Source organism: Pseudoblastomonas marina (assembly GCF_034374265.1).
GTDB lineage: Bacteria > Pseudomonadota > Alphaproteobacteria > Sphingomonadales > Sphingomonadaceae > Alteriqipengyuania_A > Alteriqipengyuania_A marina.
In genome coordinates this window covers 674,682-899,780 of record NZ_CP139718.1, presented here as the reverse complement: position 1 = coordinate 899,780, position 225,099 = coordinate 674,682, and the positions used below count along the sequence as shown (strand labels likewise).

Annotated in this window: 224 protein-coding genes and 3 tRNA genes (2 of these 227 running past the window's edge); 133 read left to right on the top strand and 94 right to left on the bottom strand. The window is 65.5% G+C overall.

Annotation, left to right across the window (positions count from 1 at the left end; genetic code table 11):
- The 20 genes in view from T8S45_RS04360 to T8S45_RS04265 are tightly spaced (at most 27 nt apart) and all read left to right on the top strand, a layout consistent with a single transcriptional unit that may run on beyond the window.
- On the top strand, positions 1-572 hold the 3' portion of the coding sequence (locus T8S45_RS04360) for an NADH-quinone oxidoreductase subunit C (RefSeq protein WP_322294816.1). It extends 304 nt beyond the left edge of the window; the window shows 572 of its 876 coding nt (coding positions 305-876); its start codon lies off the left edge, out of view; the stop codon is at positions 570-572.
- Complete coding sequence (locus T8S45_RS04355) at positions 569-1,783, top strand: NADH-quinone oxidoreductase subunit D (protein ID WP_373282479.1); 1,215 nt, start codon at positions 569-571, stop codon at positions 1,781-1,783. Before T8S45_RS04360 ends, T8S45_RS04355 begins: the two co-directional genes overlap by 4 nt.
- A complete protein-coding gene (locus T8S45_RS04350; protein ID WP_322294815.1) occupies positions 1,780-1,962 on the top strand; it encodes a hypothetical protein in 183 nt (60 codons plus the stop codon). The genes T8S45_RS04355 and T8S45_RS04350 overlap by 4 nt, the downstream gene beginning before the upstream one ends.
- The gene (locus T8S45_RS04345; RefSeq protein WP_322294814.1) at positions 1,955-2,623 is read left to right on the top strand and encodes a complex I 24 kDa subunit family protein; all 669 of its coding nucleotides are present in this window, start codon (positions 1,955-1,957) and stop codon (positions 2,621-2,623) included. Before T8S45_RS04350 ends, T8S45_RS04345 begins: the two co-directional genes overlap by 8 nt.
- Complete coding sequence (locus tag T8S45_RS04340) at positions 2,617-2,763, top strand: hypothetical protein (protein ID WP_188641805.1); 147 nt, start codon at positions 2,617-2,619, stop codon at positions 2,761-2,763. Before T8S45_RS04345 ends, T8S45_RS04340 begins: the two co-directional genes overlap by 7 nt.
- Positions 2,763-4,055, top strand: coding sequence for an NADH-quinone oxidoreductase subunit NuoF (gene nuoF, locus T8S45_RS04335; protein ID WP_322294813.1), 1,293 nt, complete (start codon positions 2,763-2,765; stop codon positions 4,053-4,055). Before T8S45_RS04340 ends, nuoF begins: the two co-directional genes overlap by 1 nt.
- A complete protein-coding gene (locus tag T8S45_RS04330; protein WP_188641803.1) occupies positions 4,052-4,687 on the top strand; it encodes a hypothetical protein in 636 nt (211 codons plus the stop codon). The genes nuoF and T8S45_RS04330 overlap by 4 nt, the downstream gene beginning before the upstream one ends.
- A complete protein-coding gene (locus T8S45_RS04325) occupies positions 4,684-5,454 on the top strand; it encodes a hypothetical protein (RefSeq protein ID WP_322294812.1) in 771 nt (256 codons plus the stop codon). The genes T8S45_RS04330 and T8S45_RS04325 overlap by 4 nt, the downstream gene beginning before the upstream one ends.
- The gene (gene nuoG / locus T8S45_RS04320; RefSeq protein WP_322294811.1) at positions 5,454-7,460 is read left to right on the top strand and encodes an NADH-quinone oxidoreductase subunit NuoG; all 2,007 of its coding nucleotides are present in this window, start codon (positions 5,454-5,456) and stop codon (positions 7,458-7,460) included. Before T8S45_RS04325 ends, nuoG begins: the two co-directional genes overlap by 1 nt.
- A complete protein-coding gene (gene nuoH / locus T8S45_RS04315) occupies positions 7,457-8,509 on the top strand; it encodes an NADH-quinone oxidoreductase subunit NuoH (protein WP_188641800.1) in 1,053 nt (350 codons plus the stop codon). Before nuoG ends, nuoH begins: the two co-directional genes overlap by 4 nt.
- Complete coding sequence (nuoI, locus tag T8S45_RS04310) at positions 8,506-8,994, top strand: NADH-quinone oxidoreductase subunit NuoI (protein WP_188641799.1); 489 nt, start codon at positions 8,506-8,508, stop codon at positions 8,992-8,994. Before nuoH ends, nuoI begins: the two co-directional genes overlap by 4 nt.
- 27 nt (positions 8,995-9,021) lie before the next feature.
- Positions 9,022-9,642, top strand: a complete 621-nt coding sequence (locus tag T8S45_RS04305) for an NADH-quinone oxidoreductase subunit J (protein ID WP_188641798.1) — start codon at positions 9,022-9,024, stop codon at positions 9,640-9,642.
- Positions 9,639-9,944: an NADH-quinone oxidoreductase subunit NuoK gene (nuoK, locus tag T8S45_RS04300; RefSeq protein ID WP_188641797.1), complete on the top strand. Its 306-nt coding sequence runs from the start codon at positions 9,639-9,641 to the stop codon at positions 9,942-9,944. The genes T8S45_RS04305 and nuoK overlap by 4 nt, the downstream gene beginning before the upstream one ends.
- A 4-nt stretch (positions 9,945-9,948) precedes the next feature.
- Positions 9,949-12,024, top strand: a complete 2,076-nt coding sequence (nuoL, locus tag T8S45_RS04295; RefSeq protein ID WP_322294810.1) for an NADH-quinone oxidoreductase subunit L — start codon at positions 9,949-9,951, stop codon at positions 12,022-12,024.
- A gap of 1 nt (position 12,025) precedes the next feature.
- On the top strand, positions 12,026-13,567 hold the full coding sequence (locus T8S45_RS04290; protein ID WP_188641795.1) for an NADH-quinone oxidoreductase subunit M: 1,542 nt from the start codon (positions 12,026-12,028) through the stop codon (positions 13,565-13,567).
- On the top strand, positions 13,567-15,024 hold the full coding sequence (gene nuoN / locus T8S45_RS04285) for an NADH-quinone oxidoreductase subunit NuoN (RefSeq protein WP_322294809.1): 1,458 nt from the start codon (positions 13,567-13,569) through the stop codon (positions 15,022-15,024). Before T8S45_RS04290 ends, nuoN begins: the two co-directional genes overlap by 1 nt.
- Before the next feature lie 4 nt (positions 15,025-15,028).
- Entirely contained in the window at positions 15,029-15,739 is a 711-nt protein-coding gene (locus T8S45_RS04280; protein ID WP_322294808.1) for a biotin--[acetyl-CoA-carboxylase] ligase, read from the top strand.
- Positions 15,740-15,764: 25 nt separating this feature from the next.
- The gene (locus T8S45_RS04275) at positions 15,765-16,544 is read left to right on the top strand and encodes a type III pantothenate kinase (protein ID WP_322294807.1); all 780 of its coding nucleotides are present in this window, start codon (positions 15,765-15,767) and stop codon (positions 16,542-16,544) included.
- A complete protein-coding gene (locus T8S45_RS04270; RefSeq protein ID WP_322294806.1) occupies positions 16,541-18,166 on the top strand; it encodes a ribonuclease J in 1,626 nt (541 codons plus the stop codon). The genes T8S45_RS04275 and T8S45_RS04270 overlap by 4 nt, the downstream gene beginning before the upstream one ends.
- Before the next feature lie 2 nt (positions 18,167-18,168).
- Complete coding sequence (locus T8S45_RS04265; RefSeq protein ID WP_188641790.1) at positions 18,169-18,447, top strand: DUF1467 family protein; 279 nt, start codon at positions 18,169-18,171, stop codon at positions 18,445-18,447.
- A gap of 4 nt (positions 18,448-18,451) precedes the next feature.
- Here the strand turns inward: T8S45_RS04265 and T8S45_RS04260 are convergent, their stop codons facing one another.
- A complete protein-coding gene (locus T8S45_RS04260) occupies positions 18,452-20,917 on the bottom strand; it encodes a coiled-coil domain-containing protein (protein ID WP_322294805.1) in 2,466 nt (821 codons plus the stop codon).
- Positions 20,918-20,978: 61 nt separating this feature from the next.
- On the opposite strand from T8S45_RS04260, the gene T8S45_RS04255 reads away from it, so the two are divergent.
- From T8S45_RS04255 to T8S45_RS04245, 3 genes are read left to right on the top strand one after another with little or no spacing between them, the layout of a single operon-like run.
- Positions 20,979-22,202, top strand: coding sequence for a hypothetical protein (locus T8S45_RS04255; protein WP_188641788.1), 1,224 nt, complete (start codon positions 20,979-20,981; stop codon positions 22,200-22,202).
- 35 nt (positions 22,203-22,237) lie between these two features.
- On the top strand, positions 22,238-23,206 hold the full coding sequence (locus tag T8S45_RS04250) for a hypothetical protein (RefSeq protein WP_322294804.1): 969 nt from the start codon (positions 22,238-22,240) through the stop codon (positions 23,204-23,206).
- A complete protein-coding gene (locus tag T8S45_RS04245; RefSeq protein WP_322294803.1) occupies positions 23,203-24,573 on the top strand; it encodes a sensor histidine kinase in 1,371 nt (456 codons plus the stop codon). Before T8S45_RS04250 ends, T8S45_RS04245 begins: the two co-directional genes overlap by 4 nt.
- 39 nt (positions 24,574-24,612) lie before the next feature.
- On the opposite strand, the gene T8S45_RS04240 is transcribed toward T8S45_RS04245, so the two are convergent.
- Positions 24,613-25,896 (bottom strand): citrate synthase, encoded by a 1,284-nt coding sequence (locus T8S45_RS04240; RefSeq protein WP_322294802.1) that lies wholly within the window; start codon positions 25,894-25,896, stop codon positions 24,613-24,615.
- 31 nt (positions 25,897-25,927) lie between these two features.
- Positions 25,928-27,334 (bottom strand): glutamate--tRNA ligase, encoded by a 1,407-nt coding sequence (gltX, locus tag T8S45_RS04235; RefSeq protein ID WP_322294801.1) that lies wholly within the window; start codon positions 27,332-27,334, stop codon positions 25,928-25,930.
- Positions 27,335-27,455: 121 nt separating this feature from the next.
- On the opposite strand from gltX, the gene T8S45_RS04230 reads away from it, so the two are divergent.
- Positions 27,456-29,546: a ComEC/Rec2 family competence protein gene (locus T8S45_RS04230; protein ID WP_322294800.1), complete on the top strand. Its 2,091-nt coding sequence runs from the start codon at positions 27,456-27,458 to the stop codon at positions 29,544-29,546.
- Here T8S45_RS04230 and T8S45_RS04225 read toward each other — a convergent pair whose 3' ends face one another.
- On the bottom strand, positions 29,547-30,710 hold the full coding sequence (locus T8S45_RS04225; protein ID WP_322294799.1) for a PrnB family protein: 1,164 nt from the start codon (positions 30,708-30,710) through the stop codon (positions 29,547-29,549).
- 175 nt (positions 30,711-30,885) lie between these two features.
- On the opposite strand from T8S45_RS04225, the gene T8S45_RS04220 reads away from it, so the two are divergent.
- Complete coding sequence (locus T8S45_RS04220) at positions 30,886-31,188, top strand: YMGG-like glycine zipper-containing protein (protein ID WP_188641782.1); 303 nt, start codon at positions 30,886-30,888, stop codon at positions 31,186-31,188.
- A 10-nt stretch (positions 31,189-31,198) separates the two neighbouring features.
- On the opposite strand, the gene T8S45_RS04215 is transcribed toward T8S45_RS04220, so the two are convergent.
- The 3 genes from T8S45_RS04215 to T8S45_RS04205 are packed head-to-tail and all read right to left on the bottom strand — an operon-like array spanning position 31,199 to position 32,827.
- Positions 31,199-31,843 (bottom strand): glycosyl-4,4'-diaponeurosporenoate acyltransferase CrtO family protein, encoded by a 645-nt coding sequence (locus T8S45_RS04215; protein ID WP_322294798.1) that lies wholly within the window; start codon positions 31,841-31,843, stop codon positions 31,199-31,201.
- Positions 31,833-32,303 (bottom strand): vgr related protein, encoded by a 471-nt coding sequence (locus tag T8S45_RS04210; protein WP_322295187.1) that lies wholly within the window; start codon positions 32,301-32,303, stop codon positions 31,833-31,835. The genes T8S45_RS04215 and T8S45_RS04210 overlap by 11 nt, the downstream gene beginning before the upstream one ends.
- Before the next feature lie 29 nt (positions 32,304-32,332).
- Positions 32,333-32,827, bottom strand: coding sequence for a copper chaperone PCu(A)C (locus tag T8S45_RS04205; RefSeq protein ID WP_322294797.1), 495 nt, complete (start codon positions 32,825-32,827; stop codon positions 32,333-32,335).
- Positions 32,828-32,999: 172 nt separating this feature from the next.
- Here T8S45_RS04205 and dnaK point away from each other — a divergent pair, with 172 nt between their 5' ends.
- Together dnaK and dnaJ are read left to right on the top strand one after the other, a co-directional pair.
- Positions 33,000-34,937, top strand: coding sequence for a molecular chaperone DnaK (gene dnaK / locus T8S45_RS04200; RefSeq protein ID WP_322294796.1), 1,938 nt, complete (start codon positions 33,000-33,002; stop codon positions 34,935-34,937).
- A gap of 74 nt (positions 34,938-35,011) precedes the next feature.
- Entirely contained in the window at positions 35,012-36,145 is a 1,134-nt protein-coding gene (gene dnaJ / locus T8S45_RS04195) for a molecular chaperone DnaJ (protein ID WP_188641778.1), read from the top strand.
- Here dnaJ and T8S45_RS04190 read toward each other — a convergent pair.
- Positions 36,142-38,454 carry a patatin-like protein gene (locus tag T8S45_RS04190; RefSeq protein WP_322294795.1) on the bottom strand — a complete coding sequence of 771 codons (2,313 nt, stop codon included), beginning with the start codon at positions 38,452-38,454 and terminating at the stop codon, positions 36,142-36,144. The two genes, dnaJ and T8S45_RS04190, sit on opposite strands and share 4 nt — an antisense overlap.
- Before the next feature lie 79 nt (positions 38,455-38,533).
- Here T8S45_RS04190 and radA point away from each other — a divergent pair, with 79 nt between their 5' ends.
- The 9 genes from radA (at position 38,534) to rnr (ending at position 49,595) form a co-directional block, all read left to right on the top strand.
- Positions 38,534-39,904, top strand: coding sequence for a DNA repair protein RadA (radA, locus tag T8S45_RS04185; protein WP_322294794.1), 1,371 nt, complete (start codon positions 38,534-38,536; stop codon positions 39,902-39,904).
- An 11-nt stretch (positions 39,905-39,915) separates the two neighbouring features.
- Positions 39,916-40,467 carry a CvpA family protein gene (locus T8S45_RS04180; protein ID WP_322294793.1) on the top strand — a complete coding sequence of 184 codons (552 nt, stop codon included), beginning with the start codon at positions 39,916-39,918 and terminating at the stop codon, positions 40,465-40,467.
- 1 nt (position 40,468) lies between these two features.
- Complete coding sequence (locus T8S45_RS04175; protein ID WP_322294792.1) at positions 40,469-40,906, top strand: iron-sulfur cluster assembly scaffold protein; 438 nt, start codon at positions 40,469-40,471, stop codon at positions 40,904-40,906.
- Positions 40,907-40,939: 33 nt separating this feature from the next.
- Positions 40,940-42,568: an MFS transporter gene (locus T8S45_RS04170; protein WP_188641773.1), complete on the top strand. Its 1,629-nt coding sequence runs from the start codon at positions 40,940-40,942 to the stop codon at positions 42,566-42,568.
- Positions 42,561-43,604 carry an alanine racemase gene (gene alr, locus T8S45_RS04165; protein ID WP_322294791.1) on the top strand — a complete coding sequence of 348 codons (1,044 nt, stop codon included), beginning with the start codon at positions 42,561-42,563 and terminating at the stop codon, positions 43,602-43,604. Before T8S45_RS04170 ends, alr begins: the two co-directional genes overlap by 8 nt.
- A gap of 70 nt (positions 43,605-43,674) precedes the next feature.
- A complete protein-coding gene (gene phaR / locus T8S45_RS04160; RefSeq protein ID WP_322294790.1) occupies positions 43,675-44,223 on the top strand; it encodes a polyhydroxyalkanoate synthesis repressor PhaR in 549 nt (182 codons plus the stop codon).
- A 46-nt stretch (positions 44,224-44,269) separates the two neighbouring features.
- Positions 44,270-45,814 (top strand): aminoacyl--tRNA ligase-related protein, encoded by a 1,545-nt coding sequence (locus T8S45_RS04155; RefSeq protein WP_188641770.1) that lies wholly within the window; start codon positions 44,270-44,272, stop codon positions 45,812-45,814.
- Positions 45,815-45,854: 40 nt separating this feature from the next.
- Positions 45,855-47,228: a M20/M25/M40 family metallo-hydrolase gene (locus tag T8S45_RS04150; protein WP_322294789.1), complete on the top strand. Its 1,374-nt coding sequence runs from the start codon at positions 45,855-45,857 to the stop codon at positions 47,226-47,228.
- Between the two features lie 24 nt (positions 47,229-47,252).
- Complete coding sequence (gene rnr, locus T8S45_RS04145) at positions 47,253-49,595, top strand: ribonuclease R (protein ID WP_322294788.1); 2,343 nt, start codon at positions 47,253-47,255, stop codon at positions 49,593-49,595.
- 30 nt (positions 49,596-49,625) lie between these two features.
- Here the strand turns inward: rnr and T8S45_RS04140 are convergent, their stop codons facing one another.
- The gene (locus T8S45_RS04140; protein WP_322294787.1) at positions 49,626-50,075 is read right to left on the bottom strand and encodes a universal stress protein; all 450 of its coding nucleotides are present in this window, start codon (positions 50,073-50,075) and stop codon (positions 49,626-49,628) included.
- Between the two features lie 138 nt (positions 50,076-50,213).
- On the opposite strand from T8S45_RS04140, the gene T8S45_RS04135 reads away from it, so the two are divergent.
- From T8S45_RS04135 to T8S45_RS04115, 5 genes are all read left to right on the top strand, one after another.
- Positions 50,214-51,527, top strand: coding sequence for a pyruvate dehydrogenase complex dihydrolipoamide acetyltransferase (locus T8S45_RS04135; protein WP_322294786.1), 1,314 nt, complete (start codon positions 50,214-50,216; stop codon positions 51,525-51,527).
- Positions 51,528-51,592: 65 nt separating this feature from the next.
- The gene (locus tag T8S45_RS04130; protein WP_322294785.1) at positions 51,593-51,946 is read left to right on the top strand and encodes a hypothetical protein; all 354 of its coding nucleotides are present in this window, start codon (positions 51,593-51,595) and stop codon (positions 51,944-51,946) included.
- Positions 51,939-52,316: an acyl-CoA thioesterase gene (locus T8S45_RS04125; protein ID WP_322294784.1), complete on the top strand. Its 378-nt coding sequence runs from the start codon at positions 51,939-51,941 to the stop codon at positions 52,314-52,316. Before T8S45_RS04130 ends, T8S45_RS04125 begins: the two co-directional genes overlap by 8 nt.
- 233 nt (positions 52,317-52,549) lie before the next feature.
- Positions 52,550-53,962, top strand: a complete 1,413-nt coding sequence (lpdA, locus tag T8S45_RS04120) for a dihydrolipoyl dehydrogenase (RefSeq protein WP_322294783.1) — start codon at positions 52,550-52,552, stop codon at positions 53,960-53,962.
- A gap of 97 nt (positions 53,963-54,059) precedes the next feature.
- Positions 54,060-54,230 (top strand): hypothetical protein, encoded by a 171-nt coding sequence (locus T8S45_RS04115; RefSeq protein WP_188641764.1) that lies wholly within the window; start codon positions 54,060-54,062, stop codon positions 54,228-54,230.
- Positions 54,231-54,302: 72 nt separating this feature from the next.
- On the opposite strand, the gene T8S45_RS04110 is transcribed toward T8S45_RS04115, so the two are convergent.
- A tRNA-Ser gene (locus T8S45_RS04110) sits at positions 54,303-54,392 on the bottom strand.
- A gap of 101 nt (positions 54,393-54,493) precedes the next feature.
- Here T8S45_RS04110 and T8S45_RS04105 point away from each other — a divergent pair.
- The 10 genes from T8S45_RS04105 to mazG are packed head-to-tail and all read left to right on the top strand — an operon-like array spanning position 54,494 to position 63,321.
- Positions 54,494-55,525: a lytic murein transglycosylase gene (locus T8S45_RS04105; RefSeq protein ID WP_188641763.1), complete on the top strand. Its 1,032-nt coding sequence runs from the start codon at positions 54,494-54,496 to the stop codon at positions 55,523-55,525.
- A complete protein-coding gene (locus T8S45_RS04100; protein ID WP_322294782.1) occupies positions 55,509-56,390 on the top strand; it encodes an SPOR domain-containing protein in 882 nt (293 codons plus the stop codon). The genes T8S45_RS04105 and T8S45_RS04100 overlap by 17 nt, the downstream gene beginning before the upstream one ends.
- Before the next feature lie 19 nt (positions 56,391-56,409).
- Entirely contained in the window at positions 56,410-57,597 is a 1,188-nt protein-coding gene (locus T8S45_RS04095) for a serine hydrolase (RefSeq protein ID WP_322294781.1), read from the top strand.
- Positions 57,594-58,223, top strand: coding sequence for a dTMP kinase (gene tmk / locus T8S45_RS04090; RefSeq protein ID WP_322294780.1), 630 nt, complete (start codon positions 57,594-57,596; stop codon positions 58,221-58,223). The genes T8S45_RS04095 and tmk overlap by 4 nt, the downstream gene beginning before the upstream one ends.
- A complete protein-coding gene (locus T8S45_RS04085; protein ID WP_322294779.1) occupies positions 58,220-59,182 on the top strand; it encodes a DNA polymerase III delta subunit-related protein in 963 nt (320 codons plus the stop codon). Before tmk ends, T8S45_RS04085 begins: the two co-directional genes overlap by 4 nt.
- A gap of 29 nt (positions 59,183-59,211) precedes the next feature.
- Complete coding sequence (gene metG / locus T8S45_RS04080; RefSeq protein ID WP_322294778.1) at positions 59,212-60,786, top strand: methionine--tRNA ligase; 1,575 nt, start codon at positions 59,212-59,214, stop codon at positions 60,784-60,786.
- A complete protein-coding gene (locus T8S45_RS04075) occupies positions 60,786-61,562 on the top strand; it encodes a TatD family hydrolase (protein ID WP_322294777.1) in 777 nt (258 codons plus the stop codon). Before metG ends, T8S45_RS04075 begins: the two co-directional genes overlap by 1 nt.
- Positions 61,559-62,326 (top strand): MBL fold metallo-hydrolase, encoded by a 768-nt coding sequence (locus T8S45_RS04070; RefSeq protein WP_322294776.1) that lies wholly within the window; start codon positions 61,559-61,561, stop codon positions 62,324-62,326. Before T8S45_RS04075 ends, T8S45_RS04070 begins: the two co-directional genes overlap by 4 nt.
- Positions 62,323-62,499: a hypothetical protein gene (locus tag T8S45_RS04065; RefSeq protein ID WP_322294775.1), complete on the top strand. Its 177-nt coding sequence runs from the start codon at positions 62,323-62,325 to the stop codon at positions 62,497-62,499. The genes T8S45_RS04070 and T8S45_RS04065 overlap by 4 nt, the downstream gene beginning before the upstream one ends.
- A 51-nt stretch (positions 62,500-62,550) precedes the next feature.
- Positions 62,551-63,321, top strand: a complete 771-nt coding sequence (gene mazG, locus T8S45_RS04060) for a nucleoside triphosphate pyrophosphohydrolase (protein ID WP_322294774.1) — start codon at positions 62,551-62,553, stop codon at positions 63,319-63,321.
- On the opposite strand, the gene hflX is transcribed toward mazG, so the two are convergent.
- The 5 genes from hflX to dusB all read right to left on the bottom strand — a co-directional run bounded on the left by hflX (position 63,310) and on the right by dusB (position 69,998).
- Positions 63,310-64,596, bottom strand: a complete 1,287-nt coding sequence (gene hflX / locus T8S45_RS04055) for a GTPase HflX (RefSeq protein ID WP_322294773.1) — start codon at positions 64,594-64,596, stop codon at positions 63,310-63,312. The genes mazG and hflX overlap by 12 nt on opposite strands.
- Before the next feature lie 26 nt (positions 64,597-64,622).
- Positions 64,623-65,150, bottom strand: a complete 528-nt coding sequence (gene hfq / locus T8S45_RS04050) for an RNA chaperone Hfq (RefSeq protein ID WP_188641753.1) — start codon at positions 65,148-65,150, stop codon at positions 64,623-64,625.
- Between the two features lie 109 nt (positions 65,151-65,259).
- Positions 65,260-66,654, bottom strand: coding sequence for a nitrogen assimilation response regulator NtrX (gene ntrX / locus T8S45_RS04045; RefSeq protein ID WP_188641752.1), 1,395 nt, complete (start codon positions 66,652-66,654; stop codon positions 65,260-65,262).
- The gene (locus T8S45_RS04040; RefSeq protein ID WP_322294772.1) at positions 66,651-68,891 is read right to left on the bottom strand and encodes a sensor histidine kinase; all 2,241 of its coding nucleotides are present in this window, start codon (positions 68,889-68,891) and stop codon (positions 66,651-66,653) included. The genes ntrX and T8S45_RS04040 overlap by 4 nt, the downstream gene beginning before the upstream one ends.
- 75 nt (positions 68,892-68,966) lie before the next feature.
- Positions 68,967-69,998 carry a tRNA dihydrouridine synthase DusB gene (gene dusB / locus T8S45_RS04035; protein WP_322294771.1) on the bottom strand — a complete coding sequence of 344 codons (1,032 nt, stop codon included), beginning with the start codon at positions 69,996-69,998 and terminating at the stop codon, positions 68,967-68,969.
- Between the two features lie 74 nt (positions 69,999-70,072).
- On the opposite strand from dusB, the gene T8S45_RS04030 reads away from it, so the two are divergent.
- Together T8S45_RS04030 and T8S45_RS04025 are read left to right on the top strand one after the other, a co-directional pair.
- Complete coding sequence (locus tag T8S45_RS04030; protein WP_322294770.1) at positions 70,073-71,233, top strand: bifunctional 2-C-methyl-D-erythritol 4-phosphate cytidylyltransferase/2-C-methyl-D-erythritol 2,4-cyclodiphosphate synthase; 1,161 nt, start codon at positions 70,073-70,075, stop codon at positions 71,231-71,233.
- Between the two features lie 30 nt (positions 71,234-71,263).
- Positions 71,264-71,764, top strand: coding sequence for a CinA family protein (locus T8S45_RS04025; protein WP_322294769.1), 501 nt, complete (start codon positions 71,264-71,266; stop codon positions 71,762-71,764).
- Here T8S45_RS04025 and T8S45_RS04020 read toward each other — a convergent pair.
- Positions 71,725-72,186, bottom strand: coding sequence for a type II toxin-antitoxin system RatA family toxin (locus T8S45_RS04020; protein ID WP_188641747.1), 462 nt, complete (start codon positions 72,184-72,186; stop codon positions 71,725-71,727). The genes T8S45_RS04025 and T8S45_RS04020 overlap by 40 nt on opposite strands.
- Positions 72,186-73,124: a lipoyl synthase gene (gene lipA / locus T8S45_RS04015; protein ID WP_188641746.1), complete on the bottom strand. Its 939-nt coding sequence runs from the start codon at positions 73,122-73,124 to the stop codon at positions 72,186-72,188. The genes T8S45_RS04020 and lipA overlap by 1 nt, the downstream gene beginning before the upstream one ends.
- Before the next feature lie 67 nt (positions 73,125-73,191).
- On the opposite strand from lipA, the gene T8S45_RS04010 reads away from it, so the two are divergent.
- A complete protein-coding gene (locus T8S45_RS04010; protein WP_322294768.1) occupies positions 73,192-73,830 on the top strand; it encodes a carbonic anhydrase in 639 nt (212 codons plus the stop codon).
- Between the two features lie 36 nt (positions 73,831-73,866).
- Positions 73,867-74,595: an NYN domain-containing protein gene (locus T8S45_RS04005; protein ID WP_188641744.1), complete on the top strand. Its 729-nt coding sequence runs from the start codon at positions 73,867-73,869 to the stop codon at positions 74,593-74,595.
- Positions 74,596-74,656: 61 nt separating this feature from the next.
- Here T8S45_RS04005 and T8S45_RS04000 read toward each other — a convergent pair whose 3' ends face one another.
- Positions 74,657-76,009: a tetratricopeptide repeat protein gene (locus T8S45_RS04000; protein WP_322294767.1), complete on the bottom strand. Its 1,353-nt coding sequence runs from the start codon at positions 76,007-76,009 to the stop codon at positions 74,657-74,659.
- 315 nt (positions 76,010-76,324) lie between these two features.
- Here T8S45_RS04000 and gyrA point away from each other — a divergent pair, with 315 nt between their 5' ends.
- Positions 76,325-79,177, top strand: coding sequence for a DNA gyrase subunit A (gene gyrA / locus T8S45_RS03995; protein ID WP_322294766.1), 2,853 nt, complete (start codon positions 76,325-76,327; stop codon positions 79,175-79,177).
- A 9-nt stretch (positions 79,178-79,186) separates the two neighbouring features.
- Here gyrA and T8S45_RS03990 read toward each other — a convergent pair whose 3' ends face one another.
- A complete protein-coding gene (locus T8S45_RS03990) occupies positions 79,187-79,858 on the bottom strand; it encodes a lysoplasmalogenase family protein (RefSeq protein ID WP_322294765.1) in 672 nt (223 codons plus the stop codon).
- A gap of 69 nt (positions 79,859-79,927) precedes the next feature.
- Here T8S45_RS03990 and trmFO point away from each other — a divergent pair, with 69 nt between their 5' ends.
- Positions 79,928-81,298, top strand: coding sequence for a methylenetetrahydrofolate--tRNA-(uracil(54)-C(5))-methyltransferase (FADH(2)-oxidizing) TrmFO (gene trmFO, locus T8S45_RS03985; protein ID WP_322294764.1), 1,371 nt, complete (start codon positions 79,928-79,930; stop codon positions 81,296-81,298).
- 12 nt (positions 81,299-81,310) lie between these two features.
- Here the strand turns inward: trmFO and T8S45_RS03980 are convergent, their stop codons facing one another.
- From T8S45_RS03980 to T8S45_RS03945, 8 genes are all read right to left on the bottom strand, one after another.
- The gene (locus T8S45_RS03980) at positions 81,311-81,766 is read right to left on the bottom strand and encodes an EF-hand domain-containing protein (protein WP_322294763.1); all 456 of its coding nucleotides are present in this window, start codon (positions 81,764-81,766) and stop codon (positions 81,311-81,313) included.
- Between the two features lie 31 nt (positions 81,767-81,797).
- A complete protein-coding gene (locus T8S45_RS03975; protein ID WP_322294762.1) occupies positions 81,798-82,463 on the bottom strand; it encodes a squalene/phytoene synthase family protein in 666 nt (221 codons plus the stop codon).
- Positions 82,464-82,540: 77 nt separating this feature from the next.
- Positions 82,541-83,242, bottom strand: a complete 702-nt coding sequence (locus T8S45_RS03970) for a TadE/TadG family type IV pilus assembly protein (protein ID WP_322294761.1) — start codon at positions 83,240-83,242, stop codon at positions 82,541-82,543.
- On the bottom strand, positions 83,226-83,834 hold the full coding sequence (locus T8S45_RS03965) for a TadE/TadG family type IV pilus assembly protein (protein WP_229658094.1): 609 nt from the start codon (positions 83,832-83,834) through the stop codon (positions 83,226-83,228). The genes T8S45_RS03970 and T8S45_RS03965 overlap by 17 nt, the downstream gene beginning before the upstream one ends.
- Positions 83,831-85,786: a TadE/TadG family type IV pilus assembly protein gene (locus T8S45_RS03960; RefSeq protein ID WP_322294760.1), complete on the bottom strand. Its 1,956-nt coding sequence runs from the start codon at positions 85,784-85,786 to the stop codon at positions 83,831-83,833. Before T8S45_RS03960 ends, T8S45_RS03965 begins: the two co-directional genes overlap by 4 nt.
- 99 nt (positions 85,787-85,885) lie before the next feature.
- Positions 85,886-87,268, bottom strand: coding sequence for a pyruvate dehydrogenase complex E1 component subunit beta (locus T8S45_RS03955; protein WP_322294759.1), 1,383 nt, complete (start codon positions 87,266-87,268; stop codon positions 85,886-85,888).
- Position 87,269: 1 nt separating this feature from the next.
- Positions 87,270-88,385, bottom strand: a complete 1,116-nt coding sequence (pdhA, locus tag T8S45_RS03950; protein ID WP_407654925.1) for a pyruvate dehydrogenase (acetyl-transferring) E1 component subunit alpha — start codon at positions 88,383-88,385, stop codon at positions 87,270-87,272.
- Positions 88,386-88,481: 96 nt separating this feature from the next.
- Positions 88,482-88,814 carry an FtsB family cell division protein gene (locus tag T8S45_RS03945; RefSeq protein WP_188641733.1) on the bottom strand — a complete coding sequence of 111 codons (333 nt, stop codon included), beginning with the start codon at positions 88,812-88,814 and terminating at the stop codon, positions 88,482-88,484.
- 173 nt (positions 88,815-88,987) lie between these two features.
- Here T8S45_RS03945 and hppD point away from each other — a divergent pair, with 173 nt between their 5' ends.
- The 3 genes from hppD to T8S45_RS03930 all read left to right on the top strand — a co-directional run bounded on the left by hppD (position 88,988) and on the right by T8S45_RS03930 (position 91,902).
- Complete coding sequence (hppD, locus tag T8S45_RS03940) at positions 88,988-90,106, top strand: 4-hydroxyphenylpyruvate dioxygenase (RefSeq protein WP_322294758.1); 1,119 nt, start codon at positions 88,988-88,990, stop codon at positions 90,104-90,106.
- A gap of 95 nt (positions 90,107-90,201) precedes the next feature.
- On the top strand, positions 90,202-91,074 hold the full coding sequence (locus T8S45_RS03935; RefSeq protein WP_322294757.1) for a mechanosensitive ion channel family protein: 873 nt from the start codon (positions 90,202-90,204) through the stop codon (positions 91,072-91,074).
- 24 nt (positions 91,075-91,098) lie between these two features.
- Complete coding sequence (locus T8S45_RS03930; RefSeq protein ID WP_322294756.1) at positions 91,099-91,902, top strand: MipA/OmpV family protein; 804 nt, start codon at positions 91,099-91,101, stop codon at positions 91,900-91,902.
- A gap of 125 nt (positions 91,903-92,027) precedes the next feature.
- Here T8S45_RS03930 and T8S45_RS03925 read toward each other — a convergent pair.
- The 4 genes from T8S45_RS03925 to grxC all read right to left on the bottom strand — a co-directional run bounded on the left by T8S45_RS03925 (position 92,028) and on the right by grxC (position 93,680).
- Positions 92,028-92,104, bottom strand: a tRNA-Arg gene (locus T8S45_RS03925).
- A gap of 39 nt (positions 92,105-92,143) precedes the next feature.
- A complete protein-coding gene (locus T8S45_RS03920; protein WP_322294755.1) occupies positions 92,144-92,578 on the bottom strand; it encodes a DUF1178 family protein in 435 nt (144 codons plus the stop codon).
- Positions 92,575-93,411, bottom strand: a complete 837-nt coding sequence (locus tag T8S45_RS03915; protein ID WP_322294754.1) for a carbon-nitrogen hydrolase family protein — start codon at positions 93,409-93,411, stop codon at positions 92,575-92,577. The genes T8S45_RS03920 and T8S45_RS03915 overlap by 4 nt, the downstream gene beginning before the upstream one ends.
- Positions 93,408-93,680 carry a glutaredoxin 3 gene (grxC, locus tag T8S45_RS03910; RefSeq protein ID WP_322294753.1) on the bottom strand — a complete coding sequence of 91 codons (273 nt, stop codon included), beginning with the start codon at positions 93,678-93,680 and terminating at the stop codon, positions 93,408-93,410. The genes T8S45_RS03915 and grxC overlap by 4 nt, the downstream gene beginning before the upstream one ends.
- A gap of 169 nt (positions 93,681-93,849) precedes the next feature.
- Between grxC and T8S45_RS03905 the strand changes: the two genes are divergently transcribed.
- On the top strand, positions 93,850-94,344 hold the full coding sequence (locus tag T8S45_RS03905; RefSeq protein ID WP_322294752.1) for an Hsp20 family protein: 495 nt from the start codon (positions 93,850-93,852) through the stop codon (positions 94,342-94,344).
- 260 nt (positions 94,345-94,604) lie between these two features.
- Here the strand turns inward: T8S45_RS03905 and T8S45_RS03900 are convergent, their stop codons facing one another.
- From T8S45_RS03900 to tpiA, 3 genes are all read right to left on the bottom strand, one after another.
- Entirely contained in the window at positions 94,605-96,242 is a 1,638-nt protein-coding gene (locus T8S45_RS03900; RefSeq protein ID WP_188641726.1) for a CTP synthase, read from the bottom strand.
- Positions 96,243-96,339: 97 nt separating this feature from the next.
- Positions 96,340-96,696: a preprotein translocase subunit SecG gene (gene secG, locus T8S45_RS03895; RefSeq protein ID WP_188641725.1), complete on the bottom strand. Its 357-nt coding sequence runs from the start codon at positions 96,694-96,696 to the stop codon at positions 96,340-96,342.
- Positions 96,697-96,775: 79 nt separating this feature from the next.
- Positions 96,776-97,552 (bottom strand): triose-phosphate isomerase, encoded by a 777-nt coding sequence (tpiA, locus tag T8S45_RS03890; protein WP_322294751.1) that lies wholly within the window; start codon positions 97,550-97,552, stop codon positions 96,776-96,778.
- A 219-nt stretch (positions 97,553-97,771) separates the two neighbouring features.
- Here tpiA and T8S45_RS03885 point away from each other — a divergent pair, with 219 nt between their 5' ends.
- The 8 genes from T8S45_RS03885 (at position 97,772) to lexA (ending at position 106,187) form a co-directional block, all read left to right on the top strand.
- Positions 97,772-99,706 carry a SurA N-terminal domain-containing protein gene (locus tag T8S45_RS03885; RefSeq protein ID WP_322294750.1) on the top strand — a complete coding sequence of 645 codons (1,935 nt, stop codon included), beginning with the start codon at positions 97,772-97,774 and terminating at the stop codon, positions 99,704-99,706.
- A gap of 25 nt (positions 99,707-99,731) precedes the next feature.
- Complete coding sequence (locus T8S45_RS03880; RefSeq protein ID WP_322294749.1) at positions 99,732-101,228, top strand: anthranilate synthase component I family protein; 1,497 nt, start codon at positions 99,732-99,734, stop codon at positions 101,226-101,228.
- Positions 101,225-102,061, top strand: coding sequence for a phosphodiester glycosidase family protein (locus tag T8S45_RS03875; RefSeq protein WP_322294748.1), 837 nt, complete (start codon positions 101,225-101,227; stop codon positions 102,059-102,061). Before T8S45_RS03880 ends, T8S45_RS03875 begins: the two co-directional genes overlap by 4 nt.
- An 8-nt stretch (positions 102,062-102,069) precedes the next feature.
- Entirely contained in the window at positions 102,070-103,038 is a 969-nt protein-coding gene (pip, locus tag T8S45_RS03870) for a prolyl aminopeptidase (RefSeq protein WP_322295185.1), read from the top strand.
- On the top strand, positions 103,035-103,634 hold the full coding sequence (locus T8S45_RS03865) for an anthranilate synthase component II (RefSeq protein WP_322294747.1): 600 nt from the start codon (positions 103,035-103,037) through the stop codon (positions 103,632-103,634). Before pip ends, T8S45_RS03865 begins: the two co-directional genes overlap by 4 nt.
- Positions 103,631-104,623, top strand: coding sequence for an anthranilate phosphoribosyltransferase (gene trpD / locus T8S45_RS03860; RefSeq protein ID WP_322294746.1), 993 nt, complete (start codon positions 103,631-103,633; stop codon positions 104,621-104,623). The genes T8S45_RS03865 and trpD overlap by 4 nt, the downstream gene beginning before the upstream one ends.
- Positions 104,620-105,408, top strand: a complete 789-nt coding sequence (gene trpC, locus T8S45_RS03855) for an indole-3-glycerol phosphate synthase TrpC (RefSeq protein WP_322294745.1) — start codon at positions 104,620-104,622, stop codon at positions 105,406-105,408. The genes trpD and trpC overlap by 4 nt, the downstream gene beginning before the upstream one ends.
- Positions 105,409-105,509: 101 nt before the next feature.
- The gene (lexA, locus tag T8S45_RS03850; protein ID WP_188641717.1) at positions 105,510-106,187 is read left to right on the top strand and encodes a transcriptional repressor LexA; all 678 of its coding nucleotides are present in this window, start codon (positions 105,510-105,512) and stop codon (positions 106,185-106,187) included.
- 75 nt (positions 106,188-106,262) lie between these two features.
- Here lexA and grpE read toward each other — a convergent pair whose 3' ends face one another.
- Together grpE and hrcA are read right to left on the bottom strand one after the other, a co-directional pair.
- Positions 106,263-106,877: a nucleotide exchange factor GrpE gene (gene grpE, locus T8S45_RS03845; protein WP_322294744.1), complete on the bottom strand. Its 615-nt coding sequence runs from the start codon at positions 106,875-106,877 to the stop codon at positions 106,263-106,265.
- 9 nt (positions 106,878-106,886) lie between these two features.
- Positions 106,887-107,927 (bottom strand): heat-inducible transcriptional repressor HrcA, encoded by a 1,041-nt coding sequence (gene hrcA / locus T8S45_RS03840; protein WP_322294743.1) that lies wholly within the window; start codon positions 107,925-107,927, stop codon positions 106,887-106,889.
- Between the two features lie 100 nt (positions 107,928-108,027).
- Here hrcA and rph point away from each other — a divergent pair, with 100 nt between their 5' ends.
- Entirely contained in the window at positions 108,028-108,747 is a 720-nt protein-coding gene (gene rph, locus T8S45_RS03835; protein ID WP_188641714.1) for a ribonuclease PH, read from the top strand.
- The gene (rdgB, locus tag T8S45_RS03830; protein ID WP_322294742.1) at positions 108,744-109,373 is read left to right on the top strand and encodes an RdgB/HAM1 family non-canonical purine NTP pyrophosphatase; all 630 of its coding nucleotides are present in this window, start codon (positions 108,744-108,746) and stop codon (positions 109,371-109,373) included. The genes rph and rdgB overlap by 4 nt, the downstream gene beginning before the upstream one ends.
- On the opposite strand, the gene T8S45_RS03825 is transcribed toward rdgB, so the two are convergent.
- Positions 109,354-109,902 (bottom strand): CAP domain-containing protein, encoded by a 549-nt coding sequence (locus tag T8S45_RS03825; protein ID WP_322294741.1) that lies wholly within the window; start codon positions 109,900-109,902, stop codon positions 109,354-109,356. The two genes, rdgB and T8S45_RS03825, sit on opposite strands and share 20 nt — an antisense overlap.
- Before the next feature lie 46 nt (positions 109,903-109,948).
- On the opposite strand from T8S45_RS03825, the gene hemW reads away from it, so the two are divergent.
- Positions 109,949-111,100 (top strand): radical SAM family heme chaperone HemW, encoded by a 1,152-nt coding sequence (gene hemW, locus T8S45_RS03820; protein WP_322294740.1) that lies wholly within the window; start codon positions 109,949-109,951, stop codon positions 111,098-111,100.
- The gene (locus T8S45_RS03815; RefSeq protein ID WP_322294739.1) at positions 111,097-111,993 is read left to right on the top strand and encodes a tyrosine recombinase XerC; all 897 of its coding nucleotides are present in this window, start codon (positions 111,097-111,099) and stop codon (positions 111,991-111,993) included. The genes hemW and T8S45_RS03815 overlap by 4 nt, the downstream gene beginning before the upstream one ends.
- On the opposite strand, the gene T8S45_RS03810 is transcribed toward T8S45_RS03815, so the two are convergent.
- The 4 genes from T8S45_RS03810 to rsmI form a co-directional block, all read right to left on the bottom strand.
- Entirely contained in the window at positions 111,990-112,610 is a 621-nt protein-coding gene (locus T8S45_RS03810) for a DedA family protein (protein WP_188641709.1), read from the bottom strand. The two genes, T8S45_RS03815 and T8S45_RS03810, sit on opposite strands and share 4 nt — an antisense overlap.
- 66 nt (positions 112,611-112,676) lie before the next feature.
- Positions 112,677-113,654: a glutathione synthase gene (gene gshB, locus T8S45_RS03805; RefSeq protein ID WP_322294738.1), complete on the bottom strand. Its 978-nt coding sequence runs from the start codon at positions 113,652-113,654 to the stop codon at positions 112,677-112,679.
- A gap of 1 nt (position 113,655) precedes the next feature.
- Positions 113,656-114,021, bottom strand: coding sequence for a YraN family protein (locus T8S45_RS03800; protein ID WP_188641707.1), 366 nt, complete (start codon positions 114,019-114,021; stop codon positions 113,656-113,658).
- Positions 114,021-114,863, bottom strand: a complete 843-nt coding sequence (gene rsmI, locus T8S45_RS03795) for a 16S rRNA (cytidine(1402)-2'-O)-methyltransferase (protein ID WP_229658092.1) — start codon at positions 114,861-114,863, stop codon at positions 114,021-114,023. The genes T8S45_RS03800 and rsmI overlap by 1 nt, the downstream gene beginning before the upstream one ends.
- Positions 114,864-114,885: 22 nt before the next feature.
- Here rsmI and T8S45_RS03790 point away from each other — a divergent pair, with 22 nt between their 5' ends.
- The 3 genes from T8S45_RS03790 to T8S45_RS03780 all read left to right on the top strand — a co-directional run bounded on the left by T8S45_RS03790 (position 114,886) and on the right by T8S45_RS03780 (position 119,016).
- A complete protein-coding gene (locus T8S45_RS03790) occupies positions 114,886-116,061 on the top strand; it encodes a penicillin-binding protein activator (RefSeq protein ID WP_322294737.1) in 1,176 nt (391 codons plus the stop codon).
- 56 nt (positions 116,062-116,117) lie between these two features.
- Positions 116,118-118,100, top strand: a complete 1,983-nt coding sequence (gene parE / locus T8S45_RS03785) for a DNA topoisomerase IV subunit B (protein WP_322294736.1) — start codon at positions 116,118-116,120, stop codon at positions 118,098-118,100.
- Between the two features lie 64 nt (positions 118,101-118,164).
- Entirely contained in the window at positions 118,165-119,016 is an 852-nt protein-coding gene (locus T8S45_RS03780; RefSeq protein WP_188641704.1) for an AAA family ATPase, read from the top strand.
- Positions 119,017-119,077: 61 nt separating this feature from the next.
- On the opposite strand, the gene T8S45_RS03775 is transcribed toward T8S45_RS03780, so the two are convergent.
- Positions 119,078-120,478 (bottom strand): methyl-accepting chemotaxis protein, encoded by a 1,401-nt coding sequence (locus T8S45_RS03775; protein ID WP_188641703.1) that lies wholly within the window; start codon positions 120,476-120,478, stop codon positions 119,078-119,080.
- An 85-nt stretch (positions 120,479-120,563) separates the two neighbouring features.
- Between T8S45_RS03775 and T8S45_RS03770 the strand changes: the two genes are divergently transcribed.
- From T8S45_RS03770 to T8S45_RS03760, 3 genes are read left to right on the top strand one after another with little or no spacing between them, the layout of a single operon-like run.
- Positions 120,564-121,745 (top strand): vWA domain-containing protein, encoded by a 1,182-nt coding sequence (locus T8S45_RS03770; RefSeq protein ID WP_322294735.1) that lies wholly within the window; start codon positions 120,564-120,566, stop codon positions 121,743-121,745.
- Positions 121,746-121,776: 31 nt separating this feature from the next.
- Positions 121,777-122,160, top strand: coding sequence for a hypothetical protein (locus tag T8S45_RS03765; RefSeq protein ID WP_188641701.1), 384 nt, complete (start codon positions 121,777-121,779; stop codon positions 122,158-122,160).
- Between the two features lie 7 nt (positions 122,161-122,167).
- Positions 122,168-123,025 carry a DUF817 domain-containing protein gene (locus T8S45_RS03760; RefSeq protein WP_322295184.1) on the top strand — a complete coding sequence of 286 codons (858 nt, stop codon included), beginning with the start codon at positions 122,168-122,170 and terminating at the stop codon, positions 123,023-123,025.
- A 50-nt stretch (positions 123,026-123,075) separates the two neighbouring features.
- Here the strand turns inward: T8S45_RS03760 and T8S45_RS03755 are convergent, their stop codons facing one another.
- Genes T8S45_RS03755 through T8S45_RS03745 form a run of 3 tightly spaced genes read right to left on the bottom strand, consistent with a single transcriptional unit; the run spans position 123,076 to position 125,992 of the window.
- Complete coding sequence (locus T8S45_RS03755) at positions 123,076-124,251, bottom strand: JmjC domain-containing protein (RefSeq protein WP_322294734.1); 1,176 nt, start codon at positions 124,249-124,251, stop codon at positions 123,076-123,078.
- The gene (locus T8S45_RS03750; RefSeq protein WP_322294733.1) at positions 124,248-125,447 is read right to left on the bottom strand and encodes an exo-beta-N-acetylmuramidase NamZ family protein; all 1,200 of its coding nucleotides are present in this window, start codon (positions 125,445-125,447) and stop codon (positions 124,248-124,250) included. Before T8S45_RS03750 ends, T8S45_RS03755 begins: the two co-directional genes overlap by 4 nt.
- On the bottom strand, positions 125,444-125,992 hold the full coding sequence (locus tag T8S45_RS03745) for a DOMON-like domain-containing protein (RefSeq protein ID WP_188641698.1): 549 nt from the start codon (positions 125,990-125,992) through the stop codon (positions 125,444-125,446). Before T8S45_RS03745 ends, T8S45_RS03750 begins: the two co-directional genes overlap by 4 nt.
- Positions 125,993-126,024: 32 nt before the next feature.
- Here T8S45_RS03745 and tyrS point away from each other — a divergent pair, with 32 nt between their 5' ends.
- From tyrS to cysK, 5 genes are all read left to right on the top strand, one after another.
- On the top strand, positions 126,025-127,257 hold the full coding sequence (gene tyrS / locus T8S45_RS03740) for a tyrosine--tRNA ligase (RefSeq protein WP_188641697.1): 1,233 nt from the start codon (positions 126,025-126,027) through the stop codon (positions 127,255-127,257).
- A 74-nt stretch (positions 127,258-127,331) separates the two neighbouring features.
- A complete protein-coding gene (locus tag T8S45_RS03735) occupies positions 127,332-127,676 on the top strand; it encodes a PilZ domain-containing protein (protein ID WP_188641696.1) in 345 nt (114 codons plus the stop codon).
- 90 nt (positions 127,677-127,766) lie between these two features.
- Positions 127,767-129,890, top strand: coding sequence for a TonB-dependent receptor (locus T8S45_RS03730; protein WP_322294732.1), 2,124 nt, complete (start codon positions 127,767-127,769; stop codon positions 129,888-129,890).
- Positions 129,891-129,947: 57 nt separating this feature from the next.
- A complete protein-coding gene (locus tag T8S45_RS03725) occupies positions 129,948-131,276 on the top strand; it encodes an MFS transporter (protein ID WP_188641694.1) in 1,329 nt (442 codons plus the stop codon).
- The gene (gene cysK / locus T8S45_RS03720) at positions 131,273-132,196 is read left to right on the top strand and encodes a cysteine synthase A (protein ID WP_322294731.1); all 924 of its coding nucleotides are present in this window, start codon (positions 131,273-131,275) and stop codon (positions 132,194-132,196) included. The genes T8S45_RS03725 and cysK overlap by 4 nt, the downstream gene beginning before the upstream one ends.
- Positions 132,197-132,267: 71 nt before the next feature.
- Here cysK and T8S45_RS03715 read toward each other — a convergent pair whose 3' ends face one another.
- The 3 genes from T8S45_RS03715 to T8S45_RS03705 form a co-directional block, all read right to left on the bottom strand.
- A complete protein-coding gene (locus T8S45_RS03715; RefSeq protein ID WP_322294730.1) occupies positions 132,268-134,073 on the bottom strand; it encodes an acyl-CoA dehydrogenase C-terminal domain-containing protein in 1,806 nt (601 codons plus the stop codon).
- A 28-nt stretch (positions 134,074-134,101) separates the two neighbouring features.
- Complete coding sequence (locus T8S45_RS03710; RefSeq protein WP_188641691.1) at positions 134,102-134,518, bottom strand: MerR family transcriptional regulator; 417 nt, start codon at positions 134,516-134,518, stop codon at positions 134,102-134,104.
- Between the two features lie 382 nt (positions 134,519-134,900).
- Complete coding sequence (locus T8S45_RS03705) at positions 134,901-135,623, bottom strand: ComF family protein (RefSeq protein WP_322294729.1); 723 nt, start codon at positions 135,621-135,623, stop codon at positions 134,901-134,903.
- A gap of 51 nt (positions 135,624-135,674) precedes the next feature.
- Between T8S45_RS03705 and T8S45_RS03700 the strand changes: the two genes are divergently transcribed.
- Positions 135,675-136,421, top strand: coding sequence for a class I SAM-dependent methyltransferase (locus T8S45_RS03700; RefSeq protein ID WP_322294728.1), 747 nt, complete (start codon positions 135,675-135,677; stop codon positions 136,419-136,421).
- On the opposite strand, the gene ppdK is transcribed toward T8S45_RS03700, so the two are convergent.
- The 3 genes from ppdK to T8S45_RS03685 are packed head-to-tail and all read right to left on the bottom strand — an operon-like array spanning position 136,384 to position 142,346.
- Positions 136,384-139,077 (bottom strand): pyruvate, phosphate dikinase, encoded by a 2,694-nt coding sequence (gene ppdK / locus T8S45_RS03695; RefSeq protein ID WP_322294727.1) that lies wholly within the window; start codon positions 139,075-139,077, stop codon positions 136,384-136,386. The two genes, T8S45_RS03700 and ppdK, sit on opposite strands and share 38 nt — an antisense overlap.
- Before the next feature lie 60 nt (positions 139,078-139,137).
- Complete coding sequence (gene glyS / locus T8S45_RS03690; RefSeq protein WP_322294726.1) at positions 139,138-141,513, bottom strand: glycine--tRNA ligase subunit beta; 2,376 nt, start codon at positions 141,511-141,513, stop codon at positions 139,138-139,140.
- Positions 141,480-142,346 (bottom strand): glycine--tRNA ligase subunit alpha, encoded by an 867-nt coding sequence (locus T8S45_RS03685; protein ID WP_322295183.1) that lies wholly within the window; start codon positions 142,344-142,346, stop codon positions 141,480-141,482. The genes glyS and T8S45_RS03685 overlap by 34 nt, the downstream gene beginning before the upstream one ends.
- A 265-nt stretch (positions 142,347-142,611) precedes the next feature.
- On the opposite strand from T8S45_RS03685, the gene T8S45_RS03680 reads away from it, so the two are divergent.
- The 5 genes from T8S45_RS03680 (at position 142,612) to T8S45_RS03660 (ending at position 146,336) form a co-directional block, all read left to right on the top strand.
- The gene (locus T8S45_RS03680; protein WP_322294725.1) at positions 142,612-143,295 is read left to right on the top strand and encodes a 50S ribosomal protein L25/general stress protein Ctc; all 684 of its coding nucleotides are present in this window, start codon (positions 142,612-142,614) and stop codon (positions 143,293-143,295) included.
- A 93-nt stretch (positions 143,296-143,388) separates the two neighbouring features.
- Entirely contained in the window at positions 143,389-143,958 is a 570-nt protein-coding gene (gene pth, locus T8S45_RS03675; RefSeq protein WP_322294724.1) for an aminoacyl-tRNA hydrolase, read from the top strand.
- A gap of 76 nt (positions 143,959-144,034) precedes the next feature.
- Positions 144,035-144,469 carry a P-loop NTPase family protein gene (locus tag T8S45_RS03670; RefSeq protein ID WP_322294723.1) on the top strand — a complete coding sequence of 145 codons (435 nt, stop codon included), beginning with the start codon at positions 144,035-144,037 and terminating at the stop codon, positions 144,467-144,469.
- 31 nt (positions 144,470-144,500) lie between these two features.
- The gene (locus T8S45_RS03665; protein ID WP_188641684.1) at positions 144,501-145,490 is read left to right on the top strand and encodes an SDR family oxidoreductase; all 990 of its coding nucleotides are present in this window, start codon (positions 144,501-144,503) and stop codon (positions 145,488-145,490) included.
- A 153-nt stretch (positions 145,491-145,643) separates the two neighbouring features.
- Positions 145,644-146,336, top strand: a complete 693-nt coding sequence (locus tag T8S45_RS03660; RefSeq protein ID WP_188641683.1) for a cistern family PEP-CTERM protein — start codon at positions 145,644-145,646, stop codon at positions 146,334-146,336.
- Positions 146,337-146,412: 76 nt separating this feature from the next.
- Here the strand turns inward: T8S45_RS03660 and T8S45_RS03655 are convergent, their stop codons facing one another.
- Complete coding sequence (locus T8S45_RS03655) at positions 146,413-147,939, bottom strand: tetratricopeptide repeat protein (RefSeq protein WP_322294722.1); 1,527 nt, start codon at positions 147,937-147,939, stop codon at positions 146,413-146,415.
- 169 nt (positions 147,940-148,108) lie between these two features.
- Here T8S45_RS03655 and T8S45_RS03650 point away from each other — a divergent pair, with 169 nt between their 5' ends.
- A complete protein-coding gene (locus T8S45_RS03650) occupies positions 148,109-148,399 on the top strand; it encodes a PEP-CTERM sorting domain-containing protein (protein ID WP_188641681.1) in 291 nt (96 codons plus the stop codon).
- Between the two features lie 73 nt (positions 148,400-148,472).
- On the opposite strand, the gene T8S45_RS03645 is transcribed toward T8S45_RS03650, so the two are convergent.
- Entirely contained in the window at positions 148,473-149,480 is a 1,008-nt protein-coding gene (locus T8S45_RS03645; protein WP_322294721.1) for a tetratricopeptide repeat protein, read from the bottom strand.
- An 81-nt stretch (positions 149,481-149,561) separates the two neighbouring features.
- Between T8S45_RS03645 and ychF the strand changes: the two genes are divergently transcribed.
- From ychF to T8S45_RS03620, 5 genes are all read left to right on the top strand, one after another.
- The gene (gene ychF, locus T8S45_RS03640) at positions 149,562-150,662 is read left to right on the top strand and encodes a redox-regulated ATPase YchF (protein WP_322294720.1); all 1,101 of its coding nucleotides are present in this window, start codon (positions 149,562-149,564) and stop codon (positions 150,660-150,662) included.
- 64 nt (positions 150,663-150,726) lie between these two features.
- Entirely contained in the window at positions 150,727-151,533 is an 807-nt protein-coding gene (locus T8S45_RS03635; RefSeq protein ID WP_322294719.1) for a DUF1206 domain-containing protein, read from the top strand.
- Between the two features lie 10 nt (positions 151,534-151,543).
- Complete coding sequence (locus T8S45_RS03630; RefSeq protein WP_322294718.1) at positions 151,544-152,293, top strand: MauE/DoxX family redox-associated membrane protein; 750 nt, start codon at positions 151,544-151,546, stop codon at positions 152,291-152,293.
- 13 nt (positions 152,294-152,306) lie between these two features.
- Positions 152,307-152,768 (top strand): MaoC family dehydratase, encoded by a 462-nt coding sequence (locus T8S45_RS03625; RefSeq protein WP_322294717.1) that lies wholly within the window; start codon positions 152,307-152,309, stop codon positions 152,766-152,768.
- A gap of 145 nt (positions 152,769-152,913) precedes the next feature.
- Positions 152,914-154,248 carry a serine hydrolase domain-containing protein gene (locus T8S45_RS03620; protein ID WP_322294716.1) on the top strand — a complete coding sequence of 445 codons (1,335 nt, stop codon included), beginning with the start codon at positions 152,914-152,916 and terminating at the stop codon, positions 154,246-154,248.
- 36 nt (positions 154,249-154,284) lie between these two features.
- Here the strand turns inward: T8S45_RS03620 and mutL are convergent, their stop codons facing one another.
- Positions 154,285-156,147 (bottom strand): DNA mismatch repair endonuclease MutL, encoded by a 1,863-nt coding sequence (gene mutL, locus T8S45_RS03615; protein WP_322294715.1) that lies wholly within the window; start codon positions 156,145-156,147, stop codon positions 154,285-154,287.
- 192 nt (positions 156,148-156,339) lie between these two features.
- Between mutL and T8S45_RS03610 the strand changes: the two genes are divergently transcribed.
- The 6 genes from T8S45_RS03610 to T8S45_RS03585 all read left to right on the top strand — a co-directional run bounded on the left by T8S45_RS03610 (position 156,340) and on the right by T8S45_RS03585 (position 162,337).
- Positions 156,340-157,383 carry a rod shape-determining protein gene (locus T8S45_RS03610; protein WP_188641672.1) on the top strand — a complete coding sequence of 348 codons (1,044 nt, stop codon included), beginning with the start codon at positions 156,340-156,342 and terminating at the stop codon, positions 157,381-157,383.
- Between the two features lie 77 nt (positions 157,384-157,460).
- Positions 157,461-158,324, top strand: coding sequence for a rod shape-determining protein MreC (mreC, locus tag T8S45_RS03605; RefSeq protein WP_188641671.1), 864 nt, complete (start codon positions 157,461-157,463; stop codon positions 158,322-158,324).
- The gene (gene mreD / locus T8S45_RS03600; RefSeq protein WP_322294714.1) at positions 158,324-158,878 is read left to right on the top strand and encodes a rod shape-determining protein MreD; all 555 of its coding nucleotides are present in this window, start codon (positions 158,324-158,326) and stop codon (positions 158,876-158,878) included. The genes mreC and mreD overlap by 1 nt, the downstream gene beginning before the upstream one ends.
- Positions 158,878-161,037 (top strand): penicillin-binding protein 2, encoded by a 2,160-nt coding sequence (gene mrdA / locus T8S45_RS03595; protein WP_322294713.1) that lies wholly within the window; start codon positions 158,878-158,880, stop codon positions 161,035-161,037. Before mreD ends, mrdA begins: the two co-directional genes overlap by 1 nt.
- Positions 161,037-162,155, top strand: a complete 1,119-nt coding sequence (rodA, locus tag T8S45_RS03590; RefSeq protein WP_322294712.1) for a rod shape-determining protein RodA — start codon at positions 161,037-161,039, stop codon at positions 162,153-162,155. The genes mrdA and rodA overlap by 1 nt, the downstream gene beginning before the upstream one ends.
- A gap of 106 nt (positions 162,156-162,261) precedes the next feature.
- Positions 162,262-162,337 (top strand) — tRNA-Lys (locus T8S45_RS03585).
- Between the two features lie 93 nt (positions 162,338-162,430).
- Here the strand turns inward: T8S45_RS03585 and T8S45_RS03580 are convergent.
- Together T8S45_RS03580 and T8S45_RS03575 are read right to left on the bottom strand one after the other, a co-directional pair.
- Positions 162,431-164,413, bottom strand: a complete 1,983-nt coding sequence (locus T8S45_RS03580) for a response regulator (protein WP_322294711.1) — start codon at positions 164,411-164,413, stop codon at positions 162,431-162,433.
- A complete protein-coding gene (locus T8S45_RS03575; protein ID WP_322294710.1) occupies positions 164,410-169,212 on the bottom strand; it encodes a HAMP domain-containing protein in 4,803 nt (1,600 codons plus the stop codon). The genes T8S45_RS03580 and T8S45_RS03575 overlap by 4 nt, the downstream gene beginning before the upstream one ends.
- Before the next feature lie 209 nt (positions 169,213-169,421).
- Between T8S45_RS03575 and T8S45_RS03570 the strand changes: the two genes are divergently transcribed.
- From T8S45_RS03570 to T8S45_RS03560, 3 genes are read left to right on the top strand one after another with little or no spacing between them, the layout of a single operon-like run.
- Positions 169,422-169,793: a hypothetical protein gene (locus T8S45_RS03570; RefSeq protein ID WP_322294709.1), complete on the top strand. Its 372-nt coding sequence runs from the start codon at positions 169,422-169,424 to the stop codon at positions 169,791-169,793.
- Positions 169,794-169,795: 2 nt separating this feature from the next.
- The gene (locus T8S45_RS03565) at positions 169,796-170,074 is read left to right on the top strand and encodes a DUF5985 family protein (RefSeq protein WP_188641665.1); all 279 of its coding nucleotides are present in this window, start codon (positions 169,796-169,798) and stop codon (positions 170,072-170,074) included.
- A complete protein-coding gene (locus T8S45_RS03560; RefSeq protein WP_188641664.1) occupies positions 170,071-170,337 on the top strand; it encodes a DUF5985 family protein in 267 nt (88 codons plus the stop codon). The genes T8S45_RS03565 and T8S45_RS03560 overlap by 4 nt, the downstream gene beginning before the upstream one ends.
- Before the next feature lie 88 nt (positions 170,338-170,425).
- On the opposite strand, the gene T8S45_RS03555 is transcribed toward T8S45_RS03560, so the two are convergent.
- Positions 170,426-172,189 carry a DUF885 domain-containing protein gene (locus tag T8S45_RS03555; RefSeq protein ID WP_322294708.1) on the bottom strand — a complete coding sequence of 588 codons (1,764 nt, stop codon included), beginning with the start codon at positions 172,187-172,189 and terminating at the stop codon, positions 170,426-170,428.
- A gap of 76 nt (positions 172,190-172,265) precedes the next feature.
- Here T8S45_RS03555 and T8S45_RS03550 point away from each other — a divergent pair, with 76 nt between their 5' ends.
- The 5 genes from T8S45_RS03550 to T8S45_RS03530 are packed head-to-tail and all read left to right on the top strand — an operon-like array spanning position 172,266 to position 175,561.
- A complete protein-coding gene (locus T8S45_RS03550) occupies positions 172,266-173,099 on the top strand; it encodes a crotonase/enoyl-CoA hydratase family protein (RefSeq protein ID WP_407654924.1) in 834 nt (277 codons plus the stop codon).
- A 41-nt stretch (positions 173,100-173,140) separates the two neighbouring features.
- Positions 173,141-174,409 carry a 3,4-dihydroxy-2-butanone-4-phosphate synthase gene (gene ribB / locus T8S45_RS03545; RefSeq protein ID WP_322294706.1) on the top strand — a complete coding sequence of 423 codons (1,269 nt, stop codon included), beginning with the start codon at positions 173,141-173,143 and terminating at the stop codon, positions 174,407-174,409.
- 2 nt (positions 174,410-174,411) lie between these two features.
- Positions 174,412-174,834, top strand: coding sequence for a 6,7-dimethyl-8-ribityllumazine synthase (ribH, locus tag T8S45_RS03540; RefSeq protein ID WP_322294705.1), 423 nt, complete (start codon positions 174,412-174,414; stop codon positions 174,832-174,834).
- Positions 174,835-174,878: 44 nt separating this feature from the next.
- Positions 174,879-175,151, top strand: a complete 273-nt coding sequence (locus tag T8S45_RS03535) for a hypothetical protein (RefSeq protein ID WP_322294704.1) — start codon at positions 174,879-174,881, stop codon at positions 175,149-175,151.
- A gap of 59 nt (positions 175,152-175,210) precedes the next feature.
- Complete coding sequence (locus T8S45_RS03530) at positions 175,211-175,561, top strand: DUF2200 domain-containing protein (RefSeq protein WP_322294703.1); 351 nt, start codon at positions 175,211-175,213, stop codon at positions 175,559-175,561.
- On the opposite strand, the gene eno is transcribed toward T8S45_RS03530, so the two are convergent.
- Positions 175,562-176,848: a phosphopyruvate hydratase gene (gene eno, locus T8S45_RS03525; RefSeq protein ID WP_322294702.1), complete on the bottom strand. Its 1,287-nt coding sequence runs from the start codon at positions 176,846-176,848 to the stop codon at positions 175,562-175,564.
- 190 nt (positions 176,849-177,038) lie between these two features.
- Here eno and T8S45_RS03520 point away from each other — a divergent pair, with 190 nt between their 5' ends.
- The 6 genes from T8S45_RS03520 (at position 177,039) to T8S45_RS03495 (ending at position 180,352) form a co-directional block, all read left to right on the top strand.
- Positions 177,039-177,602, top strand: a complete 564-nt coding sequence (locus T8S45_RS03520; protein ID WP_322294701.1) for a hypothetical protein — start codon at positions 177,039-177,041, stop codon at positions 177,600-177,602.
- A 31-nt stretch (positions 177,603-177,633) separates the two neighbouring features.
- Complete coding sequence (locus tag T8S45_RS03515) at positions 177,634-178,047, top strand: phage holin family protein (protein WP_322294700.1); 414 nt, start codon at positions 177,634-177,636, stop codon at positions 178,045-178,047.
- Positions 178,044-178,337, top strand: coding sequence for a hypothetical protein (locus T8S45_RS03510; RefSeq protein ID WP_188641653.1), 294 nt, complete (start codon positions 178,044-178,046; stop codon positions 178,335-178,337). The genes T8S45_RS03515 and T8S45_RS03510 overlap by 4 nt, the downstream gene beginning before the upstream one ends.
- A gap of 69 nt (positions 178,338-178,406) precedes the next feature.
- Entirely contained in the window at positions 178,407-178,889 is a 483-nt protein-coding gene (locus tag T8S45_RS03505; protein ID WP_322294699.1) for a tellurite resistance TerB family protein, read from the top strand.
- An 88-nt stretch (positions 178,890-178,977) separates the two neighbouring features.
- Positions 178,978-179,208, top strand: a complete 231-nt coding sequence (locus tag T8S45_RS03500) for a DUF4170 domain-containing protein (RefSeq protein ID WP_322294698.1) — start codon at positions 178,978-178,980, stop codon at positions 179,206-179,208.
- A 52-nt stretch (positions 179,209-179,260) separates the two neighbouring features.
- Positions 179,261-180,352, top strand: a complete 1,092-nt coding sequence (locus T8S45_RS03495; protein ID WP_322294697.1) for a PA0069 family radical SAM protein — start codon at positions 179,261-179,263, stop codon at positions 180,350-180,352.
- Positions 180,353-180,475: 123 nt separating this feature from the next.
- Here T8S45_RS03495 and T8S45_RS03490 read toward each other — a convergent pair whose 3' ends face one another.
- From T8S45_RS03490 to T8S45_RS03470, 5 genes are all read right to left on the bottom strand, one after another.
- On the bottom strand, positions 180,476-181,102 hold the full coding sequence (locus T8S45_RS03490; protein WP_322294696.1) for a hypothetical protein: 627 nt from the start codon (positions 181,100-181,102) through the stop codon (positions 180,476-180,478).
- Positions 181,103-181,172: 70 nt separating this feature from the next.
- On the bottom strand, positions 181,173-181,643 hold the full coding sequence (locus tag T8S45_RS03485) for a hypothetical protein (protein ID WP_229658089.1): 471 nt from the start codon (positions 181,641-181,643) through the stop codon (positions 181,173-181,175).
- An 84-nt stretch (positions 181,644-181,727) separates the two neighbouring features.
- Positions 181,728-182,156, bottom strand: a complete 429-nt coding sequence (locus T8S45_RS03480; protein WP_322294695.1) for a DUF1330 domain-containing protein — start codon at positions 182,154-182,156, stop codon at positions 181,728-181,730.
- Complete coding sequence (locus T8S45_RS14180; protein WP_188641647.1) at positions 182,153-182,329, bottom strand: hypothetical protein; 177 nt, start codon at positions 182,327-182,329, stop codon at positions 182,153-182,155. The genes T8S45_RS03480 and T8S45_RS14180 overlap by 4 nt, the downstream gene beginning before the upstream one ends.
- A gap of 41 nt (positions 182,330-182,370) precedes the next feature.
- Positions 182,371-183,957, bottom strand: coding sequence for a long-chain fatty acid--CoA ligase (locus tag T8S45_RS03470; protein WP_322294693.1), 1,587 nt, complete (start codon positions 183,955-183,957; stop codon positions 182,371-182,373).
- A gap of 117 nt (positions 183,958-184,074) precedes the next feature.
- On the opposite strand from T8S45_RS03470, the gene T8S45_RS03465 reads away from it, so the two are divergent.
- Positions 184,075-184,404, top strand: a complete 330-nt coding sequence (locus T8S45_RS03465; protein ID WP_322294692.1) for a hypothetical protein — start codon at positions 184,075-184,077, stop codon at positions 184,402-184,404.
- Between the two features lie 53 nt (positions 184,405-184,457).
- On the opposite strand, the gene T8S45_RS03460 is transcribed toward T8S45_RS03465, so the two are convergent.
- The 8 genes from T8S45_RS03460 to T8S45_RS03425 form a co-directional block, all read right to left on the bottom strand.
- A complete protein-coding gene (locus T8S45_RS03460) occupies positions 184,458-185,252 on the bottom strand; it encodes a helix-turn-helix domain-containing protein (RefSeq protein ID WP_322294691.1) in 795 nt (264 codons plus the stop codon).
- Positions 185,252-188,722 carry a DNA polymerase III subunit alpha gene (gene dnaE / locus T8S45_RS03455; protein ID WP_322294690.1) on the bottom strand — a complete coding sequence of 1,157 codons (3,471 nt, stop codon included), beginning with the start codon at positions 188,720-188,722 and terminating at the stop codon, positions 185,252-185,254. The genes T8S45_RS03460 and dnaE overlap by 1 nt, the downstream gene beginning before the upstream one ends.
- A gap of 151 nt (positions 188,723-188,873) precedes the next feature.
- Entirely contained in the window at positions 188,874-189,206 is a 333-nt protein-coding gene (locus tag T8S45_RS03450; RefSeq protein WP_322294689.1) for a hypothetical protein, read from the bottom strand.
- 31 nt (positions 189,207-189,237) lie between these two features.
- Positions 189,238-189,717, bottom strand: coding sequence for a glutathione peroxidase (locus tag T8S45_RS03445; protein WP_322294688.1), 480 nt, complete (start codon positions 189,715-189,717; stop codon positions 189,238-189,240).
- Positions 189,714-190,250, bottom strand: coding sequence for a hypothetical protein (locus T8S45_RS03440; protein WP_322294687.1), 537 nt, complete (start codon positions 190,248-190,250; stop codon positions 189,714-189,716). The genes T8S45_RS03445 and T8S45_RS03440 overlap by 4 nt, the downstream gene beginning before the upstream one ends.
- Before the next feature lie 45 nt (positions 190,251-190,295).
- Complete coding sequence (locus T8S45_RS03435) at positions 190,296-190,577, bottom strand: hypothetical protein (RefSeq protein WP_188641639.1); 282 nt, start codon at positions 190,575-190,577, stop codon at positions 190,296-190,298.
- A gap of 49 nt (positions 190,578-190,626) precedes the next feature.
- A complete protein-coding gene (locus T8S45_RS03430) occupies positions 190,627-191,322 on the bottom strand; it encodes an ABC transporter ATP-binding protein (protein WP_188641638.1) in 696 nt (231 codons plus the stop codon).
- Positions 191,315-192,556, bottom strand: a complete 1,242-nt coding sequence (locus T8S45_RS03425; RefSeq protein WP_188641637.1) for a lipoprotein-releasing ABC transporter permease subunit — start codon at positions 192,554-192,556, stop codon at positions 191,315-191,317. Before T8S45_RS03425 ends, T8S45_RS03430 begins: the two co-directional genes overlap by 8 nt.
- Positions 192,557-192,707: 151 nt before the next feature.
- Here T8S45_RS03425 and purF point away from each other — a divergent pair, with 151 nt between their 5' ends.
- From purF to T8S45_RS03410, 3 genes are all read left to right on the top strand, one after another.
- Positions 192,708-194,171 carry an amidophosphoribosyltransferase gene (gene purF, locus T8S45_RS03420; protein ID WP_322294686.1) on the top strand — a complete coding sequence of 488 codons (1,464 nt, stop codon included), beginning with the start codon at positions 192,708-192,710 and terminating at the stop codon, positions 194,169-194,171.
- Positions 194,168-194,884, top strand: a complete 717-nt coding sequence (locus tag T8S45_RS03415) for an SDR family NAD(P)-dependent oxidoreductase (RefSeq protein WP_188641635.1) — start codon at positions 194,168-194,170, stop codon at positions 194,882-194,884. Before purF ends, T8S45_RS03415 begins: the two co-directional genes overlap by 4 nt.
- An 89-nt stretch (positions 194,885-194,973) precedes the next feature.
- Complete coding sequence (locus T8S45_RS03410) at positions 194,974-195,336, top strand: PilZ domain-containing protein (protein ID WP_188641634.1); 363 nt, start codon at positions 194,974-194,976, stop codon at positions 195,334-195,336.
- A 6-nt stretch (positions 195,337-195,342) separates the two neighbouring features.
- Here T8S45_RS03410 and T8S45_RS03405 read toward each other — a convergent pair whose 3' ends face one another.
- From T8S45_RS03405 to T8S45_RS03375, 7 genes are all read right to left on the bottom strand, one after another.
- Positions 195,343-196,527, bottom strand: a complete 1,185-nt coding sequence (locus T8S45_RS03405) for a serine hydrolase domain-containing protein (RefSeq protein WP_322294685.1) — start codon at positions 196,525-196,527, stop codon at positions 195,343-195,345.
- A gap of 2 nt (positions 196,528-196,529) precedes the next feature.
- A complete protein-coding gene (locus tag T8S45_RS03400; RefSeq protein WP_322294684.1) occupies positions 196,530-197,780 on the bottom strand; it encodes an SAM-dependent methyltransferase in 1,251 nt (416 codons plus the stop codon).
- Positions 197,781-197,825: 45 nt separating this feature from the next.
- On the bottom strand, positions 197,826-198,854 hold the full coding sequence (gene queA, locus T8S45_RS03395) for a tRNA preQ1(34) S-adenosylmethionine ribosyltransferase-isomerase QueA (protein ID WP_322294683.1): 1,029 nt from the start codon (positions 198,852-198,854) through the stop codon (positions 197,826-197,828).
- A gap of 9 nt (positions 198,855-198,863) precedes the next feature.
- Positions 198,864-199,556, bottom strand: coding sequence for a peptidylprolyl isomerase (locus T8S45_RS03390; RefSeq protein ID WP_188641630.1), 693 nt, complete (start codon positions 199,554-199,556; stop codon positions 198,864-198,866).
- Positions 199,557-199,650: 94 nt separating this feature from the next.
- Complete coding sequence (coaD, locus tag T8S45_RS03385) at positions 199,651-200,163, bottom strand: pantetheine-phosphate adenylyltransferase (protein ID WP_322294682.1); 513 nt, start codon at positions 200,161-200,163, stop codon at positions 199,651-199,653.
- The gene (locus T8S45_RS03380) at positions 200,163-201,074 is read right to left on the bottom strand and encodes a polyprenyl synthetase family protein (protein WP_188643095.1); all 912 of its coding nucleotides are present in this window, start codon (positions 201,072-201,074) and stop codon (positions 200,163-200,165) included. Before T8S45_RS03380 ends, coaD begins: the two co-directional genes overlap by 1 nt.
- Positions 201,075-201,076: 2 nt before the next feature.
- Positions 201,077-201,325 (bottom strand): exodeoxyribonuclease VII small subunit, encoded by a 249-nt coding sequence (locus T8S45_RS03375; protein ID WP_322294681.1) that lies wholly within the window; start codon positions 201,323-201,325, stop codon positions 201,077-201,079.
- Between the two features lie 68 nt (positions 201,326-201,393).
- Between T8S45_RS03375 and T8S45_RS03370 the strand changes: the two genes are divergently transcribed.
- From T8S45_RS03370 to T8S45_RS03345, 6 genes are read left to right on the top strand one after another with little or no spacing between them, the layout of a single operon-like run.
- Entirely contained in the window at positions 201,394-201,789 is a 396-nt protein-coding gene (locus T8S45_RS03370) for a DUF2177 family protein (protein WP_188641627.1), read from the top strand.
- Between the two features lie 27 nt (positions 201,790-201,816).
- A complete protein-coding gene (locus T8S45_RS03365) occupies positions 201,817-202,488 on the top strand; it encodes a hypothetical protein (RefSeq protein WP_322294680.1) in 672 nt (223 codons plus the stop codon).
- Positions 202,489-202,500: 12 nt separating this feature from the next.
- Positions 202,501-202,956: a RipA family octameric membrane protein gene (locus T8S45_RS03360; RefSeq protein WP_322294679.1), complete on the top strand. Its 456-nt coding sequence runs from the start codon at positions 202,501-202,503 to the stop codon at positions 202,954-202,956.
- Between the two features lie 40 nt (positions 202,957-202,996).
- Positions 202,997-205,261 (top strand): phosphoribosylformylglycinamidine synthase subunit PurL, encoded by a 2,265-nt coding sequence (gene purL, locus T8S45_RS03355; protein WP_322294678.1) that lies wholly within the window; start codon positions 202,997-202,999, stop codon positions 205,259-205,261.
- Between the two features lie 5 nt (positions 205,262-205,266).
- Complete coding sequence (locus tag T8S45_RS03350) at positions 205,267-205,674, top strand: DUF3052 family protein (RefSeq protein ID WP_322294677.1); 408 nt, start codon at positions 205,267-205,269, stop codon at positions 205,672-205,674.
- The gene (locus T8S45_RS03345; RefSeq protein WP_322294676.1) at positions 205,671-206,357 is read left to right on the top strand and encodes a nitroreductase family protein; all 687 of its coding nucleotides are present in this window, start codon (positions 205,671-205,673) and stop codon (positions 206,355-206,357) included. The genes T8S45_RS03350 and T8S45_RS03345 overlap by 4 nt, the downstream gene beginning before the upstream one ends.
- Before the next feature lie 76 nt (positions 206,358-206,433).
- On the opposite strand, the gene T8S45_RS03340 is transcribed toward T8S45_RS03345, so the two are convergent.
- Positions 206,434-207,306, bottom strand: a complete 873-nt coding sequence (locus T8S45_RS03340) for a Coq4 family protein (RefSeq protein ID WP_322294675.1) — start codon at positions 207,304-207,306, stop codon at positions 206,434-206,436.
- 72 nt (positions 207,307-207,378) lie between these two features.
- Positions 207,379-208,272, bottom strand: coding sequence for a phosphoserine phosphatase SerB (gene serB / locus T8S45_RS03335; protein WP_322294674.1), 894 nt, complete (start codon positions 208,270-208,272; stop codon positions 207,379-207,381).
- On the opposite strand from serB, the gene miaA reads away from it, so the two are divergent.
- Positions 208,265-209,215 carry a tRNA (adenosine(37)-N6)-dimethylallyltransferase MiaA gene (gene miaA / locus T8S45_RS03330; RefSeq protein ID WP_322294673.1) on the top strand — a complete coding sequence of 317 codons (951 nt, stop codon included), beginning with the start codon at positions 208,265-208,267 and terminating at the stop codon, positions 209,213-209,215. The genes serB and miaA overlap by 8 nt on opposite strands.
- 70 nt (positions 209,216-209,285) lie before the next feature.
- Positions 209,286-209,618, top strand: coding sequence for a hypothetical protein (locus T8S45_RS03325; RefSeq protein WP_322294672.1), 333 nt, complete (start codon positions 209,286-209,288; stop codon positions 209,616-209,618).
- 137 nt (positions 209,619-209,755) lie between these two features.
- On the opposite strand, the gene T8S45_RS03320 is transcribed toward T8S45_RS03325, so the two are convergent.
- The 3 genes from T8S45_RS03320 to T8S45_RS03310 are packed head-to-tail and all read right to left on the bottom strand — an operon-like array spanning position 209,756 to position 212,336.
- Positions 209,756-210,304, bottom strand: a complete 549-nt coding sequence (locus T8S45_RS03320; RefSeq protein WP_322294671.1) for a hypothetical protein — start codon at positions 210,302-210,304, stop codon at positions 209,756-209,758.
- A 26-nt stretch (positions 210,305-210,330) separates the two neighbouring features.
- Positions 210,331-211,953: a M56 family metallopeptidase gene (locus T8S45_RS03315; RefSeq protein WP_322294670.1), complete on the bottom strand. Its 1,623-nt coding sequence runs from the start codon at positions 211,951-211,953 to the stop codon at positions 210,331-210,333.
- A complete protein-coding gene (locus T8S45_RS03310) occupies positions 211,950-212,336 on the bottom strand; it encodes a BlaI/MecI/CopY family transcriptional regulator (RefSeq protein ID WP_188641616.1) in 387 nt (128 codons plus the stop codon). The genes T8S45_RS03315 and T8S45_RS03310 overlap by 4 nt, the downstream gene beginning before the upstream one ends.
- A 143-nt stretch (positions 212,337-212,479) precedes the next feature.
- Here T8S45_RS03310 and T8S45_RS03305 point away from each other — a divergent pair, with 143 nt between their 5' ends.
- On the top strand, positions 212,480-213,055 hold the full coding sequence (locus T8S45_RS03305) for an ATP-dependent Clp protease proteolytic subunit (protein ID WP_229658087.1): 576 nt from the start codon (positions 212,480-212,482) through the stop codon (positions 213,053-213,055).
- A 27-nt stretch (positions 213,056-213,082) separates the two neighbouring features.
- Here T8S45_RS03305 and T8S45_RS03300 read toward each other — a convergent pair whose 3' ends face one another.
- Genes T8S45_RS03300 through T8S45_RS03290 form a run of 3 tightly spaced genes read right to left on the bottom strand, consistent with a single transcriptional unit; the run spans position 213,083 to position 214,270 of the window.
- Entirely contained in the window at positions 213,083-213,358 is a 276-nt protein-coding gene (locus T8S45_RS03300; protein ID WP_188641614.1) for a TehB-like domain-containing protein, read from the bottom strand.
- Positions 213,355-213,798 carry a hypothetical protein gene (locus T8S45_RS03295; protein WP_188641613.1) on the bottom strand — a complete coding sequence of 148 codons (444 nt, stop codon included), beginning with the start codon at positions 213,796-213,798 and terminating at the stop codon, positions 213,355-213,357. Before T8S45_RS03295 ends, T8S45_RS03300 begins: the two co-directional genes overlap by 4 nt.
- Entirely contained in the window at positions 213,791-214,270 is a 480-nt protein-coding gene (locus T8S45_RS03290) for a group III truncated hemoglobin (RefSeq protein ID WP_322294669.1), read from the bottom strand. The genes T8S45_RS03295 and T8S45_RS03290 overlap by 8 nt, the downstream gene beginning before the upstream one ends.
- Positions 214,271-214,353: 83 nt before the next feature.
- Here T8S45_RS03290 and T8S45_RS03285 point away from each other — a divergent pair, with 83 nt between their 5' ends.
- Positions 214,354-214,788, top strand: coding sequence for an RrF2 family transcriptional regulator (locus T8S45_RS03285; protein WP_188641611.1), 435 nt, complete (start codon positions 214,354-214,356; stop codon positions 214,786-214,788).
- Between the two features lie 9 nt (positions 214,789-214,797).
- Here the strand turns inward: T8S45_RS03285 and T8S45_RS03280 are convergent, their stop codons facing one another.
- From T8S45_RS03280 to sdhC, 5 genes are all read right to left on the bottom strand, one after another.
- A complete protein-coding gene (locus T8S45_RS03280; RefSeq protein ID WP_322294668.1) occupies positions 214,798-215,562 on the bottom strand; it encodes a glycoside hydrolase in 765 nt (254 codons plus the stop codon).
- Between the two features lie 85 nt (positions 215,563-215,647).
- Positions 215,648-216,499, bottom strand: a complete 852-nt coding sequence (locus tag T8S45_RS03275) for an amidohydrolase family protein (protein ID WP_322294667.1) — start codon at positions 216,497-216,499, stop codon at positions 215,648-215,650.
- A 123-nt stretch (positions 216,500-216,622) separates the two neighbouring features.
- Positions 216,623-218,452, bottom strand: a complete 1,830-nt coding sequence (sdhA, locus tag T8S45_RS03270; protein WP_322294666.1) for a succinate dehydrogenase flavoprotein subunit — start codon at positions 218,450-218,452, stop codon at positions 216,623-216,625.
- The gene (sdhD, locus tag T8S45_RS03265; protein ID WP_322294665.1) at positions 218,452-218,838 is read right to left on the bottom strand and encodes a succinate dehydrogenase, hydrophobic membrane anchor protein; all 387 of its coding nucleotides are present in this window, start codon (positions 218,836-218,838) and stop codon (positions 218,452-218,454) included. Before sdhD ends, sdhA begins: the two co-directional genes overlap by 1 nt.
- Entirely contained in the window at positions 218,838-219,230 is a 393-nt protein-coding gene (gene sdhC / locus T8S45_RS03260; protein WP_322294664.1) for a succinate dehydrogenase, cytochrome b556 subunit, read from the bottom strand. The genes sdhD and sdhC overlap by 1 nt, the downstream gene beginning before the upstream one ends.
- A gap of 112 nt (positions 219,231-219,342) precedes the next feature.
- Here sdhC and T8S45_RS03255 point away from each other — a divergent pair, with 112 nt between their 5' ends.
- The 3 genes from T8S45_RS03255 to T8S45_RS03245 are packed head-to-tail and all read left to right on the top strand — an operon-like array spanning position 219,343 to position 221,643.
- On the top strand, positions 219,343-220,053 hold the full coding sequence (locus T8S45_RS03255) for an SDR family NAD(P)-dependent oxidoreductase (RefSeq protein WP_322294663.1): 711 nt from the start codon (positions 219,343-219,345) through the stop codon (positions 220,051-220,053).
- Complete coding sequence (locus T8S45_RS03250; protein WP_407654923.1) at positions 220,053-220,949, top strand: 50S ribosomal protein L11 methyltransferase; 897 nt, start codon at positions 220,053-220,055, stop codon at positions 220,947-220,949. The genes T8S45_RS03255 and T8S45_RS03250 overlap by 1 nt, the downstream gene beginning before the upstream one ends.
- 10 nt (positions 220,950-220,959) lie before the next feature.
- A complete protein-coding gene (locus T8S45_RS03245) occupies positions 220,960-221,643 on the top strand; it encodes a DUF2459 domain-containing protein (RefSeq protein WP_322294662.1) in 684 nt (227 codons plus the stop codon).
- Positions 221,644-221,646: 3 nt separating this feature from the next.
- On the opposite strand, the gene T8S45_RS03240 is transcribed toward T8S45_RS03245, so the two are convergent.
- The 3 genes in view from T8S45_RS03240 to ligA are tightly spaced (at most 35 nt apart) and all read right to left on the bottom strand, a layout consistent with a single transcriptional unit that may run on beyond the window.
- Positions 221,647-222,738 carry a serine hydrolase gene (locus tag T8S45_RS03240; protein WP_322294661.1) on the bottom strand — a complete coding sequence of 364 codons (1,092 nt, stop codon included), beginning with the start codon at positions 222,736-222,738 and terminating at the stop codon, positions 221,647-221,649.
- 35 nt (positions 222,739-222,773) lie between these two features.
- Complete coding sequence (locus T8S45_RS03235) at positions 222,774-223,313, bottom strand: DUF7010 family protein (protein ID WP_322294660.1); 540 nt, start codon at positions 223,311-223,313, stop codon at positions 222,774-222,776.
- Between the two features lie 14 nt (positions 223,314-223,327).
- Positions 223,328-225,099, bottom strand: partial view of an NAD-dependent DNA ligase LigA gene (ligA, locus tag T8S45_RS03230; protein WP_322294659.1) — the 3' portion only. 277 nt of this gene lie beyond the right edge of the window; the window shows 1,772 of its 2,049 coding nt (coding positions 278-2,049); its start codon lies off the right edge, out of view; its stop codon occupies positions 223,328-223,330.

Sequence of the window (225,099 nt, the reverse complement as noted above, 5' to 3'; positions counted from 1 at the left end):
ACGCGCCGGTGCCGACCGTCACCACGCTGTGGCCGGTCGCAGGCTGGCTCGAGCGCGAGGTGTTCGACATGTACGGGGTCGTTTTCTCCGGCAATCCCGACCTGCGTCGCATCCTCACCGATTACGGCTTCGAGGGGCATCCCTTCCGCAAGGACTTCCCGCTGACCGGCTATGTCGAGCTGCGCTATTCCGAAGAGGAAAAGCGCGTCGTGTACGAGCCCGTTGAACTGGCACAGGATTTCCGGCAGTTCGATTTCCTCTCGCCGTGGGAAGGCGCCGATTACATCCTGCCGGGCGACGAGAAGGCGACCGGTGATGCCGGGGCTCCCGGTGCGCCACCGATCGACGATCCCAAGACCACGGCAAAGCCCGAGGACACCGGGGCCGGCGAGGCGACCGACAAGAAGGCTGCCGAGCGCGAAAGCGCAGGCGCGCCTGCCGAGGAGGATACGGACGTGGAAGATTCGGGCGCGCCCGCCCCGACCGAGGATCGCCCCGACGAACCCGCGCGCAAGGGCAAGTCAGCCGACACCGCGAAGGCGACCGAACCCAAGAAGGGAGGCGACCAATGACCGCGATGGTAATCGAAGAGTCGCCGACCACCAACGACGACGTCATCACCAATTACACGATCAATTTCGGGCCGCAGCACCCGGCGGCGCACGGCGTGCTGCGCATGGTGATGGAACTCGACGGCGAAATCATCGAACGGATCGACCCGCATGTCGGCCTGCTGCATCGCGGCACCGAGAAGCTGATCGAGCACAAGACCTATCTCCAGGCGCTGCCGTATTTCGACCGACTCGACTATTGCTCGCCGCTGGCGCAGGAATATTCCTACGTCCTCGCGATCGAGAAGCTGATGAACGTCGAGGTGCCCGAGCGGGCGCAGTACCTGCGCGTGCTATTCGCCGAACTCACCCGCATCTGCAACCACATGCTCAATATCGGCGCGCACGTGATGGATGTCGGCGCGATGACGCCGAACCTGTGGGTGTTCGAGCTGCGCGAAGACTGCATGAACTTCTTCGAGCGGGTCAGCGGCGCACGCATGCACGCGGCGTGGTTCCGCCCCGGCGGCGTTCACCAGGATGCGCCCGAGAAACTGCTGGTCGATATCGGCGAGTGGGTCGACAACCGACTGCCCGAACTGTTCGGCGACGCGATGAGCCTCGTCACCGACAACCGCATCTTCAAGCAGCGCAACGTCGACATCGCGGTGGTTTCGAAGGACGACGCGATCAAGTGGGGCTTCTCGGGCCCGATGATCCGCGCCGCCGGCCTGCCGTGGGATTTGCGCAAGTCGCAGCCCTACGACGTCTACGACCGGATGGATTTCGAAATCCCCGTCGGTACCAATTCGGATTGCTACGACCGCTTCATGGTCCGCGTGCAGGAAGTCTACCAGAGCGCGAAGATCATCAAGCAGTGCCTCGCCGAGATGCCCGAAGGGCCGATCGCGAGCGACGACCGCAAGGTCGCGCCGCCCAAGCGCGCCGAGATGAAGCAGTCGATGGAAGCACTGATCCACCACTTCAAGCTCTATACCGAGGGTTTCCATGTGCCCGCCGGCGAAGTCTATGTCGCGACCGAAAGCCCCAAGGGCGAATTCGGCGTCTATCTCGTCAGCGACGGCACCAACAAGCCGTATCGCTGCAAGATCCGCCCGACCGCGTTCAGCCACCTCCAGGCGATGGACTTCATGAGCCGCGGCCACATGTTGCCCGACGCGACCGCCATTTTGGGCGCGATCGACGTGGTGTTCGGGGAGTGTGATCGGTGATCGCGCGCGAAATCTTCATCGCCATTGCCAGCTTCGCCGCCTTCGCCTCTGCGGTGGCGGCCTACCTGTTTGCCTTTCATGGAGAGTCCCCGCTGAAGGACATCCTTTCCACCGCGTTCGCCGGCACGCTGGGCGTGTTCGTCGGTCGCTATATCGAACGGAGGCTGATCAATGGCTGATCGCGCCCCCGCACCCGACACGCCCGAACTGCGCGAGCGGTGGGGTGGTTTCGTCTGGACCGACGAGAACGCCGAGAAGGCGCGCACCTTCGTGTCGCGCTATCCCGAAGGCCGCCAGAAATCCGCGGTGATGCCGCTGCTCGACCTCGCCCAGCGCCAGGTCGGCGCGGAGACCAAGACGCAAGGGTGGCTACCGCTCCCGGTGATCGAATACATCGCCGAATACCTCGACATGCCGGTGATCCGCGTGCTCGAGGTCGCGACCTTCTATACCATGTACAACCTTGCGCCGGTCGGCCGCTTCCACGTCCAGGTCTGCGGCACCACGCCGTGCATGCTGCGCGGCTCGGACGATATCCTCGAGGCCTGCTACAAGCGCGGCATGGTGAAGGGCAGCACGTCGGAAGACGGGCTGTGGACGCTCACCGAAGTCGAATGCATGGGCAATTGCGCCACCGCGCCGATGGTCCAGATCAACGACGGCAATTACGAGGACCTGACCCCCGAGCGGCTCGACGCCGTGCTCGATGCGCTGGCCGTCGGCAAGCAGCCGAAGGAAGGCACGCAGGAGCCGGGGCGTCATACCTCTGAGCCTTCTGGCGGGCCGACCACGCTCAAGGAAATGGTCGACGCGAACCACGATTACCGGAGCGAATGGTAATGGAAATCGGCACGATCATCGTCGCGCTGATCCTGATCTGGATCGCGTGGAAGGTCCTGATGGGCATCGTCAAGTTCGGCGCAATCGCGCTGATCGTCGTCGCGGCGATCTATTTCCTTTCGCAAGGGGGCGCTTTCTGATGCTCGCCGACAAGGATCGCATCTTCACCAACCTTTACGGCTTCCAGGACTGGGGGCTGAAGGCGGCGCAGGCGCGCGGCGACTGGGACGACACCAAGTCGCTGATCGCGCGCGGCCACGATGCCGTCATCGAGGAAATCAAGACCTCGGGCCTCCGCGGTCGGGGCGGGGCGGGCTTCCCGACGGGCCTCAAATGGTCGTTCATGCCGAAGGAATCGAAGGACGGTCGTCCGAGCTTCCTCGTCATCAATGCCGACGAATCCGAGCCCGGTTCGTGCAAGGACCGCGAAATCATCCGCCACGATCCGCACAAGCTGATCGAAGGCGCGCTGGTCGCGGGCTACGCCATGCGCGCGAGGGCCGCCTACATCTACATTCGCGGCGAGTACATTCGCGAGGCGGAGGTGCTGCAGAAGGCGATCGACGAGGCCTATGACGCGGGCCTGATCGGCAAGAACGCGGCCAAGTCGGGCTACGATTTCGACGTCTTCCTGCATCGCGGCGCGGGCGCGTACATCTGCGGTGAAGAAACCGCGATGATCGAAAGCCTCGAAGGCAAGAAGGGCCAGCCGCGCCTCAAGCCGCCGTTCCCGGCGGGCGCGGGCCTCTATGGCTGCCCGACCACGGTCAACAATGTCGAGAGCATCGCGGTGGTCCCGACCATCCTGCGGCGCGGCGGCGAGTGGTTCGCCGGCTTCGGCCGCGAGGGCAATGCCGGTACCAAGCTGTTCCAGATCAGCGGGCACGTCGAAAAGCCCTGCGTGGTCGAGGAAGAGATGAGCATTCCGTTCAAGGACCTCATCGAGAAACATTGCGGCGGAATTACCGGCGGTTGGGACAATCTCCTCGCAGTGATTCCAGGTGGTTCCTCGGTCCCGCTGGTCCCCGCCGAGCAGATCATGGACTGCCCGATGGATTTCGACGGGCTCAAGGAAGTCGGGTCCGGACTCGGCACCGCGGCGGTGATCGTGATGGACAAGTCGACCGACATCGTCCGCGCGATTTCGCGCATCAGCTATTTCTACAAGCACGAGAGCTGCGGCCAGTGCACGCCTTGCCGCGAAGGCACGGGCTGGATGTGGCGCGTGATGGAGCGCTTGCGCGTCGGCCAGAGCAGTCGCGAAGAAATCGACATGCTCTACGAAGTGACCAAGCAGGTCGAAGGTCACACGATCTGTGCGCTTGGCGATGCCGCAGCGTGGCCGATCCAGGGCCTGCTCAAGCACTTCCGTCCCGAGCTCGAACGTCGCATCGACGAACACGCCGAATTCACGAAGGAAGCCGCGGAATGATCCGGCTGCTCCTTTCCCTGCTTGTCGCGCTTTCGCTCGCGCTTCCCGCGCAGGCGCAGCAGCGTGCGCGGATGGACCGCAATGTCGAGCGCCAGCGCGCCGCGGTCGAGGCGTGGACGACCTGCATCGCGGACGAGCAGGAAGAGACCGCCCGGCGTCTGCTGGCGATGGATTTCCGCACCGACGAATACCGCGACGGACTGACCGAACTCGCCAAAACGCGCGTTTCGGAGAAGTGCTTCAGCGCGATGCCGCGCGCCTATCGCCGGATCGAACTCGGCGGGTTGCCGTTCGCCGGGGGCCTCGCCGAGCGCCTGATCGAGCAGGGCGAGACCCCGCTGCTGACCCGGCTCAACTATGCCGCTGCGGGCACCGAAGCCGCTACCTATGGACGCAGCGACGCGATGGCGATGTGCATGGTGCGCGGTGCGCCGCACCTCGTCGCCGTGCTGTTCGACACGAAGATCAACGCGCCCGAGGAATTGCAGGCGATCGCGGCGTTGATGCCGATCGCCGATGCCTGCCTGCCCAAAGGCCAAGGCCTCGAAGGCTCGCCGCTGGGGTTGCGCTCGATCCTCGCCACGGCCGCGTTCCGGCTGCTGGCGGCGCATGACGGGGAGGGCGCATCGTGATCCTTCGCACGAGCCTTGCGCTGGCGCTTGCCGCGTTGGCGGCCCAGCCCGCAGCCGTTTCGGCCCAGGACGCCGCCGAGATCGAGGGCGAGCAGCAGGTCGGTACGCGGTTCCTGCAAGAACCGGAAAGCGTCGAGGCCGGCCGCGCCCGCCAGATGCAGAAAGTCGTCGCGCGGTGTTCGTTCAGTCGCAACAAGGAAGAGACGACCGAACTGCTCGCCAAGAGCGATTTCTTCCAGATCGATTACGACGCGCTCGATACCGACGCCGAAGAGGTGTTCGAGGACTTCAATATCGATGATTGCATCGGTCGTGCCATGCGCCAGAGCGAATTCAAGATGTACATGCAGTTCCCGCACCGCACGATGCGCAACCTGTTGGCCGAAGAAGCCTATCTCCATTATCAGCGCGATCCGATTGCGGGCGACCTGCTCGAGCCGGAACAGCTCGGCAATCGCTATCGGATGGCGCGCTTCTATCCGCCGACCCAAGCGATTTTCGAGACCGGAGACTGCATCAGCAGCACTGCGCCCGAAACCGCACACGCGCTGCTCGACAGTCGTCCGACCTCGGATGAAGAGAGCGAAGCATTCGCCGACCTCATGCCCGTCTTCGAGAAGTGCATGAAATCCAGTGAGACCGAAGTGAAATTGCAGATTTCCATCGTCCGGCAACTGGTTGCCGACGCCATGTGGGCGCGCATGTACTATGCGCCGCTCAGGGCTGAAAGCGGCCGAAGCGGCGGTGTGGAAGGAGCGACGGAATAATGCCCAACGTCACCGTCGACGGAACCGAAATCGAAGTCCCGGAGGGCGCCACCGTCCTCCAGGCGTGCGAGCTTGCGGGGAAGGAAATCCCGCGTTTCTGCTATCACGAGCGGCTTAGCATCGCCGGCAATTGCCGCATGTGCCTGGTCGAGGTGAAGCCCGGACCGCCCAAGCCGCAGGCGAGCTGCGCGCTGCCCGCGACCGAAGGGCAGGAAATCCGCACCGACAGCGAAATGGTCAAGAAGGCGCGCGAAGGGGTGATGGAGTTCCTGCTAATCAACCACCCGCTCGATTGCCCGATCTGCGACCAGGGCGGCGAATGCGACCTGCAGGACCAGGCGATGGCCTATGGCCGCGGTTACACCCGCTATGACGAGAACAAGCGCGCGGTGACCGAGAAATACATGGGCCCGCTGATCAAGACGATCATGACCCGCTGCATCCACTGCACCCGCTGCGTGCGCTTCTCCGAGGAAGTGGCCGGGGTCGACGAAATCGGCGCGCTCTATCGCGGCGAGAACATGCAGATCACCACCTATCTCGAGCAGGCGGCCGAGCACGAACTGTCGGCCAACGTGATCGACCTGTGCCCGGTCGGCGCGCTGACTTCGCGCCCCTATGCCTACGAAGCCCGACCGTGGGAGCTCAAGAAGACGCTGTCGATCGACGTTTCGGACGCGATGGGATCGAACATCACGCTGTGCTCGCGCGGTCGCGAAGTGCTGCGCGTGCTTCCGCGGATCAACGACGAGGTCAACGAGGAGTGGATCACCGACAAGGCGCGTTACCAGGTCGACGGCCTCCAGCGCCGCCGCCTCGACAAGGTGTTCCTGCGCAAGCGGGGCAAGCTGGTCGAGGGTAGCTGGGACGAGGCGTTCAAGGCGATCGCCAAGGCCAAGCCGGGCAAGAGCATCGCCGCGATCGCGGGCGACATGGTCGATTGCGAGACGATGTTCGCGGCCAAGGCGCTGCTCAAGGCCTCCGGCTCCGATCTCGTGGAAAGCCGCCAGACCGGGATGGATTACCCGACCGGCAACCTCGCCGCGGTCAATTTCAACACCAGCTTCGCCGAGATCGAGAATGCCGACGCGGTTCTGATCGTCGGCAGCAATCTGCGCACCGAAGCCGCGCTGCTCAACGTGCGGATCCGCAAGGCGGTCAAGCGCGGCGCCAAGGTGTTCGTGGTCGGGCCCGAATGGGAAACGACCTATCCGGCCGAATTCCTCGGCGACGACGTCTCGGTTCTCGGCAAGCTGCCGAAGGCCGTCACCGACGCGTTCAAGGATGCCGAGCGTCCGGCGCTGATCCTCGGGGCAGGGGGGCTTGCCGCCGGTGCATTCGACAGCGCGCTCGGCCTGGTCGAGACCCTCGGTCTCGTGAAAGACGGATGGAACGGTTTCAACGTCGTCCACACCGCCGCCGCGCGGATGGGCGCGCTGATGCTCGGCTTCGCGCAGGACGGCGGAATCGCCGATATCGCCAAGGCCAAGCCCAAACTCGTGCTCGCGCTGGGTGCCGACGAAGTCGATTGGGAGCCGTTCGCCGACAGCCTCAAGGTCTATATCGGCCACCACGGCGACAAGGGTGCGCACGCGGCGGATATCATCCTGCCTGCAGCGAGTTACGTGGAAAAGCCGGGAACCTACGTGAACACCGAGGGCCGCGTGCAATTCGCCGACAAGGCGGTGTTCGCGCCGGGCGACGCGCGCGAGGACTGGACGATCCTGCGCGCGCTGGCCGATGCGCTCAAGGTGAAGGTCGGGTTCGACAATTTCGCCCAGCTTCGCGCCGCGATGACCGAGGAAGTCCCGGCGCTCGCGGTCGAAGGCCTCGCCGATTACGGTTCGCTTCCCAAGACGGGCAAGGCGGCGAAGGCGGAAGGCAAGATTGCCTACCCGATCGCCGATTTCTACCTCACCAACGCGATCGCGCGTGCATCGACCACGATGCAGCGCTGCTCGGCCGAACTGATCCACGGTGAAGACGTGCGGGAGGCCGCGGAATGACCGAATTCTTCCAATCCCTCGGCATGACCTACGAATGGGCGTGGTTCGTCGCGACCATCGCCGGGATCCTGCTGATCGCGCTGCCGCTGATGCTCGCGGTCGCGATGATCATCTATGTCGACCGCAAGGTCTGGGCCGCGATCAATTTGCGGCGCGGGCCCAACGTGGTCGGGCCGTTCGGACTGCTGCAGAGCTTCGCCGACGGGTTGAAGGTGTTCCTGCAGGAAACCATCATCCCGAGCGCGGCGAACAAGGGCCTGTTCCTGATCGCGCCCATCATCACCTTCACCGTGGCGCTGATCGCCTGGGCGGTGATCCCGTTCAATTCGGGCGCGGTGCTGGCGGACATCAATGTCGGCCTGCTCTACATTTTCGCGGTCAGCTCGCTGGGCGTCTACGGCGTCGTGATCTCGGGCTGGGCGTCGAACTCGAAATACCCGTTCTTCTCCTCGATGCGCGCCGCCGCGCAGATGATTTCCTACGAGGTCTCGATCGGCTTCATCATCGTCTGCGTCGTGCTGTGGGCGGACAGTTTCCACCTCAACACCATCATCGAGGCGCAGCGCGGCCATGGCCTGGGCTTCATCAACGGCTTCATCGCGAACCCGCTGTTGTTCCCGCTGTTCTTCATGTTCTTCATCTCGGCGCTGGCCGAGACGCAGCGCGTGCCGTTCGACCTGACCGAGGCCGAAAGCGAGCTCGTCGCCGGCTACCAGACCGAATATTCCTCGATGAGCTTTGCGCTGTTCTGGCTCGGTGAATACGCCAACATCCTGCTGATGTGCGCGCTCACCGCGATCCTGTTCTTCGGTGGCTGGCTGCCCCCGTTCGATTGGGAGCCGCTCTACCTCGTGCCGGGCTTCGTCTGGTTCTTCCTCAAGATCTTCTTCTTCTTCTTCTGCTTCAGCTGGGTGATGGCGACCGTGCCGCGCTATCGCTACGACCAGCTCATGCGCCTGGGCTGGAAGGTCTTCCTGCCCCTGTCGCTGCTGTTCGTCGCCGTGATCTCGGGCTGGCTGATGTTTACCCGTTACGGAGGTGTCGCATGAGCACCGTCGCGCACCTGATCAAATCCTTCACCCTGTGGGAGTTCGTGAAAGCCCACTGGCTGACGCTGAAGTACTTCTTCAAGCCGAAGGTGACGATCAACTACCCCTACGAGAAGAACCCGATCTCCCCGCGTTTCCGCGGCGAGCATGCGCTGCGCCGCTATCCCAATGGCGAGGAGCGCTGCATCGCGTGCAAGCTGTGCGAGGCCGTGTGCCCCGCGCAGGCGATCACGATCGAGAGCGAACCGCGCGAAGATGGCAGCCGCCGCACCACGCGCTACGACATCGACATGACCAAGTGCATCTACTGCGGCTTCTGCCAGGAAGCCTGCCCGGTGGATGCCGTGGTCGAGGGGCCGAACTTCGAATACGCGACCGAAACGCGCGAGGAGCTGCTCTACGACAAGGCGAAATTGCTGGCGAACGGGGACAAGTGGGAGCGGGCGATCGCCGCGAACCTTGAAGCCGATGCGCCCTATCGCTAGGCGCGCGCAGGACTGATCGGGACCCAGATGATCCATACAATCGCCTTCTACCTGTTTGCCGCCATGGTCATCGCTTCCGCGATGATGGTGATCTTCGCGCGCAACCCGGTGCACTCCGTGATGTGGCTGATCCTGTCGTTCTTCAACGCGGCCGGGCTGATGGTGCTCGTGGGCGCCGAGTTCATCGCGATGCTGCTCGTCATCGTCTATGTCGGCGCGGTCGCGGTGCTGTTCCTGTTCGTCGTGATGATGCTCGACATCGACTATGCCGAAATGCGCGCCGGCTTCATGCGCAACATGCCGCTGGGCCTGCTGATCGCGCTGATCCTGCTGGCCGAAATCGTGCTCGGCATCGGCGCCTATCGTACCGGCGCGATCGAGCTCGGCACGCCCGACGGCACCGGCGCGGCGCCGCTCGGCGCGAGCAATATCGAGGCGATCGGATCGCTGATGTTCACCCGCTACGTGTTCCTGTTCGAAGCTGCCGGCATCATCCTGCTCGTCGCCATGATCGGCGCGATCGTGCTGACCCACCTGGGCTCGGGCCCGGCGCGCGGACAGCAGAACGTCAGCCGCCAGAATCGCCGCCGTCCCGAAGAGGCGACGCGCAACGTCACACCCGAGATCGGCAAGGGGATCGAGCTATGATCGGTGTCGAACACTATGTCGTCGTCGCCACGATCCTGTTCGTGCTCGGCGTGCTGGGCATCTTCATCAATCGCAAGAACGTGATCGTCATCCTGATGTCGATCGAGCTCATGCTGCTCGCCGTGAACATCAACCTCGTCGCCTTCAGCGCCTTCCTCGGCGACCTGACGGGGCAGGTTTTCGCGATGTTCGTGCTCACCGTCGCCGCCGCAGAGGCCGCGATCGGGCTTGCGATCCTCGTCGTCTTCTTCCGCCGCCGCCGCACCATCGCGGTCGACAGCGTCAGCCAGTTGCAGGGATAGGCACTTGTCCTCCTCGATCCTGATCATCGTACTCCTGCCCCTGCTCGCGGCGATCGTCGCCGGGCTGGGCAATCGCATGCTGGGCAATTTCGTGTCCAAGCTGGTCACCACCGGCGCGCTGTTCGTCGCCTGCGCGCTGAGCTGGCCGATCTTCCTCGGCTTCGTCGGCGGGACCGCCACGTCCGAAGTCGTGCCGGTGCTGCAATGGGTCCAGTCCGGCACCATGTCGTTCGACTGGGCGCTGCGCGTCGACACGCTGACCGCGGTGATGCTGGTGGTGATCACCACCGTCTCGGCGCTCGTCCACCTCTATAGCTGGGGCTACATGGACGAAGATCCGGACCAGCCGCGGTTCTTCGCCTATCTCTCGCTCTTCACCTTCGCCATGCTGATGCTGGTGACCGCCGACAATCTCGTCCAGATGTTCTTCGGCTGGGAAGGGGTGGGCCTCGCGAGCTACCTCCTGATCGGCTTCTGGTTCAAGAAACCCAGTGCGAACGCCGCCGCGATCAAGGCCTTCGTGGTCAACCGCGTGGGCGACCTCGGCTTCATGCTCGGCATCTTCGGCACGTTCCTCGTCTTCGGCACGCTGTCGATCCCCGAGATCCTCGAAGCGGCACCGGGCATGGCGGGCAGCACGGTCGGCTTCTTCGGCGCGACCGTCGACACGATGGACCTGCTCTGTATCCTCCTGTTCATCGGCGCGATGGGCAAATCTGCCCAGCTCGGCCTCCACACCTGGCTGCCCGACGCGATGGAAGGTCCGACCCCGGTCTCCGCGCTGATCCACGCCGCGACGATGGTCACCGCGGGCGTGTTCATGGTCTGCCGCCTGTCGCCGATGTTCGAAGCCGCGCCGACCGCGCTCGCGCTCGTCACCTTTATCGGTGCCGCGACCTGCATCTTCGCCGCCACCGTCGGCACGACGCAGTGGGACATCAAGCGCGTCATCGCCTATTCGACCTGCTCGCAGCTGGGCTACATGTTCTTCGCCGCGGGCGTTGGCGCATACGGCGTGGCGATGTTCCACCTGTTCACCCACGCCTTCTTCAAGGCGCTGCTGTTCCTCGGCGCGGGGTCGGTGATCCACGCGATGCACCACGAACAGGACATGCGCTATTACGGCGGCCTGCGTAAGGAAATCCCGTTCACCTTCTGGGCGATGATGTTCGGTACGCTCGCGATCACCGGCGTCGGTGTCTATCACCTCCATGTCGGTTTTGCGGGCTTCTGGTCGAAGGATGCGGTGCTCGAGGCCGCCTTCGGTCGCGGGACCGAGCTCGGCCAGGTCGCGTTCTTCCTCGGGGCGTTCGCCGCATTGCTGACCAGCTTCTACAGCTGGCGCCTGATGTTCCTGACTTTCTGGGGCAAGCCGCGCTGGGCCGCGTCCGAGCATATCGCGCATGCCGTCCACGACGGTCACGACGACAGCGAGGACCACAACCCGCCCAAGCAGGAAGACGCGGGCGAGGACGTGACCCATTCGGTGCCGTCACCCGCCTATGGCGCGGGCACGGGCGGCTACCACCCGCACGAGAGCGGGCTGACCATGCTGATCCCGCTCGGTATCCTCAGCCTCGGTGCGATCTTCGCCGGCCAGTTCTTCGCCGGGCCGTTCATCGATGACGCAGCGTTCTGGGGCGAGAGCATCTTCTACAACGAGAACCTCGTCCACGCGCTCCACGCCGTGCCGTACTGGGTTAAGTACACCCCGCTGGTGGTAATGCTGGTCGGCCTGTTCTTCGCTTGGCTCGCCTATCTCAGGGACACCACCATCCCGGCGACCTTCGTCAAGCAGTTCCGCCTGTTGCACGCCTTCCTGTTCAACAAGTGGTACTTCGACGAGGTTTACGACAAGATCTTCGTGAAGCCGGCCTTCTGGCTGGGCCGCAAGTTCTGGAAGATCGGCGATGAAGGCATCATCGACCGCTTCGGCCCGAACGGTGCCGCCTGGGCGGTGATGCGTGGCTCGGGCGTCGCACGACGCGTGCAGTCCGGTTCTCTCAACCTCTACGCCCTCGTGATGCTGGCCGGCCTCGTCGCCGCGATCAGCTGGATCATCTCCCAGGGGGCGAACTGACATGGACGGTTTTCCCATCCTTTCGCTGATGCTTCTCGTGCCGCTGGTCGCGGCGATTGCCTGTTTGCTGGTCGACGCGAAACTCGCGCGCATGATCGCGCTGGTCGCCACGCTGATCGATCTCGCGCTGGGCGTGGTGCTGTGGCTCAATTTCGATATCGGCGGAGCGCAGTGGCAGTTCACCGAGCGGCAGGAACTGTTCGCGGGCTTCTCCTACGCGCTCGGGATCGACGGGATCGCACTGGTGCTGATCGCGTTGTCGGTCTTCCTGATGCCGATCTGCATTCTCGCCAGCTGGGAATCGATCACCACCCGCGTGGGCGAATACATGGCGGCGTTCCTGATCATGGAACTGTTGATGATCGGCGTGTTCTGCGCGCAGGACCTGTTCCTGTTCTACATCTTCTTCGAAGCCGGCCTGATCCCGATGTACCTGATCATCGGCGTGTGGGGCGGGGCGAACCGGATCTACGCCAGCTACAAGTTCTTCCTCTACACGCTGCTCGGCTCGGTCCTGATGCTGATCGCGATGTTGTGGATGGTGAACGTCGCCGGCACCACCGACATCCCGACGCTGATGCAGTACGATTTCGCGGCCGACGCCCAAACCTGGCTGTGGCTCGCCTTTTTCGCCAGCTTCGCGGTGAAGATGCCGATGTGGCCGGTCCACACCTGGTTGCCCGACGCGCACGTCCAGGCGCCGACCGCGGGCTCGGTCATCCTCGCGGGCGTTCTCCTCAAGATGGGCGGCTACGGCTTCATCCGCTTCAGCCTGCCGATGTTCCCCGATGCGAGCGCGCAGTTCGCGATGCTGATCTACGTCCTGTCGGTGATCGCGGTGATCGCGACCTCGTTGATTGCGCTGGTGCAGCAGGACATGAAGAAGCTGATCGCCTATTCCTCGGTCGCGCATATGGCGATCGTCACGGTCGGCCTTTTCGCCTTCAATCCGCAAGGCCTCGAAGGCGCGATGATCCTGATGCTCAGCCACGGTCTCGTTTCGGGGGCGCTGTTCCTGTGCGTAGGCGTGATCTACGACCGGCTGCATACGCGCGAGATCGACCGCTATGGCGGGCTATCGATCAACATGCCGTACTACGCGGTGTTCTTCCTGCTGTTCACCATGGCGAGCATCGGCCTGCCGGGCACCAGCGGCTTCGTCGGCGAATTCCTGAGTCTTGCGGGCATCTGGCAGGTTTCCGCATGGGTCACCGCCGCCGCGACCACCGGCATCATCCTCGGCGCCGGTTACATGCTCTATCTCTATCGCCGCGTCGCCTTCGGCACGCAGCGCAATGAAGACGCCGCCGCCATGCCCGATCTCAACGCCCGCGAGTGGATCATGCTCGCTCCCATCGCCGCGGCGGTGCTGTGGATGGGCGTCTATCCCGAAAGTTTCCTTGCCCCGATGCGCCAGGACATCGCCGCGCTCGATGCGCGCCTCGAACGCGTGACGCCCGATTACGACAGTAACGCCACCGCAGGGGAGGGCCGCCCGGCTGCCAATGCGATGCCGCATGTCGAAGCAGGGGAGGCGCACTGATGGACCTCCAGTCTTCCCTCCAGGTCGTCCTCCCAGAGATCATCCTCGCGGTCGCCGGCGTCGCCATGCTGATGATCGCGGCTTTCGTGGGCGACAAGGCGAGCCGCCTCGTTTCGATCGTCGGCGTGTCGGTGCTTACCGCAGTAGCGATCATCACCGCGTTCCAGATGACCGGCGACACGCTCGGTCGCGAAGCCTTCGGCGGCCAAATCCGCGCAGATGCCTTTGCCGGCTTTGCCAAGATCCTCGCGATCGTTGCTGCGATCGTCACGCTGGTGGTCAGTCCCGCCTTCTTCGAGCGCGTGGCCAAGATGCGCGCCGAATTCCCGATCCTGATCGTGTTCGCGGTGCTCGGCATGTCGATCATGGTATCTGCGCGCGATCTGATCTCCTTCTATGTCGGCCTCGAGCTCAACAGCCTCGCGGCCTATGTGATGGCTTCGTTCCTGCGCGACGACGACCGTTCGACCGAAGCGGGCGTGAAGTATTTCGTCCTCGGCGGGCTGGCCTCGGGCATCCTGCTGTTCGGTATGAGCCTGCTCTACGGCTTCTCGGGCGGCACATCCTACGAAGCCGTGCGTCTCGCGGGCATGGACGGAGGAAGCATCGGTTACGTCTTCGGGCTGACCTTCGTGCTCGTCGGCCTGGCCTTCAAGATCTCTGCCGTCCCGTTCCACATGTGGACCCCCGACGTCTATGAGGGTGCACCCACCCCGACGACCGGCTTCTTCGCCACCGCGCCCAAGGTCGCCGCGGTCGCGGTGCTCGCTCGGATCACGGTGGAAGCCTTCGGCAGCCAGCTGACCGCGTGGCAGCCGATCGTCATCACCGCCGCGCTGCTCTCGATCCTGTGGGGCGCCCTTGGCGCGATCGGCCAGACCAACATCAAGCGCCTGCTGGCCTATTCCTCGATCAACAATATCGGCTTCCTGCTGATCGGCCTCGCGGCCGGGACGCTGGCGGGTGTTTCCGCCATGCTCGTCTACCTCGCGATCTACGTCGCGATGGTCGCCGGCTCGTTCGTCGCGGTCATGATGCTCAAGGACGCTGACGGCATGCCGGTCGAGGAAATCGACGCGATCAAGGGCCTGTCCAAGACCCGTCCGATGATCGCGCTGGCGCTCATGATGTTGATGTTCAGCCTCGCGGGGATCCCGCCGCTGTTCGGTTTCTGGGGCAAGTTCGTGGTGTTCCAGGCCGCGGTCCAGGCCGACCTCATCATCCTCGCCGCGATCGGTATCGCCGCGAGCGTGATCGGCGCGTACTACTACATCAAGATCGTCAAGCTGATGTATTTCGACGAGCCGGCGGACGTGATCACCGGCAAGAGCGAGACCAGCTACGGCGTGGTCCTCGCGATTTGCGCGCTGGTGATCTCCCCGCTTGGATATTTGCTGACGATCCCGCTCGGCGATTGGGCGGACCGCGCGGCCGCCGCGCTGACCGCCTTCGTCTGATCTCTTGATCCACTACGTCGCAGAAACCGGCTCGACCAATTCCGACTTGGCCGCGCGCCTCGCTGCGGGCGAGCGCGTGCCCGAGGGCGACTGGCTGGTTGTGGACCGCCAGTCAGCCGGGCGCGGACGGCAGGGAAGGGCTTGGAACGACGGTGCGGGCAATTTCATGGGCTCGACGGTGATCCATCCCACACCGCACGATCCGCCCCGCAGCACGCTCGCGCTGCTCGCCGGAGTGGCGCTCCACGAAGTGGTCGGCGAACTCGTCCCGCCGCCCGCCAAGGTCCAGCTCAAATGGCCCAACGACCTGATGGTCGGCGGTGCCAAGATGGCGGGTATCCTGCTCGAAGGGACGGGCGATGCGGTGGTGCTCGGGATCGGTGTGAACCTCGCTCAGGCGCCCGAACTGCCCGACCGCGAAACCATCGCCATGGCACAATTCGGTCCCGCGCCCGATCGCGACACCTTCGCCGAGCGCCTCGCCGCGCAATGGAAGGCCGATCTCGAACGCTGGCGCACTTACGGCCTCGCCCCGCTGGTCAATCGGTGGGAGGCTGCCGCGCACCCCAAAGGCACCCGCCTTGCTGCCGAAATAGCCGGGGAAGGGCGCATCGCCGGCACTTTCGATGGTTTGACCGAAGAGGGCGCGGCACGGCTGCGCTTGGATAATGGCGAGGTCCGTGCCATCCACGCCGGCGAACTCAGCTACGCCTGATCCGGCCAACAGACGGAACACACCAATGTTACTCGCCATCGATGTCGGAAACACCAATGCGGTCTTCGCGCTTTACGAAGGCCGCGAACAGCGCACGCGCTGGCGCATCGCCACCGATCCGCGCCGCACGGGCGATGAATATGCGGTGTGGCTGATGCAGCTGCTCGCGCTCGAAGGGTTCGACAAGTCGGCGATCCACGCGATCATCATCGGCACCGTGGTGCCGCGCGCGATCCACAACCTTACCGTGCTGTCGCAGAAATATTTCGGGGTCGAACCGATGGTCGCGGGCGAGGGGGCGGCCGCATACGGCTTCGATGTTGATGTCGACGAACCGCGAAGCCTCGGCGCCGATCGCGCGCTCAACACGATCGCCGCGCACGACAAATATGACGGCGATTTGGTGGTGATCGATTTCGGCACCGCGACAACCTTCGACGCGGTCGACTTCAATGGCGCCTACAAGGGCGGGATCATCGCGCCGGGCATCAATCTCTCGCTCGACGCGCTGGTGGGGAATACCGCCAAGCTGCCGCGGATCGCAATCGAGAAACCGCGCGACGACAGCGTGATCGGCCGCAACACCGAGGACCAGATGCTGATCGGAGTGTTCTGGGGTTATGTCGCGATGATGGAAGGACTTGTTGCCCGCATGAAGGAAGAAATCGGCCGCCCCGCCAAGGTCGTCGCCACCGGCGGCCTCGCTATCCTATTCGACGAGGCGACCGACCTGTTCGACGCGGTCGATGCCGGGCTCACGCTCGACGGGCTCGCGATCCTCGCGGAAAGGGCGCTGGCGGCATGAAACCGAAGAAGGACGAACTCCTGTTCCTCGCGCTCGGCGGGTCGGGCGAGATCGGCATGAACGTCAATCTCTACGGCACCGACGGCAAGTGGCTGATGGTCGATCTCGGCATGACCTTCTCGGGCCAGCAATATCCGGGCGTCGACCTCGTCTTCGCCGATCTCGAATTCATCGAGGAACGCCGTGAGGACCTCGTCGGAATCGTGCTCACGCACGGACACGAGGATCATATCGGGGCGATCCCCTATTTCGCCGACGAGCTCGGCGTGCCACTCTACGCAACCCCGTTCACCGCGCGGTTGATCCAGGAAAAGCTCGAAGAGGCCGGGATCGTCGACGAGGTCGAGTTGAACGTCGTCGACGATCTCGAGCGGTTCGAGCTTGGCCCGTTCGGGGTCCAGTACGTCCCGCTCGCGCATTCGATCGCCGAGGGCAATGCGCTGCTGATCGACACGCCGCATGGCCGCATTTTCCACACCGGAGACTGGAAGCTCGACGAGGAGCCCGTTGTCGGGGTTCCGACGAGCGAAGAAGAACTGCGCGCTATCGGCGCGGATGGCGTGCTCGCGCTGGTGTGCGATTCGACCAATGTGTTCGATACCAAGGCGTCCGGTTCGGAAGGCGGGGTGCGCAGGGCCCTCGACGAGGAAATCCTTCGTCACAAGGGCAAGCGCGTACTGGTCACGACCTTCGCCTCCAACGTCGCGCGGATGGAGACTTTGGGCGAGGTCGCGCGTGACACGGGGCGCCAGCTGTGCGTCGCGGGGCGCTCGCTCGACCGCATCATCCGCATCGCACAGGCGAGCGGCTACCTGAAGAATTTCCCCGAGACGGTCGACTGGGATACCGCGATGGGCCTCCCGCGCGGCGAAGTGATGATCATCGCCACCGGCGGGCAGGGCGAACCGCGCGCCGCGCTCTCGCGCATCGCCGATGGCAGCCACCCGATCTCGCTCGAGGCGGGCGACGTGATCCTGTTCTCGAGCCGCCAGATCCCGGGCAACGAGATCGCGATCGGCGCGGTGATGAACAAGCTCGCCGGCGACGGCATCGAAATGGTCACCGCGAACCAGGCCGCCATCCACGTGTCAGGACACCCGGGGCGGCCCGATCTCGAAGCACTTTATGAATGGATCGATCCCGAGATCATCGTTCCGGTGCATGGCGAGATGCGCCATATCGTCGAGCACGCGCGCCTGGGCAAGGACCGCGGCATCCGCCACCAGGTGGTGCAATCGAACGGCGATGTCGTACGCCTTGCTCCCGGCAAACCCGGCAAGATCGGGGTGGAGCGCAGCGGTCGGTTGATTCTCGATGGCGACATTATCGCTCCAGCGGACGGCGAGAGCATCGTGATGCGTCGTCGCCTCGCCGAATCGGGTATCGTCATCGTCGCGCTCGACGGCAAGGACGCGCGGGTCAGCGCGATCGGCCTGCCGCTGGAGGAAGACATGGAGGACTTCCTCGACGAAGCTCGCAACGATGTGCTGGCCGCGCTGCGCAAGCTCAAGGGCGGGAAGGCGCGCGATCCCGAACAGCGCCGCGAAGCTGCACGCCTTGCCGCGCGCCGCGCCGCCAAACGCTGGTCGGGCAAGAAACCGCAGGTCGAGGTACTGGTCTAGAAATGCAGTTTACCTCCGCCCTCGCGATCTATTTCCTGTTCTGGGTGCTGACCGGGCTCGCGATGCTGCCGTTCGGCTTCGAACCCGTTCCGCGCGACGATCCTGATTATGTCCCCGGGCAGGCCGAAAGCGCACCAAGACACTTCCGCCCGCGCCGCGTGATCCTGCGCACGACGATCGTCGCCACCGCGCTGTTCGCGCTGTTTTTTCTCAATTACGAGATGGGCTGGATCGGGATCGAGGATGTCGACATCAGCCGCCTCGTGACTCCGCCCGAATAGGCGATCAGCTGCGCAGGCGCTCGATTGCCTGCGCCAGCGCGACGTATAGCTTGCCCATGTCCGAACTGAGCAGGGTCACGCCGAGTGCGTGGCCGTCGCGGGTCGAAAGCAACTGGCGCAGCATGTTTTCGAAATCGTGGATGTAGCGCGCGACGTCTTCGCGGAAACCGGCATCCTCCTCGTAGAGATCGGCCACCTCGCGTGCATCGCCGCTGTCGAGCAGGCGCACCGCGCGGCGGGTGAAGATTCCGCGATCGCCCTTTAGGTAGGAAGACCAGGCGGTGTCGGTGACATCGGCCGACAGTGCCTTGGCGATGTCGATGCTCGAGGAATTGAGACTCTCGGTTATGAGCGCGGCGCGGCGCGAGAAGTCATTGTCGACCTGTTCCTCGGCGCGCTGGTGGGCGCGCGCGATGCGGCGTTCGAGGTTGCCGGTGAGCTCGTCGATCTTGGCGAGCTGGTCGCGTAGCTGAAGCGTGGCTTCACGGCTGCGTTCAGCCGCCTTGGTCGTGGCTTCGTCGAGCGCGCCGGCGGTGGCGTCGATCTTGGTGCGCAATTCGCGCTCGATCGCGTCGCCGCTCGCGGCACCGATCTTCTCGGCCCAGCGCTGGAGACCTTCGCCGCCATCGTTTTCGATCTGGGCCAGCGCCGCCGAATTGGCTTCGCGGAGTGCTTCGAGCGAAACCGACAGCTCTTCGCGGGCGTGCGCGGCGAGCGTCTCGCTCTTTTCCTGCAACCGATCGAATTCGAGCGCGATGTTCGCGAGCCGCTCGGCCTGGTCGCTGGTCCCTTTGTCGAGCGCGCCGCTGGTCTTTTCGAATTCGGCTAGCAGGCCGGCAAGGCGCGCCTGCGATTTCTCGAGGTCCTCGACGAGGGACGCACCGTCGCGCCCGGCCTGCGAAACGCGCTGGTTGATCTGGCTGGCGCGTTCCTCGAGCAGCAGGAGCGCCTGTTCGCTCTCGACGAGCGCCTTGGGCAGGCCTTGGCTCCCGTGATCGGCCGTAGCGCGAACGAGTTCGAGCAGCCGCACCGTGGTATCGGTGAGGGTGCCGAGAAGCCCGTCGGTCTCGCGCAGGCTCGCATCGGTCGCGGCCAGTCGCTCGCCGGCGCGGGCGAGCGCGTGATCGAGTGTTTCGCCGGCTTCGCTGCCGGTTTCCTTCGCCCGACCGGCAGCTTCGGTGAGCTCGTCGATCCGGGCCGCGAGCGCTTCGGACAGATCGCCTGTTTCGCGGACTCTCGCCTCGTGGGCGGCGCGCCGTTCCTCGAGCTCGCCGTCGAGCGCGGCCAGGCGGGCCTGGAGCGTGTCTATCGACGCGAGATAGTCGGCTTCCGCGGCTTCGCGGCGCCGCGCGAGCTCGCTGTCGAATTCCTCGTTCGCGCGCGCTGCGTCGCCGAGCAGCGCGCCGTGTTCCTCGCGCATGGTGGCGATCCGGCCCGCCGCGGGCTGGATCACGCCTTCGTCGAGGTCCGCCAATTCATCGAGCGCATCCTTGATCTGCTCGCCCACGGCGGACCAGCGCTGCCGCAGCGAGGCGAGCGCCTCGATTTCTTCCTGTTCGAACTTGATCCGGGCCGCGCCGACATTGTCGCTGAGCTTGTTGTAGCGTTCGGCCAGCGCTTCGCCGGTCTCGTGCGTGGCGGCGGCGAATTCTTCCATCGCCTCGCCGACGCGTTCGCGCAAGCGTTCGACCTGCGTTTCGCTGGCTTCGCCGAATTCGTTGACCCGCTTGAGCCCCTCGACCATCTCGTCGAGCTGCGCTCGCGCGGTTCGCCCGGCCTGCGCGATATTGTTGGTGACGTCTTTGGTCGAGCTCGCAATGACGGGCAGGTTGCCGCGCAGGCTCTCCATGTTTTCCAAGGCATTCGCGCTGACATCCGAGAGTCTTTCGACCTCGCGCCCATTGTCCGAGATGAGTTCCTCGAGTCGGCCCGAATGCTCGCCGATCCGATCGACCGCGAGCCGTCCGAGCGTTTCGAGCTCGCGCGATTGCTGGGCGAGGAATTCGCGCGCCACGCTGAGTTCGCCGTTGACGTGGTGGAGCCGCGCCTCGAGCTGTTCGCTCTCGACCCGGAGGACCTGCGCTGCCTCGGCGAAGCGTTTCGCCTCGCGGCGGCTCGTCCGCAAGGCCAGCAGCCAGGCGAGCGCGATCACGATGACCGGCGGCGCCCAGCTTCCGACCAGTTCGATCGCTTCGAGCGGGGTCACACCGGCGATCGCACTGCGGTGAGCCCAGCCGAAGAACGCCGTCCAGCCGAGAATGGCGAGGGTCGCGAGCGTGGGCGCAATCCATCCACCGCGCAGGGCTGGAACAGCCTCCTCCTCGTACTCGGCGTAATATTCGCCTTCGAAGACCGGATCGTCCTCTTCGTTCTCCGCCCCGTTTTCGCTTTCGCTATCGGGAGTTACGGTTTCGGCGTCCTGCTGTTCGGAGGCGTCGTTTTCGATCGAGACGAGACGGGTGCGTTTCATGATTTCCACAATGTATCACCAAGCAGCTGTGGATAAATAGCCTGTTAACCAAAAGGATCGGGTGCGTGTATTCTATGCCACGCTCGGGCACGCCCGCCCTGACCTGACGGAGGATCGATCGCCTGTGCGGTTCGCGCTGATATCGCTCGAAGAGCCGGCCAACGGCGCTGACGGCTCGCTCCGCGTGGCGGGGCGCGCGATCTATCGCTGGCAGGCCGAGATGGCGCTGGCCTGCGGCTGCGAGCGGGTGTTGTGCTGGGCCCCGCAGGAAATCGCCGCCCCGCTCGCGCTACAGAAGGAAGTCGAGGGCAGGGGCTCGCGGTTCCAGCCGGTGGGCGATCTCCACCGGCTCGCCCGGATCGTCGGACCGGGCGACGAATTGCTGGTCTTTTCCCCGGGTCTGATGATTGAGGAGGATCGTCTCGCCGGTTTCGTCGAGGACGGGCACGGCATTGCGACGATCCCGGCGCGAGAAGGGGGCGAGGACGGCTTCGACCGGATCGACCTGACCCGGCTCGCCGCCGGGCTGATGTTCCTCCCCGGAAACCTCGTCGCGCGGCTCGCCGACCTGCCCGAGGATTGCGAGCCGGGTGGCAGCCTGCTGCGGATCGCGCTCCAATCGGGCATCCCGACGCGGGCGGTGCCCGAAAGCGGCGAAGAAGCGAACGCCTACACGATCGTGCGCAGCGAGATCGACGCCAAGGCAATTGAGGCCGGCTGGTTCGAGCGCGACTGGAAGCGCACCAGCGGCCCGCGCAACCGGCTTTCGCGCTTCGTCACCGACCTGATCGGAAAGCGGGCTGCGCATGACGAGCGCGGGCCCGGGCTCGCGCTCGGCGCGGTGGCGCTCGGGACGCTGACGACCTGCGCGCTCGCGATCGGCGGTTATGCCGGCGGCTCGCTCGCCGCGCTCGGGGTCACGGCGCTTGCGGGCGACACCTATCGGCGGCTGCGCGCGCTGTCGCGAGCGCGCTCGAGGAAGCCGCGACGGCGCTTCGCTGCTTGGCCGGGACTGTTCATCGACATCCTGCTCGCGGGGATCCTCGTCATGGCGCTCGACGGTTGGCGTGAGGCGCCGCTCGACCGTGTGTTCCTCGGGGTGGCGCTGGTGCTGTCGCTGCGGCTCGCCGATCGCGATTGGGGGGCGACGCTGGTCGACCGTCCGGTGGTTGCCGCCATTCTCGGTATATCGACTATTTTCAGCGCCTTGCTGCCCGTCACCCAGGTCCTGATGCTCGCATGCCTGGCGCTGGCGCTTCATTATGGGACGCGCGGCGACAACTAACGGGCGCTTAACCAGCGGAGTGCTATCGCGCGACAATGAGCGAGGAGACTCTCACCACTGGCGCAAACGGGACCGTGTCCGACGAGCTGCGCGGCGCGCTGCAGCGCTGCGACCAGGCGCTCAGTTCCTCGGGTCCGGTGCTGCGGCACTTGGTGGCCAATAGCGAGAGTTCGCTTTTCCACGAGGAAGTGCTCGCCCGCGTGCGCGGCATGCTCGACCACCTCGGGACCCAGATGCTCCGGCGGTATCTCGACACCGCGGGCCATGCGAATGACGAACCGATCCCGCTCGACCGGCTCGATGCGCTCGTCACCGCGCTGGCGGAAGACCAGGACCTGCTCTCGCACCTCCACGCACTCTCGATCGAATGGCGGCTCGCCCAACGGTTCGCCGAGCGGCGCTCGACAGAGCTTGTGCTGACCCCGCTGGTCAAGGAGCTGGTCGGGTCCGACAAGCCCGAGACCGCGCGGCTCGCGATGGCCTTCCTGACCGCGCAGGCGCGCTTCGCCCAGCATGCACGGCGCATGCAGGTCGAACTCGGCGAGCTGCCCGGAGAATTGCTCAATTTCTGTCTCACCAGCCTGCGCAAGGCGGTCGATCGTCAGGCCGATTCGCGCCGCCACGTGCAGCTGGCGATCCGTTCGGTCCAGGATTCATACGACGAAGGCCATACCCGCCACGGGGTCGGAAATTTGCTCGTCTATGACGACGCCACCCGCGATGCCGCGCTCGATCCCGAGCAGGCGGGCATCGCGCTGTTCGTCACCGCGCTGGCGCGGGCGAGCGGGGTATCGCGCGACAATGCAACGCTCGGCGTGGCCGAGGGGCAGGCGCCGCGCCTGGGCCTTATGTTGCGCGCAGCCGGACGCGATCGCCAGCAGGTCGAACGCACGGTCCTGCTGATCCATCCCGACGCCCGCCTTCCGGAAGGCCTCGGCGAAATCGACCAGCACAGCGCTCTCAAGCTGCTCGGCGGCAATGCGCGGGGAGTCGCCGGCAAATGAACGCACCGGGCAAGACCGCCGCCAAGGCTTTCAGCGATCGCCGGGACCGGCTCGTTTCGGCCGAGGAGCCGCTGGCGAGCCTGCAATTCAATTGCGGGGGCACTATTCCCGGCACGATCGCGATCCCCTCGCTGCTCGAATCGGTCCGCAAGGCGCGCGAATACGGGCTCAAGATCGCGCGCACGATGCAGGCGCAGGACGACCACGAGGCGATCACCGCCTGGATCGAGCTGACCCCGCTCGAGGATGGTTGCGAGATCTGTGTCCGCAATTGGCAGGCGATGCCGTTCGAAGCCGATGGTGACGCTTCGGGCGAAGGCGCGCCCCACGCCGCCGACCGCGCGCTCGCCGATTTCACCGCGATCCTCGATGCCGAGCAGAACATCGTCGCCGCCGAAAGCGAGGCGCGCGACCTCACACCGCTGCTCAAGAGTATGGCCCGCGCGCAAGGCGAGCGTTGGAGCAAGTTCGTGCGGATCGAAGGGCTCGACGATCGCGCCAAATTGCATTGGCGCCTGCTGGACGGCGCGCAATGCATGGTCGAAGGGTCGGAGCGGAAGTGGACGATCGGACTCTACCACCGGCGTACCCCGGTCGGCGATCTCGCCGGATTCGAGCTGACGCTCACCGCCGATCGCCCGCTCGACCGGAGCGTGCGCGCGGGCGATGACCCCGACGAGGCGGTCGATCACATGATCGCACGCGACGTCGCGCCGGCGCTGCGTCAGCCGCTCGCGCGGATCATCGCCAACGCCGAGACCATCCGCGCGCGACTCGCAGGTCCGCTACCCGACCAGTACAGCGATTACGCGGGCGATATCGCGTCTGCCGGCCAGCACCTGATGGCGCTGCTCGACGACCTGTCGGACCTCGAAATCGTTGAAGCGGCGGATTTCCGCACCGCGCCCGACCGGATCGATCTCGCCGACGTCGCGCAGCGCGCCGCGGGTATCGTCGGCGTGCGAGCGCGCGAAAAGGACATCGCGCTCGTGGGGCCCGACATCTCCGAACGCGTGCCCGCGACCGCCGAGTTCCGCCGCGTGCTCCAGATCCTGCTCAATTTGATCGGCAACGCGATCCGCTACGCCCCCCAGGGCTCGCAGGTGCGGATCGAGCTCGACCAAGGCGACGGCAAGGCGCGAGTCCACGTCGTCGACGAGGGCCAGGGCATTCCCGCCAACAAGCGCGAGAAGATTTTCGACAAGTTCGAACGGCTCGGCCGTTCGGGCGACGGCGGTTCGGGGCTCGGGCTCTATATCTCGCGCAAGCTCGCGCGGGCGATGGGCGGCGAACTCGCCGTGACCAGCAGCGAGGGGGAGGGCGGGCGCTTCACGCTGACCCTGCCCTCCGCCGCCGGTAAGGAGTAGCGCCGGGGCGCCGCCAACGGCGCCCAGGTCGGCCTCCAATCAGCGCTTGTCGATCGAGACGTAGTCGCGCTGGGTCGGACCGGTGTAGAGCTGGCGCGGACGGCCGATCTTCTGGCCGGGATCCGAGATCATCTCGTTCCATTGCGCGACCCAGCCGACAGTGCGGGCGAGCGCGAACAGCGCGGTGAACATCGTCGTCGGGAAACCGATCGCCGACAGGATAATTCCCGAATAGAAGTCGACGTTCGGGAACAGCTTCTTTTCCTTGAAGTAATCGTCGTTGAGCGCGATTTCCTCGAGCTGGAGCGCGGTCTCGAACACCGGGTCCTTGACGTCGAGCGCATCGAACACCTCGCGGACGGTCTTCTGCATCACCGTCGCGCGCGGGTCGTAGTTCTTGTAGACGCGGTGGCCGAAGCCCATCAGGCGGAACGGATCGTTCTTGTCCTTGGCGCGCTCGATATAGTGCGGGATCTTGTCGGGGGTGCCGATCTCGTGGAGCATGTTGAGGGCGGCTTCGTTCGCGCCGCCATGCGCCGGGCCCCACAGGCAGGCGATACCCGCCGCAGTGCAGGCGAACGGGTTCGCGCCCGACGAACCGGCGAGGCGCACGGTCGAGGTCGAGGCGTTCTGTTCGTGGTCGGCATGGAGGATGAAAATCCGGTCCATCGCCTTTTCTACCGCCGGGATCACTTCGTATTCCTCGGCCGGGACTCCGAATGTCATGCGCAGGAAGTTACCAGTGTAGCTGAGGTCGTTCTGCGGCTGCAGGAACGGCTGCCCGACCGCGTATTTGTACGCCATCGCCGCGATCGTCGGCATCTTCGCGATCAGCCGGTGGCTGGCGATCTTGCGCTGTTCGGGATCGGAAATGTCGGTGCTGTCGTGGTAGAACGCCGACAGCGCGCCGACCACGCCGCACATGATCGCCATCGGGTGCGCGTCGCGGCGGAAGCCCTGATAGAACTGGCGCAGCTGGTCGTGGACCATGGTGTGGCGCGTGATCGTGTAGATGAACTCGTCGAGCTCGGACTGGTCGGGCAGTTCCTTGTTGAGCAGGAGATAGGCCACTTCCATGAACGAGGAATGCTCGGCCAGCTGCCCGATCGGGTAGCCGCGGTGCAGCAGCACGCCTTCCTCGCCGTCGATGAAGGTGAGCCCGCTCTCACAGCTCGCGGTCGAGGTGAAGCCGGGATCGTAGGTAAACTGCCCGGTCTGGGCATAGAGTTTGCGGATATCGACCACGTCAGGTCCGCAGGTCCCGGAAAGTTTGGGAAATTCGTAGGTCTTGCCGCCGGTTTCGAGTTTGGCCTGGTCGCTCACGCGCGATCCTCCGTCTTTGATGGTATAATGTTCAAACCGCCTGGTCGGCGATCCGTGCCAGACTTTCCTCTCTGCCGAGAAGCACCAGCACGTCAAAAATTCCGGGAGACTGGGTCGTCCCTGTCAACGCGGCCCTGAGCGGCTGCGCCAGCTTGCCGAGCCCGAGTTCGAGCTCTTCGGCGAGCGCCTTCGTGCTGGCCTCCAACGCCTCCAAAGTCCAGTCCTTTTCGGAAGAAAGCCGCTCATGCACGAGCGCGAGGCGCTGGCGACCTTCCTCGTCGAGCAGGATCGCGGCCTTCTCGTCGACATCGAGCGGGCGCTTTCGGGTGAGGAACGCCGCGCCGGTCGCCAGCTCGTCCAGATTGCGCGCGCGGAGCTTGAGCACCGGCATCGCCAGTTCGAGCAATTCGTGCGCCGGAGGCTGTTCCATCCGCGCCGCCACGAGTTTGGCCAGCCGCGCATCGTCGGCCTCGCGAATATGATGCCCGTTCAGGTTGAGAAGCTTCTTGAGGTCGAAGCGCGAGGGGCTCTTGCCCACATGGTCGAGATCGAACAATTCGATCGCCTCCTGCTTCGTGAACTCCTCCTGGTCGCCATGGCCCCAGCCGAGCCGCAGCAGGTAGTTGAACAGCGCTTCGGGCAGGATTCCGTGTTCGTCGCGATAGGCTTCGGCACCGAGCGCGCCGTGGCGCTTGGACAACTTGGCACCGTCCGAGCCGTGGATCAGCGGGACGTGGGCATAGGTCGGTTTCGGCCAGCCCATCGCGTCGTAGATCGGCAACTGGCGGAAGGCGTTGTTGAGGTGGTCGTCACCGCGGATGACGTGGGTCACGCCCATGTCGTGATCGTCGACCACCACCGCGAGCATGTATGTCGGCGTCCCGTCGGCGCGCAGGATGATGTAATCGTCGATCTCGGCGTTCCGGACCTTGACCGTGCCCTGGACCTCGTCCTCGATCACCGTCTCGCCCTCGGTCGGGGTCTTGAGCCGGATCGTATAGGACTGGCCTTCCTGTTTGGGGCCGGGCTCGCGATCGCGCCAGCGCCCGTCATAGCGCATCGGCTGCTTGTTGGCGCGCTGCTCGGCGCGCATCGCCTCGAGTTCTTCGGAGGTGGCGAAGCACTTGTAGGCATGGCCGCTTTCGAGCAGCTGGTGCGCGACCTCGGCATGGCGTTCGGCGCGTTGCGACTGGAACACCGGTTCGTCATCGAAGTCGAGCCCGAGCCAGTCGAGTCCGTCGAGGATCGCGTCGATCGCTTCCTGGGTCGAACGTTTCTTGTCGGTATCCTCGATCCGCAGCAGCACCTTGCCGCCGTGATGGCGTGCGAACAGCCAGTTGAACAGCGCGGTGCGTGCCCCGCCAATGTGAAGAAACCCCGTGGGCGAGGGCGCGAAGCGGGTCACCACGGGCGCGGACGCATTCGTCTCGCTTGCCATTCGAAAAACCTTCCTGTCCTATGCGGCCGTGGGGCAAGGGGAAGCGCCAGCAGGGCCGTTCGACGCCGACGACGAGGCCGACGCTGCGATGCAGCAAAGCCAATGGCGAAAGCGTGCGCGCTTGTCCAGCGGGGCCGCGTGGCTGGACCGCAGGATCGAGGGGGCGGGATTCGATCGCGCGCCGTGGCTCGCCGTGGGTCTCGGGGCAGGGATCGCGGCGTGGTTCGTGCTTCCCGCTGCGGCTTGGTGGGTCGGCTGGGTGGGAGCCTGCGCGCTGGTCGTCGTTGCGGCTTCGTCGAACACCCTGCTCGCCGAGCGCTTTCCCTACCTGCGGATGACTTTGCTGGCGCTGCCGCTCGCGCTGATGCTGGGCTGTGCGCTGGTGTGGGCGAAGTCCGAGCTGGTGGGAGCCGAACCGATCGAGCGCCCGATGGTCGAGCGGGTGACGGGGGAGATCATCGCGCGGGAAGAACAGCCCGCGCGCGACCGGGTGCGGCTCACCTTGGCCACGCGCCTCGGTGACGAAGGTCGGGCGATGGCGGTGCGGGTCAACCTCCCGCTCGATCTCGACCGGCGGGAATTCGTCGAGGGTGCGCAAATCCGGCTGCGCGCGCGGTTGATGCCGCCCGCCCCGCCGATGCTGCCCGGGAGCTACAATTTCGCGCGCGCCGCTTGGTTCGACGGCTTGTCCGCCACCGGATCGGTGATCGGCGAACCCGAGCTCGTCGAAGCGACCAGGGGCGAGGGGCCGATCGCTTCCGCCCAACGCCGTCTCGCCGCACATGTCCGCGCAAACTTGGATGGGTCGCCCGGCGCAATCGCCGCAGCCTTCGCCAGCGGGGACCGCGGTGCGATAGCCGAGGCCGATGACGATGCGATGCGCGATGCGGGCCTCACCCACTTGCTCTCGATCAGCGGGGTGCATGTCAGCGCGGTGGTGGCGGCGGCGTGGTTCATCGCGATCAAGCTGCTCGCGCTGTCGCCCTGGCTCGCCTTGCGGGTGCGTCTGCCGGTGGTCGCCGCCGCGATCGCCGCCGGGGCGGGGATCGGATACACGCTGCTGACCGGGGCCGAGGTCCCGACCGTGCGCAGCTGCGCGGCGGCCTTGCTGGTGCTGATCGCCTTGGCACTGGGCCGCGAACCGCTCTCGATGCGGATGCTCGCCGTGGCGGCGGGCGGGGTGATGCTGCTGTGGCCCGAGGCGGTGGTCGGCCCGAGCTTCCAGATGAGTTTCGCCGCGGTGATGTCGATCATCGCGCTGTCGGAAACGCAATTCGTTCGCCGTTTCATGGGCCCGCGCGAGGAGGGCGCCCCGCACCGGATCGGACGCTGGCTCGCCATGCTTCTGCTGACGGGCATTGTGATCGAGGTCGCGCTGATGCCGATCGCGCTCTACCACTTCAATCGCTCGGGGCTCTACGGCGCGCTCGCGAACGTGATCGCAATCCCGCTCACGACCTTCGTCACCATGCCGCTGATCGCGCTCGCCCTGCTCGCCGACCTGGTCGGCCTCGGCGCGCCGCTGTGGTGGCTGACCGGCAAGTCGCTCGACCTGCTGCTCGCCATCGCCCATTTCACCGCCGAACGACCTGGCGCGGTCAAGCTCTTGCCGACGATGGAGCGCTGGCATTTCGCGCTGTTCATCGCTGGCGGGCTCTGGCTGGCGCTGTGGCACGGACGCGCGCGACTGCTCGGCCTGCTACCGATCGCCTTCGGCGTGCTCGCGCTCGCCACGCTGAGGCCGCCCGACCTGCTCATAACGGACGATGGTCGCCATGTCGCACTGGTCGATGCCGATGGCAGCGGCGCGGCGCTCTTGCGCGACACGCAATCCGACTATGTCCGCGACAATCTCGCCGAACAGGCCGGGCTAGACGGCAATCTACGGGTCTTGGCCGACAGCCCCGAGGCTTCGTGCAACCGCGACTTCTGCACGGCGGTGATGGAGCGAGGTGGCCGGGATTGGCACCTCTTGCTTTCGCTGGGTCGCGACAATGTGCCCGAACGCGATCTGGCCGCCGCCTGCGGCGCTGCCGATATCGTGATTTCGGACCGCTGGCTGCCGCGTTCCTGCCGTCCGCGCTGGCTCAAGGCGGACCGCCGCTATCTCGAGGACAGCGGCGGTCTCGCGATCGACCTGTCGCGCCGGCGGATCACCAGCGTCGGTTCGCGCGAAGGCGAACATGGCTGGTGGCGCGCCGGACGCGATTGATCAGACGGTCTGCGCGCGGTTCTCGTCGCGGTGCTTTTTCAGATATTTCATGAAGGGCGTGCCGCCGGTGCCGACATCGGGATCGTTGCCCGCGATGCTGCCCGCCTGCTTGTTGATGTAGCTCGCCGCATATTCGAGATGCCGCGTGCGGAACCGCGCCGACTGTTCGAGACAGGCGTTGAACGCCTTTTTGAGCGCCTTGTCGTCCGAACCCGCGACGAATTCGCGCAGGGTCGACTTCTTGGCAAGATCTTCGACGAAGCGCCGGTGTTCGACCGGGCGATAATGGTGGAGCTCGTCGAGGAAGCTCTTGAGCGGGTCGTCCGAATGGCCGACCTGGAACAGCGCATCCATTGCCGGGACGATCGAGGACTGGCTCCCGGTCTGCCCGCGGAAAGCCTGCGGCTTCCCTTCGTAGCGCTCCATGCCTTCGTAGACGAGGCCGCCGCCCTCAAGCGCCGGGTTGTTGGCCCAGCCATGGATGTAAGGCCGCACGCGATGGAAGTAGACGTAGGGATCGCAGCGCTCGGTCATGCGTCCGAAGTGACCGTAGATCCGCTCCCACGCGGCGTCCATTTCGCGCAGCAGGCGGGTCGCCTCGGTGGTGTCGCCTTCGCGCGCCACGGTGACGAGCTTGGCCGCATTGTCCAACAGCACGCCCGCTTCGACCTCGATCGCGACATGGACCAGCACGAACCAGTTCTCGTCGATACCGCCGAGGAAGTTCTGGTACATCGCGATGTTGTCGAGCGTGATCGGGCCGTCCTTGTCGAGCCGGTACCAATTGTCGAGCACATAGGCCGAATAGGGCAGCAGCGGCGCCTGGCCGAGCCGGTCGGCGAGCGCACACATCGGGCGCGACAGGTTGGCGGGCAGGTGGGCCGGGGGATCGTCCTCGCCCCAGACATATGCCTGCACGAGGAAGGAGTAGTGCACCATCGCGGTGCGGACCTCTTCTTCAGGTGCGTTTTCGGCCCATTCGCCGATTTGGGGATCGGGCAGCGCATCGAGGAAGTGGCGCACCCGACCGGTGGTCAGCAGCGCGGACAGATTGCCCGCCGCCTCGACGATCGGGGCGAATTGCTCGGGAAGCGAGATTTCGTCGATCTCGTAATGCGAAAGATAGCCGCGCTCGCGGCTCAAACCGTAGTCTTCAAGCTCCATGATGTCAGATGTCCGCCGGGCGCGGGTTGGGCCGCCCGGACCCGACAATCGCTATCAAATGATGATGCGGCGCTCAAGCGCGGGGTCTGTGGATTCCCCTACGGAAAGGACAGTTCCGGAACTCTCGGGCATGCCCGCCGTAGAACTTGCAACAGGGAGACAACGGAGAAAAAAGATGAAAACTCGGATGCTTGCCGCCCCGGCGCTCGCTCTTTCCACCCTCACGCTCGGGGCCTGCGCCCAGAATTACACGATCGAAGGCGCCGCCGTCGGCGCCGCGGCCGGCGCCGCGGTCGCTGCAATCACGGACGAGGATATCGCGACCTATGCCGCGGTGGGTGCCGCAGCCGGCGCGATCGCGGGTTATTTCACCGACAAGGACGACGATTGCGACGGCTTCTACGACGGCAATCGCAACGGCTATCTCGACGACGACTGCCGCTATACCGACGGCTATCGGCAGTACTGGCGCCGTTGATCAGGTCGGGTCATGATCCTGCGCTGATTTTCGATGCGAGGAATCCGGCCACAAGTTCCGGTTTCAGCCGGGCCAGCCTCGCGCGGGTATAGCGCTGCAGGAGCATCGGAAGTAGGTTGGCCAGAATGTTCCAGGCGAGAAGCGTGATCGCCCAGCCGATCCAGTCGGCAGCCAGCGCACAGGCACCCGTCGCGACGCCGAACCACCATAACGCATGGTGGGACTTCTCGGACGCCACCCCCGCTTGGAGGATGCCCTCGAGCCGGTCGGAGAAATCGTATTTGCGGTAGCTCGGGTCTTTCCTCCGTGCTGCCCGGGTGATCATGTCGCCGTCGGTGATGACCAATCGCAGGGCCTTCATCCCGAGCCCTTCGTAGAAACGGCCCCGCATTTCGAACGCTCGCGGTCGGTAATAGGCACTCGGAAGCCACATCGAAGCCGCCCCCAGGATCGTGCCGAGCGCAAGCCATAGCCACACGGTCGTGTCGGGTGCGGCAACATCATAGGGTCGCAAGGGCCCCAGGGCGCGGGACCAGAACAGCACGACGACTCCGACCCACGCGCCGACGACCGCAAACATCGCATTGTTGTATCGCTTTACGATCCGCTCGGCGGCGGCCCGCGAAGCCGTCTGCGCGGCAGGATCAGCCTGCATCGGGAAAGCTCACCAGCAGGTCGTAGGCCTCGCGCGAGGCGACACCGGCGACCTTCGCGCCGTTGCGCAGCCAGAACGCGTGTTTGACGATCTCGGCCTGCTGTTCGATGCCGTATCTGTGGAGCGGCTGGCCGGGCTTGAGGGCGTAATCGTAGCGGCAGAACGGGTGGCGGTGGAGGATCAGGTACCAGTCGCCGCGCGCCTGGGTCTGCCAGACATGGGTCATCTCGTGGATGAAGAGGCCTTGGCGGAGCAGCGGCACGGACGAAAAATCGTCGCAATAAGCGTCGCCGAGGGGATGGAAATGCAGGTGGCCGCGCGGGGCCATGGTAACTTTCTTCGGCTGGAACGGCATGAACTTGCGCCGCCTTATCCGAACCTTGCCGTAATCGACCGCGCTGCCGAACACGCTTCGCGCCAGTTCGACCTCGCCCGGGGTAAGCGAGCGTTCGCCGCCGATAGGGCAGGCAGGGAGAGGGGCTGCCTCGTTCAGTTGCTCGCCTCTGCGACCGTTGTCACGCGCGCTTCGACGCTGGTCTTGTCGCCATCGGCGAAGATCAGCGTGATTTCGGTGCTATCGGCATCGAAATCGGGCGCAAGGCCGAACACCATCGCGTGCAGGCCGCCCTGTTCGAGCACGACCGATCCCGCGGCCGGGACCGGGATCGCGTCCACCGCGACCATCGCCATCGCACCGCCTTCCATGCGGCTTTCATGCAGTTCGACGCGCTCGGCACCCTCGACATAGATTGCCGCCAGTTCGGCCGCGCTCGCGCCGTCGTTGGCAACCGTCAGGTAGAGCGCGCCGGGGCGACCCTCGACCAGCGGCAGCACGAGCCGCGCATCGCTGACCGAGATGCCTTCGCGGCCGTCGGGGCCTTCGATCGCGGACTGTTCCTGCGGGGGCTGCTCGGGCGCGCGGTCGCACGCGGCCAGCATGGCCAGCCCGATCACCAGGGAGGTGCCCAACAGCGTTTGTCGCATCGCATTCGTCCTTCGTCGAAACCGAGACGCGAACTAGCGTGGCGCATCCCTTGCGACAAGAAAAACCCCTCCTATATCGCGCCGGTCATTACACGAGCCGCCCATGCGGGCTTGCCGGTTTGCCGGGAGCTTCGAAGAGCGGCGTCCAACAACGAAACAGGTAGGGAAATCAATGAGCAAGGTTATCGGTATCGACCTCGGCACCACCAATAGCTGCGTCGCCGTGATGGACGGCGGCAAGCCCAAGGTGATCGAGAATTCCGAAGGTGCGCGCACCACGCCCTCGATCGTCGCGTTCACAAAGGACAATGAGCGCCTGATCGGCCAGCCGGCGAAGCGCCAGGCGGTCACCAATCCGGACAACACGCTGTTCGCGATCAAGCGCCTGATCGGTCGCCGGTTCGACGATCCGCTGACCAAGAAGGACATGGACCTCGTCCCCTACGACATCGTCAAGGGCAAGAACGGCGATGCCTGGGTCGAAGCGGGCGGCGAAGACTATTCCCCCAGCCAGGTTTCGGCCTTCATCCTCCAGAAGATGAAGGAAACGGCCGAGAGCTATCTCGGCGAGACCGTCACGCAGGCGGTCATCACCGTCCCGGCCTATTTCAACGATGCCCAGCGCCAGGCGACCAAGGATGCCGGCCAGATCGCGGGCCTCGAAGTGCTCCGCATCATCAACGAGCCGACCGCGGCCGCGCTCGCCTATGGCCTCGACAAGGAAGACGGCAAGACCATCGCGGTCTACGACCTTGGCGGCGGTACCTTCGACATTTCGATCCTCGAGATCGGCGACGGCGTGTTCGAAGTGAAGTCGACCAATGGCGACACCTTCCTCGGCGGTGAGGATTTCGACGCCGCGATCGTCGAATATCTCGCCGAGCAGTTCAAGAAGAAGGAAAACATGGACCTGAAGAGCGACAAGCTCGCTCTCCAGCGCCTCAAGGAAGCTGCGGAAAAGGCCAAGATCGAGCTGAGTTCGGCGCAGACCACCGAGGTCAACCTGCCCTTCATCACCGCGCGCATGGAAGGTGGATCGTCCACCCCGCTGCACCTTGTCGAGACGATCAGCCGCTCGGACCTCGAGAAGATGGTCGGCGACCTGATCAAGCGCACGCTCGAGCCGTGCAAGAAGGCCTTGAAGGATGCCGGGATCGACAAGTCCGGCGTCGACGAAGTCGTGCTCGTCGGCGGCATGACCCGCATGCCCAAGGTCCGCGAAGTGGTCGAGGAATTCTTCGGCAAGAAGCCGCATACCGGCGTGAACCCCGATGAAGTCGTCGCCATGGGCGCGGCGATCCAGGCCGGCGTGCTGCAGGGCGACGTCAAGGACGTGCTGCTGCTCGACGTGACCCCGCTTTCGCTCGGGATCGAGACGCTGGGCGGCATAATGACCAAGATGATCGACCGCAACACGACGATCCCGACCAAGAAGACCCAGACCTACTCGACCGCCGAGGACAACCAGAACGCGGTGACGATCCGGGTCTTCCAGGGCGAGCGCGAAATGGCGCAGGACAACAAGCTGCTGGGCCAGTTCGACTTGGTCGGCATCCCGCCCGCACCGCGCGGCGTGCCGCAGATCGAGGTCACTTTCGACATCGACGCCAACGGCATCGTCAACGTGTCCGCCAAGGACAAGGGCACGGGCAAGGAACAGCAGATCAAGATCCAAGCCTCGGGCGGCCTTTCGGACGACGACATCGAACAGATGGTCCAGGACGCCGAGAAGTTCGCCGACGACGACAAGAAGCGTCGCGAGCAGGCCGAGATCCGCAACCAGGCCGACAGCCTCGTCCACCAGGCCGAGAAGCAGCTCGAAGAGAACGGTGACAAGATCGACGCCGGCCTCAAGGGCGAGATCGAGACCGCGATCGCCGAGACCAAGACCGCGCTCGAGGGCGAGGACGGCGACGCGATCAAACAGAAGACCGAGAAGCTTACCGAGCTGTCCATGAAGATGGGCCAGGCGATCTACCAGCAGCAGCAGGAAGCGGGTGCCGCCGATGCTGCCGAGGGTGGCGAAGCCGGTTCGGGCGATTCCTCTTCCGAAGACGAAGACGTCGTCGAAGCGGAATTCTCCGAAGTCGACGAAGACGAAAAGTCGTAAGTCGCACCATGGAAACCTGTCACGCCACCGATGCCCGGCGCATCGGTGGCGTCACGGTTTCGGGGACGGGATAAATGCCAGCCACCAGCACCGATTATTACGAGATGCTCGGCGTCGCGCGCAATGCCGACGGCGCGACGATCAAGAGCGCCTATCGCAAGCTCGCCATGCAGCACCACCCGGATCGCAATCCGGGCTGCACCGAGAGCGAGGGCAAATTCAAGGCGATCAGCGAGGCCTATGACTGCCTCAAGGACCCGCAGAAGCGGGCGGCCTACGACCAGTACGGACACGAACGCTACACCCAGGCCGCCTCGGGCGGCGGGGGCGGACGCGGCCATCCCGGCGGCGATTTCGCCGATCTCGGCGATATCTTCGAGACCATTTTCGGCGGTTTTGCCGGAGGCGGTGGCGGGCGCCAGCAGGCGCGCCGCGGTGCCGATTTGCGCTACAACATGGAAATCACGCTCGACGAGGCCTTCGACGGCGCCGAGCGACAGATCACGATCGAAACCAGCCAAGTATGCGAGACCTGCGATGGCGACGGCGCCGAACCGGGCACCGGGATGCGCACCTGCAACCTCTGCAAGGGCGTCGGCCAGGTCCGCGCCCAGCAGGGCTTCTTCATGGTCGAGCGCACCTGCCCCAATTGCCATGGCCGCGGCCAGGTGATCGAAAAGCCGTGCAGCGACTGTCGCGGGGAGGGCCGGATCGACGCGCCGCAGACGCTCGACGTCACGATCCCCCCGGGCGTCGATACCGGCACGCGAATTCGCCTGTCGGGCAAGGGTGAGGCGGGGCCGTTCGGATCGCCGCCAGGCGATCTCTACATCTTCCTGCGGATCAAGCCGCACAAGGTGTTCGAACGCGACGGCTCGAACCTCGTCACGGAGGTCCCGATCAGTTTCACCACCGCCGCGCTCGGCGGGTCGATCGACATTCCCAACCTCGACGGCGAAACGATCACGGTCGAGATCCCCGCCGGGATCCAGTCGGGCAAGCAGCTGCGCAAGCGCGGCGCCGGCATGCCGGTGCTGCAGGCGCGCGGTCGCGGCGACCTGATCGCCGAAATCGTGGTCGAGACGCCGACCAGGCTGTCGAAGGAACAGAAGGAAATCCTCGCCCGCTTCCGCGAAACCGAGACCGGCGACGAATGCCCGAAATCGAAGGGCTTCTTCGATCGCATCAAGGACGTGCTCGGGGCCTAGCCCATCCGCGCGTCGACTTCGGCGCGGACCCGCGCGATCAGGTCCGGATCGGCCTTGAGGCGGTCTTCTTCCTCGTCGAGCACGGCGTGGAACAGCCTGCGCTTGAAGGCGCGCATGGTCTTCGCGTCGAGCGGCTCGTCGAGCGTCGACACGACGATATCGAGCAGCCGCTCGCCCCCGTGCAGCCGTCCCCACAGGTAATCGTTCTCGCGATAATTGCGGCTGAAGAACGCCCCGAAATTGTAGAACTCGATCCCGCGCAGGGTCGCCAGCGTCCCGCCCTCGCGGATCGATAGCGCGTCGTCGGGACTGATCCGGTCGACCTTTACGGGATCGAATTCGGTCAAGCCTTCGCCGCGGAGGATCGGCAGCGTGACCGTGTCGAAGAACGGGAACCCGAGATAGGACAGCAGCATCCGCCGCCTGAGATCGGTCCCGACCTGCATCATGGCATCGGCCAGCAGGCGGTCGACGGCGAGATCGGTCCGCTTGAGGTCGCGACGCTGCCCGATCGCCTTGAGCACGGTGCCCGGGTGGCGGGTGAAATCCTTGGCGATCTCCGCGAAATCGGGCCCCAACGAGGAGGCCGGTTCGTGCTCGAGATAGAGCGACAGCGCCTCGAACACCGCGCTTCGGGCGCGTTCGCGTTCGGTTTCGGGGATCGCCTCGTCGCCTTCCCAGTCTCGGGTGAGGCGGCGCGCGAGCAGGCGCAGGCGACGGATGCGGAATGCGAGGTCGTGGGTGCGGAAGAATTCGATCGCCGCCGCGCTGGCCGCGCCCTTGGCTCCGGAGATCTGCAGTCCCTTTTCGCGCCGGAGGTAATTGTGGAGTCGCACGTCGATCGCGGACACTTCGAGCCGCAGTTCGGGCGCGGCTTCGTGAATTGTCGCAGCCAGTCCCGCCACGATTCCGTTGAATTTGGCCTCGCCGTAACCCTGGAATGCGTAGCCCGCCTGCTTCGCCGCGGCGTCCTGCGCCTTTTGTCGCCACGCGGTCAGCCGCGCGACCGTCGGCTTGTCGAGGAACAGCGTGCGACCGAACAGTTTCTCGACCGTCGCGCTGACATCGGGGCGCAAGGCCTCGACCGTGTCGCGCAGGCGCTCGACGTCGCGCGAATGCCCCGCCAGCTCGTCGAGGCTGTCGCGCACCGGCTGTTCGCGCGGAATCGTCGAGAGCGAACCGAAGATCACCGAGAAGAAGCCCGGCGCGCTGTCGTCCTCGCGCAGCGCCCGGCCGACCCGGTCCGGGCGCGGGTCGATATAGACGATGCGGCGATCGACTTCGCGCTGCGCAGGTCGTTCCGACAACAGCGAAATGACATGTTCGAACGGCGCGTTGTTGAGCACCGAGCCGTCGATCAGCGCGACGCGGCCGAGGTTTCCGGCCTCGGCATGCGCGGGCAGCAGGCTCTTGAGATAGGACTCGCGCCGCGGCCAGGCGATCGACCGCTCGGCGACGAGCTTGTCGATCTCGGCCAGTTGGAGCGCGGGGAAGGCCCCTGGAAAGCTGGCGGTCGCGCGTGCGGCAAGCACCAGTTCGGGACGCGCCGCGAGGTGCTCGCCGCCGAACGCGCGAAACTCGATCGCGAGCCGGTGCTCGCTTTCGACCACTTGTTTCGGGCTGTTGAGGTTGAGCGTCTCGAGATGACCCTTGAAATCGGTCGCGGTGACGAGCGCGTCGAGCGGGTGCTTGGGCGGCAGCAGACGCGGACCGCAGGCCTGCTCGGCCATGCTGACCAGCGCGTCGTCGATCAACCGGCTGAAATGGATCCCGCTGAAGGGCGGGGCGAACCAGCGCGAGCGGATCAGCCGCGAAAGCTTGCGCCGCACCTCATTGCGGGTTTCGGGCGCGACGCTTTCGCTGACCACGTTGCCCGGGCGGTTGAGCAATGCGAGGATTACCGGCGAGGCGGCCGATTTCGCGAACCGGGTCCATTTGTGGGCATCGGGATCGAGCAGGCGATCGGTATCCGCCTCGGCCAGCCACATATCGGTAAGCGGTTCGAGCGAACCGCCCGAATGCACCGCTTCGGCGAGGAACAACGCGTTGATCCCGCCCGCGCTGGCCCCGGCGAGGATATCGCTGAGGACCCGCAGGCGAAGCCCCTTCTCGGCCTCGATCCGTTCGAGGAGTTCGAGGTAAATCTTTGCTGTGGGGGACAAACCGAGCGATTTTTGCCCGCCCTCGCGATGGAACTGGCAGCTCGCCCGCGCGAGGTGCCACACTTCCTTGGTGACCCCGTGCATGTAGACCGCGAGGCTGATGCCGCCATAGCAGACGAGCGCGATCCTGAGTTCCTTCTGCCGCATCCGCCCCTTGATGGCAGGGGCAGGGGAGTGGGGCAATAGCGGGCTTGCGTTCCACAAATGTTCCAACTATCGCACGGCCATGGCAAAGCCCAAGAAACGCTATGTGTGTCAGGCCTGCGGCAGCGTCGCGACGCGCTGGCAGGGCCAGTGCGGCGAATGCCAGGAATGGAATTCTCTCGTCGAGGACGCGCCAGCGACGGTGTTCTCGCAGAAACACGACCTGTCTTCCGGCGGGCGGCTGATCGCGCTCGAAGGGATGGAGGAAACCGGCGAGGCGCCCGAACGCATCGGTACGGGACTTGCCGAATTCGATCGCGCGCTCGGCGGCGGGTTGGTGGTCGGCAGCGCGATCCTGATGGGCGGCGATCCGGGGATCGGCAAGTCGACCCTGCTGCTGCAGGCGGCGGCCAATATCGCGAAATCAGGCCGCGGCGCGGTCTATATCTCGGGCGAGGAAGCCCCTGCGCAAGTCCGCATGCGCGCCCGCAGGCTCGGTGTGGCCGATGCGCCGGTGCGGCTCGCGAGCGCGACCAATGCGCGCGATATCCTGACCACGCTCGGGCAGGGCGAGCCGCCCGCGCTGATCGTGATCGATTCCATCCAGACGATGTTCTCCGACCAGATCGAGGGCGCGCCCGGCACCGTCAGCCAGGTGCGTGGCTGCGCTTTCGAGTTGATCCGCTTCGCCAAGGAATGCGGCAGCGCGCTGGTGCTGGTCGGGCATGTCACCAAGGACGGCAACATTGCCGGCCCGCGTGTGCTCGAACACATGGTCGACGTGGTGCTCGCCTTCGAGGGCGAGCGGTCGCACCAGTACCGCATCCTGCGCGGGCTCAAGAACCGCTTCGGACCCGTGGACGAGATCGGGGTGTTCGCGATGGGCGCCGAAGGCCTTGCCGAAATCTCCAATCCGTCCTCGCTGTTCCTGTCGGGGCGCGAGGAACCGGTGGCGGGAAGCGCGGTGTTCCCCGCGATCGAGGGCACGCGCCCGGTGCTGGTCGAGATCCAGGCCCTTGTGGTCCGCCTGCAAAGCGGGGCCACGCCGCGACGCGCGGTGGTCGGCTGGGACGGAGGGCGGCTCGCAATGCTGCTCGCCGTGCTCGAATCTCGCTGCGGGCTCAATTTCTCCTCCGCCGAGGTCTATCTCAACGTCGCGGGCGGCTATCGCCTCGCCGATCCGGCGGCCGATCTCGCGGTGGTCGCCGCGCTTGTCTCGGCGCTCGCCGATCGCCCGCTTGCCGCGCGCGCGACCTGGTTCGGCGAAGTGTCGCTCGCGGGAGAAATACGCCCGGTGGCGCATACCGGCATGCGGTTGCGCGAAGCGGCCAAGCTTGGCTTCGACCGCGCACACGGTCCTCCGGCCGATGAAGCCGCCACGATCAAGGGCGTAAGCTACGACGCGCTCGATTTGCTGCCCAAACTCGTTGACCGGATCATGGGCGGCGCGTAATTCTTGCCGCGATGACGGGTTTGGATATCGTTGTGTTGCTGATCGTGGGCCTTGGCGCGATCACCGGGTTCATGCGCGGTTTCGTGGAAGAAACGCTCGCGCTGTGCGCCTGGATCTGCGCGATCTTCGCGATCCGCTACCTCCACACCCCGCTGACGACCGCGATCGCCCCCTATCTCGATTTCAACAACGGCGCCCCGGTGCTCGCCTTCGCGCTGCTGCTGCTGGTACCCTACGCGGTGGTCAAGCTGATCGCGAACCAGTTCGGCAAGGCCTCGCGCGCCTCGGCGCTGGGCCCGTTCGATCGGTTGCTCGGCTTCGGCTTCGGCACGGTCAAGGGGGTGGTGATCACGGTCTTCGCCTTCTCGGTGCTGGTGCTCGGCTACGACACGGTTTGGGGAATTGGCGGGCGTCCGGACTGGGTGACGCAGGCGCGCAGCTACACCTTCATCAATTCGGCGAGCCAGTCGCTCGTCGAGATGATCGCCGAGCGGCGACAGGCGCTGCAGGAGCGCCGCGAGAACGCCGCCGAGGAAGCTGCGGTCGACACCGACGCGGACTGACATGTCCAGCGCCGCCCAACTCTACACCACCGATATTCTCGGGCTGGCTGTCGCGCTGGCTGATTATCCGTTCGCGGGAAACGCGTGGGATCGCCGCGGAGAAGCGCGCGCGCCGCTCTGCGGCAGCACGGTCGCGCTTGGCCTCGCGGTCGATGCGAACGGCGCCATCGAACAACTCGGCCTCCAGGTCCAGGCCTGCGCGATCGGCCAGGCGGCGGCGGCGATCTTCGCGCAGGATGCGCGCGGCACGGGGCTTGCCGCGATCGTCACCGCCCATGCGGCTATCGCCGACTGGCTCGCAGGCGAGGGCCCCTTGCCAGACTGGCCCGGCTTCGACTTGCTCGAGCCGGCGCGCGGCTATCCCGCTCGCCACGGCGCGATCATCCTGCCGTGGAAGGCCGCGATCCGGGCGCTTTCCCCCGACGACGTAGCGGGCTAGGAGCATCGCTCAACTTTCGGGAGGGGAAAACCGATGAGCGATGCGCTGCACGGGCGCGAGCCGACCAAGAAGGAACTGCGGCTGGTGATCGCCGCCAGTTCGGCCGGCACGATCTTCGAATGGTACGATTTCTTCATCTACGGCACGCTTGCGGGCCTGATCGGGGCGGCATTCTTCCCGAGCGGCAACGAGACGCTCCAGATCCTGCTGGTCTGGGCCGGTTTCGCGGTCGGGTTCGGTTTCCGCCCGCTGGGCGCGATCCTGTTCGGTTTTCTCGGCGACAAACTGGGGCGCAAATACACTTTCCTCGTCACCGTCACGCTGATGGGCATCGCCACCGCCGGGGTCGGCCTGATCCCGAGCGCAGCGAGTATCGGGATCGCGGCGCCGATCATCGTGATCGGCTTGCGCATCCTGCAAGGCCTCGCACTGGGCGGCGAATATGGCGGCGCGGCGATCTACGTCGCCGAGCATGCCCCGCCCGAAAAGCGCGGGTTCTATACCGGGTTCATCCAGGCGAGCGTGGTCGGCGGCTTCGTCCTCTCGATCATCGTGGTGATTGCCTGCCGTGCCCTGTTCAGCGAGGAGGCCTTCGCCGAATGGGGCTGGCGCGTGCCCTTCCTGCTGTCGATCATCCTGCTCGGCATTTCGCTATGGATGCGGCTGAAATTGTCCGAGAGCCCGGTGTTCCAGGCGATGCGCGAAGCCGGCGAGACCGCTGGGAATCCCTTCGTCGAGAGTTTCACCTATCCCGGCAACAAGAAACGCATCCTCGTGGCCTTCGGGGTCACCGGCGTGCTGACCACGATCTGGTACACGGCGTTCTTCTCGGGGCTTAGCTTCCTGCGCGGCCCGATGCGGCTCGACGAAAGCCTGGTCGAGTGGCTGCTGCTGATCGCCGGACTGATCGCGATGAGCTTCTATGTGATCGTGGGCCGGTGGTCGGACCGGGTCGGCCGCAAGAAGCCGATCGTGATTGGCGCGCTCGCGTCGCTTGCCCTGCTGTTCCCGATCTTCTGGAGCATGGGCAGTCTCGCCAACCCCGGACTTGCGCAGGCGGCGCAAGAGACCCCGATCGTCGTCTCGGGCCGGCAATGCGACACCGATCCCTTTGCCGAACTGTTCGACCGCGAACAGAGCGATTGCGGCAAGGTGCTTGAAACGCTGACCGCCAGCGGCGTCGCCTATTCGGTGACGCAATCCGAAGACCTCGCGGTAACCGCGGGCGGGACTGCGATCCCGCTCGAGGCTGGTTGGTTCGACGACGCTGGCGCGCGACGCGACGGGTTGCAGGCGGCATTGACCGAGCGCGGCTTCGATTTCGACCGCCAGAACCCGCCGCTCGCCAATATCCTCGGCATCCTCGGCCTGCTGCTCGTGCTCGGCGTGCTCTCGGCATTGACCTACGGCTCGGTTGCCGCACTGCTGACCGAGATGTTCCCGACCAAGATCCGTTACAGCTCGATGTCGATCCCCTACCATTTCGGGGCCGGTTATCTCGGAGGATTCCTCCCGTTGATCGCGGGCATCATCGTCGCGCGCACGGGCGACGTCTATGCCGGACTGTGGTACACGATCGTCGTGGTCGCCGCAGGCCTCGGCATCGTCCTGTGGGGCGTCGACGGCGGCCCACCGAAGGACTTCGAAGACACGCATGGCTGACCTGCCCCCGCCGACGCTGCGGCTGACCGTCGATCGGGCGGCGCTGGCCACGAACTGGCGCGCGCTCGACCGGATGAGCGGTGCGGCGCGGGCAGGGGCGGCGGTCAAGGCTGACGGATACGGGCTGGGTGCACGGCTCGTCGCGGAAACGCTGTGGGAGGCGGGCTGCCGCGATTTTTTCGTCGCGCACTGGTCCGAAGTGCCCGATCTTCTGGAGGTTGTGCCACCCGAGGCTATCGCGGTGCTGCACGGACCGATCAATGCCGAGGAAGCGGCCTACGCGCGTGCAGTGGGGGCTCGACCAATCCTCAACTCGATCCACCAGGCGAGGTTGTGGAACGCGGCGGGGGGAGGGCCGTGCCACCTGATGCTCGACACCGGGATGAACCGGCTCGGCCTGCCGCTCGCCGAACTCGACGCTCCGGAGGTCGCCGCGCTCGACATCCACGTGTTGATGTCGCATCTCCATTCGGCCGACGAGGACGGCGAGACCAACGAGCGCCAGCGGATCGCCTTCGACGCGGCGCGCACCAGGATCGCCCACCGCGAAGCGAGCCTTGCGAACAGTGCCGGGATCGCACTCGGTGATGGCTATCACTACGACCTGACCCGTCCCGGCCTGTCGCTCTATGGCGGTGTCCCTCGACCCGAACTTGCCGACGTAATCCGCCAGGTCGCCCGGATCGACGCCGCGATCATGCAGACGCGCGAGCTGCAGGCGGGCGAGACGGTGGGTTACAACGCGACCTTCACCGCGCCGCACGCGATGCGGATCGGTACGGTCGCGCTCGGATATGCAGACGGTTACCTGCGCTGCTGGTCGGGCAAGGGCGCGATGCGCAGCGGCGACGCCCGATTGCCGGTGCTGGGGCGTGTCTCGATGGACATGACCGCGATCGACCTGACCCACGCCCCCGACCTCGCCGAGGGTGACTGGGTCCGAGCCGAATACGACCTGCCCGAGGCTGCACGGGTCAGCGGCCTGTCGCAATACGAGTTGCTGACCGCGCTCGGCTCGCGCTTTCTCCGCGCGTAAGGGCACAAATATTGCGCTGCACTAAGCGGTGCTGCTAGTGCGAAATCTCATTCCTATTCCGGAGAGCCAGATGGCCGCGCGCCCCAGAGATCCCGACGAACCGATCATCATCAAGAAATACGCGAACCGGCGGCTCTACAACACAGACAGCTCGAGCTACATCACGCTCGAAACGCTGGCCCAGATGACTCGCGACAACCAGGAATTCCAGGTCGTCGACGCCAAGTCGGGCGACGACATCACCCACCAGGTGCTGACCCAGATCATCATGGATTCCGAATCGAGCGGCGAACAGCTGCTGCCGGTGTCGTTCCTGCGCCAGCTGATCTCGCTATACGGCAATTCGATGCAGGCGCTGGTCCCGTCCTATCTCGACGCCTCGATGAAGAGCTTCTGCGACAACCAGGAAAAACTGCGCGATTCCTTCGGCAAGGGCCTGTCGGAAAACCCCTTCGCCAAGATGGCGCAGCACAACATGAAGATGTTCGCCGATGGCTGGCGCGCGGTGCTCGCACCGGGACAGCAGGCCTCGCCCAAGGGCAAAGATAGCGACGACCTTGCAGAACTGCGCGCCCAGATGGCGGCGATGCAGGACAAGCTCAACAAGCTCGACAAGTAACAGACCCAGACCCGTCCGCCAGGGCGGGCGCTCCGAAGGAAGATTTGTGGCCAACATCCGCCATGCGCTGAATACGCGGCGCGCAGACGATTTCGCCGCCTGGTACCAGGAAGTCATCACCGCCGCCGACATGGCCGAGGAATCGGGCGTGCGCGGCTGCATGGTGATCAAGCCGTGGGGCTACGGCATCTGGGAGCGGATGCAGCGCCTGCTCGACGACCGGATCAAGGCGACCGGGCACGACAACGTCTATTTCCCGCTGTTCATCCCGCTCGGCAATTTCGAGCGCGAGGCCGCGCATGTCGACGGCTTCGCCAAGGAAATGGCGGTGGTCACCCACCATCGGCTGATCGCCGACGGGGCAGGGGGCCTCAAGCCCGACCCCGAGGCGAAGCTCGAGGAACCGCTTATCGTCCGTCCGACCTCGGAAACGATCTTCGGCGATGCGATGGCGCGCTGGATCCGGAGCTGGCGTGACCTGCCGCTGAAATTGAACCAGTGGGCCAATGTCGTGCGCTGGGAGATGCGCACCCGCATGTTCCTCCGCACCAGCGAATTCCTGTGGCAGGAAGGCCATACCGCGCATGAGAACGAGGCAGAGGCGCGCGAGCACACGATGCGCATGCTCGAGGTCTACCGCGCCTTCGCCGAGGAAGATCTCGGCCTGCCGGTGATCGCGGGCGAGAAGCCCGAGCACGAACGCTTCCCGGGCGCCGATGCGACCTATTCGATCGAGGCGATGATGCAGGACGGCAAGGCGCTCCAGGCCGGCACCTCGCACTATCTCGGCACCAGCTTCGCGCAAGCCGCGGGAATCAAGTACCAGGATCGCGAAGGCGGCGAGCAGTTCTGCCACACTACCAGCTGGGGCGTTTCGACCCGCATGGTCGGCGGGGTGATCATGACCCATGGCGACGATGACGGGCTTCGCGTGCCGCCGCAGGTCGCGCCGTGGCAGGTCGTGATCCTGCCGATGCTGCGTGACAATGACGGGGACGAGGCGGTGCTCGCCTATTGCCGCGACCTTGCCGCCAAGCTCGGTTCGCAAAGCGCGTTCGGTGAACCGCTGCGGGTCAATCTCGATACCCGCCCGGGCAAGGCCGCGCAGAAGCGTTGGGACTGGGTCCGCAAGGGTGCACCGTTGATCGTCGAGATCGGCGGGCGCGACGTCGAGAACGCCAAGATCAGCCTGCTGCGCCGCGATGCGCTGTGGAACACGGAGAACGGCAAGCCCGCCTTCCGCGATCCCTCGCCCGACGAGTTCGCCGCGAGCGCCGGTGCCGAGCTCGAAGCGATCCAGACCGCGCTGTTCGAGGAGGCGCGTGCGCGCCGCGACGACAACATCACGCGAGGACTGACCACGTTCGACGAGCTGCGCGCTTTTTACTCATCGAAGGACAAATATCCCGGATGGGTCGAAATGGCCTGGGCACGCCCCACCGGTGCGGCGCTCGACAAGGTGGTCGAACAGCTCAAGTCCCTGAAGCTCACCATGCGCAACGTGCCGCTGGGCGACGAAGGCGTATCGGGCACCTGCCCCTTCACCGGCGAACCCGCGGTCGAGCGGATCTATATCGGGCGCGCCTACTGAGCCCCTTGCGTCGCGGTCGCGGGCGCGCGAGAAGCGGCGCATGAAAGCATTTGCCCCCATTGCCGCCCTGCTGGCCGCCACGCCCGCCATCGCCCACGATCGCCCCGCCGATGAGGTCTCGGCCGAACGATTGCGCGCCGATGTCGAGCGGCTGGTCGCCTTCGGGACCCGGCACACGCTGTCCTCGCAGGACGACCCCGAACGCGGGATCGGCGCGGCGGTCGATTGGGGTGCCGAGGTGTTTCGCGACATTTCCGCCGAATGCGGCAATTGCCTCGAGGTCGAACTGCCGGAGACGATGGTCTCCGGCGATCGCATCCCCGAGCCGGTGCGCCTGCGCAACGTGGTCGCGATCCAGCCCGGCACCGAGCGCCCCAACGAGGTCGTGATCGTGCAGGGTCATATCGACAGTCGGGCGAGCGACGTGATGGACGGCACCGTCGAAGCCCCGGGCGCGAACGACGACGGATCGGGCACCGCGCTGGTGATCGAGGCGGCGCGCGTGCTGTCGGGGCAGCAATACCCCACCACCATCGTCTACGCGCTGCTTTCGGGCGAGGAGCAGGGCCTGTTCGGCGCACGGCTGCTGGTCGACTGGGTCGAGAGCAAGGGTTATACGGTCAAGGCCGTGCTCAACAACGACGTGGTCGGCAATAGCTGCGGGTCGGACGGCTATTGCGACGCCGCGCATGTCCGCGTCTTCTCCGAAGGGCCGCGCGCCGACCTCGACGACCGCTACCGTTCCGCGCAGCGCCGCGAGGGCGGCGAGAACGACAGTCCCTCGCGCAATCTCTCGCGCTGGCTCGACGGGATCGCCGATGGCGACGCGACCGGGCTCGACGTGCGCCAGATCTGGCGCACCGACCGAATGGGCCGCGGCGGCGACCAGATCCCGTTCCTCGAGGCGGGGTATCCCGCGGTCCGCTTCTCGGTCGCGGTCGAGGATTACGAACACCAGCACCAGGACCTGCGCACCGAGGACGGCGTGACCTACGGCGACACGGTCGACGCGATGGATTTCGATTATCTCGCGAAAGTCACCAAGCTGAACGTCCGGGCGCTGGAACGGCTCGCACGTGCGCCGATGCCCCCTGCGCCCCGCGCCCGCGCGGCGGTGCGGACCTTTACCGAGCTGAGCTGGGAGGAAGTGCCGGGCGCGACCGAATACCGGATATGGCAGCGGCGGACCGACGAGGGCCATTGGCGGGACGGTCCCCTGCGCACGATATCCGCTTCCGCCCATGGCAGCGACGCCGATGCACCCGATTTCGCCATCGAGCTTGCAGGCGTACGCGGCGACGACTGGATCTTCGGTGTCAGCGCCTGTTCGGCAGAGGGCCTTTGCAGCCCCGTCGCCAGCGCGGTCCCGGGCGGGGCGTTCGCGCCGATCGCGCCACGGGGTGACAATGACTGACCGGCTCCCCATATCGCCGGGCATATGACGAAACCGAAAAAGAACAGGGCGCGCCACCGCAATCCGGGGCTGCCTTCGAAGGACGAGATCCTCAAATTCATCAAGACCAGCGATAATCCCGCCGGCAAGCGCGAGATCGCGAAGGCGTTCGGCCTCAAGGGGCAGGAGCGCGTGCAATTGAAGGCGCTGCTGCGCGACATGGCCGATGAAGGCATGATCGACGGCAACAAGAGCGCGTTCCACCGCATGGGCGGCGTGCCCAAGGTCACCGTACTCAAGGTGGTCGAGATCGAGGACGGCGAACCGATCGCCGTGCCGGAGAACTGGGCGCCAGACACCGGCACCCCCGCGCCGAAAATCCGCCTGATCGAGAAGAAGGACAAACACGCCGCCTTGCGCACCGGGGACCGCGTGCTCGCGCGGACCGAGGAGGCCGGGAAGGGCCATCGCGGCTTCGTGATGAAGAAGCTGCCGCAGCGGCTCGACCAGATGATGGGCGTGGTCGATATCGACAAGAGCGGCCAGGGCTGGCTCGCCCCGGTCGACAAGAGCGTGCGCAATTCCTCCAAGATCGCCGACCTGGGCGGCGCGGAAGACGGCCAGCTCGTCTATGCCGAGACGGTCGGGCGCGGACAGCGTGCGTCGGTCAAGGTCACCGAGGTGATCGGCGATCCGCTCGCGCCCAAGAGCTTCAGCCTGATCGCGATCGCCAAGCACGGCATCCCGCATATCTTCCCCGACGAGGTGATCGCCGAAGCGGAAAGCGCGGCCAAACTGCCGCTCAGCGAGGACCACCGCGAAGACCTGCGCCACCTGCCGATCGTCGCGATCGATCCCGCCGACGCGCGCGACCACGACGATGCGATCTGGGCCGCGCCCAACGACGAGGGCGGGTTCGACGCGCTCGTCGCGATCGCCGACGTATCCTATTACGTGCGCCCCGGCGGCAAGCTCGATCGCGAGGCGCGCAAGCGCGGCAATTCGGTCTATTTCCCCGACCGCGTCGTGCCGATGCTGCCCGAAGTGTTGAGCGCAGACGTCTGCTCGCTCCGCCAGGGCGAGGACCGCGCGGCGATGGCCTGCCACATGAAGATCGACGCCGAAGGGCGGATCAAGGACTGGCGCTTCACCCGCGCGATCGTGCGGATCGACGAGGTCATCCCCTACGAGGACGCGCAGCGCCGGATCGACGAGGGCGCGGCGGGCGAAAACCTCAACAACCTGTGGGCCTGCTGGAAGGCTCTCCACGCCGCGCGCGAAGCGCGCGACCCGCTCAACCTCGAGCTGCCCGAGCGCAAGGTCCAGCTCGACGACCAGGGCCGCATCACCGAGATCGCCGTGCGCGAACGGCTCGATGCCCACCGCGTGGTCGAGGACTTCATGATCGCCGCCAACGTCGCCGCAGCGAAGGCTCTCGAAGCCAAGTCTGCGCCGGTGGTCTACCGCGTCCACGAACAGCCGAGCCGCGAAAAGATCGTCGCGCTCAAGGACTATATCGAGAGCATCGGCGGCAAGCTCGCGCTGGGGCAGGTGATCACCCCTTCGCTGTTCAACCGCATGCTCAAGGACGTCGCCGACGAGCAGGAGAAGGCGCTGCTGATGGAAGCGGTGCTGCGGAGCCAGACGCAGGCCTATTATGGGCCCGCCAATGCCGGCCATTTCGGCCTCGCGCTGGGCAGTTACGCGCATTTCACCTCGCCGATCCGCCGCTATGCCGACCTCCTGGTCCACCGCGCGCTGGTTGATGCCTACAAGCTCGAACAGCCGAAACCCAAGGGCAAGCTGCCCGACAATTCGGGCTTGTCGGACCAGGATCGCAGCGACCTCGGCAAGATTTCCGATGCGATCAGCAAGACCGAGCGCCGTGCGATGGAGGCCGAGCGCGACACGATCGACCGCTACGTCGCCGCCTGGCTCGCGGGTCGCGTGGGGCAGACCTTCGAAACGCGGATCACCGGGGTGCAGAGCTTCGGCTTCTTCGCCACGATCCTCGAATTCGGCGGCGACGGGCTGGTCCCGGTCTCGACGCTCGGCAACGACTATTTCCAGTACGACGAGAAGGCGCAGTCGCTGGTCGGCGAGCGGACCGGCGAGAGCTACACCGTCGGCGACCGGCTCGAACTCAAGCTGGCCGAGGCGAACCCGATCACCGGTGCGCTCAAATTCGAGGTGCCGGGGCAGGAAGGCCGTATCGAGAAACGCGGCAATCGTGCGCACGGCAAGAAGAAGCGCGAGGGCGGCAAGGGGCACGGGAAAGGCCAGGGCAAGCACAAGGGCGCGTCGAAGGACAAGCCCAAGCATGCCCAGGGCAAGCGCGGTCGTCCGGCCAATATTCGCCACCAGGGGCGGAGCAAGAAGAAGGGATAGGCTCGCTCGGGGCGACCTAGCCCGGGTCGGTCAGAACTGGTCCTCGACCGTCTCGGGCACCCAGTCGCCCGGGATGATGTAGAGCGGGCAGGGCAGCGTGCCCGAATGTGCGCTGAAATGGGTCACCAGCGGATCGGCCCCGTCGCGCGAGGCGCCAAGCACCAGCGCCGATATTTCCGGGTGGGTGGCGAGGTATTCGCGCACCACGCGTTCGGGCTCGCCCTGTTCGACCGAGATCACCGGCATCCGCCCGCTTTCGGAAAAATAGCGCCCGGCGGCCGAGGTCACCATCACCTCGGCGCGGCTGCGCGCCTCTTCCTCCATCGTCGCCTGCACCCCGCCGAAGGCGCTGAATTGCTGCGGCGGCACCAGCGCGAGCATGTGCACCGCGCCTTCCGCTTGCAGCGCGAGCCGCGAGGCGTAGGTCATCGCGACCTTCGCCTCGGGACTTTCATCGACGATGACCAGGTATACCCGCATCAAATCCTCTCCCTTCGCGGCGGTGTAGGATGCAATCGCGGCGCGAAGCAAGCGTGGACAGCGCGCTTGCCCCGCGCGCGCGGTTTGGGCAGAGAGCGGCTGAACGCGCTCCGCCGCTACGACATACAAGGATTTTCGATGCCCATCGCGATCAAGATGCCCGCGCTCTCGCCAACCATGGAAGAAGGCACGCTTGCCAAGTGGCTGGTGAAAGTGGGCGATACCGTCGCCGCCGGCGATATCATGGCCGAGATCGAGACCGACAAGGCGACGATGGAATTCGAGGCGGTCGACGAAGGCACGGTCGCCGATATCAGCGTCGACGAGGGCACCGAGGGCGTCGCGGTGGGCACCGTGATCATGACGCTGGCCGAGGAAGGCGAGGATCTCGACGAGGCCAAGGCCGCGGCGGGAGATAGCGCGCCCGCGCCTGCTCCCGAGAAGAAGGAAGAGGCTGCCTCGGCGGACGAAGCCGCTCCGCCCGCACCCTCGCCGAAACCGGCGCCCGCTCCGTCGCAGGACGTGGCCAAGGCTCCTGCCGCGCCGACCGTCGACGGCGACCGCATCATCGCCAGCCCGCTCGCGCGCCGGATCGCCGAGCAGAACGGCGTCGATCTCGCCTCGATCAAGGGTTCGGGGCCCAATGGCCGGATCGTGAAGGCCGACGTCGAGGGGGCCAAGCCCGGTGCCGCCCCGGCAAAGGACAGCGCCGCACCCGCACCCACGCCGACGGCCCCCGTCCAGCAGGGCGGCGAGCTCGATGCGCCCTACGAAGCGCACAAGCTCAACAATGTCCGCAAGGTCATCGCCAAGCGCCTCACCGAGGCCAAGCAGACGATCCCGCATATCTATCTCACCGTCGACGTGCGGCTAGATGCGCTGCTCAAGCTGCGCAGCCAGCTCAATGCCAGCCTCGAGCCGGACGGGGTCAAGCTTTCGGTCAACGACCTGCTGATCAAGGCACTGGCGCGCGCGCTGCAGCGCGTGCCCGCCTGCAATGTCAGCTTCCAGGGCGACGAGCTGCATCAGTATACGCGCGAGGATATCTCGGTCGCGGTCGCCGCACCCTCGGGCCTGATCACGCCGATCATCGTCGATGCCGGACGCAAGGGGCTGGCGCAGATCAGCACCGAGATGAAGCAACTCGCCACCAAGGCGCGCGACGGCAAATTGCAGCCGCACGAATATCAAGGCGGCACCGCCAGCCTCTCCAATCTCGGCATGTTCGGCACCAAGCAGTTCGACGCGGTGATCAACCCGCCGCAGGCGATGATCCTGGCCGTGGGCGCGGGCGAGAAGCGGCCCCATGTGATCGACAACGCGCTCGGCATCGCCACCGTGATGAGCGCCACCGGCAGCTTCGACCACCGCGCCATCGACGGCGCAGATGGGGCGCAGCTGATGGAAGCGTTCAAGCAGCTGTGCGAGAACCCGATGGGGCTGGTGGTGTGACGTCAGCTAAAACCTGGATAGCATTTCTAGCAGCCATACTTATTACGAGCGCAGCGGCGGGCCTCGTGGTTTCCGTACTGAACGCGCTATCGATGGGTGTTTCGCCGTTTAACGATATTAAATCGACAGTCGAAACGGCCTGGGTCGTCGCGTTTTTTGCGGTTCCTTTCGTCAGCTTCTTTGCCATTTTTTTGGCGCTGCCGATCGCCCTGATTATGCGTGATAAAGGCTACAATTCGTTGTTGCAGTTCGCTGTTGTCGGCGTGGTCTTTGGCGGATTTTGCGGCTTACTGACCCCACTCGACTATCCCTCACCAGTTTGGGGCTTTGTGTCAGGCCTTTTCCCAGGGTTCGTTGCTGCAATAACGTGGTGGCTATTTGTCGAGCGGCAATCCGCAAAAGCCCATAGCAATGACTGACCGCGACCCAGCCATCCGCGTCACCGCGATGCCGGCCGATGCCAATGCCTATGGCGATATCTTCGGCGGGTGGCTGCTGAGCCTGATGGATCATGGCGCGGGGCTGATCGCCGCGCGGCGGGCGCGGGGGCGGGCGGTGACGATCGCGATGGATGCGATGGAATTCCACCAGCCGGTCAAGGTGGGCGACGAGGTTTCGGTCTATTGCACGATCGAACAGGTCGGGCGCACCAGCATGGTGATCGCCACCGAGGCCTGGCGGCGCGAGCGGCATTCCGAGCATGGCGGCAAGGTGACCGAGGCGAAGTTCACCTTCGTCGCGATCGACGATAATGGCCGGCCGCGTCCGGTGGATGGGGAGGGGGCGTGATGACCACTCCTATCTCTCCGTTCGTGTCGAGCGAAGTCGAGACACGTCAGCGCCAGGCCAGCGTCTCTCGACTGCGCTCGAGACGAACGGGTGGGATGGTGTCCTACACGCGCAAGTCATGGCAAAAGCGACGTCATGACACCCGCATTTCCACCCCGAAAGATTCCTTTCTCTGGACAGTGTAACACCCGGTCCATGTCTCCCTCAGGCATGGTGGCAAGATAGGATAGCAAATGGCTGACAAGTATGACGTAATCGTATTGGGCTCCGGTCCCGGGGGCTATGTTGCGGCGATCCGCTGCGCGCAGCTCGGGCTCAAGACCGCGATCGTCGAACGCGAACTGCTGGGCGGCATCTGCCTCAACTGGGGTTGCATCCCCACCAAGGCGCTGCTCCGCAGTGCCGAGATCCTCCATTATGCGCAGCATGCGAAGGATTACGGCCTCAAGATCGCGGGCGCGATCGAGGCCGATCTCGAAGCGGTGGTGAAGCGCAGCCGCGGCGTCGCCAAGCAGCTGAACCAGGGCGTCACGCACCTGATGAAGAAGAACAAGATCGCCGTTCACATGGGCGAGGGGACGCTGACCGGTCCGACCTCGCTGACGGTGAAATCCGACAAGGGCGAAGAAAAGCTCGAGGCCAGGCACGTCATCGTCGCCACCGGGGCCCGCGCGCGCGACCTGCCTTTCGCCAAGGCCGACGGCAAGCGCGTCTGGACCTATCGCCACGCCATGACGCCACCCGAAATGCCCAAGAAGCTGCTGGTGATCGGATCGGGCGCGATCGGGATCGAGTTCGCGAGCTTCTACAACGACATGGGCTGCGACGTCACCGTGGTCGAAATGCTCGACCGGATCGTGCCGGTCGAAGACAAGGATGTCTCGGCCTTCCTCAACAAGTCGCTCACCAAGCAGGGCATGACGATCATGACCGGCGCGGGGGTCGAAGACCTCAAGGTCACCAACAAGGGCGTGAAGGCCAAGATCAAGGACGCCAAGGGCAAGGTCAGCGAGACCGAGTTCACCCACTGCATCGTCGCGATCGGGATCGTCCCCAACACCGAGAATGTCGGGCTCGAGAAGCTCGTCGAAATGGATCGCGGCTTCATCCAGATCGACGATTACGGGCACACCAAGTCGAAAGGTCTCTGGGCGATCGGCGACTGCACCCCGGGCCCGTGGCTGGCGCACAAGGCGAGCCATGAAGGCGTCACCACCGCCGAGGCGATCGCCAAGGAGCTCGGCAACAAGGACGTCCATCCGCACCCGCTCGACCGCAACAACATCCCGGGTTGCACCTATTGCCACCCGCAGATCGCCAGCGTCGGGCTGACCGAGGAAAAGGCGGAGGAAGCCGGTTACGAAGTCAAGGCCGGCACGTTCCCCTTCATCGGCAACGGCAAGGCGATCGCGCTGGGCGAGGCCGACGGATTCTGCAAGACCGTGTTCGACGCCAAGACCGGCGAGCTGCTCGGCGCGCACATGGTCGGCGCGGAAGTGACCGAGATGATCCAGGGCTTCGTCGTCGGCAAGACGCTCGAGACCACCGAGGCCGAGCTGATGCAGACGATCTTCCCGCACCCGACGATTTCCGAGTCGATGCACGAAAGCGTGCTCGCCAGCTATGGCCGCGTGATCCACGTCTGACCCTTTGGCGCAAACCCCGCACCGTTCGGCGCTGCCAGCATGCCGTAACGGAAACCGCCGCTGGACTTTGCGCGTTAGGGTCGCAAAGGAGAGTCGCGTGGAATATGAAATCAGGGACAACCCCGAGGTCGATTACGACCAGCAGGGTGAGGTCATCGAACGCCATTCGGCGCTGAAGAACCAGTCCTCGGTCGGAGCGGACCAGTATCCTGCGAAGAAACGCAAGGAATTCGCCGCTCTCGTAATTCCCGAGGAAGAGAGCGCGTAGATCACGCAACGGCGCCGAAGCACCGGAAAGGGCCGCCCGCAAGGACGGCCCTTTTCTCGTGCCGGGTAGGAATGGCGGACAGGGTGGGATTCGAACCCACGAAGGGCTTGCACCCTTGGCGGTTTTCAAGACCGCTGCATTCAACCGCTCTGCCACCTGTCCGTCGCTGGAGTCGCTAGTCGCGCGGCATTAAAATGTCACCATCTACCGAGCTCGTGCGTTTGGTTCATCCGATCCTCATCGCTATACCCCAATGGAGCCCTATGCAGACCGTCAAGACCATCCTCGCCGCGCTCGCCGCCACCGCCATGACCATCCCGGTCGCCGCCTGCGCGCAAAGTTCGCTGAGCTTCGACGGCTACCTCGAACTCGTCGCCGCCAAGGCGCGGGGCGAGGGGGTCAGCGAAGGTGCGATCCGGCAGGTGATCGACGGGCTGACCTACAACGAACGCGTGGTCCGGTTCGACCAGTCGCAGCCCGGTTCGACGACCAGCTCCAATTCGAGCAGTTTCCCCGCCTTCCAACCCTATTACCGCCGCACCGTCACGCAGGATCGGATCGATGGCGGGCGACGCACGCTGGCGCGTTACCGCTCGATCGCGCAGCAGGTCGAACGCGAATCCGGCGTGCCGGCGGAGATCCTCGTCGCGATCTGGGGCAAGGAAAGCGCCTATGGCGCGGTGAAAGGCGATTTCGATCTCGCCCGCTCGCTCGCAACGCTGGCCTATGAAGGGCGCCGCCGCGAATTGTTCGAGCCCGAATTGATCGCGCTGATGAAGATGGTCGATCGGGGGGTCCCGCGCTCGCAACTGGTCGGCAGCTGGGCGGGCGCTTTCGGCAACCCGCAATTCCTCCCGACCGTCTATCTCCGGCTCGCGCAGGACGGCGATGGCAACGGCGTGGCCGATATCTGGAATTCGGCCCACGACACGCTCGCCTCGATCGCGCGCTACTTCGTCGATGCCGGGTGGGAGCGGGGATCGCCCTGGGGCGTTCCCGCGACGGTGCCGTCCGGCTTCGACCGCAGCGTCTTCGCCAACCCGATGACCGCGCCCTATTGCCCGCGGGTACACGAACGGCACGCGCCGTGGCGGACCGTGGCCGAATGGCGCGCGCTTGGCATCCGGCCGCAACAGGCGATCGCCGACGATACGCTGGTCAGCCTGATCGAGCCCGACGGGCCCGGCAATACGGCCTATCTTTTGACCCGGAATTATCACACGATCCTCGAATATAATTGTTCGAATTATTACGCCTTGGGGGTGGGACTGCTTGCCAATGAAATCGCACGCTAGGATTCTCGTCGCGTCCGCGGGCGCCGTGCTCCTGACCGGGTGCAGCACGCTCGGGCTGGAAGAGGATTATATCGGGGGGGCGCCACCCGCTTCGGGCCAGTCCGCGGGACCGCTCGATCCGGAAGGACCGGCAGGCGACTATCCGGTCGTCATCGGTCCGGCCTACACCGTCGACGGGGTGACCTACACACCCGAAGACGCGCTCAATTACGACGAAGTGGGATACGCCGTCCGCGATATCGACGCGGGGCCCGGCGTGACCGCGGCGCACCACACGCTGCCGCTGCCGAGCTATGTCGAGGTGACCGAGCTCGACGAAGGACGCACCGCGCTGGTGCGGGTCGAGCGGCGCGGACCGATGAAGGGTAACCAGTTGCTCGCGCTGAGCGCGGACGCGATGGCCCAGCTCGGAATCGCCTCGTCGGCTCCGGTGCGGGTGCGACGGGTCAACCCGCCCGAGGTCGAGCGGGCCAAGCTGCGCTCCGGCGAGCCCGCGCCGCTGCGGATCGAGACGCCCGAGGGACTGTTGACGGTGCTGCGCCGCAAATTGCCCGAGGCGAGGACGGAGGCATCGATCCGCCCCGCGCCGGTCGAAAGCCCCACCCCCGCCACGACACCTGCGCCCGAGCGTCCCACTCCGGCAACGCCGGTCGCCATCGCAGGCTATTACGTGCAGGCCGGTGCCTATTCCGAACGCGCCCGCGCCGATCGGGTGGCAGCCCGGATCGGCGGGCAGGTCTACCCGGCCGGCCGCCTGTGGCGCGTCCGGAGCGGCCCCTTCGCCACGGCTGCGGAGGCGGATCGCGACCTCGCCAGGATCCGCGCCGACGGCTTCGGCGATGCCCGCGTGGTGCGCGAAGACTGAGCCGGAAACGATGCGGGAGATGACAAAGGCGATCGCGGTAACAGCCGCAGCAATCGCAACCATCGCGGTGCCGCTCTCGGGCGCTTCGCAGGACCTGCCCTCGATCGCGATCGGCGATGCGCGGGTCGCCCCGCCGCCCGAGGCTGCGCTTGCACCTGTGGTGCTGCTGGTCGACCTCGGCACCGGACAGACGCTGTACGAGAAGAACGCCGAGCGCCGCTTCATGCCAGCCTCGGTGACCAAGGTGATGACCGCCTATACCGCGTTCGAGATGATCGAGCGCGGCGAGATCGACCTGCGCCAGCGCTACACTTTCGACGAGGACAGTTATCGCAACTGGCGACGTCGGGGCTCGACCATGTTCCTCGGTCTCGGCGAGCAGGTTTCGGTCGCGGCCTTGTTGCAGGGCATCCTGACCGTGTCGGCCAATGACGGCTCGGCGCTGCTGGCCAAGGGCGCCGCCGGCAGTGTCGAGGCCTGGACCGCCCGGATGAATGGCGAAGCGCGCGCGATCGGGATGCGCGACAGCAGTTTCGGCTCTCCCAACGGTTTTCCCGACGAAGGCCGGACTTTTACCACCGCGCGCGACCTGATCACGCTGGCGCAGGCGATCGTTACCCGCCATCCCGACAAATACGCGGCGTTCTTCGGTCACAAGAGGCTGACCTGGGACGAAATCACCCAGGAGAACCACGATCCGCTGATCGGCAATGTCGAGGGTGCGGACGGGATGAAAACCGGCTTCACCAACGAGGCCGGATACACCTATCTCGGTTCGGCCGAACGCAATGGCCGGCGGCTCGCCGTGGTCGTCGCCGGGGCCGAGCGCGGACGCGATCGCAACGCCGCGGCGCGCGCGATGATCGAATGGGGTTTTTCCGCCTGGCAACCGCGCCGCCTGTTCGCGCAGGGCCAGGAAGTCGGTCGGGCTAAGGTCCAGCAGGGCGCCGCGTCTTCGGTCGGGCTCGTGGCACCGCGCCAGTTCCATCTCAACATTCCGACCGCGAGCGATGGCGAGATCGACTTGAGGCTGACATATCGCGGTCCGCTCGTCGCGCCGATCGCCGCGGGCGATACCGTCGCGCGGCTGCAGATCAGGATCGACGGCGAACTGGTGCAGAGCGCGCCGCTGGTCGCGGCCGACGATGTCGGAGATGCCGATGCCGTCGACCGCCTCGGCAACGGGGTGTTCGGTTGGTTGCAATGACCGGGCGTTTCATCACCCTCGAAGGCGGCGAAGGGGTCGGCAAGTCGACCCAGTCGCGCCTGCTGGTCGACGCCCTGAACGCGCGTGGCATCGACTGCATCGCCACCCGCGAACCGGGCGGGACGCCGGGCGCCGAGGCGATCCGATCGTTGCTACTCGATGGCGATGGGTTTGCGCCGCGTGCCGAGGCCTTGCTGTTCGCCGCGGCGCGATCGGATCATGTCGAACGGTTGATCCGCCCCGCGCTCGAGCGCGGCTCCTGGGTCGTATGCGACAGGTTCCTCGATTCGAGCCGCGCCTATCAAGGCGGCGCCGGGGCGATCGGGGATGACGGCATCATGCAATTGCACGCGCTCGGCAGCAACGGCCTGCTGCCCGATCGCACATTGCTGTTCACCCTTCCGCCGGCGGAAGCCAAAGCGCGGCTCGACGCGCGCGATCATGGCATGAGCGATGCCATCGGTTCGCGCGGCGACGCCTATCACGACGACGTCGCGCGCAGTTTTGCAAGGCTCGCCGAGCAGGAGCCCGAGCGCTTCGTCACCATCGCAGCCGGTGGCTCTCCACAAGAGGTGCATACCGAGGTGTTGCGCGCCATCGAACCGCTTATCGAGACGCTGGCGTGACCTTGATCGGCCACGAAAAGCCGCGCCGGGCCTGGGTGCAGGCGTGCCAGGGCGACCGCCTTCACCACGCCTGGCTGCTCGCCGGGCCGAGCGGGGTGGGCAAGGCCACCTTCGCCCGGCTCTGCGCCGCCGAACTGGTCGGGGCAGGGGAGGGGGCCGGCAGCCCCTCGCCCGACAACCATCCCGATATCCTGACGCTGAGCCGCGCGCCGGCCGACGACAAGGAGGCGCGCAATCGCGACGAGGACAAGCCGTTCAAGCGCAAGCGCAATATCAGCGTCGAACAGGTCCGCACGCTACAACGCCGCTTGAACACGCGCCCGACGCTCGGTGCCCGCCGCGCGATCGTCATCGATCCGGCCGACGACCTCGAATCGGGGGCCGCCAACGCGCTGCTCAAGAGCCTCGAGGAGCCGCCGGCGGGCAACATCTTCTTTCTCGTGACCCACCGGCCCGGTCGCTTGCTCCCGACGATACGCTCGCGCTGCCGGGTGCTGCGGTTCGATCGCCTGCCGCAAGAGCAGGTGCGCCAGGTGCTGGCCCAAGAACGCCCGGAAGTGGGCGGCGAGCACCTCGATACGGCGATTGCCGGTGCCAATGGCTCGCCCGGCGCGGCGATGACCTGGATCGACGAGGATCTCGCCCGCGTCGATGCGGCGATGCGCGCGTTGTTGCGAGACAGCGTCCGGTCGGCCGAACATCGCGGCGCGCTGGCCGCGGCAATCGGGGCGAGACCTACTCCCGAAAGGCTCGCGGCAGTCTTCACGCTGGCGCGGCGCCTGCTGGCGGGTGAGGTGCGATCGGCACCCGCTGAGGCTCGTCCGCGCATCATCGAGGCGCATGCCGCACTGGTCGATCTCGCGGCGCGCGCGCCGACCGCCAATTTCGATCCCGGTCTGCTGGCGATGCAGATTGGCGGCTTGCTGGCGTCGGCGGCGCTCCCTAGAGAGGCCGCATAGTCGAAAACTCAAAAAGTCAGGCCTGCCGGGTGTCCGAACCCTATTACATCACCACCGCGATCAGCTACCCCAACGGCAAGCCGCATATCGGCCATGCCTACGAAGCCATCGCCGCCGACGTCATCGCCCGGTTCCAGCGCATGTCGGGGCGCGACGTGCGCTTCCAGACCGGGACCGACGAACACGGGCTCAAGGTCTACCAGAAGGCACGCGACCTCGGACGCGAACCGCGCGACCTCGCCGACGAGATGACCGCGCATTTCGTCGCGATGGGCGAGAGGTTGAACATCTCGCACGACAGGTTCCAGCGGACGGTCGACCCCGATCATCATCGCGCGAGCCAGGAAATCTGGCGCCGGATGGAAGCCAATGGCGATCTCTATCTCGATCGTTACGAAGGATGGTATTCGGTCCGCGACGAAGCCTATTACGACGAGAGCGAGCTGATCGATGGCGAAGGTGCCGACGGACGCACCGAGAAGCTCTCGCCGCAGGGCACGCCGGTCGAATGGACCGCCGAGGAAAGCTGGTTCTTCCGCTTGTCGAACTATGCCGACAAGCTGCTCGCCCTTTATCGCGACAACCCCGATTTCATTGCTCCCGAGCGCAGCCGCAACGAAATCATCCGCTTCGTCGAGGGCGGGCTCAAGGATTTATCGGTTTCGCGCACCAGCTTCGACTGGGGGGTAAAAGTGCCCGAGAGCGACGGACATGTGATGTATGTGTGGGTCGACGCCCTCACCAATTATATCTCGGGGCTTGGCTTTCCCGACGACAGCGAGGAATGGCGCAAATACTGGCCGTGCGACCTCCATTTGATCGGCAAGGACATCACCCGATTCCACACGGTCTATTGGCCCGCCTTCCTGATGAGCGCCGGGATCGAGCTGCCAAGGCAGGTGTTCGCGCACGGCTTCGTGCTCAATCGCGGGCGCAAGGAATCGAAGTCCGAGGGCAACGTCACCGATCCGCTCGCATTGGCCGACACCTACGGCGTCGATCCCTTCCGCTACTTCCTGATGCGCGAGATCGCCTTCGGGCAGGACGGCTCCTATTCCGACGAGGCGATCGTCACCCGCGCCAATGCCGAGCTGGCGAACAGCTTCGGGAATTTCGCGCAACGCGTTCTCTCCATGATCTTCAAGAACATGGATGGGAAACTTCCGGTCGACTATCAGCAGACCAATGACGACCGGGCGCTGACCGCCGCGGTCGCGAACGGTGTCGCCGAGCTGCGCAGGAACTTCGACGACCTCGCGTTCAGCGACGGGCTCGAGGCATGGATGCGCGCGGTGTTCGCCTGTAACCAATATATCGACGAACAGGCACCCTGGACCCTCAAGAAGACCGATCCCGAGCGCATGCAGGCCGTGTTGATGACCTGCTTCCGCCAGCTTCGCCCGCTGGCGCTGGCACTGCGCCCGGTCACGCCCGTGGCGGCCGACAAGCTGCTCGATCAGCTGGGCATGGGCGAGGCGCGGGATTTCGGCGCTCTCGACGATGCGACATGGTTCAAAAATCTCGCCGGTTCGGGGTTCGCGCTCGACAAGCCCGAAGGCGTATTCCCGCGGCTCGAACTCGCCACCGCTGTGGGGGAGGGCTGATGCTCGTCGATTCACACTGCCACCTCAATTACGAGGGCCTCGTCGAGGAGCAGGACGCCGTGCTCGATCGCGCGCGGGAGGCCGGTGTCGGACGCTTTCTCAACATCTCGACCCGCGAGAGCGAATGGGACGACATCGTCGCCACCGCTGAGCGCAATGACGACGTGTTCGCCAGCATCGGGATCCACCCGCACAATGCGGACGAGCACCAGCATGTGGACGAGGACCGGCTGCGCGCCGCCGTCGACCACCCCAAGGTGATCGGGATCGGTGAGACCGGTCTCGACTATTATTACGAGCATTCCGATCGCGAAGCACAGCAGCGCCTGTTTCGCCGCCACATCACCGTATGTCGCGAGACGCGGCTGCCGTTGATCATCCACACGCGCGACGCCGAAGACGACACGCTCGCGATCCTGCGCGACGAGATGGAGAAGGGCGCCTTCCCCGCGCTGATCCACTGCTTCACGGCTTCGGGCGAATTCGGCGACGCGGTGCTCGAACTCGGCCTGTCGATCTCGATCTCGGGGATCGTGACTTTCAAGAACGCGAAGGACCTTCAGGAAACAGCCGCGCGCGTGCCGGAAGATCGCCTGCTCGTCGAAACCGATTCCCCGTTCCTCGCGCCGGTCCCGCATCGCGGGAAAACCTGCGAACCGGCCTATGTCGCCGATACCGCCAAATTCGTGGCGGAATTGCGCGATACAGACGTCGAAAGCCTCGCTGCAACGACCACCCGCAACTTCTTTGAATTGTTCGCGAAAGCCGCGGCATGAAGATGGTGATGCTCGGTTCGGGCACATCGACCGGCGTGCCGCGCATCGGCAATGACTGGGGGCAATGCGATCCCGAAGAGCCGCGCAATCGGCGCTCTCGGGTTTCGATCATGATCGAGAATGACGAAGGAACGCGCCTGCTCGTCGACACCTCGACCGATTTGCGCGCGCAACTGCTGGCGAACGAGATCGACCGGATCGATGCGGTGTTCTGGACCCACGACCATGCCGATCACTGCCACGGGATCGACGATCTGCGGGCACTGCGTTTCGGTCGCAGCCACGCTATTCCAGGTTTTGCATCAAGCACTTGTGCATTGCGCTTGAGACAACGTTTCGGATACGTCTTCGCCGGACAGTTCGGCTATCCGACCATCGTCGAACTCAAGACCCTCGACAATGCTCGCATGCATGGTGGGATCGCATTCCGCGGGGTCGAAATGCCCCACGGGCCGACCCAGACCACCGGCTATCGGTTCGAGTGCGATGGCAAGTCGATCGTTTACGCAACTGATTTTTCTGAGATAACCGACGCAATGCTGCGGCTGTTCGACGGGGTGGATTTGCTGGTTACCGACTGCCTGCGCCGCGATCCACATCCCACGCACGCGCATCTCGACATGGCACTCGAACTCGGGCGCAAGACCGGTGCCGGCCAAGTCGTGTTGTCGCATCTGGACAAGAGCATGGATTATGCGACGCTGACCGAGGAAACGCCCGACAATGTCCTCGTCGGGTTTGACGGCATGGAGCTGGCAGCATGAGTACAACGGCGTGGACGACCCTGAGCATCGTATCGATCCTCGGTTGGTTGATCCTTGTCGTGCCAGGGCTCGCCGGACGCGGACTGACCGTTCCGAAGACCATCGGACTGGCGGTGACGTGGGTGGCTATATTCGGCGCTGCCTATCTCTTGTTCACGTATCTGGGGGCCTGACCCTCGGCTGAGTCTCCCTTATAGTTTTACATAATATATATTATCATCCAAATGGCATCACAGCAAATCGACCGCCTCCTCTCGATCATGGCCCGCCTTCGCGACCCCGCAACCGGGTGCGAATGGGACGTCGCGCAGACATTCCAGTCGATCGCGCCGTACACGATCGAGGAAGCCTACGAGGTCGCCGACGCGATCGCGCGCGAGGATCTCGCCGACCTGCGCGGCGAGCTCGGCGATTTGCTGCTCCAGGTGGTTTTCCATGCCCGCATGGCTGAAGAACAGGGGGCGTTCGACTTCGATGCAGTGGCGAAGTCGATTTCCGACAAGATGGAAGCACGCCACCCGCATATCTTCGGCGATGACGAAAGCGAGACGCCACAGACCCGGCGATGGGAAGATATCAAGGCCGCCGAACGCGACGCGCAAGGTGCCGCCAGCGCGCTCGATGGCGTTGCACACGCCTTGCCGGCACTGATGCGCGCCGAGAAACTGCAAAAACGCGCGGCGCGCAGCGGATTCGACTGGCCAGACAAGGACGGCCCGGCGGAGAAACTGGTCGAGGAAATCGACGAGCTGGCCGATGCCGATGGCCCCGATCACATCACCGAGGAAGCGGGCGACCTGCTGTTCGTTGCGGTCAATCTGGTCCGTGCCTACGGCGTCGACGCCGAAGCCGCGCTCCGCAGCGCCAACGAAAAGTTCGAGCGTCGCTTCAGGGCAATGGAATCCCTCGCCACCGACCAAGATGCCGACTTTTCATCGCTCGATCTGCAAGCACAGGAAACGTTATGGCAGGAGGTCAAGCGCTCAGAGCGTTGAAAAACGACCGAATTCACGCTCGGTCAGCCGCACCGACAACCGGTAGCCAGGTTGCTCGCCCGCGACTTCTTCCTGCGACAGCACCTCGCCATGGGCATGGAGCCAGGCGAGCTTCTGCCCTTCCCCTGCGGCGAGCGTGATCTCGTGGACCCGAGCATCGGCAGTCAGCAGCGCGTCGACCGTATCGAGCAGGGTCTCGATGCCCTCGCCCGTCTGAGCGGATAACAACACGATCGGCTCGTCGCGCGCCGCGATCCGGTTGCGCAGAGCCGCCTGGGCCTCTTCGTCGAGAAGGTCGACCTTGTTCCAGGCCTCGACGATCGGGGCTCCGGTCGGTTCGCCCTCCTCGTCGACCAGGTCCATGCCTCGGAGGACGTCTATCACGCGTTCACGCTGCTCTTCGGTGTCCGGGTTGGCGATATCGCGGACATGCACGATGACGTCGGCCGCGGTCACTTCTTCGAGCGTCGCGCGGAAAGCGGCGACGAGCTGCGTAGGCAGATCCGAGATGAACCCCACCGTGTCCGACAGGATTGCCTTGTCGACTCCCGGCAGCGCGATCGCCCTCATCGTCGGATCGAGCGTGGCGAATAGCAGGTCCTCTGCCATGACGTCGGCACCAGTCAGCCGGTTGAACAGCGTCGACTTGCCGGCATTGGTGTAGCCGACCAGCGCGACCACCGGCCACGGCGCACGTTCGCGACGCTCGCGATGGAGCCCGCGGGTCTTGCGCACCTGTTCGAGTTCCTTGCGCAGCCGGCCCATCCGCTGCCGGATCATCCGCCTGTCGGCCTCGATCTGCGTCTCGCCGGGACCGCCGAGGAAGCCGAAACCACCGCGCTGGCGCTCGAGGTGGGTCCAGCTGCGCACGAGTCGCCCCTGCTGGTAATCGAGATGCGCAAGTTCGACCTGCAGCCGACCTTCGGCAGTGGCCGCGCGCTCACCGAAGATTTCGAGGATGAGCCCGGTGCGATCGATCACCTTTCGCCCGATCTTGTCTTCGAGATTGCGCTGCTGGATCGCCGACAATTGGCCGTCGACGACGACGAGCTCGGCCTCGTGCATCTCGCAATCGGTGGCTATTCGTTCGACCTGACCCGAACCGAACAGCGTGGCCGGCTTGGGTTCGCGGATCGGAAGCGCGTAACTCTCGGCAATCACGAGGCCGATCGCGAGCGCAAGCCCCCTCGCCTCCTCCAACCGCGCCTCGAGATCGAGGTGACGCTTGTCGGGCAGGTCGGGGTGCACGATCAGCGCGCGGGCACCGCGTGTCACCTCTTCGGCACTGTCTTCGAGGAAACTCAGTCGCTATCGCCTTCTTCGCTCAGGTCGAGATGTTCGACCGGCTGGATGGTCGAGATAGCGTGCTTGTAGGCGAGTTGCACGTATCCTTCGCGTTCGAGCAGCGTGCAATAGGGATCGTAGGCCGCGATGCGGCCCTGCAGCATCACTCCGTTGATCAGGAACATGGTCACCTGGGCTTCGCTGTCGAGGCAGCGACCGAGGAAGACTTCCTGCAACAGCCGCTGCTTCTTGGCGGTGTTGCGCGAACCGAACTGCTCCGATTCCTGCGGCTGTGCGGGCATGATCGTCGAAATCGCGTGCTTGTAGACGAGCTGCGATTGCCCGTCGCGGCGGAGCAGCAGCGAGAAATTGTCGAACCAGGTGACGATGCCCTGGAGCTTGACGCCCTTGACGAGGAACACCGTCACGGGCGCCTTTTCCTTGCGCATCAGGTTCAGGAACTGGTCCTGAAGGCTCGGCGTGCTGGCCGCGCCGCCCTGGGTCTCGGTTTTCGTCGGTCGTGCGGAGAGTGTTTTTCCCGCCATTTCTCTTGCCCCCTTACCGCCACCTCTCGCTGATTTGCGGATGGCTGGTCAGGTTTCACCGCGAAACTTACGGCTTGGAAAGGAAATGCCGGGAGCGACGGGATGTTCCCTATTTGCGTTCGGAAGCCTTTCGTTCGGCCATCCCGAGCAGCTTCATCTTGCGATGCAACGCCGAGCGTTCCATCCCGATGAAGGTCGCGGTGCGCGAAATATTGCCAGAAAACCGGCTGATCTGGACGCGCAGATATTCGCGTTCGAAGCTTTCGCGCGCCTCGCGCAATGGCGCCCCCATCAAGGCACCGATCCCGGTCTGGCCGCTGATCTTGCCTTCGGTGACTTCGGATGGAAGCAGGTCGACATCGATCTTGGTCAAGCGGTCGCGCGGCGCGAGGATGATCGTGCGTTCGATGACGTTACGCAGCTGGCGGACATTGCCCGGCCAGTCATAGGCCTGCAGCGCCGCCATCGCCTCGACGCTGATCTCGGGCGGCTGGATGCCCTGATCGGCGGCGTAGCGGGCGAAGAAATGATCGACCAGCGCGGGAATATCCTCGCGCCGCTCGGTCAGCGACGGGACCTCGACCGGCACGACATTCAGGCGGTAGAACAGGTCTTCGCGGAAGCGCCGCTCCTCGATTTCCTCCTCGAGATTGCGCGACGAGGACGACACGACGCGAACATCGACCCTGATCTGCCGCGTGCCACCGACCCGCATGAACGACTGGTCGGTCAGAACCCGCAGGATGCGCGCCTGGGTCGAAAGCGGCATGTCGGCGACCTCGTCGAGGAACAGGGTGCCGCCATCGGCGGTCTCGAGCAGGCCCGGGCGCACCAGCTGGCCGTCAATCTCCTCGCCGAACAGTTCCTGTTCGAACAGTTCGGGCGTGATGCGCGCCGAACTGACGATCACGAAGGCGCTGTTGGCACGCGGGCTCCACGAATGGAGCAGCCGCGCGGCCACTTCCTTGCCCGCCCCGGCAGGCCCGGTAATCAGCAGCCGGCTGCCGGTATTGGCGACCCGCTTGAGCGTCGCGCGGACCTGGTTGATCGCGGCCGAATTGCCGGTGAATTCGTGCGCGGTAGCAAAGCCCTGGCGCAATTGTGCGTTTTCGCGCCGCAAGCGTTCGGTTTCGGTCGCGCGTTCGACGAGGTGGAGCAGGCGCTCGGCCTCGAACGGCTTCTCGATGAAGTCCATCGCCCCGCGCCCGATCGCGGCGACCGCGGTGTCGATATTGCCGTGGCCCGAGAATATGATCACCGGAAGTTCGGGCTCGCGCGCCTTGATCGCGTCGAGCACCTCGAGCCCGTCCATCGAGCTGCCGTGCAACCACACGTCGAGCAGGACGAGGCTCGGTCGCCGTTCGTCGATCGCCGCCAGCGCGCCCTCGCCATCGGCCGCGGTGCGACATTCGTAGCCTTCGTCGCTCAATACCCCGGCGACGAGGTCGCGGATATCCTGCTCATCGTCGACGATCAGGACTTCGAGTTGCTTGCTTTCGCTCATTCGGCGGCCTCTCTCGTATTGGGATCGTGCGTTTCGACGCGGGGGTCGCGGGCGAAGGTCAGGGTGACGCGGGTTCCGCCCTGCTCGCGCGGGCCGAAGGTCATGGCGCCGCCATGTTCCTCGACGATCTTGTTGACGATCGCGAGACCCAGCCCGGTCCCGCGTTCGCGCGTGGTGACATAGGGTTCGACGATCTTCTCGCGTTCCTTGGGCAGGCCGATGCCGTTGTCCTCGATCACGATACGGACCAGTTCGCCTTCCCCTGAAATGCTCACATCGATCCGCCCACGGAAATCGGGCTCCGTCGGGCCCGTCAACGCATCGATCGCTTCGGCCGCGTTCTTGAGCACGTTGGTCATCGCCTGTCCGAACTGGTGGCGGTCGCACTGGATCGCGTCGATCTCGCCCTCGACGGTCAGGCGGTAGTCGATTTCGGGATGGCCGACTTCCTGCAGGAAAAGCGCCTGCTTGGCGAGATCGACCGGGTCCTCGCGCCGAAAGGCGGGCTTCGGCAACCGCGCGAAGCTGCTGAAGGCATCGACCATCGTGCGCAGCTCGCCGACCTGCCGCACGATCGTGCGGGTCAGCTCGTCGAACAGCTCGCCATCCTGCTCGATCTGCTTGCGATAGCGCCGCTTCAGGCGCTCGGTGGCGAGCTGGATCGGGGTAAGCGGGTTCTTGATCTCGTGCGCGATGCGTCGCGCGACGTCGGACCATGCCGCCTGCCGCTGGTCGAGGATCTGGCGGGTGATGTCCTCGAAGGTGATGACCTCGTAATCGTCGGTCCGGGTCGATTTGACCGCGAGGGTGAGGAGATCCCCGCCCTTCTCGTGCTGGACGATCTGACCTGAACGCGTGTGATCGAGATTGGCGAAGGCAGGCGCGATGTCGGCCATCTTCTCCCCCACCGGCATCTCGTCGAAACCGAGCAGGTCGAGCGCGGAGGAATTCATCAGCTGGACCCGCCCCTCCTCGTCGAGCGAGATGACCCCGGCGGTGACCGAGCCGAGCACGGTCTCGATGAACACGCCGCGTTCGTGCAGTTCCTCGTTCGCCCCGACCAGCGCGGTCGTCTGGCGCTCGATCTGGTCGGTCATGCGGTTGAAGGCGCGATTGAGGAGTCCGACCTCGTCGGCGCCGGTGCGTCCCTCGACCCGCAGCGAATAATTGCCGGCCCCCACCCGGCGGGCGGCGCCGACAAGTTCGTAGAGCGGCTTCACCTGACGATCGGCATAACGCAGCGCAAACCAGATCGAGAGCATCACGAGGAGTAGGGCCAACACGAACAGTGCAATGTTGGTGCGCAGCTGCAGGATGCGCGCGCGGCGGGTCAGCACTTCGTAATCCTGAACGATGTTCTGCGCGCGCTCGCCCTGGCTGAATTCGAGCAGGTCCGAGGTGCGCAGATTGTAGAGAAAAATCTGCGCATCACGATCGAGAACCGATACAGCGGTAACGCCCTTTGCGTCCGCATTGACGACGATGTCCTCGCCTCCTTCGATCCGTTCGAGCTTGTCAGGCGTGAGTCGCTGGCGCTCGACGTCGATCGCGTCTTCACCGCCCTCGCCCCTGACGATCATCACGGTGCGAACATCAGAGTCGTCGTCGATCTGGAGCAAGGCGGATTCGGTCAGTCCGCGCTGCGCGACCTGCCGCTTGTAGGCGTCAACGAATATCGGATCGTCCACCGAAACCTGTGCGATGATGTTTTGCATGTCGCCGCTCATCGCTTCGGTTTCATTTTCGATATCTCGGACGTTTTGCTCGTAATAGCCGCGCGCGAGCTTGTTCGCGTTCTCGAGCAGGCCGCGCGACTGGTCCGAGAACCAGAATTCGGTCCCGAACTGGAACAGCGCCGAAGCGAAGGCGACCACGAACAGCGTCGGTATGGCGGCAATCAGCGAGAAGACGAAGACGAGGCGGACATGCATGCGCCCGGTCCCCGCCTCATTCTCCTGCGCGCGCGCAAGCGCCATTCTCCGCCCCAACAATACGAGGATCGCCAGCGTTGGGACCAGCGTGCCGACCAGTAGGGTCGTCGTCATCCGGGTCGGGAGCAGCTCGTTGTCCTCGGGCGAGCCCGCCAGCGTGGTCCAGGTCACCGCCGTCATGACGACGAAGGTGATCACCGCGGCGATTTCGATGAAGGCGAAGATGTTCGCGCGGCGAGCGAATACCATCAACCGCCGCAGCCAGAGCGGCAATCGTCGATTGGCCTTGAGAGCGTCGCTCGCCATATGAGGCTTGTGGGCGACACTGTTGCAATTTTGCAAGTCTTTTCGCGACGAACCGTCGACTGAGACCGTCGGGCGTCAGGCCGCCTCGCGCCGGAGCAGCGGCTCGTAGAACCGCTCGAGTGACGCCATGACTTCGTTCGGGTCGTCGACGAAATTCACGGTGTTGCGGAATTCGGCGGAGCCCGGCAGCCCCTTGGTGTACCACCCGAGATGCTTGCGTGCGACCTTCACTCCAATGCTCTCGCCGTAAAGGTCGAGCATCGCGCGGTAGTGCTCCATCAGCGTGGCAAACTGCACTTCTACCGACGGATCGGGTTGCCGCTCGCCGCTATCGAGCCAGCGCATCACCTGGCCGAGCAGCCACGGCTTGCCGTAGGCGCCGCGACCGATCATCACGCCGTCGGCCCCACTCTGCTCGGCTGCCTGCGCGACGTCGTCGATCGTATTGATGTCGCCATTGACGATCACCGGGATCGAGACCGCGTCCTTCACCTTGCGCACGAAGGCCCAGTCGGCACTTCCCTTGTACATCTGGTTGCGGGTCCGGCCGTGCACGGTGACCATTTTCACCCCAATATCCTGGGCGATCCGCGACAGTTCGGGGGCGTTGAGGCTCTGGTGGTCCCAGCCCATCCGCATCTTGACCGTAACCGGTACTGAAACCGCCTTAACAGTCGCTTCCATCAGATTGATCGCCAACGGAACTTCGCGCATCAACGCGCTGCCGGCATAGCCATTGACCACCTTGCGCACCGGACATCCGAAATTGATGTCGATGATCGCCGCGCCATTGTCTTCCTGGAGCTTTGCCGCCTCGGCCATCGATTCCGGATCGCAGCCGACCAGCTGCATCGAGACCGGTTCCTCGATCACGTCCCACGCGGCCTTCTGGACGCTCTGGCGCGTTTCGCGGATCGCCGCCTGGCTCGCGATCATCTCGGTGACGTTGAGCCCCGAGCCGAAACGGCGCACGAGCCGCCGGAACGGCAGGTCGGTCACGCCGGTCATCGGCGCGAGCACGACCGGCTGCGCAATGCGCACCGGGCCGATATCGATCGGCGCCAGTTTGGGAGGCTGCGGGCTGGGAGGCTGCGGCAAATGGCTCATGACGATGTCCGGTAAGGTAGGAGGCCCCCTAGTCGATTGCCAGTTTCGCGGCAAGGCGATAGGCGGCGCGGCAGATGAGCGAAGTCCCCTCCCCCCTCGCCGACCGTTCGGTCGCTGCGATCGTGGTCGCCGCCGGCACCGGCACGCGGGCCGGCAGGGACCTGCCCAAGCAATATGTGCGATGGCGCGGCAAGCCGGTGTTGCGACATTCGGTCGAGCGCCTGCTCGACGCCGGGTGCGCGCCGGTGATGGTGGCAATCGCGCCCGGGGCGGATGAACTCGCCGCTGAGGCCGTCGGCGATCTCGAGGGCGTTGCGTTCTGCACCGGGGGGGAGACCCGCCAACAATCGGTCGCGAACGCGCTCGAACGGTTGGCCGGGGCCGCACCGTCGATCATCCTGATCCACGATGCCGCGCGCCCGATCGTGCCGAATGCCGTGGTTGAGCGCCTGGTCGACGCCTTGTCAGGTTCTCCAGGCGCCATCCCGACCTTGCCGGTGGTTGATTCGCTCGCAGTCGCGCGCGACGGGCTGATGGGCGACAAGGCCGATCGGGACACCCTGCGCCGGGTTCAGACGCCGCAGGCGTTCCGCTTCCCCGAAATCCTTGCCGCGCACCGCGATTGGGGCGGCACCCCCGACGCCGGGGACGACGCACAGGTGTTGCGCGCGCATGGCGGTAAGATCGCACTGGTCGAAGGCGACGAAGCGCTCAAGAAACTGACATTTGCGGAGGATTTCGAATTGGACCGACCCGCGATCCGCACCGGCATGGGATTCGACGTGCATCGTCTGGCCGAAGGCGAGAGCCTATGGCTAGGGGGATTGCAGATCGAGCATACCCACGGATTGGCCGGGCACAGCGATGCCGACGTTGCATTGCACGCGATTACCGATGCCGTGCTCGGCGCGATCGGCGCGGGCGATATCGGCGATCACTTCCCGCCCAGCGATCCGCAATGGAAGGGAGCGTCGTCCGACCAGTTTCTCGCCCATGCGGTCACGCGGGCGAACGAAGCGGGCTATGCGATCTGCAATATCGACCTCACGATCATCTGCGAGGCGCCAAAGATCGGCCCGCACCGCGCCGCGATGCGCGATCGGATCGCCCAAATCCTCGGAGTCGAAACGAGCGCCATCAGCGTCAAGGCAACCACCACCGAAGGCCTCGGCCTTACCGGGCGCCGCGAAGGGATTGCCGCTCAGGCCGTGGCGACATTGGCGGCGATAGGCTAGCAGCGCGGCTCTGCAAGGAATCGACTGGCTATGAGCTCTTCCACTCTCCTCCCGTCCGACGTGGTCACCCTCGCCGAGAAGGTCGTCGCGCAGAATCGCAATGCAGGTCGGATGGTGGCGCTCGCCGAAAGTTGCACCGGCGGCCTCGTCGCCAGCGCGATCACCGAGGTGCCGGGCAGCTCGAGCGTGCTCGACCGCAGCTTCGTAACCTATTCGAATGCGGCCAAGATCGAAATGCTCGGCGTGTCGTCGGACATTATCGACACCTTCGGCGCGGTCTCGGCCGCCTGCGCCTGGGAAATGGCGAAAGGCGCCCTCGCCCGCAGCGGAGCGGATGTCGCGGTCGCGGTCAGCGGGATCGCGGGACCAGGCGGCGGCAGCGAGCTCAAGCCGGTCGGCACGGTGGTGTTTGCCCGAGCCGTCAGCGGGCAGGAGGAATGCGAGGCCGAGGAACGCGTCTTTGCCGGCGGCACGCGGGCCGCGATCCGGCATCAGGCGACGTTGGTCGCGCTCGAGCTGTTGCTGCCGTAAAGGTCACCCGCGCGCGCTTCGAACGCTGCGACCATCTTGCGGAAGGCGCGATCGGCATATTGACCGGCGAGCGCTTCGAACACCTTGTTCTTGAACGTGAAATCGACGCAGAAATCGATCCGGCATCGGCCATCGCCGTCGGGTTCGAACGTCCAGCTATTGTCGAGATCGCGCAGCGGCCCGTCGACGTAATGGACGAGGATCGAGCGTGGCCGATCCTTCGTCACCCGAGAGGTGAATTTCTCGCGGATCGCCTTGAAGCCGACCAGCATGTCCGCCGTCATCTCGGTGGCGCTGTCCGAGCGCACCCGCGTCGCGACGACCCACGGCAGGAATTCCGGATACTTGTCGACGTCCGCGACGAGGTCGAACATCTGCTCGCAGCTATAGGGCAGCCGCTTCGAATCGCGGATGTGCGGCATCAGCCCTTCGCCTTTGCCAGCTTCGCCTCCCGTGCGGCGCGCATTTCGGCGAAATCGTCGCCGGCGTGATAGCTCGAGCGCGTCAGCGGGCTCGAAGCGACCTGCAGGAAGCCCTTCGCCCGTGCGATCGCACCGAAGGCCGAGAACGCCTTCGGGGTTACGAAATCCGCGACTTTGGCATGCTTCGGCGTCGGTTGGAGGTACTGACCCATGGTCATGAAATCGATGTCGGCGCAGCGCATGTCGTCCATCACCTGATGCACTTCGAGCCGCTGTTCGCCGAGCCCGAGCATGATGCCCGACTTGGTGAAGATCATCGGGTCGTGGCGCTTGACCTCTTCGAGCAGGCGCAGCGAGGCGTAATAGCGCGCTCCCGGCCGGATCGTCGGATACAGCCGCGGGACCGTCTCGAGATTGTGGTTGAACACGTCGGGACCCGCCGCGACGATCGCCTCGATCGCGGGCCGCATCTTGCCGCGGAAATCGGGCGTGAGGATCTCGATCGTGGTATCCGGCGTGTTACGCCGCAGCGCCTCGATCACCTTGACGAACTGGCTCGCGCCGCCATCGGGCAGGTCGTCGCGATCGACGCTGGTGATCACGATGTGCTCGAGTCCGAGCTTCGCTGCCGCAGTTGCGACGTGTTCGGGCTCCTGCTCGTCGACGATGCGCGGCATTCCCGTCTTTACGTTGCAGAACGCGCAGGCGCGGGTGCAAACGTCGCCGAGGATCATCACCGTGGCGTGCTTCTTGGTCCAGCACTCGCCGATATTCGGGCAGGCAGCCTCTTCGCAGACGGTATTGAGGTTGAGTTCGCGCATCAGCTTGCGCGTCTCGCCATATCCCTTGGATACCGGCGCTTTCACCCGAATCCAGTCGGGCTTGCGCTGACGCTCGGGACGCTCTTCGGGCTGCGGGGCGGAGGACAGGTCATTCATGCCCGCCCACTTAGGGGCGTTCGCTCCATCTTGCCAGTCCTGTGAAGGCGCGGCATGGGGCGGGACCATGAAGAACTTTTCCCAACTCGTCGAAGGCTACGGCCGTTTTCGCTCCACCGACTGGCAGCAGCAGCGCGATCGCTGGGCGACGCTGGCCGAAGGACAGTCGCCCAAGGTCATGGTGATCGCCTGTTCGGACAGCCGCGTCGATCCGGCGCAGATCTTCGACGTCGATCCGGGCGAGATCTTCGTCGTGCGCAATGTCGCGGCGATGGTTCCGCCCTACGAGACCACCCCCGGGCACCATGGCGTATCGGCCGCGGTGGAATTCGCGGTCCAGTTCCTCAAGGTGAGCGAGGTCGTGATCATGGGCCACGGCATGTGCGGCGGCTGCCAGGCGGCGCTGACGCAGGATTTGCACGGCAACGACCCTGGTGCGGGCGGCTTCGTCGCCGACTGGGTCGGGATGCTCGACGAAGCGCGCGAGCCCGTTGCCCGCGAGCTGGGCACCACCGGGCGCGAAGCGGAGCTCGCAATGGAACTGGCCGCGGTGAAGGCGAGCCTTGCGAACCTGCGCAGCTTCCCCTTTGTAAAGGACCGCGAGGACAAGGGCGAACTGGTCCTGCGGGGCGCGCACTTCGCGATTTCGGACGGTATCCTGCGCCTGCTCGACGAGGATAGCGGGGAATTCTCTCCCGCCGATTGATTTGCTTCGTTCGGAGAAGGCCCTAAGTGGGTTCGCATGCCCGAAGCTGACCTCCAGAACATCGCCCTCCTGATCGACGCGGACAATACCAGCCCGCGCGGGATCGACCCCGTGCTCACCGTGATGGCCGAACTCGGCCAGGTGAACATCAAGCGCGCCTACGGGAATTTCGCGAAGAACAACCTGCAGAACTGGGACAAGATCACCCACAAATACGGAATCCGTCCGCAGCAGCAGTTCGACCTGACCGCGGGCAAGAACGCGACCGACATGGCGATGACGATCGACGCGATCGACCTGCTCTACCAAGGCAAGGTCGACGGCTTCGGGATCATGAGTTCGGACAGCGATTTCACCCCGCTGGTCACGCGGCTGCGCCAGGACGGTCTAATCGTCTACGGTTTCGGGAGCACCAAGAAGACCCCGGCCGCATTCAAGAGCGCCTGCACCCGCTTCATCGATATCGACGCGTTGATCGCCGGTGCGTCGGACGAGCCCTCCCCCGGCAAATCGAAGAAGAAGGACGAGAAGCAGACGATCGACGAGGAGCTGGTTGCCCTGCTTGGCACGGCATGGAAGGCCGCCAATCGCGATGAGGACGGGTTCGCCTCGCTTGGCGAGGTCGGGCTGATCGCGGGCAACCGTTCGAGCTTCGACGTGCGCAATTACGGGTTTAAGCGGTTGTCCGACCTGTTCGACGCGATCGACCAGTTCCAAATGGAGCGCCGCGACGACAACCAGTATTACGTTCGCCGGCTGCGCTGATACGAAAACGGCGCGGAACCGAAGCCCCGCGCCGCTCTCTAAATCGATTTATTGTGGTCGATCAGCCCACCTGCTGGGCGGCGTAGATCCGCCACAGATTGGCAATCGCAGCCCACTCGCCGTTGATCGAGGCAAAGGTTTCCTGCGCCTCGGCATACTTACCCTGTTCGAGCTGGGCGATGCCGATACGGGTCATGAACATGCCCTTGTCGGCACCCGGCATTTCCATCGCCATGCGGAAAAATTCCTCGGCGACGGCAGGCTGGTCATAGTCGAGGTACGCATCACCCGCCGCAGTCACCGTGAGCAGCGTAGCACCGGCCTTGCGGGCGTCGGCGCCCAGCGACGCAAGTTCGCCACCCTGGTCGACGGCGACCTGCTTGCGGGCCTCGGCCTGGGTCTGCGACACGAGCGCTTCGTCGGCCTCGAGATAGCCCTTGGCTATGCCCAGTTCGATCGCATCGAGGACTTCCTGCGGCCGCCTGCGATGATCGGCATACTGGACGATCGCGGTGACGTCCGGACGATTCTGGACGCTGTCGGTCAGCACCATCAGCCGCTGGAGGTCGAGCACCGCTTCATCGGCGCTGTAACCGTCGCGCACGAGGATGATGGCATTGGCCCAATTCTTTTCGGTCGGGTAATACTCGACCAGCCTGAAGGCGTAATCGTTCGCATTCGGGGCTTCGAGTTCGCGCGCGATCGAATAGGCACGAAGCAACAGGTCCTCGCTCGGCGCGGTCCCGGCAACGGCCTGGTCCTCGATCATGTCGTCGATATAGGCCAGCGCCCCGGCCCGGTCGCCTTCGCGAATATAAGTCACGACGATGTTGTTGCGCAGGTTCGGATCGGTCGCGCCTGAATCGATCGCCATCTGGAAGGCTTCGCGCGCCTTCGCGTATTCCTCGCGATCGAAGTGGATCATCGCCCGCGCATTGCTGAGCTGCGATTTGCGCGTTGCGGTCTGCAGGCCGCTGGCGGTTTCCTCGACGATGCCTTCGAGCTGGAGCCCGGGATCGTCTGTCAGCAAGCCGTAATTGATCGCGAACTGGCCCCAATAGAAGCGGTCGGAGGGATTTTCGATTTCCGCCTTTGCGTCGCGGAGCATCTTCAGGTCTTCGGCGACGGTCTGGCGCAGCTCGGCACGACCCTGTTCGCGGGCGGCCCCTTCGGAGCTGCGCACCTGCTGCGCACGCGCCTGAAGTTCGGTGTTTTCGGTCCGCTTGTTGAACGCATCGATCACCGGCCTAATCGCCTTCTGGAAATCACGCGAAGGCTTGAGTTCGGGCTGTTCTTCCTGGGCGTGCACGGCCGGAGAAGCGGCCATGCCGGCGACGCCGCCGGTGGCGAGCGCCAGTGCGATCATGGGTTTGCCGAGAAATGCGCGCGACTTGCGCGAAATGGACGAAATCATGTGAAAGAGTCCCTTTGATATTAGCAGAAGGCGGCATGGCTGAGGGAGGCCCGGCCGCTGAAATCGGAATTTGCCTCTGGCGGCTCGCAAGCCCGCTGGCAACCTCCCCTTACTAGCAAAACGGCGCTGAATGGGGATTGAATGGGAAACGTCGAGCCCGTTTCTCGGGTTCCGGCGACCGGTGTGGATAAATCGCTCGTTTCAGCGTGCCGGGAGGGTTGTTCGCTGGCGATTTCGGGCCGCTTCCGGTAGGGTTTTCCCTATTGAGACGGCCCCGCGTGCCGTCGTTTCCGACAACTACCGAACGGACGCCCCTTGGCAGACGATACCGACCTGATCGACACCCCCTCTTCCCCCGAAGGCGCCTATCCGCGCATCGACATCGTCGATGAGATGAAGACCAGCTATCTCGATTACGCGATGAGCGTGATCGTGAGCCGCGCGCTGCCCGACGTGCGCGACGGCCTGAAGCCGGTTCACCGGCGGATCCTGTTTGCCAGCCAGGAAGGCGGCTTCGTCGCCGGTCGGCCCTATCGCAAGAGCGCCAAGATCGTCGGCGACGTGATGGGCAACTATCATCCGCATGGCGATGCTGCGATCTACGATGCGCTCGCGCGTATGACGCAGGACTGGTCGCTGCGCGTCCCGCTGGTCGACGGCCAAGGCAATTTCGGCTCGATGGACCCCGATCCGCCGGCCTCGATGCGTTACACCGAGGCGCGCCTCGCCAGGGTCGCCAATTCGCTGCTCGACGATCTCGACAAGGACACCGTCGATTTCGCTGACAATTACGACGGTTCGCGGCGAGAACCGACCGTCCTTCCGGCGCGTTTCCCGAACCTGCTGGTTAACGGCGCGGGCGGGATCGCGGTCGGCATGGCGACCAATATTCCGCCGCACAATCTCGGCGAGGTGATCGACGGCTGTCTCGCCTATATTGACAACCCTTCAATCAGTTCGGAGGAACTCTTCGAGCTGATTCCAGGGCCCGACTTCCCCACGGCGCCGCTTATCCTCGGCAAGTCGGGCGCACGTGCGGCCTACACCACCGGGCGCGGTTCGATCTTGATGCGCTGTCGTCACGAGATCGAGGCGACGCGCGGCGCCAAGAGCGAAGGTCGCCAATCGATCGTGCTGACCTCGATCCCGTTCCAGGTGGGCAAGTCGAACCTCGTCGAGAAGATCGCCGATGCCGCCAAGGAAAAGCGGATCGAGGGCATTTCCGACATCCGCGACGAATCGAGCCGCGAGGGCGTGCGCGTCGTGGTCGATCTCAAGCGCGATGCCACGCCCGACGTGGTGCTCAACCAGATCTGGCGCCACACCCCTGCACAGTCGAGCTTCCCTGCCAACATGCTCGCGATCCGCGGCGGTCGGCCCGAAGTGCTCTCGCTGCGCGACATCATTTCGTCGTTCATTGGCTTCCGCGAACAGGTCATCACACGGCGCACCAAGTTCGAGCTCAACAAGGCCCGCGACCGGGCACACATCCTGCTCGGTCTCGTGGTGGCGGTGTCGAACCTCGACGAGGTCGTCGCCATCATCCGCGGCGCGCCCAACCCGCAGGCCGCGCGCGAAAAGCTGCTCGCCCGCGAATGGCCGATCGGCGAGATCGCGCAATATATCCAGCTGGTCGAAGCGATCGACCCTTCCGCCGACGAGGAAGGCGGTACCTACAAGCTGTCCGAACGCCAGGTGAAGGCAATCCTGGCGCTGCGGCTCTCCAGTCTCACCGCGCTCGGTCGCGACGAGATCGGCGACGAGCTCAAGGAACTGTCGATCGCGATCGAGGAATACCTCTCGATCCTTGCCGATCGCGTGAAGCTCTACGGCGTGATGCGCGACGAGCTCGAGGAAATCCGCGAAACCTATGCCACGCCGCGCATTACCGAGATCGCGCCGGCCTGGGACGGGCTCGAGGACGAGGACCTGATCGAGCGCGACGACATGGTCATCACGGTGACCCATGGCGGCTATATCAAGCGTACCCCGCTCTCGACCTTCCGCGCACAGGCGCGCGGCGGCAAGGGCCGCTCGGGCATGGCGACCAAGGACGAAGACGCCGTGGTCGAAATGTTCGTAACTTCGACGCACAACCCCGTGTTGTTCTTCACCAATACCGGCCGCGTCTATCGCATGAAGGTGTGGAAGCTGCCCGAAGGCGGACCGCAGACCCGCGGCCGCCCGATGGTCAACCTCCTGCCGCTCGGCGACGACGAACTGGTCACCAACGTTCTGCCGCTGCCCGAAAACGAGGACGAATGGGCCTCGCTCGGGATCGTCTTCGCGACCGAGCAGGGCATGGTGCGCCGCAACTCGATGGATGCCTTCACCAACGTACCGTCTAACGGCAAATACGCGATGGGCTTCGTCGAGGGCAGCGACGACCGCCTGATCGGCGTTCGCCTCGTCGGTGAGACGCAGGAAGTCTTCCTCGCCAACGATGCCGGCAAGGCGATCCGCTTCGCCGCTACCGATGCGCGCGAGACCAAGAGCCGCACCGGGATCGGCGTTCAGGGCATGGGTCCGAAGGGCGACGTCAGGGTCGTATCGCTCGCGACGCTCAACTCGACCGGCACCACTATGGAGGAACGCGAAGCATATCTCCGCGCGGCCCCGTGGAAGAACAACGGCGCGACACCCGAACTGTCTGCCGAACGGATGGCCGAAATGGCCGAGATGGAGCAATTCGTACTTACGATCTGCGCCAAGGGCTACGGCAAGATCAGCTCGGCTTACGAGTATCGCGTCACCAAGCGCGGCGGCAAGGGCGTGGTCAATATCGGCTCGCCCGAAAGCGATCCCGATCGCAACGGACCGGTCGTCGCGAGCTTCACCGTGACCCATGGCGACCAGGTCATGCTGGTGACCGACCAGGCCAAGCTGATCCGCCTCCCGATCACCTTCCGCCACGAGCTCGAGGACGGGTTCGAGGACAATAAGGGCTTCTCGATCATCGGACGCGGTTCGGCGGGGGTGAAACTGTTCAGCGTCTCGAACAACGAACGCATCGTCAGCGTCGCAAGGATCGACGAGGACGAGGCCCCCGAAAACGAAGCCGAGGAAGCGATCGCCGAGGACATGGCCGGGCGGGGTGCGGAAGAGACCACGCCCCACACGACCGCCCATTCGGACGACAATATCGAAGGCGAACCCGACGCGAGCTAGCGCCCCGCGCTAGGCCGCGTCGGGCGCGTGGCGTTCTCCACGGAGCCGCTGGACGACCCCGGTCACGATCAGGAACTGGCCGAGATAATAGAGCGGCCAGACAAACCATTCGGCAATTCCCGGATCGAGCCGCTCCGCCTCGCGGGCGAAGATCACGAGGTCGGAAACGACGAACAGCACCGCGCCGATCCCGACCTGGTAGCGCGAGAAACGGCTGGTCCAGGCGCTCGCAGCCATCATTCCGAGAGCAAGCGCGTAAATGGTCGCCAGCATCCAACCCTCCTGCGGGGCGGCGATCATCACCGTCAGCAGGGGTGTTCCGAGCAGGAGCGCGTAGGCCGCCAGCTTCTGGCTCGAGATGATCTTCGTTCGCGTATTGCGGCGATAGAGCGCAATCGCCACGACGTGGCCGATCGCGAACAGGCCCGCGCCGAGCTCGAGCGATAATTCGATCCCGATATCGCCCGCCGCCCCCAGCGCCATGACGAGCGCGATCAGCGCACCGTCGACGCCGCGCCCGCGATCCCACGCATAAAGCGCGAGGACGCCGACGCAGCTCCCCTTCCATGCGATCAGCCACAGGCCGGGCACGCGCCCGTCGCTGGCGAAAAAATAGGCGATCGCTAGCACCAGACTCAGCAACAGGTACGGTCGGCGATCGATCAAGGCGGCTCGTGGCATCGCGGTCTCCCCTCGCCTGCGCGCTTAGCGCTGGACGCCGCCCCCTGGCAATCTGTAGTGGGCGCGACCATGGCACATGATATCCACATCATCGGCGGCGGCCTCGCCGGGAGCGAAGCCGCGTGGCAATTGGCGCGGCGCGGCTACAAGGTCCGCCTTTCCGAAATGCGCGGCGGCGGCGACATGACTCCCGCGCACCAGACCGACGGGCTTGCAGAACTGGTCTGTTCGAACAGCTTTCGCTCCGACGACGACGAAAAGAACGCGGTCGGCCTGCTCCACCACGAAATGCGCCGGCTCGACAGCATCGTCATGCAGGCGGGCGAAGTGGCACGCGTCCCCGCCGGCAGCGCGATGGCGGTCGACCGCGACATCTTCTCGGCCGAAGTCCAGCGGGCGCTGACCGAGCACCCGAATATCACCGTCGTACGCGAACGGGTTGATGCCCTGCCGGACTCCGGGCCGACCATCGTTGCCACCGGACCGCTGACCGCGCAGTCGCTCGCCGAAAGCATCGTCACCGCGACCGGCAGCGACCGGCTCGCCTTCTTCGACGCGATCGCGCCGATCGTACACCGCGACAGCATCGACATGTCGAAATGCTGGATCCAGAGCCGCTGGAACAAGCGCACCGAAGCCTCGAACGAGGACGGCGACTACATCAACTGCCCGATGACCAAGGAGCAGTACGAAGCCTTCCACCAGGGGCTGATCGACGGCGAAAAGACAGAATTCCGCGAGTGGGAAAAGGACACGCCCTATTTCGAAGGCTGCATGCCGATCGAGGTGATGGCGGCCCGCGGTGTCGAAACCTTGCGTTACGGACCGATGAAGGGCGTCGGGCTCGACAATCCCTATGACACCACCGAGGAACATCCGCAGGGCCGCTGGCCCTATGCCGTGGTGCAGCTGCGCCAGGACAACAAGCTCGGCACGCTGTGGAACATGGTCGGATTCCAGACCAAGCTCAAATACGGCGCGCAGATCGAGCTATTCCGCACCATTCCCGGGCTCGAGAACGCCGAATTCGCGCGGCTCGGCGGTTTGCACCGCAACACCTTCCTCAACTCGCCGGTCGTGCTCGATCGCCAGCTACGGCTCAACAAGGCCCCGCATATCCGCTTCGCCGGACAGGTCACCGGCTGCGAGGGCTATGTCGAAAGCGCCGCGGTCGGACTGATGGCTGGCCTGATGGCGGCCGGAGAGCTCGCCGGGCATGACTGGACGCCGCTACCGCGCGACACCGCGATGGGCGCCCTCCTCTCGCATATCACCGGCGATGCCGATGCGACGCACTTCCAGCCCATGAACGTCAATTTCGGGCTCTTCCCCCCCTTCGAGGAGCGGGTACACAAGAAGACCCGCAAGGAAGCCTATACCAATCGCGCGAAGGAAAGCTTCGGACGCTGGCTCGAAGGGATGGAACTGGCCCCCGCCTAGCCTACTTGGCGCTCAGCAGCGGCAGGCAGGCTTGGCAGAGCGCCTGGGCGCCGTGGTCCGGAATTCCTCGGGCGTCAGGACGTTGTCCCGGTCCGCATCGGCGCCATCGAAGCGATCGACGGTGGTCACCGCCCATTCCTCGAAGGTCAGCAAATTGTTGCCGTCCTTGTCGAGCTTGCGAAACGCCTTCGTCCGCGTCGAAAGCATTTCCCGGCGGGTGATCTGCAGGTCGCGGTTGCGATCGTAGCGGAAGAAGCGTCGCTGCTCGCGCGTCAGCTCGGTCGCTTCGGGCAAGTCGGGTCCGCGCATATCGCCCGCGTCGGCGCTCGGTAGCGCTTGGGGATCGACTGTTTCCTCGATCTCGGGCGGTGGCGCCGCCTCTTCGACCTGCGCCTTCCCCTGCCACCAGAACAGCCCCGCTCCGGCTAGGACCAGAGCCACGAACGCACCGCTTGCGAGACCTTTCATGTGCGATCTCCCCCATTCGACCGGGGGAAGTCTAGCGCCCGAACAGCCCGATGCGCAATGCGGTCGTCATGTCCGACGCGCGCGATAGCGGCGGACGATCATTGCGCAAGGCACGCTGCGCCAGGCCATCGAGCACGCCGAGGGCGCGAAGGTTGCGCGGCAGCGCCGCGGTCGGGGCAAGCGATCCCGCAAGCTTCAACGCCATCGACCTTTCGGTAGCTTCGGCATGGCTCCATGCAAGATCGAGCAGGGCCCAGCGCTTGCCCGCCCGAGCGACGGCGGGCAAGGCGGCGGTTTCCCCGTCATGTGCCGCCAGCGCAGCCCAGCCCTGTGCACGGCCCTCAGCATGGGCCAGGAGGTCCTCCGGTCCGAGCGGGCGCTCGCTCAGCAACCGCTCCCAACCGTCGACGACATGCGTCAGTTTTCCCGCATGCCCGCCCAGGTCGCGGAAATTCGACAGCAGCGGATTTCCCTTCGGCCAGTCGGACGGGTCCTGAGCAAAACGATCGCGCCACCAGGCGAGCCGCATCTGTGCCAGCACCGGCTCGCTCGCATTGCGCACGAACCCGTCGAACTGCACATCGAGCAGCATCATTGTGGCGATCATATCGCGGATCGCCGCAGGCGCGTATGCGAGAGCGAGCCGTGGTGCGCGCGGCAGGCGATCGAGATCGGGGAGTTCTTGTTGTTGCGCCATGCCGCACCTCGCAGAGCATGCACCGCAAAAATGCAAGGGATTAGGCTGGTCCGCTGGCGAGCGGAGCGGGCATCACGTCAGGAGCAGGCGTTCTTCTTGGTACCCGTCAGGCCCTTTTCGTCGGGATCCTGCAGGTCGCGGTCGTCGCGCACGATGAAGGCCGCTTCCTCGCGCAGTTCGGTCGGCCCGCTCATGAAGCCCGGGAAGACCGAGGGATGGTCGTAGACGATCTCGACGAACATGACGGCCGTGTCCGTCGGCGCGGCGACGCGATTGCTGCCGCTGCCCATGCCGGTCATCTTGGTGCCGGTCATGCCGTTGTTGGTCGAATCATTGCCATAGGCGCTCGTGACCGACTTCGCGCCGATGCAGCGCTGCCAATGGATGAACTGGCGATCGGACACCGGATCGTATTCGAGGCTCGAGAGGATGATCCGCCCGTTGTTCGCGATATCGAGCTGCCCGGCCTGCTTCAGTGCGCCCTTCAGCACCACTTCGACCTGGTCTTCGGTGATCGTCGGCGCGACCGCATTGTTGTCGGTCTGCCCGAGACGCGAGGCATTGTCGGCGACCGAGAGGGTCAGCTGGCTGACCTGCATCTTCTGCGAGGCGAGAAACGCGATATCGAAGCCGTAGAGCCCGAGCATCATGAACACGGGCAAGACCATCGCGAACTCGACCACCGAAACGCCGGCCTCGTCGCGCAGCATGCGACTCAGCAGCGAGCGCGCCGCCAGGGGGCCATCACCAACCATCGTGCTGTCAGCAGGTCCCGGCATCGGCCCCGTATTCCTGCTGGTCGTCGAACGGCTGGTTCTTGCGCACGACGGTCGTCGAAATGCGACGTTTGCCGGTGCCGTTGTCGGCGAAGGGATTGGGGAAGATCGGATCATATTCGACCGACACCGTGTACATCACCACGTCGTTTGCGCCGCCATTGCCGGATTTGCCGATATCGGCATCCCACGAACCGCTGCCGTTCTCGTCGATATAGGATTCGCCGTTGTTGCAGGTCCCGTTGCCATCGTCGTCGTTCCACTGCTCGGGGCGATCGATATCGTCGAAATCGTAGTAGCTCCTGCGCGACGAGGTGATCGTGGCGCCAGGTGCAATCTCGTCGAGCATCGCCTGCAGCTCCGCATCCGAAACCGCCGTATCGCCCGATTCGAGCGAGGAGGCACGCGCCGCTTCCTGCGCCGCGCCCTGCAGGGTCGCATTGGCCCATGCGGCCTGACCCATGTCGAAGACGCCGAGCAGGAGGGAGAAGAACACCGTGCAGATCAGCCCGAATTCGACTGCCGCGGTTCCCTCTTCCCCGTCCCGCATCGAACGCAGGAGCGCTCGGCGATGGATGGCCTGTCGTGCGATCACTGCACGATCCTCAATTCGCCGACGTCGCGGGCGATTTCCTGGAAAGCGGTGTTGAGCGACGATGCGGAATCGGCGGTGAACGAACTGTCGGGCGATGCGCAGGTGCTGAGCGTACTCGTGAGCGAGGTCGAGAAGGCGATCACCCACAGCCGGGTGCCGCGGGCCTTGATCGCTGCACACATCGCCAACAGCCGGTCATTGTGGCGCTTGTCCTGATCGGTATAGCCGTCGAGGGTTACCCGCCGATCGTGCCACTCGACCCCGCGCGCGGTCTTGCCCGAATAGGTGGTGTCCATCTGGCCATCGGTCATGAAGATGATGTGACGGCCGACCTTGCCGCCGTTCGGCGGGGTCGCGTTGACGTTCGAAGCGAACAGGCCGGTGGTCGAAATCATCCGCGCGCCCCAGATCATCCCGATGTCGTGATAGGTCGAGCCATTCGGAGAAAGCGCATCGGCATAGGCGTCGAACTGGGACTTCGTCATCGTTTTCAGCAATTGCGCAGGGCGCGGGCAGGACGAACCCACGTAGCTGCCATAATCGCTCTGGGAAGCGCTGGTCACGTATCGGTTCGAGGAATCGGTCCGGATATAGGTGACTTCGGGCCAATACGGCTTCCACCGGGTCGCATCGTTGGTCGGCGCGCTGTCGATATCGAGATCGTAAAGGTTCGACGGCGAAAAGCCTGTGATCGAGCTGTAGCTGATCGATCCCGAGGCGACGGTATTGCGTTCCTCGATGCAGCCGGCCCAGGTCGAATTCTGGCTCGCTCCGTTCGATCCCGTCTTGGTGCTAACGGTTGCGCCAAGCTTGTACTGGCTCGTGTCGTAATCGACTGCCTTGTAGATGTAACGGTCGAAGGACTTGACCGTCTCGGTCTTGTAGATCGGTTCCTCGGTCGATTTCTCGATCCAGTAATAGTCGATCGTTTCAGTGCGCTTGCGGACCCAATACCGTCCGTCGGACGACTTGTAATAACACTCATACGCCGTGCGACTGTAAGGATAGGTCGTGCGGGTCTCGGTGATGCGATTGTCATCGGCATCGATGTAGGTAGAGGTCGAAGTGGAGGTCGAGCCATATCGAACCCAGCTGGTGTTGCTGGGCTTGCTGTCGTTGCACGAGGAGGAATAGCGCCAGCTTCCGGAGTGGTCGCTCCAGCCACCCGCCTGGTAGTTGCCGACGCTATCCGAGGTGGTGACGACCGGAGCCTTGTAGGATTCAACCTCATCCGTGTTGCGCTGTACGTCGATATACTGCGCCTCGCGCGACTGGATCCGCGTCGTATCGGCGATCCAGCTCGAGTTCTCGGCGGTGAGCAGGTAGCCGACATTGACCGTGTGCGAATAGGGCACGAAGCCGTAGCGCACGCGCGCATTGGTCGCGCTGACCGTGGCAGCGAGCGAGGAATAGAAATTCTTCATCGCCGCGCGCAAGGCGACGATACGGTCGGTCGAATCGCTGCTCGAGATGTCCCAGCCCATCGACCCGGTGGTGTCGAGCACCATCATCACGTCGGCATTGCCCATCGACATCGACGCGGTGCAGTTCGACCGGATCAACATCGAGCTGAAGCCGAAGATATTCATCAGCGTCATCTTGAGGTCGGTGGAGGCCGTGCCGACGATCGTGTTGCCGTTGTCCGGCGTCGACGGCACGAACGAGGTGCTGCTGACGTCGCCGACATTCGCGAAGTTGACGTTGAAATATTCGCCGGCCACCTTCTTTGCGGCGGTATCGAGGCCATTGGTGGTGACCGATCGCCGACCCGCAAGTACCGCGGCGTCGCACGCGTTCTGCAGCCGGTTCTGCGTCATGTAGGCGCGCGAGAGATCCACCCCGCCCCCGATGAGCGCGGCGAGCACCAGGGTCGCCACGGCCATGATCGGGAGGACGTTGCCTTCTTCCGACTTCAAGAACCGTGCCCAGAAGGGGTGCTTTGTGTTCTCCACCGGCTCCTCGTTCCTCGCAGCAATTGCCACGATGGAACTAGTGAGCGGTCGTAAACAATTCGCTAATGGCCCCATCCCGCGACGGAGACATCCAGGGGCTCAATCGCGGTAGCAAACCTTCTTGACCGCCTTAACGATCCGGTCGCTGTCGATCAGCGCGGCGGCCTCGAGATTGGCGGCGTAGGGCAGCGGCACGTCCTCGTCGGTCACCCTGAGGACCGGAGCGTCGAGATGGTCGAAGCCGTCTTCCATGCAGATCGCCATGATCTCCGAGGAGATAGAGCAGGTCGGCCAACCTTCTTCGGCGATGACGAGACGATTGGTCTTGGCGAGCGAGGTGAGCACCGCCTCGCGATCGAGCGGGCGCAGGGTCCGAAGGTCGATCACCTCGGCGTCAATCCCCTCGCCCGCCAGTTCCTCCGCCGCCTCGAGCGCGAGGCCGACAGCGATCGAATAGGCGACTATGGTGACGTCCGAGCCTTCGCGCATGATCCGCGCCTTGCCGATCGGCAGGACGTGGTCGTCGAGCTGGGCGACCTCGAAGCTGCGCCCGTAGACGAGTTCGTTCTCGAGGAAGACCACCGGGTCCTCGCAGCGGATTGCCGCTTTCATCAGGCCCTTGGCGTCCTGCGCATCGTAGGGCGCGATCACGATCAGGCCCGGAACGCTGGCATACCACGGACCATAGTTCTGACTGTGCTGCGCGCCGACCCGGCTCGCCGCCGCATTGGGACCGCGGAACACCACCGGGCAGCGCATCTGGCCACCCGACATGTAGTTCGTCTTGGCCGCCGAGTTCACGATGTGGTCGATCGCCTGCATCGCGAAGTTGAAGGTCATGAATTCGACGATCGGGCGCAGGCCACCCATCGCCGCACCGGTGCCGATCCCGGCAAAGCCGTACTCGGTGATCGGGGTGTCGATCACGCGCTTGGGGCCGAATTCCTCGAGCAGGCCCTGCGTGACCTTGTAGGCGCCCTGATACTCGGCGACTTCCTCGCCCATCACGAACACGCGATCGTCGAGCCGCATTTCCTCGGCCATGCCGTCGCGCAAGGCTTCACGCACGGTCAGCTTGACCATGTTGGTGCCCGACGGGATCTCGGGATCGTCGGCCTTCGGTTTGGCCGCAGGCTTCGTGATCTCGGCCTCGCTCTGGTCGCGCCCGACATCCTTGCCCTCGCCCGGTACGTCGTCGACTTCGGCGCTCTGGCTCGGCCGGGCGTCGGACATATCCTCGCCCTCTTCGCCGATCATCGCGATCACGGTGCCGACCGCGACGCCCTCGGTGCCTTCCTCGACGAGGATCTTGCCGAGAATGCCTTCATCGACGGCTTCGAATTCCATCGTCGCCTTGTCGGTTTCGATTTCGGCGATGATGTCGCCAGCGACGACCTCGTCGCCTTCCTGCTTGAGCCACTTGGCGAGCGTGCCCTCTTCCATCGTCGGCGAGAGCGCGGGCATCTTCAGTTCGATCGCCATCTCAATACTCCCCCACCAGCACGTCGGTGTAGAGTTCGGATAGAGCCGGCTCGGGCGAACTCTCGGCGAAGTCGGCCGCCTCGGCGACACGCGCCTTGATCGCCTTGTCGATCTCTTTCAGCTTGTCCTCCGATACGCCTCGCTCGAGCAGCACTTTCTTGGCGCCCTCGATCGGGTCGCTCTTCTCGCGCACGTCCTGCACTTCCTCGCGGCTGCGATATTTCGCCGGGTCGGACATCGAGTGCCCGCGATAGCGATAGGTGTTGAGTTCCATCAGCACCGGACCGCCGCCCTGGCGAACATAGTCCATCGCGATTTCGGCGGCGGCGCGCACTTCGAGCACGTCCATCCCGTTCACGTCCATGCCGGGGATGCGGAAGGCGGTGCCGCGGCGGTAGAATTCGGTCTCGGCCGAGCTGCGCTTGACCGCGGTGCCCATCGCGTAGCCGTTGTTCTCGACAACGAAGACGATCGGCAGGTTCCACAGCGCGGCCATGTTGAAGGTCTCGTAGACCTGGCCCTGGTTCGCCGCGCCGTCGCCGAAATAGGCGAGGCACAGCCCGCCATCCTCGTTGTACTGGTGGGCCAGCGCGAGTCCGCCGCCAAGTGCGACCTGCGCACCGACGATGCCGTGCCCGCCGTAGAATTTATGCTCGGTCGAGAACATGTGCATCGACCCGCCCTTGCCCTTCGAGATACCCGCCTGGCGCCCCGTAAGCTCGGCCATGATGACCTTGGGATCGATCCCGTAGGCGAGCATGTGGCCGTGATCGCGATAGCCTGTAATCACGCTGTCCTTGTCGCCGTCGAGCGCCGACTGGAGGCCGACCGCAACCGCTTCCTGGCCGATATAAAGGTGGCAGAAGCCGCCGATCAGGCCGAGCCCGTAGAGCTGGCCCGCGCGCTCCTCGAAGCGGCGGATGAGCAGCATCTGCTCGTAGAATTCCATCAGCTCTTCGTCGCTGGCGTCGTAATGCCGTTTCGCTTCGAGCGCTTCCTGCAAATTGCGCAGCGCGAATTCCTCGCTCTCGGGATTCGTCGTCGCGGTCTGTTTCTTTGCCGGCGCCTTCTTCGTCGCAGTCTTGCGCGCGGGCGCCTTCTTGGGGGATTTGGCCAAGGATACCTCCGGGGAATGTGGGCGCGCTATAGCAGCCTTGCCGCGCGCGGCAACGCCGCAAGTGCCGCTACGGAAACCGCAATGGGGATAGCGCGATCAGTCGGCGTCGGCGCGGTCGATCGTGAGCACCACTTCATCGGGGTGGACGACGTTGAGCTTCTCGCGCAGCAATTCTCCGACGAGATCGGGATCGGCCCCCGACGGATCGAGCAAGGCGACGCGGTTCTCGAGTCGCGCCTGCTCCTGCTCAAGCGCGACGATCTGCGCCTGGCGATCCTGCAGCGCCTGGTCGAGCTCGCCCCAGGCGAGCAGCCCCGTCGGGCCGAGCACGGCGAACCCCGCCATCAGCAAGAGCGCGAGCAGAGCAAAGCCCTGTCCGGCCCCTCCCCGCTTCGCACCGCGCTGCAACCAAGACGTTAACCGTGTCATCCATTCCCTTGAATCAGAGAACCGATTCCGTGGCAAGCGGAATGTTAATGGAACGACAGCCCGCAACGATGGGTTGATTCATCGCAAGTGGAAGCTCCCGTGCTTGACTCGCCCCGCGACACCCCCCAAAGCGGTTTCAATTGAAACCAGTTTATACATCCGATGGTGAAATCATGACCGATCTGTTCGAAAATCCCGCCGGCCTCGATGGCTTCGAATTCGTCGAGTTCTGCGCGCCCGAAAAAGGCACGCTCGAACCCGTGTTCGAGGCGATGGGTTTCACCCATGTCGCCAACCATCGCAGCAAGGACGTCCAGCTGTGGCGCCAGGGCGGCATCAACCTGCTGACCAATTATGAGCCGCACAGCGCGGCGTGGTATTTCGCCCGCGAGCACGGCCCCTCGGCCTGCGGCATGGCGTTCCGCGTGCGTGACATCGCCGAGGCGTGGGATCACCTGGTCGAAGCCGGTGCGCAGCCGGTCGAAACCGAGACCGGCCCGATGGAACTCAACATCCCGGCGATCAAGGGCATCGGCGGCGCGAACCTCTATCTCGTCGATCGCTACGATCGCGGCAATGGCGAGCTGACCATCTACGACATCGACTTCGATTTCATCGAGGGTGTCGACCCCAACCCCGTCGGCGCCGGCTTCAACGTGATCGATCACCTCACGCACAACGTCTATAACGGCCGCATGGCCTACTGGGCCGATTACTACGAGAAGCTGTTCAACTTCCGCGAGATCCGGTTCTTCGACATCAAGGGCGAATATACCGGCCTGACCTCGAAGGCGCTGACCGCGCCCGACGGCAAGATCCGCATCCCGCTCAACGAGGAAGGCGAAGGCGGCAAGGGCCAGATCGAGGAGTTCCTGCGGGAATTCAACGGCGAAGGAATCCAGCACATCGCGCTGATCTGCGACGACCTCGTGGCTTGCTGGGACCGCCTCAAGGACTTCGGCGTGCCGTTCATGACCGCACCGCCCGAAACCTATTACGAGATGCTCGATGACCGCCTGCCCGGCCACGGCGAGCCGGTCGACGAACTGAAGGCCCGCGGGATCCTGCTCGACGGCACCACCGAAGGCGGCCAGCCCCGCCTGCTGCTCCAGATATTCGCCGAGGCACAGGTCGGTCCGGTGTTCTTCGAGTTCATCCAGCGCAAGGGCGACGACGGCTTCGGCGAGGGCAATTTCAAGGCCCTGTTCGAAAGCATGGAACGCGACCAGATTAAGCGCGGTGTGCTCTCGGTCGAGGATGCCAAGACGGTCGAGGCCGAACCCGCCGAGTAACAACTTGCCGCCATTGCGGAACATTGCGTCCCCGTTCTCATTGTAGCTGAAACGACCACACCCGACGGTCGCAGCCAGGGAACGGGGGCTTTTTCATGGATTACGTCGGTACGTTGACCGACCAGGTACAGGGCATGCTGCGCGGCTTGGTCGCCTCCCTGCCCTCCTTCGCGATCGCGCTGGTGATCCTGCTGATCACCTGGATCGTTGCGAAGTTCGCGGTCCGCATAGTCGATGCGCTGACCGGCAAGACCACGCTGCGGCCCAGCCTGAAGAACCTTGTCGACACGCTCGCCAAGCTGGTGATCTGGATCGTCGGCCTGATGATCGCGCTGATGGTCGTGCTCCCGGGCATGACTCCGGCGAGCCTGATCGCCGGTCTTGGCATAGGTGCGGTCGCGATCGGCTTTGCCTTTCAGGACATTTTCGAGAATTTCCTCGCCGGCGTGCTGATCATGCTGCGCGAGAAGATGCGCATCGGCGACATCATCGAATGCGAGGGCATCACCGGCAAGGTCGAACACATCACCCTGCGCGAAACGCATGTCCGCAAACTCTCGGGCGAGTTGACGATCGTGCCCAACTCAATCCTGTTCAAGAACCCCGTCGAGATCCTGACCGATCACGATATCCGTCGCCACGAACTGGTCTGCGGCGTGTCCTACGATACCGATCTCGACCAGGCAGCACAGGTGATCGAGAAATCGGTTCGCGCGGTCGACGGGATCCAGCTCGACAAGGGGCTCGATATCTTCGCAGTCGAATTCAATTCGAGCTCGGTCGATTTCAAGGTCCGCTGGTTCGCCAAGTCGACCCCGCGCGGCATGTGGAAAAGCCAGGACAAGGTCATCCGCGCGATCAAGCGCGGGCTCGACGATGCCGGGATCGAGATCCCGTTCCCCTACATCACCCATACCTTCAAGGAACGCGTGCCGATGGGCAGCGAACCCGGCGAGACCGCCGCATAATCCGTCTTGGAAGAAAGAGGTCGCATGCCTATCAATTCCCGTACCCTCACCGCTGCCATTGCGAGCGGCTGCGCCCTGCTCGCCAATCCGGCCGCGGCGCAGGACGATCCTTCGGACGGCGCGAAGCGCACCCGCGTCGCGCTCGGCCCGCAGGTGAAGCCGAGCTGGCCGGGCGCGAACGACGTCTCCTTCGGCCCGCTGGTCGATTTCGCGACCGCCTACGGCGACACTCCGTTCGAATTCGAGGCACCCGATGAAAGCTTCGGTTTTGCGGTGGCCACCTCGGACGATTTCGCGGTCGGTCCGGTCCTGAGCTTCGAGACCAAGCGCGACAGTGCCGATGTTGGCGGCGTGCTTCCCGATGTCGATTTCTCGCTCGAGGTCGGAGGGTTCGTGAATTACACGGTGAGCGAGAATTTCCGCTTGCGCGCAGAAGCGCGGCAAGGCGTGACCGGCCATGAAGGTTTCATCGCCGTGCTCGGTGCCGATCTCATAACGCGCGACGCCGACAAATACCTGGTCTCGATCGGCCCGCGACTGAAGATCACGGACAACAGCTACCAGGACGCCTATTACTCGGTCACGCCGGCGCAATCGCTCGCTTCTGGCCTCCCGGTCTACGATGCTTCGGGCGGTGTCCAGTCGGTCGGCATCGTGGTCGGCTATATCCAGCAACTGACCGACCGCTGGGGCATTTATTCCTATGCCGAGTACGACCGCCTGGTCGATGACTCCGCCAATTCACCGGTGGTGACGACCTTCGGTTCGCGCGACCAGTATTCGGGCGGGATCGCGCTGACCTACACCTTCGACGGCGGGATATTCTGACACGACGGTGGTGCGCCCGACAGGATGGGCGCCTGCGGCGCCGTCTTCGCTTCGCTCCGACTCCGAACGAGCTTCGACCATGAGGCACCGAACCACCCTCGCCCACCCCTGCGGGTGAGCGCGAGTGGTGCGCCCGACAGGATTCGAACCTGTGGCCCCCAGATTAGGAATCTGGTGCTCTATCCTACTGAGCTACGGGCGCCCCCGTTCGCGCCATAGGAAAGCGAGGGGTCGCTGACAATCAGTTGAGTTTGTCGGGCGGCGTGACCGGCAGCGGGAGCGGCGCAACCCCGATGCCCTCGTCGAGCATTTCCTTGGCGTCCGCGAGGGTGGCCTCGCCGTGGATCGCAGCGCTGTCGCGTTCGCCGTAATGCATCTGCCGCGCCTGCTCGGTGAAGTCCTTGCCAACCCATTGCGAGTCTTCGAGCAGCTTTGTCAGTGCGTCGAGCGCGGCCTTGCGTTCGGTATCCTGTCCACCTGTGACGGCGACGGTTTCGGCGCTCGCACCCTTGCGCGGCACGGCGGGAGCCATCGGCGCCTTACGAACGTCCGCGCACCCGCATTGCGGACAAGCAAGCAAACCGCCCTCGCTCTGGCGCGCGAAATCGTCGGAGCTGGAGAACCAGCCTTCGAAGCGATGTCCATGCGTCGCGCAGGAGAGGTCGTAAACGATCATCGCGACTCAAGATCGGGGACCACGCGACGGTTTGCAAGGCTCGGTAGCCTGCCCCGGACCTCCTCGATCTTGTTGCGGTCGATCACAGCGTAGCCGAGGCCCGAGCCGGTATCGCCGAGATCGAGCACAACCTCGCCCCACGGATCGACCACCAGGCTGTGTCCATAGGTTCGGCGCCCGTCCTCGTGATCGCCCGATTGTGCCGCCGCGACGACATAGGCGCTCGCCTCGATCGCCCGCGCGCGCTGCATCACGTGCCAGTGCGCCTTGCCTGTCGGTACGGTGAAGGCCGCGGGGATCGCAATGATATCGCAGCGCGCGCGGCCGAGCGCATCGTACAGCGCGGGGAAACGGATATCGTAGCAGATCGTCAGGCCGAGCCGACCGACCGGCGTGTCGACCACCGCGATCGCATTGCCTGCATCATAGGCATTTGATTCACGCCAATCGTCGCCATCGCCGAGTTCGACGTCGAACATGTGAAGCTTGTCGTAGCGCGCGGTGATTTCTCCGCGATCGTCGATCACGAAGGCGCGATTGGCCCAGCGCCCCTCCCCCTTGTCGATCGCGAGCGAGCCGATGGCGATCCAGATCGCGTTCTCGCGCGCCGTCTCACGCAGGCGTTCCAGGACCTGATCGTCTTCTTCACTCCTGATGCTTTCCGCCGCCCGCCCGCGATCGCGATCGACCATGCCGCTCATTTCGGGCGTGAACATCATGGTCGCGCCGTTCTGCGCCGCTTCGCGTGCCGCGTCGGCCATGAAGGCGGCGTTGACGCGCGGGTCGAGGCCCGAACGCATCTGCAGCACGGCAATCTTGTCCGCGTCGCTCACAGCCGGAGGAGTTCGTCGAGCTTGCCGTCGGAGTCTAGTTTCGCAAGCTCATCCGACCCGCCGATCGCGCGGTCGTCGATGAATATCTGCGGGACGGTGCGCGAGCCGGGCGCGCGTTCGACCATTTCGGCGCGCTTCTCCTCGTTGCCGGCGATCTCGTATTCGGTGACCTCTACCCCCTTGCGATCGAAGAGCGACTTCGCCCGGATGCAAAAGGGGCAGCCCCATTTGACGTACATTTCGACTTTCGGCTGCGGATCGTCCGCCATGTTATTTCCTTTCGCCGGATCGAGGAAAAGAGACACTTGCAGTGCCGCCGACCCGTACTATCTTGTGCTCGTATCGCGGCCCTGAAGGGCGCGGTGCATATCGTCAACGGGCCGCCGCCAATGCGGGTCCCGTGTTTTGCAGATTGCTCTTTAACGGAGGATTTGAATTATGAGTCGTTTCGATTTCACCCCCTATCGCCGCAACACCGTCGGTTTCGACCGGCTGTTCGAAGTGCTGGAAAACGCAGCCCGCCAGAACAGCGGCGACAATTACCCCCCTTTCAATATCGAACGCCGCGGCGATGACGAATATCGCATCACGCTGGCGGTCGCCGGGTTCAAGTCGGCCGACCTCGATATCACCGCGCAGCAGAACCTGCTGACCGTCAAGGGCGTGCGCCCCGAAGGCGAGCAGGAGGGCGATTTCCTCCATGTCGGGATTGCCCAGCGCGGCTTCGAACGCCGCTTCGAACTGGCCGATTTCGTCCGCGTCGACGATGCCAAGCTGGAGGACGGCCTGCTGGTCATCGACCTGCTGCGCGAAGTGCCTGAAGCGATGAAGCCGAAGAAGATCGTGATCGGCGGCGAACAGCCGAAGACGATCGAGGCCGATCCCAAGCACTCCGATGCGCAGGCTTCGAACGACGATCAGGTCGCAGCCTGATCTTTCCAGACCGCTGAAACGATAGAGGGGGCGAACCGGGTGAGTTCGCCCCCTCACGACGCCTGAGCGCCGTCCTGTCCGCGGATGACCGTCCGGGTCGCAGAAGACGATCGCCTGCAAGACAAGCCAGATAAACGCGCATTAGCGAACGCCAGCGACCGTGTCTCTTGTCCGGCGACCTATATCAAATGATGAAACTAGGCAAAGGCCTAGGCGAAAAAGTTTGAACCCGTCCGATTTCAGGAAGGTTCTTCCCGAGCTCAGACGAGCCGCGATTGCTCGACCGCCGCGCCGATGAAGCCCGCGAACAGTGGATGTGGATCGAACGGCTTGCTCTTGAGCTCCGGATGGTACTGAACGCCAACGAAAAACGGGTGGTCCGGGCGTTCGACCACTTCGGGCAGCAATCCGTCCGGTGACATCCCTGCAAACTTGAGCCCGCCCGCTTCGAGGCCCTCGCGATAGGCGCTGTTGACCTCGTAGCGATGACGGTGGCGTTCGGAAATTTCCTCAGCTCCGTAGATTTCCGCGACCCGACTGCCTTTCGCGAGCTGCGCCGGATAGGCCCCGAGTCGCATCGTCCCGCCGAGATCGCCGTCCTTGGCGCGCTTCTCGAGCCCTTCCTTGCCCATCCACTCGGTGATGATCCCGACGACGGGTTCGTTGGTTTCGCCGAATTCGGTCGAACTGGCGGCGGACACGTCGGCCGTGTTTCGCGCGCCCTCGATGCACGCCATCTGCATACCGAGGCAGATCCCGAGGAACGGGACCTTGCGCTCGCGGGCGAAACGCACCGAGGCGATCTTGCCCTCCGAACCGCGTTCGCCGAACCCGCCGGGCACGAGGATCCCGTGCAGCGGTTCGAGTGCCGAGGCGATTTCGGAATCGTCCTCGTTCTCGAATACTTCGGCATCGATCCAGCGGATATTGGTCTTCACGCGGTGCGCGAGCCCGCCATGGATCAAGGCCTCGTTCAACGATTTGTAGGCGTCCTGGAGCCCGACATACTTGCCGACCACGCCGATCGTCACTTCGCCTTCCGGATTGAAGTAGCGGTCGGTGACGTCTTCCCAGCGCGCGAGATCGGGATCGGGCGCGTCGGTGATACCGAAGCCACGCAGCACTTCGCTGTCGAGCCCTTCTCGGTGATATTGCAGCGGCACCGAATAGATCGAAGGCGCGTCGAGGGCCTGGATAACCGACTCGGTGCGCACGTTGCAGAATTGCGCGATCTTGCGCCGCTCGGTCTCGGGCAGCGGGTGCTCGGTGCGGCACAGCAGGACATCGGGCTTGATCCCGAGCGACGCCAGTTCGCGGACCGAATGCTGGGTCGGCTTGGTCTTGAGCTCGCCCGCGGCCGCGATGAAGGGCACCAGCGTCACGTGCACCGACAGCGACTGCATCGGTTCGAGCTCGTTCCGGAGCTGGCGGATCGCTTCCATGAACGGGAGCGATTCGATATCGCCCACCGTGCCGCCGATCTCGCACAGGATGAAGTCGAGATCGTCCTGGTCGGCGAGCGCGAATTCCTTGATCGCGTCGGTTACGTGCGGGATCACCTGCACCGTCGCGCCGAGATAGTCGCCGCGCCGCTCGCGCGCGATGATCTGCTGGTAGATCCGACCCGAGGTGATGTTGTCGCTCTGGCGCGCCGACACGCCGGTGAAGCGCTCGTAATGTCCGAGGTCGAGATCGGTCTCGGCGCCGTCGTCGGTGACGTAGACCTCGCCGTGCTGATACGGGCTCATCGTGCCCGGATCGACGTTCAGGTATGGATCGAACTTGCGAATGCGGACTTTGTAGCCGCGCGCCTGCAGCAACGCGCCGAGCGATGCCGCCATGAGACCTTTGCCGAGCGAGGAGACCACGCCGCCGGTGATAAAAATGTACCGCGCCATGGGAGTTGAGCCTTAGGGATAGCGCGCGCGGTTACGCAAGCACCAATCGGCGCAATCCACACATCGCTTGGAGAAAAATATTTGCGAAGGGGTGGCGCTATTCCTGCGCCGCGCCGGCCAGCGGATCATCGTCCGCCGGGGCTTCGGTCGGGCCCGGCTGGACCGGCGCCGCAGGCCCCGTCGGGACCGAGCGGTCGAGCGAGGTGTCGACCGTGCGGGCGCCGGTGTTCTCGACCGCCAGCGCAGCGAGAGCGATCGACAGAATCACGAACAGGGTCGCGAGGATGCTGGTCGCGCGAGTCAGGAAGTCCGCCGCGCCGCGTGCACTCATCAATCCGCCCGGGCTCCCGCCGATGCCGAGCCCGCCCCCTTCGGAGCGCTGCATCAGGACCACGGTGACGAGTGCAGCAGCGACGATCGCCTGGATGACGGTGAGGAAAATGAAGAGCGACATGGGAAACTTCCGTTCGGATCAGTGTTCGCGCCATTTAGGCGCGACGACGGATCGGTTCAAGCGAAGGGGCTGATGACGCTCAGTCGCGCGCGTCGTCGGCCGCGGCAATGATGATCGCGCCGAAACTCTCATTTGTGAGGCTCGCTCCGCCAACGAGCGCGCCGCCGACTTCGGGACAACCGAGGATCTCGAGTGCGTTTTCGGCCTTGACCGAACCGCCGTAGAGGATGCGCACTTCGCCCCCGTTATCGCCGAAGGCTTCGCACAGCTTGGCGCGGATCGCATCGTGCATCGCGTTGATATCGTCGAGCGAGGGAACGCGCCCGGTGCCGATCGCCCAGATCGGCTCGTAGGCGACGGCGAGACGTGCCGAGACGGGCTCCCCCTCGTCGCCATTGCCGACATCGGGAAGGCAGGCGAGCAGCTGGCGGGTGACGGTCGCTTCCGCGGTGCCGGCATCGCGCTGTTCCTCGGTTTCGCCGACGCACAGGATCACGTTGAGGCCAGCGGCGAGCGCCGCTTCGGACTTCGCCTTGACCTGCGGATTGGTTTCGCCGTGATACTGGCGGCGTTCGCTATGACCGAGAATCGCGAAGCTGGCGCCTGCATCCTTGAGCATCGATGCGGAGATATCGCCGGTATAGGCGCCGGTTTCCTCCGAATGGCAATCCTGGCCACCCACATCGATCGAATCGACCGCATCGCGCATGGCATGAATCAGCGTGTGCGGCGGGGCGATTCCGACGCGAACCTGGGGCCATTTGGCCGCCACGCGGTCGATCGCGCGCGCTTCGGCGAGCGAATTGCGCGTACCGTTCATCTTCCAATTGCCGATAATATAGGGGCGATGGCCCATCTTGTTCCCTCGAAAATCTACGACCCGTTACGCCGATGTAGGCGCGAAAGACCGGGCTGCTAGGTCTGAACTCGCAACTTGTCAAAACCCCAACGGGGCAATTGCCCGATAAGCGCGATCGATGGTTGCTCCGAGGCCACAGCAGCTTTACATCGCCCGCCATAGCCGCGCATCCGGGCGGCCACCCTGCATTCATACTCAGTGGGTTCTCACGCCAGCATGATCACTCTCTTCCGCAAGTTCTTCCAGTCCAAGCTCGGGATCGGCATCACCCTCGCCTTCCTCGGCCTCATCGCACTTGCCTTCGCCAGCAGCGACGTCGCCAATACCGGAAGTTTCGGCGGCATTGCTGGCGGGGAAACGGTGGCGGAAGTCGGCAGCACCTCGATCGACACGTCCGAACTGCGCGCCGCGGCCGAGATCGCGTATAACAGTGCCCGCCGCGAAAACCCCAATCTCACCATGCAGGAATTCATTGCCGGCGGCGGCCTCGAGGGTGCCCTCGACAATTTGATCCAGCGCGCCGCGATCTCCGAATACGGCCGGAAGCACGGCATCATCGCCAGCGAACGCCTGATCGACAGCGAGCTCGCCCAGATCCCCGCCTTCGCCGGGCTCGACGGCAATTTCAGCCGCGAAGCCTTCGAGCAGGCATTGCGCCAGCAGGGGCTGACAGAGAAAATGGTGCGCGAAGATTTGCGCCAGGCGCTGGTGATCCGGCAATTGCTCGCCCCCGCCCAGATCGCCTCTAGCTTCCCCGAGGAACTCGCGTTTCGTTACACCACGCTGCTGCGCGAGAGCCGTCGCGGCAAGATCGCCACGATCCCGTCGAGCGCCTTCGCTCCCGAAGCCGATCCGAGCGACAAGCAGCTGACCGATTTCTACGCCAAGAACCGGGCGCGTTTCACCATCCCCGAACGCCGCGTGATCCGCTATGCCCGCTTCGGCGCCGATTCCATCGGCGAGATCGCGGCTCCGACGCCGGAGGAAATCCGCGCCCGCTACGAGGCCGATGCCGAGCAATACCGGGCGAAGGAACAGCGCACGATCACTCAGCTGATCGCACCGACCGAAGCCGGCGCCAATGCGATCCTCGCCAAGGTCCGCTCGGGGCAGACGCTGGCCGCCGCCGCGCAGGGCACCGGCCTAAGCCCGTCCGAACAGACGACCGAGCGCGACGCCTATGCTTCGGCATCGAGCGCTGCGGTCGCTCGTGCGGTGTTCGAAGGTAACGAAGGGCAGACCGTCGGCCCGGTGCGTAGTCCGCTCGGCTGGCACATCGTCGCGATCGATGACGTCACCCGCACCGAAGGGCGGAGCCTCGCGCAGGTCCGGGACGAAATCGTCGCGGCGCTCACCGAGCAAAAGCGCCGCGAAGCGCTCAACCAGTTCGCCGAGGATGTCGAGGACGGCTTCGCGTCGGGCTCGACGCTGGCCGACGTGGCCGGCGAGCTCGGCGTCGAGGTCGAGCAGACGCGGCCTGCACTGGCAAGCGGCGTCATCTACGGTTCGCAGGAGCGCGTGCCCGAACTGCTCGAACCGGTGCTGACGACCGTCGCCGCGATGGAAGAGGACAGCGATCCGATCCTCGCCGAAATCGTGCCGGGCGAGGAGTTCCTGATTTTCGACGTCGCCCAGTTCGACGAGGCCGCCCCGCCCCCGCTCGCGCAGATCAAGGCCCGCGTGACCGCGGCGTGGAAACTCGATCGCGGCGCGGCGGCGGCAAAGGAGGCAGCCGACAAAGTGCTCGCCGCAGTGCGTAACGGCAAGGATCTCGACGAGGCGATCGCCGACATCGAGGCGACCCTCCCGCCGGTCGATGACATCAATCTCGCGCGCCAGGCACTCACCGCCCGGCAGCAGCGTGTCCCGCCGCCGCTCGCGCTGATGTTCGCGATGGCCGAGGGCACGATCAAGAAGCTCGAAGCACCTTCCAATGCCGGCTGGTTCGTGGTCCTCCTCGACGAGATCATCCCGGGCGAAGTCGATCGCGACGATCCGGCGATTGCGCAGGCGAGAACCGAACTCGGCCGCGTCGCGGGCCAGGAATTCGCCGAACAGCTCGACAAGGCGATCCAGAAGGAAGTCGGCGTGACCCGCAACGACAATGCGATCCGCGCGGTCGTCGAAGAACTCACCGGCCAGGGCCGCTAAGGGGCAGATCGACGATGGACCCGCAATGGCACTGCTCGGGAAAGCGGACGCGCGCGACGCGCTAGCGCAAGGCCGGCCGGCCTTTATCTGGCAACGCCTTGTCGCCGACGAGACCACGCCCGTCGGCGCGGCCGCGCGCCTGATCGAGCCCGGGCGCGGTGATTTCCTGCTCGAATCGGTCGAAGGCAACGCGCATCGCGGGCGTTACAGCCTGCTCGGGCTCGATCCCGATCTGGTCCTGCGCGCACAGTCCGGCAGCGCCGAGATCAATCGGGGCTGGGCAGAGAATCGCGACGCCTTTTTACCCATTCAGCAGCCCCCGCTCGATGCGCTGCGCGCGCTGCTCGACGAGATCCGCACCGACATTCCCGCCGACCTGCCGCCTGCCATCGCGACGCTGGTCGGTTATTTCGCCTATGAGAGCTATGGGTGGATCGAGCCGGTCGAACGAGCGCCCGGTGAAGGGCTCGGCACTCCCGACCTGTTCTTCGTGCGTCCGCGCTGCCTGCTGGTGTTCGACAACATCGGCGACGAGCTGTCCGTAATCGCACCACTTTACCCCGATGAGTCCGGCCCGGAGACCGTCATTGCGGAGGCAGCCACGCGCATCTCGGCGACGATCGCCGCGCTTTCCCGTCCCTCGCGATCCGACGATCAGGCAATGCTTTCGACCGGTTCGGTCCGCCACATTGTCGCGCCCGATGACTACGAAGCGCGGGTGGTCAGGGCGAAGCAGCTGATTTCGGCAGGCGACATTTTCCAGGTCGTACTCGCCCAGCGGTTCACGAGCGACTTTGCGCTGCCCCCCCTGTCGCTCTATCGCGCGCTGCGACGGGTGAACCCCTCGCCCTTCCTGTTCCATCTCGACCTGCCCGGCTTCGCATTGGTCGGTTCGAGCCCCGAAATCCTCGTCCGGCTGCGCGATGGAGAAGTGGCGATCCGCCCGATCGCCGGCACCCGGCCGCGCGGCAAGAGCGAGGCCGAGGATCGCGCGCTCGAGGCCGAATTGCGCGCCGACCCCAAGGAATGCGCAGAACACCTGATGCTGCTCGACCTCGCACGCAATGATATCGGCCGGGTCGCCCAAGCCGGCAGCGTAACGGTGACCGAGAGCTTCGGCTGCGAGCGGTACAGCCATGTCATGCATCTCGTCAGCCATGTCACCGCCCGACTGGACGAGAGCCGAGCCGATCCGCTCGACGCGCTGTTCGCCGGATTCCCTGCCGGCACCGTCAGCGGGGCCCCGAAAATCCGCGCCTGCCAGGTGATTGCCGAACTCGAGGACGAACCGAGGGGTCCATACGCCGGAGCGGTCGGATACTTCGCGCCCGACGGTTCCTTCGACTCCTGCATCACGCTACGCACCGCCATCGTGAAAGACGGAACAATGCATGTCACCGCGGGCGCCGGAATCGTCGCCGACAGCGATCCCGCCGCCGAGCAGCGCGAATGCGAGGCGAAGGCCGGTGCGCTGTTCGCCGCCGCGCGCGAGGCCTATCGCGTTGTCGGAGGTCAGGCATGAGGGTACTTGTTGCCCTCGCCGCCCCGCTGGCGCTCACCGCTTGCGATCAACCGCAGGCAGGTGATCCGGTCGGCCGCTCCGAAATCGGGGGCGAGGCGGTTGCCCTCGAGACGGCCTCGCCTAACCCTGAGGTTACGCCCGAACCTTCCCGAGAATCCGCCTGCCGCACGGTCGAATTCGAGAAGGTCCAGCTGACACACTGCATTGCCGATCCGGCCAAGCATCGCATCCGCACCGCGCTCGCGCCCGAGGGGGGCAGCCCGTGGCGCAGCCTTTCCGCACTCTCGGACGCGCTCGGCGAAAGCCGTGCCAAGGTCGCCTTCGCGACCAATGCAGGGATGTTCGATGGCGCAGGCAAGCCGATCGGCTATTACGTCGAGAATGGCGAACGACTGAAGGAGCTCAACCGCGCCGATGGCAGCGGCAATTTCCACCTTTCCCCGAACGGCGTGTTCTTCGGCGGTGGGGGTAGCTGGCGGGTGCTCCCGACCGACCAGTTCTACGCCACGGTCGGCGACCGGCCACAATTCGGCACCCAGTCGGGCCCGATGCTGGTGATGGGCGGCAAGCTGCACCCCGAATTCCAGGCTGACGGGCCCTCGGTCCGCACCCGCAACGGCGTCGGCGTCGACGCGCAAGGCCGTGCGCATTTCGTGATCAGCGAGATGCCGCTGAGCTTCGGCAAGTTCGCGCGCTTCTTCCGCGACGAACTCAAGACTCCCAACGCGCTCTACCTCGACGGCGGCGTTTCGGCTCTGTGGGACCCGGCCAGGAACCGCCTCGACAAGGGATCGTCGATCGGTCCGATGCTGGTCGTCGAAGACAAGGACTAACGATGGGAATGACGATGGAATACGAACGCACGCTCTATCCCGAGATCGAACCCTACGAGTCCGGCATGCTCGATGTCGGCGAAGGCCATTCGCTCTATTACGAGCGGGTCGGCACGCCGGGCGCGAAACCCGCGGTCTTCCTCCACGGCGGCCCCGGCGGCGGGATGAGCCCCGACCATCGCCGCCAATGGGATCCCGGGCTTTACGACGTCCTTCTGTTCGACCAGCGCGGCTGCGGCAAATCGACACCCTTCGCAGAGATCGAATACAACGACACTTGGCGCGTGGTCGAGGACGTCGAGCGGCTGCGGATCATGTGCGGGCACGAGAAATGGCAGGTCTTCGGCGGGAGCTGGGGCGCGACGCTCGCGCTCGCCTATGCCCAGCAATATCCCGACCGTACCAGCGAGCTCGTCCTGCGCGGTGTGTTCCTCGCCCGCCAGCAGGAAAAGGACTGGCTCTATCGCTACGGCGCGAGCGAGGTGATGGCCGAGCAATGGGACAAGTTTACGGGGCTGATCCCCGAAGACGAGCGCGACGACCTCGTGAAAGCCTATCATGCCCGTCTCACCAGCGACGACGAGGCCACCCGCCTCGCCGCGGCCGAGCAATGGTCGCTGTGGGAGGGCAATGTCGCCACCCTGCTGCCCAACGAAGACCTGCTCGACAGTTTCGCCGATCCGGCCAAGGCGGTGCCGTTCGCGCGGATCTGTGCACGCTACTTCCTCGAGAACTTCTTCCTCGAGGAAAACCAGCTGCTCGACAACGCGCACAAGCTGAAGGGCATCCCGGGTATCATCGTCCAGGGTCGACACGATATCTGCACCCCGCCCTCGGCCGCCTGGGCGCTCAAAAAGGCATGGCCCGAAGTCGATTTGCGAATTGTCCACGACGCGGGCCACAGCGCCGGCGAACCGGGCATCATCGACGGCCTCGTGCGCGCGACTGACGAGTTGGCGGGGAAAGCCAAGGCGTGATCCTCGTCGTCGACAATTACGACAGCTTCACCTGGAACCTCGTCCATTACGTGATGGAGCTGGGCGTGCCGGTCGAGGTGCATCGCAACGACGCGCTGTCGGTCGACGAGGCGATGGCGCTCGGTGCGGACGGAATCCTCCTTTCGCCCGGCCCCTGCACGCCCGACGAGGCTGGAATTAGCCTCGGCCTCGTCGCGGCCTGCGAGAAGGCGGGCGTCCCGCTGCTCGGCGTGTGCCTCGGACACCAGGCGATCGGCCAGCATCTCGGCGGACGGGTGGTGCGCGGCGGGCTGATGCACGGCAAGACGTCGCCGGTCGAGCACGATGGCAGCGGCGTGTTCGCCGGCCTCCCTTCGCCCTTCGCGGCGACGCGCTACCACTCGCTCGTGGTCGAGGACGTGCCCGACTGCCTGTTGGTCAACGCCACCAGCAAGACCCCGGGAGTCGATGGGACCTGCGTGATGGGGTTCCGCCACCGCGACCTGCCGATCCACGGCGTCCAGTTCCACCCCGAAAGCATCGCCAGCGAGCACGGCCATGCGTTGCTCGCCAATTTCGTCGCGCAATGCGGCCTCGAAACGAAAGTCCCCGCATGACGGTCCTGCCCGACGTCCAGCAGCATTTCACCGACGCCGAAGCCGAGGAAGTATTCGGTCGCATCCTCGATGGCGGTGTGTCGGAAGAAGAGATCGCGCGCTTCCTGTCGGATCTTTCCGATCGCGGCGAACGGTCTTCGGAAATTACCGGTGCGGCGCGTGCACTGCGAGCCCGCCTCTTGCCGGTCGATGCGCCCGACAATGCGATCGACGTGTGCGGCACCGGGGGCGACGGCCACCACACCCTCAATGTTTCGACCGCGGTGAGCCTCGTCGTCGCAGCCTGCGGGGTCCCGGTGGCCAAGCACGGCAACCGCGCGGCGTCTTCGAAAGCCGGCGCCGCCGACACGCTCGAGGCCTTGGGTCTCGACATGGACGCTGCGGGACGCACCGCCGAGAAGACGCTCGCCGAGATCGGCATCTGCTTCCTGTTTGCCAAGAACCACCACCCGGCGATGGCGCGGATCCAGCCCATCCGCCAGCAGCTCGGCAAGCGCACGATCTTCAACCTGATGGGTCCGCTGTCGAACCCGGCGCGCGTGCACAGCCAGCTGATCGGTATCGCACGGCCTGCCTACGTCCCGATCTATGCGCGCGCGATGGCCTCGCTCGGAACGGGGCGCTCGCTGATCGTCTCGGGCGACGAGGGCCTCGACGAACTTAGCCTCGCCGGCGGCAACGAGATGGCCGATGTGCGCGGCAGCGATTTCGCCATGCGCCGGTTCGACGCCGCAAGGGCCGGGCTGGAGCATGCCCCGGTCGAGGCCATCCGCGGCGGAGATGCCGCGCACAACGCCAGGGCGCTGCGCGCACTGCTCGACGGGATGCCCGGCGCCTATCGCGATGCGGTGGTGTTCAATGCCGCCGCCGCGCTGGTGGTTGCCGGGCGCGAGGAAGACTGGCCCGCGCGGGTGGCCGAAGCCCAAGAGGCGCTAGACAGCGGGGCCGCGGCGAAACTGCTCGGCGCATGGATCGAGCTCGTCGCGTGAGCAAACTGGCCGAAATCTGTGCGATCAAGCGCGAGGATGTCGAACGACGCAAGGCTGCGCGCGCGCTCGCCTCGCTCGAAGAGGAAGCGAGCGCTGCTTCACCGGTGAGGGGCTTCCGGGACGCGCTGGCCGCCAAGGCAGCGAACGGCTTCGGGCTGATCGCCGAAATCAAGCGAGCGTCACCCTCGAAAGGCTTGATCCGTGCTGATTTCGACCCGGCAGATCACGCACGCGCCTACGCCAAGGGGGGCGCCGCCTGCCTTTCGGTGTTGACCGAGGAACCGCATTTCCAGGGCAGCGATACCTACCTCATCGAAGCGCGTGCAGCCTGTTCGCTCCCCGTGTTGCGCAAGGACTTCACGATCGATCCTTGGCAGGTCGTCGAGGCGCGGGCATTGGGGGCCGACGCGATCCTCCTCATCGCGGCGGCGCTGGGCGATGCGCAAATGGCCGAGCTTGCCGACGTCGCGCGCGAGTTCGGGCTCGACGTCCTGTTCGAGGTGCATGACGAGCAGGAAATGGAGCGCGTCCTGCGATGTTCGCCCGACATGATCGGGATCAACAACCGCAACCTCGCAACATTCGAGACCGACCTCGCGACCAGCGAGCGCCTCGCGCCCATGCTGCCGCGCGGCGTCCTCGGAATCGCCGAAAGCAGTATCACCGAGCATCCTGATATCGAGCGCCTTGCCGGCCATGGGCTGCGGGCCTTCCTCGTCGGCGAGACACTGATGCGCCGGAATGATGTGGAATGCGCCACGCGCGATCTGCTCGGAAACGGATAGGACCCGCAGCTTTCCGCGGCGTTGCACTTGACGGGTTCGCGGAAGTTGCCTAATTGTTCCTTGTTCGTTCACTGAAGGCGAACCGATCAAGGGAGGAGCAATTGCTCACTCGCAAACAACACGAGCTCATCCGTTTCATCCAGGAACGGCTCGAGGAAACCGGCGTGTCGCCGAGTTTCGAGGAAATGAAGGACGCGCTCGACCTCAAGTCGAAATCGGGCGTCCACCGGCTGATCTCGGCGCTCGAGGAGCGCGGTTTCATCCGCCGCTTGCCCAACCGGGCGCGTGCACTCGAGGTGATCCGGCAGCCGGAAGATGCGGTGGCTTCCGCAACTTCGAAGGCCGCTGCGCCTGCGTCGCTCAAGATGCCCGAGAGCACGCCGCGACCGGCCAATGACGTGATCGAGATCCCGCTCCATGGCCGGATCGCCGCGGGTGTACCGATCGAAGCGCTCGAAGATACGCAGACCCTGCCCGTGCCCGCGGCATTGCTGGGGGCCGGCGATCATTTCGCGCTCGAAGTCTCCGGCGATTCGATGATCGAAGCGGGAATTTTCGACGGCGACTACGCGCTGGTGAAGCGCACCGACGTCGCGCGTGACGGCGAAATCGTCGTCGCGCTGGTCCGCGACGAGGAAGCGACGCTCAAATACCTGCGCCGCGACAAGGGCCGGATCACGCTCGATCCCGCCAACGCCGCCTACGAGCCGCAGGTCTACAACGCCGATGAGGTCCGCGTGCAGGGCAAGCTGGCCGGTCTCCTGCGCCGTTACAACTGATCGGTTCGAACCGAGAAAAAAGGCCGCCGCTCCGGAAGGGAGCGGCGGCCTTTCTCGTACTTGGGTTGCGTGAGGTCAGTCCGGCTTCTTGGCCACCCCGACCATCGCCGGGCGGAGCAGCCGCTCGCGCAGCATGTAGCCCGCCTGCATTTCCTGCACCACCGTGCCGGGTTCGGCGTCCGCAGTGGGAATTTCCATCATCGCCTGGTGCTGGTTGGGGTCGAGCGGAAGGCCGACCGCAGCGATGCGACTGATGCCGTTCTGTGCAAAGACTTTGTCGATCTCACGCTGGGTCGCCTCGATACCCTCGATGAAACGGCGCGCCTTGTCGTCCTCGCGCAGTGCTTCGGGCACGTGTTCGAGCGCGCGGGCGATATTGTCGGCCACCGAAAGGATGTCGCGGGCGAAGCCCGACGCGCCGTAATTGCGGGCATCGGCCACGTCCTTTTCGAGCCGCCGACGCACGTTCTGCGTTTCTGCGCGCGCATAGAGGACTTCCTGCTTCGTCGCGTCGAGATCGTTGCGCAACTGTGCGATCGCATCGGCAAGGTCGCCCTCGCCTTCGCCATTTGTGTCGCCGTCTGAGGGCTCGTCACCCTCGTCGATCATGTCTTCGGGAACTCCGCGGAGTTCTTCCGCCACTTCCGGGTCGGGCGCGTGGGCGCCCTGCTTGTCGTTGTCGTTGGTCATGGGTTCTTTTTAGCCGATCAGTTTGCTCAGCGAATTCGCCGTGAAATCAACCATGGGGACCACGCGCGCATAATTCAACCGAGTCGGCCCGATCACACCCAGCACGCCGACCACCTTGCCCTCGCGATCGCGATAGGGCGCGGCAATGACCGAGGAGCCGGAAAGCGAGAATAGGCGGTTCTCGGAGCCGATAAATATGCGCGTCGCTTCGGCCTCGCGCGCATCGTCAAGCAACGCGGCGACCGATTGCTTGCTTTCGAGGTCGTCGAGCAGTGATCGCACGCGCTCGATATCGTCGAGCGCGTCGTCGTCGAGCAGCTTGGCCTGACCGCGTACGATCAGCACGGGTCTTTCCGCGGCATCCTCGCTCCAGACCGCGATTCCGCGTTCGACGAGGTCGCGACTGGCGGCATCGAGCTGCGAGCGGCCGCTGTCGATTTCGCGGCGGATAGCCTTGACCGCTTCGGGAAGCGTCCGACCGGATAGGCGCGCGGTGGCGTAGTTCCCCGCCGCTTCGAGCGCGGCGGGATCGACCGCCCGCCCGAGCTCGAGCATCCGGTTCTCGACCTGGCCGTCCTCGCCCACGAGCACAGCGAGCGCGCGGCCCTGCGCGACCGGGATCAGCGACAATTGCGCCAGCCTCGGCTCGCGGCGCGGCACCATCACCATACCCGCCGCGCCGGAGAGGTCCGACAAGAGCGCACTGGTTCGCTCGAGCGCCGCCTCGACCGGTCCCGGCGCGCCCAGCTGCTCGCGGATCGCCGCGCGTTCTTCGGGACTCGGCTCGGCCACCTGCATCATCCCGTCGACGAACAGGCGCAGGCCCAGATCGGTCGGCATCCGCCCGGCCGAGGTATGCGGCGATGCGAGCAGCCCGAGTCCTTCGAGTTCGGCGAGCACCGAGCGGATCGAAGCCGGCGACAGCTCGACCCCCTGCCCCGCCAGCGTCTTCGAGCCGACCGGTTGCCCGCTTGCTAGGTAGCCTTCTACCACGAGCCGGAAGATATCGCGGGCGCGTGTGGTCAATTCGATGAGCGGCGGCGAATTCATGCCCGCCAATCTACGCAACGGTCCGGGCGAGACAAGACTTGTGCGCACAAGCCCCCCGCGCCTATCGCGGGCGCCGAACACCCACGGAGATTCCTCGATCATGACCACCCGCCCCTCCGGCCGCGCCCCCGACGAAATGCGCGCCATCACCATCGAAACCGCCTTCACCAAGCACGCCGAAGGCTCCTGCCTGATCAGTTTCGGCGACACCCGCGTGCTGTGCACCGCCAGCGTCGAGGACCGCCTTCCGCCATGGCTGCGCGGCAAGGGCCAGGGTTGGGTCACCGGCGAATATTCGATGCTTCCGCGTGCGACGCACACCCGCGGCAGCCGTGAGGCGGCGCGCGGCAAGCAGTCGGGCCGGACGCAGGAAATCCAGCGCCTGATCGGTCGCAGCTTGCGCGCCGTGGTCGATTTGAAGAAGCTCGGCGAGCACCAGATCACGCTCGATTGCGACGTCATCCAGGCCGATGGCGGTACCCGTACCGCCTCTATCTCCGGCGCGTGGGTCGCGCTGCGGCTCGCGGTGAACACGCTGCTCGAATCGGGCGCGATCAAGGAAGATCCGATCTCCTCGAAAGTCGCGGCGATCAGCTGCGGTATCCATCAGGGTACCCCGGTTCTCGATCTAGACTATATCGAGGACAGCGCCGCCGACGCCGATGCCAATTTCGTGCTGCTCGAAGGCGGCCAGATCGGTGAGGTCCAGGCGACCGCCGAAGGCGCGACTTATGACGAGGAAGGCCTGCTTCGGCTGCTGCGCCTCGCGCGGATGGGCTGCGACCGGATTTTCGAGGCGCAGGAAAAGGCCGTCGCGTGAGCGAGCACCCTCCCCTCGGCTCCAAGCTCGTCATTGCCACCCACAATGCAGGCAAGCTGAAGGAGATCTCCGCGCTGCTCGCGCCGTATGGCGTCGACTGCGTCTCGGCGGGCGCGCTCGCCCTTCCCGAGCCTGCCGAGACCGGCAAGACCTTTACCGACAATGCGCTGATCAAGGCACGCGCGGCGGCGCAGGCGGCGCAGCTACCCGCACTGGCCGACGATAGCGGGTTGTCGGTTGCGGCGCTCGACGGCAAGCCGGGGGTCTACACCGCCGACTGGGCCGAACGGCAATGGTTCGAGGGGCCGGCCGGGCGCGACTGGTACATGGCGATGGGCAAAGTCGAAGGCAAACTCGCGGAACAGGGCTCCGAGGTCGATCGCAGCGCGTGGTTTTCCTGCGTCCTCGCGATCGCCTGGCCCGACGGACAGCAGGCCGTGTTCGAGGGTCGCGCAAACGGTTCGCTCACTTGGCCGCCGCGAGGCACACTCGGGTTCGGTTACGATCCGGTGTTCGTGCCCGAGGGCTACGAACAGACATTCGCCGAGCTGGACCCGGCCGAAAAGCACCGCATCAGCCATCGCGCCGATGCATTCGCCAAGCTGGTCAGCGCTCTGTTCGCATAGACCGCTTCGGCTGGATCCCGACGTGGTCGCCGACCCAGTTGCCGGCGGGCCAATAGCGGCAAACGAGCACTTCCTGACCGCGACCGCGTGCGACGGCGCAGCCGACCTCGGTAGTCGTGGGCCAAATCACCTGCGTGTAGTGACCGACATCGGCCCAATTCCCGGTCCGTGAGACCTCGGGAAAACGACCCGGGCGGAAATGCCGCTTTTCATCGATGAAACCGCCGATCATGTCTTCGATCGTGTAATAGCCTGCGGTTCCCATCCAGAGGTTTTCCCCGGCACCACGGGTATGCCCGCGATCGGCGTGTTCGAGGAGCTGGTGTCGCGCGAGGTATTGCGCCCAGTCGTGCGCATCGCGCGCGAGTTCGCTATTCCAGCGCAGGCCGTGTAGGCTGTGACGCGCGCGCTCCACGTTATGGGCAGAAACGATCCGCGCTTCGAAATCGGCGTGACCGCGGGTCGCCATCGCCGGCGCAGCGAGCCCCAGCACGACGGAAATGATTAGAAAAATGCGAGCTTTGCTCATGGCAACGAACTTGACTTCCGCAGGTTAAAGAGACCTGAATCCTTCTATGGCGCTAGCTCTGTATCTCCATTGGCCGTTCTGTCGCTCGAAGTGCCCCTACTGCGACTTCAACAGCCATGTCCGGGAAAATTTCGACTCCAAACAGTGGGGGGTCGGATTGCGGTCCGACATGCGCCATGAGTCGAGCGTTACATGCGATGAACCTCTGACATCGATCTTTTTCGGTGGTGGCACACCCTCGCTGATGCCGCCCGAATTGGTCGATTCATTGCTGACCGAAGCCGAGAGCCTGTGGGGCTTCGCGCCCGGTATCGAAATCACGCTCGAAGCCAACCCGACATCGATCGAGGCGGACAATTTCGCGGCGCTTGCGCTGGCGGGGATCAACCGCGTGTCGCTCGGAATCCAGTCGCTCGAGCAGGAAGCGCTGCATTTCCTGGGGCGCGAGCATTCGGCAGCCGAGGCCTTGGCGGCGCTTGCCATCGCGCAGGAGCATTTCGACCGGGTGAGTTTCGATCTGATCTATGCCCGCCCGGGGCAGAGCGCCGACGCATGGTTCGGCGAACTCGAGCGAGCATTGGCGCTCGGGACCGACCACCTCTCGCTCTACCAATTGACGATCGAACCCGGGACGCGTTTCGCAACCGATGTCCGCCGTGGCGCGTTCACCCCGCTCGACGACGACAGCGCCGCCGATCTGTTCGCGGCGACGCGCGAACGGATGCGCGCGGCGGGCCTGCCCGCCTACGAAGTCAGCAACCACGCTCGCCCGGGGCAGGAAAGCGCGCACAATCTCACCTATTGGCGCTATCGCGATTTCGCCGGGATCGGCCCGGGCGCGCATGGCCGGCGTGGCGGCCGCGCGACCGTGCGCCATCGCAAGCCGGAAAACTTTCTCTCGGCGATCGCGCGCAACGGCCATGGCATCGCCGAGGAGCGCGCCCTCCCCTTGCGCGAACAGGCCGAGGAAGCAGTGTTGATGGGGCTCAGGCTCGACGAGGGCATCGACCTCGACGCCCTGGCCGGGCGGTTCGGCCTGTCGCGCGATACGCTCGTATCCGCTCGCAAGCTCGAGCAATTGGTGGAACAGAAACTGGTCGAAGCCACGGAGGAACGGATCGCCCTGACCGAAAGCGGCATGCTCCTGCTCGACCGCGTGGTTGCCGAATTGCTGGTCGGCGCGCCCGAGACGGTATGAATTCGGCCGACATCCTCGGCCAGTGGGAAGCGCATCTCGCGCTCGGCAAGCGGCGTTCGCCGCACACGGTGCGGGCCTATCTTGCGGCTGCACGACGGTGGCTGGCGCACCTCGATGCACGCGACTGGCACGCCCTCGCGAGGCTCGATGCCCGCGACTTGCGCAGACAGATCGCCCGGCGGCGCGCCGAGGGACTGGCCAATACCAGCGCCGCGCGCGAACTTTCCGCGCTCAAGGCCTTCAGCAAGTTCGCGAGGGAACGCGCAGGTGAAGAAGATCCGGATGCGCCGCGGCTGCGCGGTCCGAAAGTAAAACGCGGTCTCCCGCGTCCCGTCACGCCCGACGAGGCGGAAGGGCTCGCGGAGCAAGTCGCCGCGCTCGCCCGCAGCGACTGGCAGGGATTGCGTGACCAGGCGGTGCTCCTGCTGCTCTACGGGGCCGGATTGCGGATTTCCGAAGCACTCTCGCTGACCGGCGGCGATGTCCCGCTCGGAACAGTGCTCACGATCTCCGGCAAGGGCGGCAAGCAGCGCGTCGTACCGGTGATGCCGCTCTTGCGAGAGGCGGTCGATGCCTATGTCGCCGCCTGCCCGCACGAGCAGGCGAAGGATCGAGCCCTGTTCCGCGGCGCGCGAGGAGGCCCGCTCGGCCAGGGCGCGGTACAGAAGGCGGTTGCCCGCGCACGCACCGCGCTCGGGCTGCCGTCGACCGCCACGCCGCATGCATTGCGTCACAGCTTCGCGACCCACCTGCTCGGCGAGGGCGCCGACCTGCGCAGCCTGCAGGAACTGCTCGGCCATGCGAGCCTCGCCTCGACCCAGATCTACACCAAGGTCGACGCCAAGGTGCTGCTCGATACTTATCGCAACGCGCACCCGCGCGAAAAGGACTAACCCTCGCCGGCCCCACGCCGCGCGCGCGGCTTCCAGGTCACGTAGCGCCAGACATACCCGCCGACCGCGAGCACGATCGTGGCGATGATTATCCAGCTGACGATGTCTTCGATTTCGCCGAAGGTGCGCGCGAGCCATTGCGTGCCAAAGATCAGCATCGCATTCCACATTGCCGACCCCGCCGCGGTGAAGACGAGGAACTTGATCCTGCCCATATGGGCGAGGCCTGCGGGAAGCGAGATCATCGTCCGCATGAAAGGCGTCGCGCGAAGGAAGAAGACCACCCAGTGGCCGTGCCTGCGAAAGAAGTCGGTCGCCGCTTCGACGTCCTCCCATTCGAGCGTCAGCCAGTGGCCCCAGCGATCGACGAACGGCCCCAAGCGGCGATAGCCGAGGCGGTCGCCGACCATGTACCAGGCGTAATTGCCGATCACGGTGCCGATCGTTCCGGCAGCGAGCAGCGGCCAGAACTCCATCGAGCCGCGTTCGATCGCCAGTGCACCCGCACCCATGATTGCTTCGGACGGGAACGGCGGGAAGACGTTCTCGAGCACCATCAGCAGGGCGATGCCGAGATAGCCGAGCGCCTCGACCACGCTGACGATGAAATCATCCATGCCGCGGCAACGCGCGAGCCGCCACGCGGTTCAAAATTGGATGATTTGGCAAAGCTGAAGCCTGCTTCAGGTTGATCCCATGGCCGCGTGGCGACGCTCGATCGCGTCCCAGATCATGCCTGCAGTATCCGTTCCATTGAACTTGTCGATCGCGACGATGCCGGTAGGCGAAGTGACGTTGATCTCGGTCAGCCACTTCCCGCCGATTACGTCGATGCCGACGAAGACGAGCCCGCGGCGCCTGAGCTCGGGTCCCATCGCGGCGCAGATTTCCTCCTCGCGCGCGGTCAGCGTCGCGCTCTCGGCATGGCCACCCTGCGCGAGGTTGGAGCGGAACTCGCCCTCGCCCGGGAAACGATTGATCGCCCCCGCCACTTCGCCATCGACCAGCACGATCCGCTTGTCGCCTTCCGCCACCTCGGGAAGGAAGGGCTGGACCATGTGAGGTTCTGGCCAGGTCTGGTTGAATACCTCGAACAGCGCCGACAGGTTCTTGCCGTCGGGACCGATATGGAAGATCGCCTTGCCGCCATTGCCATGGAGCGGCTTGACCACCAGCCCCCCGGGAAACTCGTCGGCGATGTCGCGCTGGAACGCCTTCACGTCGTCGAGCGTACGCGCGATCAGCGTCGGAGGCATGAAGCGCGCATAATCGAGCACGAACATCTTTTCGGGCGCGTTGATCACCTCGCGCGGATCGTTGACGACCAGCGTCTCGCCCTTGAGCCGGTCGAGCAGCAGGGCGGCGCTGATATAGCCGAGATCGAAGGGCGGATCCTGCCGCATCAGGACGATATCGATATCCTTCGCGAGGTCGATCCGCCGCGCCTCGCCCTTCTCGAAATGATCGCCCTCTACGCGCTGAACGGTCACCGGCGAGGCATGCGCGGTGATCGCCCCACGATCCCAGGCGAGGCTGCGGACATCGTAATGGTACACTTCGTACCCGCGCGACTGGGCGGCGAGCATCAGGGCGAAACTCGAATCGCCCGCGATATTGATATTTTGGATCGGGTCCATCTGGACGGCGACGCGCAGTGTCATGCTAACTCCAGGGCTGCCAGGCATTGGCGATGTGGCGCGGCCAGCGCCAGGGTGCAACCAGGATCACGTCGATCCGCACGTCCTCACCGTTTTTTGCGTAATTGTGCGCCGCGGCTCCTGCTGCCGCGGCGACCCGTCGCAGGCGGAATTCATCGATCGCCTGGTCGAGATCCGAAACGTGCCGCCGCCATTTCACTTCGACGAAGGCGACCACTCTGCCGCGTTTCGCCACCAGGTCGACCTCGCCACGCGGATTGCGCACGCGTGTGTCGAGGATGCGCCAGCCCTTGAGCCGCAGGTACCAGCTCGCAAGCCCCTCGCCGCGCCGTCCGCGCCGCTCGGCCCGCTGGCGCGCGAATTCGGGCATCAGGCCTTCAATTCCATCGCGCGCGGATAGAGTTCGGCCTTGCGCCGCCCGGTCCGCCGCGCCGCCTCCGCCGCCGCCTTGGAGGGCGACATCGCGGCGAGCAATTCGCGCAGGAGGTCGTCGATATCGGCCTCGCTGGCCGTCCTCTCCTCGGGCGGACCGATCAGCAACACGATTTCGCCTTTCGCCGGGTGGTCGGTGTAGTGTTCGAACAGTTCATCGGCCGATCCCCGCCGTGCTTCTTCATAAAGCTTGGTCAGCTCCCGCGCGACGCAGACCGAGCGCTGCGGGTCCCAATCGGCGATCGCCGCGAGGCTCTTGGTCAACCGCGGTCCGGTTTCGTAGAAGACCAGCGTCGCATCCAGTCCCGCCAATTCGTCAAGCGCTTCGCGCCGCGCCTTCTCCTTGGCCGGGAGGAATCCCGCGAACAGGAAACGATCGTTGGGGAGCCCCGACAGCGTCAGCCCGGCGATGGCGGCGCAGGCCCCGGGCAGCGTCGTGATCGGCACGCCTGCCTCGCGCGCATCGGAGACCAGGCGATATCCGGGGTCCGACACCAGCGGAGTCCCGGCATCGCTGACCAGCGCCACCGCCTTGCTCCGCATCGAATCGACCAGGCGCGCACGATCCTTCTCGCCGCTGTGATCGTCGTAGCGCCACAGCGGCTGCGAGATACCGTGGTGCTTGAGCAGCTTGCCGGTGACCCGCGTGTCCTCGCACGCCACGCCGTCGCACCGCCGCAGCACGTCGAGCGCGCGCAGCGTGATGTCGCCGAGATTGCCAATAGGCGTCGCGACAATATAGAGGCCGGGTTGGAGCGGATCGCCCATGGAACCGCTCATGGACTATCGGGAGCATCGAGTCATGACCGGATTTGCGCGCCACAAGCCATTGGGCCGCCGCGGCTTCCTCGCCGGGCTCGCGCTGGCGCTGCTCGGCGGCTGCTCGATCATCCCCAAGGGCGCACCGGCCGAAGCGCCTCCGCCTGTCCGCGTCGAACCGGCCGCGACCACGAGCAACCTGCCCGACGAGGAAGGCTACCATCGGATCGCTCTGCTCGTGCCGCTGTCGGGCGAGAACGAACGCGCCGGATCTTCGATCGCCAATGCGGCGACGACCGCGGTGATCGACACCGGCGCGCAGAATATCCGGGTCACCACCTACGACACCGCGCCGGGTGCGGCCGCCGCCGCGCGCGAGGCGATGGCGGACGGAAACCGCCTGATCCTCGGCCCGCTGATGGGCGAGAACATCGATGCGGTCGCCAGCGTCGCGGGACAGTACGACGTCCCGGTAATCTCGTTCTCCAACGATGCGACGCAGGGCCAGCGAGGCGTTTTCCTGATGGGAACGCAGCCCGCGCAGTCGATCGAGAACACGGTACGATATGCTTCCTCGCGCGGCCTCCGCCGGATCGCCGCACTGGTGCCGACCGGGGCCTATGGCGACCGTGCGGCCGAAGGACTGGTCTCGGCCACCCGCGCCTACGGCGCGACGTTCGCCGGGATGGAGCGCTACGATCGCGGCAACACCTCGATCCGCAGCGCCGCGATGCGGCTGCGCGAGCGGGGCGGCTACGATGCCGTGCTGATCGCCGATGGTGGACGGCTCGCGACGATCGCCGCCCCGGTACTTAAGCCGAGCGGCAGCAACGTCCAGATCCTCGGAACAGAATTGTGGAGCGGCGATGACGCGATCTACGATGCGCGCGAACTGCGCGGGGCATGGTTTTCGGCGGTCACCGACGAACGCTGGGCGCAATTCGCGCAAAGCTATGCCCAGCGCTTCGGCACGCGGCCATTCCGGATCGCCACCCTCGGCTTCGATGCGGTGCTGATCACGCTGAACATCGCCAACGACTGGGACGTGGGCGACGAATTTCCCACCACCCGGCTCTACGGCCGCGGAGGGTTCCTCGGGACCGACGGGATCTTTCGCTTCGGTTCGAACGGGATCGGCGAGCGCGCGTTCGAACTGCGCGAAGTCCGCGCCAACACTACAGAAGTTATCGAACCCGCGCCCACGCGCTTCGTCGACTGAGCAAAACCGCACCGCCGCGCTTGTTCGCAGGCATCGCGAAGGTGTAGTTCGGGACCATGGCAGACGGACTGTTCGACGACGGCGCGGCCGATACCCCGCGCGAAAGCTATGATTCCTCCTCGATCGAGGTGCTGGAAGGGCTCGAGCCCGTCCGGCGGCGCCCCGGCATGTATATCGGCGGGACCGACGATCGCGCGCTCCACCACCTTGCCGCCGAAGTGCTCGACAACGCGATGGACGAGGCGGTCGCGGGCCACGCCTCGCGGATCGAGGTCGTGCTCGAGGAAGACAATCGCCTCACGATCGCCGACAATGGTCGCGGCATCCCGGTCGACGAGCATCCCAAATATCCGGGCCAGTCGACGCTCGAGGTGATCCTCACGACGCTCCATTCGGGCGGCAAGTTCTCAGGGAAAGCCTACGCCACCAGCGGCGGTCTGCACGGGGTCGGCGTCAGCGTGGTCAACGCGCTGTCCTCGCACACCCGGGTCGAGGTCGCGCGCGACAAGAAACTCTACGCGCAGGAATTCGCCAGGGGCCATGCGCTCGGCAAGATCGAGGAAATCGGCGCCGCGCCCAATCGCCGCGGTACGACCGTCTCCTTCACCCCAGACACCGAGATCTTCGGCGACCGCCAGTTCAAGCCCAAGCGGTTGTTCAAGCTCGCCCGCTCGAAGGCCTATCTCTACGCCGGCGTCGAGATCCGCTGGAAATGCGCGCCCTCCCTCGCGGGCGAGGACGTGCCCGAAGAGGCGGTGTTCAAGTTCCCCGGTGGCTTGGCCGATCACCTCGCCGAACAGGTTGGCGCGCGCGAATGCGTGACCGCGCAGCCCTTCACCGGCAAGCAGGATTTCCCCGAAGAACAGGGCCGCGTCGAATGGGCGATCGCCTGGCCGCTCTATTCGGACGGTTCGACCAGCTGGTACTGCAACACCGTGCCGACCCCCGACGGCGGCACGCACGAGCAGGGGCTGCGCGCCGCCCTGACGAAGGGACTGCGCGCCTTCGGCGAGCTCACCGGCGTAAAGAAAGCCAAGGACATCTCCGCCGACGACGTGATGAACGGCGCCGAGATCATGCTCTCGGTCTTCATCCGCGATCCGCAATTCCAGTCGCAGACCAAGGACCGGCTGACCTCGCCGGAGGCTGCGCGCCTGGTCGAGAACGCGGTGCGCGATCATTTCGACCATTTCCTCTCGGACAACATGGACCGCGGCAAGGCATTGCTCGGCCAGGTGATGGAACGGATGGACGAGCGGCTCCGGCGCAAGCAGGAACGCGAGATCAAGCGCAAGACCGCGACCAACGCCAAGAAGGTCCGCCTGCCCGGGAAGCTCACCGATTGCTCGGGCGAAGGCGATGGCGAAACCGAACTGTTCATCGTCGAAGGCGATTCCGCCGGCGGCAGCGCCAAGCAGGCGCGCAACCGCAAGACTCAGGCGATTCTCCCGATCCGCGGCAAGATTCTCAATGTCGCCTCGGCCAGCGCCGACAAGATCCGCGCCAACACCGAAATCGCCGACCTCACCCTCGCTCTCGGCTGCGGCATCCGCAAGGATTGCGACCCTGAAAAGCTGCGCTACGACAAGATCGTCATCATGACCGACGCCGATGTCGACGGAGCGCATATCGCGACGCTGCTGATGACCTATTTCTTCCAGGAGATGCCCGAACTGGTGCGCAAGGGGCACCTGTTCCTCGCCCAGCCCCCGCTCTATCGCCTGACCGCGGGCAAGGTCAGTCGCTACGCGCGCGACGAGGCGCATCGCAAGGAACTCGAGGAAACCGTCTTCAAGGGCAAGAAGGTCGAGGTCGGCCGCTTCAAGGGTCTTGGCGAGATGAACCCGCAGCAGCTCCGCGAAACGACGATGGACCCCGACAAGCGCAGCCTGATCCGCATCACCCTGCCCCACGAGTTCGAAGACCGGGCGGTGGTGAAAGACCTCGTCGACCGATTGATGGGCCGAAACCCCGAACACCGCTTCGACTTCATCCAGAACAATGCCGGGGAGTTCGACCGCGAGATGATCGACGCGTGACGGTTGCGCTCCGCGGGACAGGCAACTATCGGCTTAACCGGACGATTAAACCGACAGGATATCCATGACCGACAAGCGCTTCGAAGGCACGCAATCCTATATCGCGACCGAGGATCTCAAGGTCGCCGTCGATGCCGCCGTCACGCTCCGCCGCCCACTGCTCGTCAAGGGCGAGCCGGGCACCGGCAAGACCGTGCTCGCGCACGAAATCGCCAAGGCGATCGACGCACCGCTGATCGAGTGGAACGTCAAGTCGACCACCAAGGCACAGCAGGGCCTCTACGAATACGACGCGGTCGCGCGCCTGCGCGACGGCCAGCTCGGCGACGAGCGCGTCCACGACATCTCGAACTACATCAAGAAGGGCAAATTGTGGGAGGCGTTCACTTCGCCCGAACTGCCCGTGCTGCTGATCGACGAGATCGACAAGGCCGACATCGAGTTCCCCAACGACCTGTTGCAGGAGCTCGATCGGATGAGTTTCGACGTCTACGAGACGCATGAGCGGATCGAGGCGAAGGAACGCCCGATCGTCGTCATCACCTCGAACAACGAGAAGGAACTGCCCGACGCCTTCCTGCGCCGCTGCTTCTTCCACTACATCAAATTCCCCGATCGCGAGACGATGCAGGCGATCATCGACGTCCACTTCCCCGGCATCCAGAAGGCGCTCGTAACCAAGGCGATGGAGATCTTCTACGAGCTGCGCGAAGTGCCCGGCCTCAAGAAGAAGCCGAGCACGTCGGAACTGCTCGACTGGCTCAAGCTGCTGCTCAACGAGGACATGCCGCTCGACGTGCTGCAGGACTCCAACCCGAACAGCGCTGTCCCGCCGCTGCACGGCGCGCTGCTCAAGAACGAGCAGGACGTGATGCTGTTCGAACGCCTCGCCTTCATGGCGCGTCGCCAGAGCTGAGACGCAAAAGGGCGGCTCCCGCAGGAACCGCCCTTGCCCCCTCGTCTCCCCTCCGGAAAACTTAGCTGAACTTGTAGGCGATCTCGAAGTCGCCCCAGCGCTTGCCGTCGATATAGATCGGCACGTAGACGTTGCGCACGACATGGTAGGTCTGCCCGTCGCCTTCCTGGCGATAGACGGCCATCATGTAGGGCGCGGTGCTTTCCTTGGCCTTCTGGTCGATCGGGTCGAGGATCATCCGGCCGTTGCGGCAATATTTGGTGTCGTGGGTGAGATCGCCGGTCGGTGCTTTCGACATCTCGCTGGTATGCGCCGGGAGATAGCCGTTGCGGTCGGTACAGGCAGTGGCGACGATCCGCGGGTTCGACGCCGTGTAGCGATCGAGCAGCGGGCGGATGTTGTCATGCGCCCAGGCCATCAGGCGGGTGCGGTAGCGCGGCGGGTTGCTGCCCGCGATCGGCTGGTAATCGTCGTCGAAGACGTCGGCCTCACTGATCTCGCCACTGGCGATGGCCGATTCCATCAGCTGAGCGGCCTCGTTCGCGGCAATCTTCGCCTGCTCGACCATCTCGCTGTCTTCGGGTGAGAGGCCCGCATGGACGATATGGTCGAACATCGAATTGGCCGTCATCTCGAGCTCGCCGACGCGCCGATTGGCGTCTTCGAGTTGCGATTCGTTGCGCACGGTCGCGCTGGCGAACTGGTTCATCACTTCCTGCACGCGTGCGACGTGGTCGCTGATCGTACCGGTCGCGCCGGTGATCTGTTCGTTCTGGCGGTCGACCTCGCCGACCAGCTCGTTGACGCCGAGCAGCGTCTGTTCGATCTGGGCGACCGAGGACTTGGTCTGGCTGCTGGCCTGCGCGCCGTCCTCGATCTGCTGAATCACACGTTCGGCCTGGCCACCGAGCGCATCGATCGTGTGGTTGATTTCCTCTGTCGCGCCGCGGGTGTCGCGCGCGAGGCTCTTCACCTCGTCGGCAACGACCGCGAAGGTCCGGCCGGCCTCGCCCGCGCGCATGGCCTCGATCGTGGCATTGAGCGCGAGGATATTGGTGGTTTCCGCGATCGTGTCGATCTTCTGCGAGCAGGCGCGCACCTGCTCCATCGCGGCGGTGAAATCGGTGACGTGCCGGGTCAGCGAATCGACCAGCGACAGGAGATCCGTAATCTGGTTGAGCGAACCCTTGATGAGGACGGTGCCTTCGTCGAGCCGGGCGCGGGCGCGTTCGGACAGGGCCCGCGCTTCGGCGCTCGAGGTCGCGACCTGGCGCTGATCCTCTTCGAGAGCGGCAACCGTGCCCTGCAGCGCGGCCTGTTCCTCGCGCAGGCGCTCGGAAGAGCGGATCACGCCTTTGACGATCCCCGCCACATCGGTGCAACCGACGGTCACTTCGCCGCAGCTCTCCGGAATACGATTGATCGCACTCTGGCTTGCGCTCTCGATTTTGCTAAGTTCCATCGGCATCTGGCTCTCTGTTTGTTATCGCGCGCCATGCGTAAGCCAGGTTGGTTATCGTCGGGTTAAGCCTTGCACTGGAGCGGTCATGTTTTTCAATTTCGTCGATGAGCTGCGCGAGGCGGGCATTCCCGCGAGCTTCAAGGAACACCTCACGCTGATCGAGGCGCTCGATCGCGACGTGATCGAGCAGACCCCCGAAGCCTTCTATTACCTGAGCCGTGCGACCTTCGTGAAGGACGAGGGCCTGCTCGACCGGTTCGACCAGGTGTTCGACAAGGTCTTCAAAGGATTGCTGACCGATTACGGCCAGGATCCGGTCGACATCCCTGAGGAATGGCTGAAAGCGGTCGCCGAAAAATTCCTCACGCCCGAGGAAATGGCCGAGATCGAGGCGCTCGGCGACTGGGACGAGATCATGGAGACGCTCAAGAAGCGGCTCGAGGAGCAGCAGGAACGCCACGAGGGCGGCAACAAGTGGATCGGCACCGGCGGAACCTCTCCTTTCGGCCATTCGGGCTACAATCCCGAAGGCGTCCGCATCGGCGGCCAGAGCAAGCACAAGCGTGCGGTGAAAGTGTGGGAAAAGCGCGAGTTCAAGAACCTCGACAACACCCGCGAGCTCGGCAGCCGCAACATCAAGATGGCCCTGCGCCGGCTGCGCCGCTTCGCGCGGGAGGGCGCGGCGGACGAACTCGATCTCGACGCGACCATCGAAGGCACGGCCAAGCAGGGCTGGCTCGACATCCACATGCGGCCCGAGCGGCACAATGCGGTGAAATTGCTGCTGTTCCTCGATGTCGGCGGGTCGATGGATCCTTTCATCAAGCTGGTCGAGGAGCTGTTCAGTGCCGCGACGAGCGAGTTCAAGAACCTCGAATTCTTCTACTTCCACAACTGCCTCTACGAAGGTGTGTGGAAGGACAATCGCCGCCGCTGGAGCGAGCGTACCAAGACCTGGGACATCCTCCACAAGTTCGGCCACGACTACAAGATCGTGTTCGTCGGCGATGCCGCGATGAGCCCTTACGAGATCACCCATCCGGGCGGCTCGGTCGAGCACTTCAATGAGGAAGCGGGCACCGCGTGGATGAAGCGTGTGACCGATACCTATCCGGCCGCGGTGTGGATCAACCCGGTGCCCGAGAAGCAGTGGGGCTATTCGCAAAGCACCAGGATGATCCGCGAACTGATGAAGGACCGGATGTACCCGCTGACGATCGACGGGCTCGACGACGCGATGCGCGAATTGAGCCGCAAGCAGGGATAGTGTATAAGCTACGGCAATCAGGAGAGAAAACATGAGAGCCGCCCTCGCCCTGCTGCCCCTGTTATTGACCGGCGCGACCGATGAGGACGCCGCCGAGGCGGATGGGACGAATGATGCGCTCCCCGCCGCCCCCGTCCTTCGCGAGAGCGCACCCGAGCAGTTCACCATCCCCGATCGTGGCCGGATCGATAAGGAGCGGTGCAACGATTACATCCGCCAGGTCCGCCGCGATCGCGACCTGCCCGAACTGCGCCGCGAGCCCGCCGAACCGGGCGACGCCGCGCTATGGTCGGCGGTCGACCGGCGGATCGACGGCTGCCCGGTTCTCGTCCGGCACGGCAACCCCGACGATATTCACCCCTTTCCCGAGCCGAGCGACGGCCCGCTCTTCCGACGCATTCCGGTCGACGACTGACTGACGGATAGGGGCCATTCCAACGCGCCATAGCCGTTTCGTCGCCATCCGGCGGCGGCTGGAAGAGTATACGCCGCCGGCAGGCTGGCCGAGCTGGCTCTACGAATTCCTCCTGTTCGGCTTCAAGCAGGCCTGGGCGTGCCTGTTCGGGGGCCTGCTCCTCGCGCTCCTGCTGGCGACGCATTTCTTCTATCCCGCCGATGCTGCGCTGCATCGCTACGATTTTCTCACGCTATCAGCCATCGCGCTCCAGCTGGCGATGCTCGGCTTCAAGCTGGAGACCCCGCGCGAGGCGCTGGTGATCCTGATCTTCCATGTCGTCGGCACGGTGATGGAACTGTTCAAGACCGCCGCCGGATCGTGGGTCTATCCCGAGGCGAGCGTGCTTCATATCGGCGCCGTCCCGCTGTTCTCGGGGTTCATGTACGCCGCGGTCGGCAGCTATATCGCGCGGGTCTGGCGCATCTTCGACTTCCGCTTCAGCCATTATCCGCCGCGCTGGGCGACCTGGCTGCTGGCAATCGCGGTCTACGTCAACTTCTTCGCACATCACTGGACGGTCGACATTCGTTACCCGCTGTTCGCCGGCGCGGTGCTGCTGTTCTGGCGCACCCGGATCTGGTTTCTCAACTGGCGCGAACACCGCTGGATGCCGCTACTGCTCGGCCAGCTGCTCGTCGCGGTCTTCATCTGGTTTGCGGAGAATATCGGCACATTCGCCCAGGCCTGGAGCTACCCCGGGCAGGAGGACGGCTGGGAGATGGTCTCGCTTTCCAAGCTCGGCAGCTGGTTCCTGCTAATGCTGATCAGCTTCGTGTTGGTCGAACTGGTGCAGCCGGCAAGGGAACGCGATCAGTCGCAATAGGGCTTTCGATCAATCCCCCGAATTTGGCCACCGGCCCGGTCTCTCGACACTCAGATCGGTTCGACCAGTCTTTGCTGCGCGAACCATTCGAGTAGCGCGTCGATTTCGCCAGCCGGATGATGCGAAAACCGCGCCCGGAGTTGTCGATCCTGGAACATCGATGCTCCTGCCAGCCAATGCGCCACTTCCGCGAGATAACCCAACGGATAGGTAGCGTCTCCCGCAATCGCGACCGAGCCGGAGAGCGGCTGAAGGATCTCCAGGGGCACCTGCGTTCGACGCCAAGCCCGGGCGGGTCGCGCGGAATTATCGGCAATCTGTTCCGGAGCGTGCAGCCCACGTTGCCGCACGACAACGTCCTCGGCAAAACCCTTCGAGGTCAATATCGAACCAAGCCGTTCGGCGAGCATCGCGAGATGCGCCTGCAATGCCTCGGGCGCGGCTTCCCCCGACGGCAGATATTCACGAAAGGCCGGATCGTCGAGCGCGAGGTCACGCGCCAGATCGAGCAGCACGGTCCCGTATAGAGGTTGAACCGCAAACGTCAGGTGAAGGGATCGGTCGGACACGGCAATCGCGTCGTGATAAAAACCGCGAGGGATATATAGCAGATCGCCCGGGCGCATGCGCACCTGCTTGAACGGCGCTCCCTTGCTCCGTTCGATAGCATCCTGGTCTTGCAGCACCGTCGCGGTCGTCGGTACCTCGGCGCGGCGATCGTATATGGTCCAGTCCTTTTCGCCCTCGCACTGCACCACAAACACTTCGTGCGGGTCGCAATGGCTCGCAAAGCCCTGAATGCCCCGTTTGGAGGCGTATAGATTTACGCCAACCTTGGCGGCAAATTCTCTGGACAGCATTGCGCACACGCTGCGAATGTCGGGACGAATGTCTTCGATGCCATCGAGCACCAAGCTGGCGCCGAGATCCATCATCACTTCGACCAGCCCCGGATCGGGCTGCCTCGTCCTGCCGGATGCCGTCTCGCGGGACGTCACATAGTGCTCCTGCGCCACGCGCTGCCGATTCAGGACGAGTTTGAGCCCTGTTTCACGCCATTGCGGGAGCAACCCGACCAGGTCGGATACTTCCTGCCACCGCATCATGGCCGCGCGAGGCGCATCTACGCCGCCGACAATGTGGTGGGGTGCGCGGCCATAATAACCTTCAACGAACTCATTGGCCGGCATTGGCGCCAAGAACTCGGCGAAGGTCGGCGCGCTCATTGATACAGGATCCTTGCTGCTGTCAGCTCCTGCCACGCGGCTTCGTCTGCGCTCGCGAGTGCTTCGAGATCACCCGGCTCACTCCCCGGATCGTCGACCCATTCACGCAAGGCGGGTCCGCCATTGATCACGTCGATGGCGAGCCGGTCGAACTCGTACTCGTAGGGAAAATCGCGCCAAAGTTCGTATTCGGGGTGGAGGTTGCGGATCGCCTTGAAGGCGAGCGCCTGCAACCGCCACGGCCGGAACGTGGCGTGATCGTAGAACGGCCCCTCCGCATGGATCATCAACGCCGAGCAGAGCTTGCCCTGGTGCTTGTGGAAGGTCGGCTCGAACCAGGTTTCGCGCAGCGCGCACCCCTTGAGCCAGTCGGGGGCGAGGCGCTCCATTTCCGCGCGAACCGCGGCGGCATCGAGATCTGGCGCGCCGAACAACACTTCGAGCGGGCGGGTGGTGCCCCTGCCCTCGCTCAGCGTCGCGCCCTCGATCATCACCGTCCCGGCATAGGCGCGAGCCATGTTGACGTTGGCGGCGTTGGGGCTCGGGTTGATCCAGACGCGGTCCGCCGGCCAGCCATGGCCAGGCCCGTCCGGATCCCAGCCTTCCATCCCGATCACCCGGTAGTCGACGTCGAGATTGAAATGCTCGACGAACCAGCTGCCCATCTCGCCCATGGTCAGTCCGTGCCGCATCGGCATCGGCGCAGCGCCGACGAAGCTCTCCTGCCCCGGGAGCAACAGCGTACCTTCGACCGGCCGGCCCGCGGGGTTGGGCCGGTCGAGCACCCACACGCTCTTGCCGTGCTTGGCGGCTTCCTCGAGCAGATAGAGCAGCGTGGTGACGAAGGTGTAGATCCGGCAGCCGAGGTCCTGCAGGTCGAACAGGAACACGTCGGCGGTCGACATCATCTGGCCAGTGGGGCGCCGGACTTCGCCGTAGAGGCTGAAGACCGGAATCCCGTGGACCGGATCGGTTTCGTCCGCGGTCTCGACCATGTTGTCCTGCTTGTCGCCCTTGAGCCCGTGCTGCGGGCCGAAGGCGCTGGTCACCTTGACGCCGGCAGCGATCAGCGCATCGAGGCTGTGCGTGAGGTCTTCGGTGACCGACGCCGGATGGGCGAGCAACGCGACGCGGCGCCCGTCGAGCGGGGCGCGGAGGGCGGGATCGGCGATCAGCCGGTCGATACCGTTCTTCATGCAGGAGGCGGTGCCGCAAGCCGCGCGGTGAAGCAAGCCGGGTCGTGGAAATCGGGGGCCTCGCCGCCGTGCTGCAGGGCCCAGTAGCTCAGGATTCCGCCCTCCTCCTCGATCACCGCGGTGAATCCCATGGCGCAAGCGATCGTCGGCAGGCCTTGCGCGGGGACCGCCGCATCGAAGATCGCGAAGGTGCTGCCCTGCCGCATCGTGCTATCGGGCTCGCGCGGCATCGGTCGCTCGGCCATGCCCTCGCGCGGGGCGTTGAAATCGTAGGCGGCCCAGCGTTCCGAAGGCGAGAAGTTGAGCTCGACATAGCCGCTCTCGCCGTCGGGCTGGAGAAATGCTTCGAAGCAGGTCGTGCGCCATAGCCCGTCGGCGCGGCCCTTGCCCGCAAAGGCCGGCACGACCAGCGCACCACTGCCCTCGATCCGCCAGCGCAGGCGCAACCAGTTGGCGTCATGGCCGATCACCTTGGCGCTGACGCCGCGGACCTGCGCCGGGGGATGCGCCGGGTGCGGCACCAATTCATGCGTTTGCGTTTGCATCGATCCCGCCTCGTGGTAGCGCGCTTCGCATCATGACCGACTACAAATCCGACCTGATGCGCGTGCTGCAGACCCGCGGCTATATCCACCAGACGACCGACGCGGAAGGCCTCGACGCCCTCGCCGCCACTCAGGTCGTCCCGGGATATATCGGTTTCGACGCAACCGCGCCCAGCCTCCACATCGGTAGCCTGGTGCAGATCATGATGCTGCGCCGGCTCCAGCAGGCCGGGCACAAGCCGATCGTCGTGATGGGTGGCGGGACGACCAAGGTCGGCGATCCCTCGGGCAAGGACGAAAGCCGCAAGCTTCTCGACGAAGCGGCAATCAACGCCAATATCGCCGGGATCCGCAAGGTCTTCGAGCGCCTGCTCACGTTCGGCGACGGACCGACCGACGCGATCCTCGTCAACAATGACGAGTGGCTGAGCCAGCTCGGCTATATCGAATTGCTGCGCGATGTCGGCCCGCACTTCACCGTCAACCGCATGCTGACCTTCGATTCGGTCCAGCTCCGGCTGGAGCGCGAGCAGCCGCTGACCTTCCTCGAATTCAACTACATGATCCTCCAGGCCTACGATTTCCGCGAGCTGGCGCAGCGCTACGATTGCCGCCTGCAGATGGGCGGCAGCGACCAGTGGGGCAATATCGTCAACGGGATGGAGCTCGCCCGCCGGATGGACGGGCGCGAACTGTTCGGGCTCACCACCCCGCTGCTGACCACCGCCGACGGCGCCAAGATGGGCAAGACCGCGGCTGGCGCTGTGTGGCTCAACGAGGACCAGCTCCCGGCCTACGATTTCTGGCAGTACTGGCGCAATGTCGACGACCGCGACGTCGGGCGTTTCCTCAAGCTGTTCACCGACCTCCCGCTCGACGAGATCGCCCGGCTCGAGGCGCTCGAGGGACGCGACATCAACGAAGCCAAGATCGTCCTCGCCGACGAAGTCACCAAGCTGGTGCGGGGCGAAGCCGCCGCGCGCTCGGCCCGCGAGACAGCGCAGTCGACCTTCGACGAGGGCGGAATGGGCGAGGACCTCCCGACGCTACCGGTCGCCGACGAGGGAATCACCGTGGTGATGGCCTGCACCGCGCTCGGCCTGACCGCTTCCAACGGCGAGGCGAAACGCAAGGTCAAGGAAGGCGCGGTCAAGCTCGACGACGAACGGATCGACGATCCCCAGCGCCTCCTGCGCGTCGCTCCCGGCGGCACCCATCGCCTAAGCGTGGGCAAGAAGCGGCACGGGATCCTCGTCCCTCAATAGGGCCGTCTTTACCGTTTGTTGGCGAATTTAGACCAGAACGAGTCGCGCGATATTTTGAACAAGGAGCGGTCGCGATGGGTGCTGGTGCACAGCTTTCTGTTACCGATAAACGCCGGGCGGCACGCCACCCGGTGAGCCACAAGGTGATCGGGGAGCACCGTGCCGCGGGCGACGTGCACATGCATATCGTCAACCTTTCGGCCCAGGGATTCATGATCGACGGCCAGACCGAGCTCGGGCGCGGCGAACGCGTGACGATCCGCCTTCCGGTCGTCGGCCAGATCGAGGCCCATCTCATCTGGCAGACCGACGATCGCGCCGGCTTCCAGTTCGAACGGATCATCCGGGTCGACGATTTCAACCGGCTGATCGACGAGGTCCAGCCGAATCCGCGCCTGCGCTCGCCGCGGGCGGTCTGAATTTCGCGAAATTGCGACGAACGGCGATAAGCATTCGACGAACGCCCGTCGGGCCCTTGAGATAATATATCATCACGCTAATTGGGGTGCATGGACACCACGATCAGACTGGGCATCGCCCTTCTCGCCTCGACCGCCCTCGCCCCCGCCGCCTTCGCACAGGATGTGGGAGAAACGGACCAGCGTAGCGACGATCACAAGCACGGCAGCGAACCGGTGGAGATCGTCATCACCGGGGCCCTGCCCGACAGTACGCTGCTCGAAAACGTCCGCACGCTCGACGAGAACGCGATCGTCACGGAACTCGATACCCAGATCGGCGAGGTACTCGACACCCTTCCCGGCGTGTCGACGAGCGGGTTCGCGCCGGGCGCGTCGCGCCCCGTCATCCGCGGGTTCGACGGCGAGCGCGTCAAGCTCCTGATCGATTCGATCGGCTCGATCGACGCCGCCGACATCTCAGTCGACCACGGTGTCACTATCGATCCGCTGATCGTCGACCACATCGACGTCGTCCAGGGTCCTGCGGTGCTGCTCTTCGGTGGCGAGGCCATCGGCGGCGCGGTCAACGTGATCGATCGCCGCATTCCGCGGGAATTGCCCGAGGGCGGTTTTCGTATCGATGCGCTGGCCTCCTATGGCAGCGCCGCCGACTTCCGCGCACTGTCGGGATCGGCCGAAGCCGCGATCGGGAGCGGCTTCGTGTTCCACGTCGATGGCTCCTTCAGCGAAAGCGACGACCTCAGGGTCGGGGGCCGATTGGTCAGCGACGCGTTCCGCGCCGAACTGCTCGCCGATGCGGCAGAAGAGCGCGAGGAAGGCCATCCCGACGAAGCCGCAGAGCTCGAAGAGGCCGCCAACGCTACCGACCGCGTACCCAACACCTTCACCGAGGCGACCTCGTTCGGTGGCGGCTTCGCCTATATCGGCGATCGTGGCACCTTCGGATTCTCGGCGCGTCATTACGATACGCGCTACGGCGTGCCGGGCCGCCCCGGGGGCGGACATGCGCATGAAGAAGAGGAAGGCGGGGAAGAAGAAGAGGCCCCGGTCTCGATCGACCTACAGCAGACCCGCTACGATTTCCGCGGCACGCTCGAATTCGACGGGTTCTTCGAAAGCGCGCTGCTGCGCTTCGGTTACGCCGAATACGATCATATCGAGTTCGAGGGCGACGAGGTCGGCACGACTTTTGATCGCGAAGCTTTCGAGGGCCGGATCGACCTCGTCCAGCGCGACCGCAATGGCTGGCACGGCCATGTCGGCGCGAGCTACACCTCGAGCGACCTCGAGATCGTCGGCGAGGAAGCCTTCTTCCCGGGCAGCCGCGATCGCAATTTCGCGCTGTTTACGCTTCAGGCTGTCGACATCGGCGCGCTGACCCTCGATGCGGCGGCCCGCTACCAGAAGGATTCGATCGAGAATCGCCAGCTCGGCGTCTCGCGCGAGTTCGACCTCTTTTCGGGTGCCCTGGGCGTTGCCTACCGGTTCCTCGACGACGACCTTATCGTCGGGGCCCAATATATCCGGGGCGCACGTGCGCCTTCCAATTCCGAACTCCTGTCGAACGGCTTGCATGTCGCGACCCAGGCCATCGAAGTCGGCAATCCCGACTTCGGCCAGGAGACGAGCAACCAGTTCGAGGCCTATGCCCGCTACGAGGCGAACGGTTTCAGGTTGAGCGCGACCGGCTTCCACATCGATTTCGACGGCTTCATCACCGCCTTCGACAGCGGTGCGGAGGACGAGGGCTTCCCGATCTTCGAATACCGGCAGGTGCCCGCCAGGTTCACCGGCTTCGAGCTCGATGGCGCGGTCCCGCTCATCCGTTCCGAAGCGTTCTCGCTGACCGCAGAGGCGGCGGCGGAATTCGTCCATGCCGAACGCGAAGGCAATCTCCCGGTCCCGCGCATCCCGCCATTCCAGCTGAGCGGCGGACTGCGCGCCGAAGCGGGCGCATTCCGCGTGAGCGCGGATGTCGAACATAATTTTGAACAGGACCGGGTCGAACCCGGCGCCGCTCCGGTCGCAGCCTACACGCTGGTCAATGCCGCGATCACCTGGCAGCCGCTGGCCGACAACGAGGCGCTGACGCTCTCGCTGGTCGGAGACAACCTTTTCGACGAAGTCGGTCGACGCGCGACCAGCTTCACCCGCGACTTCCTGCCGATCGCGGGCCGCGACATCCGTCTGACCGCCAAGCTGCGCTTCTAGCGCCTCCGCTCTCGCCGCGCCCTTGGCAAGCCCCGAACGGCCTGCCATGGCGCGGTAATGAGCGAACCCGCCTCCCCTGCCGGATCGAGCACGGCGACCGAAGGCGGGTCCCCGCTGAGGATCGCCAATTTCCGCAATTATTGGCTCGCGCGCCTGACCATGACGCTGGGCCAGTATGCGATGATGCTGATCATCGGCTGGCAGACCTATACGCTGGCGCGGGATGGCGGGATGAGCGTGGGCGAGGCGTCGGGCCAACTGGCGCTGATCGGCCTGCTTCAGTTTCTTCCGCTCTTCGTGCTCACGCCGTTTTCGGGACTGGCGGCGGACCGGCTCGATCGCCGCAACCTCGCGCGGCTGACGGTCCTGCTCCAGCTCGCCTGTGCCGGGGCGCTCGCCTTCGTGACCTGGCAGGATTCGGTCAGCCTGTTCTGGCTGTTCGGCATCGCCGTGGTGCTCGGCGTGGTCCGCGCCTTCAACGGCCCGGCGCTGTCGGCCCTCGCCCCCAACCTCGTGCCCAAGGCGATCCTGCCCAACGCGATCGCGCTGTCCTCGATCGCTTGGCAGAGCGGGATGATCGTCGGCCCGGCGATCGGCGGCTATCTCTACGCCATCATGCCGTTCCTTCCCTACGCAGTGGCGGCGGGCTTGTTCGCCTGTGCGATCGTTTTCCTGAGCCGTATCGGCGAGGTCCCGCGCAGCCCGATCCCCGGGGCGAAACATCCGATCGGACAAATCGTCGACGGTTTGCACTACGTGGTGCGGAACAAGATGGTGCTCGGCGCGATCACCCTCGACCTATTCGCGGTGTTCCTCGCCGGAGCGACCGCCCTGTTCCCGGTCTATGCCCGCGATATCCTCCAGGTCGGCGAGACCGGCCTCGCGCAGCTCGCCATGGCTCCTGCGATCGGAGCGACGGTGACCGCAGCGTGGTTTTCGTTCCGCCCGCTCAAGACCAATGTCGGCCCCAAGATGCTGGTCGCCGTCGCCGTGTTCGGGGCCGCGACGATCGTGTTCGGCCTGTCGACCTCGATGCCGCTCAGCCTCGCCATGCTATTCATCGTCGGCGCGGCGGACATGTTCTCGGTCTACATCCGCCAGTCGCTGATTCAGCTCCACACGCCCGACGACAAGCGCGGACGGGTTTCGGCGGTCAGCCTGCTGACGATCTCCGCTTCGAACGAATTCGGCGACTTTTTCTCGGGCAGCCTCGCCTTCCTCTTCGGCCCCGTGCTCGCAGTCGTCAGTGGCGGCGTCGGTGCGATCGCCACGGTGGCGCTCTGGACAGGGCTCTTTCCCGTCCTACGTAAGACGAGGACCTTCGACCCGCCCGAAGCATTGGACGAAGAGACCCCCGAAGAACGATTGCAGGAGCACACTCCATGAAAGCCGACAACGTCCTCGCCACCATCGGCAACACGCCGCATATCCGCCTGTCGCGCCTGTTCCCCGATCACGAGGTTTGGGTGAAGTCCGAACGCGCCAACCCCGGCGGCTCGATCAAGGACCGGATCGCGCTCGCCATGGTCGAGGCGGCGGAAAAGGACGGCTCGCTCAAGCCCGGCGGCACGATCATCGAGCCGACCAGCGGCAATACCGGTGTCGGCCTCGCGATGGTCGCGGCGGTCAAGGGCTACCGCCTGATCCTCGCCATGCCCGAGAGCATGAGCGTGGAACGCCGCCGGCTGATGCTCGCCTACGGTGCCGAGTTCCACCTCACGCCCAAGGAAAAGGGCATGAAGGGTGCGATCGCCGGGGCCGAGGAGCTGATGGCGAAGACCGAGAACGCCTGGATGCCGCAGCAATTCGACAACCCGGCCAATGTCGAGGTCCACGTTCGCACCACCGCGCAGGAGATCCTCGAGGATTTCCGCGATTCCCCGCCTGCATACCTCATCACCGGGGTCGGCACCGGCGGCCATATCACCGGCGCAGCCGAGGAATTGAAGAAGACCTGGAAGGACCTGAAAGCCTTCGCGGTCGAGCCCGAGGCATCGCCCGTCATTTCGGGTGGCGATCCCGGTCCGCATCCGATCCAGGGCATCGGCGCGGGCTTCATCCCCTCCAACCTCCACACCGACGCGATCGACGGCGCGATCCAGGTCTCGGCCGACGAGGCCAAGGAATGGGCCCGCCGCTCGGCGCGCGAAGAAGGCCTGCTGGTCGGCATTTCGAGCGGTGCCACGCTCGCCGCGATCGCCAAGAAGGCGTCCGAAATCGACAAGGGCACGCGCATCCTCGGCTTCAACTACGACACCGGCGAGCGTTATCTCTCGGTGCCCGATTTCCTCCCCGAGGAAGGCTGACCGAACCCCAATTCCGGAAACAAAAAGGGCCGCCCCGATGGAGCGGCCCTTTTTCATGGTGACGTCGGCGATCAGGCCGCGGTCTGGAACGCCTCGGGCGAGAGCTCCATCATCGATTTCGAACCGGTCTCGATCTTGCGACGCAGCGCGCCGGCATCGGGCGTGTAGCGATCGCCGAAGTAGCGCGCAGTGACGAGCTTGGCTTCGTAGAACGCCGCATTGCCTTCGCCCGCCTCGAGCTTGGCCTTGGCGACACGCGCCGATTTCAGCCACATCAGGCCGACGGCGACGATCCCCATGATGTGCATGTAGTGATGCGCGCCCGCGCCCAGATCGTTGGGATTGGCCATCGCGTTCTGCATGAACCACATCGTCGCGGCCTTGAGCTCGCCATTGGCCTTCTCGACTTGGCCGGCGAGATCGGCGAGGCCGTCGATTTCCTTCGCCGCCGCGCATTCGTCGTCGACCACCTTGAAGAAGGCCTGCACCGCGCGCCCACCGTTCTGGGCGAGCTTGCGGCCGCACAGGTCCATCGCCTGCACGCCATTGGTGCCTTCGTAGATCTGGGCGATGCGGGCGTCGCGGACATATTGCGACATGCCCCATTCCTCGATGTAGCCATGGCCGCCATAGACCTGCTGCATGTTAGTCGCGATCTCGTAACCCTTGTCGGTGCCGTAGCCCTTGATCACCGGGGTCAGCAGGCTGATGAGGTCGTCGGCCATCTGGCGTTCTTCCTCGCTCGCGGCGGCATGCGACAGGTCGACCTGCAGGGCACCCCACAAGCACAGCGCGCGGAAGCCCTCGGTAAACGCCTTGCCGTCCATCAGCATGCGACGCACGTCGGGATGGACGAACAGCGTGTCGGCGGGCTCGCTGGGTTCGGCCGGGCCAGTCAGAGCGCGGCCCTGGCGCCGATCGCCGGCATAATCGACCGCGTTCTGGTACGACACTTCGGCCTGGCTGAGGCCCTGGATGCCGACCCCGAGGCGCGCAGCGTTCATCATGATGAACATCGCGGCGAGACCCTTGTTCTCCTCGCCGACGAGGTAACCTGTCGCGCCGTCATAGTTCATGACGCAGGTCGAGTTGCCGTGGATTCCCATCTTCTCCTCGATCGAGCCGCACATCACCGTGTTGCGCTCGCCCGGGTTGCCGTCGTCGTCGAGCACGAATTTGGGCACGATGAAGAGCGAGATGCCCTTGGTGCTGTCGGGTGCGTCGGGAGTCTTGGCGAGGACGAGGTGGATGATGTTGTCCGCCATGTCGTGCTCGCCCGAGCTGATGAAGATCTTCGTCCCGGTGATCGCGTAGCTGCCGTCTTTCTGCGGCGCGGCCTTGGTCCGGATCAAGCCGAGGTCGGTGCCGCAATGCGGCTCTGTCAGGTTCATCGTGCCGGTCCATTCGCCCGACACCATCTTGGGCACGTAGGTTTCCTTCTGCTCCTGCGAGCCCTTGGCGAGGATCGCGGCGATCGCACCATTGGTGAGGCCCGGATACATGCCGAAGGCCTGGTTCGCCGAGGACATGAACTCCTCCATCGCGAAACCGATCACGTGCGGCATAGCCTGGCCGCCGAATTCCTCGGGCGCGGTCAGCGTCCCCCACCCGGCTTCGCGGAACTGGTCGAAGGCTTCCTTGAAGCCTTCGGGCGTGGTCACCGAACCATCCTCGTGGCGCGTACAGCCCTGCTCGTCCCCGACGCGATTGAGCGGGAAAAGCACCTCGGCAGTGAACTTGCCGCCTTCTTCGAGCACCGCCGAAACGATGTCGGGCGTGGCATTGGCGAAGGCCGGCAGGTTACCGTATTTCTCGAGCTCGAGGATCTCGTTGATGACGAAATTGGTGTCGCGGACGGGGGCGGTATAGCGGGGCATCGGGAACTCCGGTTCGGGTTTCTGGGATCTACTGTCTGGGGTTCTTCTTCGGCAGTTCGAGGGCTTCGATCTCCTCGACGAAATGGGTGAGCTCGGCGATCGACGAATCGATGTCCTCGCGCTGGCGTTTGAGCTTGGCGATGTGCGCGCGGCATTTCTCGACCGTGACGCGGCGCTGCTCGACCCGCCCGTCGCCGAGATCGTAGAGATCGATCATCTCGCGGATTTCGGACAGGCTGAATCCGACATTCTTCGCCCGCAGGATCCATGCGAGTCGAGCGCGGTCGCGCTGCGAATAGATTCGCTGGAGACCGTCGCGTTCGGGCTGCACGAGCCCTTCGTCCTCGTAGAATCGCAAGGCGCGGGCGGTGACGCCGAACTCGCGCGTCATCTGCGAGATCGTGAATCGCTCGTCGGGGTCGTCGGTATCAGCCGCCGCAAACATGGCCCTGCATTGCCTTCCCTTAACGTAAACGTCAAGTTTCACTGCGATGAAACGTTGCGCCAAAGCGGCAATCTGTTGCAATGAAGTGACAACGCTTTCCAAAATCGGGACAGACCCGAATGAAGTGTTTGAGATTCGGTCAAACTGGGGAACATTCGTGCCCGCGGTTTGAGGGGACCGCAAAACTGTTCCGCGGCCTCGGCCCGGTTCAGGGAGTTCCGGCCAACGCCCCCCGCAGGGATGGGCGAGCCGGAGACGAAATCGGTTCCGGGAGGCGTGGGGGAACGCCGATCGGGGGACTTCGGTCCGGGCCGGATTCGTTTTCACAGAGCGCCCGGGGCTTCGGCTCCGGGCGCTTTTTTGTGCGCCACATCCTCCGGGGTCAGGCGCGATCGACCACCCGCGCGAAGCAGCCTACCATCACGCGCGCCGCACCCGCCCGCTTGAGCGCAGAAACGCAAGCTTCGCTCGTCGCCCCGCTGGTCAGCACGTCGTCGACCAGCAGGATGTTGCGACCCTTCAATCCTGCCCGCCGCTGCGGGGACACCTCGATCGCACCGCTCAGGGCGCGGCGTCGCGCCGCGCGCCCCAACCCGCCGAGCATCGGGGTCGCCTTCCTGCGCACCAGCGCATCGACGCATAATTCGGCGTCGCTCGCCTCGGCCACCGCTCTCGCGAGAAGCGCCGCCTGATTGTAGCCGCGGCGCCAGATCCGCCAGCGATGGAGCGGGACGGGCACGACCAGCCAACCGTCATCAACCACGGCTGCCTGGCGCGCGATCATTCGCGCCATCATCGGCGCAAGAGCGATCCGCCCGCCATGCTTGAGCGCGAGGATGAGCTTGCGCGAACCCTCGCCATAGAGCGTCGCCGCGGCGATACCGTCATGCCGCGGCGGGCTCTGCAGGCACACACCGCAGAGCGAGCCTTCGGCTTGCTCGATCTCGAAAGGCCACTGGCACAGCGCGCAGCACGGCTCGCCCGGCACCTCGATTTCGGCGAAGCAGTCGCCGCACAGCCCCTGCTGCGCCGCGATCCCGTCGCCGCAAAGCGGGCAGCGCGGCGGGAAGACCGCATCGATCACAGGAGAGAGCGCCTCGATCACGATCGCCGCCCTCCCCCTTGCGGCGCGGCCGCTGAGGCGACAGGGAGAGGCATGGCCACCCCGCAAGTCCCGCAGATCTTCTCGCCGCACCGCCGCCGCCTCGCCCGCCGCCGCGCCGATCCGGGCGAAGCGTCGTACATCCTCGACGACATGGTCGACGACGTCGTCGAACGGCTCGGCTTCATCCGGTTCGAACCTTCGAGGCCGTTGATCGTGGGCGATCGCACCGGACGGCTCGCGGCGACCTTTCCGGGGGCCAAGTCGGCCGACCCAGTTGAGGGGTTCGCCGACGAGCAGCCGTTCGCCGAGGGAGCATACGATTTCATCGCCTGCCTCGGCACGCTCGACACGGTCAACGACCTGCCGGGCGCACTGGTCCATTTGCGCAACGCGCTCGAACCGGGCGCTCTGATGATCGCGAGCTTCGTCGGCGGCGGAAGCCTGCGACAGCTGCGCGACATCATGGCCGCGGCGGATGGCGAGCGCACCGCACCGCGGATCCACCCGCAGGTCGATGTCCGCGCCGGCGCCGAACTGCTCCAGCGCACCGGTTTCGCCGATCCGGTGGTCGACAGCCATCCGCTCTCGGTGCGGTATTCTTCGCTCGCTCGCCTGGTCGGCGACCTCCGCGCGCAGGGGCTTTCGAACGTGCTCGTCGATCGCGGGCCGCCGCTCGGCAAGGCGGCGCTAAAGCGTGCTCGCGACAGGTTCGATGAACTCTCCGATAGAGAAGGCAAGCTATTGGAGAGCTTCGAGATTATCACGCTGAGCGGTCGCCGTCCGAAGCCGCGCTTCTGATCGCGGCCTGCGCCGCGGCGAGCCGTGCGATCGGCACGCGATAGGGTGAAGCGCTGACGTAATCGAGCCCGACCTCCTCGCAGAAGCCGATGCTTGCGGGGTCGCCGCCATGCTCGCCGCAGATCCCGAGCTTGATACCCTCACGCGTCGCGCGACCGCGTTCGACTCCGAGCCGGACCAGCTCGCCGACCCCATCGATATCGATACTGACGAACGGGTCGCGCGCGTAGATGCCGCGCTCGACATATTCGCCGAGGAACTTGCTCGCATCGTCGCGCGAGACCCCCAGCGCGGTCTGGGTCAGGTCGTTGGTCCCGAAGCTGAAGAACTCGGCATCGTGGGCGATATCGCCGGCGGCAAGCGCGGCGCGCGGCAGTTCGATCATCGTGCCGACGAGGTAGTCGAGCGCACAGCCCTGCTCCTCGAACACCTCCTTGGCGACGCGATCGACCAGCGCGCGCAGGATCGCGACCTCGCGGCGAGTCGCAGCGAGCGGGATCATCACCTCGGGCAGCGGCGCTTCGCCGCTATGCTGCTTTACCGCGCAGGCCGCTTCGAAGATCGCGCGCGCCTGCATCTCGTAGATCTCGGGGAAGGTGATGCCGAGCCGGCAACCGCGATGGCCGAGCATCGGGTTAAACTCGTGGAGCTCGTTTGCGCGGCGCTTGAGACGCTCGACATCGTGTCCGGTTGCCGCCGCAACCTCCTCGTAATCGGCCTCTTTCTGCGGCAGGAATTCATGCAGCGGCGGGTCGAGCAGGCGGATGGTGACCGGGAGGCCCGCCATCACCTCGAAGATGCTTTCGAAGTCGGCACGCTGTTCGGGCAGCAGCTTGTCGAGCGCGGCGCGGCGGCCCGCCTCGCTTTCGGCGAGGATCATCTCGCGCACCGCGGCGATCCGCGAGGCATCGAAGAACATGTGCTCGGTGCGGCACAGCCCGATCCCCTCGGCGCCGAAGCCGCGCGCAGTACGGCAGTCTTCGGGCGTTTCGGCATTGGTGCGCACGCGCATGCGGCGCGCTTCGTCGGCCCAGTCCATGATGGTGGCGAAATCGCCGACCAGTTCAGGCTCGATCCGGGCGACTTCGCCCGCCATCACCTCGCCGGTCGCTCCGTCCAACGTCACGACGTCGCCCTCGGCGAAGTCGCGGCCGCCGATCGTCGCCCGGCGTTTGGCGATATCGATCCGCACCTCGGCGGCACCCGACACGCAGGGCCGCCCCATGCCGCGCGCGACCACCGCGGCGTGCGACGTCATGCCGCCCCGCGCGGTCAGGATCCCCTTCGCGGCGTGCATCCCGTGGATGTCCTCGGGGCTGGTCTCGACGCGCACGAGGATGACGTCATGGCCGCCATTTGCCCATTGCTCGGCGGTATCGGCATTGAGCGCGATCCTGCCCGAGGCCGCGCCGGGAGATGCGGGCAGGCCCTTCGCCAGGACGTCGCGCGGCGCATCGGGATCGAGCGAAGGATGGAGCAGCTGGTCGAGCGCCATCGGATCGATCCGCGACACCGCCTCCTGCCGGTCGATCAGCCCCTCGCCCTCCATCTCGACCGCGATCTTGAGCGCGGCCTTGGCGGTGCGCTTGCCGGTGCGCGTCTGCAGCATCCACAGCGTGCCGCGCTCGACCGTGAACTCGATGTCCTGCATATCGCGATAGTGGTTCTCGAGCAGGTCGAACACGCGCGCCAGCTCGGCATAGGGCTCGGGCATGGCCTCTTCCATCGAGGCAGGCTTCGCCCCGGCGGCCTCGCGCGCGGCCCTGGTCAGGTAGCGCGGCGTGCGGATCCCGGCGACGACATCCTCGCCCTGCGCATTGATCAGGTATTCGCCGTAATAGGCGCGTTCGCCGGTCGAGGGGTCGCGGGTGAAGGCGACGCCGGTGGCCGAGGTATCGCCCATGTTTCCGAACACCATCGCCTGGACGTTGACCGCGGTGCCGAGGTCGTGCGGGATGTCGTTGAGGCGGCGATAGACTTTGGCGCGCTCGCTGTCCCAGCTTTCGAACACCGCGCGGATCGCACCCCAGAGCTGGTCGTGCGCGTCCTGCGGGAACGGCGCGTCGTGTTCGCGCACGACGATCGCCTTGAACTCGTCGACCAGCGCCTGCCAGTCTTCGGACTGCATCTCGGTATCGTCGAAGAAGCCCTTGTCTTCCTTTGCGATTTCGAGCGCTTCCTCGAACAGGCCATGGTCGAGGCCGAGCACCACGTCGGAGTACATCTGGATGAAGCGGCGATAGCTGTCCCACGCGAAGCGTTCGTTGCCCGAAGTCGCCGCGAGGCCCCTCACCGTTTCGTCGTTGAGGCCGAGATTTAGGACGGTGTCCATCATCCCCGGCATCGAGATCGCCGCGCCCGAGCGGACCGAGACGAGCAGCGGATCGGCGGCATCGCCGAGCCTCTTGCCCACGGTGCTCTCGATATGCGCGAGCGCCTCGCCCACCGCGTCGCGCAGTTCGGGGGCGAAATCGCCGCCCTGCTCGAGATAGCGCAGGCATTCCTCGGTGGTGATGGTGAAGCCCGGGGGTACCGGCAGGCCGATGCTGGCCATCTCGGCGAGGTTGCGCCCCTTGCCGCCGGTGACGGTCTTGTCCTTCTGCCGCGGGTCCGAATGATCCGCGTCGCCGCCGAAGGGATAGACCGTCTTGTTCATGTTATCGCGTTCCTCGCTGAAGGCATGGACCGGGTGTTACACTGTTCAGGGCGGAAAAACTCAGCCCTCGATTTTCGAGAAATCCGCCACCCGGTGGACGGCGTCGCGGAAGCGCGCGAGCAGGTCGAGCCGGAAGGCGCGCTTGGCCGGATCGTCGTCATTGACCGTCACCTCCTCGAAGAACTGGTCGATCGGCGCGCGCAGGGACGCCAATGCCGACATGGCGGCGGCGAAATCTTCGTCGTTCACAGCGGCTTCGGCCTTGGGTCCCGCGCTGTCGAGCGCATCGATCAGCCCCTTTTCGGCCGGTTCTGCCGTGTAGGAAAGCGCTTTCCCGCCGTCCCACTCTTCCTTCTTGAGGATATTCGCCGCGCGCTTGTAACCGGCGAGCAGGTTGGCGCCGTCTTCGGTGTCCATGAAGGACTGGAGCGCCTTCACCCGCGCTAGCAGGCGAACGAGATCGTCCTCGCCGCCGAGCGCGAACACCGCGTCGATCAGGTCGTGGCGGACACCCGCCTCGCGCTGCTGGACCTTGAGGCGGTCGGCGAAGAAATCGAGAACCCATTTACGGAGCTCAACATACGAGGCAAACCAATAATTACCCGCATAATAGTCACCTTCATCAATCACTTCACCGTTTGGTGGCTCACGATTGGTGAAAGAGAGCGGAAGTCGTTTCCAATCGATATCGTTGTCGAAGCCCACCCAAACCCGGATCGGTTCGGCGAGATCAATGCTATCTTTCAGTTTAGCCAGGTTTTCTGCTGACAAACGCTCTTGGAAGTAGGGTGTTACTCGCCCTTCAACTCGATAGGATGGATCATTGGCAACTAATTCCGTGTAGCTTTCGACATCGCCAAGCGGTGTTGATGAGAAACACCGGTACCAACTTTCCAATGCCGGCCCAAGATTGAGACGAATTGCCGAGCTGGTCAAAACACGAACCACACCGAGAGCTGCTCGACGGAGAGCGAAAGGATCACGCGAACCCGTTGGATGCAGTTCTTTGTCTCCAAAGAATCCGAACAGCGTATCCAGCTTGTCCGCCAGCGACACCGCCACCGTCACCGGCGCGGTGGGGACATCGTCGCCCTGCCCGACGGGCTTGTAGTGGTCGCGGATCGCGTCGGCGACGGCGTCGGGGAGGCCCTCGGCGCGGGCGTAATAGCCGCCCATCAGGCCCTGCAATTCGGGAAACTCGCCGACCATCTCGGTGACGAGGTCGGCCTTACACAATTCGGCGGCCTGCCGCGCCAGCTTCGGGTCGCAATCGGGGACGATGCCCTCGCTCGCAAGCCACTCGGCCAGCTTGGCCACGCGCTCGACCTTGTCGGCGACGGTGCCGAGCTTCTCGTGGAAGGTGATCCGCTCGAGACCCTTGGCGTGTTCCTCGAGCGTCTTCTTGCGATCGACGTCCCAGAAGAAGCGCGCATCGGCGAGACGCGCGGCGAGGACCTTGCGATTGCCTTCGACCACGCGGGCGCCGCCATCGGCGGCCTCGATATTGGCGGTGCAGATGAAGGCGTTGGCGAGTTCGCCCTTCGCATCCTCGCAGACGAAATATTTCTGGTTCACGCGCGCGGTGAGCTGGATCGTCTCGGGCGGGACTTCGAGAAAATCCTCCTCAAACCGGCCGAGCAGCGGGACCGGCCATTCGGTGAGACCGGCATTCTCGATCACCAGCCCCTCGTCCTCGACCAGCGTGAGTCCCGCTTCCTCGGCGACCCTGGCCGCGCCTTTGCGGATCAAATCCTGCCGTTCCGCGTGATCGACGATCACATGGCCCGCGCGCAGTTTCATCGCGTAATCGTCGGCATTGCCGATCGTGATGTCGCCCGCATGGTGGAAGCGGTGGCCGAGCGTGACCGCGCCCGAGGTGACGCCGTGGACCTCGCACTCGATCACGTCGTCGCCGAGCAGAGCGACAATGCCAGAAAGCGGGCGCACCCAGCGCAGGCTCTCGGTGCTGAGCGAGGCCGCGCCCCAGCGCATCGACTTGGGCCAGCTGAAATCGCGCACGATCGCGCGGATCGCCTCGGCGAGCAGCGCCGAGGTCTGGCGGCCGGGAATGTTCCTGACCGCGAAATAGGTCGGGCGGCCCTTCACGTCGCGCACTTCGAGTTCGTCGCGGGTGACGCCGTTCTTGCGGCAGAAGCCCTCGACCGCCTGGTCGGGCGCGCCTTCGGGCGGACCCTTGGCTTCCTCGCTGACCGCCTCGGTCGCATCCGGGAGGTCGCGCGCGATCAGCGCAAGGCGGCGCGGGGTCGACCAGACGGTGACCTCGCCCACCGCCACGCCGGCGGCGTCCATCTCGCGCCGGAACAGTTTCTCGAGTTCCTTGCGCGCGCCGGCCTGCATCCGCGCGGGGATTTCTTCGGACCGCAGTTCGAGGAGGAAATCGCTCACAGGCTCCACTCCGGGAATTTCGCTTTCCATTCGGGCGCCATCTTCTCGGCATAGGCTTCGCACGAACCGCGCGCGAGGTCGCGGACGCGGCCCATGTAGCTGGCACGCTCCTGAACGCTGATCACGCCGCGCGCCTGCAGCAGGTTGAAGATGTGGCTCGCCTCGACCGCCTGTTCATAGGCGGCGATGGGGACCTCCGCGTCGAGCGCGTTGCGGCACTCGGCCTCGGCCTTGTTGAAGAGGTCGAACAGCGCGTCGGTCTCGGCCACCTCGAAGTTCCACTTCGACATCTGCTTCTCGTTTTCGAGGAACACGTCGCCGTAGCTCACGCCCTGGCCGTTGAACGAGAGGTCGTAGACGTTGTCGACGCCCTGGATGTACATCGCGAGCCGTTCGAGCCCGTAGGTCAGCTCGCCCGCGACCGGCTTGCAGTCGAACCCGCCCATCTGCTGGAAATAGGTGAACTGGGTCACCTCCATCCCGTCACACCAGACTTCCCAGCCAAGGCCCCATGCGCCCAGCGTGGGCGATTCCCAGTCGTCCTCGACGAAGCGGATATCGTGCTTCAGCGGATCGATCCCGATCACGCGCAGCGATTCCAGATAGAGCTCCTGGATATCGGGCGGGCTCGGCTTCAGGATCACCTGGTACTGGTAATAATGCTGCAACCGGTTCGGGTTCTCGCCATAGCGCCCGTCGGTCGGGCGGCGGCAGGGCTGGACGAAGGCCGCGTTCCACGGCTCGGGCCCGAGCGCGCGCAGCGTGGTCGCGGTGTGGAACGTCCCCGCACCCATACGCATGTCGTAGGGCTGGAGGATGACGCAGCCCTGCGCGCTCCAGAAATCGTGGAGCGCGAGGATCATGTCCTGGAAGCTGCTCTTCGGATCGCGTCCGGCAGGCTGTTGCATCGGCGTGTTCATCGTGTCGCGCGCAATGGCGCAGGGGTGGCCGAGGGTCAATCCGGGCGATGCATCGGTGCTCAGATGTCGCATCGCCCGATCCGCCGTGGCACCGCATGCTTGCTTTTGCGGCGAATACGCGTATAGGCGCGCCCACCCGGAGCCATGGTCATCCCTGGAGGCGTGGCGAGACCGGGACTTACACATATGCATTTCGAAAGGCATTGATATGAGCGACGCTCTGACCCTGCCGGCCGAGACGCGCGAACGGGCTGGCAAGGGAGCCTCCCGTGCACTGCGTCGCGAAGGCCGTGTCCCCGCCGTGATCTATGGCGGCAAGGAAGAACCCACCCCGATCCACGTCGAGGCCAAGGAACTGGTCCGCCTGCTGGACACCGGCCACTTCATGAATTCGATCGTCGAGATCGAGCTCGGCGGCAAGAAGATGAAGACCCTGCCCAAGGACGTCTCGCTTCACCCGGTCACCGACCGTCCGGTCCACGCCGACTTCTTCCGCCTCGCCAAGGGTGCGAAGGTCGAAGTCCAGGTCCCGGTCGTGTTCGTCAACGAAGCGGCTTCGCCGGGCCTCAAGAAGGGTGGCGTGCTCAACATCGTGCGTCACGAGCTCGAACTGGTCTGCGATGCCGAGAAGATCCCGAGCGAGATCGAGATCGACGTCGAGGGCAAGGAAGTCGGCGATTCGATCCATATCAGCGAAGTGACCCTGCCCGAAGGCAGCGAAAGCGCGATCACCGATCGCGACTTCACCATCGCCACGCTGGTCGCACCGTCGGCGCTCAAGAAGGCCGAAGAAGAGACCGACGAAGAAGTCGATGCGGAAGACGTCCCCGCCACCGAACAGGGTGACGACGAAGACGCCGCCGAAGAACAGGAGGAAAAGAGCGAGGACTGATCGCTCTTTCCTGCGAAGCAATCACCAAGGCGCCGGGTTCCCTCGTGGAACTCGGCGTTTTGCTTTTCCGAGGGCGCTGGCTAGGAGGGCGCGATGCAGATCTGGACAGGCCTCGGAAATCCCGGACCGCGCTATGCGATGCACCGGCACAATGTCGGCTTCATGGTGCTCGACACGATCGCCGAGATGCACGGTTTCGGCCCGGTGCAGAAGAAGTTTTCCGGCTGGGCGCAGGAAGGACGGATCGGGCGCGAGAAAATCCTGCTGCTGAAGCCCGCGACCTTCATGAACGAGAGCGGCCGCGCGGTGGGCGAGGCGATGCGCTTCTACAAGCTCGAGCTCGATGCGCTGACCGTGTTCCACGACGAGCTCGATCTCGCCCCCTTCAAGGTCAAGGTGAAGCAGGGCGGCGGCACCGCCGGGCACAACGGGCTGCGTTCGATCGACAACCACCTCGGGAATGATTTTCGCCGCGTCCGCATCGGCATCGGCCATCCGGGGCACAAGGACCGCGTCACCGGTCACGTCCTCGGCAATTACGCCAAGTCGGAGCTGGACGATCTTGCCGCCATGCTCGGCGCGATCGCGGCCGAGGCCGAATGGCTCGCCACGGGCGACGACGCGCGCTTCATGAACGACGTCGCGCTGAGGATGCAGGTTTGAGGCCATGCAGCGCGTCCTCGTCATCGGGCCCTGCGGTTCGGGGAAGTCGACCCTGGCCTTTGCGCTAGGGAAGAGAATGGACCTTCCGGTCCATCACCTCGATGCGGTCCTCTGGCTGCCCGGCTGGCACGAGATGGATCGCGCCGAATATCTCCGGCACCAGGAAGAGATCGTGGCCGGAGAGCGGTGGATCATCGACGGCACGCACGGCAGTTCGCTGCAGCTTCGACTGCCGCAGGCGGACACGGTGGTCTATCTCGATTTTCCGATCCCGCTCTGCCTGTGGCGGATCGTTCGGCGCGTATGGACCTGGCGCGGGCGCACCCGGCCCGACATGGGCGAAGACTGCCCGGAGCGGTTCGATCTGTCTTTCCTGTGGTACGTCGCCAACTGGAACAGCGGGCCGCGGGTGCGATTGCATCGGCAGCTCGAAGGACACTGGGACAAGGTCGAGCGCCTGCGCTCGCCGCGAGCGCTCGAGCGCTGGATGGACTCGCTTCGCGCCGAATAGACGCTAGGCTGCAGCGTGAAGGAGACCCGCCATGCCCGATATCACCCGCCGTTCGCTGCTTGCCGGAACCGCCGCCGGGGCCGCGCTGGTCGCAGCCAGGCCCGCCATCGCCAACCTGCCGCAAGTCGAACCCGACCTTACTGGCAAATCGATCCTGATCACCGGATGCTCCTCGGGTTTCGGGCGCGCCGGGGCGCTCTATTACGCGCGACGCGGGGCGAAAGTGTTCGCCACCATGCGCAACCTGCCCCGGCCCGAGGCCGACGAGCTCGAAGAGATCCGGTGGAACGAGAAACTCGACCTCGTCGTGATGGAACTCGACGTGCTCTCGCAAGAGTCGATCGATTACGCCGTCCAAATGGCCCAGTCCGAAGTGTTCGGGGCGCTCGACGTGCTGGTCAACAATGCCGGGATCGGCATCACCGGCCCGGTCGAGGTGCAGGACATGGAGGCGACCCGGCTCGCCTTCGACACCAATGTGTTCGGCTATCACCGCATGGCTCGCGCGGTGCTTCCGGCGATGCGCGAAGCGGGCAAGGGCCAGATCTTCAACGTCTCCTCGCAGCTCGGGCGCGTGATCGCCCCATCTGCGGGCCATTACTGCGCCACCAAGTTCGCGGTCGAGGCGATGAGCGAACAGCTCGCCTACGAACTGGTGCCGCACGGGATCGAGGTCACGATCATCGAGCCGGGCGGCTATCCGACCGAGATCTGGCAGAACCGCAATCGCTACAACAACGCGCTCAAGGCCCGCGCCGAAGAAAAACATCTCTCGGGCTACCCGGCGCTCGTCGCGCGGATGGGGACCGAGACCGGCGACGGGCGCGATACCGATATCGACGACGTGCCGCGCGCGATCGCCGAGATCATCGCGATGCCGCCGGGCACCCGCCCGCTGCGCCGCCCGGTCCATCCCCGTTTCATCCCCCAGACCGCGATCAACGCAGTCAGCCGCCAAACCCAGCTCGACTGGCTCGGCGAAAGCAGCGCGGGCCCGTGGATCAAGGCAGTCCTCGACTAGGCAGCGATTGGCGGACAGCTGTCGGAAAACATTACAAACACGGCATTAACCAACGCCTGTTAACCATTTTATTGCCCGAAAATCCGCCATTGGCACGTTGCCTGCATAGAGGTTCGGTAACGATATAGAGTATTCTTTCGAGGGGCCCACCCGATGCTTCGCAAACTGTTTACCGCCGTTCTCGCCACGGTCGCCATGCTCGGCGCGAGCCCAGCCCTGGCCGATCCGATCACGCTCGGCGCCGGCGACGAGGGTTCGACCTTCACGATCGATTTCGACGGCGAGGACGGAAGCGGCACGGTCGACGGGCTGACCTCCTCGATCACCTTTACGCTGGTAAGCATCTCGCCCGACGGGAAGACCTACAATTTCACCTACGACGCGGCGAACACGAGCACGACCTCGACCGGTTCGCTGACCGGCTTCGCCTTCAACGTGAACCCCGACATCACCGGGGCCGATTCGACCGGCACCTTCGACTATTCGAAGCTCGACAAGAACTATCCCAACGGGATCGGCACGGTCGATGTCTGCTTCAAGGCGAAGGACAGCGGCTCGTGTGGCGGCGCCGGTTCGGGCACCAACGGGCTCACCAACGGCGAAAGCGGTTCGGGCACGATGAGCCTCTATTTCTCCGACCCGACCAACCCGATCACCCTGTCCGATTTCTTCGTCCGGTACCAGGCGGTCAACGGCGACGGTTCGGCCACCGGTTCGCAGGTTACCTCGACCACGACGTCGACCACCGGCGGCACCCCGGTTCCCGAACCCGGCATGCTCGGCCTGTTCGGCCTCGGGCTCGTGGGCATCGGCCTGATGCGCCGCCGCCGCAAGCTGGCAGCCTGATCGCACATCGCAGATAAGAGAAAGGGCGCTCTCCCCACCGGGAGGGCGCCCTTCTTCATTGGCAGGCCCAGGTGCGTCAGTCGGCTTTCGCCAGGCGCAGGTGCTCGGCGATCGTCCTGTTCTTCGGGGCGAGCCGGGCGGCCTTTTCGAGCAGCCGGATCGCCGCCTCGCGATCGCCGTCGGTCTGGACCATCAGCCATCCCGCGGTATCGAGTACCGACGGATTGTCGGGGGCCAGCGCCAGCGCCTTCTTCGCATATTCGAGCGCGCGGCGACGGTTTCCGGCCTCACCGAGCGCATAGGCGAAATTGTTGAGCACCAGCACATTGTTTTCGCCGGTCGCTTCGATCACGCGCTCATAGGCTGCGATCGCCTCGCGCCAGTTGCGCGCGCGCAACGCGGCATCGGCACTGGCGATCTCGGCGGCGATGTTCTCGGGTGAGGGCACGCGCGCGCGGACGCGGTAATCGGAAGCCCGCTCCGAACCTGCCAGCCTGGCCGCGCGCGCGGCGAGCACGAGGTCGGTCTGCGATGCCTCGGCACGGTCTGCAATCGGACGGATCGCGGAGAGTGCACCGGCACCGTCGCCGGTCGCGATCATTGCCCGCGTCAACAGCCGGCGAGCGTAGACATTGCGCGGATCGCGGCGCAAGACGGGGCGCAAGCGCGCGAGGGCCAATTCGCTCTGGTCGAGCTCGAGCAGAGCCTCGGCATACAGGATCTGGGCATCGTCGCGGCCTTCCAGGCGGCGCTCGTTCAACTGGAACAGGCGACGGACTTCGGCCCACTCCCCCCGTTCGCCGGCCAGGCGTCCGCGCAAATAGACCACCGCCGGATCATCTGGTGCCTGCTCGGCTGCGCGCTCGATCAGCTGTTCCATCTCGTCGAGCCGGTCGAGATCGCCGAGCACCCCCGCCTCGCCGAGCAGCGCGGCGCGGTTCTCCGGATAGGCCGCGCGCGCCGCGACATAGGCGTCGAGCGCCGTGCCGAGATCGCCCTCAGCCACAGCGACGCGCGCATTGGCAAGCAGCGCATCGATCTGGTTTCGATCGATCGCGATCGCCCGATCGGCGAGTTCGCGGGCCCGTGCCAGCGCCCCGTTCCCCAGTGCGAAGATCGCGTAATCGGCGAGCAGGCGCGCCGTCGGCCGCTCGAGCGCCGCGCCTTCGCCGAACGCCACGGCCGCCGCCTCGGGATCTCCCTGCCCGACGCGCGCGATCGCGCGGATCCGCCAGACTTCGGCGCCGCTTGCGTCCTCGACCGCGGACAGCGCCTCGTCGAATTGTCCGCGCAACAGTGCCGCCTCACCGCGCAGCAGCGGGGCATCGCCCGGCAGGCCGTCGACGGCGGCAAGCCGGTCGAGCGTCGCTTGCGCGCCCTCGCCGTCGCCGAGCGACAATTGCGTGCGCGCGAGCAGTTCGAGCATCGCGACGTTTTCGGGCTCCTGCTGGAGCGCCGAGACGAGGTCGATCCTCGCCTCGTCGTAGCGATGGGCGGCAAAGGCATCCTGCGCCCGCGCGAACTGATCACCGGGATCGGCACTGCAGCCGACCAGCCATAGGGCGGCGGCAGCCGAGATCGTTACGATAGGTCGTCTTCTCATGCCTTCGCCTCTAGCCGGCAAATTCGAAAAATTCCGTTAGCCACTGTCGGTTACTTTGACACGCCGATGTCGGCGAGCAAGCCGTTAACCATCGAAAGCCCCGGAAAAGTGCGATTGGCACGGGCATTGCTTTGTATGACGGTAACCATTCCAAAGGGGGATATCGGTTATGAAGAAGGCAGCGACGGCAACGATGGTCGTGGTGCTGGGCTCGATGGTTACGGCCTCGCCCGCCCATGCGACCTGGTGGAAGAAATGGGGCGGAAGCGGCACGCACACGCATTACACCGGTTGCGGCCACAACCCGCCGCCGCCGCCGCCTCCTCCGCCGCCCCCGCCTCCGCCGCCCCCGCCGCCGACTTCGGTGCCCGAACCGGGCATGCTGGCCCTGTTCGGCATGGCGGCGATCGGCGCCGGCGCAGCGCACACTTCGCGCCGCCGTCGCAAGGACCGCAAGTAAGGTTTCTTCGGTGCCGCGCCGGTTCGCCGGCGCGGCTTTGAAGCTCTGATATCCGGAGGCCGGCCCCTATTCGCTAGAGGCTGGCCTCTATTTCTTCGAGCAGCGACTGCGCATCCGGATTGCCGGGGAACCGCCGGTTGAGGCGCTGCGCTCTCCGATAGGCGAGCTCCGACTGTCCGAGCCGATAGAGCGCCGTCGCATAGAGCAGCTCGGCCACCGGGCGGTTGTCCAGCTGCGCCTCGATCGGCTGCATCAAACTCCGGACCTGCTCCCACTCGCCCTGTTCGGCGGCGAGCTTGGCGCGCAGGATCGTGAATTCGGGGGTTCCGCCGAACCGCGCGCGCCCTTTTTCGACCAGCTGTTCGATCTCCTCGAACCGTCCGGCCTGTCCCAGGGCCATCGCCAGTTCCTCGAACAGCCGCAGGTCGGTCGGGTAGGCCTCCGCGCCTTCGCCGAAAATCGCGATTGCGTCGTCGATCCGCTCCTGCGTCTGCGCGAGACGGCCGGCGGCGAGATAAGTCTCGAGCGCTTCTGGCGCGGACTGCTCCGCGAGGCGCACATAGCGCGTCGCTTCGGCGATCTCCCCATCGGCGAGCCGGAACATCGCGTATTCGGCGTAGAGCGCGCCCTTGTCCCCCGGCATGTCGAGCCCCTTGCGCAGCGTCTCGCGCGCCTCGTCGATGCGATTCATGCCGGTCAGCGCCTGCGCGCGCAGGCGATAGGCTTCGGCGGTCTCGACCTGCGACAGCGCTTCGAGCGCGCCTTCGGGGTTTCCGCGCATGTTTTCCGCCTCGGCGAGGAGAAAGGCGTAGTCGTCGGGCACCGCGCCCAGTTCCTGTAACCGCAGCAGCCGTTCGCGCGCGCCTGCGCCATTGCCCTGCGCGAGCTCGGTGCGCGCCAGCAGCAGGAGGGCCGCTGCATTATCGCGATCTTCGTCGAGCACGCTGATGAGATCAATCCGCGCCTCTTCGTACTCGCCCGCCTCGAAACTGGCCTCCGCGCGTTCGAACCGGTCGGCGCTGTCCCCCGAGCACGAAGCGAGCGCAAGCGCGCCCGCCACAATCATCGTCCGTGCAATCATTTCTTCCCCCATCTGGCATTCTGCCCGCGCCACGGCTAAGCGGCGCGCAAATCCTTATCGCCCACATTGTAGGAAATTCCCATGGGGTTCAAATGCGGCATCGTCGGCCTGCCCAATGTCGGCAAGTCGACGCTCTTCAACGCACTCACCGAAACGCAGGCCGCGCAGGCCGCGAACTATCCCTTCTGTACGATCGAGCCCAATGTCGGGCAGGTCGCCGTGCCCGACGAACGGCTCGAGAAGATCGCCGCGATCGCCAAGAGCGCAAAGGTCATCCCCACCCAGCTCGCCTTCGTCGACATTGCCGGCCTGGTGAAGGGTGCGAGCAAGGGCGAAGGACTGGGTAACCAGTTCCTCGCCAATATCCGCGAGGTCGACGCGATCGTGCACGTGCTGCGCTGTTTCGAGGATGACGACATCCAGCACGTCTCCAACCGGGTCGACCCGCTCGCCGATGCCGAGGTGGTCGAGACCGAATTGCTGCTGTCGGACCTCGAAAGCGTCGAAAAGCGCGCCGAGAACGCCAAGCGCCGCGCGACCGGCGGGGACAAGGAAGCCAAGGCGCTCGCCAGCGTGCTGGGCCAGGCGCTCGAACTGCTCAAGGACGGCAAGCCCGCGCGCCTCGTCGAGCCGGGCGACGACGAGGAAGCCCGCCTGTTTGAACAGGCCCAGCTCCTGACCGCCAAGCCGGTGCTCTATGTCTGCAACGTCGCCGAGGAAGATGCTTCTAACGGCAACGATCTGACCGAAAAGGTCTTCGCCAAGGCCGAAGCCGAGGGCGCGCAGGCGGTGATCGTCTCGGCCGCGATCGAGGCCGAACTGGTTGCGATGGAAGGCGAGGAACGCGCCGAATACCTGTCCGAACTGGGCCTCGAGGAAAGCGGCCTCAACCGCATCATCGCCGCCGGTTACAAGCTGCTCGGCCTGCAGACCTTCTTCACTGCCGGCCCCAAGGAATCGCGCGCATGGACCTTCCCTGCGGGCGCCAAGGCCCCGCAGGCGGCGGGCGAGATCCACACCGATTTCGAACGCGGATTCATTCGCGCCGAGACCATCGCTTACGACGATTACGTCGCGCTGGGCGGCGAAAGCGCCGCGCGCGAAGCGGGCAAGCTTCGCCAGGAAGGCAAGGAATACCTCGTCCAGGACGGCGACGTGATGCTGTTCAAGTTCAACGTCTGACTTCCACGGCAACCATTCCGCCCCTCGCCCGTTGGTTTCCCAAACTATAACAGGGGAGACCACGGTGGTCGACAAATCGGAAAAATTCAGCTGGTTCGTGCGCCTTGGCTACATGGCGCGCGGACTCACCTACATGCTGCTGGGATACCTCGCGCTCGAGACAGGCAGCGGGGAAGCCTCCGAAGGCTCGACCGGCGTGTTCGACATGCTGCAGGAGGTGCCGCTCGGGACGCCGCTATTGTGGGTGATCGCGATCGGAATGCTGGGCTATGCGGCCTACAAATACCTCTCGGGCTTCGCGAACATCTACAATCGCAACGACGATATCGAGGGTGGGCTCAAGCGGATCGGCGATGTCGCGAGCGGCGTCGCGCACACCTTCCTCGCCTTCGCCGCCTACCAGTTCGCGACCGGCACCAAGAGTTCGGGCGGCGACGGCACGCAGGAACGTGCCAGCACGGTGCTCTCCTACGACCTTGGCGGCGTGGTGCTCGGCGTGATCGGGCTCGGGTTCCTCGTGGGGGGGCTGATGCAGGCCAAGAAGGCGTACGATCTCGGTTTCATGAAGCGGATCAGCGGTCGTGCGCCGCACTGGGTCTGTCACATCGGCCGTGCGGGACACGCCGCGCGCGCGGTGGTCTTCGCGATCATCGGCTGGTCGCTGATGCAGGGTGCGTGGTTCTCCTCCTCGAGCCAGGTCAAGGGGCTCGGCGAAGCGATCGTCAGTCTCAGGGACATGGGCGTAGTCTACACGCTGGTCGCGGTCGGCCTGATCATGTTCGGCCTGTTCAGCTTCATTACCTCGCGATACCGGGTGATCCCGCACCTGACGAGTGGATCGATGAAGCCGGACGTCCCCGGTCGCCACTGAGGCTCGCCATATGGCCGAACGCAAGACCGCCCGCCTCCACCGGATGGTGATGGACAAGCATGTCTGCCCCTACGGCATAAAGTCCAAATGGCTTCTCGAAAGCGAGGGCTACGCGGTCGAGGACCATCACCTCACCACGCGCGAGGAAACCGACGCGTTCAAGGCGAAGCACGATGTGAAAACCACGCCCCAGACCTTCATCGGGGGCGAGCGCATCGGCGGCTACGAGGCTCTGCGCAAGTTCTTCGACCGCAAGGTGAAGGACAAGGACAAGACGAGCTACCAGCCCGTGATCGCGGTGTTCGCGGTCGCGCTGGCGCTGGCGGTCAGCCTCGCGACCTGGAGCTTCGGCACCCCGCTGGTCGCGCGTACCGCCGAATGGTTCGTGGCCTTATCGATGGCGATGCTCGCCATGCTCAAGCTGCAGGATGTCGAGCAGTTTTCCTCGATGTTCGTCGGTTACGACCTGCTCGGGCGCAGATGGGTGCCTTATGCCTATGCCTACCCCTTCCTCGAGGCGGCGGCGGCGGTGCTGATGGCGGGGCACCTGCTGCCGTGGCTGTCGATCCCGATCGCGCTCACCATCGGCACGATCGGCGCGGTGAGCGTGTTCTACGCGGTCTATGTCCAGAAGCGCGAGATCAAGTGCGCCTGCGTGGGCGGCGGCAGCAACGTGCCCTTGGGCTTCGTCTCGCTGAGCGAGAACCTCGCGATGATGGGCATGGGGCTATGGATGCTGGCGCGCTACGGCCTGGCGTAATAGAGCGCTCCCCATGATGTATTACGAAGACCTCGAAGTCGGGATGACGAGCAGTTCCGGCGCCTACGAAGTGACCGCGGAGGAAGTCCGCGACTTCGCGAGCAAGTACGATCCACAGCCGTTCCACCTGTCGCAGGAAGCGGCGGCGAAGACGCATTTCGGGCGCATCTCGGCGAGCGGGTGGCACACCTGCGCGATGACGATGCGGATGCTGGTCGACAGCATGAACGAAGTCCCCCGCGCCGGCATGGGCTCGCCCGGCATCGACGAGTTGCGCTGGAAGCACCCGGTCTATCCCGGCGACACGCTGCGGATCGAAACTGAACTGCTCGAAAAGCGCCGCAGCAGGTCCAAGCCCGAACTCGGCCTGTTCAAGACCCGCGTGCGGACCTTCAACCAGGACGGTGTGATGGTGCTGGAGATGACCTCGAACGGCATGATCGGGGTGCGGGAGCCGGAAGTGCCGATCGACTGACGCCAACGTCGAGACGGGTTCCGGTCGGGGGCTGTCGAACAAGGCCTGCATTTCGCAGAGCAGGCCCCGATAATTCGCGCCTTTTCCTGTAGCAGGAGCGACCCGACACTCATTCTATCTTCCGAACGAGGCCACTCGACACCCGATGCTTGCCAGACTGTCGCTTTCGATCCTCTCCCTCTTCGCCGCTGCCTGCGCGCATACGCCGCCCCCTCTACCTGTTCCGGAGGCCGAGAGGCTCGATGCCGCACTGACCGCCGCTGCCGCGCATGACCGGTTCTACGGCGCGGCCCTCCTCGCCCGCGATGGAGAAGTCGTTCTTCGCAAGGCCTACGGCCCGGTCGACGAGGCAGGAACGCCCGCAACGCCCGAAACGCTCTACAATGTCGGGTCGGTCGGGAAGCTGTTCACGCAGGTGCTGGTGCTCGAAGCGGTCGAGCAGGGGCGCCTTTCGCTCGACGACACGATCGCCCGGCATTGGCCCGACAGCGGGTTACCCAACGCCGATCGCATCACCCTGCGGCAGCTGCTCTCGCATACATCCGGGTATGGCAATTACTTCGAGCACGAGGACTATTCGCTCGCGCAACGCGAAATCGACGAGTTTCTCGAACTGGTGCGCACCGCCGATCCCGAATTCGCGCCCGGTGAAGGCTTTGCCTACTCGAACAGCGCGTTCTGGGTCCTCGCCAGGATTCTCGAACGAACCGACCCCGAAGAGCGCTCGTGGGAAGAGCTCTTCGACGAGGAAGTCTTCGCCCGCGCCGGGATGACATCGGTCCAGGCGTTCCAGCCCGACGAGGACCCTGCAGCACGCCCGCAACCGTTCGAGTTGCGAGCCGACGGCAAGGTGGAGCCCGTCTTCGACGATCCCCGCCCCGGTCCCGACGGCGGTTGGTACGCCTCTGTCGACGACCTGCTGGCGTTCAGCCAAGCGATCACGCGCGGCGAATGGTTCGGCCCGCAAACCTACGCCGCGAGCATCGAGCCGGTTGCCTATTTCGATTCGATGAGCGCCGATGTGGGTCTCGTCTGGGAGCTGCATGACGATAACGGCAGGCGCTATGTCACCAAGGGTGGCACGACCGACGGCGGCGGCGCCGAGCTGGTTCGCTTTCGCCACGATGGGCACGAGTACACCCTGGCGATGCTGTCGAATCTCGGCAACGCCCCGCTCATGATCTTCAAGCCGGCGCTGTCCTATGCGCTCGCCGATCCGGGCGCGCGTCTGCCGGGCCCGTCACCCGAGGTCGCACTCTACCAGGCCGCGTTGGCCGGAGAGCTTCCCGCCACCGAGCAAGGCTTGCGCCAATGGGCCGCTCGCGGCGGGGTCGAGCTGGACCTGATGCCGATGCTGCTGGCTGCCAACCAGCTGCGCAAGGACGATCGCGGCGATGCGGCACGGCAGCTGCTAGGTGTCACGCTGGAGTTGTACCCCGGCAACCCGATCGCCCTCAGGATCCTGCAAGCTCTCGACTAGGTACGGTCGACGACGTGGGCGCAAATTCCCCTCGGTTCAATGCCTTCCGAACAACTTCTCGACGTCGTCCATCGATAGCTTCACCCATGTCGGCCGTCCATGATTGCACTGGCCCGAGCGCGGGGTGGTTTCCATTTCGCGGAGCAGCGCGTTCATCTCGTCGACGCGCAGCACGCGGCCGGCGCGGACCGAGCCGTGGCAGGCCATGGTGGCCAGCACGAGGTCGAGCTTTTCGCCCAAGAGCAACGCCTCTCCGTGCTTGGCGATATCGTCGGCGATGTCGCGCAGCAGGGCTTCGGGTTTCGCCTTCTTCAGCGCGGCGGGCATCGCGCGGACGAGCATCGCCTCGGGCCCGAAGCGTTCCATCACGAGGCCGAGCTCGGCCATCTTGTCGATCGCACCTTCGAGCCGGTCGCAATCGGCCTCGTCCATTTCGATCACGTCGGGCATCAACAGCGGCTGCGACTGCTGCATCTTCGCTTCCGCCCCCGCCGCCTTGAGCCGTTCGAGCGTCAGGCGTTCATGCGCCGCGTGCTGGTCGACCAGCACGAGACCGTCCTTCGCCTCGGCGACGATATAGGTGTTGGCGACCTGCCCGCGCGCGATGCCGAGCGGATAATCCTGGTCCTCATCGATCGGTTGCGCTTCCTCGGCGCGGCCCTGTGGAAGCGCGAAGGCGCTGCGATGCTCGGCGGCGTATTCGACCCGCGGCTCGCGGAAGCTCGTGCCCCCTGCCCCGCGATCGCGCCCGGTAAAGAGCGAGTGGAGCGCTGGCGAGACGTTCGCCATACCGGGGGCCATCGCCGGTTCGCGCACTTCGCCGGTCTCGACATCGTAACCCGGCTCGACCTGCCAGCGGCCCATCGCGTCGGCCGCAGGGGCCTGCGCGCTGCGGCGGTCGCCCATGTCGAGCGCGCGGCGCAGGCCCGAGACGATCATCCCGCGGATCGCGGCGGCGTCGCGGAAGCGGACCTCGGTCTTGGCGGGGTGGACGTTGACGTCGACATCCTCGGGCGGGAGGTCGAGGAACAGCGCGAGCACCGCGTGCCGGTCGCGCGCGAGCATGTCGGCATAGGCGCCGCGCACCGCGCCCGACAGCAACCGGTCCTTCACCGGGCGGCCATTGACGAACAAATACTGGTGATCGGCCACGCCGCGATTGAAGGTCGGTAGCCCCGCGACCCCGGTGAGCCGCGCCTCGCCGCGCTCGAAATCGAGCCGCACGCCGTCCTGCGCGAGTTCCCTGGCGACGATCTGCGCGACCCGCTCGGCCTGCCCCTGCCCCGGCTGCAAGGCGAGCGAGCGACGCCCGGCATGTTCGACAGTGAAACCGATCTCGGGCCGCGCCATCGCGAGGCGGCGCATCACGTCCATGCAGGCGCCGTATTCGCTGCGCTCGGTGCGGAGGAACTTGCGCCGCGCGGGTACCTTGGCGAACACATTCTCCACCCGCACGCGCGTTCCGGGCGGCAGCGCTGCAGGGCCGCTTTCGACCTCGGCACCGTGATCGACGACGATGCGCCAGCCCTCTTCGCCCCGAACCCGGCTTTCGAGCGTGAAGCGCGCGACGCTGGCGATCGAGGGCAGCGCCTCGCCGCGGAAGCCGAGCGTGCGGACCTGTTCGAGCGCGGTCCCCTCGCCGAGCAGTTCTTCGGGCAGTTTCGAGGTCGCGTGTCGTTCGAGCGCGAGCGCCATCTGGTCGGGATCCATGCCGCAGCCGTCATCGGTCACTTCGAACGCGTCGCGCCCCCCGCCCTCGAGCCGGACCGCGATATTTTTCGCCCCCGCATCGATCGCGTTTTCGACCAGTTCCTTGAGCGCCGAGGCCGGTCGCTCGACCACCTCGCCGGCGGCGATACGGTTGACGAGATCTTCGGGCAGGCGGCGGATTTCTGGCATGGGCGGGCGAGCATATCCGCACCTCGCCGCGAAGTCAGTCCGCTCCGTCGCTTAATCACCCGCAAAATCGGCCAATTTCTTGGAATTCGGAACAATCTTGCGCTAGAGCGCATGTTCTTACGGGAACCCCATTGCATCGCCTGTCCTGATCCGCTGGATTGGCGCGCAATTACAATTGGATACGACACTCACATGGGCTTGTTCGGCAATCTCTTCAAATTCGGCGCCCCCAACATCGCGATCGATCTCGGCACCGCCAATACGCTGGTCTACGTCCAGGACCAGGGAATCGTCCTCAACGAACCGTCGGTCGTGGCGATGGAAATGCGCAACGGCACCCCGGTGGTGAAGGCCGTCGGCGAAGACGCCAAGATGATGATGGGCAAGACGCCCGATTCGATCGAGGCGATCCGCCCGCTGCGCGACGGCGTGATCGCCGACATCGAAGTCGCCGAAGAGATGATCAAGCACTTCATCCGCAAGGTGAACGGTTCGCGCTCGATGTTCCGCTATCCCGAGATCACGATCTGCGTGCCGTCGGGCTCCACCTCGGTCGAACGCCGCGCGATCCGCGACGCCGCTTCGAATGCCGGCGCGAGCCAGGTCTACCTGATCCTCGAACCGATGGCCGCCGCGATCGGTGCGCACATGCCGGTGACCGAACCGGTCGGCTCGATGGTGGTCGATATCGGCGGCGGCACGACCGAAGTCGCCGTGCTCAGCTTGCGCGGCCTCGCCTACACCACCTCGGTACGAGTCGGCGGCGACAAGATGGACGAAGCGATCATCTCCTACGTCCGCCGCCACCACAACCTCCTGATCGGTGACGCGACCGCCGAGCGGATCAAGCAGGATTACGGCTGCGCGGTGGTGCCCGATGACGGCGTGGGCGAACAGTTCACCCTCAAGGGCCGCGACCTCGTCAACGGCGTGCCCAAGGAAATCACGATCAACCAGGCCAACATCGCCGAGGCGCTGGCCGAACCGATCGGCGCGATCGTCGAAGGCGTGCGCATCGCGCTCGAGAACACCGCCCCCGAACTGGCGGCCGACATCGTCGACCAGGGCATCGTCCTGACCGGCGGCGGCGCGCTGATCCGCGGGCTCGACGAATACCTGCGCGAAGAGACGGGCCTGCCCGTCACCGTCGCGGAAGATCCGCTGACCTGCGTCGCGATCGGCACCGGCCGCGCGATGGAGGAACCGATCTTCCACGGCGTGCTGATGACCCAGTAACCGGGTAGCGTCGAAACCACGATTGCCCGCACCCCGTCTCGGCCGGGTGCGGGCCGCAACAGGAGCAGCCGAGAGCGATGGCATCGTCCGTGAAGAGAAGCCTCGGCTTCTCGCGCAGGGAACAATATACGAATTTCGCCGCCTGGGTCGTCGCCGTCCTTGGCGCGGTGATCGGTATCACCCTGCTTGTGCTCTCCTGGACCCGCAGCGACCGGTTCGAGGATGCGCGCGGCGCGGCGAGCGACGTGACGCGCCCGGTCGCGGTCGCCGGGGCCGGCGGGCGTTCGACCTCGCAAAGCATGTTCGAGGAAATCGGCGCCTATTTCCGCGCCGGGTCGAAAAACCGGCGGCTCGAGAAGGACCTCGCCACCGCGCGCGTGCGCCTCGCCGAACTGCAGGCGGTCGAGACCGAGAACCGGCGCCTCAAGGAACTTCTCAACCTGTTCGAAGACGAACGCGAACCGATCGTGAGCGCGCGGCTGATCGGCTCGACCTCGACCAGCACCCGTCGTTTCGCAACGATGTCGGCCGGGACCAACCAGGGCGTGGCGCGCGGCATGCCGGTGCGCTCCGAACGCGGGTTGATCGGACGCGTGCTCGAAACCGGGCGCAACACTTCGCGCGTGCTGCTCGTCACCGACCGCCAGAGCACGGTGCCGGTGCGCCGCGCCGAAGACGGACTGACCGCCTTCGCCGAGGGCGAGAGCGACGGCACCGTCCGCATTCGCCTCGTCGACCTCACCATCAACCCTTTGAAGCCCGGCGACATCTTCGTGACCAGCGGGTCGGGCGGGTTCTACCTTCCCAACATCCCCGTCGCGGTGGTCACCGAATTGCTGTCCGACGGTGCGGTCGCGCAGGTGCTCAGCAACCCCGCAGCGACCGAATTCGTGACCGTCGATCCCGTCTTCGATCCGGACGCCGCCAGCGAGATCGAGTGATGGCGATCGCGGTCCGGAGCAAGGTCAAGAAGCGACGCGGCGTCGGGCGGATCGGCTATGCGCCTTCCCCGCTGATGGTCTACGGCCTGCCGTGGGCGAGCATCATGCTGGCTTCGCTCACGCCGATGCTGCCGATCATCACCTCGGCACCGCTGGTTCCGCCACTCGCGCTGATGATGCTGATCGCCTGGCGCCAGCTGCGCCCGGGCCTGCTGCCAGTCTGGGCGGGGCTCCCGCTGGGTCTGTGGGACGATCTGTTCAGCGGACAGCCATTGGGCTCTGGTATATTGCTGTTCTCGCTCACCATGATCGCGCTCGAGGCCGTCGAACGGCAGCTGCCCTGGCGCGGATTCCTGCAGGAATGGCTGTTCGCCTCGCTGATCGTGGTCGTCTACCTCGTGCTCGGCGCGGTGTTCGCAAATCCCGGCGATTTCGGCGCCCTCACCATTCTCGGACCCCAGATCCTGCTCTCGCTCCTCGCCTTCCCGTTCGTGAACCGCATTGTCGGCATCCTCGATCGGTTGCGGCTGGTCAGGTTGAGCCGGATCCGCTGATGTTTCGCCGCCGCAAGCCCAGGGCCTCGTCGCCGCCGCCCACCGGGGTCTCGCTGCAGAACGCCTTCGATCGCCGCGCGGTGATCCTCGGCTCGATGCAGGCGGGCGTAGGGCTGCTGCTGGTCGGCCGGATGGCCTATCTCGGCGTGGCGGAGAACGAGCGCTGGGAGGTGCTGTCCGAAAGCAACCGGGTCAACCTCGCGCTGATCCCTCCGCGCCGGGGGGCGATCGTCGATCGCTACGGCACGCCGCTCGCGGCCAATCGCGCCGATTTCCGCGTCGACCTCATCCCCGAGCGCATGGGCGATGCGCGCGAGCGCTCGCTCGAAATGCTGGCGAAGGTGCTGAAGCTCTCGGACACCGAGATGACCGACCTGCGCGACCGGATCGAGCAATCGACCGGGTTCCAGACGGTCGAGGTCGCCTCCAACCTCGATTACGATCGCTTCGCCGCGATCAGCGTGCGCCTGCCCGACATGCCGGGCGTGGTCGCGCAGCGCGGCTACACCCGCAACTATCCCACCGGCCCCGCGGTCGGCCACCTGCTCGGCTATGTCGGCACCGCCGATCGCGAGGAATACGAGGCCGAGGGCAAGGACCCGCTACTTGTTACGCCCGGCTTCAAGATCGGGAAGGACGGGCTCGAGCAGCAGTTCGAGCAGCGCCTGCGCGGCGAGCCCGGCGCGCGGCGCACCGAAGTGACCGCCAGCGGACGGATCGTACGCGAACTCGAAACGCGCGAGGACACGCCGGGCGCCCCATTGCGGCTCACGATCGATGCGGCCCTTCAGGATTACGCTGCGCGTCGGCTCGGCCCGGAGAGCGGCGCGGTGGTCGTGATGGACACGGTCACCGGCGACCTGCTCGCGATGGCATCGATGCCGTCCTTCGATCCCAACAGCTTCTCCGACGGGATCGGCCGGGTCGAGTATTCGATGCTCAACGAGAACGAGCGCAAGCCGCTGCTCGACAAGACCCTGCGCTCGCTCTATCCGCCCGGCTCCACGGTGAAGCCGGGCGTCGCGATGGCGCTGATGAAGGCCGGGATCGACCCGGACGAGAGCGTCTATTGCGGCGGTGGCCTGCAGGTGGGCAATCGCTATTTCCGCTGCTGGAAACGCGGCGGGCACGGCCAGGTCGACATGGCCAAGGGCATCTACCAGTCCTGCGACACCTATTTCTATTACTTCGCGCAGCGATCGGGGATGGAACCGATCACCGCCATGCTCAAGCGCCTGGGCATGGGGCAGGAATACCCGCTGCCGTTCATCGACCAGTTCTACGGCACCGTACCTGGCCCCGAATGGCTGAAGGAGAAGTACGGGCGCGAATGGCAGGCCTACGACACGGTCAACTCGACCATCGGTCAGGGCTACATGCTGATCAGCCCGTTGCAGCAATGCGTGATGGCTGCGCGGATCGCGATGGGCCGGGAAGTGATGCCGCGCATCGTTCAGTCGGACGACGTCCCGGAGTTCCAGAGCCTCGGCTTCCCGCAAGAAAACATCGATTACGTCCGCCAGGCGATGAGCGACGTGGTCAATGGCCCCGGCACCGCCGGGCGCGCGAAATTGCCGATCGAGGACGTGCTGCTGGCGGGCAAGACCGGCACCGCGCAGGTCGTCGGGCTCAACTATTCCGACGGCAAGTCCGGGACTTGGAAATATCGCGACCACGGCCACTTCATGTGCTTCGCCCCGTTCGACAACCCACGCTATGCCTGCGCGGTGACGATCCAGCACGGCGGCGGATCGGGCGCCGCCTACCCGGTGGCGCGCGACGTACTGACCTTCCTCTACGATCCCGACAAGGCACTCGAAATGCTCCACGCCCTCGAGCGCCAGTGGGGCGGTACCGCGCAGCAGCGCCTTTCCGCCCAATATCGCGCCGCCGCTGCCGCCGCGGGCGAGACGCTGCCGCCGGGCGGCGGGAGCGCACCGGGGACGGTAGCCGCCGCCAGACGCGGCGAGCCGATCCAGGGCTCGGCCGAAACCCGCGCCAGCGAATCCTATTTCAATGCCTCGGCCCAGGACGACGGATCGACCACCGGGGGCGCGAATCCGCGCGGCGGTGCGACCTCGTCGACGGCGACGCCCGCCCCGACACCGGCCCCGACGTCATCTCCGACTGCCGCGCCGACGGCCGGGACCACCGACTGATGGCCGGCAACGCCATCGTCCCCGAGGGCCTGCTGCGTTGGCCGTGGAAGGTCAGCCTCGTCCTGCTCGCGTTGACCGGCTTCGGCGCGGCCGTGCTCCATTCGGCGGCCGGCGGCAGCTGGGAGCCCTATGCTGCCAAGCACCTCATGCGGTTCGGGCTTTTCCTCGTGATGGCGCTGGTGATGTCGCGGTTCAACGACACCGTGTACCGCTTCATGGCCTACCCGGCCTATGTCGTGCTGGTGATCCTGCTGGTGGTGGTCGAGGCGATCGGATTTACCGGCGGCGGCAGCCAGCGGTGGATCGACCTAGGCTTCATGCAATTGCAGCCGTCCGAACTGATGAAGCCTGCGATCGTAATCGTGCTGGCGCGTTTCTTCGCCACCCTGCCGCCGGGCATGGTGGGAACGCTGCGCGGAATCGCGCCGGTGGCGATCCTGCTCGGCGTGCCCTGCTCGCTGGTGCTGATGCAGCCCGATCTCGGCACCACGCTCGCGATCGTCGCCAGCGGGGCGGTGATCGTGTTCATGGCTGGCGCGCCGCTCAAGTGGTTTCTCGTCACCGGCGGCGTGGCGTTGGCCGCCCTGCCCTTCGCCTACCAGTTTGCGCTCTCGCCCTACCAGCAACGCCGCGTCACGACCTTCCTCGACCCGGCGAGCGACCCGCTGGGCAAGGGCTACCAGATCACCCAGTCGAAGATCGCAATCGGATCGGGCGGATTGACCGGCAAGGGCTTCGGCGAAGGCTCGCAAAGCCACCTCGCCTACCTCCCCGAGGCGCATACCGACTTCATCTTCGCCACCATGGCCGAGGAATGGGGCGTGATGGGCGGTGTGTTCGTGCTGATGTGCTACGCGCTGATCCTGCGCTGGGCGCTTCGCGTCGCGAGCCGCGCGCCGCACCGCTTCGGTCGCCTGATGGCGGTCGGCATGGGCTTCACGATCTTCTTCTACGCCGCGGTGAACATGCTGATGGTGATGGGCTTCGCCCCCGTGGTGGGTATCCCGCTGCCCTTCATGAGCCATGGCGGTTCGTCGATGATGACGGTGATGATCTGCATCGGCTCGCTGATGGCGGTCGATCACTGGGGCAAGACCCAGAGCCGCAGGCGCTACTAAATCGACTTTTCCGCACGCAGCCACTTGGCAGCGCGGAATCACCCGCTATATGGGCGCCTCCCGATTCGAGTACAGGTACTCATCGGACGCGGCCCGAGGCCGGTGTGGACGCATAGCTCAGTTGGTAGAGCAGCTGACTCTTAATCAGCGGGTCCTAGGTTCGAACCCTAGTGCGTCCACCATTTTTTCCTATCGCATTCACTCTGCATCCGACGGTTCGCCGATGACCGCGGGGGCTTTCGTCTCGCACCCGGGAGTTCGGTTCGGGCGCGGCCTCAGACCGGCTCGGCCTGCAGCGCCCTGACGCAGGCCGATGCCAGCGATTTGAGATCGACGGGCTTGTGGACCAGCGGAAGGTCCTCGAGGTTGGCGAGGTTTTCGTCGGCGATATTGCCCGTCATCAGCACGCGGCCGATATGCGGTGCAGCATTGCGGATCCGTTGCAGCGTTTCGAGACCGTCGAGCCCGGGCATCGCGAAGTCGGAAATCACCACGTCGTAGTCGCGCTTGCGCTCGCCGATCGCCGCGATCAGCTCCGCGCCCGAGGCATATTCCTCGACCTTGGCTCCGGCGTCCCGGAGCTGCTCGGACAGGACGATGCGGACTCCGTCATCGTCATCGACCAGCGCCAGCCTTCGGTCCTCGAACCATGATAGCTCCCGAGCCTGCTCGGCCGCGTCCTCACCGGACACGCTCTCGGTCGCCGGAAGCTTGATCGCAATTTCGGTGCCTTTGCCAAGGGTGCTCTGGATTTCCAGTTCGCCACCTGACTGATCGACGAAGCCGGCGACCATAGACAGGCCCAGCCCGGTCCCCTTCCCCGCACCCTTGGTCGTGAAAAAGGGTTCGGTGACCTTCTTCAGCACCTTCTTGCTCATCCCGATACCGCTGTCGCAGACGCGGATCGCGAGTGCGGGCGCATCGGCCTCGCCGACCTCCTCGATCGAGACCTCGACCGTGCCACCGTCGGGCATCGCGTCTCTCGCATTGATGACAAGGTTCATCAATGCCAGCTCCAGTTGGCTGCGATCGGCATAGATGCTGAGATCGGTTTCGCCGCAATTCCACGACGCCGAAACGTTGTCGCCCAGCGCGTGCTCGACCAGCCCGGCGACAGCATCGCACAGGTCGGTCGGCTTGACGCTCGTCGGGGTCAGATCCTGCCGCCGCGCGAAAGCCATCATCCGCTTGACCAGGTCGGTCCCCTGATGTGCCGCGTGGCGCATCTGCTCGATTACGCGCTTTTCCGCTTCGCCCACTTCGAGCCTGCGGTCGAGAATGTTGATCCCGCCGAGGACCGCCGCGAGCAGGTTGTTGAAATCATGAGCGACGCCGCCGGTCAGCTGGCCCAGCGCGTCGAGCTTGCCGGCATGGACGAGCTTCTCCTCGAGCTCGCGGCGATCGGTGAGGTCTAGGATGGTGCCGACCCATTGCGGTTGCCCCCCGGGTCCTGCGACCTTGATCCGCTGGTCGAGCAGGTGGCGCTTGCGCCCGTCCGGCCCCACGAAGCGGTATTCGCTCGTCACCGCGTCGCCGTTTTCCTCGCTGCCCGCTTCGTACGCGGTGAGATCGTCGGGGTGGACCCATTCGTCGAACCGGCGCACGCCATCGAAGATCTCGCTCGCCGTATCGCCGACGAAATAGTGCAGGTCGCCGCCGACGAAGGTGCGGGTGAGCTTGGTCGCATCGCAGGGGCATTCGTAGACCGCCATAGGCAGCGTGCCGAGCACCGAGGCCTGGCGCCGCTCGCTTTCCTGGAGCTTGCGTTCGACCGCGATCCGGTCGAGCTGTTCGCGCAGGTGAGCCTCGCGCAGGCTGCTCTCGAGCTGGGCCTGTTCCGCTACCTGCTGGCGCGTCTCGTAAAGATCGACGAACACCCCGACCTTGGTCTTGAGGATGATCGGATCGACCGGTTTGAAGACGTAATCGACCGCGCCCATCTCGTAACCGCGCATCAGGTGCGAGGTTTCCTTGTTGACCGCCGACAGGAAGATGATCGGGACCTGCGCGGTCTGGCTGCGCTCGCGGATGAGGGCGGCGGTCTCGTAGCCGTCCATCTCGGGCATGTAGACGTCGAGCAGGATGACCGCGAACTCGTGCTGCAGCAATTCGCGCAAGGCATCCTTGCCCGACGCGACGCAGGTGACCTCGGCAAGCGGGCGCAGCGTTTCGGAAAGCGCGAGCAGGTTGCGCTCGTCGTCGTCGACGATCAGGATCCTTGCGCCCGTATCGGTCTTGTTGTCCGCAAGATCGCTCATTTGGCTGCTTCCACCTCTTGCGTCTCGGCACGCGGTTCGGAAGCTCGGTCGAATGCGACCCTGAGCACCGCCAGCAGCAGGTCGATGTCGACCGGCTTGGAGATGTAATCGTCGGCGCCCGCCTCGAGGCACTTGTTCCGGTCGCCGCGCATCGCCTTGGCGGTCACCGCGATCAGCGGGATCCCGGACAGGCCGTCATCCTCGCGGATCCGCTGCATCGTCTCGTAACCGTCCATCTCGGGCATCATGATATCGATCAGCGCCGCGTCGATGTTGGATTTTGCGCGCAGCATCTCGATCCCGTCGGCGCCACGTTCGGCGTAGACCACCGATGCGCCGCGCGTTTCGAGCACGCTGGCGAGCGAAAAGATGTTTCGGATGTCGTCGTCGACGATGAGGATGTGTCTGTTCGAGAGCGTGTCGTCGGACGTCGCCGGCTGTTCGTCGTCCTGCCGTTCTTCGTTTGCGTCAGTCTCGATCTGCGCCTTGAGCGCCGAGAAGAGCTCGGAGAAGTCCTTCGCCGAGCGATCGAACACGGTCGAGCCCGCGGCGATGCGCTTCTCGACGGCGGGCGTTGCCGTGCCCTTGCCGAGCACCATGACCGGGCACCCGGCCGTGCCCGGGTTATGGACGAGCAGGTCGAGCAGGACGACCGCATCCATGTCGGGCAGGTCGAGATCGAGGATCACCGCGGCCGGTGGGGTCCGCCGTACGGTCGTGATCGCCGCGGCACCGCTGGTCGACATATTGGCGGCCAGACCGTGCTTCCCGGCGTCCTCAATCAGCCGGTCGCCGATCGCCGAATCGCCGGTCACCAACAGGACGAAGGGATTGTCGGAAAGCGAAGCGCGCTCGCCTTCTTCGTCGAGGTGAACGAGGCGCGGCTCGCGCGGTTCCTCGCGCTGAGCCGAGGAACCCGCGGAGTCGTCCACCTGCGGCGGGGTGAGCGGCAGGAAGAGGGTGAAGGTCGAGCCCTCTCCGGGCTTGGAAGAAACCTGCAGTTCGCCACCGAGCAACCCGGCGATTTCACGGCTGATCGAGAGTCCGAGACCGGTGCCGCCATATTTGCGGCTGGTGGTCCCGTCGGCCTGCTGGAAAGCCTCGAAAATGAGCTTCTGCTTGTCCTCGGGAATACCAATCCCGGTATCGGTGACCGCGATCGCAATCGCCTGGTCCACCCCGGCCAGCTCGGGATGCTCGCGGTTCCAGCCCGACGTGGCCATCCGGACGTCCAGTGCGACTTTGCCTTCTCCGGTGAACTTGAAGGCGTTGGAAAGCAGGTTGAGGAGGATCTGCTGGAGCCGCTGTTCGTCGGTCCGCAGCGTCTTGGGAAGGTCCTCGGCGAACTCGACCTCGAACCCGAGCCCCTTTTGCGCCGCAAGCGGGCGGAAGGTGCGTTCGACATGCTTGCGCAACGAGGACAGCCGCATGTCGTCGAGCTCGATCGATACCGTCCCGGATTCGATCTTCGACAGGTCGAGGATATCGTTGATCAGGTTGAGCAGGTCCGACCCGGCCGAATGAATCGTCTTGGCGAACTCGGTCTGCTTCTGGCTGAGATTGCCTTCCTCGTTGTCGTTGAGGACCTTGGAGAGGATCAGCAGCGAATTGAGCGGGGTGCGCAATTCGTGGCTCATATTGGCGAGGAATTCGCTCTTGTACTTCGAGGTCAGCGCCAGCTGTTCGGCCTTTTCCTCGATCGCGCGGCGCGCCATGTCGATCTCGAAGTTCTTCTCCTCGACCTGTTTCTTCTCGTATTCGAGCAGCTGCGCCTTTTCCTGCAGTTCCTCGTTGGTCTGGGCGAGTTCCTCCTGCTTGGTCGTGAGCTCGGTCTGCCGCGCCTGCAATTCCTGCGTCAGCGACTGCGATTCCTTGAGCAGTTCCTCGGTCCGCATGGTCGCGGCGATCGTGTTGAGCACGATCCCGATGGTTTCCATGAGCTGGATCAGGAAGCCGTTATGCGTATCGCTGAAGCCTTCGAAGCTGCCCAGTTCGAGCACCGCCTTGACCTCGTCCTCGAACAGGGCCGGAAGAATGAAGAGGTGCGCCGGCTTGGCATCGCCGAGACCCGAGCTGACGCGCAAATAGCCGTCGGGGACCTTATCGAGCCGGATCGGCGCCTTGTCCGCTGCAGCCTGCCCGATCAGTCCTTCGCGCAGGACGAAACGGGGCTTCATCTCATCCGGATTGCCTGCACCGTAGCTGGCGACGAGATCGAGCGTGGGGTCCTTGTCCTCGCCTTCCTGGGCGACGTAGAACACGCCGTATTGCGCGTTCACCAGCGGGGCGAGTTCGCTCATGATCAGGTTGGAAATGGTGGTCAGGTCGCGTTCGCCCTGGAGCATCCTGCTGAAGCGCGCGAGGTTTGTCTTGAGCCAGTCCTGCTCGGCATTCTTGAGCGTCTGATCCTTCAGGTTGCGGATCATCTCGTTGATGTTGTCCTTGAGCGAGGCCATCTCGCCCGAGGCTTCGACCGAGATCGAGCGGGTAAGGTCGCCCTTGGTCACCGCAGTCGCCACGTCGGCGATCGAACGCACCTGGTTGGTGAGGTTCTCCGCCAGCTGGTTCACGTTGTCGGTGAGGTCGCGCCACAGGCCCGCCGCACCGGGCACGCGCGCTTGTCCGCCCAGCTTGCCCTCGACCCCCACTTCGCGCGCCATGTTGGTAACCTGGTCGCCGAAGGTCGACAGCGTCTCGATCATGCCGTTGATGGTCTCGGCCAGCGTCGCGATCTCGCCCTTGGCATCGAGCGTCAGCTTACGGTTGAGATTGCCCTGCGCCACGGCGGTCACGACGTCGGCGATGCCGCGCACCTGGTTGGTGAGATTGGTCGCCATCAGGTTCACGTTGTCGGTGAGGTCGGCCCAGGTCCCGCCGACGCCGGGCACCATGGCCTGGCCGCCGAGCTTGCCCTCGGTGCCGACCTCGCGCGCCACGCGCGTCACTTCGGACGCGAAGCCGTTGAGCTGGTCGACCATCGTGTTGACGGTGTTCTTGAGCTCGGCGATCTCGCCCTTCACGTCGACGGTGATCTTCTTCGACAGGTCACCGCGCGCCACCGCGGTGGTGACTTCGGCGATGTTGCGGACCTGGCCGGTGAGATTGTCGGCCATCAGGTTCACGTTTTCGGTCAGGTCCTGCCACGTCCCGGCGACCCCGGGGACGCGCGCCTGGCCGCCGAGCTTGCCCTCGGTGCCGACCTCGCGCGCCACGCGCGTCACTTCGGAGGCGAAGCCGTTGAGCTGGTCGACCATCGTGTTGATGGTGTTCTTGAGCTCGGCGATCTCGCCCTTCACGTCGACGGTGATCTTCTTCGACAGGTCGCCCGAGGCCACCGCGGTCGTGACCTCGGCGATGTTACGCACCTGGCCGGTGAGGTTCGCCGCGAGTTCGTTCACGTTGTCGGTGAGGTCGGCCCAGGTCCCGGCGACGCCTTCGACCTTCGCCTGACCGCCGAGCTTGCCCTCGGTGCCCACTTCGCGCGCCACGCGCGTCACTTCCGAAGCGAACGAACCGAGCTGGTCGACCATCGTATTGATGGTGTTTTTCAACTCGGCGATCTCGCCCTTCACGTCGACGGTGATCTTCTTCGACAGGTCGCCCGAGGCCACCGCGGTCGTCACCTCGGCGATGTTGCGCACCTGGCCGGTGAGGTTCGCCGCGAGTTCGTTCACGTTGTCGGTGAGGTCCTTCCAGATGCCGGCGACGCCTTCGACCTTGGCCTGCCCGCCGAGGCGCCCCTCGGTGCCGACCTCGCGCGCCACGCGCGACACTTCGGAGGCGAAGCTGGAGAGCTGGTCGACCATGACGTTGATCGTATTCTTGAGCTCGAGGATCTCGCCCCGCACTTCGACGGTGATCTTCTTCGACAGGTCGCCGCGCGCCACCGCGGTGGTGACCTCGGCGATGTTGCGGACCTGGCCGGTGAGATTGTCGGCCATCAGGTTCACGTTGTCGGTCAAATCGGCCCAGGTGCCGGCGACGCCGGGCACTTCCGCCTGGCCGCCGAGCTTGCCCTCGGTGCCGACCTCGCGCGCCACGCGCGTCACTTCGGAGGCGAAGCCGTTGAGCTGGTCGACCATCGTGTTGATGGTGTCCTTGAGCTCGAGGATCTCGCCCTTCACGTCGACGGTGATCTTCTTCGACAGGTCGCCGCGCGCCACCGCGGTGGTGACCTCGGCGATGTTGCGGACCTGGCCGGTGAGGTTGTCGGCCATCAGGTTCACATTGTCGGTCAGGTCCTTCCACGTACCCGCCACGCCCTTCACGCGCGCCTGTCCGCCGAGCTTGCCCTCGGTGCCGACCTCGCGCGCCACGCGCGTCACTTCGGAAGCAAACGAGCCGAGCTGGTCGACCATGGTGTTCACAACCTTGCCGATTCGCAGGAATTCGCCCTTGAGTTCGCGCCCGTCGATCTCGGTCGCCATGTGTTGCGACAGGTCGCCCTTGGCGACCGCGCCGATCACGCGCGCCACCTCGGTGGTCGGCTGGACCATGTCGTCGACCAGGTCGTTGACCGCGTCGAGCTTGGCCTGCCAGCCGCCCCGGGCGCCCTTGACCCCGGCCCGGTGGGCGATCTTGCCCTCCTTGCCGACGATCCGAGACAGGTTCTCGAACTCACCGGTGATGCTGTCGCTGAGCCCCACGACCTCATTGAAGAGTTCGGCGATCTCGCGATCTTCGGGATGTCTCGACTTGAGCTTGAGCCGAACGGAAAAATCGCCATCGCGAAGGCTCGTCAGTGCTTCGATCAGGCTGGCACGCAGCTGGGCGCATTCTTCGTTATTTTTTTCCGCCACTGGCGACTCTCCGCGGACATCATTGTGCGACACCGGGCGCCTTCAGAAGTCGTTTTAGAACACCCCCCGTCGGGTCGAAATTATCGAGAACGCCAATGGTTCCGGGTCTGCGGATTTTTTCTCCCGGTGTGACATTTTAGCGGGTTTGCAGGCTGCGACCTGACCATCTAAGGCCGTTCAAACGCTTAACCGGGAGTAGGTGGTCGACGATGGCGACCGACGACGACATCGAGCAATTTATCTGCGACAGTTTCTCGTCGATCTGGGACCTCGAGTTGCTGTCGACCGTGATCGCCATGCCCGAGGAAGGCCTCACGGCGGCAGAACTGGTCGAACGGATGCGGGCGAGCGAGCTGGTGGTCGAACAGGGCGTCTCTTCGCTGGTCGCGGCCGGCATCGCCTCGCTCGATCGCGATGGACGCCTTCAGTTCCGCCCCGTCAGCACGGAACTCGAGGCCTGCGCCAGGCGCGCCAGCGAGTTCTACCAGCGTTTCCCGGGCCGCGCCCGAAGGTTGATGATCGCCCGCCAGTCGCCGGGCCTCAACGCTTTCGCCGACGCTTTCCGCTTGCGAAAGGACTGACCATGGGAAGTACCATTCCCGACCTGGTTTACCTGCTCTGCTTCCTGACCAGCGCGCTGTGTGCGGGCCTGCTGCTGCGCCAGTACGGCAAGGTCCAGTCCCCGGTCCTGCTGTGGAGCAGCGCCTGCTTTACGTTCCTCGCGATCGCGAACCTGCTGGTCGTGGTCGACCACATCATTTTCCCGCAGGCAGACCTCAAGCTCGCCCGTCTGGTGCTGACGCTGCTGGCGGTGTCGGTGTTGCTGTTCGGCTTCATCTGGGAAGCGGAGGAGGACCGATGATCGAGCAGTTCCTCTCCGGCGCGGTCGTCATGGCATTCGCCATCGCGGGCCTGCTGTTCCTCAAATATTACCGCCGGACCCGGCAGCGGCTGTTCGTGATCTTCGCGGCGAGCTTCTTTCTCCTCGCGGTCAACTATGCCTGGCTCGCGCTGACCCAGGTCCCGGTCGAGGAGCGCAGCCCGCTATTCCTCGTCCGCCTGCTCGCCTTCTCGCTGATCATCTTCGCGATCGTCTATTCTAACCGCGACAAGTCGGCACCGTAATCGGGCGACGGCGGGTCCGAGGTCGGCTCGTGACGTAGAATGGTTGGCGAGGCGGACCGCCATTGATCCGCCTTGCCCCGGCGGCCGATCAGCCTCCCATCTGCGCCGCGATCCAGCGGTCGATATGCGCTTCGAGCACGTCGAGCGGCACCGCGCCGTTTTCCAGCACCGCATCGTGGAAGGCGCGCAGGTCGAACTCGCTGCCCAGGGCCTCTTCGGCGCGGGTGCGCAGTTCGCGGATCTTGAGTTCGCCGATCTTGTAGGCGAGCGCCTGGCCCGGCCAAGTGATGTAGCGGTTGACCTCGGCGTCGATATTGCCCGCCGATAGCGCGGTGTTGTCGGTCATGAAATCGACCGCCTGCTGCTTGGTCCAGCCTTTCGAGTGGAGACCGGTATCGACCACCAGGCGGGTCGCGCGCCACATCTCGTAGCTCAGGCGTCCCATCTGCTTCGCCGGGGTGTCGTAGAGCCCCATTTCGATCCCGAGCCGCTCCGAATAGAGCCCCCAGCCTTCGACGAAGGCGGTGAAGAAGGTGCCGTTGCGGCGCAGCGGGTGGAGGTCCAGTTCCTGCTGCAGCGCGATCTGGTGATGGTGCCCCGGCACCGCCTCGTGCACGCCGAGCGCGGGCATTTCGAACAGCGGCCGCTGGTCGAGCTCGGTGGTGTTGACGCGATAGATGCCCGGCTGCCCGGTCTCGAGCGAGCCGCGCTCGTAATAGGCGGTGGTATTGCCCGGCGCCTGCGCCGCGGGGATCGGCAGCACCGTGTAGGGCTGGCGCGGAAGGTTGCCGAACAGCTTCGGCATCCAGCCGTCGATTTCCTTCGCCAGCGCGCCGGCATAGGTCATCAGTTCCTCGGGCGTCTTGGCGTAATATTGCGGATCGGTCCGCAGGTGCTCGATATAGGCGTCGCGGCTGGCGAAGCCGGCTTCGGCAGCGACTTCTTCCATCTCTGCGCGGATCCGCGCAACTTCGCTCAGGCCGAGCTGGTGGACCTCGTCGGCAGTCATGTCGGTGGTCGTGTAGCTTCCGACCACGTAGTCGTAATATTCCGCCCCGCCCGGGGTCGCCGCGACGCCCGGCGCGCCGGTGCGGCATTCGGGCTCGTATTCAACGCGGTAGAATTTGAAGAAGTCTTCGTAGGCCGGATAGACGTCCTCGGCGATCGTTTCGCGCGCACGCGCCTGGAACGCCGCCCATTGCGCATCGTCAATGGTCGAGGGCTTTTGGCGGAACGGGCCGTAGAAGACCGATTCCTCTGGCGCGCCGGCGACGAGCGTCGAGAGCCGTTCGACCGTACCTTCCATCGGTTCGCAGGCCTGGGTCAGCCCCTTCTCGACGGCGACGCGGCTGCGTTCGATCCCCTGCGCGTTGTAGGCCGGATATGCTTCGAGCCGCTGGAGGTAGCTCTCGTAATCGGCGGCGGTGAAGAATGGCGAGCGGTTCGCGAGCGAGGGCAGCGACATGAACCACCCGCCGCGATTGGTGAACAGCACGTAGCGACTGTGGTCGTAAGCCGATCCCTCCACCTCGTCCTCGAGGCTCGTCTTGATGATACCGTAATCAACGCGGAGATCGGCGGGCAGCGCGCTTTCGTCGATCACGTTCAGGCGGGCGAGGAATTCGCGCGTCTTGGCGATCTGGCGATCGTAGTCCTCGATCGAGAGATCCTCCAATTTGCCGTCATTCCGCCGGTCGCCGACGCTTTCCGAAAGCCATGGTGAATTGTCGAGCGACCATTGCCAGATATCCTCCCGCACCTCCTCGTAATCGTCGACCGGATCGGCGAGTGCGGGGGTGGCGACGACGAGCGCGGCGGCGGCGGCGCTGGCGAACAGGCGGATGGCGTTCATGAAAAATCTCCCTTGGCGGCCTAGCTGCCATGCCGGGCGCGCAATGCCAAGCCGTGACAGGGCTGCTCGCTTTGCTATGGGCACTGCCGAACAAGGAGAACCATCCGTGACCGACCCGATCCTCTACGACCGCGACGACGATGGCATCGTCACCCTCACGCTCAACCTGCCCGAGAAGCGCAACCCGATCTCGGACGAAAGCGTGGTCGACGGGCTCGAGGCGGCGCTGGCGCGGCTCGACGACGATCGCCAGGCGCGCGTGGCGATCCTGACCGGCGCGGGCAAGGCGTTCAGTTCGGGCGGAGATTTGAAGGCAATGAAGGACGGTTCGGGCCTGCGCGACCCCTCGCCGGTGCGCACCCGTCACAATTACAAGCGCGGGATCCAGCGGCTCCCCCTCGCCTTCGCCGCCTGCGAGGTGCCGATCATCGCCGCGGTGAACGGCTTCGCGATCGGCGCGGGCTGCGACCTTGCGTGCATGTGCGACCTGCGGATCGCGGGCGAAGGCACCAAGTTCGCCGAGAGCTTCGTCAAGCTCGGCATCATCCCCGGCGATGGCGGTGCGTGGCTGCTGCCCAAGGTAATCGGCCACGCCAAGGCCGCGGAAATGGCGCTGACCGGCGACATGATCGACGCGCAGCAGGCGCTCGCCTGGGGCCTCGTCAGCCAGGTCGTGCCCGATGACGAGCTGATCGACGCGGCCAAGATCCTGGCCAAGCGGATCGCGGTGAACCCGGCGCATGCCGTGCGGATGACCCGCCGCCTGCTGTGGGAAGCCAAGCGCTCGGACCTCGCGACGATCCTCGAAATGTCGGCGGCGATGCAGGCCGTGTCGCACACCACCGCCGATCACGACGAGGCGGTCGACGCCTTCATCGAAAAGCGCAAGCCGGTGTTCAAGGGCGACTGATACGGTTGCAATCACACGCTGGTGTGATTATTCGAACCCCCATGCCACATCCTACTGTCGAACGCGTCCGCTCCCTCGTCAATGACGGGACTTTCTCCAAGGCCGGCCTCGCCCGCGCTGCGGGGCTCCATGCCAACACGCTGCGCGATTGCGGCGAGGAAGGCTGGAACCCGACCGCCGACACGCTCGGCAAGCTCGAGCGTTTCCTCGACACGCAGGACGAGACCCCGGTGCTTGTCGGGATCGAGGAAATCATCGAGGAAGCGCGCAACGGCCGGATGTTCGTGCTGGTCGACGACGAGGACCGCGAGAACGAGGGCGACCTCGTGATCCCCGCGCAGATGGCGACCCCGGCGGCGATCAATTTCATGGCGACGTACGGGCGTGGCCTGATCTGCCTCTCGCTGTCGCGCAAGCGGGTCGACCAGCTCGGGCTCGACCTGATGAGCCGCAAGAACGGCACCCGCCACGAAACAGCCTTTACCGTCTCGATCGAGGCGCGCGAAGGCGTGACCACCGGGATTTCGGCCGCCGACCGCGCGCGCACCGTTTCGGTCGCGATCGACAGCTCGCGCGGGGCCGACGACATCACCACTCCCGGCCACGTCTTCCCGCTGGTCGCGCGCGACGGCGGCGTGCTGGTCCGCGCCGGGCACACCGAGGCCGCGGTCGATATCTCGCGCCTCGCCGGGCTCAATCCGTCGGGCGTGATCTGCGAGATCATGAACGACGACGGCACGATGTCGCGGCTCGACGATCTGATCGGCTTCGCGCGCAAGCACGATCTCAAGATCGGCACGATCCGTGACCTGATCGCCTATCGCCGCCGCAACGATCACCTCGTCGAACGTCTCGGCGAGCGCGATTTCACTTCCGATTACGGCGGCGCGTGGAAGCTCATCACCTATCGCAACACGGTCGACGGCAGCGAGAGTTTCGTGCTCCAGAAGGGCCATATCGACCCGGCGAAGCCTACCCTCGCCCGCGTCCACACGATCTCGCTGCTCGCCGACATGCTCGGCGAGCCCGGCCCGTCGAAACGGCAATTGCAGCGCGCGATGGCCGCGATCGGCGAGGAAGGCAGCGGCGTGATCGTGCTGCTGATACGCCCGCGCGAGGCCGATCCGCTGCGCGGCGGCGGCGACGATCCCTCGGCCGAGTTGCGGACCTACGGGATCGGCGCGCAGATTCTCGCCGACCTCGGTGTGCACGACATGATCCTGCTCTCCAATTCGCACCCCAACGTGCCGGGAATCGAAGGCTACGGCATCGATATCGTCGACACGCGACCCATTCCGGAAGGGACCTGACCATGGCCAAATTCCTGATCGTCGAAGCCCGTTTCTACGACGCGATCAACGACCAGCTGCTCGACGGCGCGCGCACTGCGCTCGAAGAAGCCGGGCACGAACACGAGACCATCACCGTGCCCGGCGCGCTCGAAATCCCCGGCGCGATCGCGCTGGCGCTCGACAGCGGGCGCTACGACGGTTTCGTCGCGATCGGCTGCGTGATCCGAGGGGAAACCTACCATTTCGAAATCGTCGCCGGCGAAAGCGCGCGCGCGATCATGGCGCTGACGATGGACGGGATCGCGATCGGCAACGGCATCATCACCGTCGAGACCGAGAAGCAGGCCTTCGCCCGCGCCGACAAGCACCGCAAGGACAAGGGCGGCGAAGCGGCCAAGGCGGCGATGGCGATGCTGAAGCTGCGCGAGAAGTTCGCGAGCTGACACGCGCGCCGGAACCACCCGCCCTCCCGAACCGTCTGGTCCGCATGAACGGACCGCTCGAATGGATCGCCTCGATCGGCACCATCGTCGCCGCGGCGATGATCGCCTTCGACATGGGCCGCCGGGCGACCGCCTGGGGCTTCATCCTGTTCTGCGTCGTGGCGGCGATGTGGATCTATATCGGCCTCAAGGAGAACGCGATCCCGCTCGCCGCGATGAACGCGGTGCTGCTGGGCATCAACGCCTGGGGCGTGTGGCAATACTGGTTCCACCCGAAGAACCGCCAGCAGGCCGGAGAGGCGCAGGCCGAAACCTAGGCCGAGCGTCCCCGATCGGCTAAGCTCGATCGAAGCGTCGCTGGCGAGGGAGGCGAACCATGCCGAGAATGTCGTTTCACACGATGAAGCTCGCCAAGGTCTACCCGATGTATGTCGCCAAGGTCGAACGCAAGGGCCGCAGCGCGCAGGAAGTCGAACGAGTCACTACCTGGCTGACCGGCTACAGCGTCGAACAGTTGCGCGACTTGCTGGACAGCGACGTCGATTTCGAGACCTTCTTCGCGCGGGCCCCGCGGCTCAACCCGAACCGCGACAAGATCACCGGGGTGATCTGCGGCTACCGGGTCGAGGAGATCGAGGACCCGGTCGAACGCCATGTCCGCCAGCTCGACAAGCTGGTCGACGAGATCGCCAAGGGCAAGGCGATGGAGAAGGTGCTGCGCGACTGATCAGTCGGCGAGGCGCCCGAAGCAGGCCTTGCCCGCATAATCGGCGCTGTCGCCCAGTTCTTCCTCGATCCGGATCAGCTGGTTGTACTTGGCGAGCCGGTCCGAGCGGGCGAGCGAGCCGGTCTTGATCTGGCCGCAATTGGTGGCGACCGCGAGATCGGCGATGGTCGCGTCCTCGGTCTCGCCCGAGCGGTGCGACATGACCGCGGTGTAGCCGGCGCGCTGGGCGATGCTCACGGCTTCGAAGGTCTCGGTCAGCGTCCCGATCTGGTTGACCTTGACCAGCAGCGAGTTCGCCAGCCCCTTGCCGATGCCCATTTCGAGGCGGTCGGGATTGGTGACGAAGAGATCGTCGCCGACCAGCTGGACCTCGTCGCCGATCAGCTCGGTGAGCGCCTTCCAGCCTTCGAAATCGTCCTCGTGCATGCCGTCCTCGATCGAGCGGATCGGGTAATCGGCGCACAGCTTGCCGAGATATTGCGCCATCTCGTCCGAGCCGAGCGAGAGGTTCTCGCCCGAGATCTCGTACTTGCCCTTATTGTAGAACTCGCTCGCCGCGCAATCGAGCGCCAGCACCACGTCCTCGCCCGGCGTGAAGCCAGCCTGTTCGACCGAACGCATGATGAAATCGAGCGCATCGCGCGTGCTCGCGAGGTCGGGCGCAAAGCCGCCCTCGTCGCCGACCGCGGTCGAGAGGCCCTTCTCGTGCAGGCCCTTCTTGAGCGTGTGGAAGATTTCCGCGCCCCAGCGCACGCCTTCGGCGAGGCTGTCCGCCCCCACCGGCATGACCATGAATTCCTGGATGTCGATCGGGTTGTCGGCATGCTCGCCGCCATTGACGATGTTCATCATCGGCACCGGGAGCATGTGCGCCGATACGCCGCCGAGATAGGAATAGAGCGGCAGGCCGCGCGCATTGGCCGCCGCCTTCGCCACCGCCATCGACACGCCGAGGATCGCATTGGCGCCGAGCCGGCCCTTGTTGTCGCTGCCGTCGAGCGCGATCATCGCCAGGTCGACCTCGCGCTGGTCCTCGGCATCGACGCCGAGCAGCGCGTCGGCGATCTCGGTGTTCACCATCTTGACCGCCTTGAGCACGCCCTTGCCGAGATAGCGTTGCTTGTCGCCGTCGCGCAGTTCGACCGCCTCGTGTGCGCCGGTGGAGGCGCCGGAAGGCACCGCCGCGCGGCCGAAGCTGCCATCGTGCAGCAGCACGTCGACCTCGACCGTGGGATTGCCGCGCGAATCGAGGATTTCGCGTCCGTGGATGTCGATGATCGCGGTCATGGCATGGCCTTTCGTCGATGAAGTGTTGTATTTACCTAGGACAGTCCCATCTCATGACGAGACCAACGTGTTTGCGCGCCTCCTATGCGGCGGAACATTGGCAGGCAAGCCGCGTTGGTTCGGTGAGGGCGCGGGAACGTATGGCGCTGCGCCGAAACAGGATATAATCCCTTGAGGGGAAAGGACCGACATGATGGCCGACGAGAAGAAACCGACCACCAAGAAAACCGCCGCGCGCAAGAAGGCGCCGGCCAAGAAGACCACCGCCGCGACGCCCGCGGCAAGCAACACCGAACAGGCGAAATCGCGCTTCTCCGCAGCGGTCGACGAGGCCAAGGCCGGTGCAGCGCTGCTGCGCGACGAAGCCAAGGTCCGCGCCGGCGAATACAGCGGCAGGGCCCGGACGCAGGGCGATCAGCTGGTCGCCGACGCCAAGGGCTACAGCGCCGAAGCGAAGACCTACGCCGTGGACCTTGCCCGCGACGGCAAGGACAAGGCCTCGGACGCGCTGATTTCGCTCAGCAAGACGATCGACGACACCGCCGCGCAGATCGACGAGCGGTTCGGTGCCGAATACGGCGACTATGCCCGCAAGGCTGCCCGCAGCCTCCAGTCCAATGCCGACAAGCTGCGCGCCAAGGAGCTCGAGGAGCTCGGCGAAGATGCACGCGAATTCGTCCGCAAAAGCCCGGGCACCGCGGTCGGCATCGCCGCAATCGTGGGTTATGCCTTCGCGCGCCTGCTGCGCCGTTGACATTCCAGACCAAGGGGGCTTTTCGCCAATCATGACGGAGAGCCCCCCTCCCCTCGTTCGCAACGAGAAGACGCCCGGCAGCCCTGCCGAGCGTTCGCTGGTGGATGACGTCCACCAGCTGTTCGACGACGGCAAGACCTATGTCGAAGCCGAACTCGCCTACCAGTCGACCCGCGCGCAATTCGTGGTCGACCACCTTTCGCAGGCCGCGCTCAAGGGACTACTCGGCGCGGTCTTCCTCGTCATTGCGCTGATCACGCTGTCGGTCGGCGCGGTACTCGCGCTCGATTCGCTCGTCGGGATCTGGCTCGCGATCGGCATCGTGGTGCTGTTCTGGACGCTCGCCGCCGGGCTCCTGTTCCTCCGCATGCTGCGCGGCTTCCGCCAGATCAAGGACGCGATGGGCGCGAGCGAGAAGGAAAAAAGGCAGAAAGACGAGGGATGAGCGCGTTGCGGGATCGACTTGCCGAAGACAAGCTCGCGCGCGACGCCGCGAAGGCGATCGCGCTCGCCGACTATCACCGCGTCAAGGCGGACCTCGCCGCGCGCGGGGTCGGCGGACGGATCGCCGATACGGTCTCCGAAGAGGCGGCCGAGCTCGGCGAAGAGGTGATCCAGATGGCCGAGGAGAACAAGGCGGTGGTCGGCGGCGTGGTCGCCGCACTGGTCTTGTGGCTCGCGCGCGGACCGATCGGGCGGTTGCTGGGATGGGACGAGACCGAAGAGCGCGACTAGCTGGCCAAAAGGCCGGAACGCGACCCTCCCCCGAAGCGTTGCCCATACAAACCCATCTCCGGAGGATTTATGACCGTCAGTGACGAAAAGCGTAAGCGGATCCGCGAAAAGATCGCGGCCTCGCAGGAACGTCTCGAAAAGGAAGCGCTCGCCGAGCGCCAAAGCGAAACCGATTACGGCGCCAAGGCGCGCGAGCTCGGCAACGATGCGAAGGGCTTTGCCAAGCAGCATCCGGTGCTCACCGTCGCTGGCGGCCTCGCCGCGGGCGTCCTGATCGCCGCGCTGCTCAAGCCCAAGACCGCCCGCGCACTCGGCAAGCGCGCGCTCTCGTGGGGCGCGCTCGCCGCCGAAGGCGCGCTGCTCTACGGCAATCGCGCGCTCGACAGTGCCGGCGCAGCCGGGGCCGAGGCGAAGGACCGGATCGGCGAATTCGGCGGCACGGTATCCGACGGCGCGAGCGATCTCGCCCGCGAAGCCGAACGGATCGGCCAGGCCGCGCTCGAGAACGCGCGCGAAACGACGCGCGCACTGTTCGCCAAAGTGCGACGCTGAACGCCCGCAACGCGGCGATGAAGGGGTGTGCGGTCTTGTCTCGCGCGCCCCTTTCGCTATGTGGCGCGCAAGCATCCAGGAAGGCCCGATGGAAGAAACCAACGCCAAGCAGACCCTCTATCTCGTCATGGGTGGTCGCGTCAGCGATCCGCGCAAGCTGATCTTCGCCGATCCCGAGAGCCTGCACGTCGCGGGCGTCTACAGCGATTACGATGCGGCGGAAGACGCCTGGCGCGGCAACGCCCAGCGCACGGTCGACGATGCCGAGATGAAATACGTCATCGTCCCGCTGCACAAGCTGCTCGATCCCGAGGGCTGAAGACGCGCCGATCGCGCGTGACTTGACCAGTTGTTCCTGATATGTTCCGGCGATGGACTTGCCGGAGCCTCCCCCCGAACGCGTGAATGGACGCGGCGCGCAGAGCGCAAACGTACCGACGCGCTTCGGACTCGCCACGCGTGAACTGGACGGGGACTGGCGCGATCACGTCGCTACGCTGGACGGTCCCCCGGTAAAGCTGCGCACCAGCGTGACCGAGGAACGGCCCAAGTCGATCCTCAGCTTCAACCGCTCGCCCGACATCCCGTTCGATCGCTCGATCAACGCCTATCGCGGCTGCGAACATGGCTGCGTCTACTGCTTCGCACGGCCCACCCACGCCTATCACGATCTCTCGCCCGGGCTCGATTTCGAGACGCGACTGTTTGCCAAGCCGGATGCGCCGGACCTTCTGCGCGCGACTCTCGCCAAGCCGAACTATGTGCCCCGGCCGATCGCGATGGGGACCAACACCGATCCCTACCAACCGATCGAGCGCGACTACCGGATCACGCGCCAAGTGCTCGAGATATGCCTCGAGGCGCGCCACCCGGTCACGATCACCACCAAGTCCGACCGGGTGCTCGACGATCTCGATCTGCTGTCCGAGATGGCAACGCACCGCCTCGTCGCGGTCGCGCTGTCGGTGACGAGCCTCGATCCAAGACTTTCCACCCTGCTAGAGCCGCGCGCCGGTGCCCCGGCTAAGCGGCTCGCGGCACTTGGCAGGCTGGTCGAGGCAGGAGTCCCGAGCCATGTCTCGATCGCGCCGGTGATCCCGGCGATCACCGACGAATTCATGGAAAGCATCGTCGCGCAGGCCGCCGCGCTCGGCGTGCGCTCGGCGGGTTGGATCGCGCTGCGACTGCCGCACGAGGTCGCCCCGCTGTTCCGCGAATGGCTCGAGGTCCACTTCCCCGACCGCGCGGGCAAGGTCATGAATATCGTCCGCTCGATCCGCAACGGGAAGGACAACGATCCGGGCTTTTTCAGCCGCATGCGCCCTCAGGGCGTCTGGGCCGATTTGTTCCGCGCGCGGTTCAAGCTCGCCTGCAAGCGCGCCGGGCTGGGTCCGGACAGGTTCGAGCTCGACTGCTCGCAGTTCCGGGCACCCGAAGTTGGCGGCCAGATGCGCCTGCTGTAACCGCCCCGGAGCCTTGGAGGTCGGCGTACGGGTTCTCGAGGCGATCAACACTTAAAATTACCGCGAGAATTTCGGCCGAGCGCTTCTTCGGTTACTTCTACGGCGAAGAATGACCCGGGTACCCTATCCTTCGACCGTATTCGACGCATCGGGCAACCGCTTCAAATCCATCAGGCCATAGCGGAACTCGATCTCGGGAATGATCGCACCGACGACATTGATATAACGGGTCCCCACCCGCAGCCGCCGGTGCAGCAGCGCCGCAGCCTCGGTCTTGTAGCCGTCGATCCCGAAGATCGCATTGCGGCAGGTGCCCTCGGCCAGGTCGAAATCGATCGATACCCCTCGCGCGAAATTCTCCTGCGCGGTGATCGTCTCGGCATAGCAACCGAGCAGGCGGATGATCTGCTGCGGTATGCGCTTGTTCTGCTTCTCGGCGAGCAGCGCTTCGGCTTCGAGCCGACCGAAAGCCCGCTCCATCTCGCGCTGCCGCTTGAGCACTTCGCGACGATGCCAGTCGGCCAGCAGGTCGCGCGAGCCCTCGCTGATCGCCTCGCCGAATTCGCGACAATTCTCGATCCGCTCCTCCGCGGGTCCGCCACGCTCGTCGAACACGCAAGAGGCATAGCCGTAGACGTAGGCGAGCGATGCCGGCGACATCCGGATGTCGGCAGCGACATCGTCCGCGTGCGCGGTGGTTGCGGCCAGCGTCGGGAACGCGGCCATGGCGTAAAGCACGAGTTTCTTCATCGAATTGCGACCCCTGTTTCCCTCTCGACCCGGTTTAGGCGAACGTGGGAAAAAGCGCAAAACCGGTGCTTCAGACTTCCTCCCCGGGCGTGATCCGGGCAATCACCCGCCGCACGGTGCGGTAGAGCATCATCACCGTGGCGGCGAGCAGCGCGACCACCGCCACCGTCATCGCAAACAGCCCGTCATAGAGCATCGGATACCAATCGGCGGGCAAGTCCTCGAACTCGCCGACCGGCAGCACCAGCGCCAGCAAAAGCAACAGACTGATGAACAGTGAGGTCGTGGAGAGACCCGCGATCCGCTCGATATTGCGATAGGCCTCGTCGTTGAATTCGGAATCGGACTGGCGGATCAGGCTGATCAGCGTCAGCATCAGTGCGAGCGTGGTCGCCGAGGCCGTCGCGCTGGCGGAGCCGAGATAGAGTCCCGAGCGGGCCAGCGCCTCGAGCAGCACCACCGCCTCGCCCGAACTGTAGATCGTACCGATCGCCTCTCGCGCGCCGACGCCGAATAGCGCGACGCCGATGAATGCTCCCAATGCCCAGTACCAGTCCCGGATAGTTCTTCGCTCCCTCGTTTCGCAGGCAACGAGCAGAAAAACCGAATTGTTCCGTGACCTTCGCTAGGCGAATCCCTCTCCGCCCTCGATCTTGCCGAAGCGGATCAGGCGGCTGTCCTCGACCGCGGCGGTGCGGTTGACCACTGCCTCCTGGTAGTCGGGGTCCTTGATCATCTCGAAAAAGGCCCCGGCATCGGGGTATTCGGCGATGAAGGCTGCGTCCCAATGCTCGTCGTCCGGCCCCGTCACCACCGTCTCGTGGCGTCCGCGCCAGACGATTTTCCCGCCGACGCGCGCAAAAATCGGGCCGCTGGCCCGGCCGTATTCGGCGTAGGCTTCGTCGCCGGTCCAGCCCTTGCCGTGAAGCTCGTGCCCCTCCGGATATTCGGCCTTGCTGCGAAAACGCACGAGGTTGAGCATCTGGATCGGCGTATCGCGCGGCAGGTCCTTGAAAGCCCGGAAGTTCGCTTCGCTCGGATTGACGTGGCTCATGGGGCGTAACTTTCGAGATAGTGGCACGAGGTGCAGCGCCAGGTTTCGACCGGCTTGCGCGCCCGCTTGTCGATCTTGAGCCCGTACCAGCGCTTGTCGGGCTCGCCCGGATGCCAGAACGGGGTCGTCGGGGCGGAATAATCACCCGCGTCGATCACAAAACCGGTCTCCATCTTGCGCCCGCATTTGGGGCAGGACTTGCTCCCGGACACGCTCAACTGTCCAGCGAGTAGTCGGAGAACCGCTCGCGCAGGTCCTTCTTGCTGATCTTGCCGGTTGCGGTGTGCGGGATGTCGTCGACGAACTCGACCGCATCGGGCAGCCACCATTTGGCGACCTGCGGTTCGAGATAGGCGATCACCTCGTCGGCGGTCACCTCCTTGCCCTCGACCTTGACGCAGAACAGCACCGGGCGCTCGTCCCACTTGGGATGCGCCATGCCGATCGCGGCGGCCTCGGCGATGGCGGGATGGCCGACCGCAGCGTTTTCGAGCTCGACCGAGGAAATCCATTCGCCCCCGGACTTGATCACGTCCTTGGTGCGGTCGGTCAGCTGCAGCGTGCCGTCGGGATGGATGATGCCGACATCGCCGGTGTCGAACCAGCCATCGGCGTCGACCGCGTCTTTCTCGGCCTTGAAGTAGCGCTTGATCACCCACGGCCCGCGCACCTGCAGCGCGCCGCTGGTCTTGCCGTCGCGCGGCAGCGGGGTCGCCATGTCGTCGAGATCGACCGTGCGCAGCTCGACCCCGAAGATCGGGCGTCCCTGCATCTGCACGATACTGACCTGCTCGTCGAAGCTCTTTTCCTCCCAATCGTGCGTCGGCGCGCCGACGGTCCCGATCGGCGAAGTCTCGGTCATGCCCCAGGCATGGGCGACGCGGATACCCTCCTTCATCAGCCGCTCGATCATGAAACGCGGCGCAGCCGAGCCGCCGATGATCGCCTGCTTCAAATTGGGCAGGTCGGCCCCGGTGGCGTCGCAATACTGGAAAATGCCGAGCCATACCGTGGGCACGCCCGCCGAATGGGTCACATGCTCGCGCTTCATCAGCTCAAGCAGCACGTCCGGCTCGTTCGAGCAGCTATAGACGAATTTCACCCCCGCCATCGCGCCCGCCCAGGGCAGGCCCCAGCTCGCCGCGTGGAACATCGGCACGACGGGCAGCATCACGCTCTGCGCATCGAAGTCGAAGGCATGCGGCTGCAATCCGGCGAGCGCGTGGAGATAGGTAGAGCGGTGTTCGTAGAGCACGCCCTTGGGATGCCCGGTCGTCCCGCTGGTGTAGCACAGCATGCACGGGTCGCGTTCGTCGACCTCGGCCCAGACGGTGTCGCCGTCGTGCTCGCCGATCCATTCCTCGAACTCGCCATTGTCGAAACAGATATAGCGCTCGATCGTGGTCCACTTGTCGCGCATCTTGTCGATGACGGGCTGGAACATCGCGTCGTAGAGCATGACGCGATCCTCGGCGTGGTTGGCGATGTATTCGAGCTGGTCGTCGAACAGCCGCGGATTGATCGTGTGGAGCACCCCGCCGACGCCGACCGCGCCGTACCAGGTCACCAGGTGGCGCGAGTGGTTCATCGCCAGCGTCGCGATCCGGTCGCCCTTGCCGATACCCATCTTCTGCAGCGCCTGCGTCATCCGCAGCGCATCGCGGCGCACGTCGGCCCAGGTAGTGGTGGTCTCGCTGCCGTCGGCCCAGCGGGTGATGTGTTCACGATCCCCGTGTTCGCGTGCCGCGTGGTCGATCAGATGGGTAACCTTGAAATCGTAGTCCTGCATTCCGCCGAGCATGGGGCGTCTCTCCTCTTCCCTTGGCGGCTTACCCTAAGGACCGAAGCGATTTGGGCAAGCGGTTTGGGTGGCAAAACGAGACTTGCCGCGCCGACGGTTCACGACCATGGCCACGCGATGAGCGCACTCCAGCAAGCCAAGACCGTCCTCGTCGAGAACCTCCATCTCGCGAAGGACGCCCTGCACATCTACGTCGCGCTGATCGTGTTCTTCGGCACCTGCCTGCTGTTCGGCTGGAAGGCGCGCGACTGGAAGCCGCTGGCCGCCGTGTTGCTGGTCGCGCTCATCGGCGAGGCTTGGGACTTCCGCGATCGGCTGGCCATCGATAGGCCCGCGGATTATCCCGCGCACATCAAGGATTTGTGGAACACGATGCTGGCGCCCGCGATACTGTTCGTGATGGCGCGCTTCACCTCGGTGTTCGGTGGTCGCGCGCGCCGTAGATAGGCCGCGGGCGGCAGCAGGTAATAAGGCTGCCGCCGCCCGTCCTCCCCACCGCGTCATGCGACCGTGTAGAGCGTGACCTCCCACCCGCCTTCGCCGGGCGTCATGAAGATCGTTTCGATGGCTCCCTTGGGACGCCCTTCGAAAATGGTGAGAAATTGCAGCACCTGCATCTCCCGAACGGCGGTGCCGTGCTCAGGTCCCAGCTGCTGGACGCCGACGAGCTTGCGATCTAGGGCCGAGCCGAGCGGTTTCCGGGCGGTCCTGACATGATCGGTCCATTCGCTCAGCGAAACCTCTCCGCGAAGCATCGGCCCTGCGACGTTCCAGCTTCCTTCCCAATCGCTCTGGTCGAGTTCGGCGAGAAAGGCGGTCGCCTGCTCATAGGAAGCCGGCTCTTCCGGGGCGGCTTGCGCTTCGGCGGCGGGCTCGCTCGCAGCAGAAGCTACGCTGGCAGGCGCTTCTTCGGCGGTGAGGGACAGGCCGATGAGCGCAGCCAGAATTATGGTCGACATTGCTAATATTCCTCCTGCGAGCCAGGTGAGGTGGTAGCCTCCGGCACGCTTTTCGTTGGTGAGGTCTGTAGCATCGTCGTACCGGTCGTCTCGGCCCATCCCCAAACCTGTGCGCACACGATTTTGGGGTGTTCGTCCCTCGGTATCCCCCAAGATTCTTGCGGCTTCGCGGCTGCTCGATACCCCCAGTTTGCGGCGCGCATTGCGCAGGCGATCGTTGACCGTATGGACCGAGATATCGAGTTCGGCGGCGCTCGATTTGGCGTCGTGGCCTTCGAGGAGGAGGCGCAGCGCCTCTTTCTCCTTCTCGGTCAGCGCGTCCGGGCCCTCGCGCATCAGGCGACCAGACGCAGGTGTCCGCCCGCGCGGTGCGGGCGCAATTCTACCTTGGCAAGCCCGGGGACGTCCGCCAGTTGCTCGGCGACCTCGCCGTCGAGTGCGAAATCGCGGCCGAGGCATAGCGTCACCGCCCTGCCCCCCGGCGGCGCGACGCGAACCCGCACCTCGCTCTTGCCGCCGCGTTCGAGCTGGCGCAGCGACGCGAGACCTTCCTCGGCCTCGAGTTCGAGCGTCAGCAGCATCGCGACGCTGCCGCTGACCTCCGCCAGCGGGCGCGCGCCGCGCACGGTGACGCGCGGCGGCTCGTCGGGACTGGGAGAATCGAGTTCGACGCTGAGCAGCAGGCAGGTCCCGTCCTTCGCCCATTCCTGAAACCGCTCGACCAGCGCTTCCTCGAAACACGCGGCACTGAACGCGCCCGAGGTATCGGAAAAATCGCAGCGCACGAAATCCTTGCCGCGGCGCGTACGCCCGCGGTTCACGCCCTCGACCATCGCCGCGATCACCGCCGGGCGGCGGCCGGTCGCGCCGGCCATGCCGGGCTCCATAAGGCTGGCATAGGGTCGCGCCCCCTGCGCCGAGGCAGCGGCCCTGAACTGCTGCACCGGGTGCGCGGCGAAGAAGAAGCCGAAGGTCTCGCGCTCCTTGTTCATCTGCTCGATCCGGCTCCACGGCTCGGAATCCTTCAAGCGCAAGCCACTTTCGACCGGTGCGTCCTCGCCCCCGAACAGGCCCGACTGGCCGCTCGCCCGCTCGCGCGTGGCGGCTTCGGCGGCGCCGAGGATCATCTCGACATTGGCGTGAAGCTTGGCGCGGTCGGGGTCGATCCCGTCGAGCGCGCCGCCCGCGATCAGCGCTTCGAGCAGGCGGCGATTGAGCGCGCCCTGCGGAATGCGACGGGTGAGATCGTCGAGATCGGCGAACTTGCCGCCCGCCTCGCGCTCGGCCACCAGCGCTTCCATCGCCTTGCCGCCGACATTGCGCAGCCCCGCGAGCGCATAGCGGACCTGGTGCCCGTCCGCGGTTTCCTCGACGAAGAAATCGGCGCGCGAATGATTGATGTCGGGCCCGGCGAGCGCGATCGAATTCTTGCGCATGTCGTCGACGAAGATGCCGAGCTTTTCCGACTGGTGCATGTCGAAGCGCATCGAAGCGGCGTAGAATTCTTCCGGGTAATGGGCCTTGAGCCACGCGGTCTGGTAGGCGAGCAAGGCATAGGCGGCGGCGTGCGACTTGTTGAAGCCGTAGCCGGCGAACTTGTCGATCAAGTCGAACAGCTCGTTGGCCTTGGCCTTGTCGATGTCCGAGACTTCCTTGCAGCCGGCAACGAAACGCTCGCGCTGGGCGTCCATCTCGGCCTGGACCTTCTTGCCCATCGCGCGGCGCAGCAGGTCGGCATCGCCGAGCGAATAGCCGGCGAGGATCTGCGCCGCCTGCATCACCTGTTCCTGGTAGACGAAGATGCCGTAGGTTTCCTCGAGAATGCCCTCGAGCTTCTCGTGCGGGTACTCGATCGGCACCTCGCCCGCCTTGCGCTTGCCGAACAGCGGGATATTGTCCATCGGCCCCGGGCGATAGAGCGAGACCAGCGCGATGATGTCCTCGAACTTGGTCGGCTTCACCGCGGTCAGCGTGCGGCGCATGCCTTCGGATTCGAGCTGGAACACGCCGACGGTGTCGCCGCGCTTGAGCAGTTCGTAGACGGCCGGGTCGTCCCATTCGAGCGTCGAGAGGTCGATCGTGATCCCGCGCTCGGCGAGCAGGTCGACCGCCTTCTTGAGCACCGATAGCGTCTTCAGGCCGAGGAAGTCGAACTTCACGAGGCCCGAGGTCTCGACATGCTTCATGTCGAACTGGGTCACCGGCATGTCCGAGCGCGGATCGCGATAGAGCGGAACCAGCTGGTTCAATGGCCGGTCGCCGATCACCACGCCCGCGGCGTGGGTCGAGCTGTTGCGCGGCAGGCCTTCCAATTGGACCGCAAGGTCGACCAGCTGCTTGACCTCGTTGTCGTTGTCGTAGGCGGCGCGGAAATCCTTCGCCCCGTTCAAGGCGCGATCGAGCGTCCACGGATCGGTGGGATGGTTGGGCACCATCTTGCACAGCGCGTCGACGCGGTTGTAGCCCATCTGCAGGATGCGGCCGCAATCGCGCAGCACCGCGCGCGCCTTCATCTTGCCGAAGGTGATGATCTGCGCGACCTTGTCGTGGCCATAGCGCTCCTGCACGTAACGGATCACCTCCCCGCGCCGCGTTTCGCAGAAGTCGATGTCGAAGTCGGGCATCGAGACGCGCTCGGGGTTGAGAAAACGCTCGAACAGGAGCCCCAAACGTATTGGATCGAGGTCGGTAATCGTCAGCGCCCAGGCGACGAGCGAACCCGCGCCCGAACCGCGCCCCGGTCCCACCGGGATATCGTGTTCCTTGGCCCATTTGATGAAGTCGGCAACGATCAGGAAGTAGCCCGGGAAGCCCATCTGGTTGATGATCCCGACTTCGAATTCGAGCCGATCGTCATAGACCTTGCGCTCTTCGGGCGAGAGTTCGCCATAGGGTGCGAGCCGTGCCTCAAGCCCCTTGCGCGCGTCCTCCGCCAGCATCTTCGCCTCGCCCTCTAGGTCGCCCGCGAGACTCGGCAGGATGGGCGCGCGCTTGGGCGGCGCATAGGCGCAGCGCTGCGCGATCACGAGCGTGTTGGCGATCGCCTCGGGCAGGTCGGCGAACAGGTCGCGCATCAGGCCTTCGGATTTGACGAAGGCCTCCGGATTGGTGCGCTTGCGGTCCTCGGCCTCGACATGGGTCGAATTGGCGATGCAGAGCATGGCGTCGTGCGCGCGGGCGAAGCCGGGCTCGGCGAATTGAGCGGGATTGGTTCCGACCAGCGGCAGGTCGCGGGCATAGGCGAGGTCGATCAGCTTGCCCTCGGCCTCGTCGGCCTCCTGCGAGGTGCCGCGCGCGATCTCGAGGTAGAGCCGGTCGCCGAAGATCTGCTGCAAGCGATCGAGATAGGCCTCGGCATGGCTGTCCTGCCCCTCGGCTAGCAGGCGGGTCACCGCTCCCTCGCCCGCACCGGTCAGCGCGATCAGCCCCTGCGAATGGTCGGCCAGCGCATCGAGCGTGACATGCGGCTCCTGGTGCACGGGACGGTCGAGATGCGCGGCCGAGACCAGCGCGCACAGGCTCTGCCAGCCATCCTCGTCCTTGGCGTAGAGCGGCAGGTAATCGACCCGCTCGCCGCTTTCGTCGCGCGCCACGCCGAGAAGCGTGCCGATGATCGGCTGGACGCCCGCCTTTCGGCAGGCATCGGCGAAGGCGACCGCGCCGAACAGACCGTTGCGGTCGCACATCGCGATCGCCGGAAAGCCGCGTTCCTTGGCCAGTTCGGCCATTGCCTTGGGATCGATCGCGCCCTCGAGCATCGAATAGCTCGAAAAGACTCGCAAGGGGACGAAACGGGCGTGCGGCATGGGGCGAATATGCGGATTGGTGCGGGGGAATGGAAGGCGGGTTTTCGGCCCGTCCACCCCTTCTCCACACATCGTCATCCCCGCGAAGGCGGGGATCCGGGGCGACATAGCGCAAGCCTACCCTGGATCCCCGCCTTCGCGGGGATGACGACTACTGGGGCGGCTCCTCAGCGGCGATTTTGCGCCTCGTGTCGCGGATCGTCGACCACGCGCCGTAGGCGATCAGCGCGGCGAGGAAGATCCACACCCACAGCGGGATGTTCCGCCCGACCACCGCGAGGTAGAGATAGGCCGAGACGAAGAAGAAGCCGGCCAGCATCGTCGGCAGCACGGTCGACTGCCCCGCCCTCGCCCGGCGCACGAGCCAGGCGATGCTGAGGAAGAAGAAGGGAATGGCGCCGACATAGATGCCGCCGAAAATATAGGGGTTTACCCCGTACTCGGCGCCGAGCGAGTGGAAATACTGGTCGATGGCTTCGATCATGGTGAGGGGTTCGTCCCTGGCCGCCGGGCGGTTACAGCAGTTTCTCGATGTCGGCGGCGATCGATGCGGGGGCGACGGTCGGCGGGTACCGGCGGACGACGTTCCCGTCGCGGTCGACCAGGAACTTGGTGAAATTCCACTTGATCGAGGTGGTGCCCATCAGCCCCTTGGCCTCCTCGCGCAGCCACTTGTAGAGCGGCTCGGCATGGTCGCCATTGACCTCGACCTTGGCCATCAGCGGGAAGCTGATGTCGTAGTTGACCGAGCAGAACTCGGCGATCTCCTCGTTCGAGCCCGGCTCCTGTTCGCCGAACTGGTTCGAGGGGAAGCCGAGCACGTCGAAACCCTGCTCGGAATATCTCTCATGAAGTTCCTGCAGCCCCTTGTATTGCGGGGTGAACCCGCACTTGCTCGCCGTGTTGACGATGAGCAGGACCTTGCCCTGCATATCGGCGAGGTCGAGCTTGCTCCCGTCATTGGTGGCGACGGTGAAATCGGCGATCGTAGTCATTGGTCGGTTTCCTTTGCCCGCGGGCGATAGGTCAGGTCGAAACTATCGGTCCAGCTTCGTCCGTGATCGGCGCTCTGCTGCCCGTATTGGCGTACCGAGCCGTCGTCATTGGCGGTGTAGGTCATCCGCACGAGCAGTTTGTTGCCCTCTGGATCGCTCCCCCAATAGCCGGTCAGCACCATCGCGCCCCCCTGATCGTTGGCGACCGGCCCGCCCTCGAAGAACACCCGCCCCGGACGCTGGCCCACCCACAGCTGGTGCCAGGTGCCCGTCGCCGGATCGTAGGCCGAAAGCGAGGATCCGCCCCCGCCCTGCAGCGGCATCCAGGTTTCGCGGATCGCGCAGCCCGTGCTGACCTTCTCGATTCGGCTGGTCGCGACCTGCGCGCCGGTGTCGGGGCGGAACACGTCCCACTCGCCGACCCAGAAGTCGAACGCGGCGTGTTCGTCCGAGTCGCAGCTCGGCGGCGCAGGCGGTGTGGCCACCGGCGCGTCCTGCATCATGGCGGCGAAGGCGAAGGCGAGCGTGAACATGGAACCTCCCTGCTGACGGCACTCAAGCCGCTGGGGAGGCCCGGGTCAATCGGCAGGCGGCAGATTGTCGTGCTGGGCAAGGATCGCGATCTCGTGCGGGCCATAGCGCTTGTCGCCCGATTCCTGGATCGCGTAGTCCTTGCGCTCGTGCTCGGGCAGCGTCTGGACGAAATGGACCAGCTCGGCGAGCGTTCCGCGCCGCAGCCCGTCGAAACCGCCGAGCAAGCCCTGGCCCTCGTCGATCTTGTACAGCGTCGCACGGTCGTCCCAATCGGGATCGGTGAGGTCGGCTGGTTCGGCACGGAAGGTCGTCGGATGGTCGGTCATAGGCGTAAAATTCCTTTCGCCAGACCAACGCGCAGCCGCCGCTTGGGTTTCAGTCCAACTTGCCTTCGTGAAGGCGGACGACGCGGTCCATCTTCGCCGCCAGCCGCTCGTTATGCGTGGCGACGAGCGCGGCGCTCCCCTCCCCGCGCACCAGCCGCAGGAACTCCTCGAGCACCTTGTCCGAAGTGTGTTCGTCGAGATTGCCGGTGGGCTCGTCGGCCAGCACCAGTTCGGGCCGGTTGGCGAGCGCGCGGGCGACCGCGACGCGCTGCTGTTCGCCGCCCGAAAGCTGGCTCGGGCGGTGGTCGAGCCGCGCCCCGAGGCCGAGCGCCTGCAGCAATTCGCGCGCGCGGTCGGCGGCCTCGCCGTCCGATTTGCCGAGCACGAGCTGCGGCATCATCACGTTTTCCATCGCGTTGAAGTCGGGCAGCAGGTGGTGGAACTGGTAGACGAAACCGAGATGGTCGCGGCGCAAGGCCGTCCGGCCCGCCGCATCGACCTTTTCCGCCGCAGTGCCGGCGATCCCGATATGGCCACCGAAGCCGCCTTCGAGCAGTCCGATCGCCTGGAGCATTGTCGACTTGCCCGACCCGGAGGGCCCGAGCAGCGCGACGATCTCGCCCGGCTGGACCTCGAGGTCGACCCCGCGGAGGACTTCGATCGTCACTCCACCCTGCTCGAAACTGCGGGTGACGCCCTTGAGTTCGACGACGGGCGCGATGTTGGTTTGGGCGGGACTATTCATAACGCAGCACCTGCACCGGATCGGTGCTTGCCGCCTTCCACGCCGGGTAAAGCGTGGCGAGGAAGCTGAAAACGAGCGCCATGAACACGATCCCGATCACCTCGGCCGGGTCGGTGCGGCTCGGCAGCTCGGTGAGGAAGCGGACCTCGGGATCCCACAGATTGACGCCGAGCAGCCATTCGATCCCGCGCACGACTCCCTGGCGGAACTCGAGGAAGACGAAGCCGAGCACCACGCCCGCGCCGGTGCCCAGCGCGCCGATCACGAAGCCGGTGGTGACGAAGATCTTGATGAGCGATTTGCGCGAGGCGCCCATGGTCCGCATGATCGCGATGTCGCGGGTCTTGGCGCGCACCAGCATGATCAGGCTGGAGAGGATGTTGAACACCGCGACGAGCACGATGATCGAGAGCACGACGAACATCGCCACCCGCTCGACCGCGAGCGCGCCGAACAACGCCGAATTGATCTGTTTCCAGGTCTGGATCGAGGCGCGCCCGCGCAGCCGCTCGGCGAGCGGATCGAGGGTGGTCTGGACGGTTTCGGCGTCCTCGGTCTTGATCTCGATATTGTTGACCGCATCGCCCATCAGCAAGAGCGTCTGCGCTTCCTCGATCGGCATGACGACGAACAACTCGTCGTACTGGTGAACGCCGATCTCGATGATCGCGACGACTTCGTAGCCGATCTGGCGCGGGACCGTGCCGAACGGCGTCGAGCGGCCCTGCGGGTTGATGATCGTGATCGTCGAACCGAGTCGCGCGCCGAGGTTTTCCGCCAGCCGCGCGCCGATCGCGACCCGGCGTTCGCCCGGCTGGAGGTCGGACAGGTCGCCGAGGATCACGTTTTCCTCGAGCCGCTTCAAGTCCCCCGGCTCGTTGCCGCGCACGAGGATGCCGCGCGCGATGCCCTGGTTGCTGGCGAGCAGCGGCTGTTCGATCAGCGGCGAAGCGCGGGTGACGCCGGGCGTCTCGCGCGCCTCTTCGAGTACGTCGCGCCAGTCCTCGATCTTGCCCGAATAGCCCTGCACGATCGCGTGGCCATTCAATCCAACGATCTTGTCGAGGAGTTCGGCGCGGAACCCGTTCATCACGCTCATCACGATGATCAGAGCGGCGACGCCGAGCATCACCGCGACGAGGCTGATCGCCCCGACAAGGGTGATGAACGCCTCGCTGCGCCCGGGGACCATATAGCGCTTGGCCACGGTCCATTCGAAAGGGGATAGGATCACTTGCGTCGTCTCATGCGGCGTTGGAGCCCTGCCCTAGAGCGCACGCCATGAACGCGCAACAACCCGTCTCACTGCACTTGTAATAGTACTGCAACATCGCCATTGGCTGCGGCGCGCGCACAAACACCACAGGACAGGGCTACCGACGGGCATGGACCTACCCCACCCCTTCGAAAGCGACGACGACACGCTGCACGAGGAATGCGGCGTCTTCGGCGCGATCGCATTGGACGATGCCGCCGCGGCTACGGCGCTCGGCCTCCACGCCCTCCAGCATCGCGGCCAGGAAGCCGCGGGTATCGTGAGTTTCGACGGACAGGAATTCTATGCCCGGCGCGGTTCCGGCCATGTCGCTGAGAATTTCTCCGCGCCCGAGGCGATCGCATCGCTGCCGGGCACGATGGCCGCGGGCCACGTGCGTTATTCGACCACCGGCGGCGCCGGGCTGCGCAACGTGCAGCCGCTTTATGCCGAACTCGCCGCGGGCGGGTTCGCGATCGCGCATAACGGCAATATTTCCAACTCGCTTCATCTGAGGCGCGAGCTGGTGAAGAGCGGGGCGATCTTCCAGTCGACCTCCGATACCGAGGTGATCATCCACCTCGTCGCCACCAGCCGCTATCCCTCGACCCTCGAACGGCTGGTCGATGCGTTGCGCCTCGTCGAGGGCGCCTATGCCCTGATCGTGATGACGCCGAAGGGCATGATCGCCTGCCGCGATCCGCTGGGCGTGCGTCCGCTGGTGATGGGTCGGATGGGAGACGGCTATGTCTTCGCCTCCGAAAGCGTGGCGCTGGACGTCATCGGCGCCGAGTTCGAGCGCGAGGTCGATCCGGGCGAGATGATCGAAATCACGCTGGATGGCGAGCTGAAGAGCCACCGTCCCTTCGGCCAGCACAGCCCCCGACCCTGCATCTTCGAACATGTCTATTTCAGCCGCCCGGACAGCATCTTCACCGGCCGTTCGGTATATGAGGCGCGCAAGGAAATCGGAGTCGAACTGGCGCGCGAAAAGCCGGTCGAGGCCGATCTGGTGATTCCCGTGCCCGATAGCGGCGTGCCCGCCGCGATCGGTTATGCCCAGGAAAGCGGCATCCCGTTCGAGCTCGGCATTATCCGCTCGCACTATGTCGGGCGCACCTTCATCCAGCCGGGCGACGCCAATCGCCATTCCTCGGTCAAGCGCAAGCACAACGCCAATCGCCGCCTCGTCGAGGGCAAGCGGATCGTGCTGATCGACGACAGCATCGTGCGCGGTACCACCAGCCTCAAGATCGTGCAGATGATGCGCGATGCGGGCGCGAAGGAAGTCCATTTCCGCGTCGCCAGCCCGCCCACCGCGCATAGCTGCTATTACGGCGTCGACACGCCCGAACGCTCCAAACTCCTCGCCGCGCAGATGGACGTCGAGCCGATGCGCGAATTCATCCACGCGGACAGCCTCGCCTTCATCTCGATCGACGGCCTCTACCGAGCGGTCGGGGCCGAGAAACGCAACAATGGTTGTCCCCAATTCTGCGACGCCTGCTTCACCGGCGATTACCCCACCTCGCTGACCGACGCCTCCGAGCGTGACGATCCGCAGCTGTCGCTCCCCGTAGGAAAAGTCGCTTGAGCAAGAAATTCGACGGCCAGCTGGCCCTGGTCACCGGCGCGAGCCGCGGGATCGGCGCGGCCACCGCACTCGCCCTCGCCAAGGAAGGCGCGCATGTCGTGCTCACCGCGCGCGATGCCAAGGCCCTGGAAGAGGTCGAGGAACAGATCCACGAGGCCGGCGGCGCCGCCACCATCGCCCCGCTCGACCTTGCCGAGGCCAATTCGATCGGGCTGCTCGCGCATTCGATCGGCGAGCGCTGGGGCAAGCTCGACATGCTGGTGATCAACGCCGCCTACCTGCCGATGCTGAGCCCGGTGAACGACATCGACCAGAAGGATTTCGGCAAGGCGATCACGCTCAACATCCTCGCCACGCAGGCGCTGATCGCGCATTTCGACGGGCTGCTGAAGAAGGCCGACGATGGCCGCGTGGTCGGGCTCACGAGCTCGGTCGGGGCCGCTCCGCGCGCCTATTGGAGTGCCTACGGCTCGACCAAGGCGGCGATGGACAACCTCCTCGAAAGCTACGCCCAGGAAACCGCCAAGCTGTCGCGCCCGGTGCGCGTCGCGATCGTCGATCCGGGCCGCACGCGCACGCGGATGCGCGCCAAGGCCTATCCGGGCGAGGACCCGAAGACGCTCAAGGCACCCGAGGTGGTCGCCGACGAGCTGGTTGCCTTGCTTTCCTCCGGGTTCCAAACGGGCACGCGGATCGCCGTTAACCCTGACTGACAACCTCACGGTAACGTCGAACGCTCCACACTCGGTTCGAACGTCGCGATAGGGTCGCGGCCAAGTACAATCTCCGATGGAGTCGGATCATGGTCGACAGCTTCGCTGAAGGCGCAACCAAACGCTACGAGACGACGGCGCAGGAAGATCGCTGCGCTCCCCGCGCGCGGGTACAGATACCCGCACGGCTGCGGATGTCGGGGGCGAACCGCTTCGAAACCGTGGTCCACGACCTGTCGCTCGCCGGGTTCTCGGCCGCGGCGGTCAGCCGGGTGCATCCCGGCACGGTCTGCTGGCTGACGCTGCCGGGGCTCGAATCGCTCCAGTGCGAAGTGGTGTGGTGGCGCGATTGCCTCGTCGGCTGCGCGTTCGACCAGCTGCTAAATCCCGCCGTGCTCGAAAGCGTCCTCGGCGGCTACAGCGCGCCGCGCGAGTTCCGCAGCCTCGCCTGACCGCGACTAGCGCGCCCCTGCGGCGACCAGCTGGGCGGCCAGGGCAAGCCGGGCCTGGCTGAATTCGCGTCCGGTTGCCTTGGGCCAGTTCGACACGATCGCGATCACCATCTCCTGTTCGGGCAGGATCGTGATCGACTGGCCGAAAATCCCCTGCGCGCCGTAACCGACCGGATAGGTCCACCACTGGTAGCCGTAGCCGAACCCGCCGCCGAACTCGCTCGTCGGGGTCACCGATTCGTCGAACCAGCCGGCGGGCACCACGCCCTCCCCGCCTTCGAGCACGAACTGGCCGAAGCGGGCATAGTCCGACAGGCGGAGCGACAGGCAGCACCCGCCGATGCTGCCGCCGGTGAGGTCCTGCATCCAGAACAGCTTCCCGGCGAAGCCTGCCGGTTCGACCAGCTTCAGATTGGCATATTCGGCCAACGACATGTCGACCGCCTCTTCGACGATCAGGCCGAGGAGGTTGGTCTCGAGCGTCTTGTAGACCCATTTTTCGCCCGCCGGTGCCTCGCGGCTGAGCGTCCTGGCGTAGGTCACCGCCTGCGATTCGCCCGCGACCGGCGCGATCGCGAGCATCTGGGCGACGTCGCTCTCGGGGTCGGAATAGTTCTCGTCCCACGCCACCCCGCTGGTCATGGTCGCGACCTGGCCGACGGTGACGCCGTCATATGCGGTGTCGGCGAGCCCCGGCACGTAGCGCGTGACCGGATCGTCCACGCTGGCGATCGCACCGTCGGCGATCGCGGCGCCGAGCAGGGTCGAGGTGAAGCTCTTGGCGACCGAGAAGCTCGTCCAGCGGTCGGTGGGGGTCATGCCGAGCGCGTAATTCTCATAGCGCACCTGGCCGTCCTGCAGCACCATGATCCCGGCGGTACCGTTGGTGCCGAGATAGGCATCAAGCGCCCCTCGCGTCGCCGCATCGAAGGGCTCCCCGCGCGCGAGCATGCGCGGATTGGCCGCGGCGGCCACTTCCTGTCCTGCGAAATAGGCCTCCATGGCGCGGAATCGTTTCGCGCGCGTCGCGTCGTCCCAGAACAGCGGCCCGCCATCGTCCTGAGACACCGACGTGGCCGGCGTGACCTGAATCACCGCCGGGCGGGCATCGTTCGTGCCGCTGTCGAGATCGGCAAGCGGCGCACAGGAGGCGAGCGCAAGCGCGCCCAGCGAAAGGATCAATTCGCGCATCGTCATTCCTTGATCAGCGTGACCTGGTGGACGTCGATCCCGCCGCCGCGGAACCCGCCTTCGCAATATTGCAGATAGAACCGCCAGAGGCGGATGAAATCCTCGTCGAACCCGGCGGGGAGCCGTTCTTCCTCGACCGCGCGGTCGAAATTCTCGCGCCACAGCTTCAGCGTCTCGGCATAGTCCTGCCCGAAATCGTGCTGGTCGCGCCATTGGAGACCGCGCTCCTCGGCGAGGCGGCGGAACTCGCTGGTGCGGATCAGCAGACCGCCGGGGAAAATGTAGGCTTGGATGAAATCGGCGCTCTTCGCATAATCGTCGAACAGCTCGTCGCGGATCGAGATGTACTGGATCGCCGCGTGGCCGCCGGGTTTCAGGTTGCGCGCGATGCAATCCATGAAGGTCGGCCAGTATTCGCGGCCCAAAGCCTCGACCATCTCGCACGACATGATCGCATCGTATTGCCCGTCGACGTCGCGATAATCGCGGTGCTGCAGGTCGATCGCGCCGCGTTCCGGCTCCCAATGTGCGCGGCCCCAGGCCAATTGCTCGTCGGACAGGCTGATCCCGGTGACATGCGCGCCGTGGCGCTCGGCGACGCGATCGGCCAGCGCGCCCCAACCGCAGCCGATCTCGAGCACCTGCGCCTCGGCGTTCAGGGCCAGTCGATCGGCGAGCGCATCGAGCTTGGCCCGCTGCATTTCCGCAAGGCCGCCCTCACCCAGCCCGCTCGAATAGACCATCGAGGGGTCAAGCCACTGCGCGTAGAAATCGTTGCCGAGGTCGTAATGCGCCTTGATGTTGCGTTTCGCACCCGCGTGCGAATTGCGGTTGAACAGGTGCGCGAGCCTGAGCAGGTGGCGGAACGGCCCCTTGGCGCGCGCGGTGTCGCCCATGCGCTCGGCATGCTGCATGAACAGCGCGCAGAGCGGGACCGGGTCGGGGCTCCACCATTCGCCCGCTTCGAAGCCCTGGTAGAGACCGACCGAGCCATTGGTGGCGATCCGCACCAGCGCATTCCAGCTCTTCAGTTCGAACGTACATTCGAAACCGGGCGCGCGTCCGCCGAGCATGCGCTTGGTGCCGTCGGGCAAGGTTCCGTGGATCGCTCCGCTGGCGAGCGCGGCATCGATCCGTTCGAGCATCTTTTCGAAAGCGGGGGCGAACAGGCGCGCGATCAGGCCGGGCCTGCGCTCGAAGGCGCGCGAGCGGTCGACCAGCGCCGCTCCCCTGTGGCTCGTCTGAATATCCATCCCGTACCGCGCTATGCCGCGCGAGGCGGGCGCAGACAAGCCGGACTAGGGGATCAGCAGCGAGGAATCGCCGTAGCTGTAGAAGCGGTAGCCCTCGGCAATCGCGTGGGCATAGGTATCGAGCATGCGCTCGCGCCCCATCAGCGCGCTGACCAGCATGACGAGGGTCGACTTGGGAAGGTGGAAATTGGTCATCAGCCCGTCGACCGCGCGAAAACGATAGCCCGGCGTAATGAAGATATCGGTATCGGCGGCGAAGGGCTGGATGATGCCATCCGAATTCGCCGCGCTTTCGAGCGTACGCAGGCTGGTGGTGCCGACCGCGATGATCCGTCCACCCGCCGCGCGTGCGGCGTTGAGCCGCTGGGCGACATCGGCTTCGATGCGCCCCCACTCGGAATGCATCACGTGGTCGTCGGTATCCTCGGCCTTGACCGGCAGGAAGGTGCCTGCGCCGACATGCAGGGTCAGCATTTCGCGCTGCACGCCCTTCGCATCGAGCGCGGTGACGAGTTCGTCGGTGAAGTGCAGCGCCGCGGTGGGCGCGGCGACCGCGCCGTCTTCGGCCGCGAACATGGTCTGGTAGTCCTCGCGGTCGGCCTCGTCGGTTTCGCGCTTGCCCGCGATATAGGGCGGCAGCGGCATGGTGCCCGCGCGCTCGAGCAGGATCTCGACCGGCTCGTCGCCCTCGAAAGCCAGCGTCAGGCTGCCATCCGCATGCCGCGCCTCGGCGATCGCGGTGACCCCGCCGCCGAACACCAGTTGGTCGCCCTCGCGCACGCGCTTGGCGTTGCGGATGAAGGCCTGCCAGCGGCGAAGGTCGAGCCGCTTGTGCAGCGTCGCGCCGATTTTCGCTTCCCCCCGCCGGCCTTCCAGCTGGGCGGGAATGACGCGCGTGTCGTTGAACACCAGCACGTCGCCCTCGCGCAGCAGGTCGGGCAGGTCACGAACCGAGCGGTCGGCGAAGGGGCTGTCGCCTTCGACCACCAGCATCCGCGCCGAATCGCGCGGCCGCGCGGGGCGCAGCGCGATCAGCTCTGGCGGCAGGTCGAAATCGAAATCGGCGACGCGCATGACGCGCGCTTAACTACCCAGCAGGTCCTCGTCGCTCACTTCCGCCTCGATCTGCGGAGCGGCGCGCGGCGCGGGCGGCGGGAGGTTCTGCGAGGCGAGGCTCGCCTGGACGATCGTGGTGGGCTGGGCCGGCGGTTCGCCGCGGTTGATCCCGTCGACATACTGCATGCCGCCGATCACGCGGCCGAAATTGGTGTATTTCCGGTCGAGCGAGAAGCGCGGTTCGAACACGATGAAGAACTGGCTGTTGGCGCTGTCCTCTTCGTTGGCGCGCGCCATCGAGACGGTGCCGCGCAGATGCGGCATGGCATTGAACTCGGCCATCAGGTCGGGCAGCTGCGAGCCGCCCTGCCCGGTCCCGGTCGGATCGCCGCCCTGCGCCATGAAGCCGTCGATCACGCGGTGGAACGGCGTGCCGTTGTAGAAGCCGCGCAGCGTCAGCGCCTTGATCCGCTCGACATGGCCGGGCGCCCAGTCGGGCTTCAACCGGATCGCGACGCGGCCGCCGTTCGACAGGTCGAGCAACCAGATGTTCTCGCGGTCGACGGTCATGTCGGGATTGATCACCGGGTCGAGCGGGCGGTTGATCGCCAGGCGCGCATCGGCGGCGGCCGCGACTTCAGTCTCGGCGGTCTCCTGCGCCTGAGCGGGGATCGTGGTCATCGTAAGCGCGGCAACCGCGCAGATCATCTTGCGGAACATCAATTTGGTCTCTGTCCGGGGAATTTCGTGATGGAGCGTCTTAACCGTGCTTCGCTTGCAGGGCAATGAACGGTGTGGATGACGCTGTGCCGACTCAGTAATCGCCCAGCTGGCCCTTCTCGGCGACCTTGGCGAGCACGTCCTCGCGCACCGCCTCGCTGACGAAGGGGGCGATGTCGCCGCCGAACAGCGCGATTTCCTTAACCAGTTTCGACGCGATCGGCTGCAATGACACGTCGGCCATCAGGAACACCGTCTCGATCTCGTCGTCGATCTGCTGGTTCATGCCCGCCATCTGGTATTCGTATTCGAAATCGGCGACCGCGCGCAGCCCGCGGATGATGACGCTGGCATTCATCTTGTTGGCGAACTTCATCAGCAGCGCGTTGAACCCGACGACCTCGATATTGGCGAGCCCCATCGCCGCCACTTCCCGCTCGACCATCGCGATCCGCTGTTCGGGCGAGAACATCGGGTTCTTCGACGGGTTGGTCGTCACGCCGAGGATCAGCCGGTCGACCAGCTTGCTGCCACGCCGGATGATATCGGCATGGCCGAGCGTGATGGGATCGAAGGTTCCGGGATAGATGCCGATGCGTTCAGTCATTATCGATCCCTTTCCACGATGTACCGAGCAATCGCCCGCAGCAGGTCGGCTTCCTCGCCATAGGCGTTGAGGTGCGAGATCGCCTGGTCGACGAGCATCTGCGCCTGGTCGCGGGCGCGGTCGGGACCGAGCAGCGAGAGGAAGGTGGCTTTCCCTGCTTCCTCGTCCTTTCTCAGCGCTTTACCGGCCTTTTCTTCGTCGCCTTCGAGGTCGAGCAGATCGTCGGCGATCTGGAAGGCGAGACCGATATCTCGGGCATAGCCGTGAAGGTGCGCGCGGCCTTCGGGCGGCACGCGGCCGAGAATCGCGCCGAGTTCGACCGAGGCACCGAGCAGCGCGCCGGTCTTCAATTGCTGGAGCCGGGTGATGGCGTGGAGATCGAACGCCTCGCCCTCCTGCTCGGCCACCATGTCCATCATCTGGCCGCCCGCCATGCCCTCGTGACCGCTCGCACCTGCCAAGGCTGCGACCAGTTCGGCGCGGGTGAAGGGATCGCCGGTCATGTTGGGGCTGGCGAGGATCTCGAATGCCAGCGCGTGGAGCGAATCGCCCGCCAGCACCGCGGTCGCCTCGTCGAACGCCTTGTGCAGCGTCGGCTTGCCGTGACGCAGCGCATCGTCGTCCATGCAGGGAAGGTCGTCGTGGATCAGCGAATAGACGTGGATCGCCTCGACCGCGATTCCCGCGCGCAAGGCGGTCGCGCGCGGGACCTTGAACAACGAGGCGGTCGCGGTGACCAGCAGCGGGCGCAACCTCTTGCCGCCGCCGATCGCGGCATAGCGCATCGCTTCGACCAGCCGCGCGCGCTGGTCCTGCGGCACGGGCAGGAAGCTGTCGAAACCGGCATCGACGTCGCGCTGGATGTCTTCGAGCGCGCCGGTCAGCAGGGTGTCGTTGGCGACGATTTCCATCTTCATTCGGGATCGAGCGGGACGGTGCCCGTCGCGCGGCCCTCGGAATCGGTAACGATCTTCTCGATCCGCGCCTGCGCCGCGTCGAGCCGCTTCTGGCAATGTGCGCGCAGCGCCTCGCCGCGTTCGTAGAGGTCGATCGACTGATCGAGCGGCACTTCGCCGCCTTCCAGCTTGCGCATCACGTCCTCGAGCGCGCGCAGCGCATCCTCGAAGCTCATTTCGGCGATATCGGGTTTCTCGTCTGCCATCGCGGGCGAGCATTGACGGCCCGCAAGTGGCGGGTCAAGCATGGGCGCAACAACAGGAGCATGCGCGGATGAAGTGGATCGTCGCCTATCTCGGCACCGGGCTCGCCTTCGGACTGCTCGACGCGCTGTGGCTGCGCTGGGCGGGACCCAATTTCTACCGCCCGCGGCTGGGCGACATCCTCGCCGAGTCGTTCCGCATGGGCCCCGCGCTAGTCTTCTACCTGCTCTATATTGCGGGCGTGGTATGGTTCGCGGTGCGTCCCGCCTTGGCCGGGGATATCGCCGCCGCCGCGCTCAACGGGGCCTTGCTCGGCGGGCTTTGTTACGCGACGTACGACCTCACCAGCCAGGCGGTGTTGAAACAATGGTCGACCACGGTCACAGTGGCCGACATCGCCTGGGGGGCCTTCGCAACGGCAATGGCCGCCGCGGCGGGGGCATGGGCGATCAGGGCATTCGCCTGACAGCAGGAACCGGGGGACCGTAAAAGCATGTTTATCGGACATTGGGCACCGGCACTGGCAGCGGCCGCCTCGACCAAGCGGGCGCCCAAGCTCGGCACGCTGTTCGTCGCCGCTCAACTGGTCGACTGGGCGTTCTTCACCCTCGCGCTGTTGGGGGTGGAAAAGATGCGGATCGACGAAGGCGCGAGCGCGCTGGTCCCGTTCGACCTCTACTACATGCCCTACACGCACAGCCTGCTGGGGACGGTGGGCTTCGCGCTGGCCTTCGGGCTGTTTGTGCTGTGGCTGACCAAGAACCAGACCGGCGCGGTGATCGCGATGCTGGTCGTGGTTTCGCACTGGTTCGTCGACTGGCTGGTCCACGTCCCCGACCTGACGCTCGCGGGCGGCGAAACGAAGCTCGGTCTGGGCCTTTGGAACGAGCCCGTGATCGCGATCGTACTCGAGCTCTCGATCACCGCGCTCGCCTTCTCGTGGTACATCCGCAGCACCAAGGGGCCGATCGTGCCGCCGATCGTGCTCGGCGTGGTGCTGGTGCTGCTGCAGGCGATCAACTGGTTCGCGCCGCCCCCGGAAGCGGCGGGCCCCTCGCTCTATATCGGCGCGATGATCGCCTTCGCGATCGTGACGCTGGCGGCGTGGTGGGTCGGCTCGACCCGCTGGCACCGCAGCCAGGTCGGCCTCGCGGTTTCGAGCTGAGGGGGGCACGCGATGGCGAGCGAGAAGAAACCCGTCGATTACGCCCCGCCGTCCGACTTCACGCCCGCCGAGTGCGAACGTTCGTGGAGCCACGCGCTGCACGAGGAGAACGTGTTCAACGAGCGGCTCAATTTCTTCCTTCTCGCGCAGGCCATGCTGCTGGTGTTCTACGCCACCGCGATCGCCGACGTCTCGCGCTGGACGCTGGTCGCGATCAGCGCCTGCGGCGTGGTGCTCACGGTGTTCTGGCTGCTGATCAATATCCGGCAGGCGGGCGACCTCGAGGATGCGAAGCGGCGGATGAAGGAATGCCTGCCCGATTATGCCGAATACTGCCGGAGATCCTCCGAGGAACGCGGGTTTTACCGCAATTTGCTTCCGGTGCTCAGCCATGGGGTGCCGCTGGTGGTCGGACTGATCTGGGTCGCGCTGCTGATCGAGGAATTGTTCCCCATCCTCGCGCGCTAGGGCGGTGACAGATCGCGCGCGCGGTATTAAGGCGCGGCGCATGCCAAACACCGCCGACACCATCACCCCGAAGATCACCGACGAAATCGTCGCCCAGCACGGGCTCAGCCCCGAAGAATACGAGCGCGTGCTCCACGCGCTCGGTCGCGAGCCCAACCTCGTGGAACTGGGCATCTTCTCGGTCATGTGGTCCGAGCACTGCTCTTACAAGAGCAGCCGCCTGCACCTGAAGAAACTGCCGACCGAGGCGGAATGGGTGATCTGCGGCCCGGGCGAGAACGCCGGCGTGATCGATATCGGCGACGGCCAGGCGGCGATCTTCAAGATGGAGAGCCACAACCACCCGTCCTACATCGAACCCTACCAGGGCGCGGCGACCGGCGTCGGCGGGATCCTGCGCGACGTCTTCACCATGGGCGCGCGCCCGGTGGCCAACGCCAACGCGCTGCGCTTCGGGCGGCCCGACCACCCCAAGATGAAGCACCTCGTCCAGGGCGTGGTCGCGGGAATCGGCGGCTACGGCAATTGCGTCGGCGTGCCGACCGTCGCGGGCGAGACCAATTTCCACCCGGCATACGACGGCAACATCCTCGTCAACGCGATGACGGTGGGCGTCGCCGATGCCGACAAGATCTTCTATTCGGCCGCCACCGGCGTCGGCAATCCGATCGTCTATGTCGGATCGAAGACCGGGCGCGACGGGATCCACGGCGCGACCATGGCCTCGACCGATTTCGAGGAAGACGCCGAGGCCAAGCGCCCCACCGTTCAGGTCGGCGACCCGTTCACCGAAAAGCTGCTGATCGAGGCCTGCCTCGAACTGATGGCGACCGACGCGATCGTCGCGATCCAGGACATGGGCGCGGCGGGCCTGACCTCCTCCTCCGTCGAGATGGCGACCAACGGCAAGGCCGGCATCCGGCTCGACATGGACCAGGTCCCCTGCCGCGAAGAGGGCATGACCCCCTACGAGATGATGCTGAGCGAGAGCCAGGAGCGCATGCTCATGGTCCTGAAGCCCGGCAAGGAAGAGATGGCGGCCAAGATCTTCGAGAAATGGGAGCTCGATTTCGCGGTCATCGGCGAGGTCACCGATACCCAGCACATGGTGCTCGAGTTCGGCGGCGAGGTCGTCTGCGACATTCCGCTCGGTCCGCTCGCCGCCGATGCGCCCGAATACGACCGCCCCTATCTGAGCCGCGCCGAATACACCGAATGGGCGGGGATCAAGCCGATGGCGAACCGTCCCGACAGCGACGACGTGCGCGGCGACCTGCTCAAGCTGCTCGCCTCGCCCAACCTCGCCAGCAAGCGCTGGATTTCGGAACAGTATGACAGCCAGGTCGGTGCCGACACGCTCCAGACCGGCGGCGATGCCGGCGTGGTGCGCGTCCACGGCACGAAGAAGGCGCTCGCGATCAGCACCGATTGCACCCCGCGCTACGTCCACGCCGATCCCTACGAGGGCGGCAAGCAGGCGATCGCCGAGGCCTATCGCAACCTCTGCGCGGTCGGCGCGCGCCCGCTGGCGGTGACCAACTGCCTCAATTTCGCCAATCCGCAGCGGCCCGAGATCATGGCGCAGTTCGTCCACGCGCTCGAAGGCATGGGCGATGCCTGCCGCGCACTCGATTTCCCGATCGTGAGCGGCAACGTCTCGCTCTACAACGAGAGCAAGGCGACCGGCGGCGGTTCGGCGATCCTGCCCACCCCGGCGATCGGCGGGGTCGGCATCATCGCGGATTACGACGCGATGGCGACCATGCCGTTCAAATCCGAAGGCGACGCGATCTACCTCGTCGCCCCCGAATTCTGGTCGCGCCCCGATCCGACCCGCTCGCATCTGGGCAAGTCGCTGTGGCTGTCGGTGGTGCATGGCCGCGACGAAGGTCGCGCGCCGCCGGTTGATCTCGCCGCCGAACGCGGCGCGGGCCAGATCGTGCGCCGCCTGATCGAGGAAGGCGTGGTCAACGCGGTCCACGACATTTCCGACGGCGGCCTCGCGGTCGCGCTTGCCGAGATGGCGCTGGGCGGCAATCGCGGTGCCGACGTCCGCGCGAGCGAGGACTATACGTCCGCGCAGTGGTGGTTCGGCGAGGACCAGGCCCGCTACGTGATCACCGTACCGGCGGACAAGGTCGACGCGTTCAACCGGCTCGTCGCCGAGGGTCCCGAGACCGACGAGGCCGAGTGGGTCGGCTTCCACCGCATCGGCACGGTCGGCGGCGACAGCCTGCTCGGCGCCTCGCTCGAAGATCTGCGCGAAGCCCATCGCAGCTTCTTCCGCGACTGGATGGAGGCCTGAGCGAGATGCCGGCGGGATATTCGGAAACACCGCTGGCGAAGAAGCTCAACCTGCGTGACGGGCAGACCTGCTGGTTCGACGGGATGCCCGAGAACCTTCAGGACGAGATCGGCGAATACGCACTCTCGCTCCATTTCGTCGGCGAACCCTGCGAGGGGCTCAATGCCGCGCATATCTTCGTAACCACGGCCGAGACGCTCGCAAACCGGCTCGAAACGCTGCGCGACGTGCTTGCGCCCGATGGGCAGGTCTGGGTCAGCTGGCCCAAGCAGGCCTCGGGCGTCGAGACCGAAATCGGCGAGCACGAGGTCCGCGCCGCCGGGCTCGCGCTCGGCTTCGTCGACACCAAGAAATGCGCGGTCGACGAGACCTGGTCGGGGCTCAAGCTCGTGATCCGCAAGGAGTTGAGATGAGCGAAAGGCATCATCCCTACCCTGCCCTGCCCGAGTTTTCGGACGAGGAAAGGGTGGCGCGGGCGAAGGCGGTGTTCGATCGATTGAAGACCCGCCGTTCGTGCCGCGCTTTCAGCGCTGCGCCCGTCCCCCGTGAGGTGATCGAAAACGCGATCCGCGCGGCAGGGACCGCGCCCAACGGCGCCAACCACCAGCCGTGGCATTTCGTCGCGATTTCCTCGCCCGAGACCAAGCGCGCGATCCGCGAGGCGGCCGAGGCCGAGGAACGCCGCTTCTACGGCGCCGACGGGGACAAGCCCAAGGCGAGCGAGGAATGGCTCGGCGCGCTCGACCCGATCGGGACCGACGAGCACAAGCCGTTCCTCGAAACCGCGCCATGGCTCGTCGTCTGCTTCGCCCAACGCAAGGGCGGGATCGAGGAAGACGGCAAGACGCAGAACTACTACGTCAACGAAAGCGTCGGGATCGCCTGCGGGATGCTGATTTCGACGCTGCACGAGGCCGGGCTGGCGACGCTGACCCACACCCCCTCGCCGATGGGCTTCCTGCGCGAAATCTGCGGCCGTCCCGAGTGGGAAAAGCCGCTGATGATCGTGGTCGTCGGACACCCGGCAGCCGACGCGACGGTGCCCGAGCACGCGTTGAGGAAAAAACCGCTCGACCAGATTTCGAGCTGGATTTGAGGTTCCTTATCCGGCTGACGCCGGTGCGGCCTGGTGCCGCAAGCTTTCGCCGGATGGCGAAAGCGCACCCGACACGTTACGCCGCCGCCAGTCCCTGCTTGTCGGTGATCAAGCTGTACGGATCGATCCCGTTCTCGCGCCAGATGCGGTGGCAATCCTCGTAGAGCGTCCGCCCGGTCGGGATCTTGAGCATCGCCTTGGCCTCGTCGAGCGGCATGGCGAGCAGGTCGCGGATCGAGATGTCGGTCACGCGCGGCGCGCCCTTGCCGAGCTTCTGCGCCTGGCGGACCGCCTTGACCACCGGCGCCTTGCGCCCGCGGGTCTCGGGCGCGGTACGCGCAATGTGCAGCGCGCCGAGATAGGCGATGAAGAGATTTCCGAGGCCGCCATTCTGGCCGTGGGTGAAGGCGAGGACGCATTGTTCGCCGAGCGGGTCGCGACCGAAGCCGGTGAGGACGTGCAGCAGGTCGTGCGTATCGCGGCGACGCGAGGCGTACCATTCGATCAGGTCGCCATATTTCGGGCGGTCGCCGAAGAAGCGGTTGTGCTCCTCGACGAGGCCCGCGGCGCTCAGCCCTTCGGCTTCCATGAAATCGCAATAGGCGTGCGCGACCGTGCCCTTCGGCAATTTGCGCAACGTAGCGTGATCGTCGAGCACGTCGGGCAGGTACGGCTCGGTCGCGCGGAGGCGTTCGCCCTGCTCGCTCAGCGCGAGGCTGCGTGCCATCGGCACGAAGTCGCGGCTCGGCAGCGATTCGAAGATATGGAAGACCTGGCTGGTGTCTTCCTTGTCCTTCAGCAGCTGGCGGAAATGGCCGAACGCCTTGAGCGGGCGCATGCGCGGTTTCTGCCGCGCGGGATGGCGAAACAGCGTGCCGTCGGGCGCGGCTTCGGCGGTACCGGTCGAGCCCGGGGCGACGAGGGGAGGAAGGGTGGTCTGGTCGGTCATGGTCGTCACGCTCTTACTTACACAAGTGTAAATATAATCCAAATGCGGATCGGTTCCAAGCCCCCTTCGCGTTCAGCCGCCCTTCCCCGCCGACCATTCGCGCTCGGGAATGCCGAGCAGCCGGAGCATGGCGGTCAGGTCGCGGCTCTCGATCCAGCCGTCGGCGGCATCGCGCGCGGCGGGCTTGGCGCGGAAGGCAATGCCGTAGCTCGCCTCGCGCAGCATCGGCGCGTCGTTCGCCCCATCGCCCATCGCCAGCGTGATCCCGCCCTCGCCGAGTGCGGCGGCTTCCTCGGCCAGCGTCCGCGCCTTGGTCGAGGAATCGCTGATCGCGCCGAGCAGCCCGCCGGTCAGCCTCCCGTCGCGAGTGGCGAGCCGGTTGCCGACCACGCGATCGAATCCGAGCTGCTCGGCCACCCGGTCGGCGAAATCGTGGAAACCCCCGGTGACGAGCACCGAGCGGCACCCCTTCTCGGCGAGCGTCGCGACCAGTGCGCGCGCGCCGGGCGTGGGATGGATCCGCTCGGCCAGGCACTGCCCGATCGCGTCCTCCGACAGCCCTTCGAGCAGCGCGACTCGTTCACGCAGCGCCGCCTCGAAATCGAGCTCGCCCTGCATCGCGCGTTCGGTGATCGTCGCGACCTTGTCCTTGAGCCCGGCGAAATCGGCAAGCTCGTCGATGCATTCCTGCCCGATCATGGTCGAATCCATGTCCGAGACGAACAGCCGCGGGACCGCGATCGCGCGGTCGGAGACGAGCAGGTCGCAAGGGCCGAATTGCGCGTCGAGCACGCGGCGCAGGTCCGCCGCCTCGCCATGCGGCAGTTCGAGTTCGAGCACCTCGCCGCAATGTTCGAGCATGTGCGCATTGGCGACGGGCATGTCGCACGCCGAGAGCGCGGATAGCGCGCTTTCGAGGCTTGCCTCCAGTGTGGCCGGTTCTGCTATCAGGCGGGCGATGAGCAAGCGCGAGACTCCTTGGAAAAGCGGGAAACCACCGCTGGCGCTCATCGCAGGGCCGACCGCCAGCGGCAAGACCGCGCTCGGGGTCGCGCTCGCACAGATGCTCGCGGCACGCGGCACGCCGGGCGTGGTGATCAATGCCGACAGCGCGCAGGTCTATCGCGACCTCGCCGTCCTGAGCGCGCGCCCGACCGAGGCGGAAATGGACGGTGTGCCGCACCGGTTGTTCGGTGCATGGGACGGGGCCGACGCCTGCTCCGCCGCCGATTGGGCCAATGCCGCGCGGCGCGAGATCGAGAACGCGCAGCTGGCCGGGCAGGTGCCGATCCTCGTCGGCGGGACCGGGCTTTACATGCGCACCCTGCTCGACGGGATCGCCCCGGTGCCCGAGATCGACCCCGCGATCCGCGCCGAGGTGCGCGATCTGCCGCAGGACGAGGCGCGCACCGCGCTCGAGGCCGAGGATCCCGCCGCCGCCGAGCGGCTCGCCCCGGCGGATCGTACGCGGACGCTGCGCGCGCTCGAGGTCGTGCGCTCGACCGGGCGCCCGCTGTCCGACTGGCAGGAGGAAAAGGCCGGCGGGATCGCGGCGGATATCGCGCTGCACCCGCTCGTCCTGCTCCCCGATCGCGACTGGCTCTACGGGCGCTGCGAGCGCCGTTTCGAGCTGATGCTCGACGGGGGCGCGATCGAAGAGGTCGAGGCGCTGCTCGCGCGCGGTCTCGATCCCGCCCTCCCCGTTATGCGCGCGATCGGCGTGCCCGAGATCGCGGCGCTGCTGCGCGGAGAAATCTCGCGCGAGGAGGCGATCGCGGCCGGCGCGACCGCGACGCGGCAGTACGCCAAGCGTCAGTATACCTGGTTCCGCAACCAGCCCCCTGCCGGCTGGCCGCGCGGGGCCGTCCCGCCGGACGTCGGACCGTGGGCCGACGCGATACTGGGATAAAGGATTAAGCACCTTTACACCGCCCCGCCGGCGCGGCAGTTTCACCGCTTCCAAACGGGAGGGAAAATACATGAAATTCGTTTTCGCGCTCGCCGCGATCCCTGCAGCCGCACTCGCCATGACCGCCTGCTCCGAAACCGCGGAGCCCGCGCCCGAACCGGTCGAGGAGGCGCCCGAACTCACGCCCGAGACGGTCACCGACGCCGATTGCAACGCCGACCAGTTCCAGGACCTCGTCGGGACGATGCTGACCGACGAAAAGCTCTACGAAATCCAGGAAACCAATCCCGACACGCGCGCCTACAAGGAAGGCGCCCCCGCGGTGGCGACCAATTTCGTCGGCACCCGCCTCAACCTGCTGCTCGAAGACGACCGCACCATCCTCGAAGTGCGCTGCGGCTGAGCTGGATGCGCGAGGGGCGGGTGCGCTGGAGATCGCACCCGCCCGGATCGCGCCTGTCCGTTCGCCCGGGCCGGGACTGATGGCGCGGGCGCGGACCGTGTTGGGGAAAGCGCGACCCAATCGGGTCCGCGCGACGCTCAGTCTTCGGTCGCGGTTTCCAGCTCGACGATCCGGCGATCGAGCGCAGCCAGCGCGCGCGCCTTGGCATCGTCGCCGAGGGACGTTTCGGTCGCCAGCGTGCCGCGCGCCTCGCGCAATGCCTTGAGCACCGACGCCCGGCCTTCGGAGCTGCACACCTTGAGGCGGACTTCGCCGGTGGCCTGACGCTCGCATTCCATCTCGCGCCCGCTGAATACGATCATCTCGCGATCGGCGAGCCGCTCCTCGGTCAGCGCTCGCAGTTCGGCTTCGGACAGGTCCGCGCCCTCGCCCATCTTGACGATCCGCACCTCGACTTTTTCCATTTCGTCGAGTTCGCGGGCGACTTCGGCACCATCGGCGCCGCGGCGGACCACGCGCACCTTGTGTTCGACCTTCTTGCCGTTCTCGGCATCGTCGGTTTCGATCACCACCGCCCGGCGATCGACCGCGACGTCTTCCTCGACCTCGATCTCCTGCGCCATCAACGGCGTCGAAGCGAGGCAAGTCGCGGCGGCGAGCGTCGCAAGCATTGCATTGGTTTTCATCGTTCGGGTCCTCCCATCCTTCGAAATCAGTCGGCGCGCAGCGCCTTGTCGAGCGCTTCGAGCGCGCGTTGGCGCTGGGTCTCGGTCAGGTCCTTGTTCGCCTTGATCTCCCGGCGCGCCTCGGCGAGCGCCTCACGCTGGACCTTGGCGAAATCGAAGGTCGAGCAGGGCACCGCCTCGCCATCCTTCTTGCATTCGGCGATCACGCCGTCCCTGGCGACCGCGCGCTGGAGCTCGAGCACCCTCGGCAGTTCCGCCTCGACCATCGCCATCGCGGAAGACTGGAGCTTCTCCATCTTGGCGTGCCATTCGGGGCTCTTCTCCACCCGCACCTCGAGACGCTCCATCTCCTTGCCCAGCTTTTCGAGCTCGGCGAGCTTCGCGGCGTCGACCATGCGGACATCACCGAGGTCGAGCATGACTTCGATATCCTTCACGCCCTTTGCCCGGAGCCTGGCCGCGGCGCGATCCATCGATGCGGCGCGGGCCCGCATTTCCTTTTCGGACATGACCTTGCCGTCCTGCACGAACACGACCCGCATCTCGCGTTCGAGCTCCTTCGCCGCTTCGGCGATCGCCTCGGACCGTTCCTCGATCGCTTCGGCGAGTTCCTCGGCCTCTTCCTCGGTCACCGGCGCGGCATCGGGATCGACCTCGCGGATCACCACGCGGTCACCCTCGACCTGCGCATCCTGCGAAGCCCAAGCATCATGCGCCACGCTCGGGGTCGCATAGGTGAAGCTCGCGGTCAGCGGCAGCGCGAGCAGGCCGGTGGCGAGCGCGGCGCGGCCGGCCCAGCGGCGGCGGGGTGAAATGTCGGCCATCGACAGGCTCCTCAACCGCTGGATGATGCTCTTTTCCCCGAGCACCGGGCAAGCCATCGGTGCGGCCAGTGCCAGATCGGGACCGGCCGAAAAGCGCGCGATGGTCTGCGCATAGGCGGCGCGGGTGGCATCGTCGCGATTGGAGATCACCCGTGCGTCGCAGGCGGCCTCCTGGTCGCGCCGCAGCGCGCGCCAGCCGAGCCAGCCGAGCGGGTTGAACCAGTGCAGCGCGAACAGTGGCTGGGCGGCGAAATTGGCGATCAGGTCGCCGCGCTCGTGATGCGCCATTTCGTGCGCGATCGCGAGGTTGCGGGTGCGCTTGTCGGCGGTTTCGAGGAAATCGAGCGGCACCGCGATCACCTTGTCGACGATCCCGAAGGCGAGCGGACTCTCGGTCTCGCCGGTCTCGACGATCCGCACCCCACCGATGCGGAGTTTCTCCTCCGCGCCGTCGAGCAGGCGCGCGCGCATCCGGAAATAGGCGAGATAGCGCCAGCCAAGCATCACCGCGGCACCGGTCAGCCACGCGCCGATCGCGAGCGCGAACCACAGCCAGCTCGCATCGGGCTGCGGCGCCGGTTGCGCCTGCATCGCCATCAGCACCACCGGGTCGATCGCAACCATCGGCGCGGGCGCGGCGGCGACTTCGGGGGCGAGTGCGGCGGGCAGTTCGATCACGGGCACGAACAGCCGCGCGAACGGCAGCAGCCACAGCATGTAAGCGGCCTGCGCGCCGAGGTGGCGCGCCACCGGGCGGCGGACGAGCAGGACCAGCGCGATCAGCGCCCCGGTCCAGACCAGCGTATCGAGCAGCCAGTCGATCATGCCTTCATCTCCTTCAGAAGCTTCTCGATCTCGGCGATATCGTCATCGGTCAGCGCTTCGGCCTCGGCCAGGTGCGCGACCAGCGGCGCGGCGCGGCCGCCGAACAGCCGGTCGACCAGGCGGCGCGATTCGCTGGTGCGATAATCGCCGCGTTCGAGCAGCGGGCGGTAGAGAAAGCGGCGGCCGTCGGGCTCGGTCGCGAGCGCGTTCTTCGACACCAGCCTCGACAGCAGCGTCTTGACGGTGGCGATCGACCAGTCGCGCCGCTGGCAGACTTCCTCGCACACTTCGGCGGCGGTACGCGGGGATTTTTCCCACAATACTTCCATCACCGCGTGCTCGGCTTCGGAAATCCGTTCGTTGGTGTCGGCGTTGGAGGACATGCCTCTCTCCCTTGCTGCGATTCGTTTACAGGTGTAATTGCAATGATTACGAATGTAAACAGCCAAACGGTGCATGGTTTTTCTGCAAACGACACGGAACGCTGCCCCGCCCCAGCCTGTTGCAACGACAGCAGGAGGAACCCGTGGCACGCGACAACCAGACCACCGATCATCGGCAGAACGTGCTGACTTCGCCGCAATTGCGGCTCGTCGGGAGCGTCGACGAGGCGATGTACGACGAATTTCGCAACCAGCTGTCCGCCGCGCCGGGCGACGGGCCGCTGACGATCGCGATCACCACGCTCGGCGGCAATCCCGAGATCGCGCGCGCGATGGCGGCCGATGTCCGGCTGATCGCCGAAACGGGCCGGACGCTCTATTTCCTCGGCAAGGCGGCGGTCTATTCGGCCGGGGCGACCTTCATGGCGGGGTTCCCGATCGACTGTCGCTTCATGACCGAGGGGACGAGCCTGCTGCTGCACGAGCGCCAGATCACCCGCACGATCAACCTTTCGGGCCCCCTGCGCAGCTGCACCGCGCAGCTCAAGGCCGCGCTCAACGAGATCGAGCACTCGATCACGATCGAGGAAGACGGCTTCCGCGCGATCGTCGACGGGTCGGAGGTCGACTTCGAGGAATTGCGCGAGAAGGCGCCCGACAATTGGTACATCACCTGCGAAGAAGCCGCCGAGCGCGGCCTGATCGGCGGGGTGATCTAAAGCGGCCCGACAGAACCGCCGACTGGATTACGCTTCGCGCAGGAAATCTATCGTCAGTTCGAACGCGCCCGTCGGAACGAGGTGGTGCGGCCTTAGCGGCGGGATCACCAGCGTGTCGCCCTCGCCCAGCTCGACCGCCTCGTCCGCATCATCGTCCCACGCCAGCCCGACGCTGCCCGAGAGCACGGTGATCCTGCCCCAGGTCCCCGGTTTGAGGCTGTGCTCGCGCAGCAGTCCCTCGGGCACCGACGCGCGATCGAACGGACCGATGGTGTGATAAATATCGAGCGCGGGCGTACTCATGCGGTCACCAGTGCGATGACGGCGACGCCGATCCCGAAACCGGCGACCGCGAGCGGGACGATCAGGATCTGCGCATAGACCGAGATCGCATCCATCGGGCCGGTCCAGGTCTGCAGCGGCTCGCCGCAGTCGAGCGGCGATTGCGCCTCGGGCCCCGCCTGCGCCGCGCCGATCCGGGCGACACCGAAATAGATTGCCGTGTAGAGCACCGAGATCGCGATCGCGAACAGCGCCTTCCCGCTCGCTGAGGTCGCGATCGCCAGCGCGGTGAAGAACGCCGCGTAGCAGCCGAGCATCGCGAGCCAGACCCGCGCCGGCAGCTGGAAGCCCTGGTTGGCGGGCGCGACCGGCGGGGCGGCGACAGGCGTCACCAGCGCATCGACCGCGTGGATCTCGGTCGCGGTGCTTTCGTCGAATTCGAAATGGCGGTCTTCAAACATGCGGGAGGTCCTTTCCGGCACTGGAGCCCGACAGGCCGTCGCGGTTGACGGCGATCCCGGTGAGCAGGCTGTCGGCGATGGAACGGGCGCGACCGGCGACCAGCGAGGTGCCGCCGGGATCGCGTTCGAGGCTGCGTAGCGTGTCGTAGAAAAGCTCGAGCCAGCGGGCGAAATGGCGCTGCTCGAGCCCGGGAATGGCGATGTGTTTCTGCATCGGGTTGCCCGAGAACTCGCCGCTGTTGAACAGGATCGAGCGCCAGAACCGCTTCATCCGCTCGAGGTGGACGGGCCAGTCCTCGATCCGCTCGGCGAAGATCGGCCCGAGCATGTCATCCGCCCTCACCGCGGCGTAGAAGGTCTCGACCATGCGCGAAACGAAGGCCTCGTCCACGCCCAGCGCCTCGGCCTGCGCGCGCTTCGCCTCGCGCGCCTGCAGCACTTCGCTGCGGGTCCGTTCGCGTATTGCAGGCATCGATCGCTCCGACTCGTTAACAGGTATTTAATATACCTATTACGGCACTTGCGGTAAAAAGCAATATCCAATATACCTCTTTTATGCAGCTCAACCTCCGCACCGATTACGCCCTGCGCATGATGATGGCGCTCGCCGTCTGCGACGATACCGTCTCGATCGACTGGATCGCCGAGCGCTACGCGATCTCGCGCAACCATCTCGCCAAGGTCGCGCAGGACCTCGCGGCGGCGGGCTATATCGAGACCCAGCGCGGGCGCGGCGGGGGCTTGCGGCTCGCGCACCCGGCCGAGCGGATCAATGTCGGGGCGGTGGTGCGCAAGCTCGAACATTTCGAGGGGTTCGTCGCCTGCATGGGTGGCAAGGCCGATTGCGCGATCGACGGCGCCTGCGGGCTCAAGCCCGCGCTCGGCGGCGCGCTCGAGGCCTTCCTCGCGCATCTCGACAAGTACACGCTCGCCGACATTACCGCCGATCGCAACGCGGTGCTGCGCCGACTTGCCGCCAACGCGGCCTGAGCCGACGGACTAGCAGACCTCGGCGGTGTTCTCGGGGATCGGCCCCGGGGGAACGCGCGCCTCGCTCAGATAGAACGGATCGCCTTCGAGCCGGTGACCGCTGCCATAGGCCCGCGCGAGCACGCGGTAGAGGCGCGGGTCGTAGGCGCGCAGGTCCTCGTGATCGAGCACGCGCGTGCCGTCCATCACCGCGAGGCGGTTCGAATTGAACCAGAATTGCGTGCCCTCGGCCCAATATTCCTCGACCGTGGTGGTGGCGTACTCCTGGTACCACAGCCTGTCGGCGAGCGCGGCGGCATAGGCGGCGTCGATATCGGCCGCGAGCGCCGGATCGACCGCGCGGATCGCATCGTGCACGCCATGCGCGAATTCGTGGACGAGGATCGTCTCGCCCCAATAACGCGAGCTCCGCAGGCCTAGCACGTCCTCCTCCGCCGCGACCGCACGCTTGCCGCCGATCCCGCGCACCCGCGCGTTCCAGTACTGGCGATCGGAGAGTGCGCCGATCCGCGCATCGTAATGCTTGCGCTCGCAGCGCGTCAGCCGCGGATCGTCGGGCCCCGGCTTGGTCCAACCGCGATTCTCGGGAAGGTCGGTGATCGCCTCGTCCTCGGCCATGATCGCGACCCGATAGTCGTTGGCGGCAAGCCACTGCGCGAGATCGGGGCGGTGCGAGAGCATCGAAGCGATCATGTCACGCGCTGCGACCAGGGCGCGATCGGGCACGCGCCCTGACGAGCGGACGGATATCCCGCTCGCGATCGTTTCCTTCACGTAGAAACCTTGCGCGTCTCCAGCCACTGGTCCGACGGCGGATCCCGTGCAGGCGACTGCGACCAGCGCCGTGAGGCCAGCCAGCCTAGCGCGCATCAAGACGAAAGAACCGCGCCGCATTGTCATGGAGGATTGCCCGGCGATCAGTGTCGGAGAGGAATTCCATGCGTGCCAAGCGCTCGAAAACCACCGTGGGATCATTGTTGTCGGAACCGAACATGATCCGCTCGATCATGCCTGCTTCGACCACCTTCTGCATTGCCAGACGATAGGAATCCTCGTCCCACAGAGCGTTCAGCACGCTCATGTCGGCGTACACGTCGGGATAATCGCGCATCAGCGCAAATGTCTCCTCGAGATAGACCTTGCCGCCCGGCCCCGCAGGATAGGGAAATCCCGAATGCTGGAGCACCAGGCGCATTCCGGGATATTTCTCCAGCACCGGGCGCCACAGCGCGGGGTCGCCCATCGCCGGGTCATAATCGGGGCAACACCCCTCGTAACGGCGCGGCCCCCGTCTGGGCGGCGGTCCGGAATTGGTATGCGCCAGCACCGGCACGTCATATCTGGCCGCCAGCGCGAAATAGGGATCGAGCCGTGGATCGGTCGGCGGGATACCGTAGTAATTGAGCGTCAGTTCGCCGAGCAGCCCGATGCGTCCGGACTGCAATTCGCGCTCGACCCATGCGAGATCGGGCCAGCCATCATTGTCGTCGAAACAGAACAGCTGCTCGCCATCGAGCGGCGGGCAGGGAAACATCGGGCCGGCAATGAACCGCCTTGGGGCCGCGTCGAACCAGAGATCGAGATCGTCTTCGGAGGTAACGAAGAGCGCTGAGACCGAGATCCCCTTGGCGTCCATCTCCTCCAACCGGGCCTCGAGCCCCGCCGCATCGTCGCCGTTCTGCCACGCGGCGTGGTAATGTGTATCGATCACGCCGACCGATTCCGCGGGAACCGCCGGCAGACGGTCCTCCGAAACTTGCGCACAGCCGGTGAGAAGCATGGCGAAGGCTGCAACCGCGTTAGTCGATTTCAGCCCCGCCATCATTCTCTCCGATCAATACACCCGCTTCTTCGGCTCGATATACTTGATGTCGTCGGTCAGCGTAAACTCGTGCACCGGGCGATAGCCGATATCGACCTTGCCGCCCTTGCCGCCCCATCCGTCGAAAGTCGCAATGGTGTGCTTCATCCAGTTGGCGTCGTCGCGGTCGGGATAGTCCTCGTGCGCGTGGGCGCCGCGGCTTTCCTTGCGGTTCTCGGCGCTCGCGATGGTCACGTTGGCCTGCGCCATCAGATTGTCGAGCTCGAGCGTCTCGACGAGGTCGCTGTTCCAGATCAGCGAGCGGTCGGAGACATGGATGTCCTCCATGCGCTTGTTGACCTGCTTGAGCTTCTCGACGCCCTCGGACAGCAGCGCGCTGTCGCGGAACACCGCGCAATGCGCCTGCATCGCCTTCTGCATTTCCTCGCGCACGCGGGCGGTCGGCGAACCGCCGTCGGCATGGCGGAAATGGTCGAGCCGGGTGAGCGCCATCTCGGCGCTGTCGGCCGGGAGCTCGTCCTGGTTCGCGCCGCTCTTGATGGTTTCCTTGAGGCGGAAACCGGTGGCGCGGCCGAACACCACGAGGTCGATCAGCGAATTCGAGCCGAGGCGATTCGCGCCGTGGACAGAGACGCACGCCGCCTCGCCCACCGCGAACAGGCCGGGGACGATCTTTTCCGGATCGTTCGGATCCCCGGCAATCACCTCGCCGTGATAGTTACAGGGGATGCCGCCCATGTTGTAATGCACGGTCGGGGTGACCGGCAGCGGCTGGCGCGTCAGGTCGACCCCGGCGAAGATCTTGCCGCTCTCGGTGATGCCCGGCAGGCGCTCGGCCAGCACCTTGGGATCGATGTGGTCGAGGTGGAGGTAGATGTGGTCGCCATCGGCGCCCACGCCGCGTCCCTCGCGCATTTCGAGCGCCATCGAGCGCGACACGACGTCGCGGCTGGCGAGGTCCTTCGCGCTCGGCGCATAACGCTCCATGAAGCGCTCGCCCTCGGAATTGGTGAGGTAGCCGCCCTCGCCGCGCGCGCCCTCGGTGATCAGCACGCCCGCGCCGTAGATCCCGGTCGGGTGGAACTGGACGAACTCCATGTCCTGCAACGGCAGGCCCTGGCGCAGCACCATGCCGCCGCCGTCGCCGGTGCAGGTGTGCGCGCTGGTGGCGGTGTAGTAGCAGCGGCCGTAACCGCCGGTCGCCAGCACCACGCCCTGCGCGCGGAAACGGTGGATCGTCCCGTCGTCGAGGCACATGGCGATCACGCCGACGCACTTGCCGTCCTTCATGATCAGGTCGATCGCGAAATATTCGATGAAGAAATCGGCGTCGTATTTGAGGCTCTGCTGGTAGAGCGCATGGAGCATGGCATGCCCCGTACGGTCCGCCGCGGCGCAGGTGCGCTGGACCGGCGGGCCCTCGCCCATGTTCTGCATGTGGCCGCCGAACGGACGCTGGTAGATCGTGCCGTCTTCGTTGCGGCTGAACGGCACGCCGGCATGTTCCAGCTCGTAGACAGCGTGCGGCGCTTCGCGCACCATATATTCGATCGCGTCCTGGTCGCCGAGCCAGTCGGAGCCCTTGACGGTATCGTACATGTGCCACGACCAGTGGTCGGGCGTGTTGTTGCCGAGCGATGCTGCGATCCCGCCCTGCGCCGCCACGGTGTGCGAGCGCGTGGGGAAGACCTTGGAGATATTCGCGGTTTTCAGCCCGGCTTCGGCCGCGCCCATCGTCGCGCGCAGGCCCGATCCGCCCGCGCCGACCACGACGACGTCGTAGGTGTGGTCGATGATGTTGTAGGCGCGTCCGCCGATTTCGAACGTGTCAGCTGCGGCCATCAGGCGGCTCCTGCGAAGACGATGCGGGCGATGCTGATCAGCGCGAAACCCGCGCCGGCAAACGCCGCGATATTGAGAAGGGCGTTGAGGGCGAAACGATTGCCCGCGGTGTTCACGTAATCCTCGACCAGCACCTGCAGGCCGAGCCGCGCGTGCCAGAACACCGAGATCACCAGCAGCGACAGCGCCAGCGCGGGCAGCGGGCTCGCGACCCACTTGGCGAAACTGGCGTAGCCGTAATCGTCGAGCAGCAGGAAACTGATCACGAGGAACAGCACCGCGACGAGATTGCCGATCGCGGTGAAGCGCTGGAGCAGCCAGTGATGCGTGCCGTGATGGGCGGAACCGAGGCCGCGCGCGCGGCCGATGGGGGTTTCATGAGCCATCAGAGCACTCCCTGCTTGGCGAGCACGAGCAGCCAGAAGCCGATCGTCAGGACCACGCCGATCACGGTGGTCCCGATCGCCCAGGTCTTGTTGGTATCGAGTTCGTAGCCCGCGCCGATGTCGAGCACGAAGTGGCGCAGGCCCGATGCGAGATGGTTGAAGAACGCCCAGGTCAGGCCGATCAGCACGATGTATCCGATCGGCGAAGAGGCGGCGAGTGCGAAGGTCTCATACGCCTCGGGTCCGCTGGCGAGCGCGCCGAGCCACCACAGCAGCACGGGCAGGCCGACCAGTGCCAGCCCGTCCCCGCTGACGCGGTGAAGGATCGAGGTCAGCATGTGCGGACCCCATTTCCAGATTTGCAGATGCGGTGAGAGCGGTCTTCCGGCCATGGGCTTTCCTGTCGCGTGAATTTCTGGCCCGTCCCTTAAAGGAATGAGGCCGCGAGGCAAGGTGGGGAAGCACATCATTGTGATCGGCAATGTCTCGGTTTATCGCGCGGCCATGACCAATATTCTCCTCACCGGATCCTCGCGCGGGATCGGCGCCGCGGCGCGCAGGGCGCTCGAAGCGCGCGGCTGCACCGTCATCGGGCACGGCTCCAAACCGCATGACGACCACACGATCGGCGCCGACCTGACCGATCCTCAGGCCCCGCAATCGCTGTGGGAAGAGGCGCTCGAGCGCGCCGGCGGAAAAATAGACGTGCTGATCAACAACGCCGGGTTCTTCGACCCCAATCCGCTCGACCGTTCGGACATCGAATGGCTCGACGGGTGGGAAGAGACGATCCGCATCAATCTGACCGCCGCCGCGCAGCTCTCGCGCTATGCGGTGCGGCACTGGCAGGACAGCAATGCGGGCGGACGGATCGTGCATGTCGCGAGCCGCGCCGGGCATCGCGGCGACAGCCCCGCGCACTGGCACTATGCCGCGGCCAAGGGCGGGATGCTCGCAATGCACAAGACGATCGCGCGCGCCTATGCCTCGGAAGACATCCTCAGCTACGCGATCACGCCGGGCTTCACCGATACCGCGATGGCGGGCGATTACCTCGAAAGCCGCGGCGGCCCGGGCCTGCTCGCCGACATCCCGCTCGGCCGCGTCGCCGAACCCGAGGAAATGGCCGCGATCATCGCGTTTTGCGCGCTCGACGCCCCGCCGAGCATGACCGGCGCGACGATCGACGCCAACGGCGCGAGCTACGTCCGCTGATGGCCAGCTGGAAACTCACCGGCTTCGGCAGGAAGCCCCGGATCGAGGCCGCGCTCGCGCGGCAGGAAGAACAGCTCGACTGGGATCCCGAGATCGTCCTCACCGGGTTCGAGATCGCCGAGGACAAGCCCGACGACTGGCGGCTCGACGCCTATCTGCCGCGCAACCCCTCGAAGGCCGATCGCGCCGCGATCGCCGCGCTGTTCGACGGCGACGCGCCCGACTTCACGGTCGAGAAGCTGCCCGAGACCGACTGGCTGACCGAAAGCCAGCGCGGGCTCGACCCGATCCGCGCGGGCCGATTCCACGTCCACACGCCCGACCACGAGCCGGACCCCGAAGCGATCAATTTCGTGATCCCCGCGGCGCAGGCCTTCGGCACCGGGCATCACGAGACGACCGCGGGCTGCCTCGCCCTGCTCGACGCGATGAAGAGAAGCGGCGTGGTCGCGCGCGACGTCGCCGACATCGGCACCGGCACCGGCCTGCTCGCCTTCGCCGCGCGCGCGCTGTGGCCCCGGGCCGATTTCACCGCGACCGATATCGATCCGGTGTGTCTCGGCGTGATCGAGGAAAACGCGCGGCAGAACGACATCCCGCTCGGCGCGAGCGCGGGCGAGGTGCTCCCCGTGATAGCGCCGGGGATCGATGATCCGGCGATTCTCGTGCGCGCGCCCTACGACCTGCTGATCGCCAACATCCTCGCCCAGCCGCTGATCGACCTCGCACCCGATTTCGCCCGCGTGACCGCCCCGCGCGCGAACGTGCTGCTCGCGGGGCTGCTCGAAACGCAGGAAGCCGCGGTGCGCCGCGCCTATCGCTGGCACGGCTTCCGGCTGGCGGGTCGGCTGGTGAAGGGCGACTGGTCGATCCTGTGGCTGCGCAAGCGCGGGTGACGCTTGGGCGATGAGGGGGATCGCGAAATTCATCGGCAAGGCGCTGGCCTGGATCGCGCTCTTCCTGGGTCTCGTCATGCTGTGGAACTGGGCGGGCAGCTCGATCCCGCGCAATGCCGGTGCCGAACCGGCCGAGAGCGGCGTCGAGATCCTGCTCGCCACCAACGGCATCCACACCGAACTCGTCCTGCCCGTGACCTCGCCGCAGAAGGACTGGCGCGAGACCTTCCCCAGCATCGATAACGACTATCCCGGTCGCGCGATCACCCATATCGGCGTCGGGTGGGGCGACCGCGAGGTGTTCCTCGAAAACCCCAGCTGGGGCGATCTCGAAGCGCGGACCGTGTGGCGCATCGCGACCACCGGTGGCCCGGGCGTGGTCCGCGTCGACCACCTGACCAATCCCGGGCCCGGCCCGAACAAGCGCCCGATCCGGCTGAGCGAGCGGCAATACGCCGCGCTGGTCGCCGCGATCGAGGCCGAGCTCGCGCCCGCCCCCGCAGGCCGCGAACGCCCCGTCCTAACCGGCTTCCGCGCGCAGGACCGTTTCTACGACGCGCGCGCCGACTACACGCTCGGCAACACCTGCAACCAGTGGACCAGCGACCGCCTCGCCGATGCGGGGGTCGAGACCGGCTACTGGACGCCATTCGCGGGCGGGGTGATGAAATGGGTCGAGGAGCCTCCGAACTAGGCGTCAGTCTATCGCCGTCGCCTCGTGGTACTCGACCACCGCGGCGACCACTTCGTGCATCATCTCCATCCGCTCGGGCACGCGCTGTTCGGTGCGCGCGATCATCACCGCGACGGCGTAGCGCCGGCCGTCAGGGGCGGTGATGAGGCCGATATCGTTGTAGCCGGTCTGCTCGTGCACCAGCGCCTGCCCGGTCCCGGTCTTGTGCGCGATCGTCCAGCCCGGCGGCAGCCCGCCCTTCAATCGGTTCGGCCCGCTGCGGGTTTCGGACAGGATCTTGAGGAAACGCTCGGTGCTGTCATCCGACAGCAATTCGCCTTTCGCCAGCCGCGCCAGCGCCGCGACCACCGCAACCGGCGGTGCGCCGTCGATGGGGTCGGCGAGATAGCCTTCGTAGGCGGCACGGCGATCCTCGTCGGGCACCGCGTCGCGCGCATCGTAGAAATTGCGTTCGAGCGAATAGGCCTGTTGCCAGGTCAGCCCCGCCGTCGCGCTCTGCTTGGTCCGCTCGTCGGTGCCGAAGCGGATGCTGCCGAGCCCGAGCTTGTCGAGCGTGCCCTGCACCGCATCGGGGCCGCCGACGCGCCGCAGGATCACGTCGTTGGCGGTGTTGTCGCTGCGCGTCAGCGCGCGGTCGAGCAGGTCGGCGTAGTCGGTAGAGACCGAGCCCTTGCGCAGCACCTCGGCGCGGATCGGCTGGTGGAACAGCGTCAGGTCCTCGCGCCGCACGATCCGCGGCTCGTCGAGCGCCAGCTTGCCCTCGTCGACCTGGCGGAACGCGGCGAGCGCGACCCAGGTCTTGGTCACGCTTTGCTGCGGAAACGGTTCGAGCCCGCGGAAATGCATCGTGCGGTCGCTCTCGACCGGGCGCACCGCGATCCCGACCTGCCCGGCGAATTTGGAGCCGATCTCGTTCAGCCGGCGGTCGAGCGCGGCTTCCTCGGGGGTCGGCAGTTCGACTTCGACCAGCGCCTCGGCCTCTTCCGCCACGGGATCCTTCGCCTGTGCCGACATGCGCGGCAGGACGAGCACCGCGAGCGCGGCGATCCCGAGCACGGGGAACAGGACGGCGATGAATCTGACTGCGTGCGACACGCTGATTCAACGCGTCGCTGCCGCGAAGTTCCGAACTATTCGGCGGTGTTGCCCGCGCGCAGCCACAGGATTCCCCCGAAGACGAGCTCGGTCACCGCAACCGCAACGGTCACGAAATTGGTTTCGAGCCACCCGGTGAAGATCGCCAGCGCGCCCAGCGCCGTGACGGCTGCGCCCAGCAACCAGAAAATCGCGAGACCATAGGCCGTGCGGAACGCGAAGTAATGCGTGCCCACGGCGATCGCGGCGAGCGGGATGACCCATTCGGGCTTGAACGGCAGGAACAGCCACGCCGCGACCAGGCCCCCGATCATCGCGATCGTCCCTTCGAGCACCAGCTTGCCGAACGGGTTGGTCTTGCTTTCGCCGCGCCGCTTGAGGATCGCGCGGTTGATGAAGAGCGCGAGCGGGAAGATCAGCATCCCGCCGAAAAAGAGTGCGAGGAACGCCGCTTCGACCCCCTGCTGGCGCTCGACGAAGGCAGCCGCCAGCCAGATCAGCCCGGACACCACCACGCCGGGTCCGCCATCGGTATAGGCCCGCCGCAATTCGGCCTGCGCCGCTTTCACTTCCATCCGTTTTTCTCCCCCTACTTGGCCGCGGCGACGATCTCCGCCCAGCCGGCCTCGTCGATCACCTCGATCCCGAGTTCCTCGGCCTTCTTAAGCTTGCTGCCCGCACCCGGCCCGGCGACGAGCAAATCGGTCTTCGCGCTGACCGATCCGGAGGCCTTGGCGCCGAGCCGCTCGGCCTGCGCCTTGGCCTCGTCGCGGCTCATCGTCTCGAGCTTGCCGGTAAACACGACCGTCTTGCCCGCAACGGGCGAATCCTTCGTTTCCACCTCGTAACGCGGCGGCGACACTTCGGAGAGGATGTCGTCCCACACGCCGCGATTGTGTTCCTCGTGGAAGAAGTCGCCCAGCGCCTCGACCACCGCGCCGCCGATCCCGTCGATCGAGGTGAGTTCGCCCGCCGCATCCTCGTCGCCCGCGCGGGCCCTCTCGGCGACCTCGCGCAAGGCGGGCAGGGTGTGGAAATACTTCAGCAAATCGCGCGCGGTGACCGCGCCGACATGGCGGATGCCGAGCCCGAACAGCAGCCGCGCGGCATCGGGTTCGCGCCGCGCCTCCACGCTCGCGAGCAGCTTGTCGACCGAGACCTCCTTCCACCCGTCGAGCGCGAGGATCTCCTCGCGGCGGTCCTTGAGGCGGAAGATATCGGCGGGGCTTTCGATCCAGCCCTTCGCGAAGAACTGGTCGATCGTCTTCTCGCCCAGCCCGTCGATATCGAGCGCGGCGCGGCTGACGAAATGCTTGAGGCGCTCGGTGCGCTGCGCGGGGCAGATCAGCCCGCCGGTGCAGCGGACATCGACCTCGCCCTCCTCGCTCACCGCCTCGCTGCCGCATTCGGGGCAATGATCGGGGAAGACGAAGGGTTCGCGCTTCGCATCGGGGGTGAGGTTCTCGACCACCTGCGGGATCACGTCGCCCGCGCGCTGCACCAGGACCCGGTCGCCCGGGCGCACGCCGAGCCGTTCGATCTCGTCGCGATTGTGGAGCGTGACATTGGTCACCGTCACCCCGCCCACCAGCACCGGGGCGAGGCGGCCGACCGGGGTCAGCTTGCCGGTGCGCCCGACCTGGATATCGATGCTTTCCAGCGTCGTCTCGGCCCGCTCAGCGGGAAATTTGCGCGCGATCGCCCAGCGCGGCGCCTTGGCGACGAAGCCCAGCCGCTGTTGCAGATCGAGCCGGTCGACCTTGTAGACCACGCCGTCGATTTCATACGGCAGGTCAGCGCGTTGCTCGGCAATCTTCGCATAATGCGCGAGCATTTGCTCGAGGCTTTCGCAGCGCGTGAAGAACGGCGAGACCGGGATACCCCATTCCGCGATCCGTTGCATCACCTCGACCTGGCTTTCGCCCGGCAGTTCGGACGCCGCGCCCCAGCCATGCGCCCAGAAGCGCAGCGGCCTCGCGGCGGTGACACTGGCGTCCTTCTGCCGCAGCGATCCGGCAGCGGCATTGCGCGGATTGGCGAAAGTTTTGCCTCCCGCTTCCTCCTGCCGCGCATTCAATTCGGCAAACGCCGCGCGCTCCATATAGACCTCGCCGCGCACTTCGAAGATTTCGGGCGCATCGTCGGGAAGCTGCTGCGGGATATCGGCGATATGCGCGACATTGGGCGTCACGTCCTCGCCCACCTGCCCGTCGCCGCGGGTCGCGGCGCGGACGAGCCTGCCCTTCTCGTAGCGCAGCGAAAGCGAGAGCCCGTCGATCTTGTCCTCGGCGGTGAAGACGAGCGGCGCATCCTCGCCGAGAGCGAGGAACCGCCGCACCCGCGCGACGAATTCGGCCACCT

Bases quoted from the DNA above. Each gene is read 5' to 3' on its own strand.
- cysK (WP_322294731.1), top strand. From the start codon at position 131,273: ATGAAAGCCGACAACGTCCTCGCCACCATCGGCAACACGCCGCATATC.
- T8S45_RS04150 (WP_322294789.1), top strand. From the start codon at position 45,855: ATGAAAGCATTTGCCCCCATTGCCGCCCTGCTGGCCGCCACGCCCGCC.
- T8S45_RS03935 (WP_322294757.1), top strand. From the start codon at position 90,202: ATGGATTACGTCGGTACGTTGACCGACCAGGTACAGGGCATGCTGCGC.
- T8S45_RS03235 (WP_322294660.1), bottom strand. From the start codon at position 223,313: ATGGAAGTGAAAGCGGCGCAGGCCGAATTGCGGCGGGCCTATACCGAT.
- T8S45_RS03775 (WP_188641703.1), bottom strand. From the start codon at position 120,478: ATGGAACTTAGCAAAATCGAGAGCGCAAGCCAGAGTGCGATCAATCGT.
- nuoI (WP_188641799.1), top strand. From the start codon at position 8,506: ATGAGCACCGTCGCGCACCTGATCAAATCCTTCACCCTGTGGGAGTTC.
- glyS (WP_322294726.1), bottom strand. From the start codon at position 141,513: ATGGAAAGCGAAATTCCCGGAGTGGAGCCTGTGAGCGATTTCCTCCTC.
- T8S45_RS03570 (WP_322294709.1), top strand. From the start codon at position 169,422: ATGGCGACCGACGACGACATCGAGCAATTTATCTGCGACAGTTTCTCG.
- T8S45_RS03715 (WP_322294730.1), bottom strand. From the start codon at position 134,073: ATGCCCCGCTATACCGCCCCCGTCCGCGACACCAATTTCGTCATCAAC.
- radA (WP_322294794.1), top strand. From the start codon at position 38,534: ATGGCAAAGCCCAAGAAACGCTATGTGTGTCAGGCCTGCGGCAGCGTC.
- T8S45_RS03630 (WP_322294718.1), top strand. From the start codon at position 151,544: ATGGCCGAACGCAAGACCGCCCGCCTCCACCGGATGGTGATGGACAAG.
- rnr (WP_322294788.1), top strand. From the start codon at position 47,253: ATGACGAAACCGAAAAAGAACAGGGCGCGCCACCGCAATCCGGGGCTG.
- T8S45_RS03880 (WP_322294749.1), top strand. From the start codon at position 99,732: ATGGCACTGCTCGGGAAAGCGGACGCGCGCGACGCGCTAGCGCAAGGC.
- T8S45_RS03320 (WP_322294671.1), bottom strand. From the start codon at position 210,304: ATGAAAACCAATGCAATGCTTGCGACGCTCGCCGCCGCGACTTGCCTC.
- ntrX (WP_188641752.1), bottom strand. From the start codon at position 66,654: ATGAGCGAAAGCAAGCAACTCGAAGTCCTGATCGTCGACGATGAGCAG.
- T8S45_RS03390 (WP_188641630.1), bottom strand. From the start codon at position 199,556: ATGTTCCGCAAGATGATCTGCGCGGTTGCCGCGCTTACGATGACCACG.
- T8S45_RS04030 (WP_322294770.1), top strand. From the start codon at position 70,073: ATGAGCGAAGTCCCCTCCCCCCTCGCCGACCGTTCGGTCGCTGCGATC.
- miaA (WP_322294673.1), top strand. From the start codon at position 208,265: ATGAGCAAGCGCGAGACTCCTTGGAAAAGCGGGAAACCACCGCTGGCG.
- T8S45_RS03725 (WP_188641694.1), top strand. From the start codon at position 129,948: ATGAGCGAACCCGCCTCCCCTGCCGGATCGAGCACGGCGACCGAAGGC.
- dnaE (WP_322294690.1), bottom strand. From the start codon at position 188,722: ATGCCGCACGCCCGTTTCGTCCCCTTGCGAGTCTTTTCGAGCTATTCG.
- T8S45_RS03990 (WP_322294765.1), bottom strand. From the start codon at position 79,858: ATGCCACGAGCCGCCTTGATCGATCGCCGACCGTACCTGTTGCTGAGT.
- T8S45_RS03825 (WP_322294741.1), bottom strand. From the start codon at position 109,902: ATGAGCAAAGCTCGCATTTTTCTAATCATTTCCGTCGTGCTGGGGCTC.
- T8S45_RS04205 (WP_322294797.1), bottom strand. From the start codon at position 32,827: ATGCGACAAACGCTGTTGGGCACCTCCCTGGTGATCGGGCTGGCCATG.
- ppdK (WP_322294727.1), bottom strand. From the start codon at position 139,077: ATGAACAAGACGGTCTATCCCTTCGGCGGCGACGCGGATCATTCGGAC.
- T8S45_RS03980 (WP_322294763.1), bottom strand. From the start codon at position 81,766: ATGAAAGGTCTCGCAAGCGGTGCGTTCGTGGCTCTGGTCCTAGCCGGA.
- T8S45_RS03755 (WP_322294734.1), bottom strand. From the start codon at position 124,251: ATGAGCGCGCCGACCTTCGCCGAGTTCTTGGCGCCAATGCCGGCCAAT.
- T8S45_RS03325 (WP_322294672.1), top strand. From the start codon at position 209,286: ATGAAATTCGTTTTCGCGCTCGCCGCGATCCCTGCAGCCGCACTCGCC.
- T8S45_RS03920 (WP_322294755.1), bottom strand. From the start codon at position 92,578: ATGATCGTTTACGACCTCTCCTGCGCGACGCATGGACATCGCTTCGAA.
- T8S45_RS04025 (WP_322294769.1), top strand. From the start codon at position 71,264: ATGAGCTCTTCCACTCTCCTCCCGTCCGACGTGGTCACCCTCGCCGAG.
- T8S45_RS03495 (WP_322294697.1), top strand. From the start codon at position 179,261: ATGGACTTGCCGGAGCCTCCCCCCGAACGCGTGAATGGACGCGGCGCG.
- T8S45_RS03315 (WP_322294670.1), bottom strand. From the start codon at position 211,953: ATGATCGACTGGCTGCTCGATACGCTGGTCTGGACCGGGGCGCTGATC.
- T8S45_RS03435 (WP_188641639.1), bottom strand. From the start codon at position 190,577: ATGACCGACCATCCGACGACCTTCCGTGCCGAACCAGCCGACCTCACC.
- T8S45_RS03285 (WP_188641611.1), top strand. From the start codon at position 214,354: ATGCAGCTCAACCTCCGCACCGATTACGCCCTGCGCATGATGATGGCG.
- T8S45_RS03340 (WP_322294675.1), bottom strand. From the start codon at position 207,306: ATGACCGACCAGACCACCCTTCCTCCCCTCGTCGCCCCGGGCTCGACC.
- T8S45_RS04020 (WP_188641747.1), bottom strand. From the start codon at position 72,186: ATGCCGCACATCCGCGATTCGAAGCGGCTGCCCTATAGCTGCGAGCAG.
- T8S45_RS04010 (WP_322294768.1), top strand. From the start codon at position 73,192: ATGAAGAACTTTTCCCAACTCGTCGAAGGCTACGGCCGTTTTCGCTCC.
- T8S45_RS04270 (WP_322294806.1), top strand. From the start codon at position 16,541: ATGAAACCGAAGAAGGACGAACTCCTGTTCCTCGCGCTCGGCGGGTCG.
- T8S45_RS03490 (WP_322294696.1), bottom strand. From the start codon at position 181,102: ATGAAGAAACTCGTGCTTTACGCCATGGCCGCGTTCCCGACGCTGGCC.
- T8S45_RS04215 (WP_322294798.1), bottom strand. From the start codon at position 31,843: ATGCAGGCTGATCCTGCCGCGCAGACGGCTTCGCGGGCCGCCGCCGAG.
- T8S45_RS03245 (WP_322294662.1), top strand. From the start codon at position 220,960: ATGAGGGGGATCGCGAAATTCATCGGCAAGGCGCTGGCCTGGATCGCG.
- T8S45_RS04290 (WP_188641795.1), top strand. From the start codon at position 12,026: ATGGACGGTTTTCCCATCCTTTCGCTGATGCTTCTCGTGCCGCTGGTC.
- nuoK (WP_188641797.1), top strand. From the start codon at position 9,639: ATGATCGGTGTCGAACACTATGTCGTCGTCGCCACGATCCTGTTCGTG.
- T8S45_RS03295 (WP_188641613.1), bottom strand. From the start codon at position 213,798: ATGTTTGAAGACCGCCATTTCGAATTCGACGAAAGCACCGCGACCGAG.
- T8S45_RS03815 (WP_322294739.1), top strand. From the start codon at position 111,097: ATGAATTCGGCCGACATCCTCGGCCAGTGGGAAGCGCATCTCGCGCTC.
- T8S45_RS03405 (WP_322294685.1), bottom strand. From the start codon at position 196,527: ATGCGCGAATTGATCCTTTCGCTGGGCGCGCTTGCGCTCGCCTCCTGT.
- grxC (WP_322294753.1), bottom strand. From the start codon at position 93,680: ATGGCGGACGATCCGCAGCCGAAAGTCGAAATGTACGTCAAATGGGGC.
- queA (WP_322294683.1), bottom strand. From the start codon at position 198,854: ATGCGCGTCGCCGATTTCGATTTCGACCTGCCGCCAGAGCTGATCGCG.
- T8S45_RS03450 (WP_322294689.1), bottom strand. From the start codon at position 189,206: ATGATCGAAGCCATCGACCAGTATTTCCACTCGCTCGGCGCCGAGTAC.
- T8S45_RS04305 (WP_188641798.1), top strand. From the start codon at position 9,022: ATGATCCATACAATCGCCTTCTACCTGTTTGCCGCCATGGTCATCGCT.
- ychF (WP_322294720.1), top strand. From the start codon at position 149,562: ATGGGGTTCAAATGCGGCATCGTCGGCCTGCCCAATGTCGGCAAGTCG.
- rsmI (WP_229658092.1), bottom strand. From the start codon at position 114,863: ATGAGCGGTTCCATGGGCGATCCGCTCCAACCCGGCCTCTATATTGTC.
- T8S45_RS03650 (WP_188641681.1), top strand. From the start codon at position 148,109: ATGAAGAAGGCAGCGACGGCAACGATGGTCGTGGTGCTGGGCTCGATG.
- T8S45_RS03885 (WP_322294750.1), top strand. From the start codon at position 97,772: ATGATCACTCTCTTCCGCAAGTTCTTCCAGTCCAAGCTCGGGATCGGC.
- nuoH (WP_188641800.1), top strand. From the start codon at position 7,457: ATGACCGAATTCTTCCAATCCCTCGGCATGACCTACGAATGGGCGTGG.
- T8S45_RS04245 (WP_322294803.1), top strand. From the start codon at position 23,203: ATGAACGCACCGGGCAAGACCGCCGCCAAGGCTTTCAGCGATCGCCGG.
- T8S45_RS04175 (WP_322294792.1), top strand. From the start codon at position 40,469: ATGTCCAGCGCCGCCCAACTCTACACCACCGATATTCTCGGGCTGGCT.
- purF (WP_322294686.1), top strand. From the start codon at position 192,708: ATGGACCTACCCCACCCCTTCGAAAGCGACGACGACACGCTGCACGAG.
- T8S45_RS03445 (WP_322294688.1), bottom strand. From the start codon at position 189,717: ATGACTACGATCGCCGATTTCACCGTCGCCACCAATGACGGGAGCAAG.
- T8S45_RS03810 (WP_188641709.1), bottom strand. From the start codon at position 112,610: ATGGATGATTTCATCGTCAGCGTGGTCGAGGCGCTCGGCTATCTCGGC.
- mreD (WP_322294714.1), top strand. From the start codon at position 158,324: ATGGCGATCGCGGTCCGGAGCAAGGTCAAGAAGCGACGCGGCGTCGGG.
- T8S45_RS03745 (WP_188641698.1), bottom strand. From the start codon at position 125,992: ATGCAAACGCAAACGCATGAATTGGTGCCGCACCCGGCGCATCCCCCG.
- T8S45_RS03800 (WP_188641707.1), bottom strand. From the start codon at position 114,021: ATGCCCGAATTCGCGCGCCAGCGGGCCGAGCGGCGCGGACGGCGCGGC.
- trmFO (WP_322294764.1), top strand. From the start codon at position 79,928: ATGGCACATGATATCCACATCATCGGCGGCGGCCTCGCCGGGAGCGAA.
- T8S45_RS03535 (WP_322294704.1), top strand. From the start codon at position 174,879: ATGAACGGACCGCTCGAATGGATCGCCTCGATCGGCACCATCGTCGCC.
- T8S45_RS03580 (WP_322294711.1), bottom strand. From the start codon at position 164,413: ATGAGCGATCTTGCGGACAACAAGACCGATACGGGCGCAAGGATCCTG.
- T8S45_RS04345 (WP_322294814.1), top strand. From the start codon at position 1,955: ATGGCTGATCGCGCCCCCGCACCCGACACGCCCGAACTGCGCGAGCGG.
- T8S45_RS03515 (WP_322294700.1), top strand. From the start codon at position 177,634: ATGACGGAGAGCCCCCCTCCCCTCGTTCGCAACGAGAAGACGCCCGGC.
- pip (WP_322295185.1), top strand. From the start codon at position 102,070: ATGACGATGGAATACGAACGCACGCTCTATCCCGAGATCGAACCCTAC.
- T8S45_RS03480 (WP_322294695.1), bottom strand. From the start codon at position 182,156: ATGAGCCACGTCAATCCGAGCGAAGCGAACTTCCGGGCTTTCAAGGAC.
- T8S45_RS04330 (WP_188641803.1), top strand. From the start codon at position 4,052: ATGATCCGGCTGCTCCTTTCCCTGCTTGTCGCGCTTTCGCTCGCGCTT.
- T8S45_RS04220 (WP_188641782.1), top strand. From the start codon at position 30,886: ATGAAAACTCGGATGCTTGCCGCCCCGGCGCTCGCTCTTTCCACCCTC.
- T8S45_RS03970 (WP_322294761.1), bottom strand. From the start codon at position 83,242: ATGCCGGGACCTGCTGACAGCACGATGGTTGGTGATGGCCCCCTGGCG.
- T8S45_RS03410 (WP_188641634.1), top strand. From the start codon at position 194,974: ATGGTCGACAGCTTCGCTGAAGGCGCAACCAAACGCTACGAGACGACG.
- T8S45_RS03555 (WP_322294708.1), bottom strand. From the start codon at position 172,189: ATGAACGCCATCCGCCTGTTCGCCAGCGCCGCCGCCGCCGCGCTCGTC.
- dnaK (WP_322294796.1), top strand. From the start codon at position 33,000: ATGAGCAAGGTTATCGGTATCGACCTCGGCACCACCAATAGCTGCGTC.
- T8S45_RS04180 (WP_322294793.1), top strand. From the start codon at position 39,916: ATGACGGGTTTGGATATCGTTGTGTTGCTGATCGTGGGCCTTGGCGCG.
- T8S45_RS03560 (WP_188641664.1), top strand. From the start codon at position 170,071: ATGATCGAGCAGTTCCTCTCCGGCGCGGTCGTCATGGCATTCGCCATC.
- T8S45_RS04140 (WP_322294787.1), bottom strand. From the start codon at position 50,075: ATGCGGGTATACCTGGTCATCGTCGATGAAAGTCCCGAGGCGAAGGTC.
- T8S45_RS03550 (WP_407654924.1), top strand. From the start codon at position 172,266: ATGGGCACTGCCGAACAAGGAGAACCATCCGTGACCGACCCGATCCTC.
- T8S45_RS03440 (WP_322294687.1), bottom strand. From the start codon at position 190,250: ATGTTCACGCTCGCCTTCGCCTTCGCCGCCATGATGCAGGACGCGCCG.
- hppD (WP_322294758.1), top strand. From the start codon at position 88,988: ATGACCGATCTGTTCGAAAATCCCGCCGGCCTCGATGGCTTCGAATTC.
- T8S45_RS04000 (WP_322294767.1), bottom strand. From the start codon at position 76,009: ATGATTTCGTCCATTTCGCGCAAGTCGCGCGCATTTCTCGGCAAACCC.
- T8S45_RS04170 (WP_188641773.1), top strand. From the start codon at position 40,940: ATGAGCGATGCGCTGCACGGGCGCGAGCCGACCAAGAAGGAACTGCGG.
- rodA (WP_322294712.1), top strand. From the start codon at position 161,037: ATGGCCGGCAACGCCATCGTCCCCGAGGGCCTGCTGCGTTGGCCGTGG.
- T8S45_RS04075 (WP_322294777.1), top strand. From the start codon at position 60,786: ATGCTCGTCGATTCACACTGCCACCTCAATTACGAGGGCCTCGTCGAG.
- T8S45_RS04070 (WP_322294776.1), top strand. From the start codon at position 61,559: ATGAAGATGGTGATGCTCGGTTCGGGCACATCGACCGGCGTGCCGCGC.
- eno (WP_322294702.1), bottom strand. From the start codon at position 176,848: ATGACCGCGATCATCGACATCCACGGACGCGAAATCCTCGATTCGCGC.
- T8S45_RS03625 (WP_322294717.1), top strand. From the start codon at position 152,307: ATGATGTATTACGAAGACCTCGAAGTCGGGATGACGAGCAGTTCCGGC.
- T8S45_RS04265 (WP_188641790.1), top strand. From the start codon at position 18,169: ATGCAGTTTACCTCCGCCCTCGCGATCTATTTCCTGTTCTGGGTGCTG.
- T8S45_RS03310 (WP_188641616.1), bottom strand. From the start codon at position 212,336: ATGTCCTCCAACGCCGACACCAACGAACGGATTTCCGAAGCCGAGCAC.
- T8S45_RS04225 (WP_322294799.1), bottom strand. From the start codon at position 30,710: ATGGAGCTTGAAGACTACGGTTTGAGCCGCGAGCGCGGCTATCTTTCG.
- T8S45_RS03700 (WP_322294728.1), top strand. From the start codon at position 135,675: ATGGCCACCCCGCAAGTCCCGCAGATCTTCTCGCCGCACCGCCGCCGC.
- sdhC (WP_322294664.1), bottom strand. From the start codon at position 219,230: ATGGCCGGAAGACCGCTCTCACCGCATCTGCAAATCTGGAAATGGGGT.
- T8S45_RS03930 (WP_322294756.1), top strand. From the start codon at position 91,099: ATGCCTATCAATTCCCGTACCCTCACCGCTGCCATTGCGAGCGGCTGC.
- T8S45_RS04100 (WP_322294782.1), top strand. From the start codon at position 55,509: ATGAAATCGCACGCTAGGATTCTCGTCGCGTCCGCGGGCGCCGTGCTC.
- nuoG (WP_322294811.1), top strand. From the start codon at position 5,454: ATGCCCAACGTCACCGTCGACGGAACCGAAATCGAAGTCCCGGAGGGC.
- T8S45_RS04005 (WP_188641744.1), top strand. From the start codon at position 73,867: ATGCCCGAAGCTGACCTCCAGAACATCGCCCTCCTGATCGACGCGGAC.
- T8S45_RS03470 (WP_322294693.1), bottom strand. From the start codon at position 183,957: ATGCTCGGCGGAATGCAGGACTACGATTTCAAGGTTACCCATCTGATC.
- T8S45_RS04355 (WP_373282479.1), top strand. From the start codon at position 569: ATGACCGCGATGGTAATCGAAGAGTCGCCGACCACCAACGACGACGTC.
- T8S45_RS03300 (WP_188641614.1), bottom strand. From the start codon at position 213,358: ATGAGTACGCCCGCGCTCGATATTTATCACACCATCGGTCCGTTCGAT.
- T8S45_RS03670 (WP_322294723.1), top strand. From the start codon at position 144,035: ATGGACCTTCCGGTCCATCACCTCGATGCGGTCCTCTGGCTGCCCGGC.
- T8S45_RS03430 (WP_188641638.1), bottom strand. From the start codon at position 191,322: ATGAATAGTCCCGCCCAAACCAACATCGCGCCCGTCGTCGAACTCAAG.
- T8S45_RS03530 (WP_322294703.1), top strand. From the start codon at position 175,211: ATGCCGAGAATGTCGTTTCACACGATGAAGCTCGCCAAGGTCTACCCG.
- T8S45_RS04105 (WP_188641763.1), top strand. From the start codon at position 54,494: ATGCAGACCGTCAAGACCATCCTCGCCGCGCTCGCCGCCACCGCCATG.
- T8S45_RS03565 (WP_188641665.1), top strand. From the start codon at position 169,796: ATGGGAAGTACCATTCCCGACCTGGTTTACCTGCTCTGCTTCCTGACC.
- T8S45_RS03505 (WP_322294699.1), top strand. From the start codon at position 178,407: ATGACCGTCAGTGACGAAAAGCGTAAGCGGATCCGCGAAAAGATCGCG.
- ribH (WP_322294705.1), top strand. From the start codon at position 174,412: ATGGCCAAATTCCTGATCGTCGAAGCCCGTTTCTACGACGCGATCAAC.
- parE (WP_322294736.1), top strand. From the start codon at position 116,118: ATGGCAGACGGACTGTTCGACGACGGCGCGGCCGATACCCCGCGCGAA.
- T8S45_RS04275 (WP_322294807.1), top strand. From the start codon at position 15,765: ATGTTACTCGCCATCGATGTCGGAAACACCAATGCGGTCTTCGCGCTT.
- T8S45_RS04065 (WP_322294775.1), top strand. From the start codon at position 62,323: ATGAGTACAACGGCGTGGACGACCCTGAGCATCGTATCGATCCTCGGT.
- T8S45_RS03665 (WP_188641684.1), top strand. From the start codon at position 144,501: ATGCCCGATATCACCCGCCGTTCGCTGCTTGCCGGAACCGCCGCCGGG.
- T8S45_RS03500 (WP_322294698.1), top strand. From the start codon at position 178,978: ATGGAAGAAACCAACGCCAAGCAGACCCTCTATCTCGTCATGGGTGGT.
- T8S45_RS03645 (WP_322294721.1), bottom strand. From the start codon at position 149,480: ATGATTGCACGGACGATGATTGTGGCGGGCGCGCTTGCGCTCGCTTCG.
- hfq (WP_188641753.1), bottom strand. From the start codon at position 65,150: ATGGCGGGAAAAACACTCTCCGCACGACCGACGAAAACCGAGACCCAG.
- T8S45_RS03620 (WP_322294716.1), top strand. From the start codon at position 152,914: ATGCTTGCCAGACTGTCGCTTTCGATCCTCTCCCTCTTCGCCGCTGCC.
- T8S45_RS03685 (WP_322295183.1), bottom strand. From the start codon at position 142,346: ATGATCCTCGCGCTCCACGATTTCTGGAGCGCGCAGGGCTGCGTCATC.
- T8S45_RS03790 (WP_322294737.1), top strand. From the start codon at position 114,886: ATGACCGGATTTGCGCGCCACAAGCCATTGGGCCGCCGCGGCTTCCTC.
- sdhD (WP_322294665.1), bottom strand. From the start codon at position 218,838: ATGGCTCATGAAACCCCCATCGGCCGCGCGCGCGGCCTCGGTTCCGCC.
- T8S45_RS03905 (WP_322294752.1), top strand. From the start codon at position 93,850: ATGAGTCGTTTCGATTTCACCCCCTATCGCCGCAACACCGTCGGTTTC.
- T8S45_RS03380 (WP_188643095.1), bottom strand. From the start codon at position 201,074: ATGGAAATCGTCGCCAACGACACCCTGCTGACCGGCGCGCTCGAAGAC.
- hrcA (WP_322294743.1), bottom strand. From the start codon at position 107,927: ATGAATTCGCCGCCGCTCATCGAATTGACCACACGCGCCCGCGATATC.
- T8S45_RS03750 (WP_322294733.1), bottom strand. From the start codon at position 125,447: ATGAAGAACGGTATCGACCGGCTGATCGCCGATCCCGCCCTCCGCGCC.
- lpdA (WP_322294783.1), top strand. From the start codon at position 52,550: ATGGCTGACAAGTATGACGTAATCGTATTGGGCTCCGGTCCCGGGGGC.
- coaD (WP_322294682.1), bottom strand. From the start codon at position 200,163: ATGACTGAACGCATCGGCATCTATCCCGGAACCTTCGATCCCATCACG.
- T8S45_RS03900 (WP_188641726.1), bottom strand. From the start codon at position 96,242: ATGGCGCGGTACATTTTTATCACCGGCGGCGTGGTCTCCTCGCTCGGC.
- T8S45_RS03945 (WP_188641733.1), bottom strand. From the start codon at position 88,814: ATGACACGGTTAACGTCTTGGTTGCAGCGCGGTGCGAAGCGGGGAGGG.
- dnaJ (WP_188641778.1), top strand. From the start codon at position 35,012: ATGCCAGCCACCAGCACCGATTATTACGAGATGCTCGGCGTCGCGCGC.
- T8S45_RS04095 (WP_322294781.1), top strand. From the start codon at position 56,410: ATGACAAAGGCGATCGCGGTAACAGCCGCAGCAATCGCAACCATCGCG.
- T8S45_RS03375 (WP_322294681.1), bottom strand. From the start codon at position 201,325: ATGGCAGACGAGAAACCCGATATCGCCGAAATGAGCTTCGAGGATGCG.
- T8S45_RS03365 (WP_322294680.1), top strand. From the start codon at position 201,817: ATGTTTATCGGACATTGGGCACCGGCACTGGCAGCGGCCGCCTCGACC.
- T8S45_RS03460 (WP_322294691.1), bottom strand. From the start codon at position 185,252: ATGCGCGAGGGCCCGGACGCGCTGACCGAGAAGGAGAAAGAGGCGCTG.
- phaR (WP_322294790.1), top strand. From the start codon at position 43,675: ATGGCCGCGCGCCCCAGAGATCCCGACGAACCGATCATCATCAAGAAA.
- T8S45_RS04190 (WP_322294795.1), bottom strand. From the start codon at position 38,454: ATGCGGCAGAAGGAACTCAGGATCGCGCTCGTCTGCTATGGCGGCATC.
- T8S45_RS03660 (WP_188641683.1), top strand. From the start codon at position 145,644: ATGCTTCGCAAACTGTTTACCGCCGTTCTCGCCACGGTCGCCATGCTC.
- mutL (WP_322294715.1), bottom strand. From the start codon at position 156,147: ATGCCAGAAATCCGCCGCCTGCCCGAAGATCTCGTCAACCGTATCGCC.
- nuoF (WP_322294813.1), top strand. From the start codon at position 2,763: ATGCTCGCCGACAAGGATCGCATCTTCACCAACCTTTACGGCTTCCAG.
- T8S45_RS03680 (WP_322294725.1), top strand. From the start codon at position 142,612: ATGAGCGACGCTCTGACCCTGCCGGCCGAGACGCGCGAACGGGCTGGC.
- T8S45_RS03250 (WP_407654923.1), top strand. From the start codon at position 220,053: ATGGCCAGCTGGAAACTCACCGGCTTCGGCAGGAAGCCCCGGATCGAG.
- T8S45_RS03465 (WP_322294692.1), top strand. From the start codon at position 184,075: ATGAGCGCACTCCAGCAAGCCAAGACCGTCCTCGTCGAGAACCTCCAT.
- T8S45_RS03255 (WP_322294663.1), top strand. From the start codon at position 219,343: ATGACCAATATTCTCCTCACCGGATCCTCGCGCGGGATCGGCGCCGCG.
- T8S45_RS03610 (WP_188641672.1), top strand. From the start codon at position 156,340: ATGGGCTTGTTCGGCAATCTCTTCAAATTCGGCGCCCCCAACATCGCG.
- mrdA (WP_322294713.1), top strand. From the start codon at position 158,878: ATGTTTCGCCGCCGCAAGCCCAGGGCCTCGTCGCCGCCGCCCACCGGG.
- tpiA (WP_322294751.1), bottom strand. From the start codon at position 97,552: ATGGGCCATCGCCCCTATATTATCGGCAATTGGAAGATGAACGGTACG.
- pth (WP_322294724.1), top strand. From the start codon at position 143,389: ATGCAGATCTGGACAGGCCTCGGAAATCCCGGACCGCGCTATGCGATG.
- T8S45_RS03360 (WP_322294679.1), top strand. From the start codon at position 202,501: ATGGCGAGCGAGAAGAAACCCGTCGATTACGCCCCGCCGTCCGACTTC.
- T8S45_RS04125 (WP_322294784.1), top strand. From the start codon at position 51,939: ATGACTGACCGCGACCCAGCCATCCGCGTCACCGCGATGCCGGCCGAT.
- gltX (WP_322294801.1), bottom strand. From the start codon at position 27,334: ATGGCAAGCGAGACGAATGCGTCCGCGCCCGTGGTGACCCGCTTCGCG.
- trpD (WP_322294746.1), top strand. From the start codon at position 103,631: ATGACGGTCCTGCCCGACGTCCAGCAGCATTTCACCGACGCCGAAGCC.
- tmk (WP_322294780.1), top strand. From the start codon at position 57,594: ATGACCGGGCGTTTCATCACCCTCGAAGGCGGCGAAGGGGTCGGCAAG.
- mreC (WP_188641671.1), top strand. From the start codon at position 157,461: ATGGCATCGTCCGTGAAGAGAAGCCTCGGCTTCTCGCGCAGGGAACAA.
- grpE (WP_322294744.1), bottom strand. From the start codon at position 106,877: ATGACCAACGACAACGACAAGCAGGGCGCCCACGCGCCCGACCCGGAA.
- T8S45_RS03975 (WP_322294762.1), bottom strand. From the start codon at position 82,463: ATGGCGCAACAACAAGAACTCCCCGATCTCGATCGCCTGCCGCGCGCA.
- ribB (WP_322294706.1), top strand. From the start codon at position 173,141: ATGCCACATCCTACTGTCGAACGCGTCCGCTCCCTCGTCAATGACGGG.
- T8S45_RS04040 (WP_322294772.1), bottom strand. From the start codon at position 68,891: ATGGCGAGCGACGCTCTCAAGGCCAATCGACGATTGCCGCTCTGGCTG.
- T8S45_RS03510 (WP_188641653.1), top strand. From the start codon at position 178,044: ATGAGCGCGTTGCGGGATCGACTTGCCGAAGACAAGCTCGCGCGCGAC.
- purL (WP_322294678.1), top strand. From the start codon at position 202,997: ATGCCAAACACCGCCGACACCATCACCCCGAAGATCACCGACGAAATC.
- T8S45_RS14180 (WP_188641647.1), bottom strand. From the start codon at position 182,329: ATGGAGACCGGTTTTGTGATCGACGCGGGTGATTATTCCGCCCCGACG.
- T8S45_RS03290 (WP_322294669.1), bottom strand. From the start codon at position 214,270: ATGCCTGCAATACGCGAACGGACCCGCAGCGAAGTGCTGCAGGCGCGC.
- T8S45_RS03735 (WP_188641696.1), top strand. From the start codon at position 127,332: ATGGGTGCTGGTGCACAGCTTTCTGTTACCGATAAACGCCGGGCGGCA.
- mazG (WP_322294774.1), top strand. From the start codon at position 62,551: ATGGCATCACAGCAAATCGACCGCCTCCTCTCGATCATGGCCCGCCTT.
- T8S45_RS03400 (WP_322294684.1), bottom strand. From the start codon at position 197,780: ATGGATATTCAGACGAGCCACAGGGGAGCGGCGCTGGTCGACCGCTCG.
- T8S45_RS04340 (WP_188641805.1), top strand. From the start codon at position 2,617: ATGGTAATGGAAATCGGCACGATCATCGTCGCGCTGATCCTGATCTGG.
- T8S45_RS03370 (WP_188641627.1), top strand. From the start codon at position 201,394: ATGAAGTGGATCGTCGCCTATCTCGGCACCGGGCTCGCCTTCGGACTG.
- T8S45_RS03780 (WP_188641704.1), top strand. From the start codon at position 118,165: ATGACCGACAAGCGCTTCGAAGGCACGCAATCCTATATCGCGACCGAG.
- nuoN (WP_322294809.1), top strand. From the start codon at position 13,567: ATGGACCTCCAGTCTTCCCTCCAGGTCGTCCTCCCAGAGATCATCCTC.
- alr (WP_322294791.1), top strand. From the start codon at position 42,561: ATGGCTGACCTGCCCCCGCCGACGCTGCGGCTGACCGTCGATCGGGCG.
- T8S45_RS03955 (WP_322294759.1), bottom strand. From the start codon at position 87,268: ATGGCGATCGAACTGAAGATGCCCGCGCTCTCGCCGACGATGGAAGAG.
- T8S45_RS03655 (WP_322294722.1), bottom strand. From the start codon at position 147,939: ATGAGAAGACGACCTATCGTAACGATCTCGGCTGCCGCCGCCCTATGG.
- T8S45_RS04260 (WP_322294805.1), bottom strand. From the start codon at position 20,917: ATGAAACGCACCCGTCTCGTCTCGATCGAAAACGACGCCTCCGAACAG.
- secG (WP_188641725.1), bottom strand. From the start codon at position 96,696: ATGTCGCTCTTCATTTTCCTCACCGTCATCCAGGCGATCGTCGCTGCT.
- T8S45_RS03350 (WP_322294677.1), top strand. From the start codon at position 205,267: ATGCCGGCGGGATATTCGGAAACACCGCTGGCGAAGAAGCTCAACCTG.
- T8S45_RS04135 (WP_322294786.1), top strand. From the start codon at position 50,214: ATGCCCATCGCGATCAAGATGCCCGCGCTCTCGCCAACCATGGAAGAA.
- dusB (WP_322294771.1), bottom strand. From the start codon at position 69,998: ATGAGCCATTTGCCGCAGCCTCCCAGCCCGCAGCCTCCCAAACTGGCG.
- T8S45_RS03730 (WP_322294732.1), top strand. From the start codon at position 127,767: ATGGACACCACGATCAGACTGGGCATCGCCCTTCTCGCCTCGACCGCC.
- gshB (WP_322294738.1), bottom strand. From the start codon at position 113,654: ATGACACTGCGCGTCGCCGTCCAGATGGACCCGATCCAAAATATCAAT.
- sdhA (WP_322294666.1), bottom strand. From the start codon at position 218,452: ATGGCCGCAGCTGACACGTTCGAAATCGGCGGACGCGCCTACAACATC.
- T8S45_RS03710 (WP_188641691.1), bottom strand. From the start codon at position 134,518: ATGTTTGCGGCGGCTGATACCGACGACCCCGACGAGCGATTCACGATC.
- T8S45_RS03765 (WP_188641701.1), top strand. From the start codon at position 121,777: ATGAGAGCCGCCCTCGCCCTGCTGCCCCTGTTATTGACCGGCGCGACC.
- T8S45_RS03520 (WP_322294701.1), top strand. From the start codon at position 177,039: ATGATGGCCGACGAGAAGAAACCGACCACCAAGAAAACCGCCGCGCGC.
- rph (WP_188641714.1), top strand. From the start codon at position 108,028: ATGACCACCCGCCCCTCCGGCCGCGCCCCCGACGAAATGCGCGCCATC.
- T8S45_RS04250 (WP_322294804.1), top strand. From the start codon at position 22,238: ATGAGCGAGGAGACTCTCACCACTGGCGCAAACGGGACCGTGTCCGAC.
- T8S45_RS03875 (WP_322294748.1), top strand. From the start codon at position 101,225: ATGAGGGTACTTGTTGCCCTCGCCGCCCCGCTGGCGCTCACCGCTTGC.
- lipA (WP_188641746.1), bottom strand. From the start codon at position 73,124: ATGAATGACCTGTCCTCCGCCCCGCAGCCCGAAGAGCGTCCCGAGCGT.
- T8S45_RS03770 (WP_322294735.1), top strand. From the start codon at position 120,564: ATGTTTTTCAATTTCGTCGATGAGCTGCGCGAGGCGGGCATTCCCGCG.
- hemW (WP_322294740.1), top strand. From the start codon at position 109,949: ATGGCGCTAGCTCTGTATCTCCATTGGCCGTTCTGTCGCTCGAAGTGC.
- tyrS (WP_188641697.1), top strand. From the start codon at position 126,025: ATGACCGACTACAAATCCGACCTGATGCGCGTGCTGCAGACCCGCGGC.
- T8S45_RS03345 (WP_322294676.1), top strand. From the start codon at position 205,671: ATGAGCGAAAGGCATCATCCCTACCCTGCCCTGCCCGAGTTTTCGGAC.